Genomic DNA, 230,686 nt, shown 5'->3' on the forward strand with positions numbered 1-230,686 from the left:
TTTCCACTACTTTTAAAAGTAACATTGGTCTAAATCTTTTTCCACCGGCTATTAGCATCTCATTTGTTGCTTTTTCAAAATAGGGATGAAAAGAGGGGTTTTTTATTAAATTATTTTGTAAGAATTTTTCAAATTCTATCATTGTATCAACCTTTTAGTTTCATTTAAAATATAATAACTTCCTTTTGTTTTACCTATTTTTTCTAAAATATCTTTTTTTACTAAATTTGATAAAATTTCTCTTGCTCTTCTTTCTTTTAAATTTAATAATTCTTCTACTTCATCTACATTTATTTTTTTATTTTTTATTATAAAAGTAATTATTTTTTCTTCTTGCTCATTAGTATATAGTTTTAATAATTTTTCGGTGCTATTCGGCATTTTTTCGGTGCTATTCGGTATTTTATGTGGCCTATGAAATACAATATTTACAAAATTACTACTTTCATTTATTTCAAATTCTATATTTTTATTTTTACATAACTTTTTTATTTTAGTTATTCCACTTCCCCAAGTTTCTACATATTTAAGCTCTCTAAAAAGATTTGCTAAAATTTTATTTCGAATCTCACTTCTTCCACTCATAACTTCCTCAAGTATTAGTCCATTTGGAAACCCACCAGGAGAAGTAATTTCGATTATATCATCATAAACTGCAACTTTTATATCACTATTTCTCAAATAATTTCTATGAATTATTGCATTAATTAATGCTTCTCTAAGTGCAAGCAGAGGTATTTCAAGTTCTTCTTGAAGTTGTAAGCCAACAACTTCTGCATTTAAATTTAGATGATTTTGTAAAAATTTTATACTATTTTCTAAATTACTAAACAAATCATCATTAAATTCTTTTTTATCTATAAAAATTTCTTTTGTAACTCCTCTAAATCTTGCACATTTTATTTGAGTATTATCAAAACTTCCAAGTGCTATTAATAACGCATTTGTTGGTAAATTTTTACCATTTATATCTTTTATAAGTTTTAGATTTTTAGATTTTTCATAATTACAAGGTTTATTTATTTTTTTAAATTCGTTATAAATAATATTGAGATTAAGGGTTTCAAATTCAAATTCAAAATTTTCTTCCTCATCAAAACTTTTATTGAATCTTTGTCTTTGAAGTTCTGTTATAACTGTTCTTGATATTTTTTCATTTGATGGAAGCTTTTCTTTTAATTCAAGGCGTTTATTTTCACCTTTTTTTATTTCATCAAATATCATTATTTACCTTTATAATTAGCCTTCCATGTGATGCCATTAATATTAAATGTAATTGTAACATTTTTTGAAATTGATTTAATATTTTTTAAGGAATTTACAGGTTTATTGTTAAGTTTTATAATTTTTGTTCCAATTGAAAGATAGTGTTTATCTGCCCAGCTGTTTGGAATTATTTGGGTAATAGTTAAATTATCATCAACTATAACTCCCAAAAATTTAAAAATGTTTTTATTTGATATATGGGGTTTGCTTGTAATAAAGTTTTTAATTCTATTGGTAGTTAAAAACCCACCATTTACTCCAACTCCAATAGGATTACAAAAGATATCACTCATAATTGAAGCAGGCAAAGTTTTTGTAGAAAATTTAGCAGGACTGTCTGCTTTTGGATATTCTGCAAAATTACCAGAATAAATCATTCCTTTTTTTATAGAAGCAAGCCATACACCTAAGTGAGAGTTTTTGAAATGTAAATAGTGTTTATTGTTTGTTTTTATTAGATATATTCCATATTTTGTATCATATTTAATAAATTTTTTTGGTTTAGTTGATGTTATGGAGTAGTGTTTTGAGATTGGAATAACTGAATAGCTTTTATATTTTTTATAACACAATGAAAAATCTGGATAGGTTAATGAATATCCCAATAATGGGATAACTATAAATAGCTTTTTCATTGTCCGCTAAGACCGCTAAACATATTCATTGCTTGAGATTTTTTATCTTCTACTGCCATTTTGATAGCATCATTAATTGCAGCCATTAGTAGAATCTGAAGTGAAGATTTGTCATCTAACAAAGAATCATCAATATTCATATCTATTACTTCAAAATCTGAATTTACACTAACTTCTATCATTCCCCCGCCACTTGACGCGGTATAAGTTTTGTCTGAAGTTTGTTTCATTCCATTTTGCAATTGTTGCATCATTGCATTTAAATCTAAATTTTTAAACATTTTAGCTCCTTATAAATTTGATAATTGTTCAATTATATTGTTATCATCATCTACGATTACGATTGATGGATTAAAGTTATTAGCTTCATTTTCATCCATATTTGCATAAGCAATAATGATAATTTTATCACCTTTATGCACTTTTCTAGCAGCTGCACCATTTAAACAGATATCTTTTTTACCTTTTTTACCTTTTAATACATAAGTAGAAAATCTCTCACCATTATTGATATTTACGATATCCACTTTTTGTCCAACTCTCAGTTTAGCTGCCTCAATAAGTTCTTCATCTATTGTAATTGAACCTATATATTCTAAATTAGCATCAGTAACTGTGGCTCGATGGATTTTGCTATATAGCATAGGTATTGTCATATTTTTTCCTTCTATTTTGTTTTTATATAAAAATTTATTAGAAATTCAATACTTTTTTATATTATAATAACAAAAAATTAAAAAAGTTACAAGGTTTAAAATGGAATTTATTGCCCAAGATGAGAAAAGCAAAAAAATTAAAAAATTGGCATTTATGCTTAAAGAATTAGATGTTAATATATATATCTATGGCGAATCTGGGACAGGTAAAACTTTTTTAGCAAATTTTATAGCAAATCAAGATGACTTAATTATAGAAAAGTTTGATGAATTAAAAGAGTTTATTAAAACAAATAAAAGAATTGTAGCTGTAGGGACGATTGCTTTGAATGAAAATATAAAAGAGAAATATGATATTACAGCTGAAATATTTTTGGATAATTTAGATAAACGCATGGAAGATGTAAAAGAATTTACAAAATATTTTACAAACGAAGTAAAAAAAAGTTTAAAAATAGAAAAGGAAGCTGAGGTAAATATTGATATAAGAGAGAATCTAAATTCACTAAAAAAATCTATTTATAAATCATTTTTGCAAGATAAAATAACTAAAACTAAATTAGTTAAATATATTGAAGAATTTTTTAGTGAAAATGAAATGAGTTATGATGAAGCGTCAAAAATATTTGATAAAGGCTTATTTCAAGCTTTTATGAAGAAATATCATTCAAAATTACAAATGGCTAAAGCTCTTAAAATTAATAGAGGAACATTAGCTAAAAAATGGAGTCAATGTGAAATTTGATATATGGGTTCAAAAAGACATAAATCCTTTTATTGTCTTTAATGAGAAAGGGAGAATAAAATATTTAAATAATGAGGCAGAATATTTTTTATCTTTTGTAAATGAAAAAGAAATTTTTGAATTTGCTATAAATAATTTAAAAGATAAGTTTGTTACTATAAATGGGCATTTTAAATTTAATAAATTTGAGTTTATAAGTGCTAGTATAGGATATGAAGAAAATGAAATAGGGATTAAATTTTATAAAAGCTTGCTTCCTGTTAAAAAAATTAAAATAGAAGGTTTAACAAAAATAAATATTTTTTTCATTTTAGATTTTTGTAGAAATTATGTTTTTTTAGATACAAAAGTAGAGTTTGAAGATTTGTTTGATGTAGATATTCCTGAATTTTTTGCAGATAAAAAGTCTTTAATAGATGAAATAAATTCGGTTTTATCAAAATTTAACAATGAGAAAAAATTAAAAGTTATAGTTAAATTTATGCTTGGAGAAAAAATGAAAGTAGCCAATAAACAATATTCTGTTATTGGAATTAAAATAAAATCAACAAACAAAACAGAAGAACTTTTAATACCTTTTATAAAAAAAATATAAAAATATTTAAAAAATTTTTTTTTATTCCGATATAGTTTACAAGGATGACAAGGATGTCACCAAAAAAACCATATAAAAGGATTTAAAATGGGATTTAGAATAAATACAAATGTTTCAGCATTAAATGCACATGCTGCAGCACAATTGAACAACAGAGAGTTAAGTAGCTCACTTGAAAAATTATCAAGTGGTCTTAGAATTAACAAAGCAGCAGATGATGCTGCAGGAATGGCAATTGCAGATAATTTAAGGAGTCAAGCAGATGGGCTTGGACAATCTATTAAAAATGCAAATAATGGTATTGGGATTATCCAAACAGCAGATAAAGCTATGGATGAACAAGTAAAAATACTTGATACAATCAAAACAAAAGCAACACAAGCTGCGCAAGATGGACAAACTACAGATACAAGAAAAGCACTTCAAAATGATATTACAAAATTAATGGGAGAGCTTGATAATATTGCAGGAACAACTTCATTTAATGGACAAAATTTATTGTCAGGGAAATTTACAAATAAAGAGTTTCAAATAGGAGCATATTCAAATACAGTAGTAAAAGCAAGTATTGGAGCTACAAGTAGTGATAAGATTGGTGCTACAAGATTTGAAACAGGAGCTATTGTTAAAGCTTCAAATGGTGGATCTGCACTTAAAGATGTTTCAATGAAGTTTTTATCAGTAGATGGTAAAAATAATGTACAATTGGAATCAGTAAGTATTTCAACAAGCGCAGGGACAGGAATAGGAGTATTGGCAGAAACAATCAATAAGAATTCAGATGCAACAGGAGTTAGAGCTTCTTGGCAAGTAGAAGGTGAAGGATCAAGCGCTATAACATCTGGGACATTACAAGGTCTAAAAATAAATGGTGTAGCAGTAGGAGATATTACAGTTGCAGCAAATGATAAAGATGGGAATCTAGTAAATGCTATTAATTCAGTAAAAGAAAGTACAGGAGTTGAAGCAAGTGTAGATGAATCTGGAAAATTAGTTTTAAATTCAACTGATGGTAGAGCAATAGATATAAGTACTGCATCGGCTGGAGCAACAGTTTTAGGAAGTGGAGATTTTTCAGCTGTTTCAGCAGGAGCAGGAAAAGATGTAATTGTAGGGAGACTTAGTCTTACAAGACTTGATGCAAGAGATATTCAAGTGACTGGAACTAATATTGCAACAGTTGGAATGAGTGGAGGTGCGGCAGTAGCACAAGCTACAATTAACTTAAGAACAATAAAAGGTAGTTTTAGTGCAGATCAAGCGAGTGCAATGGGTGCAAATGCAAATGCAGCAATGGTTACAAAAAATGCAAATGGATTAAGCTCAGGTGTAACAACACTAAAAGGTGCAATGGCTGTCATGGATATAGCAGAAAGTGCACAAAAAATGCTTGATAAGATTAGAGGTGGTTTAGGATCAACTCAAAATCAATTAACATCAACAATAAACAATATTTCAGTTACACAAGTAAATGTAAAAGCAGCTGAAAGTCAAATCAGAGATGTTGATTTTGCAAGTGAAAGTGCGAACTTTAATAAACATAATTTATTAGCACAATCAGGAAGTTATGCAATGAGTCAAGCTAATGCTGTTCAACAAAATGTAATGAGATTACTTCAATAATCATTAAAGTGGTGTAAACTGCGATTTACGTTTTTATAAATAATTGAGAGGTTGCTATGATTTTGTAGCAATCTCTTATTTTTATTTCATTCTTATTTTTTCTTCAAACAATCGACTATAAAATCTTCTTTAATTTATTTAAATACTATTTTTGGAATAGCTTTTGCTTTTAGTAATTTCAAAAGCAAGAAATTGCTGAATTTAAGGAGAAAGTTATGGGATTTAGAATAAATACAAATGTTTCAGCATTAAATGCACATGCTTCAGCACTAGCTAATAATCGTGCTCTTAGTAATTCACTTGAAAAATTATCAAGTGGTCTTAGAATTAACAAAGCAGCAGATGATGCTGCAGGAATGGCAATTGCAGATAATTTAAGGAGTCAAGCAGATGGGCTTGGACAAGCTATTAAAAATGCAAATAATGGTATTGGGATTATCCAAACAGCAGATAAAGCTATGGATGAACAAGTAAAAATACTTGATACAATCAAAACAAAAGCAATACAAGCCGCGCAAGATGGACAAACTACAGATACAAGAAAAGCACTTCAAAATGATATTACAAAATTAATGGGAGAGCTTGATAATATTGCAGGAACAACTTCATTTAATGGGAAAAATTTATTGTCAGGGCAATTTACAAACAAAGAATTTCAAATAGGAGCATATTCAAATACAGTAGTAAAAGCAAGTATTGGAGCTACAAGTAGTGATAAGATTGGTGCTACAAGATTTGAAACAGGAGCTATTGTTAAAGCTTCAAATGGTGGATCTGCACTTCAAAATGTACAACTTACTTTTAAAGCTCCAAATGGAGTAAATGATGTAAGCTTAGAATCAGTAAGTATTTCAACAAGCGCAGGGACAGGAATAGGAGTATTGGCAGAAACAATCAATAAGAATTCAGATGCAACAGGAGTTAGAGCTTCTTGGCAAGTAGAAGGTGAAGGATCAAGCGCTATAACATCTGGGACATTACAAGGTCTAAAAATAAATGGTGTAGCAGTAGGAGATATTACAGTTGCAGCAAATGATAAAAATGGAAATCTAGTAAATGCTATTAATTCAGTAAAAGAAAGTACAGGAGTTGAAGCAAGTGTAGATGAATCTGGAAAATTAGTTTTAAATTCAACTGATGGTAGAGCAATAGATATAAGTACTGCATCGGCTGGAGCAACAGTTTTAGGAAGTGGAGATTTTTCAGCTGTTTCAGCAGGAGCAGGAAAAGATGTAGTGGTTGGGAGACTTACACTTACAAGACTTGATGCAAGAGATATTCAAGTAGCTGGAACTAGTCTTTCATCAATTGGAATGAGTGCAGGTGCGGCAGTAGCACAAGCTACAATTAACTTAAGAGCGATAAAAGGTAGTTTTAGTGCAGATCAAGCGAGTGCAATGGGTGCAAATGCAAATGCAGCAATGGTTACAAAAAATGCAAATGGATTAAGCTCAGGTGTAACAACACTAAAAGGTGCAATGGCTGTCATGGATATAGCAGAAAGTGCACAAAAAATGCTTGATAAGATTAGAGGTGGTTTAGGATCAACTCAAAATCAATTAACATCAACAATAAATAATATTTCAGTTACACAAGTAAATGTAAAAGCAGCTGAGAGTCAAATCAGAGATGTTGATTTTGCAAGTGAAAGTGCGAACTTTAATAAACATAATTTATTAGCACAATCAGGAAGTTATGCAATGAGTCAAGCTAATGCTGTTCAACAAAATGTAATGAAGTTACTTCAATAAACAAAGAGGATTAATCCTCTTTGAAGTTTTGATACTCTTTTTTAATATATTTTAATTCTTTTTTCATATTATAAATTACTGTGTCTATGGCACCTGCTAATGTAAATAGCCACTCTTTATGTTTCATAATCCAATCTACTATTTGAGCTTGTTTTTCTTCTTTTGTATAAACTTTTTTTACTTGGATTTTTGCTAAATCAAGTTCATAATTCACAATAAATGACTGAGTTATATCTAAAAATAGTTTTTGAAATTTTTTATTGTTAAAAATATTTTTTAATTTATCAATTTCATCAGATAATTTATAAAGTTTTTTAAAGTTTATTTTTTCTAATTGATTAGTTTTATTTAGATATACTAAATTATCCCAAGTTTTAGCTACTTTTACATAAAGTTTTTCGATTTTTTCTTGATTCTTTTTACCAAAAATGATGGCATCTTCAATTTTTTTAATTACTTTAGTAAAATTTTTATCAATATTTGATTTTGGTGGTAATTTTAATTTAATTTCTTTTTTAGTTTGTTTTAAATCTTTAGTTATTTCTCTAAAAGGAATTTCTTTTGCCCCTTCAATTCTTGCTCCACCTTCTGTGCAATTAAATGTGAGCATTTTATCTTTTGCATCATAAATTGCTTTTTCAAAATTGTTTTTAAACCAAGTCCATACTTTATTTGTTCTTACAATACCATCTCCACCATATTTTGTAACATACAAGTCATTTTCTGTTTGTTTTACTTCATCAACGCCTAAGACATGTCCTTTTGCATGAGATACTCCATCACCATAAGCTAGGTCTTGACCTATTAAAATTGTTATAGGATAATTCATTATATAAGCTAATTCATAAGCCATATTTGCCGAACTCATTCCTACACCTACATATCCAAATTCTGGCATATTAAAATATCTATTAAATGGGAAAGGTCTCATAGTTATAACTTTTTTACCTTTAATCTCTTTTACTGTTTTTTTATGAGTGAGTGAAGCTATTACAAAAATAATATCTTTCATAAATTCATTACTTGTATTTTTGAAAAATTTTGATGTTAATTCTACTCTTTCTAATACTGTTACAATATCTGGTTTTATATTATGTTTTTCTAAAATAGGTAAAGAAGCATCTACTGAAATAATTGTTACTTTATCTTGAATTTCTTTTAAAATAGGTAATTGTTTTGTAAGAGATGGGCCGGTTGCTACAATAACAGCAATATCTGAATTTTTTTTGTTTATTAAATGTTTAAATTTGTAATTTTTTATCATTTCTGGAATATTGTGTAAATGGTGGTTGATTCCAATTAAAGAATCTGTTGCATCATTTCCGTGACTAATAATAATCTGTTTTATAGCTCTTATATTTAAATCATTTATTTTAAATATTTCTTCAGTATATTTAGCATAATAAGGTGTTAATATGTTTAAATCATATAATTTTAGATAAAACCTAAAATTCCAGTTTTCTAAAATATTTAAAGCTTGGGGGAAAAAATAATCTTCGCTCAAAAATAAAACAATTTTTCCTTTTTCAATCTCTTCAGATAAATCTAATATATTTAATGTAATATATATTATTTCTATATCTGGTTCGTAAACAATTACCCTTTCAAGAAGTTTATTAGTTAATATCATTTTGTAAAAAATACCATTTCCTAATCCAAAAAAATATAATATAGGATATTTTCCAAATTTCTCAATCTCTTTTATTTTTTTTTCAGTATCTTTTAAAGGGTTGTCATAAATTGGTTTAAATGTTTTTTTATTTATATAATTTATTTGAGCAGGATCATTTTCTCCTTGATAAATTTCATAATTTAGATTATTTGGATTTATTTGTAAAAGTTTATTTGCTAAATTTGGTTTATTCTTTTTTAGTACATTTATATTTTTCTCAAAAGTTGTCATTACTTACCTTTTTTATTTTTATATCGTCATAATTTGATATAATTTTACCTTAATAAATATTAAATATTACCGATGTATGTAGTTAGGCAAGTATAATTTATAGAAGGTATTTTATGGAAATTAACACAAAAGAAGAATTAAATAATTTAGTTATAAAATTGATTGAAGATAAAAATATAAAAATTAGTGATAAAAAAGAATTCTTTAATCTTATAAAAGATAAAATTAAAGAACTGTTTTTAAAAGAAGGAGATATTCCTCCTAGTTTTTATATCAAACTTTATAATATTTTTTATGATGAAAGTTTAGAGATTAGTAATGATGAATTTTTTGAGCAAAATATAAAAGTTTTAAATGATTATTATGATTCTTCTTCAGATGTAGAAAAATATTTATTGAATAATGTGTTGTTTATATTACAATTTTTTGAAGTAGGCACAGATGCTGCCAGCGAATATATCAAAAGAGGTTTAGTCTTACATACTCATAAACTGATGGATAATCAAGAAGGTAAATATTTCATAAATTTTTTTCAAGATAAAAATATAAAGATTAGTGATGAAATAATAATAAATAGTATAAGAGAATTTATTCAGATAGATAAATTTTTTAATTTAGATAAAATTTCTAAGAGAGCTATATTTGCAAATTCATTAACTATATTATGGAATATTCCAGTTATGTATAATAATAAAATATGGCTTACTATTTTTGATGATTTAGTAAAATTATTAGATGAATGTATCAAACAAAATATGATAGAAGAACAAATGTATATTCATTTTTTTACTTATCATATTTATGGAAATAATATTCAGACAATTAAAGAATGGGAAGTTTTCAATCAAAGAGTAGAAAAACCTGCAAGCAAATTTTATAAAAAATGGGGAGAAGCTCAAAAACTAAAACCTTGTAAAAATGAAATTTCAAATAGTAAGAAAAAAATAGGATTTTTATTTGATAGGATGGTGTTAAATTCTCCTTTTATGGTGGAATATTCTTTATTTAAAGCATTATTAGATAATGAAGAATTTAATAAAGAGTATGAAATTTTCGTTTATTCTATGAATTATCTTGATAAAGATATGGAAAATCAAAATATTATTAATTCATTAAAATCTTTAGGGATTAAGTTTTATTCACCAGTTGATTATTTTATAAAAGATGGACTTTATTATTCACATTTAACAAAAGCTTTGGTTTTAAGAGATAAAATTATAAAAGATGAAATTGATTATTTAGTAAGTGGATTTGGATATGATATTCCAAATTTTATTTTTTCTAATCGCTCAGCACCAAAACAACTATTTTGGTCTCATGGAAACTGCACAAGTGAAGTTGAAAATATTGACATTAGAATTTCTCATTTCGAGCAAGAGTGTAAAAATCATAAATGGAAAGTTTTTAATGTTCCTATGGCAGAAGAGTTTTTAGTAGGTTCTAATGAAGATAAAATAAGAGGAGAGCTTCTAAAAAAATCATTGATTGAAGGCTTTGGAGAAGATACTGTAATATTAGGAACGATTGGAAGACTTGTAAAACTAGAATCCGAAGAGTATATTAAAACTTTGTCAGAAATTATGGAACAAAATCCAAATACAATATATTTAGCTTGTGGAGATGGTCATAAAAAAAATGTAGAAAAACTAATGCTTAAATATAATATTGATTTAAAAAGAGTAGTTTTTACAGGACAAGTCAATTCTCATATGTATGGATGGGTTATTGATGTGTGGCCTGATAGTTTTCCTTTAGAACAGGGACAAAGTAAAAATGAATTTATGGCTAAAGAAGGTTGTGTTATTTTTTATAATGATTCTTCTAATTTAAGTAAAGGTGTTTACGATTATTTTTATAATTATTTTACATCTAAACTAGATTTTATTCCATTAGGTACATATCCGAAAGAATATATCCAGAAAGTAAATAGTGTGATAAAAAACCATAAATTAAGAAAAGATGTTGGAAATATACAATATGAATCAAGAATTAATAAAAAAGTTAATTTGGACAAAATATTTAATATATTAAAATGAAAAGTATAATTTTAACTCCAAAAGAAGTAGAAGAATTATGTATTTGGCCTGCAAATCCAAAGAGATATACGGATTATGCAGAAATGTCTTATTCTCAAGGTTATTGGCTTAAAAAATTGTTTTATTATCCACATATTTTTGATTTATATATAACTTTACAACATGGTATATATCGGGATAATGAATTATATTATCCTTTATATAATCCTGATGTAAATGATGTTTTACAGGATACTGATTATTTTTTTAGTTTTAATAAAAGAAATAATAAATATAAACATAATATAGTTGTTGGTAGTCCTTTTATATTATTTAAAGAAAGATTTAATATTAAACAAGATAAAAATGCTAGTGGTACATTGATCTTTCCATCTCATTCGATATCAAAAGATGATGAAGATGATATATGGTCAAAAAGTAAAATTGAGAAATATATAAACGAACTAAAAAAATTACCTAAAAGATTTCATCCTATTGTACTATGCTTTTATTTTAGGGATGTTCATAAAGGATATCATAAAATATTTTATGAAAATGGATTTAATATAACAACTGTTGGACATGGTTCAAGATATGATTTTATTCCAAGATTTTATAATATTTTAAAAAAATTTAAATATGTATCCTCAAATCGAATGGGTTCTTATGTATTTTATGCATTGGATTTAGGAATTCCTTTTTTTTTATATGGAGGAAAAGGTGTTGTTCTTATAAAAAATGATTTAGACAAAATGTTTTTAAACTTAAATGAGTCTATTACATTAGAACAAAAAGATTTACTTAAAAGGTATTTTGGTGTACTTTCTGATAGAGAAAACAAATTTTTAGTTACGGCTATTTTGTATAAAGAATGGTTTAAACATCAATACAAGTTTATAAAAAGAAAATTTTCTAAATTTTTTTTAGAATATATTTTTCGGTCAAAAAAATATTTATATTTAGGTGATATCGAAGGACATAAAAAAAGATATATTGAATATTTATATCAAAAAAAAGGTGATATACTAATAATAAATTCTAAAGAACAGTTTAAAAATTTAAAAAAATTTGAAAATAGGTTAAATTTAATATATGTAAATATAAATTTAAATAATAATGAAGAAGATGAATTGTTTTTGAAGGAATTATTTGAATTTTTATTTAAAAATACGAGTAAAAATGGTGTTATTGTTATGAACTATAATAAAGCTATTATAAAAAAGGTATTGGTATATTATTTTGAAAATCACTATAAAATGTCATTAGTCTTTGAACATTTAATAGTAATAAAAAAGGTTAATTAATGTTAGTTTCAGTAATTATGGATAATTATAATTATAGATCTTTTATAAAAGAAGCTATTGAAAGTGTATTAAATCAAACATATACTAATTTTGAATTAATTATAGTAGATGATGGAAGTAGTGATAACTCAAAAAAAATTATTGAAGAGTATGCAAAAAAAGACAATAGAATTAAACCAATTTTTAAACAAAATGGTGGCCAAGCAAGTGCGTTAAATGTAGGTTTTAATAATAGTAAAGGAGAAGTTTTAACTTTTATAGATAGTGATGATGTTTTTAAAAAAAATAAATTGAGTGAAATAATAAATGCTTATAGAAATGGTTATGAATATATAATCAATGATTATGAAGTAATAGGAAATAAAAAATTTTATAAAAATTATTTTCCTTATGGTGGGTATAATCTTTTTTTAGTGTATTATGTAACATATTTTACTGGTAGTTCGACTTCTAATATATCATTATCAAGAGATTTAGCAAATAAAATTTTTCCTATAAAATATGAAAAATTTTTTAAAATAAGAGCTGATGATTATATTGTATTTAGTGCAGGTATGTTGTCTAATATATATTTTATCAATAAAAAACTAAGTAAATATAGGATTCATGGTGAAAATTTATTTGCTTGCAATAAAGATAAATACACATATGATTATAAGTATTATAGAGAAATTATATTATATAAAATAAAAAAAGAGTTAATTAATAAGCTTGATATTGATAAAAGATTTTTTGAGAATCCTTATAATCTATTTTTAGAATTTACTACGAAAACTTATATTGATAAATTTATATTAAAAAAATATTTAGAAGTTTTATTTTTTGAGATGAAATCTCCTATAATGAAAAAAATAGAAATTACGAAAAAAATTTTAACTTTTTATTTAAATAATAAAACAGTTTTAAAATAACAAGATATTGAAATTTATATTAGATTTATTCATTTACAAGGTTTATTACTTATATCTATAAATAGATAGTTATTTTGATATAATTAAACTATTGTTTTGCAATATCATAATGAAATATTAAAGTTTAAAATGACACTTTAAATTCAGTATGGAATTTTATAAAAAATATTAAAGAAATAGATTATGCAGTATTTGGAGGCCAACTAGATGAGAAAACCTTATTTTATATCTGAAGTTTCAAGTAACCATTCACAAGATATTGAAAGAGCAAAGGAGTTTATAAAAGTTTCAAAAGAAATAGGATGTGATGCCGTTAAATTTCAACTATTTAAAATTGATAAATTATTTGCACCTGAAATATTAGCAAAAAGTGAAGAGCATAGAAAAAGAAAAAATTGGGAATTACCAATTTTATTTTTTGAAGAATTAAGTAATTATGCTCATAAAATAGGTATAGATTTTACATGTACTCCTTTTTATCTTGAAGCGGTAAAAGAGTTAGAATCTTATGTAGATTTTTACAAAATAGCTTCATATGAATTATTATGGGATGATTTAATTATAGAATGTGCTAAAACTTGCAAAGATTTGGTACTTTCTACTGGGATGGCTAATTTATGTGAGATTGAACATGCAGTTGAAGTTTTTAAAAACAATAGCAATTCGAAATTAACTCTTTTGCATGCAGTATCAGGATATCCAACACCAATAAATGAAGCAAATGTATCTGCAATTCATACTTTAAGAGAAGCTTTTAAATGTGATGTTGGTTTATCTGATCATTCTGTATCTTCAGCAGTATTATATAGAGCTATACATAAATATGATGCAACAATAGTAGAGTTTCATTTAGATTTAGATGGAAAAGGTGAAGAGTATGCATCAGGGCATTGTTGGTTGCCAGATCAGATACAAAATACTATCGAATTAATAAATGATGGTTTTTTAGCAGATGGAAATGGCATAAAAAAACCAGAACCAAGTGAATTTGCTGATCGTGATTGGAGAAGGGATCCAAGTGATGGACTAAGACCACTTAAAAAAATTAGAGAGAATTTTTAATGAATAGAGTAGCAATTATACAAGCAAGAATGGGATCAACTAGATTACCTGGAAAAGTTTTATTAAAAATTATGGATAAACCAATGTTATGGTATCTTGTAGAAAGAGTAAAAAGAGCTAAAAATGTAGATAATGTTGTTGTTGCAACATCTGATAAACATCAAGATAAAGAGATAGTAGAATTTTGCAAAAAGTATAACATTAACTATTTTCAAGGTAGTGAGAATGATGTACTTGATAGATTTTATAGTGCTGCAAAAAAGTATAATGCAGATATAATATATCGTATAACAGGAGATTGCCCGTTAGTAGACCCTATTTTGATAAATCAACTATATGATTTGTATCAAAAAGGAAATTTTGATCATGTGGGAATTGCAGCAGGTGCAGGAGCTATAAAAGAAGAAAAAAGATTTCCAAATGGATTAGATGCAGAATGCTTTAGTTTTAAAGTATTAGAACGAGCATATAATAATGCTACTAAATTATCAGATAGAGAACATGTAACACCATATATTTGGAGAAATAGGGATATTTTTAAAATAGGATCTTTAAAAAGTGATAAAGATTATTCATATATAAGATTGACAGTAGATAATAAAGAAGATTTTGTGATTATAAAAAAAATATATGAAACATTATATCTATTAAAAAATGATTTTACTATTGGAGATGTATTGAACTTTTTTAAACAAAATCAAGAATTATTTAAACAAAATTCACATTTTATTGGAAAAGAAGGCTATGAAGAACTATGGGAAAATTAAATACATTATTTACTCAAAAAATGCTAAAAAGAAGTTACCTTTCTTGGAATCAGTTTAAACCATCTTTTGCTCACACTTCTGAGATAGTTCAAGAATATCTTAAAAATATGAAAGAAGTTATTGATGAATTATCTTTGATAAAAGATAATAAAGAGGAAACATTAAAACAATTAGTATCTCATTTAGCAAGAAGAGGATTTTATAGGTTAACATCATGAAAAAAATTTTAATTAAAGTTGATGCTTCAAAACAAATAGGTCTTGGACATTTAACAAGATGTTTAGCATTGGCTAATGATTTTAGAAATGAGGGGTATAAAGTTTATTTTGTGATAAATGAAAATAGGATAGTCATAGATAAAGTTAAAAAACAAAAATTTGAATTTTTATATAATTCTCAATTCTCAATTCTCAATGTTCAATTTGATATATTTATTGGTGATGTTAGAGATGGATTATCAAAAGAAACTATTAAAAAATTAAAAGAAAAAGGAATTTTAACAGTAGCTATAGATTCACCAAATGAATATGCAAAAGAGTGTGATTTATGTTTTTATCCTCCACATGCAAAAATAGACAAAAAAAAATATAAAGGTAAACTTTATCAAGGTTTTGAATATGTTATTTTAAGAAAAGAGTTTTATAAAAAATATGAAAAAGTTAAAAATGAAATTCCAAATATTTTAGTAATGATGGGTGGAACAGATGTACATAATTTAACTTTATCAGCAGTAAAGCAGTTACTGTTATTAAAACAAAAGTTTAATATATCTGTTATTATAAAAAAAAATCATCAGGATTATAATATTCTTAAAAATATAAATCCTAAAGTTAAAGTTTATTCAGATATAAAAAATATGGCAAAGTTTTTAACAAAAATTGATTTTGGAATTATTTCTTTTGGTATAAGTGCTTATGAATTACTTGCTATGCAAATACCAGCTATTCATATATGTTTAGATGAAGATCATTGGAGTGCTAGTGAATATTTTGAAAAAAATAAATATGCTAAAAAATATAAAAAGGAAAATATCAAAGAGATAACATATTTAGATTTATATAAACAAATAAAGTTTTCATTGCAAAATAATAAAATTATTGATGTTATATTAAATCATAATAAATATTTTATTAGTATTGGAGCAGGAAATGCACAAGTTCCTCTAATAAAGAAGATAAAAAAATTTGGTTATAAAGTTATTTCAACAGATTTAGATGATAATGCAAAAGGAAAAGAGATTAGCAATATATTTTTCAACATTAGTACTTATAATGCCAATGAGACTATAAAAAAGTTAAAAAATAAGAAAATAAATATAGTTGGTATTCTTACCAGAGCTACTGGGGAACCAACTGTCACTGTTGCGAAAACAGCAAATATATTTAAATTAAGAGCATTAGATATAGAAAATACTACTATATTTTCTAATAAATCATTGCTAATGAAAAAACTCAATAGTTTAAATATTCCTTCACCTAAGACTATTACAGTAAAAAATGATAATATTGATCATATAAAAATAAATTTTCCAGTTTTTGTAAAGCCTGCTAAAACAGTTGTATCACATATTGCTATGAATCTATGCAGTAATAAAAGTGAATTAAAAAAAGCTCTAAATATAGCTAAAAAAGTATCTGAAACTAAAGAGGTAAATATAGAAGAATATTTAAGGGGAAGAGATATAGTTTCAATTGACTTTGTATATGATAAAGAGATAATACATATTGCAACTATAGGAGAAATTTCATCAGGTAAACCTCATTTTGATGGTATAGGATGGTATGTAGTCTCAAATAATTATGAAAAATTAGCTAAACAGACATTTAAAATAATGAAAGAAAAATTGAATATACAAAATGGTTTTTTACAAACTGCTATGAAAATAGATATAAATAGAAAAATAGCTAAAATATATGAAGTTCATACTGAAATAGGAGGAGATAAAGTTAATGACATTTTTATACCATATCTGTATGATTATAATATATTTGAAGAAAATATAAGTTTTGCAGTTAATAAAAAGCCTAAAACACTACATACTAAACCAAAAATTGCCATTATGATATTTGAAAAAAAAGCAAAACAATATAAAATAAATTTAAATAACTATGAATTATATAAAAATGTATATATGAAGCAATTTGATAATTTTATAAGTTTAGATATAGAATTAAACAGATTACAAAAGAATGGTATATGTATAGATAATCAACAAGGACAACAAGTATGAAAAAAGTATTATTTTTAGGACTTAATTTTAATCAAGTGTCTTATATAAATGAAATAAAACAAATGGGATTTTACATAATTGGAACTGATTTAAATGAAAAAGCTCCAGGAGTTAAACTTGTAAATAAATTTTATAAATATGGATATAATGATTATGATGCATTAATTGAAATTGGAAAAAAAGAAAATTTTACTTCCAAAGACAAAGTATTTACAGCATCATTACAATTTGCACACTTAGGTGCTGCTTATTTTGCAAAAAAATTTAATATAAACTATCCAAGCTTTAATGATATAAAAATTTGTTTAGATAAGTCATTATTTTATACTTATTTTGAAAAAAATTATATTAATATACCAAAAACATGGTATATTAAAACAAAAAAAGAATTAGATAGTATTTTAAAAACTCAATTATATAATAGTAATTTTTATCTAAAATCTGATAATAGTAAAAATCCAAATTATATTTATAAATTTATGAAAAAAAATTATCATAATATAGATATTAATTGGAAAACAGATAGATATTTCCAAAAATATTATATTTTACAAGAAGAGTTTTTTGGAGAACATATTAGATTAAATATATTTGGTGATAAATTTACGATATATTCTTTTGATGTAAATAAGATAAATGATGATAATGATTATCAAATAAATTTAGTTAAAAATTCAAAAGTGTTAAATAAACTAAAAAATTTAATAGAAAAACTAAATATGCAAAATTGGTTAATTAAATTTGATGTAATAATTAATAAAAACTTTGAATATGTAGCTCTGGATATAGGTATGGATCCCCCTTATAGAATGTTAAAAGATTATCAACAGCATAATTTAAATTTTAAAAAAAGTTATTGTCAATTGTATTTAAATGAGAAAAATATATTTGAAAAATATGATGGAACAATTAGATGATAGATTTGTTTTTTATTAAAACATTAAATATTGATTATTTAAATAGAACATTAAGGTCTTTTTATGAAACAGTAGATATTGTTGATATAAAATATTTTAATATACATATAATTAATGAACTTGATACAAGAGAGGAAACTTTAAATCATGTACTTACAAAAAGAGATTCTAATAATGACTTATTGATAATTGCAGATGATATAATTTTAATAAAAAATTGGTATAAACATTTAAAAGAGAATTTAAATAAAGGTGATATTATAGGCTTTTCTATGATTAATCCTAAAAAAAATAAACTCCATAATAGTGGATTTGATTTTATTAAGGTTAATGGAAAATTAACATATAGGCCATATATGTATAATGAAAATATAGATATTAAATTAAAATCTTATAGGAAATGTGATACTATTGTTGGATGTGCTATGTATATCAAAAAGCGAGTATTGGGTACAATAAAACATTTTCCAGTAGATGGTTATAATCGATGGGGAGAATTGCTTTTTTGTGCTATTGCAAAGAAATATTCTTTTAAGGTGATAGTTTTAGGGCATAAATTATATCATTATAGTATATCAAGCAAACAAAAAAAGGATAAACAATTAAGTTCTATAAGTTGGTTAATAGAAAAAAAATTATGGGATAAAGTAGTAAATAAATACTTAAGTAACATAGATAATGTTCCTATTTATAATAATACTATTTCAGATTCTTTAAGACAATTATTACAACAATATAATAAAATATTAATATATGGCTGTGGTACTGTTGCAAATATAATTTTAAAAAATATAAATTTAGAAAATATTGATGTAGCAAGTGGTTTAAGTGAAGAAATCAGATTGGTTTTTAATAATAAAACTATATTAGATATAAAAAAAGTCGATTTTAAATCATATGATAAAATTATTATCAGCGCAATAGGTTATGAAGAAGAAATAAAAAAGCAATATTTTTCAAAATGTGAAAATATTATTTTTTTGTCAAGAGAAGAAAAAGATAATATAATAGAAATAGGAGTAAATTAATGTATGCAACGGCAATTATAGCTAAAATTATAAAGAAAAAAAGTGGGAGATTGTATGTTTATCCAGGTGGAACAATTGCACCTCTTCTTCATGAGTGTAAAAGAGTTAATATAGATTTAATTGTAGCTAAAAATGAACAAGGTGCAGGGTATATGGCATTAGCTGAAGCATTATTATTGAGTAAACCGTCTTTTGTAACGGTTACAAGTGGACCAGGAGCTACAAATGTTATTACAGTTATAGCAGATGCATATTATGATAGTATTCCTTTGATTGTTTTAACGGGACAAGTTGGAACTTCTGATCTCAATAGAAGTAATAAAATAAGACAAAGAGGATTTCAAGAGGTTCCTATTATAAATATGGTAAAAGATATTACAAAAAAAACTTTTCAACCTAAAAATATTGAAGAATTATCAGATGTTATTCATCAAGCTTATATTATTTCCAATTCAAATAGAAAAGGACCAGTTCTTATTGATTTACCAATGGATATTCAACTTCAAAAGATTGATGATAATAAATTAAATAGTTTATTTGATTTGTCTAAACTTGATGTTAACAATTATAAATATAATATAGATAATGATTTGATAGATAAAAGTATAGATATCATTAATAATTCAAAAAAGCCTGTAATCTTAGTTGGTGGTGGTGCACAAGAAAACTGGAAAGAAGTGAGAAGTTTTGTAAAAAGCATTGATATTCCTGTAATCTCCAGTTTAAGAGGACTAGGAGTAATAGATGATATGACTTTATCTGGTTGGATTGGACATACAGGAACACCTTGGGCAAATAAAATATTATATGAAGCTGATACTGTTATTGTGTTTGGAAGTAGATTAGATATTAGACAAACTGGTTCAGAAACTCATGTATTAGATAAAAAAAATATTATTCATCTTGATATAGATATGAATGAATTACAAAAATGTAGAATAAAAAATACTTTAAAGATCAATTTGCCTATTATTGAATATATAAATTTAATTTCATCAAAAATAAAAAAATTACCACTTGAAAATTGGAAAAGAATGATAAAGCAGATAAAGAATAATAATACTTTAAATGATATTGGTAATGAAAACGGTATCAATCCACAAGAAATTTTGGAATTGATTGATAAAATTACTAATAATAAGAAGACATATATTACAACGGGAGTTGGTTCTCATCAACATTGGGTAGCAAGATACATTAAATTTAATAATGAAAGGAAAAGATTATTTACTTCTGCGGGTCATGGAACAATGGGATTTGGATTACCTGTATCCATAGGATTAAAAAATTTAGAAAGAGATGCGCAAGTTATATGCATAGATGGTGATGGATCATTTCAAATGAATATTCAAGAATTGGCTTTAATTAATGAATTGAAGTTAAATCTAAAAATTTTGGTTTTAGATAATAGGAGATTAGGAATTGTATCACAATTTCAAAATATAACATTTAAAGATGATCCAACCACTGGAGATTTTAAAAATCCTGATTTTTTAAAAATTGCTAATGCTTATGGTATAGATGCTTATTATATGGATGAGTTGGATGAAAATATTATATCAAAGTGGATTTTTTCTAATAAGGCTTCGTTATTGCAAGTAAAGATTAAACATGATGCGGTAGTGTCACCTATGTTACTTGGTGGACAAAAATTAAATGAGATGTGGTATTATGAAAAGTAAATTAGTATTTGTTACTGGTGCAAGTAGAGGGATAGGAAAGACTATTGCTGATTGTTTTTATGAGCAAAATTATAATGTTGTTTATGGATATAACAACACTATCCCTAAAGAAATGAATGATAAATTTTGTGTTAAAATTGATATATCAAATAGAAAATTGGTTAAAGAGGCAATTAGTAAAATCGAACATTATTTTGGACAAACAATAGATATTGTTGTAAATAATGCAGCTATTGCACAAGAAAAGCCATTTTTAGAAATTAAGGATGAGGATTGGTTTAATATGTTAAATATTAATCTTCAAGGTGCTTTTAGAATTACTCAAGAAGTATTACCTGATATGATAAAGAAACGATGGGGTAGGATTATAAATATTACATCTATTGGAGGGCAATGGGGAGGTTTTAATCAAGTGCATTACGCTGCTTCAAAAGCTGCTTTGATTAATTTAACTCAATCTATAGCTAAGATATATTCAAAATATAATATAACTTCAAATGCAATAGCAATAGGCTTAGTTGAGACTGATATGAGTAAAATGGAACTTCAAACTGAAGCTGGTAAAGAAAAAGTTAAAAATATTCCAATAGGTCGTGTTGGAACAAAAGAAGAGATAGCAAAAATTGCTTTGTTTTTAGCCTCAAATGATGCTTCTTATATAACAGGGCAAACTATTAATACAAATGGAGGTATGTATTTTGGATAAAACTTTATTAATACTTGGAGCTGGAATTGACCAAATTCCTGGAATATTAAAATCCAAGGAAATGGGGATTTATACTATTGTTTTAGATGGTAATCCAAATGCTGAAGGTAAAAAATATTCGGATGAATTTTATATGGTTAGTATAAAGCATTTTGAGCAAATTGAAGATTTTATAAAAAATAAATTATCAAAAAAAGTTGATGGAGTTATAGCTTTTGGAGTTGATATTGCTTCAATAATAGCAAAAACAGCTGATATTTTAGGTGTAAATTATATTATTCCATATAATAGTGCAAAATTAAGTGAGGATAAATTTTTAGCTAAAGAATTTATGAAAAAATACAATATAGCAATTCCTGATTATAAAATGGTAAAAAATGTTGTAGAAATTAAAGAATTTATTGCTAATTATGGTTTGCCTGTAGTAATCAAACCTGTAGATAATTCAGCAGCTCGTGGTATAAGTTATGTAGATAAGATGAATAATCTTGAACAGTATTATAATTATGCACTTGAATTTAGCAAACAAAAAAAAGTTCAAGTTGAAAATTATTTAAATGGTCCACAAATCAGTACTGAATCTTTTGTAATAGATGGTGAAATTTATAATATTGGATTTGCAGATAGGAATTATATAGATATGGATAAATTTTTACCAAATATTATAGAAAATGGTGGAGATTTGCCATCAATTTTTATGAAAGAGAAATATAAAATTGAATTGACGAATTATCTTAAAGTAATTTCAAAAAGATTAAATATAAAAAATGGTATAATAAAGGGTGATATTGTTATACATAATAATAAGGTTTATATTATAGAGTTTGCACTAAGACTTTCTGGTGGTAATTTTTCAACCGTAGAAATACCGAAAAATACAGGAATTGATTTTATAAAAATTGCTATAAAACTTCATATGAATATGAAAATTAATAGAGAAGAATTAATTCAAACTAAAAATAATTATGTTAGTTTAAGATATAAATTTGTTGAAGATGGTAAAAGGGGGATAGTCAAAAAAATTAATTTCCCCCAAAAGGATAATAATATGATATTATCAAATTTTCATGTTAAAGTAGGGGATAAGGTGAGTAGTAAAACAACTGATCATGCTAAAAGATTAGGTTTTGCTATTGCTAAAGGGAATAACAGAGAAGATGCAATTTTTAATGCACAAAATTATTTAGATAATGTGGAGATAGTTTTTGAATAGTAAAATATTTTACAAAATATATCATGGAAATTTAGCTTTTTCATCTATAGAAGAGGAGGATTTACCAAAGGTTATTGATGAAACTTATTTTCCTTTATTAAATCTTGTTGAAAAAGAAAATTTAAAAATTGGTTTAGAACTGAATGCTTATAGCTTAGAAAAAATTCAAGAATTAAAACCACATTGGATAGAAAAATTTAAAAATCTTTATAAAAAAGGTTTAATTGAATTAATTGGTAGTGGATATATGCAAATTATTGGTCCAATAGTTCCTTATAAGATAAATATTAAAAATCAAAAAATAGGATTAGAAGTATATAAAAAGATATTAGATATAACGCCTACAATTGCATATATAAATGAACAGGTTTTTTCAAAATCTATGATAGATATGTATAGTGAAGTTGGATATAAAGCTATTGTAATGGAATGGAATAATGCTTATTCAATCCATCCAAGAGGATTTTGGAAAAAAGAGTATGCTTTTAGGCCTGTAATTGCTAAAGGATTAAATAGTAGTTTGCCTATTTTATGGACAGATACTATTTTATTTCAACAGTTTCAAAAAGTTGTACATCAGGAGTATTGTATTGATGAATATATAGATACTTTAAAAAGGTATATAGATTTAGGATATAAAGCTTTGCCAATATATAGTTCTGATTTAGAAATTTTTAATTTTCGTCCAAGAAGGTTTGAAGCTGAGGTAAGAATAAAAATAGATGAATGGGAAATGATTGTTAAAATTATTAAAAAATTAAAAAATTTTGGTAAATTTTATTTACCTTCAGAGGTTATAAATAATATTTTGGATGAAAACATAGAATTAGACTTAACGACATTTGCAAATCCAATAATTGTAAAAAAACAATCTAAATATTCATTAAGCCGTTGGGTAGCCTGTGGTAGAGGAGCAAATTATATTAATACATTGTGTTATAATTATTATATAAAAAAAGGGATAGATAAAAAATTATTGCAATATTGGGGAAGTGATTATAGAACACATACAACTTTAAAAAAATGGGAAAAAGCTATAAAATTTTTGGAAAGCAAATTAGTAAAAGAAAATAAAAATTATCAAATATTAAATAATGATGTAAAATTAATTGAAAAAAATAAAAAATTAATATTTGAAAAAAATGGATATAAAATAATTTTTGATAAACAAAAAGGGCTTACACTAGATAAAATTTATAAAAAAAATAAAAAATTACAATTTGGAACAGTAAAACACGGTGAATTGGATTATATTACTCATGGTGCAGATTTTTACACAGGGACTACTACTATAGAATCAGCAGATATGCAAAAACTTGCAGATTTACCACAAGTAGAAAAATATAGCTTTAATAAAATTTATAAAAATAAATACAAATTATCTACAATAATAAAAATGAAAGATATAGCTATTGAATATAAAAGTTGGATAATAGATTTAAATGCATGTAAACTTATTTTAGATATAAAACTTAAGTTGAATCATTTTATAAATGGAAGTATAAGGTTAGGAACATTAACATTACTGCCACAAGATAAAAAAAGTAACTTTTGGTACGAATGTAAAAATGGTGGTAAAGAGTATGAGAAATTTTATATAAATGATAAAATTAAAATAGAACATTCACAAGCAAGATCATTAATCCAAAGTAGTAGTGGTGGAATAGGTGTTACGGATGGTATATTAAGATTTGGAATAAATGAAAACATAATTTGTGAACTTAAAATAGATAGAGAAGTTTCATATCCTTTTGTAATGCTTCAAAATAGTTATGATCATGATAAATATCTAACAAGAGTATTTTTTGGAGTTCAAGAGTTAGATAATACTTTGAAAGTGAGTAAGAATAAAGTGTTTAGATTGAGGTATGGTGTAAAAATATGATATATAATATTTTTGAAAGTTTTTAAAGGACTTAAATGAATTTTAAATTTGATGTAATAATAAATAAAGAAAAGGAATACAAATGAGAGTAGAAGAAGCAAAACAAATTTATTTATATAAAAATAGGCAAAATGAAAAACAAATATTAACAAAAGAAAAAGCTATTACAAAAAGAGGTGTTGTATGGCTTGGACAAACTTGTAATTTAGATTGTTATTTTTGTTATTTTAGAGATAAAATTGATAACAAAGAACATCCAGAACACCAATTTATGAGTTTAGAAAAAGCAAAAAAAATAATGCATACATTAAGATATGTTTATGTAAATAATGCAGTTGATATTCAAGGTGGAGAGCCTACAATCTATCCTGATATTTGTGAACTTATAAGTTATTGCAAAGAGATAGGATTAGAACCTACTTTGATTACAAATGCTATTGTTTTAGCAGATATTGATATGGCTAAAAAATTTAAAGATGCTGGAGTTAAAGATTTTTTAGTTAGTATTCACGCTATTGGAGAGACTTATGATAGAATAGTTGGATTGAAAAATGGTAGTGTTAAACAGATGAAAGCTATTTATAATCTTCAAAAATTAGAAATTCCTTTTAGACTTAATTGCACTATGACAAAAGAAGCAGGAAATCAATTGGTAGATATAGCTCAATTGGCAATAGAAACAGGAAGTAGTGTTGTTAATTTTATTGCTTTTAATCCTTTTGCGGATCAGCAAGGGAAAAGAAATTTAATAGATGTACCTAAATATAGTGATTTAAAAGAAAATTTACAAAAAGCAATTGATTTATTAGAAGAAAATGATATTGAAGTTAATGTAAGATATTTTCCTATTTGTATGTTGAATGAAAAGTATAGAAAAAATATTTATAATTTTCAACAACTTTCATATGATCATCACGAATGGGATTTTAATTCCTGGACATGGACAACAAGATTTAATCAAAAATCAAATTCAGATGAGTTAGACAAGCCAATCCCTATTTTACTTTATAATTTAAATAAATATAATGGTGTAGATTTTAGTGAGTGGAGTAAGTATGAAACAAAAAAACATTATTACAGAGATGTAAGTGATTATGAAATATTTGAATTAATGTTAAAGCTATTTAGTGCCGATGTACCAAAAGAACTTTTATATAAAAATAATGCAAAATTAAGAGCAGAGAAACATACAAATTATAAAAAATGTGAAACTTGCCAAAATTGTGATATAAAAGATATATGTGATGGATTTCATGGAGATTATGCAGAAGTCTTTGGAATGGATGAAGCAAAAGCTATTAAAATAGGAAAAGAGATAACTGATTCTAAATTCTATATTAAAGAACAATTAAAGGTTATAAATTGAAAAAAATATTAATTGCAGGTGGTGCTGGATTTATAGGTAGTCATTTATGTAAAAAATTATTGAATGATGGAAATGAAGTAATTTGTGTAGATAATTTACTTACAGGACAAACAAAAAATATTATTTCTCATAAAAATTATAAATTTATTAATCATGATATAACAAAACCATTAGATATAAAAGTTGATGAAATATATAATTTAGCTTGCCCTGCTTCTCCTAAACAATATTTTAAATATCCTATTTATACAACAAAAATTTCAGTTTTAGGAACTCTTAATCTTTTAGAATTAGCAGAAAAATATAATTCCAAAATACTCCAAGCTTCCACAAGTGAAGTTTATGGAGATCCTTTAATTCATCCTCAAATAGAGGAGTATTTTGGAAATGTAAATACAATTGGTATTAGGTCGTGTTATGATGAGGGAAAAAGATGTGCTGAAACTTTTTGTAGTGATTTTAAAAGAGAGAAAAATATTGATATAAAAATAGTTAGAATCTTTAATACTTATGGCCCAAATATGAGAGTTGATGATGGTAGAGTAATAAGTAATTTTATAATTCAAGCTTTGAAAAATGAAGATATTACAATCTATGGAGATGGAAAACAAACAAGAAGTTTATGTTATGTTGATGATTTGGTAAATGGGTTAATTAAAATGATGAATTCTGAGTGTTTTGGTCCTATCAATTTAGGAAATCCTGAGGAATATTCAATATTGGAAGTTGCTAATAAAATTATTAAATTAATTGATTCTAAAAGTCAATTAAAATTTTTAGATGCAATTGAAGATGATCCAAAAGTTAGAAAACCAGATATTAAAAAAGCTAAAAATTTATTAAATTGGTCTCCTACGATATCTTTTGATGAAGGTTTAAAAAAAACCATTAAATATTTTAAAACTGAAATATGAATATTTTATTTGATTTAGATATGGGAAAATGGACTCTTTTTTTATACCTATTATTAAAAAATTACAAAATATAGATATAAATGTAGTAATAACATCAAGAAGTGGAAAGGGTTATACAGAGCTTAATGATATTTTAGATTTATATGAAATGGATTATATTTCTATTGGTGAATTTGGTGGGGATAATTTAGAAAGTAAATTAAAAGCAAGTATTGATAGGCAAATAAAATTAATTGAAATAATTAAAAAATATAGAATAAAAAAAGTTGTGAGTGGAAGTGTGGTCGATGTTAGTAGAGTTGGCTTTGGACTTGGACTCGAAGTTATAAATTTTTATGATATGCCTATTAAAGGGCATGTTAACAATTTAAAATTAGCTCTTCCACAAATTAAACTTTCGATTCCATTATCTACAAAAGTATTTAAACCTTTTGTTGTACCTGATGAAGTTTATTTAAGATTAGGTTTAGAAAAAGAGCAAATTATTGAATATAATTTTATAGACCCATTTATTTGGCTTAAAGATTTTAAATATGATGAGAATTATGTAAATAATTTTTATCAAAAATATAATATTATTAGAAATAAATTCTCTATTGTAATAAGAGAAGAAGAATACAAGTCAAGTTATGTAGATAAAAAGTATCCTTTTTTATATGAAGCTATACCAGAAATTTATAAAAAGTTTAATGTAAATATTATTATTATTCCAAGATATGAAAGTAAGTATTTAAAAAAAGAGTTTCCTTTTGCTTATGTTATAGATGAAAAAATAAAACTTCAACATTTATTAAAAGATGTTGATCTATTTATTGGTGGTGGAGGGACAATAAATACAGAAAGCTGTTTTTTAGGAACTCAAACAATTTCAACTAGAAGCTTTATAAGTCATTATGATAAATGGCAAATAGATAATAATTTAATGTTTTGGACAAATAATAAAGAAGAATTAATGAATTTGATAAAAAAAGCTATTGAATTTAAATTAAAACCAAATATAAAAATTTTAGAAACTTTAGATGTAAATGTAGATTTATTAGTAAATTATATAATGCAGTAGAGCATTTTAGAAATTGTGTAAAATATGTTAAAATATCGATAATAAGTGAAAAATAATGAAGAATAAAGAAATTTAAAAAATCATAAAGGTGTAAATAGCTATGTTTAACAATAAATCAATATTAATAACAGGTGGGACAGGAAGTTTTGGTAAAAAATATACAGAAATTTTACTAAAAAATTATAATCCTAAAAAGATAATAATTTATAGTCGAGATGAACTTAAACAATATGAAATGGCTCAAAAATTCAATCAAAAATGTATGAGATATTTCATCGGAGATGTGAGAGATAAAGATAGACTAATTAAAGCAATGAATGGGGTGGATTATGTGATTCACGCAGCAGCTATAAAGCAAGTCCCTATTGCAGAATATAATCCTATGGAATGTATAAAAACGAACATAAATGGGGCAAGTAATGTAATTGACGTGGCACTTGAATGTGGAGTGAAAAAGGTTATTGCTCTTTCTACTGACAAAGCATCTGCTCCAATTAATCTGTATGGTGCAACAAAATTAGCAAGTGATAAACTTTTTGTAGCGGCAAATAATATAGCAGGAGATAAAGAGACACGATTTTCAGTAGTTAGATATGGAAATGTAATAGGAAGTAGAGGAAGTGTAGTTCCATTTTTTGCAAAACTTATTAAAGAAGGTTCAGCTACTTTGCCAATTACAGACTTTAAAATGACACGATTTTTAATCACACTTTCTGAGGGTGTGAATTTTGTGCTTAAAAACTTTGAAAGAATGCAAGGTGGAGAAATTTTCATCCCTAAAATTCCATCTATGAAAATGATAAATTTAGCTTTGGCTCTTTGTCCTGAATGTAAACTTGAAGAAATAGGAATTCGCCCAGGTGAAAAACTGCACGAAGTGATGATAACGAGTGATGATAGAGTGATAGAATTTAAAGACCATTTCGTAATCAAGCCAACTATTCAATTTAGTAAAATTTCTGATTTTACAACTAATGCTATTCAGGAAAAAGGGAAACAATTAGACATTGGATTTGAATATAATTCATCAAATAATAGTGAATGGCTTACAAAAGAGCAGTTTTTAAAGTTGGCTAAGGAATTTTTATGATTCCTTATGGAAAACAAACAATTGATGAAGAAGATATAAATGCTGTAGTTGAAACTCTTAAAAGTGATTATTTAACAACTGGACCAAAGGTAAAAGAATTTGAAAAAGAGTTAGCTCAAAAATTAAATTTTAAATTTGTAGTAGTTGTAAGTAGTGGAACAGCTGCTCTTCATTTAGCATCGATTTGTTTACTAAATCAAGGTGATAAAGTTATTACCACTCCCAATTCTTTTTTATCTACAAGTAATTCTATTTTGTATCAAAAAGCGAAACCAGTTTTTGTGGATATTTCTGAAAATGGATTAATTGATTTAGATTTGGTAGAACAAAAATTACAAAAAGAAAATATTCAAGCATTATATTTAGTTTCTTTTTCAGGTCATCCTATTGATGATAAAAAGGTCAAATATTTAAAAGAAAAATATGGAGTAAAAGTTTTATATGATAATGCTCATTTTATAGGGAAAGATAAAGAAGTTTGTGATATTGCGACTTACTCTTTTCATCCAGTAAAACATATTACCACATTTGAAGGTGGTGCAATAGCTACCAACAGTGAAAAAATTTATAAAAAATTATTAATGCTTAGAAATCACGGAATGTATAAAGATAATTCAATGTATCCGTGGGAATATAAAATGGTAGAGCTTGGATATAATTATAGATTAACTGATGTAGCTTGTGCCATGGGACTTAGTCAGCTTAAAAAACTTGATTATTTTCAAAATAGAAGACATGAAATAGTAAAATATTATCACAAAAATTTACCTAAATTTATTACTCCACTTTACGATTATAATGAAAATTCATCTTATCATTTATTTGTAGTTCGATATTCTTTTAAAGATTTTGAGCAAAAGGCTAAATTTTTTAATGAAATGAGAAAAAAGGGAATAGCTTTACAATATCATTATATTCCTATCAATTCACAACCTTTTTATCAAAAGAAAGGATATAAATTTAGTAAAAAAGAGTTTCCTAAAATGAATAAATATTATTTAGAAGCTTTTAGTTTACCTATTTATCCAAGTTTAATTCAAAAAGAGCAAAACTATGTAATTGAAAGTTTGGTAGAAGTTTTGAATTCAATTTGAAACTTCCTTGACATAGATTTTAAAAAGTAGTATAATTGCATTCCACAAACATTGGGGTATCGCCAAGTGGTAAGGCACATGGTTTTGATCCATGCATCCGGAGGTTCGAATCCTTCTACCCCAGCCACTTATTCTGTCGCGGGATAGAGCAGTCAGGTAGCTCGTCGGGCTCATAACCCGAAGGTCGGAGGTTCAAATCCTTCTCCCGCAACCAATCAATTTACACTACAAAATAAAAATCCATAAAAACTTGATATAATTTTATAAAAATTTGGAGCATATAATGAATTTATGCGTAATACCAGCTCGTGGTGGAAGTAAAAGAATCCCTAAAAAAAATATAAAATCTTTTTGTGGTAAGCCTCTTATTGCTTACTCAATACAAACTGCAATTAATTCTAAACTTTTTGATAAAGTCGTTGTTTCTACAGATAGTGAAGAGATAGCTAAAGTTGCTAAAAAACAGGGTGCAGAAATTTTGTATCGGCCAAAAGAGTTAGCAAATGATTATGCTAGAAGTGATGAAGTATTTACTCACGCAATAAACGAACTTAATAAAGAGAATAAATATCAATATGCTTGTATGATTTACGCAACTGCTCCATTTTTACAGATAGAATATTTAAAAAAGGGTTTTGAAAAATTAAAAAATAGTGATGCTTGTTATTCATTTAGTGCCACCTCTTTTGAATATCCTATTTGGAGAAGTTTTAAAATTAAAGAGGATAAATGTGAAATGTTTTGGCCAGAAAATTATCCTAAAAGAAGTCAAGATTTAGAAGAAGCTTATCATGATGCAGGGCAGTTTTATTGGAAAAAGATAGATTGTAAAAGTAATGAAATATTGTTTTCTAAAAACTCTATTCCTATTATAATTCCAAGATATTTAGTGCAAGATATCGACACAATGGAAGATTTTATCCGAGCTGAAAATATGTATAAAGCTGTTTGTGATGCGAATATTTAGAGTTGATTATTCAAGTGAGATAGGTTATGGACATCTTAAAAGAAGTTTAGTTTATGCTAAAAATTTTAAAGATGTTGTTTATATCTCAAAAGCAACAAAGAATTTAACACCTTATAAATTTTATCATATTAAAAATGAAGAAGAATTTTTTAATTTTGTGAAAAGATTGTTTCCAAAAGAAGTTATTGTAGACAATTACAATTTTACAATTGAGTATCAAAAAAAGTTTAAAAAAGTATTTCCAAATATAAAACTTGCTATTTTTGATGATACTTATAAAGAGTGTTTTTGTGATAAAATAATTAATCACAATTTAGGTGTGAATAAGTATAAATATAACAATCCAAATATTGTGAAAATAATACCTCCTTTGATAGATGAAAAGTTTATTAAATTAAAAAACAGACGATTTAAAAAAGAAGGAATTTTTATAAGTTTTGGTGGAACTGATGCAAATGGTATTGGAATAAAGGTTCTAAAACTTTTAAAAGATAAAAAAATTAATTTTTATACTACAAGTGCAAATAAAAATTTAAAAAAATTAAAAATATTTTCAAAATTACACAAAAATATAAAACTTTTTATAGATAAAGATGTTGCAATGGGTATGGCAAAAAGTGAATTTGGTATAATTACTCCAAGTGTGATAAGTTACGAAGCGTTGTATTTAAAATTGCCGTTTATTGCAATTCAAGTTGCCGACAATCAAAAAGAAATAGCAAAATATTTAAGAAAAAAGAGAATAAAAGTATTAAAACAATCTAAAATAAGAGAATTAATAAAGGAAGATAAATGAAAAAAATTTTATTTTCAGGTGCTGGTGGTTCTATTTTCCCTTATATGTTTGAAGCATTGGAAAAAAAATATGAAGTATATGTAATGGATGCTGACGAAAAAGTTAAATATATGTATCCAAATAAAAGAGTATACATAGTTCCTAAAGTTAATGATGTAAATTTCGAAAATAAAATTAGTAAAATAATTTTAGATAATAATATAGATTTTTATGTGCCACTTATTGATGAAGAAATAATTAAAGCTATTAAAATCGCAAGAAAATTAGGTATAAAAGTTTTATCTCCTTCTGAAAATTTTGTAAAGTTATGTTTAAATAAATATCATTTAATGAAGGTTTTAGCTGAAAAAGATATATCAACTATTAAAACTAGATGTATGCATTTATATAAAGATGAGTTTAATTATCCTATATTTCTAAAGCCAAATATTGGTAGAGGAAGTAGAGGAATAAGAAAAATAAATAATAAAGCAGAAAAAGAAGCTTACTTCATTTTAGAACAATATAAAAAGAATGAAGTGCTTGCTCAGCCTTATATAGAAGGGGACGAGTATACTGTTAGCGTAACGGTTAATAATTTAAATAAAATTATTTCAATTGTACCTAAATTAGTTTTTATTAAAGAAGGAATAACAAAATATGCTCAGAGTAGAAAAAATGATTTAATTATTGAAAAATGTAAAGAAATTGTAGAAGAATTAAAGCCATATGGTTCATTTAATGTTCAATTGAAACTTATAAACAATGAAATATTTATATTTGAAATAAACCCTAGATTTTCAACTACATTAGTATTAAGCGTAGCAAGTGGGGTTAATGAAATTGATTTGGTAATTCAAAATTATGATAAAAATAATGTTGAATATATAGATAATTTTAATGAAGTAAAGTTAATTAGAAGATGGGAAAATTTATTTTATGAGTAAAACATTAGTTGTTGGAGGGAATGGATATATCGGTAGACATTTAAAAAAAATATTTCCAGAATTTATTTATGTTGGAAGAGAAGAATTTGATTTGAATGATTCTAGTAAATTAAAAAAATTTCTTTCTAAATTAGATATTGATAGATGTATAATTTTGTCAGCAGTTATTAAATATGAAAAAATAGTAAATTTTACTACTGAACCACTGAAAACTAATTTAGTTGGATTAAATAATTTATTATCTCTTTTAGATGATAAAGTTAAAGTTATATATTTTAGTTCAATGACTGTATATGATAAAGGAGCTATTTCTCCAGTAAAAGAAGATTCTAACTTGCTTCCATTACATACATATGGCCTCTCTAAAGTATATGCAGAACAACTTGTAAAATTTTATAATTTTAAATCAATAATTATTCGTATTCCCGGAATATATGGTGGAGATAGAAAAAGTGGGCTTATTTACAATATAATTAAAAATATGAAAAAAAATTTAGATGTAGAAATAAATACTACTAATATAGAATATTGGGAAACTATGCATATTGATGATATGTTAGATATGTTTTCTAAATTATTAAAAAAGTATAAATATAAAACAAAATCTGAAATATATAATATTTCATATGGAGAACCAACGGATATATTAGAAACAGTTTATTTTATTAAAAAAATATTAAATTCCAAATCTAATGTTAATATAAATAAACATTATAAAGATTTTTATTTATCTAATAAGAAAATAGTTTCCTTTATTGGTCCTCCTCTTATGAATTTTAAAGAACGATTAGAAGTATATGTTGAAGAAATAGATAAGAAAAAGGAATATATTTAATGAAATTTGTCGTAGGAGATATACATGGTGAAATTTCAAAACTAAAAAATCTTATATATAATATTTTTGTAATAGATAAATATCCTAATTTTATATTTATTGGTGATTATATAAATAAAGGTGAAAATTCTAAAAAAGTATTAGATTATTTGGTTGAATTTAAAAATGAATTTACAGATACAATTTTTCTGATGGGTAATCATGAATATTATTATATTCAATATGTAAAAAAAGGTATATGTAAAGACAAACTGATAAAGTATGGAGTAGAAACAACATTTAAAGATTTTAATATGAGTTTTGATAATATTAAAGAAAAGCTATATTTACCATATAGGGCTATATTTGATAATTTAAAATTATTTTATGAAACAGATGAATATTTTATTTCTCATGCAGGTATTTCATTGGACAGTGTTGATAAAGATTTTAATATTTTATCAGCAGATAAGTTTTTATTTAATAGATATGAGTTTTTTAATTATAAAAAGAAAATTCATAATAAAATTAGTATATTTGGACATACTGGTTTTAATTATCCTTATTATGATGGTTATAAAATAGGTATTGATACAGCGGCAGTATATACAAAAGAGAACAGATTAACAGCATATTGTTTGGAAGAAAATTTTTTCATTAATCATAAAAATGAAAAATTATATTTAAAAGATATGAAGTTAGATAGAACACCTTGGATAAATAGAAAAGAACCTTATAGAATGGAGAAAAAAAATGAATAAAAAAATATTAATAGTTGCAGCACATCCAGATGATGAAGTTTTGGGCTGTTTTGGTACAGTGGCTAGACTGATTAAAGAAGGTTATGAAGCTTATACTCTTATTTTAGGAGAAGGTAAAACAAGTAGAGATGAAAAAAGAGTTGTAGAGAATAAAAAAGATGAAATTAATATTTTAAATAATGAAATAAGAAAAGCTAATGATATTATAGGAATTAAAAAAGTTTTTTTAGAAATATTTCCAGATAATAGATTTGATAGTGTTGATTTACTTGATATTATTAAAGCTATTTCAAAAGTAAAAGATGAAATTAAACCGGATATAATATTTACACACTATGAAAAAGATTTAAATATAGACCATCAAATAACATATAAAGCAGTAATAACTGCTACAAGACCTGTGGAAAAAGAGTCTGTAAAAGAAATTTACAGTTTTGAAATACTTTCTTCCACTGAATGGAATTATCCTTTATCTTTTTCTCCAGATATTTTCTTTGATATAAGTAATACTATTGATTTAAAAATAAGTGCTATGAAGGAATATAATTCTGAATTATGTCAATATCCTCATCCCAGAAGTTTAGAAGGTATAGAATTAAATGCTAAGTATTGGGGAATGAGAGTAGGGAAAAAAGTGGTTGAAGCATTTAAATGTGTAAGGGCAATAAAATAAATGAAAGAGTTTACAAAATTAAATTATGAAGAAAAATTAATGATTTTAAAGTGGAGAAATCATCCTGAAACTTCTAAATTTATGATAAATGAAAAAATTGAATTAAATGAACATCTTAATTTTATAAATTCTTTAAAAACTAATAAAACTAAAAAATATTTTTTAGTTGATGATATTGGTGTGATTTATTTTATTAACATTACAGATGAAAAAGCAGATATTGGGCTTTATAAAAATCCAAGTAAACAAAAAGTAGGTAGTAAATTGATGAATGAAATTATAAATTATGGATTTAATAAATTAAATCTAAAAAAACTTATATTGTATGTCTATGAAAATAATTTAAAAGCAATAAATTTATATAAAAAATTTAATTTTAAAGAAATAGATACAAAAGATAATCTAATAAAAATGGAGCTAATAAATGAAAATAGGTAATTTTGATACAGAAAAAAAAGTTTTTATAATTGCAGAACTTAGTGCAAATCACGCAGGTGATATAAATATAGCAAAAGAGACTATTAAAAAAGCAAAAGAAGTTGGAGCAGATGCTATTAAACTTCAAACATTTACTGCAGATGAACATACTTTAGATTGTAATAAAAATGATTTTATTATAAAAGGTGGAACACTTTGGGATAATAAAAAATTATTTGATTTATATAATGAAGTACATACTCCATGGGAATGGCATGAAAAATTATTTTCTTATGCAAAAAAAATAGGGATTCAAATTTTTTCTGCTCCAGTTAGTAAAAAGTCTGTAAATTTTTTAGAACAATTTAATCCATCAGCTTACAAAATAGCATCATTTGAAATTACAGATTATGAACTTATTCGTTATACTGCATCAAAACAAAAACCAATAATTATTTCCACTGGAATTGCAACTATTAATGAAATTCAAGATGCAGTAGATATTTGTAAAAAAGAGGGTAATAAAAATATAATTTTACTTAAATGTACTTCTTCTTATCCTGCAGCACTTGAAGAAGCGAATATCAAAACAATTCCAAATATGAAAGAGACTTTTGGAGTAGAAATAGGATTTAGTGACCATACCTTGGGTGTAACTGCCCCGATTGTAGCTGTTAGTTTAGGGGCGAGAGTTATAGAAAAACATTTTATTTTGGATAAAAATTTACCATCGGCTGATAAAGATTTTTCACTTAATCCAACTGAATTTGCCCAAATGGTAAAAGCTGTAAGAGATACTGAAAAACTACTTGGAAAAGTGGATTATTCTATGAATGAAAAAAAGAAAAAAAATAGACAATTTTCTAGAAGTTTATATGTGGTAAAAGATATAAAAAAAGGTGAAAAATTTACAAATGAAAATGTAAAATCTATTCGCCCTGGATTTGGACTTCATCCAAAATATTTACCTGAAATTTTAGGTAAAAAAGCAAATTGTGATATAGCGAGAGGTGAAAGAATGAAATGGGAGTATCTGTGAATTTATTTGAGGATGAATGGGGAGGGGGTATGGCTGTTTGGCTTGCTATTCATATATTTTGAACAAATTCTTTAATTTTTTTAACGGCTATTTTTAATTCTTCGATATTTTTTGTATAAGCAATTCTCACAAAATTATCAGTATTATTTGAGCCAAAATCTATACCAGGAGTAATTGCGATTTGTTTTTTTTCAAGTAATTTTTTACAAAATTCTAAGGAACTCATTTTATATCTACTTATATCACACCATAAATAAAATGCTCCATCTACAGCACTTATATCAAAAATATCTTTTAATTTATCGAATAAAAAGTCTCTTCTTTGTTTGAATATATTTTTTGTTTGTTCTAAATATTCGTAATCAAAAGCTTCTAACGCTGCATATTGAGACAAAGTAGGGGCTGAAATTAGTATGTTTTGAGCTATTATTTCAGTTTGTCTAATTAATTTATCAGGAACAATAATCCAACCAAGTCTAAATCCAGGCATACAAAAAAATTTACTAAATCCATTAATTACTATTGCGTTATCATTAAATTTTAAAGCAGTTGTATATTCTTTGTCATAAACAAGTCCGTGATATAACTCATCTGATATTAGTAGTTTATTGTTTTTTCTACAAAAAGAAGCTAAATTTTTTAGATTTTCATTATCATAAATAGTTCCTGTTGGATTATTTACAGCTGAGATTAATAGTGTATCAAAATCTATATTTTCAAGGTGTTTAGGAGTTATTTGGTAATTTGTACTTTTATCTACATTTATTTTTATAATTTTTTTATTTTCTAATTCTCCAAAATTATCATAACAAGGATAACTTGGGTCAGCTATTGCTATTTTTGTAGCAAAATAGTAAGCCATCAAAAATGCAGTAGATGTTCCAGTGGTTACAATGATTCTATCTGGATTTACATCAACATCATAAAATTTTTTATAGTGAAGTGAGATTTTTTGTCTTAATTCATATAAGCCTTTTGATTCAGTATAAAAAAATTTATTATTTGAAATAGCTTTTTGTGCAGCATCTATAACTTTTGGTGAAGGAAGTATATCAGGTTCGCCTATTTCGAGGTGTATAGCATTTGGATATTTTTGTGCTTCTTTAACTATATCCATTACGATAAAAGGTTTCATTATTAGAACTTAAAAGGAAAAAGAGGATTAAATCCCAGCTTCTTCTCTTCTTTGTAAATAATCCCAATATTCATCAGTATGTTTTTGCCAAGCATCAAGTAAATATTCATTACCTTTTTTGAATAGGTGAGAGAATCTTCCTTGAGCTCCTAAATAGTCTCTTACTGGAATTTTATTTTTAGGTCTATAAGTAATTGTTAATTTTTGTCCATTTTCAATTTCATATAATGGCCATACACAACTATCAGCTGCTAAGTCACTAATTAAAATAGTATCAGATGGGTCAAATTTCCATTCTGTTGTACATGGACTTAAAGTATTGATAAATACAGGTCCTTTTGTATCAAAACCTTTTGCTGCTTTTGTAGCTAAATCTTTCCATTTTGAAGGAAGTGCTGTAGCAACATAAGGACAACCATTATGAGACATAATCATTGTCAAATCTTTTTTCCAATTTTTCTCACCATAACTTTTTCTTCCTCTAGGACTTGTTGTTGTGTGAGCTCCCATAGGAGTTGCAGAACTTCTTTGAGCACCTGTATTCATATAACCTTCGTTATCAAGACATACATACATAAAGTCGTGTCCTCTTTCAGCTGCACCACTTAAAGATTGGAAACCGATATCATAAGTCCCACCATCTCCACCAAATGCTAAAAATTTAGCAGGTTTATCAACAGGAAGAGTTCCTTTGTTTTTTCTTGCTTTATACATAGCTTCTGCACCAGAGATTCCCGCTGCTGCATTTTCAAATCCGATGTGTAACCAACTAACATCCCAAGATGTGTACGGATAAATAGCTGAACAAACTTCTAAACAACCAGTTGCTGTAGAAACTACTATATCATCTTCAGTTGCATTAACTACTTCTCTAACGATAATTGAATGAGCACAACCAGGACAAAGTCTGTGTCCTCCTTGAAATCTATCAGGAGTTGTTGCAAATTCTTTTAAATTTCCTATATTTTTCATATTATTCTCCTACTTTAAAAAATGATAATTCTGGACCTCTAAGGTTGATGAATTTTTGAAGTGGAGTAACTCTTTTTCCAGCTTCAGCGTTCATTGCTAAGTCTTTGAATACTTCTAAATTGTGTTCAATAGTTGTATCTCTTCCACCAAGTCCATAAATATATCCAGTCATAATTGCATTTTTACCAAATGCATTTAATGCCCCTGCAACTTCATTATGTAAAGCACCAAGTGCTCCCATTGGACAATTTCTATCAAGTGCTGCAACTGCTTTTACATTTTTTAATGTATCAGCCATTTCTTTTATTGGGAAAGGTCTGAAACTTCTTGGACATACAACTCCCGCTTTGATTCCAGCTTTTCTTGCTTCATCAGCAGCAATTTTTGCAGTTTCATAGTTACTTCCCATTGCAACGATAGCAACTTCTGCATCTTCCATATTATGAGTTTCTACAAGTTTATATTCTCTTCCAGTTAATTCTTTAAATTCTGCAAATACTTTTTCTATTACTTTTGGAGAATCCATTAAAGCTTTGTGTTGTCTAGCTTTATGTTCAAAATGCCATTCTTCTTCTGTTTGAGCACCATAAGTTGTTGGATGTTCGAAATCTAACATTGGATTTCTTTGTTTGTAATCTCCAATAAATTTATAGGCAGTTTCATCATCAAGAGGGTAAACAATTTGTGCTGTATGAGATACTAAAAATCCATCTTGGTTAGTTGAGACAGGAAGTCTAACGGCTTCATCTTCTGCAACTTTAAATGCACATAATGTCATATCATAAGCTTCTTGTGGATTATTTGCCATTAAATGAATCCAACCCGCATCTCTACCAAGATATAAATCACCATGGTCTCCATGAATATTAAGTGGAGCAGCTAAAGCTCTGTTCGCAACAGTCATAACGATTGGTAATCTCATACCACTTGCTTGATATAAAACTTCTATCATCAAAGCATAACCTTGAGAAGAAGTTGCAGTTGCAACTCTACCACCAGCTGCACTTGCACCAACACAAGCACTCATTGCTGAATGTTCACTTTCAACCATTACAAATTCACCATCTACATATCCATCAGCTAAATAACTAGCATAATTTTGAACAATTGGAGTTGACGGTGTAATAGGATAAGCTGCTATTACATCTACTTGAGCTTGTCTTAAAGCGTGAGATGCTGCTGTATTTCCATCCCAAACTTCTTTTGTTTTTAATTCATATTTTTCAGCCATTATTTGTCCTTTTTCTCTTTTTTAGGCCAGTTAGCCAATGCTTCATTGTTATCTTCAAATTCTGGGAACATTAAAAGTGATTTAATAGGTGTAGGGCATACTTCTACACATATTCCACAACCTTTACAATGGTCATAATCAATTCCTGTGATTTTTGCTTGTTTTTTCCCTCTTTTGTTTTCTCCAACTTCAACTAAAAAACAACTATCAGGACATGCTACCCAACACATATCACAATCAATACATAAATTTCTATTAAAAACAGGTTTTTCAACTCTCCAATCAGCCACTTTATAAGTCATTGAATGGTCTCTTGAATAGTTTCCTTTTTCATCGAAACTTTTTAAAACTGAACCAATTTCAAATTCATCCCAATTTTCTAATCTTTCTGTAGGTGTTGCCATATTTTATCCTTTTATTTTACTTCTTCCATAGCTCTAGTCATAGCTTTAATGTTTCCATCTATAATTTTTTGAGGGAATTTAGCTAAAATTTGTTTCATTGTATCTAAAAAGCTTTCAGGTGTAACTACATTACTAACTTTAATAAATGCTGCAAGTATTGGAGTATTTGGCATAGCTCTACCAATATCTTCTTGAGAAATTTTAATTGCATCTACTACGAATAAATTTTTGCCTTTTAAATGTGAGGCTTGTGGCATAGCTAATAATTCATCTTTACTCATATGAGTTGTTACTATAAATTTTGTATTTTCATGTGTATCATTTAAGATTTCTGGATTAAATACAAGTGATGGGTCAATCACTAGAATATAATCTGGATTAATATTTTTAGCATGATCATTGATTGGTTCGTCTGAAATTTTATCAAATGCCATCATTGGAGCTCCTCTTTTTTCTGCTCCATAAACTGAATATGATTGAACATATTTATCTTGTTGGCTCATTACTTCTGCTAAAGCCTTTGCACCTGTTACAGCACCTTGTCCTGCACGAGAATGCCATCTTACATATAATTGCATATTTTCTCCTATCTTTTTTTTGGATTTTAACAGATAAATCTGCTAATGTCAAAAAACTTTTTATAAGTTAATATAAGTATATCTTAATTTTCTTTGTAGAAAGTTTAAAGCTTTTAGAAATTTTTAGAAGTAAGAAATAAAAGTTACTTTTTGTAACTTTTATTTGTAGGTGTTACTTAACTAAACCTATTAAGCTTTCACCAGCTTTTAGTTTTTGTCCTATAATTACTTTTATTGTAGTCTCTTTTGAAATATAAACATCGACTTGACTTCCGAATATAATCATTCCATATCTCCCTGATAACTCAATTTTACCAACACTAGCAAAATTTATAATTCTTCTTGTAATAAATCCAGCTATTTGATTTGTAACTACTGACATTTTATCATTTTCAAATAGAGTTCTGTTTTGTTCATTTAATTCACTTGCTTTTTCACTACTTAGTGCTAAAAATTCTCCATGAATATAATTTTTAGCTTTTAAATATCCATCAATTGGACTTCTTTGTATGTGATTATCAAATAGACCTAGTCTAATAGAGATTTTTATCATATTTTTGTTTGTAAAAAAAGGTTCTTTTGTTTCTTTTATTTCTATAATTTCTCCATCAGCAGGAGAGATAATTACATCTTCTCCTTTTTCTTCTGGGACTCTTTCTGGATTTAAGAAAAAGTATAGCATAAAAGCAAAAAGGGAAAAATATCCTATTTGCCAAATAATATCAAATCTAAATAGAAGTGAAATAATAAATATAACACCTGTTACAAAAACAAAAGGATATCCCTCACTTACAATAATTTCAGTTTTTTTCATTTTTTTCTTCTTTGTTTTCAAGTGTTCCAGCTTTAAACTCTTTAATTAATTCTCTTACTCGCTCTCCTGAAATAACTTCTTTTTCTTGTAAATCTTTTACCATATTTTCAATAACAGGAGAATATTCTTTAAGTTTAGATTTAACTTCTTTGTATCGTTCATCTAATAATTTTTTAATATAATTATCTGTTTTTTGAGACATTTCTTCACTATAATCTTTTTGGCTCATTCCACCACCAAGGAATTGATTGTTTTGTTTTTCAAGAACCATAAGTCCTGCTACATCAGTCATTCCATACATTCTAACCATACTTTTTATAATATCCGTAGCTCTTTCTAGATCATTACTTGCACCTGTTGAGATTTCTTTTATAAAAACTTCTTCAGAAGCACGACCACCAAGAAGTGTATCAACTTCAGCCATTAATTCGTGTTTTTGCATTAAATATTTGTTTTCTTCTGGCGTATTTAGTGTATATCCAAGTGCCGCCATTCCTCGTGGAACAACTGAAACTTTTTTCACTTTTTTAGCACCTTCTGTAACTTCTGCAATAAGTGCATGACCACTTTCATGATAGCATACGATTCTTTTTTCTTTTACATCAATTCTTCTACTTTTCTTCTCAAGTCCAGCTATTGCTCGCTCAATTGCTTCTAAAAAGTCAGATTGTTCTATCTCTTTTTTGTTGACTCTTCCAGCTAAAAGTGCTGCTTCATTTACAATATTCGCTAAATCAGCTCCAGCAAGTCCTGCTGTAAGTTTTGCAATATCTTCTAAAGATATATTTTTGGCAAGTTTATAACCTTTGATATGAACTTTTAATATCTCTATTCTTCCTTCATAATCAGGTTTATCAACTAAAACTTGTCTATCAAATCTTCCTGGTCTAAGAAGTGCAGGGTCTAAAACTTCTGGTCTATTTGTAGCTGCTAATACAATTACGGGTACACCACTTTCAAATCCATCCATTTCAGCCAAAAGTTGATTAAGTGTTTGTTCTCTTTCATCATTTCCACCCATCATGCCACCTGCTGCTCTACTTTTACCAATAGCATCAATTTCATCTATAAATATAATAGCAGGTGCTTCTTTTTTGGCTTCTGAAAATAAATCTCTAACTCTACTCGCACCAACTCCTACAAACATTTCAATAAAACTACTTCCACTAACAGCGAAAAATTTTACATTTGCTTCACCAGCTACGGCTTTTGCTAGAAGTGTTTTACCTGTCCCTGGAGGACCTACAAGTAAAACACCTTTTGGAATTTTAGCTCCTAAATCAAGATATCTTTTAGGCTCTTTTAGAAAATCAACTATTTCTTTTACTTCTTCTTTTGCTTCATCATTTCCAGCAACATCATCAAAAGTTACATTTGGTTTTTCACTTGAAATTAGCTTTTTAGCTCCTCCACCAAGTATTCCACCACCCATTGACTTTTGCATTCTATTTGCAAGAAACATCCAAATACCAAAAAATATAGCAATAGGAATAATCCAACCAAAAATTAAATTATTTATCCAAGTTGTGTCTTGAATAGCACCATATGGGATTTTATTTTTATCAAGTAAAGGTATAAGAGTTGTATCTCCATCAACTCTTTGGACAGTTAAAGTAGTTCCATCTTCTGTTTTGGCTTTAATTAAAGTTTTCCCAATTCCTACATAAGTAATTTTATCTGTTTTAATTAAATTTTTTAAATCTGAATAAGAGATAGTTACATTTTTTGTAAATTTACTACCTATTGTAGATGATTCTGCATTTCCCTCGGGAGCTATTACTTTAAATGCTAAAATTACAATAATTGCAAAAATTATAAATGTAATCAAAGGATTTTGATTAAAAAAATTATTTTTATTATTGTTCTGATTGTTATTTGCCATTTATATCCTTTCTAAAATTAGAGTTACCCATTCATTTTTTTCAATTGTATTTATAACTTTGAATGATTTTGAGTATTTATTTATTACTTTTTCTTTGTATTTATCAATAATTCCTGAAAGAATTAATCTATTTTTTGCAGTTTTTTCTATGTCTTTATAAATAAATATTAAAACATCTGTTATAATATTTGCAACTACTAAATCATACTTTTTATTTGTTTTATTTGCACTTCCTACCCATATATTATTGTATTTAGCATTGTTTAATTCATAATTTTCTTTTGCTGACTTAACTGCAAGTGGGTCCGTATCGCAAGCATCTACTACCCCGCCGAGTTTATTAGCTACAATTCCCAAAATTCCACTTCCACAGCCAATATCTAAAACTGAGCAGTTTTCTTTTACTTCTTGTTTTAGGGCTTTTACACAAGTAGAAGTTGTTTCGTGATGACCACTTCCAAAAGCAAGGGCCGGATTGATTACAATATTTATTTTATCTTCTTTTGGAGAATGCCAAGCTGGATGAATATAAAATTCATCTATTTCAACTGGTTTAACTGAATTTTGATAGTTTGCAATCCAATCTTGATTTTCTTTTGTTTTAACTTTTATATCCAAAGTTATTTTTGTATTAAAGATTTGTTCTAAAGAATGAACATAAATCTTTAATGATTTAATAAGTTTATCAAAATTTTTTTCACTTCGTAAAATAAGAGAATTATTAAGTTCTTCTATTCCATTATTAAAATTATCAAGCAAAAAACTCTCTATTTCATCTTTAAAAGATGATGGAGTTATGGTTAACTCATAGTAATTATTCTTCATTTTTACCTAAAACTCCTTCAAGTTTTTCTTTTAAAACTTGTGGTGTAAAAGGTTTGACAATATAGTTGTTAACGCCAGCTTTAAGGGCAATAATAACCTCTTTTTTACCACCTTCTGTTGTCACCATAATAATTGGTACTGTTTTATATTTGTCTTGGCCTCTAACTTTTTTAACAAATTCAAGTCCATTCATATTTGGCATATTCCAGTCAGTAATTATAACTCCAACATCTGGATTTTCTTGTAAAGTATCCCATGCTTCTTGACCATCAGCTCCTTGAACCACATCTTTATATCCAAGTCTTGATAATGTATTAACTATAATTCTTCTCATTGTTGAGCTATCATCTACCACTAAAATTTTCATTTATTCTCCTTACTTACTTTAAATACTTCTTTTAAATTTATTGTGCCTTCATAGAAAGCTTTACCAATAATTGTACCATAAATTTCATTTTTTATTAAGAGTTTTATATCGTTTATATCTTTTACTCCTCCACTTGCTATTACAGGAAGTTTTGAGGCTTTTCTTATTTCTTTTATAAATTCTATGTTTACACCGCTTAAAGTCCCATCTTTACTGATATCTGTAGCAATTATTGCTTCAACTCCTGCATTTGCAAATTCTCGTGCTAAATCAGTTGCTTTCATTTTACTAACTTCTGCCCAACCTTCAACAGCTACATATCCATCTTTAGCATCAATTCCTACTGCTATTGGATATTTACTCGCCATTTCTTTTACAAATGTAGGATTTTTAACTGCAATACTTCCTAATATTATTCTATCAACTCCTAAATCTAAATACATTTTGATAGTTTCTTCATCTCTGATTCCACCACCAAGTTCCATCTTTAAGTCGGTATTTTCTCTAATCTTTTTAATTTGTTCTAAATTTGCTGGTTCTCCTGCAAAAGCTCCATTTAAATCAACGACATGAAGCCATTTACTTCCAAGCTCTTCAAATTTTTTAGCAACTTGCCATGGCTCGTTACTATAAATTTTTGCACTATCCATAAGACCTTTTGTAAGTCTAACTGCTTTTCCATCTTTTAAATCAATTGCAGGTAATATAACCATTATTCTTCTCCTAATTTTTGTAAAAATTCTTTTAAATCATTTAATATTGGATGGTCAAAATTCCAAATATTTTTTTCTTTCATTGCATATTCAAAAATACAATATGTAGACTTTTGTCCTTTATGTTTACTAGATATACATGTATCATACATAATATAGTTATTAATCCAAAATTTGTTAAAAATTTTATCTGATACCTCTATCTCTTGTTGAGCTAAACAATCTTTCCACGAAAGTAAGCAGTCTGCATAAGTAGCATCTTTTGTTTTAATAGTTTTTAAAATATCTTCAAGTTCACCTTTATCATCTATATTTAAAATATAAGAGGTGAATTCAATATCTATATTATTTTTTTTTCCAAAAACTAAATTTATTTTTTTTTCTATTTCTATTTTTCTTTTGGCTATACCAACAGTATCTGCATCAAAAATAATACCAACTTTATTTATAGACTCTTTTTGTACTCTAGTACGAACAAATTTTAACTTTTGTTCTAGTTTATTTATACCATCTAAACATTCATACTCATTAATAGAACATATTGGCTGACCAACTTCTAATTGTAAATTCATATGATTTAAAAGAGCTTCAATAAAAAACTTATCACCTTCACTTTCAACAATTAAAAGATTATTCACCTCGAATCCTCTCATTATTAGATAAGCCATATTCTAATTGTTCACTATCAATTTGAGTCATAAATATATTATTTGTTTGTATATTTTTTGCCATTTCAAAATAATAGGTATTATTATCTTTTAACTTTAGTTGTACTCTATTAAATGATTCTATACATTCTTTTGAATGAGTTGTAGCGAAGACTTGCACATTTTGCTCTTTTGAAATGCTTAGGATGATTTCCCATAGTTTATCTAAATTACTATAGTGAATACCATTGTCTATTTCATCTATAAAAAGATAAGAGTTTCTACAAATAAAAAGTGAAAGAAGTATAGAAATATATTTATAGAGCCCGTCACCTAACTCATGTATATCAATAAAAGTTGAGTTATTGATAAAATTACATTTTGGCTCAGAATTTATAATTCTAAAACTTTTAATATTTGGGTCAATATTTTTGAGTAATTTATCAATATTTTTTTCCATTTCATTTTCAATAATTTTTCCGTAAGATTCTTCCAATTTATCATTAGTTATTGGATTATTTCCTAAGAAATATTTAGTTAAATTTATTTTATCTCTAACATTTAAATCATTTTTATTATACTCAAAATTTAGATTTTTAATGTTAGAATTTATATGTAAGCCATTAAACTGTACTATTCTTGCTTCAATTACTTTAGATATATAATGTGTTCCTTTTTCTAATAATAAATCTTGTAAAATGACTTGATTATATCTATTAAAAATAATATCACTTAATGCCATTGATGGATTATTATTAGATTTATAAGAATAAACATTCACATAAATTGCTTCCATAAAAGCTGTTTTTCCTACATTGTTTTTCCCACCAATAAGATTAACTAGACCAAAACCATCTGCTTTGAAATCTTTAAAACATTTAAAATTTTTAATTTCTATATTTTTAATAAAATGCTCACTCATTGGTTTTTCCTTTTATAAATTTACAAAATTTTTTAAAATTTTCAGTCCATTATTATGGCTTTTTTCAGGGTGTGGTTGGAACCCATAAATGTTATCTTTATTTACAGCACTTACAAATTTATAATCATAATCAGTATATCCAATCACATATTTATCATCACAAACTGCGTGAAGAGAATGTACAAAATATAAGTATGGATTTTCTAATCCTTCAAAAATTTTATTTTCTTTATTAAACATTTTATTCCAACCCATATGTGGTACTTTTAAAGTTGTTTTAAAATAATCAACTTCACCTTCAATTAAATTTAATCCTTTTGCTTCTCCAAATTCTTGTGATTTTTCAAATAAAAGTTGCATACCAAGGCAAATTCCTAGCATATATTTGCCACTTTTAGCAAAATCTAAAATAGCCTCTTTCATACCAGTTTCATTTAGATGTTCCATCGCATCGCCAAAAGCTCCAACACCAGGTAAAATAATTTTGTCAAAAGTTTTTACATCATCTGGATTTTGAATTACTTTTGCATTTGCATCAATTTTTTTTAAAGCATTTACAACACTTGCTAAATTTCCCATATTATAATCAATAATTCCTATCATTTTTCACATTTCTCCTCTATAATATCAGCTTGTGAAACTGATTTGATGTAGTAAGCAAGTCCAAAAATAAGAAATGTAACCGCTCCTATTAAAATACTTGCATAAATAATTTTATCTGGTGAAGTTAAGGCAAATTTAAATACTAACATTAAACTTTCAATTCCTAAGGCAATAATAATACTTCCTAAAAACTTTACCATAGTTTTATGAATTTGACTTGGATGCTCGTGTTCTTTTTTCTCTAAAACTTCTTCTTCAAAAATAGTTTTTACCAAATCAAAAATCGCAAGAGATAATGTTAATAAAATTGTCGAATTAAACATTTTTTTTGCATTATTACCAAAAAAATCAGTAATATGAAAAAAACTTGCTATTCCATTTGTAAATAAAATAAAAGCAATAGCAAACAAGGCTACTGAAAAACATGCATATATAGTTTGAGAAAAATTCATAAAAAATTTGGTTTGGTTTGTAGTTTGTATAGCTTTAAATAGATGTTCAAGTGTTAAGTCGATTACTATAATAAATTGAAGTTCATTTTTATCATTATAAATAGGCATTGATGCTGAAACTACAAGTTCCCCATTTAAACTAGAAGGATAAGGGTCTGTTAAGATACACTTTTTTTCTTTTACTGCTCTATAAAAAAATCCTCTATCATTTCGATTTATATTTTTACCTACTATATACTCTTCTGTTTTAGAAATATTATTTATTATTTGAGTTCCAGTGGCATCTAAAATATAAGCAGCGTCAATTTCCGGAACTTCATTTATTACTTTTTCTAAATTTTTTTCTAAAATATCTGCTGTAATTTCTGGCATTTTATTTGGAATATGTCTATGAAGCAAATAACAAAGGTATGTTCTGGCTGGTTTTCTAATACTATTAAATTTAGTTAAAATATTAAGCATTGCTAATCTCCTTTGTTATAAATTTCCTAAAAATTTTCGTATATGATTTTTTATCTTCTAATTTTTGGCTCATTTGATTTAAAATAGAATAATAATCACTTTTTAAAAGATTACCTTTTAATAATTCATATTTAAGCCAAAGCCAATAAGTATTTAGAGTATCACTTTCGCAATATTCTTCTATTTTTTGATGTTCTTCATCAAAGTAAAATTTATAAACTTCATCTCCATGCACATCATATTTACCAGGAAGGCCTGCCATTTGAGAAACAACATCAAGCTTAAGTCCTCTAGCTGCTCCAAAGTTTCCCAAAACTTCCATCAAATCAATATGGAAGTTTTCGCTATATCTACTTCTATAATTTTCCCATTTATTTGTATTATCAAAATATGCTGGTATTGAAATATTATATTTTAAAGCCCTTATCATAAGCATAGGCAAATCAAAGTTTCTGCCATTAAAACTAATAAGTTTTGGTTTTTTTGTGTTTATAAAATTTAAAAAATCATTAATTAATTCTTCTTCAGAGTTTCCTTTGAATGAACCAACTTTAATAAAATTTCCAAAATCATCACCAATTACAGCACTTATTGATACTACTTGATGAAATGGAAGTGGAAGAAATGAAGAACCTGTTTTTTCTTCTTGTGCAAAAAATGCTTCTTCACAGATTAAAATTTTATCCTCTTGAGTAATTTCAAAATTTTGCTTAACAAGTTCAATATCCGGCACAGTTTCACAATCAAATATACAAACCAAAATTTGCCTTTTTAATGAAATTATACCAAAAATATTTTAATAATTTTTAGCTTCTTTTAAAGCTTCAATTAATTCATCAATATTTTCATATGGTATGTGAGCTTTCCAATCTATATCGTTACCATTTAGGCTAATTGCGATACTCACTACTGGTTTTGAATTTTCTCCATAAGGTTCTTCAATCTTATTAACTTTTATTACACCATCTTTTGTATTTGCTAATGTAAACTTTTTAATTTCTTTTGCTGTTTTCATCTGTTCTCCTTTAAATATTTAATAAACTTATCGACCTCTTTTTGTAAATACTTTAGATCTTTTGAATTATCTATAACATAAGTTGCTTTTTGTTTTTTTTCTTCAATTGGAAGTTGAAAATTTATTAGTTTTTGTGCTTCTTCTTGTGAAATATTATTTCTTTGTATAAGTCTTTGTAATTGAACTTCATAAGGAGTATAAACAACAACTATATTTTTAAATTCATTATAATTTTTAGTTTCAAAATATAAAGGAATATCCAAAAAATATGGAATATTATATTTTTCTAGCTCATTTGATTTTTCTAAAATATTTTCTTTTATTTTAGGATGTAAAAATTGTTCAAGTTTTCTTTTTTTATTTTCATCATTAAAAACTATTTTTCCAAGCTCTTTTCTTTCATTTGTGCCAAACATTTTTTCAATTTCATTTGAATATTTTTTTAGTATTTCGTGAGCTACCTCGTCGGCATTAATTACAGAATATCCATACAATTTAAGCAAACTAGCTACGGTTGATTTTCCCGTAGCTATACTTCCTGTAAGAATTATTGCGTTCATTAAATTTTAATACTTGGTAAAATTTGTTTAAATATTTTTGTTGGATAATTAAATGCAGAAATATGCATATCTGTGTTGTAATATTCAGTATGTTCTATAAAGTCAGATTTATTTCTAACTATATCAGCTTGAGCTTGATATTTTTTGCTTGAAAATAGAATTGTTTTTATTTCATAATTTTCATCAAAAAACCAATAAGGTTGATTGATATACATAAGTTTTCCAGCCTCTTTAAATGTTTTTGTATCAGTTAAACTAACGCATGGTTGAACAGCTATTCCTTTTTCTGTCAAACTTCTATTCATATAAACACTACTAATTTCTTTAGTTGAAATTATAATATCAAATTCATTTTCACTCTCAGCCAAACCACTTTCATCGCTAGTTTCAGTAACTTTTATATTTTTGTGATAACTAAGCTCTTTTCTTATATCATCATTTGGGTTAATTAGGCATACATTTAAATCAATTTTATCATGTGAACACATTGGAACTTGAACTAACATTTCATTATAAATCATTATTTTCCTTTTTTCTAAAATTTTTATTTATAATAGCAAAAAAAATTAAATTTTGTGATAAAATTATATCGAAATTTAAAAAAGAGAGTTTTTCTCTTATTTTAAATTAAAAAATAAAGGAGATAATTATGAGTTTTGAATTAGATATTACAAAAAAATGTGGATGTTTTAAAAAAAGTGGTGTTGAATTTCCTAAAAGTTTTGAAACTAAAAAAGAAGTATTAAAAGAAGCAAAAGAATTAACAGAAGAATTTAATGAAACTTTTTGTCATAAACATGAGTTTTCAGTAGAAGAAGATGGTGATAAAGTTATTATTAAAGTAGTTGAGGCTTAATGCTTGTCCATTTATGTTGTGCAGTTGATGCGGGGTATTTTCTCAAAAAATTAAAAGAGGATTTCCCTGCTGAAACGATAGTGGGATTTTTTTATGACCCAAATATTCAGCCATACAATGAATACCTTTTAAGAATGCGAGATACCAAAAGAACTTGTAAAAAGCTTGGTATTGAAATGATTGAGGGGAATTATAATTATGAGTATTGGCTAAAAAGAGTATCTGGATATGAAAATGAACCAGAAAAGGGAGTTAGATGCAGTATCTGTTTTGATGTAAGTTTGGAAGAGAGTGCAAAAGTAGCTAAAAAATTTGGTCATAAAAAAATCTCAACTTCTCTTCTTATGTCTCCTATGAAATCACACGAGCAGTTGGCAAATGTGGGAAAAATGATAAAAAGAGTTTATGATATTGATTTTATAGTTAAAGAGTATGCAAAGGGTGGAGGTCATCAAAAACAGCAAGAAATGGCAAAAGAGAATCAAGTTTATAGACAAAATTATTGTGGATGTGTTTTTGGACTTTTACCTCAAAGGGCCGAAAAAGGTGAAAACAGACCAGATGAATTATATTCACCTATTACAAATCAAATTTTACCAGCGAGTATTGAAGAAAGATTAAAATTTTATGAAAAAAGAGATAAATTAGAAGAGCAAAATATAAAATTTAAAATAGTAAAAGAAAATTTTTTAAATTATAGATTATTAAGTGGAAAAGTTACTGTTAAAAAAGAAACTATTCCAAGTTATATTCTATTTTATTCATATTTAGAAAGGAAAAATGGCGGTAGAATTGAATTTACTCACAATGGTGTTTATCATTTGAATAGAATGCAAATTAAATTTATTACTTTAAAAAAATTTAATGAATTATTGAATAAAGAGTATAAAAATATTTATGAAATTTATAAAAATCCACCTACAATTGAAGAAGAAATTCAAATTAGAGAAAAACTAATAGAAATAAAATATAATTTAACGCCTTTAATTGTTTTAGAAAAAGTTCCACTTGATAAAAGAATAGATGTCGAAATAGACTCAAAAGTCTATCCTGACAATAAAGAAGTTATAAAAATTTAAATATTTATTTTATAAATTGATAACTTCATTTTTTTTTACTTTAAAATAATTTCTTAAAGTCATACAAATTAGCATAAATTTTGATAAAATTAGATTAAAAAATTAAAAGGAAAATTATGTTTGATGTTGTACAAATTCAAAAAATGTTGCCACATAGATATCCATTTTTATTAGTTGATAGAGTTACAAATATGAAAGAGGGTGAAAATATAGAAGCATATTTAAATATTTCTATTACAAATCAAGTATTTCAAGGACATTTTCCAAACCATCCAATTTATCCAGGTGTTTTGATTATTGAAGGATTAGCTCAAGCTGGTGGGGTTTTGGCTTTTCAATCAGTTCCAAAAGAAGAAGTAGAAGATAAAGTAGTATATTTTATGAGTATTGATAAAGCTAAATTTAGAAATCCAGTAAGACCAGGAGATAGATTAGTTTATAAATTATCAGTAATTAAACAAAGAGGTAAAATTTGGCAACTTGATGCAAAAGCTTATGTTGATGAAAATATTGTAGCTGAAGCTGAGCTTAAAGCTATGATAATGGATAAATAATGATTCATCAAACAGCAATTATCGAAGATGGAGCCAAAATTGGTGAAAATGTTGAGATTGGAGCATATGCTTATATTGGTAAAAATGTAACAATAGGTGATAATACAAAAATATCTCACCATGCAACTATTGAAGGCGTTACAACTATTGGAAAAGGTAATGAAATTTATCCTTATGCGACAGTTGGAACAGCTCCACAAGATTTAAAATATAATAAAGAAGATACTGAACTTATCATTGGAGATAATAATAAAATTAGAGAATTTACACTAATTAATACAGGAACAATTCAAGATAATGGTAAAACTATAATTGGTAGTAATAATTTGTTTATGGGGTATGTTCACATTGCTCATGATTGTATTATTGGTAATAATTGTATATTTGCAAATGCTGCAACTTTGGCTGGACATGTACATGTTGATGATGGTGCTGTAGTTGGTGGAATGACTCCTATTCATCAGTTTGTACATATTGGAGCACTTGCTATGATAGCAGGGGCTAGTGCGGTTAGTCAAGATGTCCCTCCTTTTTGTATGGTTGAAGGTAATCGTGCAAAATTAAGAGGTCTTAATTTAACTGGGCTAAGAAGAAAATTTGATAATAAAAATGATATCGATGAGGTTAAAAAAGTTTATAAAGAACTTTTTGAAAGTGGGAAACCTTTAAAAGAGAATGCTAAAAATTTACTTGAAAATAGTAAAAATCAATATGTAATAAAATTATTAGAATTTGTAGTAAATTCAAAAAGAGGAATAGCTTATGATAGAAAAATGTGATTTTTGTGGTGCGATTGAAACGGAAGATAATCCACTACTTGAAGGCGAAAAAGCCAAAATTTGTAAAAATTGTGTGATTAGTGCATATAAAATTGTAATGGGTGCTGTTGATGAAGTTGTAGAACATGATGTAAATTTACTTGCTCCAAAAGAATTAAAAGCAAAACTTGATGAATATGTAATTGGTCAAGATAGGGCTAAAAAAATAATTTCGGTTGCAGTTTATAATCATTATAAAAGATTATTTAAACAAGATGTAGTTGAAGATGATGATACAGAACTTCAAAAATCAAATATTTTAGTAATTGGACCAACAGGAAGTGGAAAAACTTTAATTGCTCAAACATTAGCTAAATTTTTAGATGTTCCTTTGGCAATAGCTGATGCAACTTCTTTAACAGAAGCTGGATATGTTGGTGAAGATGTAGAAAATGTACTCTTGAAACTTCTTCAAGCTGCTGATTTTGATGTCCAAAGAGCTGAAAAGGGAATTATATTTTTAGATGAAATTGATAAAATTTCAAGACTTGGAGAAAATAGAAGTATTACAAGAGATGTTTCAGGTGAAGGAGTTCAACAAGCACTTCTAAAAATTGTAGAAGGTGCTGTGGTAAATGTGCCTCCTCATGGTGGTAGAAAACACCCAGGTGCTGAATTTATTCAGGTAGATACAAGTAAAATTTTGTTTATTGCTGGTGGTGCTTTTGATGGTTTAGAAGGAATTATCAAAAAGAAATTAAAAAGTAATGTAATTGGTTTTGGGAATGAAAAAAAAGGCGAAATGAGCGAAGATAATATCTTAGAATTAGTGGAACCTGATGATCTGATTAAATATGGATTAATTCCAGAATTAATAGGAAGATTTCCAGTGCTTTCTACTCAAAAAGAGCTTACAAAAGATGATTTAATTAAAATCTTGACAGAACCTAAAAATGCACTTATAAAACAGTATAAAAAATTATTTGCTATTGATGAGGTAAAACTTACATTTGAAAAAGAGGCTTTAGAAGCAATAGCCAAGTTGGCACTTGAGAGAAAAACAGGAGCAAGAGGGCTTAGAGCAATTATAGAAGAGGCTATGGTTGATATTATGTTTGATTTACCAGAACTTAGCGGATATGAGGTTGTTATTACAAAAGATGTGATTTTAAATAAATCTGAACCAGTTTTAATTAAACAAATAAAAGGAAAATAATGGCAAATATTTTTGACAAAATTATAGGGATATTTTCAAGTGATTTAGCAATTGATTTAGGGACTGCAAATACTATTGTTTCTATAAAAGGGAAAGGAATAGCTATAAATGAGCCAAGTGTAGTGGCTCTTAAAACTACTCATAATGGTAAAAAGAAAATTTTAGCAGTTGGGAAAGAAGCCAAAGAAATGGTAGGAAAAACTCCTGAAAACATTACTGCTATTCGTCCAATGAAAGATGGAGTTATTGCAGATTTTGATGTTACACAAGAGATGATAAAATATTTTATTAAAAAAGTTCATAATAGAAGTACTTTTATTTCTCCAAGAATTATTATTTGTGTTCCTTATGGACTTACACAAGTGGAAAGAAAAGCTGTTAAAGAATCAGCCCTGAGTGCTGGTTCAAGAGAAGTATATCTTATAGAAGAACCTATGGCAGCAGCTATTGGAGCAGAACTTAATACTCAAGAAGCACAAGGAAATTTGGTAATTGATATTGGTGGTGGGACAACTGAAATAGGTGTTATTTCATTAGGTGGTTTAGTTGTGTCTAAATCAATTAGAGTTGCAGGTGATAAGTTTGATAAATCAATAGTTGATTATATAAATAAAACTTATTCTCTTCAAATTGGTGAAAGAGGCGCAGAAGAGATAAAAATGGAAATTGGAAGTGCATCTAAACTTGATGAAGAGCTGAAAATGTTTATCAAAGGAAAAGATAGAATTACAGGACTTTTAAATACAATAGAAATTTCAAGTGAAGATGTAAGAGAAGCTATAAAAGAGCCTGTTAAAGAAATAGGTGAAGCATTAAAACAAGTTTTAGAAGAAACACCAGCAGATTTAGCAGGTGATATTGTGGAAAATGGAGTTATTTTAACTGGTGGTGGAGCACTTCTTAGAGGACTTGATAAATATCTAAGAGACTTAGTGAAACTTCCAGTATATGTTGCAGAAGACCCACTTTTAGCAGTTGCAAGAGGAACTGGTAAAGCGTTGGAAAATATAGAAATACTTTCATCTGCCCTAAATGAATAAAAAAATTTTCTATACTATTATAGCTATTATTATAGCTATTTCTTTTTATTTAAAAAGTGAAATTAAAGAATCTGTTTTATTTAGTTTTAATTTTATCAAAGAAGAGATAATATCTTCTTATGATATTGTTAAATTTGAATTAAGTTCCTATTTTAATCAAGTGAAACAGATTCAAACTCTTACAAAAAACAATAAAATGTATAGAGATTATATAGAATCAATTTATCCAATTATTTCAAATTATAAAAAATTAAAAAATTTTCAAATAGTAAATAATCCCAAAATAGTTTTTGCCGAGACTATTTCTTATGCAAATCTTCCAGATATAACATCTATTTATGTGAATTACAGCGATAAAAAATTATCTCATCCAAAGGGAATTATTTACAATAAAGAAGTAGCTGGAATCGTAACTAAATCTTATAATAGTTACTCTTTAGCTTTACTTAATACAAATCCAAACACAAGTTATACTGTTTTTATTGGAAAAGATAAAATTCCAGGAATTGCTTTTGGTGGGGAAGAGTTAATTGTAAAATATATTCCAAATTATAAAAAAATAAATATTGGGGATTTAGTAGTTACAAGTGGATTAGATAGAATTTTTTATGAAGGTGTAAAAGTAGGGAAAATAACTTCTATAATACAAAGAAAATTGTATCAAGAAGCTATAATCAAACCTTTTTACAATCCATATTATCCCACTTTTTTTTATGTAGTTAATAATTAATTAAAAATTGTAATTATAACTTGCTAAATAAGTATTGCTATGAGCAGTTCCTGATGTATCCCCATCAAATTTAGTATAAGAATACTCAACTTTAACATTTGATTTTTTATCTATTTTATAACTTTCACTAATTTTTGCTCCTGCTTTTTGTACACCTGTTAGATTATTTACTATAAATCCACCATTAGCTACATCAAATACTCTTTTACCAATCCATCCACTAAGTTTAGTTGTAAAAGCACCTTTGTAATTTGATAAACTAAGTTCAATTGATGTGTAATTTGATTTTAAATTGTTTTTATCTTTATTGCTTGTTGGATGAATATAATCAACTTTTGCCCCAGCATAAAAACTTCCTGTTTTAGAATAATAGTTACCAAAATTAATTCCAGCTTTTGGAGAAATTTGACAAATTTTTGGAGAAGTTGAAAGATTGGAATAATCACTATAATATAGATTTACTCCTGCATTATATTTTAGTGTTTGATAATATAAAATTCCAGCTAAATAGATATTTGCTTTATCTGTAAGTTCATCATCACTTGAAATATGATGCATACCTACTTTATAATCTAAATTGTATCCTTGATAATAGTGAAAAATTCCTGTAAAATCATTTTGATTTAGAGTAGGTGTAGTATCTTTGTATTTTATTCTTGTATGTTCTGCGTCTAATTCTACTTTATAAGGTGATTCAAAAGCAGATAAATATACTCCACCTACATGCCCATTATCTTTTGTTGTGTCTCCTGAATAATTAATTGCACCTGCATATGGCAATACAGAATAATATGTTTGTGCCATTACTAAACTACCTAATCCAACCAATCCTACTAATACCAATTTTTTCATTTTAATCCTTTAATATATAGCCAATTTCTCGTCTGTTTTCAATCTTGAATCCAAGTTTTCTAAGATGAGTTATTTTTACTTTTAAAGTTCCTATGGTAATAGATAAAAGCTCTAATAACTCATCTTTATTTAAGTATTTGTTTTTGTTTTTAAAAAACAAAATTAACAACTCTTTTTCCAAAGTTGTTAACTCTATTTTTTTTTCATTTTTATAAATTACATTAGAATAAGAATGAAAATATATATTATTATATCTTATTATTTTAGATAAGTTATATATTTTTTTGATGTAATATTCTAGTTTAATTTTTATTTCTTCAATATAAGTGCAAGATTTTTTAAAAAAATCATCTGCAATTTTATATGCCTTTTTTTGTGAATTAAAGTCTTCAAAATTACTTAAAAATATCGAAATTGTTTTATCTCCTGATTCTTTTAACTCTTTTAAAATTGAATATCCTTCAAAATCAAAAATATAAAAATCATATTTATGTTTATAAGTTTTTTTATAAACTTCTTCTTCATTAAAACAAAACTCAAGTTCATAAGGAAGAAGCTTTAAATTTTCTATCCAATAAGAATTTGTTTCATAAATTAGTATTTTTATCATTTATTTAAATAAATTTTAGCAGCTACATTGTTTGGGTCTAAAATTAAGATAGACTCTTTATAAATTTTTTTAGCATAAGCTGGATTTTTAACTTCATAAATTTTAGCTAATTTTACAAGATAAGTTATATCAGTTGGATATATAGTTAACATTTTATCCACAAAAGTAAGTGCATCATCATATTTTTTTTGATTTATAAGTGAATCAATGATATATAAATTTGCATAATAATTATATAAATCAATTTTTAATATAGAATACCCTATATTAGTTACATTTTGATTGTCTCCTATTGTCAAATAAGCTCTCATAAGTCCAAGTTTTGGTTCAAATGAGTTTGGTAAAACAAGAGATGCTTTTTTGTAATAACTAATAGCATTTTTGTAGTTTTTATTCATATAAAAAAGATATCCAAGTCGTAAATTTAGAGTATAACCTTTGGGATATTTGTTATAAATAGGAATTAATGCTTTTATAGCATCTTTGTAATTCCCAGTTTTTTCATAATTATATGAGTTTTTGTATGCACTATTTATTTCTCCTGCCACTAAAAAAACAGCTAAAAAAAGTAATAATAATTTTTTCAATCAATTCTCCTTAAAGTAAAATCTTTAGTTTGGATTTGGGAAAATCCTTTTTTATACATATTTAATTTAATTGTACCAAATTGTGAAGATAAAGTTAAGCTATTGAAATTATAACTAAATTCTTTTTTATAAATAGATGGTTTAAATGCTGACATAAACTCAATTAAAGAACTTTTTACTTTATTATGAAGTAGATATATAGGTAAAACATCGATATATTTTATATTCTTAGCATTTATAAATGGGATTTTTGGTGCTAATTTGAATAGTTCTTTTAAATAACTACTGTTTCCTTCATAATTATAAAAATAAAATAGAGATGGTGTAGAATAAAAATATAATTTATTACTGTTTTTATCTGTAAAATAAAATTCTCCAAATGAATTCATATTTACTTTAAATTCGATTTCTTCATCTTTTTCATTTATGTATTTATAAACATCATCCAAAATAAAATTGAATCTAAGTTGCATTGATTTATCAATAATTAAAGATTTTATTGTTTCATCTTTTTTAGGTAGTGAATTGTAAAATAATTTATTTTCTTTTATATATTCACTAAATACAAAAGGAATAGTTTCACTTCCTAAAATTGCAAATTTTTGCAGTTGAATATGAATGTGAGGTTCAGGAGAATAGCCGCTATTTCCACATTTTGCTATGATTTGTCCTTGATGAACATAGTCTCCAACTTTTACATTTATTGAATATTGCATTAAGTGACTTATTTCTACAAAATACCCAGCATCGTTTTTGATAATTATATAATTTCCCCAATTATTAATTCTATCAACTTCGCCAATAATATTATCAGCTAAATCATCTCTTAAAGCAACTATATATCCATTTACAGGTGATAATAAACTTTCACCAAAAGAGTAGTAATCACTTGGATAAAGTCCTTCATCTTTGTAACTTTTATTATCTTTTTTGATTATAAAATCGTAAGCATATTTCCACTTACCTTTATGAGTCCATTCTCCATTGAAAGTTTGATAAACATACCACTCTCCACTAAAAGGTAAAGCTATTTTTATATCTTTACCAAATCTAAAAATATTGCTTAAATAGTAACTAAGTGATTTCTCAGGAGTTTTTTTGATGTTGTAATTAAATTCTTTATAATAGATTGATGATAAAACAAAAATAAACATCATTACAATCGTGTTAAAAGGAATTGTAAAAACTGGAATTGCATAATAATTGAAAAATACATTCATTGCATCTACAATTACAACACTCATAATAACACCTAAAAAGGCCAAAATATAATTTTTTAGAGTTGGGAGTAAAAATATCCCTCCAAGAGCAATTCCAACTAAAATATAGTTAAATGCATAAGGGTCGTTTAGAGCTTGTGTAAAACTACTAATCAAAAGTGAATGTATAAAAATTCCTAAATAAAAACTTATTATTCCCATAAAAAATGTAATTCTTGAAAAGTATAAAATTATCAAACTAATTATCAAACCAGCCAATACATTTGGCAAGAAAAAGATAGTCCCAAGGGATCTAAAAAATGGGTCAATTAATGAATATATATGAATGTCATATGCAATGTGTGAATTAATCAAATTTGAGTAAAGATATGAATATTTCAGACTTGCAAGATATGCAATTATTGTTATAATTGAAAAAGGAAGAGATAAAATCGGAATTTTATAAACTGAAAAAAGTCTATATAAAATAAATGATAGTAAAAATGTAAAGGAAGATAAAATAAGTATAAGAAAAAAACTTAGAAATGTTGGTGAAAAAATATATCCAATTCCCATACCAACTAATAAAGAGTTATAAAGATAAAAACCATTTTCTAATACTTCTTCTCTAAGTGTAATAAATTCTGCAAAAATAATAGTTATTAAAACTGCAAAAACTCCACTAATTCCTACACTTGGGATTAAAAAGCTAAGGGCAAAAAGGATTGCACCAGCAATTTTGTTATCCAAAAATATAAGTGCTGAATAGGGTTTAAAAATTAGTGTTGCTTTTTTTATCATTATTTATTTAACTCCAAATATTCTGGTAACTTTTCTTTGTAATTAATTGTGCTTAAATCATCATCATCTTTTATGATATGAACTTTACTGTCATTATCAATTAATACAACTTTTGGTCTGTATCTGATAAATTGCATTGCTTGAGTATAGTTATAAGCTCCAACTGGACTAACTGTCAAAATAGTTCCACGATCGAGTGCTGGAAGCATAATATTTTCATTTATAATATCAATATTCATACAAAGTGGGCCATTTAACATACTTGGTTCATTTATTCCTTCATATCTTTTATCAAGTTCGATATTGAAATTATACCAAGTTGCTGTATAAAGTAGATTTACCCCTGCATCTAAAATATAACCTTTTTTTCCATCGGGGAATCTTTTGTATCCCCAAACACTTGTTAGTAAATATCCCGCTTCATCGACTAAATGTCTTCCAGTTTCTAGATAAAGTTTTGGAAGTTTTTCACTTCTATTGTTTTCATAAATAGCACTTGTAATGGCTTCTGCATAATCATCAGCAGTTGGTACAATTACTTCTGGAGCTTGATAGATACCTTTTAAATGATTTTTACTTGCAAATCCTCCACCAATATCAATATATTCAATTTCATATTCAAAATCAGCTTCAATTTGTGCTTTTAATTGCATTAATTTGGCAGTTTCAAGCTTATAAGCATTTGCATCAAGCATAAAAGTTCCGATATGAGAATGAAGTCCGGTTAAATATAGTTTTTTATTTTTATGAATTCTTCTAACTGCTTCATAAGCCTCTCCACTTTCATAATTAAATCCAAATCTACTCCATTGTGGATAAATACCAGTATCCATATTTACTCTAATAGCTACTGGAATAGTAACACCCAATTCATCGGTTATATCTTCTAAATCATTTATTTCAAAAAGATTGTCGATGTGGATTTTTGCTCCTTCTTGAACTGCTATTTTTAGAGCTTCTTTTGGTTTATAAGGTCCGTTAAAAATAATATTTTTACCTTCTATTCCTAAATTTCTTGCTTTTTCATATTCAAATTCACTTACAACCTCAGCAATACTTCCAAGTTTATGAAAAATATTACAAATTGCATTTAAATAGTTTGTTTTATAACTCCACCCAAATTGAATATTTGGATATCTACTTGAAAAGGCGTTATATAAAGTATTATATTTATTCTCAATTTCTCTTTGTGAATAGACAAAAAGAGGGCTTCCATATTTTTCAGTCAATTCTTTAACACTAACACCTTCTATATTTTCTCTTATTTTTTGTGTTTTAAGAGGGCTTCCATATTTGCTACTCATTGCAAAATCAACTCTATTAATTGTAGGTTTTTGATAACTCATTTTATAACTCCTTTGTGCTTAATAATTTCATAAATTGTGTGTAATCTACTACCACTTCATCTGTAAATCTCATATACATTTTTCCGACCGGAAATTCTAAATTCTCTTCTACTTTTTCACCATTTGCTAATTTTACTACCATTTGGGGTAAATTTATTCCCACACTTGTTGCAAAATATACCCACGCTGGAAATCGTGGATTAATTTCAATCATATAAACTTCATCCCCGTTTGCCATACATTCAAGCTCAAATGGACCTCGCCATTTAGTTGCTTTTACAAACTTTTTAGCAGTTTCAATTAATTTTTGATTATCAATTGTAATTCCACTCCAAATTTTTCCTAGCGTTGTGGTTGTGAGTTTTTTCATAGAAACGGCACCTTTTAAATTCCCTTCTCCATCTGCAACTCCAACTAAATTTATTTCTTCACCAGTTACTGTTTCTTGAAGTAATACAGGAAATCCCCATTCGTTTGAGATAGTGTAAAAATGCTCAATTGCTTCTTCTATCGTGTGTGCTTTGTAAGCTTTATAATAGTTTCCTTTTACCATAAAAGGGAATTCTATTTCTTTTTCTCTTATTAAATCTGTCATTTCTTTGATAGATGATATTTCGAAAGTATCAGGATATTTTAAATTTAGCTCTTTTGAAAGTTTGGCAAGTTTGTTTTTGTTTCTAAGTTCAAAACTTTCTAAATTTGGTAAAAATGTTTTGATTCCTATTTTTTCAAGTTCATTTTGATATTTTATGTATAAAGGAAGTTCAGCATCCAAACAAGGTATAATTAAATCAATTTGCCCCTCTTTTTGAGTGATGTATTCTAGTCTGTTTTTTAACTCCTCAAATCCTAAAGCAGGATAAGGCATTAAATATTTAGTTTTAAAATTATCTAAATAGTTTGCTGGTTCGTTTGGGTCATAACTAAATCCAATTAATTCGTAAGTTTGTAATGATTTAGCCACTGGAAGTCCAGGAGCTGGATTGTCTGTTGCATTTAATCCACTTATTGCTATTTTCATACTTCAAATCCATAAATTTTAAGTTTGGCCAAAAAATCACTTACATCAATAAAAACTTCTTTTTCATCAATATTATATTTTTTAGATAATGTTTCAACGATAATATCTTTACCAAATCCATCTTTTAATAAAGCTAAAATCTCTTTTCCTATTTTATTTAATTGAAATGTAGCTCCAGTAGAGGGAATAAACCCCATATTATTTTCATCTAGAATCAAAGAATCAAGTTGCATAATTTCTCCTTTTTGTTTTGATGGAGGAATTATATTAAGCTAGGGTTAATAAAGAGTTAATAAAAATTTATACTTTCATATCAAGCAAAGTACCCATTATCTTATCTTCTGTTTTGATAACTGGCACTTGAGCTTCAAAACCTTCTTGAGTAGAAATCATATCTGTTATTTCTTTTGTTAAATCTGTAGGTTTATTTGTATCCCTGATATTCACTTTTAAATTATTTTCTATTTTTCCATCTTTTGCTGTAAAATTTTTACTATTCACATTTGCAATATTATTTGCAGTAATATTCATTAAACTTTGATGGGATATCATTGAATTACTATTTATATTCATTTTACTTCTCCTAATTCTTTAGTTTTATAAAAACTATATCCTTCATAATAATAACTCGCATCAATACCTTTCATAAAGACATCAGGATTATCAATTTTATCAGTTAATGCATTTTTTAGAAGTATTTTTATTTCTGTATCTTTTATAGGACTTCTTTGCATTGCCAAAAGATAATCATCTCTATCAATACTATTCCAATCAACAACTTTTTTAATAGAATTTTTCAACATTAAATCAAGCCAAATTCTCATACTTCTACCATTTCCTTCACGGAAAGGATGAGCCACATTCATTTCTACATATTTTTCAACTATTTTATCAAAAGAAGATTGAGGCATTTTTTCTATTTGTTTAATTGCTTCTTGTAAATATGTAACAGGTACAAATCTAAAATTACCTTTTGAGATATTAACATTTCTAATCTCTCCAGCAAAATCATAAATGTCACAAAACATCTCCTTATGAATAGTTGCTAAACTTTCGAAAGTCCCAGCTCTCAAAGTATCGAAAAACTCACTTTTAAATAGTTTTTTAGCTTTTAGTTTACTAAGTTTTTCTTCAACTTTAGCTAATTTTATCTCATTTTTAATATCAAGTTTATTTTTTAATATCACTAACTAATCCTTATTGCTAAGAAACTCTACAGCTTCTAAAACATTTTCTTTTACAATTTCACAGCATTTTTTCAAATCTTTTCTATCTCCATATCCGCTATGAACACCGATAGAATTAATTCCGGCTTCTTTTGCACTTATGCAATCTAAACAAGTATCGCCAATCATATAAATTTTTTTATTTTTAGTATCCAATTTTTCAATTGCTTTGAAAATAGGTTCAGGATGAGGTTTTGGATGAGTTACATCATCACGACCTATTAAAACGTCAAAATACTTCATCATTCCAAAATGTTCCATAAGTTCTCTTGAATATAATGAAGTCTTAGTCGTTACGATCCCTAAAGTAGCAATTTTACTGGCTTTTAGTATTGCTTCTTTTGCAAACGGAAGAAGAATTGTTTTTTGTTTGGAAATAGGGCGATAATGTTTTTTGTAAGTATCTACATAATCCCACTTTTTTTCTTCAGGTACTCCTAATTTTACAAACATAATATCAAGAGGAAGGCCGATGAAAGATTTTATCTTTTCATCACTTGGAACTCTTGTATTAAAAGCTTTAAAAGAAGCATAAAAGCTTTCTAAAATAGCTTCTGTTGAATCAATCAGTGTTCCGTCTAAATCAAATAAAATTATCATAGTGTTACTTGTCCTATTTCTTTGTATAATTCATAATAGCAGTTTACAAACTCTTTTACTTTTATCTCTTTTGGTAACTGTTTTCCATCTTTTTTTATAATAAATTTATCTAAAAATCCTTTTGGATCAACTTTTTTAAGATAATAATTCTCAGCTAAATCAAGATAAGTTTTTTTATACCAAGCTTTTAGTTTTTGATAATTTTCTGCATTTACATTTATTTTTAGTTTACCATCAAATTCTAAAACTCCACACTCAAAAAGTCCAGTTAGATGAATTAGTCCCTCACAATAATAAGGCAATACTTCTCCCACCTCCATCCAAGCAATTAGTCCAACTCCTCTTTTGATAGTATCATTTATAATGAGTTCTTTTAATTCTTTATCTTCATTCGTAAAGAAAGCCATAAGTCCACCAGTTGTAGCTTTAAACTCTTCTACATTTTTGAAACTTCCCGTTTCATTCATTACAGATTCACTATCAACATCAAGCCACAAAATATGACCAAATTCGTGACCAATAGTTGTAATATCATAAACTTTATGCCACAACTCACTATTTTCTAAAAATGCATATTGTTTATCCATAAATTCTTTACCAAAAACTTCATAACTTATTTTCATTTTTGGTTTTGCCTTAGCATCTTCTAAAATCTTATCTGCAAAAGCAAATATTTTTTTTCCTTTCAAGCTTGATGCTACCTCATCATTTGGAACAACTTGTGCAGAAAATAGTCCATTTAATTCTGCTCCATAAAATGTAGCTGGACGGCCTAAATAGAGTTGTGTTTCATCTATTTTTTGAAGTGCAAAATTTAGAGTTTTTTCATCTCTGTTTAATTTTTTATACATTTTAATTATATTTTGTTTTACTTCGCTTTTTCTGTTTGGATTGGTTACTCTGATGTCTAGTTCAAGTGCAACTGTTTTTCTGAAATGGTCTTCATAATATTCAAGAGGATGACCTACTTGAATAGGACTTTTTACATCCATCCACGCGATATCAACTTCACTCCATTTTTTTACTAAATTGTGTCTATCTTCGCATAAAAGAGCGTCATTTATTTTGTTTAGATAATTAATCCACTCTTTTTTATATTCATCTTCATAATTATTTAGTTTTATGATTAATTCTTGTAAATGTTTTGTAGCTAAATATATTTCACTTTTAAATATTTCTGGATAAGTTTTTACTTCATATTTATCGCCAACTTTCACTAAAACTGTATAACATCTATCTGCTTCTCCATTATGTCCTAAATCAAAAAGTTGTTTACTTCTGAGCATTTCAAATATTTTAGCTTCATCACCATTAAATTCAGTAAGTAAATCTTGATTGATTCCATTTATTATGGCATTTGTCCATTCTATTTGCCAATCACTAAATACAATTCCTACATTATGTATTCCTTTAAATAATTCATAATAAAAAGGAGTTAAATATTCTTTCATCTCTTCTATCATCTCTTTGTGACTTGTTAGCCAAAACTTTTTCACATAGTTATAGACTGTGATTTGTGCTTTTATAATTTCTTCATTTGAAAAATTTGCTTTTTTCATCATATTTAGAAGCGCATCTTCTCTTAAATTTACAAATCTTTGAGTGATAGAATGCATAGTTTCTTCATTTATTTCTAAATTTATCTCTTGCAAAATATCTTCAAAAAGCTTTTTATATTCTCCTAAATCATTATAAAGAGAATTTACTTTTTCATTTCTTTTAGTAACAATTTCATATATTTTTTCTAAATTCATTATTTACCTTTTTTTGTTAGATTATAACAAAAAGAAAATAAAAATTTGATATAATCTTAATATAATTTGAATATAAAGGATTTTAATGTTAAAAGAAAATGGACAAAAATATAAAATAGCAATAGCAGGTACTGGATATGTGGGGCTTAGTAATGGAACATTACTTGCGCAAAATAATGATGTTGTTGCACTTGATATTATCCCTGAAAAAGTAGAAATGTTACAAAAAGGTATTTCTCCAATAGAAGATAAAGAGATAGAAGAGTATTTACCAAAACTTGTAAAAGAAGGAAAATTCAAAGCTACTTTAGATAAGGAAAAAGCTTATAAAGATGCTGATTATGTAATAATAGCAACTCCAACTGATTATGACCCTGAAACTAACTATTTTAATACTAAAAGTATAGAATTTGTCATCAAAGATGTGTTATCAATCAATCCAAATACAACAATGGTAATAAAATCAACAATTCCTGTAGGTTATACTAAAAAATTAAGAGAAGAATTTAATACAGATAATATCATTTTTTCTCCAGAATTTTTAAGAGAAGGAAAAGCCCTGTATGATAATTTATATCCAAGTAGAATTGTAGTAGGAGAACAAAGCGAAAGAGCGGAAATATTTGCAGGGCTTTTAAAAGAAGGTGCTATTAAAGAAAATATAAATATTCTTTTTACAGATTCTACAGAAGCAGAAGCTATTAAACTTTTTGCAAATACATATTTAGCTATGAGAGTTTCATTTTTTAATGAACTTGACTCTTATGCACAAACTCACGGATTAAATTCTAAACAAATTATAGAAGGTATTGGACTTGATCCAAGAATAGGAACTCACTACAATAATCCAAGTTTTGGATATGGAGGATATTGCTTACCAAAAGATACTAAACAACTTTTAGCAAACTACAAAGATGTTCCAAATAATATAATGGAAGCTATCGTAAAATCAAATTCAACAAGAAAAGATTTTATAGCTGATTCTATTATCAAAAGAAATCCAAAAATAGTAGGAGTTTATAGACTAGTTATGAAGTCAGGAAGTGATAATTTCAGAAGTAGTGCTATCCAAGGTGTAATGAAAAGAATAAAAGCAAAAGGTATAGAAGTAGTTATCTACGAACCAGCATTAAAAGAAGATACATTTTTTCATTCAAGAGTTATAAAAGATTTAGATGAATTTAAGAAAATATCAGATGTAATTGTAGCAAATAGATTTAGTGATACTTTAAAAGATGTAAAAGAAAAAGTATATACAAGAGATATTTTTAATAGTGATAGTTAAGAAATAAGATGATAAATAAAAGGTAGGTTTATGAATAAATTAAAAGTAGTAGCTCTTGGAGCAAGTGCAGGAGGATATGAAGCATTACAGGAGTTTGTATCAAATATAGATACAAATATCAGTAATATAGTATATATTATTATTCAGCATCTTGACTTCTAATCATCCTACAATGTTAGGAGAGTTATTATCAAAATTTACTGAGCTACCTATCAAAATGATAGAAAATAATATGAAAATTTTACCCAAAACTATTTATATTTGCCCTCCAAATAATAATTTAACAATAAATGATAAAAAATATTTTGAATTACTAACTGTATCTAAAAATACATATCCAAAACCTTCAATTAATCTTTTTTTCACATCATTAGCAAAAGAGTTTGGTGAAAATGCTATAGCAATAATTTTGTCAGGAAGCGGAAGTGATGGAGCAAAAGGAATTGAATCTATTAAAAATGCAGGTGGAATTACAATGGTTCAAGATCCAAAAGAAGCAAAATTTGCTTCTATGCCTCAAGCATCGATCAAAACTGGATGTGTAGATGTTGTTTTTGAGATAAAAAAAATAATTAAAAAGTTATCTAAGATTTTAAATAATAAAAATACAATAATTAAAAATATTGCAATAAGTGATGTTGATGCTATTGTTGATATGCTTGAATATAATTTTAATATAGATTTTAGTGATTATAAAATAGAAACTCTTCGAAGAAGATTAGAAAGAAGAATGGTGATAAATGGGGTAGATAGTTTATCAAAATATATTAAAATTTTAAAAAACAATCCCAAAGAACTTAAATTGTTATATAAAGATTTAATTATAATTGTTACAGATTTTTTTAGAGATAAAAATGCATGGAAAAAATTAGAAGAATATCTTTGTAATTTAATAAAAAATAGTAAAGATAAAGAAATCAGAGTTTGGGTAGTTGGATGTGCATCAGGAAAAGAAGCTTATTCAATTGCGATAATATTACATAAAATTTTAAAAGCATTAAATATAAATAAAAAAATTATAATATTTGCAACAGATATAAGTGAAGATGCTATAAAAAAGGCAAGAAGTGGAATATATTCCAAAAGTGAAATAAAAAATATTAATAAAGAATATTTAGATACCTATTTTGAAGAAATAGATGATAAATATAAAATAGTTAAAGAAATTAGGGAATTTGTTGTTTTTTCAATTCATGATGTTATAAAAAATCCACCATTTTTAAAATTAGATTTGATAAGTTGTAGAAATTTATTAATTTATTTCAATTCAACATTGCAAAATAGAATTATAAAAATTTTTCATCATTCTTTAAAAGATGATGGAATATTGTTTTTAGGGAAAAGTGAAGCTATTAATAATTTACAAAAAATATTTATACCATTGGAAAGAACAGCAAAAATATTTAAAAAAGATACAAGTAAAGAAAAAGCTTCGATGGAAAGTTTAATATATTATCCTAAAAAATATTCTAACAAATTACATATAAAAGAAAAAACAAATGTTAAATTAAATAAAGAAGATATTATATATCAATCTATGGCAGATTCTTTAAAAAAAGAATTATTTAAAAATTTTATTATCATAAATAGAAATAATGATGTTTCTTTTATATCTGGGAATGCCCAAAAATATATAGATATTCATAGCGGGAGTTTTAATAGTGATATAACCTCATTAATCAAAGAAGATATGAAATTAGATTTGAGATATCTTATTTCCAAAGTAAGAAAAGAACATAGTTGTTTTGATAAAATAGTGAAATTATTTAAAACAAATAAAATAACTTATGTAAATATATTGGTCTTTCCATTAAAAAACATAGGTTATTTGATGGATTCTATAGCAGTAGTTTTTATTGAAATTGGGGATAATTTATATACGGAAGCTACTTTAAGCTCAAACAACAAAGATATTTCAATTTATATTAAAGAACTTGAATCTCAATTAATGCTAACAAAAGAACGTTTTCAAACAACAATAGAAGAACTTGAGATTTCAAACGAAGAACTTCAATCTACGACTGAGGAGTTACAATCCACAAATGAAGAGTTACAATCTACAAACGAAGAACTTAGAAATGTAAATAATGAGTTAAATTTAAAGACTGAGCTTTTAATAAATAAAACAAATGATTTAGAAAATATTTTTAGTCTTTTAGATTTTGCAGTAATTATAGTTAATAAAGATTTGAAAATTAAATTATTTACTCCCAAAACAAAAGAATTATTTGATATATCAGATAGTAATATAAATGAAAATATTTCATTATTAAAAAGTAAAATTAATTTTGGGGATTTAAAGGAAAAATTAAGTCAAGTCATTAATAATAAAGAAGAATTAAATTTTGAGATTATTTATAATGAAAAGATATATAAAGTAAGAATATTACCTTATATCGACAAAAATTCAGCTCAAAACGAGTGTAAAGGTGCTATATTTAAAGCTGTTGATATTACAGAATTTAAAAAACAAGAAAAATTATTAATCCAACAATCAAAATCTGCAGCTTTAGGGGAAATGATAGGGAATATAGCTCATCAATGGAGACAGCCATTAAATGCTTTAAATTTATATATTGCTGAGTGTACTATAGAATATGAAGAAGGGGAATTAAATAGTGAAAAGATTGAAGAATTTAGTAAAAAAACTAACTATTTAATTCAAAAGATGTCTCAAACCATAGATGATTTTAGAAATTTTTTAAAACCGGAAAAAATAAAAAAAGAGTTTTATCTAACAAAAGTAATAGAAGATAGTTTAAAAATAGTAGAGGGTAGTTTCAAAGCTCATGGAATAGATATAATAATTAATATTGATAATGATATTAAATTAAATGGTTATTCCAATGAATTAGCCCAGGTGTTAGTGAATATTTTTAATAACTCAAAAGATGCCTTTGTAGAAAGAAAAATAAGAGATCCTAAAATTATAATTGATGTAGAAGAAAATGAAGACAGTATAATATTAAGTATAAAAGATAATGGGGGTGGGGTTGATGAAAAAATTATCAATAAATTGACTGACCCATATTTTTCTACTAAATTTGCAGCACAAGGAACAGGATTGGGTCTTTATATGTCAAGACAGATTATTGAAAAATCATTTAATGGTCAATTTATTATAAAAAATTATTCTAATGGATTAGAAACTGATATTATTTTAAATAAAGAAGGATAAATTTATGTACGAAATATTAAACATAACTTTATTAATTAAATTTTTGGTAGTAGTGATTTTTGGATTTTTGACGGGATTGGAGCTTAGAGAATATTATGCACAAAAAGAAGACGTTTTTAGTGTAGGAACGACTAGAACCTTTACATTTATTGCTATGCTTGGATTTGTTTTACATTTGATGAATTTTCAAATCTATATGCTTGGACTTTTTGTTTTGAGTATTTTTTTGTCTATATTTTACATCCATAAATTAAAAATAGGTAAAAAAGGTATTCTTACTATTTTAATCTCACTTATTACTTATTCATTTTCCGGAATTGAAGAAAGATCAATCTATTATATCCCTTTGATTTATGTTTCTATCGTTTTTATTCTTTCTTCAAAACCAAAGATAAAAGAGCTCACACAAAAAATAAATAATGAAGAATTAGTTACACTTTCTAAATTTTTACTACTTTCAGTTGTTATTTTACCGATTTTACCAGATAAAAATGTAATTCCTTATGTGAGTGTATCTCCATTCAAAATTTGGCTGGCAGTGGTAGTTGTTAGCTCAATTAGTTATACAAGTTATATTTTACAAAAATATTTTTTACCTCGCACAGGAATAATGGTAACAGGGATTTTGGGTGGTATCTATTCTTCAACTGCTACAACTGTAGTTTTGGCCAAAAAAGGTGCTACGAATTTAGTTCAAGGTTCTATCATAGTAGCTACAGGGATTATGTATTTAAGACTTCTTGTAATTGTAGCTATTTTCAATTTTAGTTTATCAAAAAGTCTAGTTTTACCTTTTAGTAGTTTGTTTTTGGTAAGTTTAATAATATTCTATTTTTTAAGAGAAAATAGTGAAAATGTGAAATCCAATGTAGATTCCAATCCACTTGAACTTCAAGTAGCATTTATTTTTGCAGGACTTTTTATTGTTATGGCAGTAATTACAAAGGTAGTTATCTTTCACTTTGGAAACACAGGTCTTCAAGTACTTTCAGCAATAGTTGGATTTACAGATATTGACCCTTTTATTTTATCATTAATTCAAGGAAAATATGCAGTTACACAAAGTGATATAATTCAGGCTATTTTAATAGCAGCAGCGAGTAATAATGTTTTAAAAGCGTTGTATGCAGGGGTTTTTTCTAAATGGCAAATGAAAAAAGCAGTATTGAATCTACTATTTTTAGCAGTGTTGACACTTGGATGGGCAGTTTATTTTCATTAATTGTAATTATACAACTCTCTAAATATAAAAGCACTTACAATCTCTTCAATATTCATTTCTTGAAGAAATTTCTTCTATTTTGTCAACTTTTCCATTTGTTAGATAAATTTTTACAAATTATCATTTTACAATCTCTCCTTTGTATGCTGCAATTCCATAAGTTAAGTTTCCGATATGTGGGAATTCTTCTTGTGAAGTTAATACTTTTTGGACATATGCACTTCTACTTCCTACATGGCAATATAATATCCACGGTTCATCTTTATGTGGCATTACTTTTTCAAGTTCTGCATAGAAGTTACTTGTAGGTACTAAAAAGTCTGTATCTTTGATTCTACCCATTTGCCATTCAAATGGTTCTCTTATGTCTAAAAGTTTGAATTTAACCATACCTTGTTTTCTTGCTTTTAGAAGTAACTCCAATTCTTCACCTGTTAGTTGTTCTTTTGCTAAAGTTTCTTTTGCTTGGTTTTTATCAACTTTAACTATTTCTTCTACTTCTTGATGATCTTCATTTTGTGAGGTTTTATTTGCAAATTCTTCTGTACAGAAGATTCCACAGTGGCACATACCTTTATTTGGAATTTCATCATTAATTGCAGGTTTACAAGGGCAGATTCTATCTTCTTTTGTAAATTGAGGTACGAAGCAAGGACAATATCTTTTGCCATGAAGTAATTTATTGTTTGTAAGGCCTTTCATAACTCTTTCAACAACTGCTTCATCAGGATTTAATTTCCAATTAAATTGTTTAGTTACTTTATTTACAAATTCTTCTGTTCTTACGAATTCTTCTTGAAATTCTTTATCTTTGGAATTTAAATTAGTTGTCATTTATCTTCCTTTTTTATAAATATTCCACAGTGGCACATACCTTTATTTGTAACCTCATCATTAATTGCAGGTTTACAAGGACAAATTCTGTCATCTGTACTTTTATATTTTCCATCTTCTGTTTTATCTACCATAAAACAAGGACAAAATCTTTTTCCATATAAAACTTTATTTCTTGTTAATCCTAAAAGTACAGTATCTACAATCTCTTTATCAGGATTAAATGCCCAATTTCTACTTTCAACAACTTTTTTAGTAAATTCTTTTGTTTTTTCAAGTTCTGCTTTAAATTCAGGACTTTGCATATCTAATGGTTTTAACATAATTTTCCTTTTTTATTTTATTTTAGCATAATTTCTTAATTAAGACAATATTTGTATTTTATTATTTCTTTCCAAATCTATAAATAATTATAAGTACTATCCTAAAACACTCAACAATAAAACAAATTTTTTAACGCTTTTTTTCATTAAAATTTGTAGTTGTTTCATTTATTTAGTTAGTTAGTACTTTTTTCAATGTTTTAAGTTCTTATTTTTTCTTTTTAGGACGAAAAGCTATATCACTTTCTATGTAATCTCCACCAATCAAATCAATTGCATAAGGAATTGCTGGAAATACTGCCTCGAGGTTTTCTCTAATCGCTTTTGGGCTTCCGGGCAGATTTAAAATAAAGCTTTTTTTAGCAACTCCTGCGGTGCCTCTTGCCAAAATAGAAGTTGGCACATATTTTAAAGAGTGCATTCTCATAAGCTCTCCAAATCCAGGTAGTTCTTTGTCTAAAACTTCTTTGGTAGCTTCAGGAGTAACATCCCTTAGCGCGGGACCTGTTCCTCCGGTTGTTAAAATTAAAGCACATTCTTTATTAATTAATTCATTTAGAGTTTTTTTTATTTTATCATAATCATCTGGAATTAATCTATAAACAATTTCATACTCATTATTCACATTTTCACTTAAATAAGCTTCAAGTTCTTTTCCACTTTTGTCTTCATAAATTCCGGCACTTGCTCTATCGCTCATTGTAACTATCGCTATTTTCATAAAGTTCCTTTTTTTGATATAATATAATTATACTATAAATATGATACTAAAAATGGAGAAAATTATGGAATTTTTAAAAGATTTAAATCCTTCACAATATGAAGCTGCTACTCATATTGATGGAGCGATGTTGATTCTAGCAGGTGCTGGAAGTGGAAAAACAAAAACAATTACAGCAAGGCTTGCTTATTTATTATCTCTTGGGATTGACCCTCAAAATACACTTACTCTTACATTTACAAACAAAGCGGCAAGTGAAATGAGAGAAAGAGCTATGAGACTCATTAATGCGCCTTATCCTCCACTTTTATCCACTTTCCATAAATTTGGGCTTATTTTTCTTAAAATGAATATTCATCTTTTAGGTAGAAAAAATACATTTGTAATAATTGATACCGATGATAAAAAAAGAATAATCAAAAGTATTTCACAAGATTTGCCAGTTAATTTCGTAGCAAAAGAGATATCAAAATATAAAAATAATTTCCTAACTCCAAATGAAATACTCGCAATGGCAAAAGAAGAAAATTACAAAAAGCTTTCTCATATTTACGAGCATTATATTGCATATTTAGATAAAAATAATTTAGTTGATTTCGATGATTTACTTCTTTTAACATATAAAATTTTGGATGAATATGATGAGGTTGCTAAAAGTTATAGCCAAAAATATAAATATATTATGGTAGATGAATATCAAGATACAAATGACATTCAAATGCAAATATTAAAAAAGCTTTGTTTAACTCACAATAATATTTGTGTAGTAGGAGATGATGATCAGTCAATTTATGGATTTCGTGGGGCAAATATCAAAAACATACTTGAATTTGAAAAAGTTTTTGATGCTAAAATTGTAAAACTTGAAGAAAATTATCGATCAACGCCTGAGATTTTAGAACTTGCAAATAAACTAATTTCTTATAATAAAACAAGACACGATAAGATTTTAAAGCCAACACTTCCAAGTGGTAAAAAAGTAGAAATTTTACAAAATTATAATGAAATGGTAGAGAGTGAAACAATTGCTAAAAGAATCAGGAGTTTAATAGAAAGTGGAGTGAGCCCAGATAAAATAGCTATTCTTTATAGAGTAAATGCACTAAGTCGTGCTATTGAAGATGGACTTAGAAGTAATAATGTTGAATATAAATTAGTTGGTGGAATGAAGTTTTATGAAAGAGAAGAGATTAAAGACATTATCTCTTATTTGAGATTGTTAGTAAATCCAAATGATGATTATTCTTTCAAAAGGGTTGTGAATAAACCTCGTCGTGGGATTGGAAAAGCAAGTTTAGAAAAAATCGCAAATATGAAAGGTGATAAATCGTTTTTTGAATATGTAACAAGTGAAAATGTATCTTTTGTGACGAAAAAAGCATCAAAATCACTAAAAGAGTTTGTAGAAATGATAGAGAGACTAAAAATTAAACCAATTATGGATCTGTTTTTTAGTATTGAAGATGAAATAGAGTTATTGAAATTTTATAAAGATCCAGACAAGGTACTAAATTTACAAGAATTTTATGGACTTATAAGAGAACATGCCAAAAATGGATTAGAATTAGAAGAGATTTTAAATGAACTTTCTTTACAGTCAGATGCAGATAATATTGAAGATAAAGCTATAAATATTATGACTATTCACGCAAGCAAAGGACTTGAATTTGATCATCTTTTTGTAGTTGGACTTGAAGAAGGATTTTTCCCTTTGGGAGATGCAGACATCGAAGAAGAGAGAAGACTTGCTTATGTGGCAGTTACAAGAGCGAAAAAAGAGCTTGTTTTAAGTTATGCAAAAAGCAGATACAATAGAGGAAGCAGGGATTTTCTAAATAAAAGTAGATTCTTAACCGAAATGGAACTTGTAAAAGATAAAGCCGTTGTATCTCATAACAAAGAAACAAAAAAGAATGATTTGGTAAAACATAAAGTTTTTGGAATAGGAAAAGTTATAGGAAGTACGAAAGTCGGAAAACAATATAAATTAAAAATTAATTTTGGTGGAGATATTAGAGAAATACTGGATAATTTTGTGGAGAAAATATAGAATAAAAAGATTTATTAAATAAACGAAACAACTGTAAATTTTAACGAAAAAAAGTGTTAAAAAAAGTGTGCTTCAAACCCGAAGGGCGCTTGCGTTGACACTTTTTAGCTTTTTAGAGTGTTAAAAAATTTGCATTATTGTTGAGTGTTTTAGATCAATCTTTAAAAAAAAGGTAAATTATGGATAACAGACTTTTTGTAGTAAATAAACCGCTTTTTATTTCATCAAATCATTATTTAAGAAAAATAAAAAGGAAATATGGAGTAAAAAAAGCAGGTTTTAGCGGGACACTTGACCCTTTTGCAAAAGGATGTCTGATTGTGGCTTTTGGACAATACACGAAGCTTTTTAGATTTCTCAAAAAAACTCCCAAAACTTACAGAGCAACTCTATTTTTAGGAGCATATTCTCCAACATTTGATATAGAAAAGATAGAAAAAGTTGAAATTCCAGCTAAATTTGATGAAAAAAAAGTGATAGAAGTTGTAGAAAATTTCAAAGGTAAACAAACTCAAATACCACCAAAATATAGTGCTAAAAGAATAAATGGAATTCGAGCTTATGATTTGGCAAGAGCTGGTGAAGAAGTTAATATAAAAGAGATAAATATCGAAATTTTTGATATTAAAGTTACGAATTATTCACACCCATTTTTGAGTTTTGAAGCAAGTGTTAGTGAAGGAACTTATATCCGAAGTCTTGGAGTTGATATAGCTGCTAAACTTGGAGTTGAAGGAAGTTTGACATATTTAGAGAGAATAAATGAAGGTGAATTTTATTTTGAAGATGAAAAGGTACTTAATCCACTTGAATATTTGGACTTGGAAAAAAACGAATATGAAAATGAAGAAGATTTGTTTTTGGGTAGAAAACTAGATATAAATAAATTTAAAATTCAGCAAAAAGGTATATATTTGTTAGAATATGATAATTATTTTGCAGTTATCAAAATAGATGATGAGATTAAATATTTACTTAATAAGGTAGAAAAATGTTAGTAATTAAAAGAAAAGTTGGTGAAGAGCTAAAAGTTGGTGATGATATTTCTATAAAAATTATTTCTGTCGATAAAAATCAAGTAAAGATAGGTATTGATGCTCCAAGAGATGTATCGATACTCAGAATGGAGCTTGTAGAAGAGATTACAAATCAAAATAAATTAGCAAATCAAGATACAGATGAAAGTATAATTCATTCATTAAATTCTATCATAAAAGGAAATAAATGAGTTTAAAAGCAAAAAGTTATGCAAAAATAAATTTGTTTTTAAAAATAGAAGGTTATAAAGACGGGTATCATCAGTTAAATTCAAGATTTATGAAAGTAAAAAATGTTTATGATGAAATAGAGATAAAAGAGGCTGATAAATTTGATATTGTTGGAAATTTTGATTGTGCCGTGAGGGATAATACGATTTTCAAAGCCTATCTTCAATTAATTACAAATTTTCCCGAAATGAGAGATTATTTTATAGGAAAAGAGATAATTGTAACAAAAAACATCCCAGCAATGGCGGGTCTTGGAGGAGGAAGTAGTAACGCGGCTACTTTTTTGAATATGGTAAATGAAGATAGTGGATTAAATTTAAGTAAAGATGAATTAGCTAAAATCGGAGCAGAGATTGGAAGTGATGTTCCATTTTTTATTTATGATTTTGATGTGGCAAATGTGTATGGAAGAGGAGAAATTGTTATACCTTATGATGAAAAGCCAATTGAAGTGGAGATTGCTGTCCCACCTGTAGAATGTTCAACTCCTGAAGTTTTTAAAATGTATAGAGAAAAATATTTTAATCCTAAGAAAAGTAATTTTGATGAAATTTCTACGATAGAGCTTTTAGAAAACAAAAAAGCAGAAGATCTTAATGATCTTTTAAGACCTGCACTTGCTAGATATAGTGAACTTTTTAAATACAAAGATTATGGATATTTTAGCGGAAGCGGAAGCAGTTTTTTTAAAGTAAAATAAAAAATTTTACCTTCTTTTATTTTTATTTATTTTAGGTTTTGGCTTTTGTTTATTTAATATTTTATTTTTAATAGTTCGGCTTCCTCTTGCAAAATTTATTAAGTCATTTGTTTTTTGAATTTCGTCTGGAAGTTTATCAAATCCCATAAGCATAATTCTACTTGTAGTTTTTGCATCGCCCAAGGCTCTATGAAGAGTTTCTTTTGGTAAATTGAGTTCTTCTGTAAGATATTTTAGACCATATCTTGTGGCTTCAATAGTTTTTTTAGAAAGTGTAAGTGTACAAATTTCAGGATTTAATAAATCTCCAAGACCTTCTTTTTTAAGTTGAGCTTTTATATAATTAAAATCAAAATAGCTATCGTGTGCTACGAATATAGCATCTCCTATAAACTCTTTAAATTTCATCAAAACTTCTTTTTGAGTTTTTTCATTTTTTACCATTTTTTCAGTTATTCCGGTAATTCCTTGGATAAAAGGAGGGATGAATTTTGCACGGATTAATTCACTAAATGTTCCAATTACTTTTCCATTTTTGATTTTTACAGCACCGATTTCAATAATTTGTGAATTTTCGGGTTTACTTCCATTGGTTTCAATGTCAACTATACAATAAGTTGAATCCTTGAAATTGATAAAATTTGTAGCTGGGTAAAAAATACCATTTTGTTCTATAAGTGTTAAACCTTGTGCTTGAATAAATTCTAGTGCAGTATCGAAGTCTAAATCTGGATATATTTCGAATAATTTTTTCTTTAAAATAGAGCGTGTTATCCCTTTTTTAAGTAATTCTGTAAGTTGTTGTAGTTTCACTTGGTATCTTTCTGAATGAATTTTTCAGAATTATATCAAAAAAAGTAATAAAAATTTGTTATAATTGAGCTACAAAATAAAAATAGAGACAAAGTCTTAATAAAAAGGAAAAATATAATGATACTTGTTATGAAAGTTGGTACAAGTAAAGAAGATATCAACAAAACAATAAATCAAATCAAAGAATGGGGGCATGAAGTTAGCTTAGCTCCAGGAGAAAAACAAACAGTTATAGGAATTATTGGAGATAAAAGTGATTTAGGTGGAAGACCTTTATCAACACTTCCAGGAGTTTCTAAAGTGGTAGAAGTTTCAGCTGCTTATAAAAGAGCAAGTAGAGAATTTCATCCAGAGGATACAATCGTAGATGTAAATGGTGTAAAAATTGGTGGTGGAAATAGATGTGTAATTGCAGGTCCATGTAGTGTGGATAAGCTTGAAAACATTGTTTATTTAGCAAAAAAAGTAAAAGAAAGTGGAGCACAAATGCTTAGAGGTGGAGCATACAAACCAAGAACTTCTCCATATACTTTCCAAGGACATGAAGAAGCTGGACTAAAAATGATGGCCCAAGCGAGAGCTGAGACTGGACTTCCAATCGTAACAGAACTTATGAGTATAAATGATATTGATACAGTTTACAAATATGCAGATGTTATTCAAATAGGTGCTAGAAATTCTCAAAACTTTCCACTTCTTAAAGAAATCGGGAAACTTGATAAACCAGTAATTCTAAAAAACGGAATCGCAGGAACTATGAAAGAACATTTAATGAGTGCTGAGTATATTATGAGTGAAGGTAATGAAAATGTTATTTTATGTCTTAGAGGAACAAGAACTTACGAAACAGCAGTAAGAAATACAATTGATGTGACACTTGTTCCAGTTCTACAACAATTAACTCACCTTCCAGTAATTATTGACCCAAGTCATGCAGCTGGGAAAAGACCATTTGTATCATCTTTGGCATATGCAGGAATGGCAGTTGGAGCTGATGGACTAATCGTAGAAGTTCATAATTGTCCAAAAGAAGCATTAAGTGATGGAGACCAAGCATTGTTACCTAGAGATTTTGAATTTTTAATGAGAAAACTTGATAATTTAGTTGCGTGGAATCAAAAAGAATGGTTTGAATTTGATAAACAAAAAGAAACCGATTGTATAAAAGTGTAATACATAATATTTATTTATTTTAAATGTACTGACTAAATAAACGAGACAACTGCAAATTTTAACGAAAAAAAGTGTTAAAAAAAGTGTGCTTCAAACCCGAAGGGCGCTTGCGTTGACACTTTTTAACTTTTTGGAGTGTTAGAAAATTTGCTCTCTTGTTGAGAGTTTTAGTGCAGTGCCTTAATTTGTTTTTTTACCATATTTTTCTAAGAATTGTTCTAATCTATATTTAGCTCTATATTCTGGACTCATTAAATGAATTAAAATATCTCCCAAATCAATAACTGTCCAATCATCACTTTCTTCAATTGCTAAGAATTCTTCTTCTGGTTTAAGTTGAGATTTAAGCTCATTCAAAAGAGCAAATCCATGTTTTTCACCCATAGTTGTAGCAATTACAACTGCATCAGTAAAATAGTCACTTTTCTTTGTATCAAAACTTTCTATATCAACTGCTTTTTTATCATCTAAAATTTTAGTTATTTTTTTTATTCTTTCTTTCATTTATTTCCTTTATAATATGAAATTATTTCATCTGCTACTATTTTAGGCAGATAGTTTTTGTAATTTTCTGGATTTTGTCTAAACTGAGTTGAGCTTATTGGTATATTTAAATTTATAGTTTTATATTCATTGGAATTTTTATTATTTCTTGAAACTACTATAAAATCGACCAATTTTTTAAGTTCATCTATATTTTTCCATTTATTAAGAGTTGATAAATTATCAGCTCCTATTACAAAACTAATTTTATCATAATTTTTCAAAAAATGTTTAATTGTATCGATTGTATAGCAAGGTTTATTTTGTTTTATTTCATAATCATTAATTTCTACTTTTGGATTATTTATACTTTTTTTAATCCATTCAAGTCTTTTTTGTGCTGGTGCTGAAAATTTATTTTTTAGAGGATTTAAATAGTTCGGTAAAACTATTACTTTATCAAAACTTTTTACTAATTTATTGATGATTTTAATATGTCCTTTGTGGATAGGATCAAAACTTCCACCAAAAATTGCTATTTTCATTTTATCTCCTTGTAAGGCAAATATATCATTTGTTTTTTTATTTGTCAATAACTAAAATTTGATATAATTCACTTAAAAAAGGAAACTATTTTGATAACAGTGGCTATAAATGGGTTTGGCAGGATAGGTCGAACTATTGCAAAAGTTATTTTTTCTAGAAATGATATGAAATTGGTTGCGATTAATGACCTTGAAAATAAGCAAGATTTAGAATATCTTTTAAAATATGATTCTATACATGGATTTTGTGATTGTGATTTAAAAGATGTTCAAGTTTATAATGAAATTGATAATACTAAATTAAATTTTGGCGAAGTTGACACGGTTTTTGAATGTAGTGGAAGAAATTTAACTACTGAGAAAGTAGCTCATCATCTCGAAAAAGGAGCTAAAAAAGTAATAATTTCAGCTCCAAGCAAAGATGATACTCCTACTTTCGTTTTAGGTGTAAATAGCGATGAATACAAAGGTGAAAATATAATTTCCAATGCAAGTTGTACGACAAATTGCTTAGGTCCTATTGCAAAGATTTTAGAAAATAATTTTGGAATAAAAAAGGGTTTGATGACTACAATTCATAGTTATACAAATGACCAAAAAATTCTTGATGTAAAACATACAAGAGATATTAGAAGAGGGCGAGCAGCTGCTATTAATATGATTCCAACTTTCACAGGCGCGGCAAAAGCAATGAATAGAGTAATTCCTAGCTTAGAAGGAAAACTTCACGGCCAATCTGTTAGAGTGCCTATCCCTGATGTAAGTATTGTTGATTTTAATGCTGAGCTTAATAAAAATACGACTATAGAAGAATTAAAAGAGCTTTTTATCAATTATTCACAAAATGAATTTAAAGGGATCTTAGGATTAGATAGCCAAAAACTTGTAAGTAGTGATATTTTGGAAAATGCATATTCTTCAAATGTAATGCTTGATAAAATTTTAGTAGTTCAAGGAAATATGGTAAAAATAATGAGTTGGTATGATAATGAATGGGGTTATTCCAATAGAATGTGTGATATGGCTAAATATATTTTGAAATAAATTATGTTAAAATTACAAATATGAAAAAAAGGAGAGGTTTATGGCTGTAAAAGTAGCAATTAATGGCTTTGGTAGAATTGGAAGAAGTAGCGCAAGAATCATTGCAAATAGAGATGATGTAGAGTTAGTAGCAATTAATGATAGTGGAAGTGCTGAGCAATTAGCTTATTTACTGAAATATGATTCAGTTCATGGTAGATTTGAAAATGTAGAAATTATTGATGAAAAACATATTAAAATTGGAAATGATACAGTTACACTTTTTTCAGATAGAGATCCTTCAAAATTGGATTTTGCAAGTGTTGGTGCTGAAGTTGTGCTTGAATGTACAGGTAAATTCCTAACAAAAGATTCAACAAAGGTTCATATCGATAGAGGTGCGAAAGTCGTAGTAATGAGCGCACCTGCCAAAGATGATACAGCAACTTATGTGGTTGGTGTAAATGCTGATAAATATCAAGGTGAGCAAATTATATCAAATGCAAGTTGTACAACAAATTGTTTAGCACCTGTTTCAAAAGTTTTGGTTGATAATTTTGGAATTGAAAAAGGTTTAATGACTACAATTCATAGTTATACAAATGACCAAAAAATCCTTGATGTAAAACATCATAAAGATACTAGAAGAGGGCGAGCAGCAGCAATTAATATGATTCCTACAACTACGGGGGCAGCTAAAGCCATCGGAAAAGTTATTCCAGAATTACTTGAAAAACTTCACGGACAAGCTGTTAGAGTTCCTACTCCAAATGTTAGTTTGGTAGATTTAAATGTTGTAGTTTCTAAAAATACAACTATTGAAGAAGTGAATGAAGCACTAGTTAAAGCAAGCGAGAACGAACTAAAAGATATTTTAGCAATTGATAATGATAAATGTGTAAGTAGTGATTTTACTTCAAGTTTATATTCTTCAATTGTAGCTATTGATTTAACACAAGTTATTCAAGACAATATGGTAAAAGTTATGGCTTGGTATGATAATGAAATGGGATATTCAAATAGATTAGTTGATATGGCTGTAATTGCTGGAAATTACCATAAAGGAAAGTCATGAATGTAAATAGTGTAAAAGAGTTAAAAATTTCTAAAGGTGATAAAGTATTTGTTAGATGTGATTTTAATGTTCCACTTGATGAATTTGGAAATATCACAGATGATAGAAGAATTAGAGAAGCACTTCATACTATAAAATATCTTATTGATATTGAAGCAAAAATTGTTTTAGCTTCGCATTTAGGAAGACCAAAAGGTGAAGTAAATGAAAAATATTCACTAAAACCAGTAGCAAAAAGATTATCTCATCTACTTCATCAAGATGTTGTTTTAGCAAAAGATATAATTGGTGAAGATGCAAAAACAAAAGCCACTTCTCTAAAAAAGGGACAAATTTTATTACTTGAAAATTTGAGATTTGATCCAAGAGAGACTGAAAATAATTATGAATTTGCAAAAGAGTTAGCAAGTTTTGGTAAATTTTATGTAAATGATGCTTTTGGAGTAAGTCATAGGGCTCATGCGAGTGTTCATGCAATTACAAAAAATTTTGATGATAATCACAAAGCCGCAGGTTTTTTACTTTTAAAAGAGATTAATTTCTTCCATAAACTTCTTAAAAATCCAGCTCATCCTTTTATTGCAGTTGTGGGAGGAAGTAAAGTAAGTGGAAAATTACAAGCACTGATTAATCTTTTACCAAAAGTAGATAAAATGGTAATTGGTGGAGGTATGGCTTTTACATTTCTAAAAGCGCAAGGTTACGAAATAGGAAAATCACTTGTAGAAGATGAACTTATTGAAGAAGCAATTCATATTATGAATGAAGCAAAAAAACTTAAAGTTAAATTATATTTGCCAGTTGATATTGTTGCTGCCGATAAATTTGAAGAAAATGCAAAGGTTAAATATGTTACTTATCAAGAAATTCCAGATAATTGGATGGGACTTGATATAGGACCTGCAAGTGTTAGACTTTTTGCTGAGGTTATAGAAGATGCACAAACTCTTCTTTGGAATGGGCCAATGGGTGTATATGAAATGGAAAGATTTAGTGCGGGAAGTTTCCAAATTTCACACGAAATAGCTAGGACTCATGGAACAAAAGTAGTAGGTGGTGGAGATACTGCTGATTTAGTTCAAAGAGCCGGAGATGATGAGGGAATGACATTTATTTCAACTGGTGGAGGAGCAAGTTTAGAACTTCTTGAAGGTAAAAAATTGCCAGGAATTGAAGCATTGGAGTTAAAATGATAATAGCAAGTAATTTTAAAATGAATCACACAAGAAGAAGTACAAAAGCATTTTTGAAAAAATTAAAAGAAGTAAAAACTAATCACACTATTAGAGTTTTTCCTCCTGCTACTTCTTTGTTTGAATTTGATATAGTTGGGGCTCAAAATGGATATCCAGCAGTTAATGGCTCATTTACAGGAGAAATTGGATTAGAACAAATTCAAGAATTTAATATTGATAAGATATTAATAGGACACAGTGAAAGAAGAAATATTTTAGGAGAAAAGCAAGAATTTATTGCTAAAAAGTTTGAATTTTATAAAAATGAAAATTTTGAAATCACTTATTGTATTGGTGAGCCTTTGGAAATTAGACAAAAAGGTATAGATGAGGTTATAAAATATCTTAAAAATGAGTTAGTTGGAATTGATATGAATTATGATAAATTGATAATAGCATATGAACCGGTATGGGCTATAGGTACAGGTGTAAGTGCTACTATTAAAGAAATAGAAGAGACGCATAACAAGCTTAGAGAGTTTATACAAGCGCCACTTTTATATGGTGGAAGTGTAAAGCTTGATAATATCTCTGAAATTTGTGAGATTGAAAATGTGGATGGAGTATTGATTGGGACTGCAAGCTGGCAGGTAGAAAATTTTGTAAGAATGATAAATCAAGTAAAAGGATAAAAGATGTTGATGAAAGGTAAAAAAGGTTTAGTAATAGGTGTAGCAAACAATAAATCAATTGCTTATGGAGTTGCAAAAGCGTGTGCTGACCAAGGTGCTGATTTGATTTTGACTTATCAAAATGAAAAACTTCAAAGTAGAGTTCAAAAAGTTGCAGATGAATTAAATGTAAAAAACATCTATCCATTAGATGTTTCAAAAGAAGAAGAAATTATTGCATTAAGAGATAATATCGAAAAAGATTATGGAAAAATCGATTTCGTAGTTCACGCTGTAGCTTTTGCACCAAAAGAGGCACTTACAGGTAAATTTATAAATGTTACAAAAGATGCTTTTACAATAGCTATGCAAATTAGTGTATATTCATTTATTGAAGTAGCACAAAAATTTCAAACTATTCTAAATGATAATGCAAGTTTACTTACTTTAAGTTATTTAGGAGCCAAGAGATATATTCCTCATTACAATACAATGGGAGTAGCAAAAGCAGCTCTTGAAGCAAGTGTAAGATATATGGCTGTTGATTTTGGAGATAGAGGAATTAGAGTAAATGCTATTAGTGCAGGACCTATCAAAACTTTAGCAGCAAGTGGAATTGGTGATTTTAGAAAAATTTTAAATTATAATGAAGAAAATTCACCACTTAGAAAAAATGTAACTACTAGTGAAGTTGGAAATAGTGCAATGTATTTACTTAGTGATTTATCAAGTGCAGTTACAGGAGAAATTCATTATGTAGATAATGGATACAATGTAACAGGTATGCCAATAGTTGAATAAAAGTGCAAAAAGAGTGTTAGAAAAGTGTAAATTTTATTATTTGTATAAATTTTATACAAATAAATTTGCAAATTGTTATAATTTTTATGTATAATGACAATACGAACTTTAAATTAAAAAAAAGGAGACATGCAAATGTTAAAAAAATTAAGCTTAGCAGCGTTAGTTGCTATGGGGTCAATGAGTTTCGCAGGTGCTACAGATTTAAGTAGTGCAATCCAAGGTGTTCAATTAAATGGGTTCTTAAGAGTTAGAGCTTATGTTCATCAAGATAAAAAAGCTACTGGTAAAACTGATTATAATAGATGGAGAACAGATGCTAAATTAGTATTTGGTGTACCTGTTGCAGAAAACACAAAAATCGTGTGGAGAGTTAATGCAGAGCAAAATTTCGATACAAAAGCAACAGAAAATAATGCAACTTATGCAGGTGATAACTCAGGTTTAGCTGCATCTAGTAGAAATGTAACAAATTCACTTTTCTTTGTAAACTATGCAAAAGGTGCAATTGCAGCTAATGTTGGGATTATTCCATTAGGTTTCTTACCATTTGCTTCAAGTGATGCATGGTCAACTGCACATGGTGCTGGTGCTGATGCTACTTATACAATGAGTAATGTTACTTTAGCAGCTGCTTATGCAGATAAAATGTTTAATTCTGATGTTAGTGAAGATCAAGATGTTTATACATTAGGAGCTATCTATAAAAATAAAGATTTAGGAAATGCTCAATTATGGTATGCACAAGTAACAAATACACTTAAATATGATTTTGTATTGATGACTAATTTAAATGTTTTAAAAGATTATGGAATTGGTGTTAACTTTGATATAGCTCAATCTAAATTAAATGATGCTGTTAGTACAAATGCAAATAATCATAGATTTTATAATTTAGCTCTTACATCAAATATAGCTGGACTTAATGCTAAAGTTGGATATGCTGTAACTAATAATGCAGAAGGTGTAATCAATACAAGTTCTGATTCAGTAATTGGAGCTGTTCCTTGTGCATTAAGAGATAATGTTGCTAATATGACTGATGCAAAATCTTTATATGCAAAAGTAGGATATAATATTGATGAAGCTACAAATGTATTTGTTGCTTATAACCATATTAAAGAAATATCTCAAAATACAGCTTTAAGCTCAACTTTAGGTGATGAAGGTAATAGTAATGAATATGAAGTTGGTGCAAACTATAAAGTGAATAAAAAATTCGGAATATCTGGATATTATGATATTTTAAATATGAGTGATGATTTAGCAACTGATCAACAAGAAGCAAAAGTAGAATTTAAATACAGCTTCTAATCTCTTTTCCCTTTTTCCCTTTTTGGGAATTACTTCTAAACTTCTAAAAATATAAATTTCCTTTCATTTTTGGTATAATAAGTTAAAAATTTAAAGGTCTTAAATGATTTTAATGATTGATAATTATGATTCTTTTACTTATAATATAGTTCAATATTGCTTAGAACTTGGAGCTGATTTAAAAGTAATTAGAAATGATGAATTGACTTTGCAAGAAATAGAAGAGCTAAATCCAGAAAAAATAATAATTTCTCCAGGACCTGCAACTCCCAATGAAGCTGGAATTAGCTTAGAAGTAATAGAAAAATTCAAAGATAAAAAACCAATTTTTGGTATTTGTTTAGGTCATCAATCAATTGCTCAAGCTTTTGGTGGTGAAGTAATTAGAGCAAAAAATATGATGCATGGTAAAACTTCTCAAATAGATGTTATTAAACATAATAATATTTTTAAATCTTTACCTGATAATTTTAGGGCTACAAGATATCACTCTTTGACAGTAAATAAAGATAATTTACCTGACAGTATTGAAGTTTTGGCAAAAAGTCACGATGATGATGAAATTATGGCTATAAAAGTTAAAAATTTACCAATTTATGGAGTTCAATTTCATCCAGAGTCAATTATGAGTGAATTTGGATATGAAATTATAGATAACTTTTTGAAATTATGAGAATAAGAGTCTATTTTCTTTTTTATTATATTTTTCTATTTTGGTATGCAACTCATTTAAATATTGGAGATTTTGAAGTATCTTATTTGCAAAATAATAATTTAATAAATTATCTCTCAAACTTTTTTTTCTCTATTTTAGGCAAAAATAATTTTAGTTTAAGACTTCCAAGTCTTATTTTTTCATTTTTTTCAATACTTTTATATGCAAAAATAGCTAAACACTATTTTAAATCCACAAAAGAAATCAATTTTACTTTAATTATATTTTCTTTAATGCCAGGATTTATTATAGCTTCTCTTTTTTATAATAAATCAATTTATTTAATATTTTTAACTCTACTTTTTATTTATACTTTTTTGTATTATCGATTTTTTAGTTATATTTTATTAGCTTTATATACATTCTTAGATTATAGTTTTATTTCACTTTATTTTGGGCTTGTTTTTTATTCAATTTACAAAAAAGACACAAGGTTTTTAATTTATTCTTTATTGTTACTTATGATAAATGCAAACTATTTTCATTATGATATAAACGGCCACCCAAGTGGATATTTTTTAAATTTATTTATGGTTTATTTAGCTATTTTTTCACCATTTGTTTTTGTATATTTTTTGTATGCTGTTTTAAAAACTTTTAAAAAACCAAATTTATTATGGTTTATTTCTACATTTGCTCTTCTGTTTTCTATTATATTATCATTTAGACAAAAAATTAGAATTGATGATTATGCACCATTTGTGATTGTTTCAGTTATTTTTATGATAAAGGTTTTTTTAAATGATTATAGAGTTAGGCTTAAAATTTTTAGGAAACCATTTAAATTTTTATTAGTTTTTCTTTTTTTATCTTTAATGTTTTTTGATATATTGTTATTATCAAGTAGATATTTTATTAATGAAAAAATATTTTTCCAGTTTAATTACTCACAAAAAATAGCAAAATTTTTAAAAAAAGAGAATATAAATCATATTTATTGTAATGATAAAATCTTTTGTAAAAAATTATATTTTTATGGATTACAAAAAGGCAATATTTATTATATAAATTTTGATGAAAAAACTAAAAAAGTTTCTATTTTACACAATAAAATCAAATTATATGATAAATATGTTTCAAATCTCTACAAAAAATGATAAAATTTTAAAAACTTTTAAAAAGGAGAATTCATGGCTCAAAGAGCGATACGTGAATATGATGGAAAAGCAATATTCGCAAAACATTGGAATAAATATTTTAACGGTTTCCACTATGATTTTAAATCAGTATTAGTTACAAGTGGAGATGAATTAAGAGCAAAAGCAAAAGAACATGGATTTGAATGGTTAAATCAAGAGCCATTAGTAGCAAAACCAGATATGTTATTTGGTAAAAGAGGTAAAAATGACCTTGTTTTATTTAGAGTAAACAAACCAGGTGATGTTACACTTGAAGATGCTGCAAAATGGATTGATGAAAAATCAGCTCATGATGTTACACTTCTTTCAGGACAAACAGGAAGACTTACTCATTTTATAGTTGAACCATTTACTCCTCATACGCAAGAACAAGAATATTATATTTCAGCAACAACAGTTGGTGAAGATGATGTTTTATATCTTTCAGCAGAAGGTGGAATGGAAGTTGAAGAAAATTGGGATAAAGTAAATGAAATTCATATTCCTATTGATTTAAATGATAATGATATTGAAAAAGCAATCAAAGCAGATATTCCAGCAGATATTCCAGCAGATAAAGTAGAAGAATTTGCAGCATTTGCATTTGCATTTTATAAATTTTATAGAGATTTAAATTTTGCATATTTAGAAATTAATCCAATTGTTATGTTAGATAATAATAAAATGGCAATTTTAGATTTAGTTGCAAGACTTGATGATACAGCAGGATTTTTAATGGCCGATAAATGGGGAGATATTGAATATCCAACAGCATTTGGAATGGAAGATAAATCACCAGAAGAAGAAGCTATTGCGTTAGCAGATAGTAAATCAGGAGCAAGTTTAAAACTTACAATTCTTAATCCAATGGGAAGAATTTGGACAATGGTTGCTGGTGGTGGTGCGTCAGTTGTTTATGCAGATACAATTGCAGATTTTGCAGGAGTTAAAGATTTAGCAAACTATGGAGAATATTCAGGTGGGCCAACAACTGCTGAAACAGAATTTTATGCAGATACTATTTTTGATTTGATGACAAGACATCAAGACCCAAGAGGTAAAATATTAATTATTGGTGGTGCTATTGCAAACTTTACGGATATTGCAAAAACATTTACAGGAATTATTAATGCTTTTGAAAAATATGCAGATAAATTAAAAGAAAATAAAACAAAAATTTATGTAAGACGTGGTGGACCAAATTATGAAAAAGGTCTAAAAGATATCAAAGAAGCAGCGGATAGACTTGGACTTTATATTGAAGTTTATGGGCCAGAAACTCATGTTACTGATATTGTAAGAATGGCTTTAGCTGAAGATAAAGGAGATAAATAATGAATAAACTATTTACAAAAGATACACAATCAATTTTTTGGAATAATAATAAAACTGCTATCCAAAGAATGTTAGACTATGATTATGTTATCCAAAGAGAAACTCCATCAGTAGCAGCTATTGTAGCTCCTACTAGTAATAATAAATTTGAAAAATTCTTCTATGGACCAGATGAAGTTATGATTCCTGTTTATAAATCAACACCAGAAGCAGTAGAAAAACATAAAAATGCAGATGTTTTATTAAACTTTGGTTCTTTTAGAACAGCTTATGATGTTACTATGCAAGCGCTTGATCTTAAACAATTTAGATTAATTATGATTACAGCTGAAGGTATTCCAGAAAGAATGGCGAGAGTTATGAATCACAGAGCAAGAAAAGAAAATGTTACAATTATCGGACCTGCTACTGTTGGTGCTATTGCTCCAGGTGCTTTTAAAGTTGCAAATATTGGTGGGACAATTCAAAATATCATCAATTCAAAACTCCATAGACCAGGAAGTTGTGGGTTAGTAACAAGAAGTGGAGGTTTATTTAATGAACTTTCAAACATTATTTCACTAAACGCTGATGGAATTAGCGAAGGTGTTGCTATCGGTGGTGATAGATATGTTGGTTCAGTTTTCATCGACCATTTATTAAGAATGGAAAAAAATCCAGATGTAAAATATATGATTTTACTTGGAGAAGTTGGTGGAACTGAAGAATATAAAGTAATTGATGCTATTAAAGAAGGTAAAATTACAAAACCAGTTATTGCTTGGTGTATTGGAACAATTGCTAAACATTTTAGCTCAGGTGTGCAATTTGGTCATGCAGGTGCTAGTGCAAATGCCGAAAGGGAAACAGCAGCAGCTAAAAATGCAGCGATGAGAGAAGCTGGAATTTATGTGCCAGATAGTTTCAATGATTTACCAGCTACAATTAATAAAGTTTATACAAAACTTCTTAAAGATGGTGTTATTGGTGAAATTAAAGAACCAGTTGTTCCAACTATTCCTAAAAACAGAAGACCTAAAAACTTTATTTGTACAATTTCTGATGATAGAGGTGAAGAAGCAACTTATGCAGGATTCCCTATTAGTTCAGTAGCAACACCTGATACAGGTAAATCTATTGGTGATGTTATTTCATTATTATGGTTCAAAAAACAATATCCAAAATGGGCTACTGAATTTATCGAAACTGTAATGAAAACTGTTGCTGACCATGGTCCAGCAGTTAGTGGTGCTCACAATGCAAAAGTTACAGCAAGAGCTGGAAAAAGTGTTGTTGAAAGTTTAGTAACTGGTTTACTTACAATTGGACCAAGATTTGGTGGAGCAATTGATGGTGCTGCTAAATATTTCAAATATGCAGATGATAATAAATTAACTCCAGCAGAATTTTTAAATTATATGAAAAAACAAGGTATTCCAATTCCTGGTATTGGACATAGAATTAAATCACTTAGAAATCCTGATTTAAGAGTTGAAGGTCTTAAAAAATTTGCTCATGAATATTTCCCAGCAACTCCACTTTTGGATTATGCTCTTGAAGTTGAACAACTTACAACTTCTAAAAAAGATAATCTAATCTTAAATGTTGATGGAACTATTGGTATTTTAATGGTTGATATGTGGAGAGCTTTAGGTTACACAGAAGAAGAAATCGATGAATTTATCGAAAGTGGAACTTTAAATGCCTTCTTTATTGCTGGTAGAACACTTGGATTTATTGGTCATATTCTTGACGAAAAAAGACTTGCTATGCCAATGTATAGACATCCATGGGATGATATTCTTTATGATGTTACTGAGGCTGACGAAATAAAATAATTTCCAAACTTCTTAAACCTTTGGTATAATAAGGGAAAATTTTCCCTTACAAAGGTTATCATATGAAAAAACACTCTTTTACGATGATAGAATTAATTGTAGTTATTGTAGTTATCTCTATTTTAGTTATCAAAACTGATTTTACTTTATCAAATACTTCTCTAAATCAAGCCGCTGATCAAGTTATTAATCATATCAATTTAACCCGTCAATTAGCTCTAAAAGATAATAAATTTCAATATTATCCTATTGATAATTCTGCAAAGGAAGGGAATAGAACAAAATATTGGTTTAAGCAATGGTGGCAGATAAGATTTTCTAAATCAAGTGATGGATATTGGTATGAAATATTTACAGATTTACCAACTGATAATTCATATAATTTTGATCAACAAGGAAATTTACCATATTCTCCAAATACTTATTGGGATTTAACATTTGCTAAGAATAGTATAGATGGAAAGTATCTTATTGGGCATTGTGGTTTTGATAAGTATCCAGATTGTGTAGATACTGATAAAAAATTGAATTTAACGAGAACATATGGAATTCAAAAAATAATTTATGATAATTTTTATACTAAAAGTAATTATTCTCCAAGATTGTTGTTTGATAATTATGGTAAACCATATAGAAGAGAAGGTATTGCTGATGGAGATGCCAATGACACAAATCCTTATGATATTAATGCAAGAAAACCCTTAACAAATATTGCTAAAATTACTTTATGTAAAGATGATCAAAATATATCTATTTGTATAACTCCAAAAGTTGGATTTGCATATATATGTAAATAATCCCTAGAATAAGGCCTTTTTTATATTTTATTAAAAAACTTCATTAAATTTGAAAAGAAAAGAGAAAAAAGACTTGACAAAGGAGGGATAATTTACTATAATTCCAGTCCACAAACGCAATAAGCGGTTGAGAGAAATTGAAAGAATTAATGAAAACATATAGATAAGTAACAAACGAAAATTTCTTTGAGTGATTTAAAGGATTAAACTTTTTATGGAGAGTTTGATCCTGGCTCAGAGTGAACGCTGGCGGCATGCCTAACACATGCAAGTCGAACGAGAACGGATCTAACTTCGGTTAGATTGTCAGCTAAGTGGCGCACGGGTGAGTAACACGTAGTTATCTGCCTCACAGTCTGGGATAACAATTGGAAACGATTGCTAATACCGGATATACCCCACGGGGGAAAGCTTTAGTGCTGTGAGATGAGACTGCGACGTATCAGCTAGTTGGTAGGGTAAGAGCCTACCAAGGCTAAGACGCGTAACTGGTCTGAGAGGATGATCAGTCACACTGGAACTGAGACACGGTCCAGACTCCTACGGGAGGCAGCAGTGGGGAATATTGCACAATGGAGGAAACTCTGATGCAGCAATGCCGCGTGGAGGATGACGGATTTCGGTCTGTAAACTCCTTTTATATAGGAAGATAATGACGGTACTATATGAATAAGCACCGGCTAACTCCGTGCCAGCAGCCGCGGTAATACGGAGGGTGCAAGCGTTACTCGGAATCACTGGGCGTAAAGAGCGCGTAGGCTGGTTTGTAAGTTAGAAGTGAAATCCCCCAGCTCAACTGTGGAACTGCTTCTAAAACTGCAGACCTAGAATTTGGGAGAGGTAAGTGGAATTCCTGGTGTAGGGGTGAAATCCGTAGAGATCAGGAGGAATACCGAAAGCGAAGGCGACTTACTGGAACAATATTGACGCTGATGCGCGAAAGCGTGGGGAGCAAACAGGATTAGATACCCTGGTAGTCCACGCCCTAAACGATGGACACTAGTCGTTGCTATAAAGCAGTGACGCAGCTAACGCGATAAGTGTCCCGCCTGGGGAGTACGGTCGCAAGATTAAAACTCAAAGGAATAGACGGGGACCCGAACAAGCGGTGGAGCATGTGGTTTAATTCGAAGATACGCGAAGAACCTTACCTAGGCTTGACATCCCAAGAATCTTTCAGAGATGAGAGAGTGCCTGCTTGCAGGAACTTGGTGACAGGTGCTGCACGGCTGTCGTCAGCTCGTGTCGTGAGATGTTGGGTTAAGTCCCGCAACGAGCGCAACCCCTGTTGTTAGTTGCTAACAGTTCGGCTGAGCACTCTAACAAGACTGCCTGGGTAACCAGGAGGAAGGTGGGGACGACGTCAAGTCATCATGGCCCTTATGCCTAGGGCGACACACGTGCTACAATGGTTAGGATAAAGAGACGCAATACCGCGAGGTGGAGCAAATCTCTAAACCTAATCCCAGTTCGGATTGTAGTCTGCAACTCGACTACATGAAGTTGGAATCGCTAGTAATCGTGGATCAGCCATGCCACGGTGAATACGTTCCCGGGTCTTGTACTCACCGCCCGTCACACCATGGGAGTTGAGTTCACCCAAAGCGGGGATGCCAAATTGGCTACCCTCTACGGTGGGCTCAGCAACTGGGGTGAAGTCGTAACAAGGTAACCGTAGGAGAACCTGCGGTTGGATCACCTCCTTTCTAGAGGAAAGAAGAAGAGATTTATTTCTCTTCTTTCGAGATATAGAGAAAACTATTCAAATCGACAATAAATAAAACTTTGACACTCAAAGGAAAATAGTTTGTTACTTAATTATATGTTTTAAGCTTAAAGCTTATCATGGGTACATTTGGGACTATAGCTCAGCTGGTTAGAGTGCACCCCTGATAAGGGTGAGGTCCCAGGTTCAAGTCCTGGTAGTCCCACCAGAGTGGGGAATTAGCTCAGCTGGGAGAGCGCCTGCCTTGCACGCAGGAGGTCAGCGGTTCGATCCCGCTATTCTCCACCACTTTTAAATTAGATAACTGCGGTTATTTAATTTAAGAGCGAAAAACTCTTAAAAAGTTAATTGAAAATTAGTTGTTAAAAGTCTTGTCAAATAAAGAATTAAGAAGTTATAAAGGGCGTATGGTGAATGCCTAGGCTAACAGAGGCGATGAAGGACGTGTTAGGCTGCGAAAAGCTACGTGGAGCTGCCAAAGAGCTTTGATACGTAGATGTCCGAATGGGGAAACCCGGCTAATGGAGACATTAGTCACCCGCAAGGGAGTTAACCTGGTGAAGTGAAACATCTCAGTAGCCAGAGGAAGAGAAATCAAACGAGATTCCGAAAGTAGCGGCGAGCGAAATCGGATTAGCCCGATATTATGTAGCATATTATATAACTGAATTAGCTGGGAAGCTAAACTATAAAAGGTGATAGTCCTGTAAGTGAAATATGAAATGTGAGACTAAATAATATCCTAGTGAGTAAGTCGGAACACGTGAAATTCTGACTGAACATGGGGGGACCACCCTCCAAGGCTAAATACTACTGTTAGACCGATAGTGAACCAGTACCGTGAGGGAAAGGTGAAAAGAACCCCAGTGAGGGGAGTGAAATAGAACCTGAAACCATATGCCTACAATCATTCAGAGCCGTATTGTTTATCAACGGTGATGGACTGCCTTTTGCATAATGAGCCTGCGAGTTATGGTGTCTGGCGAGGTTAAGCGAATGCGAAGCCGAAGCGAAAGCGAGTCTGAATAGGGCGATTAGTCAGATGCTGTAGACCCGAAGCTGAGTGATCTATCCATGAGCAGGTTGAAGCGGGTGTAAAAGCCCGTGGAGGACCGAACCGGTAAGTGTTGAAAAACTTTCGGATGACTTGTGGATAGGGGTGAAAGGCCAATCAAACTCAGTGATAGCTGGTTCTCTCCGAAATGCATTTAGGTGCAGCGTCAAGACGTAGCCATAAGGGGTAGAGCTCTGATAGGGCTAGGGCGACCTACAGTTGTACCAAACCCTGTCAAACTTCGAATACTTATGGTGGAATCTTGGCAGTGAGGCGTAGGGTGATAAAATCCTATGTCAAGAGGGGAACAACCCAGACTACCAATTAAGGTCCCAAAGTGATAACTAAGTGGAAAAGGAGGTTTTTCTGCTTAGACAACCAGGAGGTTGGCTTAGAAGCAGCCATCCTTTAAAGAAAGCGTAACAGCTCACTGGTCGAGCGGAAAAGCGCCGAAAATATAACGGGGCTAAAGTTATCCACCGAAATTGTAGATTCCTGCTGGTCAGGAGTGGTAGGAGAGCGTTCTTGTCAGCGATGAAGCTATACCGGTAAGGAGTAGTGGAGCGGCAAGAAGTGAGCATGCAGGCATGAGTAGCGATAAAAGGAGTGAGAATCTCCTTCGTCGAAAACCCAAGGATTCCTACACTATGCTCGTCAGTGTAGGGTTAGTCGGGACCTAAGGTGAGGCCGAAAGGCGTAATCGATGGAAAACTGGTTAATATTCCAGTACCCACTAATAATGAGGTGATGGGAGGACGCATAGGGCTAAGTACTGTTATCTGATGGAATAGGTAACCGAAGGGAGTAGTTGGTATAGTAGGCAAATCCGCTATACAATACAACGATACCTGATAGGCTTTCAATCTTCTTCGGAGGAGCGAAAGTGAGTATGATGCCGTCGTGCCAAGAAAAGTCTCTAAACCGTTTGAATTATTAGTGGCCCGTACCGTAAACCGACACAGGTGGGTGAGATGAGTATTCTAAGACGCGTGGAAGAACCCTGGTTAAGGAACTCTGCAAACTAGCACCGTATCTTCGGTATAAGGTGTGCCCACTATGAGAGTAGTGGGTCGCAGTGAAAAGTCCCTGCCGACTGTTTAGCAAAAACACAGCACTCTGCTAACTCGCAAGAGGATGTATAGGGTGTGACGCCTGCCCGGTGCTGGAAGGTTAAAGGGATCTGTTAGCGCAAGCGAAGCAGTGAACTGAAGCCCCAGTAAACGGCGGCCGTAACTATAACGGTCCTAAGGTAGCGAAATTCCTTGTCGGTTAAATACCGACCTGCATGAATGGCGTAACGAGTTGGGAGCTGTCTCGACCAGGGATCCAGTGAAATTGTAGTGGAGGTGAAAATTCCTCCTACCCGCGGCAAGACGGAAAGACCCCGTGGACCTTTACTACAGCTTGACATTGCAATCGGGATATCTATGTGCAGGATAGGTGGGAGGCTTTGAAGGTAGGACGCCAGTTCTATCTGAGCTACCCTTGAGATACCACCCTTAGGTATTTTGGTTGCTAACTCGCTTGTTTACAGCAAGGAGGACATTGTCTGGTGGGTAGTTTGACTGGGGCGGTCGCCTCCTAAAGAGTAACGGAGGCTTACAAAGGTTGGCTCAAACCGGATGGAAATCGGTTGTAGAGTATAAAGGCATAAGCCAGCCTGACTGCGAGAGAGACATTTCGAGCAGAGACGAAAGTCGGTCTTAGTGATCCGGTGGTTCTGTGTGGAAGGACCATCGCTCAAAGGATAAAAGGTACCCCGGGGATAACAGGCTGATCTCCCCCAAGAGCTCATATCGACGGGGAGGTTTGGCACCTCGATGTCGGCTCATCGCATCCTGGGGCTGGAGCAGGTCCCAAGGGTATGGCTGTTCGCCATTTAAAGCGGTACGCGAGCTGGGTTCAGAACGTCGTGAGACAGTTCGGTCCCTATCTGCCGTGGGCGTAGGAAAGTTGAGGAGAGCTGTCCCTAGTACGAGAGGACCGGGATGGACGAATCTCTGGTGTACCAGTTGTCCTGCCAAGGGCATCGCTGGGTAGCTATATTCGGATGTGATAAGAGCTGAAAGCATCTAAGCACGAAGCCAACTCCAAGATTAACTTTCCCTGAAGGTCGCATGAAGACTACATGCTTGATAGGTTGGATGTGTAATTGCAGTAATGCATTTAGCTGACCAATACTAATAGACCGTTTGACTTTTTAATTCAGACAAGACTTTTATCAACTAATTTATGCAATTAAACAAATTGACTTAAGAGTCATTATATTTGTTTAGTGGGTATAGCGTTAGGGTTACACCTTGTTCCATTTCGAACCAAGTAGTTAAGCCTTTCTGCGCTGATGATACTGCCTCCTACGGAGGTGGAAAAGTAAGCCCCTGCTAAACAATTATAATGACTCTTCTTTTTTACCCTTTTTTACTTAACATAATATAATACAAACTCCTCTTATTTATTTTACTTATTGAATAAATTAGGTTTTTATTAAATACTTTTTTAAAAATAATAAATATATTTAGTCACTGACTTAATAAAATGAAATAATTGCAATTTTTAATGTAAAAAATCGTTAAAAAAAGTCTATTTAAATCCAGATGGTAAAAGTGTTTATACTTTTTAACTTTTTATAGGGGTAAAAATCCTATTTTTTTTGTTTTCTTGTAGGTCAGTACCAATAATTAATTATTAGTGATAGGAGTTTATTTTTCAAAAATTATTTACATTAATTTTAATTTCTCCCTCTTTTTGCTACAATTTCATAAAAAAGGTTTTATATGAAAATAGTTTTTATGGGAACTCCAGATTATGCTGAAATTATTTTAGAAAATTTAATAAAAAAATATGAAATAGTAGCAGTTTATACTCAACCAGATAAACCAGTAGGTAGAAAAAGAGTTTTAACTTCACCTCCGGTTAAAGTATTAGCTGAGAAATATAATATCCAAGTAATTCAACCAATTAATTTAAAAAAAGAAGCTGACACTATAAAAAGTTTAAATCCTGATTTTATAGTGGTGGCAGCATTTGGTCAAATTTTACCAAAAGATATTTTAGAAATTGCTCCTTGTATTAATTTACATGCTTCACTTTTACCAAAATATAGAGGTGCAAGTCCTATTCAAAGTGCTGTTTTAAATTCAGATAAGTTTACAGGTGTGACAGCTATGAAAATGGATGTAGGGCTTGATACAGGAGATATTTTAGGGTATGAATATTGTGAAGTAGCAAATAAAACAGCTCCTGAGCTTTTTGATGAATTAGCAAAAATGGCAGCTAATTTAACTCCATTTATAATTGATAATTATAAAAAAATAAAACCACTTAAGCAAATAGATGCAGTTTTTTCATATTCTCCAAAAATTAAAAAAGAAGATGGAAAAATTGATTTTAGAGATGCATTAGAAATTTATAGAGAATATTTAGCCTTTTATTATTGGCCTGGGATTTTTACAGATAAATTTAAAATTAAAAATATGAAGCTCATTGATACTGATTCTAAAAATAAAGCTGGTGAAATTTTGGAAATTACAAAAGAGAATATTATAGTTGGCTGTGAAAAAGGAAAAATTAAAATTTTTACTATTCAGCCTCATTCAAAAAAAGAGATGGATGTTATTAGTTATATAAATGGACAAAGGTTAAAAGTTGGAGATAATTTACTTTAATGAAATTGCATCAACTCAAAAATATTTACTTGAAAATTTAAAAAAAAATGTTTGTATTTGGAGTGAATATCAAACGGATGGAATTGGAAGTAGGGGAAACAGCTGGATTGGTGAGAGGGGAAATCTTTTCTTTTCTTGCGCCATTCATAAAAATAGTTTACCAAATGATCTGAAACTTCAATCTATTTCAATTTATTATATGTTTTTGTTAAAAGAAATTTTAAATAGTTATGGAAGTCAAATAAAATTTAAATGGCCTAATGATTTATATTTAGAAAAAAAAGTCTCAGGCTGTATAAGTAATATAAAAAATGATATAATTATAGTTGGAATTGGATTAAATACAAAAAAAAGTCAAAATTTTAATGCTCTTGATGTTAAAGTGAATAATAAAGAGGTTTTAACTAAATTTTTGGAGCAAATTCAAAAAAATATATTATGGAGTGAAATATATTCAAAATTAGAAAATGAATTTTATAATAATGATTTTGTAACGAATGATAATTTAGAATTAAAAAAAGCTAAATTAAATTATGATGGAAGTATAGAAATAAATAATGAAAGGATATATAGTTTAAGATGAAAGATGTTATTACAATAGCAAATCAGAAAGGAGGAGTTGGTAAAACGACAACTGCTGTAAATTTAGCAGCTTCTCTTGCAATTGCTGAAAAAAAAGTTTTACTTATAGATTTTGATCCACAAGCAAATGCTACAAGTTCATTGGGATTTTATAAAAGTGATTATGAATTTAATATTTATCATACATTAATTGGTGCAAAAAATATAGAAGATGTTATTTTAAAGACAACAATTAAAACATTGGATTTAATACCATCAAATATAGGCTTAGTTGCTATTGAAAAAGAACTTGATAATTTAAAAGATAGAGAGCTTACTTTAAAAAAAATATTAAAACCTATTACAAAAAAATATGATTATATAATTATAGATTCTCCTCCAACACTTGGAACTATTACAATTAATGCGTTATGTGCAAGTGATAGTATAATTATTCCTATTCAATGTGAATTTTTTGCATTAGAAGGGCTTGCCCAACTTTTAAATACTATAAAATTGGTAAAAAGAACAAAAAATCCAGAATTAAAAATAAAAGGTATTATTCCTACTATGTACACTTCACAAAACAATCTTGCAAAGCAGGTTTTATCTGATTTAGTGAGACATTTTGGCTCAAAAATGTTTGTGGATATAAATAGTGAGAAAAAAAGATATATAGTTATTCCAAGGAATGTTCGTTTAGCAGAAGCACCAAGTTTTGGAAAACCTGTTGCACTTTATGATATTAAAAGTAAAGGTGCTAAGGCTTATAATAAATTGGCTGAAAATATTTTAGGAGTTAAAAATGGCTAAAGGATTAGGGAGAGGACTCAGTGCAATTTTAAGTGATGTAGAAGAAAGTTATGTGAAAGATATATCAAAAAATTCTGAAATAGTTAAAGAAATTGAAATAGATAAAATAGTTCCTAACCCTTATCAGCCAAGAAAAATATTTAATGATGATTCATTAAAAGAATTGGCAAATTCTATTAAGACACAAGGACTCCTTCAACCTATTATTGTAACCATTGATGATGGAGAATATATTTTAGTTGCAGGTGAAAGACGGCTTAAAGCTACAAAACTTTTAAAAAAAACTAAAATAAAAGCACTTGTTATTAATTTTGATTTAAGTAAATTAAGGGAATTTGCCATTATTGAAAATCTTCAAAGAGAAGATTTGAATGTTTTAGATTTAGCTGAATCTATTTATGAATTAATTGAAGAGCATAATTATACGCATGAAGAAGTTGCAAAAATTTTATCAAAAAGTAGAAGTTATATTACAAATATTTTAAGAATGCTTAAATTATCAGAATATTCTAAAGAAAAGTTAAAAGAAGATAAAATTACATTTGGGCATGCTAAAAGTATAGTGTCTTTTGATGAAGATACTCAAAAAAAATTAGTAGATACTATTATCGGACAAAAATTAAGTAGTAGAGATGTAGAAAAATTAGTAAAATCATATAAGAATTTACCTAAAAAAGAGCAAACAGATGTAATGAATGATGATATTAATCTTGATGAGTTTGTAAAATTATTAAAAGAAAAATATGATTTAGATGTAAAGAGTAGAGGTAATAATTTGATAATAAATGTTACTTCTAAGAAAAATTTGAAAAAATTAAAGAAAATTTTTGATATTTAAGTTAAAATCAATAAAATTTTTGATAAAATTTGAAAAATCTATAAAGGAGTATAGATGTTAAACATTAGCCTGATTGTAATGTTAATAGAAGCTGGTATATTTTTTGTTACATTAATTTTGCTCAATATGTGGTTATTTCAACCACTTTTATCTTTTATGGATAGAAGAGAAGCAAAATTAAAAACTGAATTAAAAACCGCATCTAGTAACAGTGAGGAAGCACAAAAATATGAAGAAGAAATCGCTTCTATTATAGAAAAAGCTAGAGCTGAAGTTTCTAAAATGAAAAAAGAAGCCCTAGATAAAGCAAAAAAAGAAGCAACTAAATTAGTAGATAGTGAAGTTTCTAAAATTGAAGTTGCAAAAGCTACTTTTAATGAAGAATTAAATTTAAGAAAAGTAGAATTAGCTAAAATCTTAGAAGCAGAGTCAGTTACACTTAAAGATATGCTATCTAGAAAATTAAAAGGAATAGCATGAAAAAAGTTATTGTAATGTTAGGACTTGTTGCAGTTGGGCTTTTTGCTAACGAACATACTGTCCATGCAACAATTAGTGATAGTGATTTCATTCCAAGACTTGTTAATTTTATTATTTTCGCTGCTATTTTATGGTATTTGTTAGCAGATAAAATTAAATCTTTTTATGTTAATAGAACTAATTCAATAGCTAACCAATTTGAAGAAGTAGAAAACAAGTTAAAAGAAAGTAAGTTACAAAAAGAAGCTTTGAAAACTCAAGTAGAAGAAGCTCATAAAAAAGCTGAAGAGATTATCAAAACTGCGCAAAAAGAGATTGAAATTCTTAAAGCTCAAACATTAGCAACTGCTAAAAATGAAATGGCAATGTTAAATAAACAATTTGAGGATTTTAAAGTTTATGAAGAATCAAGAATTAAAAAAGAAGTAGTTGAATCATATTTGAAAGATTTAACTAAAGATATTCATCTTTCAAGTGAAGAAGTTGCAACTATTGTAACTAAAAAGGTTGGATAATGGGTATAAAAAAATATGTAAAAGCTTTAGAGCAAATAACTACAAAAGAACATTTAGAAACTATTTATTCTAAATTAACTCCATTAGTTAAATTAGCTAAAAGCGAAAAATATAATTTAATTATTACTTCACCTCTTGTAAGTAAGGATGAAAAAGTTAAATTTTTAGTTGACTTATTAGGGGTTAAAGACGAAAAAGTAATTAATTTACTTAAGCTTATAACTGAAAATGATAGATTAAAAGAACTTCCACACGCGGTAGTTTTATTAAAAGATATTATTGCAGAGATTACTGGAGATTACAAAGGTTTTGTATATTCAAAAGAGCCTTTAGCTGAAAGTAAAATATTAGAAATTGAATCTAAACTTTCAGAAAAATTTGGTAAAAATATAAAACTTACACAAGAAACAACTGATAGAAGTGGTGTGCAAGTTTATGTAGATTCATTGAACATAGAAATTGCTGTTTATGAAGATGACATAAAAGCAAAATTAATCGCAAACATAATTAGAGTAATCTAAAATAAATAAAGGAGTTTTGAGTGGCTGGATACACTGAAATAACATCAATTATCAAAGAAAGAATTGAGAATTTTAATTTAGAAATTGATGTAAATGAAGTTGGAAAAGTAATTTACAGTGCTGATGGTATAGCAAAAGTTTACGGTCTTACAAATGTAATGGCTGGAGAAATGGTTGAATTTGAAACAGGTGAAAAAGGTCTTGCACTTAACCTTGAAGCTGACAATGTTGGTGTTGTTGTTCTTGGAAAAGGAACAGAAATCACAGAAGGAAGCTCAGTTAAAAGACTTGGTAAACTTCTTACAGTTCCAGTTGGTGAAGCACTAGTTGGTAGAGTTGTTAATGCACTTGGTGAACCAATTGATGAAAAAGGTGAAATTGCTGCTACAGAATACAAATATGTAGAAGAAAAAGCGCCTGGAATTATGGATAGAAAATCTGTTCATGAACCTCTTCAAACTGGTATTAAAGCGATTGATGCACTTGTTCCAATCGGAAGAGGGCAAAGAGAGCTTATTATTGGGGATAGACAAACAGGTAAAACTACTGTTGCAATTGACTCAATTATCAACCAAAAAGGTCAAGATGTAGTTTGTATTTATGTGGCAATTGGTCAAAAACAATCAACTGTTGCAAATATTGTAAGAGTTCTTGAAGAACATGGAGCAATGGATTATACAATTGTTGTAAATGCAAGTGCTAGTGAAGCTGCATCTCTTAAATACTTAGCACCTTATACTGGTGTAACTATGGGAGAATATTTCAGAGATAACGGTAAACATGGTTTAATCATATATGATGATTTAACAAAACAAGCAGATGCTTACAGAGAAATGTCTTTAATTCTTAGAAGACCACCAGGAAGAGAAGCATACCCTGGAGATGTATTCTATCTACATTCAAGATTACTTGAAAGAGCAGCTAAATTATCTGATGAAAAAGGTGCAGGAAGTTTAACTGCATTACCAATTATCGAAACAAAAGCTGGAGATGTTAGTGCATATATCCCAACAAATGTAATTTCAATTACAGATGGTCAAATTTTCTTAGAAACTGGGCTATTTAATAAAGGTATTAGACCTGCAATTAATGTTGGTATTTCAGTTTCAAGAGTTGGTGGAGCTGCACAAATTAAAGCAATTAAACAAGTAGCTGGAACACTAAGACTTGATTTGGCACAATTTAGAGAGCTTGAAGCATTCTCTCAATTTGCAAGTGATTTAGATGAATCAACTAGAAATCAATTAGAAAGAGGTCAAAGAATGGTAGAAGTGTTAAAACAACCACCATATTCACCACTTCCAGTTGAAAAACAAGTTGTAATTATCTATGCTGGTGCAAATGGATATTTAGATGATATTCCGGCAACAAGTGTAGTTAAATTTGAAGCAGAACTTTATCCATTTATTGAAGCAAGATTTCCTGAAATCCTTGATGGAATCAGAGCAAAACAAAAAATTGATGATGAAATTGAAAATAAATTAAAAACTGCGTTAGAGGATTTCAAAAGTCAATTTAGCGTATAAGGTTTGAAAAATGGCTAATTTAAAAGAACTAAAAAACCAAATAAACAGTGTAAAAGGAACTCAAAAAACTACAAAAGCAATGAAATTAGTTTCAACTGCGAAACTAAAAAGAGCTGAGTTAGCTTTGAAGAATTCCCTAGTTTATGCTAATAAAGTAGAAGAATTAATTTCTTCTATTGCAGCAAAAGTAAATAGTATAAAAGATACTATAAATAATAGAGCATTTCACGATGTAGAAACTAAAAAAGTTGATATTATTTTTGTAACAGCAGATAAAGGTTTATGTGGTGGATTTAATCATCAAACTATTAAAACTGTATCGAATATGATAAAAGACTTTAAAGAAGAAAACATTAAAATAAGACTCAAAGGTATAGGAAGAAAAGGGATTGACTTTTTTAAATTCAATCATTTTGAACTTGCTGATGAAAAAATAGGTCTTAGTGCTACGCCAAATTATGAAGATGCAAGCAAATTCATACTTGGAAGCTATAATGATTTTATGAATGGTGAAACTGATAAAGTTATTATTGTGCATAATGGATATGTAAGTAAAATTGCACAAAAAATTAAAATAGATACTATTTTACCATTAGATAGAACAAAAGTTGAAGTAAATAAAAATGATATTTTAGAAATCGAACCAAAAGATGATGATGAAATAGTTTTAACTGAACTTGTTCAAAAGTATGTTGAATATTCACAATTTTTTGCACTTCTTGATTCACTTGCTGCTGAGCATAGTGCAAGAATGCAAGCAATGGATGCGGCTACTACAAATGCTGGTGAAAAAGTTAAGGAACTAACATTATCTTATAATAAAGCGAGACAAGAAGCAGTTACAACAGAGTTAATTGAAATTATTTCTGGTATGGAAGCGTTAAAATAATAAGGAGAAAGTTTATGAAAGGTAAAATTTTACAAATTTTAGGACCTGTTATTGATGTAGAATTTGAAGGACAAATTCCAGCAATCAATGATGCCCTAACAATTACAGCTATAATTAATGGTACAGAAAAAACTATTGTTTTGGAAGTTGCAGCTCAAATTGGTGATAATGTAGTAAGAACAATTGCAATGGACCAAACTGATGGTTTAGTAAGAAATATGCCAGTTGTTGCAACTGGTGGACCTATCAAAGTTCCAGTTGGTGAAGAAGTTCTTGGAAGAATTTTTGAAGTAACAGGGAAAGCTATTGATGGTGGAGCACCTATTAGCGATAATGCACCAAGATGGTCAATTCACAGAGATGCACCAGCTTTTAGTGAACAATCAACAAAAACAGAAATGTTTGAAACTGGTATTAAAGTTGTTGACTTGTTAGCACCATATTCAAAAGGTGGTAAAACTGGTCTATTTGGTGGGGCTGGTGTTGGTAAAACAGTTATTATTATGGAACTTATTCATAATGTTGCTTTCAAACATAGTGGATATTCAGTATTCGCGGGTGTTGGTGAAAGAACAAGAGAAGGTAATGACCTTTATAATGAAATGAAAGAATCAGGAGTACTTGATAAAGTTGCACTTTGTTATGGACAAATGAATGAATCACCAGGATGTAGAAATAGAGTTGCTTTGACTGGTCTTACAATGGCAGAATATTTCAGAGATGAAATGGGACTTGATGTTTTAATGTTTATTGATAATATCTTTAGATTTGCACAAGCTGGTTCTGAAATGTCAGCACTTTTAGGAAGAATTCCAAGTGCAGTGGGATATCAACCAACATTAGCAACAGAAATGGGAAGACTTCAAGAAAGAATTACATCAACTAAAAAAGGTTCAATTACTTCAATCCAAGCGGTATATGTTCCTGCGGATGACTTAACTGATCCAGCGCCTGCAAGTGTATTTGCTCACTTAGATGCAACAACAGTTCTTAACAGAAAAATCGCGGAAAAAGGTATTTATCCTGCAGTTGATCCATTAGATTCATCTTCAAGAATTCTTGATCCACAAATTTTAGGTGAAGAACATTATAATATAGCAAGAGGTGTTCAACAAACTCTTCAAAAATACAAAGATTTACAAGACATTATTGCAATTCTTGGTATGGATGAACTTAGTGAAGAAGATAAAGTTGTTGTTGAAAGAGCAAGAAAAATCGAAAGATTCTTATCTCAACCATTCTTTGTTGCAAAAGTATTTACTGGAGCTGATGGTAGATATGTGGAACTTAAAGATACAATTGCTGGATTCAAAGGTATTCTTGAAGGTAAATATGACCATCTTCCAGAAAAAGCATTTTATATGGTAGGTGATATTAACGAAGCTTTAGAAAAAGCAGAAAAAATGAAAAATAAATAAGGTGTTACTATGAAACTTGAAATCGTAGCTCCGTCAGGAAGAATTTTTGAAGGTGAAGTAAATTCAGTTACTTTACCTGGTAGTGATGGGGAAATGGGTGTTCTTGATGGTCACTCTTCTTTAGTTACTACTTTAAAAGCAGGAGTTATTGATATAAAAAAAGATTCTGGTGAAGAACTTGTAGATGTTAACTGGGGTTATGCTGATGTTAGCAATAAATCTGTAAATATTGTAGTTGATGAAGCTATTCCATTAGCAGCGTCAGAAGGACATGATATTGCAGATAATGTTGCTAAAGCTAAAAAACTTATGGCTGATTTCAGTGATTCAGCTCAAACATTAGCTTATGCACAAGGGAAAATCGAAAGTGTTGCCAGAAATCTTATCTAAATATCAATATTTAGCAAATCCGATTACATTAACAGTAATTGGATGGTTGCTTTTATATCTATTCTTAGTATTTTTTGTGTTCTTTTATAGATTATTTTCTTTAAATAGTTGGATAAAAAAAGAAAATGATAGTTTAAATACCTTAATTATGGGTGGAAATATTTCTAGTAATTCATCTTTAAATAGTTGCATACAAAGAAGTAATTCTAAAAAAGCTCATATATTAAATGCTTGTATTGAAGCATCTATAAAAGAGGGTAAAAAAGGTCTTTCATTTTTAGCAATTGTTTCATCAACTGCACCTTTTATAGGTCTGTTTGGAACAGTTGTTTCTATATTGGTTGCTTTTGGGCATATGGGAAATAATACTTCTTTATCATTAGTAGCTCCTGCTATTAGTGAGGCGTTAATTGCAACAGCGGTTGGTATTTTGGTTGCAATCCCTGCTTATTCATTTCATCAAATTTTAGTAAGTAGATTTGATGATTTAATATCTACTCTTAAAATGCAAAGGGATTTGATTACAACAGATGATTAAAAAACCTGATTTAAATATTACTCCATTTGTGGATATTATGCTTGTTTTACTTGCCATTTTGATGGTGAGTGTAACATCAACCACTTTCGAAGAAAAACAAGTCCAATTACCAGAAGGTAGCAAAACTCATTTATCCCAAAAAAAAGCTACAATTAATATTGTAATAAAAAAAGATGGAGAAGTTTTGGTTAATTCACAAGCATATAAACTTAAAAATTTTTTAGAGAACTTTAATTTACAATTTGGACAATATGATAAAAATTCTTTGGTTTATATTGCTGCTGATAAAAATATAAAATATGAACTTTTTATGAAAATTTATTCTGATGTAGTAAAAACAGGATTTACACAAATAGGATTACTTACTAAATGAGATTATTGCTTTCATTTTTGCTTTCATTATTTATTTATATTTTTTTAATTGGATTATTTATTTATTTTATGATTTCTACGAATAAACCCCAACAAATTGAACAAGTTTATATTCATCAAGCTATTATTAAAGATAATAAAAAACAAAATGTATCTAAAATAACAAAGTCTATAAAACCTGTAAAAAAAGAAGTAAAAAAAACAATAAAGAAAAAATCTATAAAAAAAACAGAAGATACTTTTTCAAAAGGTGGAAAAGATATAAAATTTGATGATATTTTTGCAAATACACCTGATAATATACCAACTAAAAAAATAGAGCATAAAAAACAAGAAAATATGACAAAAAAAAGAGGTCATACAAATTTTAGTAAATTGGTAAAAAAAGAACTTTCTAAATTAAGCTCAAGTGTAGCAGTTGTCTCAAACTCAGATAAAAAAAGTAGTAAGTATATTTCAAATGAATTTGGAAAAGTGTGGGCTAAAATTGATACACAAGATGGAAATTTTGTAACTTTAAGAGTAGATGTAGTAAATGGAAAACTAAATGTAGTTATAATCTCTACAAATTTAGATACAATTTTACTAAATAAATTTTTAAATAAATTAAAAAATATTGATATATCAAAAATTAAAGATTTTCATGGTAAAATCACATTTAATACTAAACTAAAAGGAAACTAGATGCGAATATTATTTCTATTAGTAGCATTTTTATATTTAAATGCAAGTGAGCTTCAGATAACAAAATATATAACAAATCAAAAACCAAAAATTTATGTGGAGTATGTGAATAGTAATCCAAAACTTATTCATATGTTGAAAATAGATACAACTATTATTTCTCATTATGATATGAAAATAGGAGAAAAAACTAAAAATTTAACAAATATAAATATTACAAAATATAAAGGTTATAATTATCTTTTAAGAATTGATTACCAAAATAAAACCTTAACAGCACTTTTATATAATTTAGTTAATAAAAAAACAGAATTATATAAAAGATACAAAATTCCAAATTTTAATTCATATCCTTTTATGATACATGCTTTGAGTTATGATATAAATTCTAAACTTGGATTTGAACCAATTTCTTGGATTAAGAAAAAAATAGTTTACTCTGTTAATATAGCTCCAAAAGAAAATGATATTTTTATAACTGATATTACACTTACATATAGAAAAAGATTAATCGCAGGAGGATTTAATATATTTCCCAAATGGGCAAACAAATCTCAAACAGAAATTTATTATACTAAATATTTAAGAGCTCCAACGCTTTTTAAATATAACATATATACAGGTAAAAAAACAAGAATTATGTCAAGCAATGGAATGCTTATAGTCTCTGATGTTGACTTTGATAATCATAAACTTTTACTTACATTAGCTCCAAATGATCAGCCAGATATTTATGAATATGATTCAAATTCTAGAGCGTTAAAAAAGCTTACTGATTATACAGGTATAGATGTAAATGGTCAGTTTTATGGAGATGATAATATATTGTTTATTTCAAATAGATTAGGAAATCCTAATGTTTATCAAAAAAATTTAGATAATGGTATTGTAAAAAAAGTCATATATTATTCTAAAAATCAAATTTCATTAGCTGCACATAATGATAATATCGTTATTAGCTCAAGAGAAACTAATAATGCATTTGGTAATAATACTTTTAATCTTTTACTCATCAATAAAAATAGTGATAGTGTAAAAAGACTAACTTTTGGTGGACAAAATATGCTACCTGTTTTTTCAAATGATGGAAGCACTCTGTTTTTTATAAAAGAGTATAATTTTAATTCAAAAATAGGTATTATTAGATTAAAAGAGAATAAAATTTTTTATTTTAGATTAAGTAAGATTATTCAATCATTTGATTGCTAATTGATAAAAAATTTTGATATAATATTCAGTATTAAATTTAAGGAGAAAAATATGAAGAAGAAATTATTGATAGGAGCTGCTTTATTAGCAATTCTTACAGGATGTGGACAACAACCAGAACTTAATGTAAATGCAGATCAAAATAACACAGCTCAGTCTCAACCTGTGCAAAATCAAGTAGAACAAAACAAACAAGCAACAGAAGAAGATTTAACAGATACAACAGCTGTAAATGTTACTGATGAAAGTAATGGTATAAGTAAAAATCAACAAGTAGCAGCAATTTTAAGTAAAAATGCAGTTCATTTTGATTTTGATAAATATAATATAAAAGCTGATCAAATGCCGATCGTAAAAGCAGTTGCCAATACTTTAAAAGATATAAAAAGTAACTATACTGTGAGAATAGAAGGTAATTGTGATGAGTGGGGAAGTGATGAATATAATTATGCCTTAGGTTTAAAAAGAGCAAAAGCAGTAAAAAGTGCTTTAGTTGATTTAGGTGTGGATGTGAATAAACTTACAATCATTAGTTATGGTAAAAGTAATCCTGTGTGTTCTGCTCACAATAAAGAATGTTGGGCAAAAAATAGAAGAGATAACTTTACTTTATTACCATAATAAAATATGAAAAAACTTACAATATTATTTTTATTAATTGCTTATTCAAATGCGGATGTTTCTGCATTTGAAGCTGGTAATTTAGACTCTTCAAATCCTTATGGACTTACACAAGATGAAAAATATATTTTACAAAATAAAAAAGAAATTTCTACATTAAAATCAATTATAAAATCTCAAACTAAAATTATAAATTTTCAAGAAAAAGATATTGATAATTTAAAAACTAAACTTTTTGAATATACACAAAAATTTGATAATTTAACACAAAAAATAGATGGTATTACTACTATTTTACCATCTTTTGCCCAGACGAGTGCAGAAGTTGATATGTTAAAAAAAGAAATTAATACAACTGATAGTAATGTTTCGGATTTAACTAATAATTTAAATGAGTTAAAATTAGTAGTTTCTCAAAATCAAGAAATGGATAAAAACAATACTCAAAAAATCATTAATTTAATAGAGAATATTGCTAAAAGGTTGGATCAACAATCTTCAAAAGTAAAGAAAGTAAATAATAATAATTTTAAAAGGTGGTCATTAAATAAAGTTTTTAGTTCAGCATTAAATGATTATAGAAAAAATAGATTTTCAATTGCATATGATAAATTTTATTATTTATATCAAAAGAAATATAGATTATCTGAAACTCTGTTTTATTTAGGAGAGATTAATTATAAAAAAGCACATTATAAAAGTGCATTAACTTTCTATAAAAAATCAATTTCTTATATGAAAAAAACAACATATTTTACAGATGATTTACTTTATCATACTGGATATGCTTTTGAAAAACTTAAAAGTTATGATGCTGCTAAAAAAAGTTATTTAAAACTTATAAATGATTTTCCAAACTCAACACTCACAAAGTATGCAAAAAAAAGAGTTCAAAGTTTGGAGAAAATCAAATAACTTGTTATAATAAAAATTAATAAAAATTAAAGGATAAATATGAGTAATAAAGTCTATTCAGCAGAATATACAGTTAAGAATGAAAATGGTGAAGTAGTTGATACAAATGTAGGGGGAGAAGCATTAGAATTTATTTCTGGTAAAAATCAAATGATTCCTGGATTTGAAAAAGCAGTAGCTAATATGAAAGTTAATGAAGAAAAAACTTTAACTATCCCTAGTGCGGAAAGTTATGGAGAATATAGAGAAGATTTAACTCAAGTTGTTCCAATAGAACAATTCGAAGGGATTGAACTTAAAAATGGAATGACTCTTTATGGACAAGGACCTGATGGTCAAACAGTTGCTGTAACTGTTAAAGATTTTGATGATAAAAATGCTACAATTGATTATAATCATCCATTAGCTGGGCAAGATTTAACATTTACTATTAAATTATTAAATGAAAGAGATGCAACTGCTGATGAAGTTTTAGCAGGATGTGTTGGTGGTGCATGTGCAACTGAAGGTCAAGGTGAAGGTTGTGGATGTGGAACTGGATGTGGTTGCCACTAATTAACTAAACTTCTTTTTTCCCCTTTTTTTGGGAAATAATTTTCTACTTACTAATTTTTGAAACACTGACCTAAAACACTCAACAATAATACAAATTTTTAACATTCCAAAAAGCTAAAAAGTGTCAACGCAAGCGCCCTTTGGGTTTGAAGCACACTTTTTTTAACGCTTTTTTCCATTAAAATTTGTAGTTGTTTTGTTTATTTAGTCAGTGTCTTTTTTTTAAGTATCTAACAAATATTTTTAAATTTTGCTATAATTAAAATAAAAAAGGATAATTATGAAATTAGGATTTTTATTCCCAGGACAAGGTAGTCAATTTGTTGGAATGGCAAAAGATCTTTATGATAATTCAGATAAAGCAAAAGAGATGTTTAAGATAGCAAGTGATGCAATTGGTACTGATTTTACAAAATTAATGTTTGAAGAAAATGATAAACTTGGAGAAACTGAATATACACAACCTGCAATTTTACTCTATTCTGCTATTGCTTACGAACTTTTTGGTAAAAAAGAGGATTATACTTATGCCTTAGGTCATTCACTTGGAGAATTTACTGCACTTTACGCGGCTGGGGCATTAGAACTTGGTGATGCTATTAAGTTAGTTCATACAAGAGGGAAACTTATGAAAGAAGCTTTCAAAGAGACAGAAGGTTCTATGATGGTAGTTTTGGGACTTGACGATGAAACTATTGAAAATATCTGCAAAACAGAGAATAAAAGAGTATGGCCTGCAAACTATAATAGTGATGGACAATTAGTTTTAGCTGGGGCTAAAGAAGATTTAGCTGTTATGGAAGCAACTTTCAAAGATGCTGGAGCAAAAAGAGTTATGCTATTAAATATGAGTGTTGCGAGTCATTGTCCTATGCTTGAAAGTGCAGTTGAGCCACTTAAAGAGCTTTTAGAAAAATATTTAAAAGATGAATTTAAACCAGTTGTAAGCAATGTAACAGCAAAACCTTATACTACAAAAAAAGAGGCTATAGAGTTATTAGCAAATCAACTTACAAAACCAGTTTTATACAAACAATCAATCAAAAATATCGAAGAAGATGTAGATATGTTTATTGAATTTGGTGGAAAAGTTTTAATGGGAATCAACAGAAAAGTTACAAAAGTTAAAACTCAGCCAGTTACAGATATGAAAACATTAGAAAAAGCAAATAATTTATGAAAATAGAAGTTTTTCAAACAGCACCAAAACTAAGTAGAGCAAATTTAGAAGAGGTTATTGAACAAATTGAAGCAAGTGAGGCTGATTTAGTTTTATTTCCTGAACTTGCACTAAACGGATATAAAATAAAAGATGCTTTACTTGAAGATGCTTTTGAGATAGATGAATTAATTGATATTAAAAATTTAAGTTTAAATAAAGATATTTGTGTAGGTGTTGCTCTGAGAGTTGGGTATAAAATTTATAATGCAAGTATCTATTTTAGCAAAGGTGAAGCAATAATCTATAAAAAACAGCATCTTCCAACTTATGGAGTTTTTGAAGAAGCTAGATTCTTTTTTGCTGGAGATGAAAGTTTCTTGTTTGAAACAAAATTTGGAAAAACTACAATGTTTATTTGTGAAGATATGTTTAGTGGAGATACTCTAAATTTCCTTTCAAAAGAAAAACCTGATTTAGTTTTAGTTTTAGCTGCTTCTCCTGCAAGAGAATTTCAAAATAATTCTCTTTTGATTCAAGATAATTGGTATTCTATTTTGAAAACTTCATCTATTTTAAGTGGTGCTTATACTATTTTTAGCAATAGAGTAGGGTTCGAAGATGGACTTGGATTTTGGGGTGGAAGTGCTATAATTAATCCAAAAGGTGAAATCGAAAAAAGTGCAGAATTATTTGAAATAGATAAAATTGAAACTAAAATGAATAAAAAACTATCAACTACACAAAAATATTATTTAAGGAAAAATGAATGAGAATTGGAATTATGGGGGCTATGAGAGAAGAGATTGATCCTATTTTAGAGTTAGTAACTGAAATAGAAACAGAAATAGATTATGCAAATAATATCTATTATAAAGCAAAATATAATAATTATGAATTGATTATAGCTTATTCAAAAATAGGGAAAGTAAATTCAGCTTTAACTGCTGCTACTATGATAGAAAAATTTAATATTGATTTAATGTTTTTTAGTGGGGTTGCTGGTGCAATTAATGAAAATCTAAAAATTGGAGATTTAATTATTGCTACAAAACTATGTCAACACGATTTGGATATTACAGCGTTTGGTCATCCGTATGGATATGTCCCTGAGAGTAAAGTTTTTGTAGAGAGTGATGAAAGATTAAATAATATTGCTAAAAAAGTAGCTAAAAAACTTAATTTAAAACTTTTAGAGGGGATTATCGCAACAGGTGATCAGTTTATTGCAGATAATGAAAAAAAAGAGTGGATTAGAAAAACTTTTGATGCTGATGCTTTGGAAATGGAAGGAGCGAGTGTTGGTTTTGTATGTGATGCTTTAAATATCCCATTTTTTATCTTAAGAGCGATTAGCGATAGTGCCGATATGGACGCTGGATTTGATTTTGATAAATTTTTAGAAGGTAGTGCGAAAAATAGTGCTAAATTTTTGATTGAAATGTTAGAGGAACTAAAATGAAAAAAGTTTTAATTCCTTTTATTGGGCTTTTAGTCTTAATTGTATTAACTCCTTTTATTTTAGCTAAACTTATGAATTCTAATATTGATAAAAAGATTTCTCTTTTGCAAAAGCAAGGTTATCAAATAAAAGAAGTTAAAAAAGATATTGGATATTTATCTACAAAAAGAGAATTTTTAGTAACAATAAATGATAAACTTAAAAAGAGATATCATATTGATGATGTTGAAGCAGATGTAATTTTAACTTTCAAAAACCTACCAGTAACGACTGCGAATTTTGATGTAGAATATAAGAAACTAAAACTATTTAATCAAACAATTTTAAGTGGCTATAAATTTCATCTAAAAACAAAAGATTTAAAACATTTTACATTAGTGGGTGATGATTATAAAAAAGATGGATTAAATATTGTAGGATTAAATGGAAATGTAATTATAGATAAATTTATTACAAAAAATATAAATGTTAAAAACATTACTTATAAAGATAATTTAAAAATAGATAATTTAAAATTAAATTTTACTCTAAAAAGTTATAATCCTATTGATTTTGAGGGTGAATATAATTTAACAAAGTTTAAGCTTAAATATCAAAATATTGAAATAAAAGCTGAGAATGCAGGGGAAAAATTTAAAAATTCATTTTTTAAAGAGTATAAATTTATTGATAAATTTAATGCCGATAAATTTGGAATTTTAATTGATAAAAACAAATATGCAGTTGCGAAATGGAATGGTGATTTTAATGCAAGTTATGATAAAAATTTCACAAGATTCAATATAGATACAAATTTTGCTTTTGAACAAAGTGAATATCAAAATAAAATTTTAGGTGGTGCTGAATTTAATATTACTTCAAAAATAAAACGACCTGCAGATATTTTTGCCGATGTAACTATTAGAGTGGATAAAGATTTATTTGAAAGTATTACAAGTGATTTGAATCCAGCCGTTGTGAAAAAATATTTCAAAAACTATAAAACTCATTTTATTTTCAATAATGGAGAAATGAAACCTTATGAAAATTGAATATAGTAAAAAAATCTTAAAATATGTGGGTCGTGCGAATGGAGAGTATAAACTTTTTGGCGAAGGTGATAAAGTTTTAGTAGGGCTTAGCGGTGGAAAAGATAGTTATGTATTAATTCATATTTTAAATAGAATCAAACAAATTGCTCCTTTTGACTTTAAATTAACTGCCATTACGATTGATTCAATGACTGGGATTGATTATTCTGCCGTGGCTGAGCATTGCGAAAAGCACGGAATAGAGCATATTTGGTATAAAACTCCAATAATGGAAATTATGGAAGAGAATAAAAGAAAAAATTCATCGGCTTGTGGATTTTGTGCAAGAATGAGAAGAGGAAGTATCTATTCGAAGGCGATTGAGCTTGGATATAATAAAATTGCTTTGGGACACCATTTTGATGACGCGGTCGAGACATTTTTTATGGGAATGTTTTATAATGGAATGATGAGGTCGATGCCTCCAAAATATAAAGCTTATAATGGAATTGAAGTTATTAGACCTCTGATTCGTGTTCGTGAAAAACAGATTTTAGGAATGTTGGCTAAGAATGATTTTCCAATAATCGATGGGGAAGAAAGTTGTTTAGCATTTAAAGAGGGTGGAGAAAAACAACCTTATGTAAGAGAGCAAACAAGAGAATTTCTAAAAGAGTTAGAAGAGAAATATGATAGGCTTTATGTAAGTTTTGAAGCTGCATTTAAAAATCTATATCCCCAAACTTTTTTAGATAGTAAATTTTTAGAGGATTAGAAAATGAAAAAAAGAGTATTAGTAGGAATTAGTGGGGGAGTGGATAGCGCGGTAACTGTATATTTATTGCAAAAACGTGGGTTTGAAGTAATTGGACTTTATCTCAAGATGCATGAAGATGTTCCACACGATGAAAATTTATCAAAAATAGAAAAATTAGCAAAACTGTTTAATATTAAATATTTCGTAGAGGATATAACTGAAAGTTTTAAAAGAAAAGTTTATGATTATTTTGTAGAAAGTTACAAAAATGGGCTTACTCCAAATCCTTGTGCGATGTGTAATCGTGAAATAAAATTTGGTGAATTTATCCCTTTTATGGAGAAATATAAGTGTGAATATCTCGCAACTGGACATTATGTAAGATGTGACGGAGAATTTTTGTATAAAGCAAAAGATATTACGAAAGATCAAAGTTATTTTATGTTTGGAATTAAAAAAGAGATTTTAAAAAAGGCAATTTTTCCACTTGGAGATTGGACAAAAGAAGAGATAAAAGAAAAAGCCAAAGAAATTGGACTTGAAGTTTTAGCAAGTGCAAGAGAAAGTCAAGATATCTGTTTTATTCCTACAAATTATATAGATGTTTTAAGTAGTGAATTTAATACGAAATTAAATGGAAAAATTGTAAATACAAAAAGACAAATAATTGGTAATCACAAAGGCTATATGCACTATACGATTGGTCAGAGAAAAGGATTTACCCTTTTTAAATCTCATATACCTCAATATGTAATCGGAATAGATGCTGATAAAAATCAGATAATTGTAGGAGATAAACGACAATTAGAAAAAAATATGATATTTTTGAAGCAGTGTAATATGTTTATAGATGATAAAAATTTTGAATGTGAAGTGAAAGTAAGATATCGAAGTGATGCTGTAAAAGCAAAAGTTAAAATGGATGGAAGTAAAGCGACAGTTTTTTTAGAAAATTCTGTTAGTGGAGTAGCAAAAGGTCAAGCGTGCGTATTTTATCAAGGCGATAAATTAGTTGGCGGTGGCTGGATAAGAGGAGCAAAAAATGATTGAAATTGAAGAATATATAAAATTAGGTGAATTTAATAGATTAGAGTTTTATAAAGAGGTGGATTTCGGTATTTATCTAAGAAGTCAAGAAGAAGAAGATGAGGTTTTATTACCGTTAAGATATGTGCCAGCGGGTATTCAAATGGGTGATACGATAGATGTATTTGTGTATAGCGATAGTGAAGATAGATATGTTGCAACTACTGAGAAGCCTTATAGAAAATTAGGAGAATTTGGAAATTTTGAAGTAGTGGATACTTCTAAATTTGGTGCATTTGTGGACTGGGGACTTATGAAAAATCTTTTTGTGCCACTTTCTACTCAAAAAAGAAATCTTGAAAAAGGCGATTTTGTAATAGGAAAAATCAAATATGATGAAAAAACTGATAGACTTTATTTAGATGCAAAAATTGGTAGAAACATAGAACCAGCTGAAGATTTAAAAGAGAATTATGAAGTTGAAATCTTAGTTTTAGCAAAAACTCCACTTGGATTTAAAGTTATTGTAAATGACAAATTTGAGGGTATGATTTATGAAAATGAAATTTTTGAAAAAGTAAGAGTGGGGGATAGAAGAAAAGCATTTGTGAAATTAAATAGAGAAGATGGGAAGCTTGACCTGTCACTTACTCCAATAGGTCAAAGTAGAGATGCGGCTTATGATAAAGTTTTGTCTATTTTAGAAGAGCAAAAAGAGTTGCCACTAAATACAAAAAGTGATGCTGATGACATTAAAAAATTAGTAGGAGTTAGTAAAAAAGCTTTCAAATCAGTTGTAAATAGACTAAAAAGTGAAGAAAAAATAGAAGTAAATGAAGAGGTGATTAGACTAAAATAAAAGGAGTTTGCTTTGTTATGCCCTTGTGGAAGTGGAAAAAAATATAAAAAGTGTTGTCAACCTTTTCATAAAGAAAAAGCAAAACCAAAAACTGCACTTGAACTTATGAAAAGTAGGTACTCTGCTTATGCAAAAGGAGAAGTAAAATATATTATTAAAACTACTGCAAAAGAGTTTCAAAAAGAACTAAATGAAAATGAAATAAAACTATTTTGTCAAAGTAACTTCAAAAAACTTGAAATTGTTGAATTTAGTGAAAATATTGTTGAATTTAAAGCTTATATTGATGATTATATTTTGCACGAAAAAAGTGAATTTATAAAAGAAAATTTTGAATGGAAATATTTAAAAGAGTGTGAAGATATTGTCGTGAAATCTATTGATGAATATGCTTCACTTAAAGAAACTAAATATCTTTTAAGTACTAAAACAAATACTAAACATCTACAAGAATCTATAAAAGAGCTTAGAGAAGGTAGAATTATAGAGAAAAATATAAAAAAATCAATCAACTTATAAAAGATATAAAAAGAGATCCGTTTGATGGTATAGGCAAACCAGAACCTTTAAAACATGAATTAAATGGACTTTGGTCTCGAAGAATCACAGATGAACATAGACTTGTTTATGAAGTTTCTGAAAACTCTATATCTATTGTAGCTTGTAGATTCCATTATTAACGATTATATTTTGCATGAAAAAAGTGAATTTATAAAAGAAGATTTTGAATGGAAATATTTAAAAGGAAAGATCTATGGATAAACCAGAAAAAATAACAAAAGATATAATAAGATTGCCAATTTATTCACTTTTATTATTTGCAGTAATTTTAGGTATAAGTTTAGCTTTTCTTGTTAGTGAAGTAAAAGAAAAAGAGATAAACGAATATAAAACTATACTTTTATATTCTAAAAAAGAGTTAGCCAAAGCAGAAGTAGAAAATACAATCTCTGAAATAAATAATGATTATAAACAATTATTAAATAAAGAAAAAAATTATATAAAACATAGAGTCTATGAAGCAGATAATATTATAAAAAGAGTTATTTCAAACAATCCAAATATATCTAAAAAAACTCTTAAAAATATAATTATTCAAACACTTAGTGCTATTCGATTCAAAGGTGGAGATGGTTATTATTTTGTCTATAATTATGGTACAAATAAAATGTTAGTACATCCAGTAAAACGCCTATTAGGTAAGAATATGATAAATTTTAGAGATGCAAAAGGAACATATCTTACAAAAGAGTATAAAAAAATAATTGACAAAAACAAAGAAGATTTTGTAAATATTTATTTTGTAAAACCAACAGATATAAAAAAAGAGTATAAAAAAACTGTATTTATAAAATATATACCGGAATTTAATTGGGTAGTAGGAACAGGATTTTATATCGAGGATGCATTAAAAGAGTTTCAAAAAGAGATGTTAAATGAAATAGGTCATAAAAGATATGGGAAAAATCAATATTTTTTTGTAGTAAATTCTAAAGATTGTACTATATTAGTAAATTCATATTTACCCAAAGATGTTGGAAAAAATGGATGTAAATTTAAAGATATAAAAGGATTTTATTTTATAAAAAAATTTCGAGAAATTGCTTTAAATGGTGGAGGGTTTGTTAGTTATTATTGAAAAAATCCAGCAAATAATAAAGTAGAAAAAAAAGTATCTTATATTGGATATTATCCAAAATTTAAATGGATTATAGGAACAGGAGTTTATTTAAGTGAGATAAATAAAATTATAGATAAACAAAAAGAAGAAATAGAAAAAGAAACTGTAATGCTTTATTTTATATTTTTTGGTGTTTTATTTTTAGTTTTAAGTATTGTATTATTTTTTGCATACAGATTATCAAAAAAAGTAAGAAAAACTTTTGATATTTATAGAAATGATTTGGAAAATAGAATCGATAAAGCAGTAAAAGAGTCTATAAAAAAAGATAAAATGCTTCAAGAACAAGCAAAACTTGCTCAAATGGGTGAAATGATAGGAATGATTGCTCATCAATGGAGACAGCCTCTAAATGCTATAGCTCTTAATTTTCAAGCTCTACCAGAGTTATTTGAGTGTTGTGAAGAAAATGAAGAGTGTGAAGAGTTTATCAAAAACAATATGAAAACTATTAAATTTATGTCGAATACTATAGATGATTTTAGAAACTTTTTTAAAAGTGATAAAGAAGAAGAAAAATTTAGTATAAAAGAAGAATTAGATAAAGTTCGTAGTTTAGTTTCTGCACAGCTTAAAACGCATAATATAGATTTAGAAATTTTAGGCGAAGATTTTGAAGTTTTTGGTTATAAAAATCAATTTGCACAAGTGATTTTGAATTTAATAACAAATTCAAAAGATGCAATTTTAGAAAACAAAATAAAAGAAGGTAAAATAACTATTATTCTAGATAAAAATAATAAAAAATTATATATTAAAGATAATGGTGGTGGAATAAAAACAAAAGATATAAATAAAATTTTTGAGCCATATTTCTCTACAAAAGGTGTACAAGGTACTGGAATTGGACTATATATGTCAAAAATGATACTCAATAATATGCAAGCAGATATGCAAGTAAGAAATATCGAAAATGGAGCTGAATTTATCATCGACTTTTCTCCCAAAATTTAGGGGGGGGGGGTGAAATAAACAATCTAAAAGATTTATAGATTTATAGATTTAATTGATTTAGTGGTTATATTTGAGTATAATTTCATTTATAAAATAAGTTGTAGAAAATAAAAAGGGAAACTATATTGAAAGGAATAATATTAGCAGGAGGAAGTGGTACAAGGCTTTGGCCAATAAGTAGAACTTTAATGCCTAAACAATTTGTTAAATTATTTGATAATAAATCTCTTTTTCAACTTACAGTAGAGAGGAATTCAGAAATATGTGAAAGTCAATTAATAGTTACAAATGTAGAGCAATATTTTCTTGCTATGGATCAACTTGAAGAATTAAAAAAAACTAATAATAAATATTTATTAGAACCAGTTGGAAGAAATACTGCTCCTGCTATAGCTTTAGCATGTTTAGCTTTAGATAAAGAAGAGATAGTATTAGTTACTCCATCAGATCATTTAATAAAAAACGAAATAGAATATCAAAAAGTTATTGAAAAAGCTAAAGAGTTGGCAAGTCAAGATAATTTAGTAACTTTTGGAATTAAGCCAACTTTTGCAGAAACAGGATTTGGATATATAGAAGTTAATGGACAATTGAAAATGGAGAATGGAGAATTAAATGGATTGAATGTTATAAGATTTCATGAAAAACCAAATATCCAAACTGCTAAAACTTATTTTGAAACTAATTCTCAATTTTCAAGTGTCAATTCTCAATTTTTTCTATGGAATAGTGGAATGTTTATGTTTAAAGCAGGAGTGTTTTTAGAAGAACTTCAAAAATATTCAAAAGAAATTTATGATGAATGTATTAAGGCATATAAAAATTCTTCTCATGATAATAATTTAATTAGAATAAAATATGAAGATATGCTAAAAATACCTGATAATTCAATTGATTATGCTGTAATGGAAAAATCAAAAAAAGTAAAAGTAGTTCCAAGTGATATAGATTGGAGTGATGTAGGAAGTTTTGATTCATTTTATAATGAATTAGAAAAAGATGAAAATGGAAACAGTAAAAATTCAAATCATATTGATATTAATAGCAAAAATAATTTAATTTATGGAAATAAAAGAAGAATAGCAACGATAGATATTGAAGATTTAATAATAGTTGATACTCCAGATGCACTTTTAATTTCAAAAAAAGGTTCTTCTCAAAAAGTGAAAAAAGTAGTAAAAAAACTAAAAGAAGAAAACAGTGAACTTAATAATATTCATCTAACAGGATATAGACCTTGGGGAACTTATACAATTTTAGAAGATAGCAAAGGTTATAAAATAAAAAGAATAGAAGTAAAACCAGGTAAAAGATTAAGCCTTCAAAAACACTTCCATAGAAATGAACATTGGATAATGGTAAGTGGTACTGCAACAGTAACAGTTGGAGATGAAACAAAACTTATAAGACCAAATGAATCAACATATATAAAAATGGGTGAAATTCATAGACTTTCAAATGAAGGAAAAATTCCAGTAGTACTGATAGAAGCACAAGTTGGTGAATATACTGGTGAAGATGATATTATTAGACTTGATGATGATTATAAAAGAGGAGAAAATAGATAAAATGGCTGAAAAAAAAGTAGCACTTATTACAGGAGTAACAGGACAAGATGGAAGTTATTTAGCAGAATTTTTACTTAAAAAAGGTTATATTGTTCATGGTATCAAAAGAAGAAGTTCTTTGTTTAATACAGATAGAATAGATCATCTTTATCAAGACCCTCATGTAGAAAATAGAAATTTCGTTCTTCATTATGGAGATATGACTGATTCTATGAATTTAACTAGAATTATTCAAGAAACTAAGCCAGATGAGATTTATAATTTGGCAGCTATGAGTCATGTAGCAGTATCATTTGAAACACCAGAATATGTTGTAAATGCAGATGGTACAGGAACTCTTCGTTTACTTGAAGCAGTAAGACTTTTAGGATTAGAGAAAAAAACAAAAGTTTATCAAGCATCTACAAGTGAGCTTTATGGTAAAGTACAAGAAACTCCTCAAAGTGAAAAAACACCATTTTATCCAAGAAGTCCATATGCAGTAGCAAAAATGTATGCTTATTGGATAACAGTAAATTATAGAGAAGCTTATGGTATGTTTGCTTGTAATGGAATATTGTTTAATCATGAATCACCAGTGAGAGGGGAAACATTTGTAACTAGGAAAATCACAAGAGCAGCATCTAAAATAGCTCTGGGACTTCAAGATAAATTATATCTAGGAAATCTTGATGCAAAAAGAGATTGGGGACATGCGAAAGATTATGTAAGAATGATGTGGATGATTCTTCAAGCTGATGAGCCAGAAGACTGGGTAATTGCTACAGGTAAAACTACAGCAGTTCGTGACTTTGTAAAATTTGCTTTTGGATATGTTGGTATAAAGCTTCGATTTGGGGGTGAAGGTATAGATGAAAAAGGTGTCATTGATTCTTTTGATGAAGAAAAAGTAAAAAAACATAATCTTGATCTTTCTCATTTAAATATTGGTCAAGAAGTAGTAGCAGTAGATCCAAGATATTTTAGACCTACAGAAGTTGATTTGCTTTTAGGAGATCCTTCAAAAGCAGAACAAAAATTAGGATGGAATAGAGAATATAATCTTCAGGATCTTGTACATGATATGATGGAATCAGATCTTAAACTTATGATAAAAGATGTTTACCTAAAAGAAGGTGGATATAAAATTATGAGTTATTTTGAGTAAAAGAGTATGAAAATGAATAAAAAGAAAATTTCTATTATTGGACTTGGATATGTTGGGCTTCCACTTGCTCATGCATTTAGCTTCAAATATCCAGTTGTAGGATTTGATATTTATGAAGAGAGAATAAAAGAGCTTTCAAGTGGATACGATAGAACTTTAGAGCTTTCAGAAGTTCAAGTAAAAGAAGCGATAAACAATAATATGAAATTTACTTCAAATTTAGAAGATATAAAAGATTGTAATATTTATATAGTTACTGTTCCAACTCCAATTGATAAATATAAAAAGCCAGATTTAACTCCTTTAATAAAAGCAAGTCAAAGCATTTCTAAAGTACTTAAAAAAGATGATATTGTGATTTATGAATCAACAGTCTATCCAGGAGCTACTGAAGAAGTTTGTGTGCCTGAACTTGAAAAAAGTGGTCTTAAATTTAATGAAGATTTCTTTTGTGGATATTCACCTGAAAGAATTAATCCAGGAGATAAAAAACATACTGTAACTAAAATACTAAAAGTAACAAGCGGAAGCACTTCTGAAATAGCAGATAAAGTTGATGATTTATATAAATCAATAATAACAGCAGGAACTTTCAAAGCAAGCTCTCTAAAAGTAGCAGAAGCGGCAAAAGTAATAGAAAACTCTCAAAGAGATATAAATATTGCATTTATAAATGAATTATCACTAATTTTTAATAGATTAAATATTGATACAAATGAAGTATTAGCAGCAGCAGGAACAAAATGGAACTTTTTACCATTTAAACCAGGGTTAGTTGGAGGACATTGTATAGGAGTAGATCCATATTATCTAACTTACAAAGCACAAGAGATAGGATATAATCCTGAAATAATATTAGCTGGTAGAAGATTGAATGATAATATGGGAATATATGTAGCTAATCAAGTTATAAAACTAATGATAAAAAAAGAGCATAAAATTGCAGGAAGTAAAATATTAGTATTAGGAATAACATTCAAAGAAAATTGTCCAGATATTAGAAACTCAAGAGTCATAGATGTTATAAAAGAACTTCAAGATTTTGGATGTAAGGTAGATGTTTATGACCCATGGGCTGATGCAAAAGAAGTAAAAAGAGAATATAACCTTGAATTAATTGATAATGAAGAATTGATAATGGATAATTATAATGGAATAGTTTTGGCTGTAGCTCATAATGAATTTAAGAAATTAAATTCTCAATTATCAAATATCAATTCTAAATTAAATAAAGTTGTTTATGATATTAAAAGTATTTTAAATAAAAAAAATGTGGATGGGAGATTATAGAAAATAATGTGTGGAATATTGGGGCAGGTATCAAAAGATAAAATTAATAAAAATAATTTTGAGCGAAATCTTTTGAAAATAAATCATAGAGGGCCAGATGATTATGGAATCTATTTTGAAGATAATATTGCTTTAGGTCAAACAAGATTATCTATAATTGATCTTTCAAAAGAAGGTCATCAGCCTATGTTTTCTAAGTATAGTAATTATATTATTATTTATAATGGTGAAGTATATAATTTTAAAGATATAAAAAATGATTTATTGCAAAAGGGATATAAATTTCATTCGGATACTGATACTGAAGTTATTTTAAATGGATTTATTGAATATAAAGAACAAATAGTTAATCGTTTAAATGGAATGTTTGCATTTTCTATTTATAATAAAAATACAAAAGAACTTTTTTTAGCAAGAGATAGAAGTGGGATTAAACCTTTATATTATTATCAAGATCAAAATGATTTTATATATTCATCAGAAATTAAGACATTAAAAGATTATTCTTCTATTATAAATTATGAAGCAAAAATATTATTTTTGCTTTTAGGATATGTGCCTGAACCTTATACAATTTATAATAATATTACTATGTTTCCAGCGGGTTATTATGGTTATTTTCATAATAATGAATTGAAAACTAATCAATATGATAAATATAGCTTTGAACCAAAGATAATTAAGCCATATGAAGAGATTGTTAAAGATGTAAGTAAGATATTTGATGACTCTATTAAGCGACATTTGATTTCAGATGCGCCTATTGGAACATTTTTGTCAGGTGGGCTTGATAGCTCAGTGATAACAGCTGTAGCTGCAAAATACAAAAAAAATTTGCAAACTTTATCTTTAGTTTTTGAAGATAAAAATTTAAGTGAAGAGTATTATCAAGACCTGGTAGTAAAAAAATATAAGACACAACATACTAAATATTTAATAAATGAAGAATTATTTTTAAATACAATTGATGAGTTTTTTAACTATATGGAACAACCAACTATAGATGGTTTGAATACATTTTTTGTATCAAAAGCAGCAAAAGAGAGTGGACTAACTACTGTACTTTCAGGAGTTGGAGGAGATGAAATATTTTATGGCTATCCATCTTTTAAAGATGGAAAAACATTAAAATTTTTATCTAAAATCCCATATGGTCTTATGAAAATATTTGAATATTCAAATAAATATAAAAAATTAGAATTATTACAAGCTGAAAAAGAATTATCCTATTATTTGCCTAAAAGAGCACTTTTTTCACCAGAAGAAATATCTAAAATACTTCAAATTGATAAATTAAAAGTTTATAATTTAATAGCTGAATTATGGAAAACATACAATTCATCTAGTATAAATCAAATAGAGGATAAGATATCTTTTTATGAACTAGATATGTATATGAAAAATCAACTTTTAAGAGATACTGATGTGTTTGGTATGGCTCATTCTTTAGAGATAAGAGTTCCTTTTTTAGATAAAGAATTAGTTGATTATGTTTTAAAAATAAAACCTAAAGAGAAGTTTGGTATCTATAACAAACAAATCTTATCAGATATATCAAAAAATATATTACCAAAAGAGATTTTTGATAGACCTAAAATGGGATTTGTACTTCCATTTGAAAATTGGTTTAGGAAAAATATTGATAGATTTGATGTTGATAGAGATATAAAAGAAAAATTTAAAAATAAACAAATAACATGGTCTAGGTTTTGGGCTATATTAATATTGGAGAAATTTAATGGAAAATTATAGAAATAAGATTTATAAATATTACTCAACTAATAGTGGTAGAAACTTAGCACCTAAAACAATAGAAGGTTTTAAATTAAGAGAGCCTTTTTTTGATAAAATAATTAAAAATTATTTTCCTAAAAATAAAGATATAAATATATTGGAAATTGGTTGCGGATATGGTTCGTTTGGTTATTTCATTCAAAATGCTGGGTATAAAAATTATGTAGGTATTGATGGTAGTGAAGAACAAGTAAATGAAGCAAAAAGACTAGGAATAAATATAATATTAGGTAATTTAGTTGAATATATACAACAGTTAGAAGATAACTCTTTAGATTTATTAATAGCTATAGATGTCATTGAACATTTTACAAAAGAAGAATTAAGTGATTTAATAGATGATATGAATAGAGTTATAAAAAAAGATGGTATGGTAATAACTCATCAACCAAATGGAGAGAGTCCTTTTGGGGATAGCATCAGATATGGAGATTTTACACATGAATTAGCTTTTACAAAAAGTTCTATTTCTCAAATATTTTTATCAAGTGGATTTAATTCTGTAGAGTCTTATGAAGACAAGCCTATAGGACATGGAATTAAAAGTAATATAAGATTAATATTATGGAATTATTTAGTTAAGCCATTATATAAATTTCTATTGATAGTAGAATCTGGGGGGGTAGACAAAGATATTGTCTTAACCAAAAACTTTTTAACTGTTATAAAGAAATAATAATATGAAAATTGCAATTATTACTGGTATAACAGGACAAGATGGAGCATATCTATCAAAATTATTGTTAGAAAAAGGTTATAAAGTTATTGGGTTACTAAGAGATAAAAATAGTATAAATTTTGATAAATTAAATTATTTAAATATTACAAAACGAATAAGTTTTGATAATTGTGATCTTACAAGTATGGGAGAGGTGATCAATGTGATTAATAAATATAATCCTAAAGAAATATATAATTTAGCTGCACAAAGTTCTGTAGGAATGTCTTTTTCTAATCCAATAGAAACTTTAAATTTCAATATATTATCAACAGCAAATATTTTAGAAGCTATAAGACTAATTGATAAATCTATAAAATTCTATCAAGCTTCAAGTAGTGAAATGTTTGGTAGTTATAATGCTTTACCATTTACAGAAAAATCTATTTTTCACCCTGTAAGTCCATATGGTATATCCAAAGCATCTGCTCATTGGATAACAGTAAATTATAGAGAGTCTTTTGGACTATTTACAACATCAGGAATACTTTTTAATCATGAGTCAGTTTTAAGAGACAATAGCTTTATAATTAAAAAGATAATAAGAACAGCATTTGATATTTTAAATAATAAAAAAGAGGTATTAGAAGTTGGAAATATAGATATTAAAAGAGATTTTGGATATGCTCCTAAATATGTAGAGGCTATGTATCTTATGATGCAATATGATAAGCCTGATGATTATATTATATCTTCAGGTATATCTTTAAGTATTCGTGAAATCATATATTATATTTTTGATAAATTAAATATTGATAAAAATAAAATTATTATTAATAAAGAGTTTTTTAGACCAAATGAAATAGAAGATATATATGGTGATTCCTCTAAGACTAAAGAAGTTCTTAATTGGAATTATGAAGTTTCATTTTTTGAAGTACTTGATATTTTAATAGAAGAGGAAAAAAAACTATATGAATAAAATATGTTATTTTAATTTGGCTACATATTCTCAAACTGGTGGTATAGAAAATTTTAATAAAACTTTTTTAAAAGCTTTAAACACTTTAACTAATGTTACCTCAATAAGTGTATATGATGAAAATAATAAAGATAATTTTGAAAATATAGAGTTTAAAAATTTTAATAAGAATAAGATAAAAGCTTCATTGTATCTCTTGAGAAATATTTATGAAATTGAAAAACTTATTGTTGCACATATAAATTTATTGCCAATAGTGATTATAGCAACAATACTAAATCCAAAAATAAAAATATATCTTTCAATTTATGGAATAGAAGTATGGAAAAAGTTACCTTTCTTATATAAAATATTTTTGTCTAAGATAAATATATTGTCAATTAGTACATACACTACAGATATGTTTACAATATATAATAATATAAGTAAAAAAAATATTTTTTATTTACCACCTGATACAAGTGATGAGATTAATAAAGATTTTACTAATGTATATAATAATAGTGAATTTAATATTTTATCAGTAACAAGACTTGATGCTAATGATAGCTATAAAGGTGTAGATAGTATGATAAAAACTATTCCATTGCTTATTGATAAAATTCCAAATATCAAATATACTATTATAGGAAAAGGTAATGATAAAGAAAGATTAGTTAATTTAACAAAAGAATTAAAAGTAGAAGAATATATTGAATTTAAAGGTTTTGTAGAATTTATAGAACCATATTATCAATATTGTGATATTTTTACATTACCTAGTAAGGGAGAAGGTTTTGGAATTGTTTATATAGAAGCCATGAAATATTGTAAGCCTTGTATTGCATGTGATGAAGGTGGACAGACTGATGTAGTATTGGATAATAAAACAGGGTATTTATGTAAATATGATGATATTAGTTGTTTAAATAGTTGTATAGTAGAATTATATAAAAATAAACAAAAAAGAGAGCAATTTGGATTAAATGGATTTAAGTATTTTAAAGAGAATTTTACTTTTGATAAGTTTAAAAGTAGATTAGAAAGTATTTTAAACAATAAAGGGAATATGTGATTATGAAAAATGATATACTAATAAATACTGAATTATTAAATGAATTATTATCAAATGAATTATATAGAAAAATTATAAATTCTAATACATTTAAAAGACTAAAAAATATAAGTTTTTTAGGTGCTATTGATTATCTTAGTAAAAATCATAAAAGATTTTACAGATACGAACACTCTATTTCTGTTGCAACTTTAGCATTATTATACTCTAAGTTAAAAAGATTAAATAAAAAAGAAACAGAAATTTTAGTTGTATCTGCACTTTTACATGATATAGGACATGCACCATTATCTCATAGTATAGAAAGTAATTTTAAAAAAATATACAATATTAATCATCATTCAAATGGAAATAATATCATCAAAGGTAATAGTAAATATAAAAATGAAATTAAAACTATATTAAATAGTTATGATATTAATGAAGCTTATATAATAGATATATTAGATGGAAAAATTGATAATGAAATGACATTTGCATTAACAAATCCAATAAATATAGATACAATTGATGGAATAAATCGATGTTATTTATCTAAAAACTACAATACTAAATATAAAAAGTTAGGATTTGTTTATAGCCCTATAAAAATAGTTAAAGCCATTGTAGATAAAAATGAACTTGTTTTAGATAGTTTTTGGGAATTAAAACATAGAATGTATAGGGAGTATATACATACCCCAATTAATTTATATGCCGATTTTTTTGCTAGTAGTCAAACAAAAGATAACTTGCTTACAAAAGATGACTTTAATATTGATGATAAAAAATTTAAAAAGAAGAATTTAGAATTATTTTCAGCTTTAGCTTCTATAAGAAAAAAACCAATTCAGCAAGAGATGAAATATAAACGAAGAGAATATAGGATAGATAAATATAGTTTAAAATCTTATGATGATTTAAATAAAAGATATTTATCTTCTAAAAATGAAGAACAAATTATATTATCACAAGTAGATAATAAATCGAGAGAGGTAAAATTATGGATATAAATAAGATAGAAGAAAGTTTAAAATTTTCTGGAAATATTTTAGAAAAAATAAAAAATGAATTAGATGATCAGCTAGATAATAAAAATATATGTGTAGTAACTACAGGTTCATATGCAAGAGGTGAAGCAAGTAAAGAGTCAGATATGGACTATTTTATTATAGTTAAAAATGGAGAGCATGATTTGACTTATGATGACAAACAAATCATTATAAAGACTGTCAATAAATATGTAGTAAAGGATAGTGGGGATAGTGGTACATTTGGAGATAATGCTATAGAAATTTTGGAAAACATATTAAAGAATATTGGTGGAAGTGATGACACAAATATAAAAATTACTAGAAGAATGTTATTTTTATTAGAAAGTAAGGTATTGTATAATAACATTATTTATGATGATGTTATGGATAAGTTATTAAATATATATGTAAAAAACATAAAAAAAGAACAAATCACTAGATTTCTTTTAAATGATATTATAAGATATTATAGAACTATTACAGTTGATTTTGAATTTAAGACAAGTGAAGTAGGAAAAAGTTGGGGACTTAGAAATATAAAGCTAACATATTCAAGAAAACTTATATATTTTACTGGAATATTATGTGTGGCAAAAACTATAAACTTGAAAAAAGAAGATAAAATAAAATTGCTAAAAGATTTATTTAATAAAACACCACTAAAAAGAATAGACCAACTTATTAGTAGTGAAGAATTGAAAAAAGAAATTTATGATTTGTACAATAGATTCTTACAAGAGATTTCAAATGAAAATACTAGAAAATCATTAAATTCAATTTTGACTATAAATGATGAAAGAACTGATGATTATAAAAAATTAAAAAAAAAGAGTAAAATTTTTTCTATGACTTTAATAAAAACAATAAATGAAACTTTTAACAAAAATCATAGAATACATGAGGCTATAATTTTATGATAACAAAACAAAACAAAACAAAATTTTATTATTTTGCGCCACATCCAGTACAGTATCATGTAGGTATTTATAGAGAATTAGCAAAATGTTACAACTTAGATTTTAAAGTGATATATGAAGATGATATAGGTTTGAAACCTACTTATGTAGAAGAGTTTAAAAAAGAAATAAAGTGGGATATTGACTTGACTAATAGATATAATCATGAATTTTTGAAAAACTATAGTTTAAATCCTGTGGGGGGATTTTTTTCTCGTGTAAATTTTACTATATTTAAAAAATTTTTAATAGATAAACCTGATTTTATTATGTTTGTGGGATATACAACTTTTAGTGATTGGCTTATATTAATACTTGCTAAAACAACTAAAACTAAAATAATATTTAGAGGTGAAGCAACTTTGAAAGGAACTGAAAATAATCCTACATTTAAACAAAAATTAAAATATATATTTTTAAAAAACTGGCTAAAAATGTGTGATGTAGTTATGTATAGTTGTAGTGGAAACAGAGATTATTGGAAATTTTATGGAGTAGAAGAATCAAAAATGTTACTAATACCATGTGCTGTTGATAATGATTTTTTTAGAAGTGAAAGAAAAAAGTATATTGGTAAAGAAAATGAGATAAAAAAAGAATTAAATATACCTAAAGATGATTTTGTAGTTTTATTTTCTGCCCGATTTACGACAAGAAAAAGACCTTTGGATTTACTTGAAGTATTAACAATAATAGATAATAAAAATATTACAGTACTATTTGTAGGAGATGGATTAGAGCGACAAAATATGGAAACATATGTAAGTGAAAATAATATAAAGGCCGTTTTTGTTGGCTTTATAAATCAATCTGAAATAGCAAAATATTATACTATAGCAGATTTAGATATAGTGATATCAGATTATGACCCATCTCCAAAAGCTATGAATGAAGCTATGAATTTCGAACTTCCTATTATAGTTACAGATATAGTTGGAACAGCATATGATTTAGTAAAAGATGGGGAAAATGGATATATTATAAAAGTAGGAGATATTGATACTTTAGCTAAAAAAATAGATTATTTAAATAAAAATAGAGATATAGCAAAACAGATGGGTCAAAAATCATTAGAAATTGTAAATGAGTGGACTTTTGAAAAAGATGCTTATTATATAAATAAAGCTATAGAAAAGGTTATGAAAAATGATTATAAATAAAGTATTTGAAACACCAAAAAATGAAAATTATTTTTTTGGTTATTATGATAAATCGTCATTAGATATAAGTAATAATAAATTACTAGCTTGTAAAAGTAAATTTATAGATAGAATGCCTGAATCAGAAGATATACTTGAGATAGGATATTTTGATTGGAAAAACTCTAATAAGTTTATAAAATTAACAGAAACAAAAGCCTGGAATTGGCAACAAGGTTGTATGCTTCAATGGTTTGGAAAAGATTATAATAAAAAGATAATTTATAATGATAGAATTGACAATAAATTTTTAACAGTTATTATGGATATTGATACAAAAGAGAGGAATATTTTACCTATGGCATATTATACTGCTAGTAGTGATGGTAATTTTGTGCTTTGTATTGATAACGAACGGCATTGTTTTTATAGAGGTGGATATAGTTACAAAGGAATAAAAAATCTTGATAAAAAAGTACCACTTTTAGAAGATGATGGTATATGGTATATAGATACTAAGAGTAAAGATATAAAACAAATTATTACATTAAAGAAAATGGCAAATTATAAACCATTATCAAATATGAAAGATGCTGTTCACTATGTAGAACATCTTATGATAAGTCCAGATAACAAAAGATTTATTTTTATGCATAGATGGCAAACAGCAGATGGTGGTGTATATTCTAGACTATATACTGTAAATGTAGATGGAAGTGAATTGTATTTACTGAATGATAGTGGTCGTATGAGTCATTATAGTTGGCGAAATGATACTCAAATAGTAGGATGGGGAGGATTATCTAATCCTATAAATAGTTTAAGAAAATATAAAAATATAGTGAAGTTTTTCATTAAACCACTTATGCCATTATACAAAAAGTTTTCAGGTGGAAATAGTGTAGATGGAAATACAAAACTAAGTGCTATGGTAAGTGGAGATAGCTATATAATATTTACTGATAAAACAAATAAAAAAGAGAGGTTAGCTTCGAATATACTTATAAAAGATGGTCATCCTAGTTTTTCTAAAATTGATAATAATTTAATGATAACAGATACTTATCCAAATCCAAATGATGAATTTAAAGAAGAATTAATATTATTTGATATAAATAAAAAAAATATAGTAGAAAAATTAAAATTAAATCATATTAAAGAATTTGCATCGAGTGGAGTACGATGTGATTTACATCCTAAATGGTCACATGATGGTAAATATATCTGTATAGATACATTAGATAAAGGTTATAGAAGTATATATGTATATCAAATTAAAAAATAAACTAAATAGTAGAATAGGAAGAAATTCAATATTTTCAATATTTGATCAACTATTAGGTATTGGTATGAATTTCTTACTTTCTATTTTATTTGCAAGATATTTAGGTGCTGAGGCTTTAGGTCAATATAGCTTAGGTTTAGCTATAGTTGGCATATTAGCTATTTTTTCAAACTTTGGTATTAGCACTATTATGAGTAGAGAGATAGCTAAATCTGCTAAAAAAACTAATCTATATTTAGGTAATGCTTTAGGGATAAAACTATTTATATCTTTTCCATTACTTATAATATTTACTTTATTTACTGTCTATATATTCAAATATAGTTATGACACTGCATATATTATCGTTCTTATTGCTATTTATAACACTTTTATATCAAGTATAACTTATATTGGAACTGCTTTAATATCACTTCATAGAAATGATATATTACTAAAAATAAATATTATAAATAAATTTATATCTTTAGTTGGAGCTTTTATACTTTTAAGTTATGGATATAAGCTTACAGAATTATTGTATTTTTTCATATTTATATCATTTATATCATTTGTTTTTGCTATTTCTCAACTTAAGATAATAGTACCAAATTTTAAAATAATATTTAATAAAAAATTTAATAAAACATATATATTATTATCTTTCCCACTTGTAATGGCTAGTGCTGCTGAGTTTATGAATCTTAAAATAGATACAGTTTTTATAGGTAGTATGATGGATGAAATATCTGTAGGGTATTATAGTGCTTCATACAACTTACTAATGGGGGCTACTCTTGTGCCACTTGCATTGACAAAAGTATATTTCCCAAATTTTATAGATTATTATAAAAATAACAAAACTAAGGCTTTTAATTTATTTGATAAATACAATTTTTATTTTATAATTTATTCTATAGTTATTGGAATAATATTTTATTTTTTATCATCGTATATTATTTTATTTATTTATGGTGAGAAGTTTAGTAGTTCTATTGAGGTTTTAAAATACCTTTCATTTGCTTTGATAGTATTGGTTTTAAATAGACTTTATAACTACACCCTTTTAGCTATGAAACAAAATAGTTATTATTTTAAGATTACACTTATAGGAATGTGTATTAATTTAATACTAAATTATATATTAATTTTAAAATATGGAATACTTGGTGCTGTTTTTGCTACTATTTTTACGGAAATGGTTGTGATGGTACTTGGGGTTTATAAGATAAAGGGGTTAAGAAATGCCAGCTAAATTTTTGAAGCAGTCTGATAAAATATATTTATTTTTATTTAAAATATTTATTGTTACATATGTATTTATTGATTTTATAAGAAGATTTGTAAATGGAAGTAAAGTATTATTAATGAGTTTAGATATAATAATCGTATTTACTATAATGTATTTTATTATGCACAATAGATTTAAAATTAAATATTTATATAATATACCTATATATTTAAGAATAATTTTATTTTTATTTTTTATAATAGTATTTTTAGAAATTTTTAATCCTTGGTATTTTGATTTAATAACATATATAGTTGGGTTTAGGAGTTATCTTTTAGCCATACCAATTATATTAATAGGCTATCATTTTTCAAAATATAAATTATTATTAAGTAAAAATATAATTAAATTTATTTTATTTTTTACCATAATAACATTATTGTATGCCATATTTCAATTGATAACTAATTATACAAAATTAGTAGGAACGGCTATGCAATTTATTGCACCAATGGAACATGGATTTCATTCAGATGGAAATACAGAAATTCAGCTTACATCATCTTTTTTTGCATCATCTAAAAGATATGGTCATTTTTTAATAATTATGTATTTACTATATACTGGAATTCAATTAACATTGAAAAAGAAAATTAACTTATTTGTAATACTACTATTTTTTGTTGCTTTAATTGTTTCTGGAGCAAGAGAGAGTTTTGTTTTATTTATATTTGTAAATTTTATATATATGATAAAAAACTTTAATATAAAACAATGGAGTATATTAATAGTGGCTACTATTGTATTTATTATATTAATTTTAGTTATTTCAGATAAGGAAATATTGATAAAATTAGAATTTATGCTAAGTACACCAGATGAATATTTACGAAGAATTCAACAATTTTTTCCATTTCTTTTTATAGATTTTAATAATCCAAATATGTTTTTTGGATTAGGTGTTGGAAAATATGGACAAGAGACATTATTAAGTCCAAATGTTATAAATGCATTAGGAACACTAGATTATGGAAGACCAGACTTGGTATTTTTTCATAGTTTAGCTTTTTTTGATAGTACTTATAGTTTTATAGATTCAGGATTATCTAAAGTTGATATGGAACTTGGTTTTTTAGGTGTTTGTATATATTTATTGTTTTTAATTTATATATTATATTTAGCTATAAAAAATATTATATATTCAAATGAAGATAAATTGAGATTAGGATTTGCAATATATATTATTTTATGGGTTATATATATGATGAAATCACATCCAGTTATAAGTGATATATTTATGTCTTATTTTTTATTTTTTTCTATTGGATATATATCTTTTAAAAATATAGTTAATTATAAAGAGATAAATTCTATTTCAAATATTATATAATGTTTTTTTAACTTTATATATACAAATAAAATCTTTTAAACTCTTATTAATAAAATTGTTGTAAAGAAATGATATTTTATATAAGAAATTTTATGAATAATTTATTATAGAAGGAAAAAAATGAAGAAAAAAATGAAGAAAAAAATACTATTATTCACTAATAGCTTTTTACCAGGATTTAAAGGAGGAGGACCAATTACATCTATATCTAATTTAGTAAATATATTAAATACATATTTTGATATTTTAATATGTACAAAAAATTATGATTTTGGAGAAACTGAACCATATAAAAATATTATATATGATAATATAACTAGATATAAAGAATACAATGTAATATATTTATCTAATATAGATAAAAAAAATATAGCTAAAGTTATCAAGGAGTTTAATCCTGATGTAATATATTTAAATAGTTTCTTTTCCGAAATTACTCAAAGAGTTATGTTTTTAAATAAATTTATTTTTAAAAAGAAATTAATAGTAGCTCCTCGTGGAGAGTTACAAAATAATGCTTTAAAAATTAAAAAAAATAAAAAATCTATATATTTATTTTTTTATAAATTATTAGGAATATATAAAAATATTTATTTTCATTCAACAGATATAATTGAAACAAATAGTATAAAAAAGATATTAAATATTTATACAATTAATCAACTTCCAAATGCAGTAAAAATGAGAAAATTTACACCACTTGTTAAAAAGAAAAATGAATTAAAAATAATATTTGTTTCTAGAATTTTAAGAAATAAAAATCTTCATTATGCACTTCATTTATTAAAAAGTATCAGTTATAATATTAAATTTGATATTTATGGACCGAAAGAAAATATAACTTATTGGAATGAGTGTCAAGAGATAATTGATATATTACCAAATAATATAAAAGTATCATACAAAGGAAGCTTGGCTCAAAATGAAATAGTTGATAAAATGAGAGAGTATCATGCTTTTTTATTGCCCACTTTGTCTGAAAATTTTGGTCATGTTATAGTTGAAGCTATGCAAGCTGGATTGTTACCTATAATAAGTGATCAAACTCCATGGAGAAATTTAGATAAAATAAATGCGGGATGGGATATAAATTTAGATAATAAACAAAAATATATAGAAGTAATAGAAAAATTATATTTAATGAATACTGAAGAATATACTAAAAAATCATTTAATGTTATACAGTATATACATACAAAATTAAATATGAAAAAGTTATCAAAAGATTATGTTGATCTTTTTAATCAAATAATAGGAGAAAAAAATGTTTAAAGATAAAGTATTACTAATTACAGGTGGAACAGGGAGTTTTGGAAATGCAGTTCTAAGACGATTTTTAAGTACAGATATAAAAGAGATAAGAATTTTTTCAAGAGATGAAAAAAAACAAGATGATATGAGAAAATTCTATAATAATGATAAATTAAAATTTTATCTTGGTGATGTAAGAGATGTGAATTCTATAAAAGATGCTATAAAAGGTGTTGATTTCATATTTCATGCAGCAGCTCTCAAACAAGTGCCATCTTGTGAATTTTATCCTATACAAGCTGTTAAGACTAATGTATTGGGTACTGAAAATGTTTTAAATGTAGCTATTGATGCAGGTGTAAAAAAAGTGATACTTCTTAGTACTGATAAAGCAGTTTATCCAATAAATGCTATGGGTGTAAGTAAAGCTATGATGGAAAGAGTTGCTATTGCTAAAAGTCGAAATTTAGATGATAATAAAACAATGATAGCATGTACTAGATATGGTAATGTTATGGCAAGTCGAGGTTCTGTGATACCACTTTTTATAGATCAAATTAAAGCTGGTAAAACTATTACTATTACAGATCCTGCTATGACACGATTTATGATGAGTTTAGATCAAGCTGTTGAATTGGTTCTTTTTGCATTTAAAAATGGTCAAAATGGAGATATTTTTGTTCAAAAAGCTCCGGCAGCAACTATAGAACTTTTAGCAAATACTTTAAAAAATATGCTAGGAAAGCCTAAACATGAAGTGAAAGTTATAGGTACACGCCATGGTGAAAAACTTTATGAAACATTACTTACAAAAGAAGAGATGGTACATGCTCAAGATATGGGAGAATACTATCGTATTCCTGCTGATACAAGAGATTTAAATTATAATAAATTTGTAGAAGATGGTGAAGAAGTTGTAACTCAAGCAGGAGAGTATCATTCACACAATACTCATAGATTAAATGAAAAAGAATTAAAGGAAATGTTAATTGGTTTGCATGAAATACAAGATGACTTAAAAGAATTTGGAGTTATAAAATGAAAGTTTTAATAACTGGAAGTAATGGCTTTATTGCAAAAAATTTAAGAGTAACATTAAAAAAAATGCCACAAATAGAGATATTTTTGTATGATAAAGAAGATTCTTTAGAATATCTTGAATCTCTTATAAAAGAAGCAGATTTTATTTTCCATTTAGCTGGTGTTAATAGACCTAAAAAATCTGATGAATTTTATGAAGGAAATGTTAATTTCACTCAAATAATTGTAGATATTCTTAAAAAATATAATAAAAAAATACCAATACTTTTATCTTCTTCCACTCAAGTAGGAAATGGTAGTGATTATGCAAAAAGTAAAGAAGAAGCAGAAAATATTATTCAAAAATATTCTATAGATAATGATGTACCTTGTTTTATCTATAGATTACCAAATGTATTTGGTAAATGGTCAAAACCTAATTATAATAGTGTTATTGCTACTTGGTGTTATAATATCACTAGAGATATAGATATAGAAGTAAATAATAGAGATACTTTATTGAAGTTAGTTTATATTGGAGATGTTGTTCATGCTTTTATTAGACATTTATATCTAAATCAATCAAAAGAAATTTTTTATGAAGTTGATGTGGTTTATGAAAAAACACTGGGAGAAATTGAAAAACTTCTTTATATGTTCAAAGAAAGTAGAGAAAATTTATTGATACCAAATATTGCGAAAGGGTTTGAAAGAGTTCTTTATGCAACATATTTAAGTTTCTTGCCTAAAGATAGATTTTCTTATAAATTAAATGGTCATGAAGATGCAAGAGGAACATTTTATGAAATATTGAAAACATTAGATAGTGGGCAGTTGGGTATTTCTACTACAAAACCAGGAGTTACAAGAGGAAATCATTATCATAATACAAAAAATGAAAAATTTTTAGTAATAAAAGGTGAAGCTTTAATAGAATTAAGAGATATTTTTAGTAAAGAAATTATTCAATACCATGTTAATGGTAATGATTTAGAAATAGTAGAGATGATTCCAGGTTATACTCATAATATTAGTAATATAGGTAATGAAGAGATGGTTCTATTGATTTGGGCTAATGAAAATTATGATCCTAAAAAACCAGATACAAATTATATAGAGGTGTAATGATGATAAAGAAATTAAAAGTAATGACAATAGTTGGAACAAGACCAGAGATTATAAGACTTTCTGCTGTAATAAATAAATTAGAAAGCTCTAACGCTATTGAGCAAATATTGGTTCATACTGGACAGAATTATGATTATGAGCTTAATGAAGTTTTTTTTAATGATTTTAATATTAGAAAACCTGATTATTTTTTAAATGCTGCAGGTGGTGGAGCTACTGAAACTATAGGAAAAATTATTATAGCTATTGATCCTATTTTAGAAAAAGAAAATCCAGAAGCTGTATTGATTTTAGGTGATACAAATAGTTGTCTTTGTGTAATACCAGCAAAGAAAAGACACATACCTATTTTTCATATGGAAGCTGGAAATAGATGTTTTGATCAAAGAGTTCCAGAAGAAACAAATAGAAAGATAGTTGATCATACAAGTGATATAAATCTTACTTATAGTGATATAGCTAGAGAATATTTACTTAGAGAAGGTTTGCCTGCTGATAGAATTATAAAAACTGGTAGTCCTATGTTTGAAGTTATAAATAATAAAATGGATAATATTAACAACTCAAATATTTTAGATAAATTATCATTGAATGCACAAGGTTATTTTGTAGTTTCAGCGCATCGTGAAGAAAATATTAATTCAGATAAAAATTTTTTAAATTTAGTAGATACATTGAATGAAATAGCTGATATATATAAATTACCAATTATAGTTTCCACACATCCACGAACAAGAAAAAAGATTGAAGAAAAAGAAATAAAGTTTAATTCTTTAATATCATTAATGAAGCCTATGGGATTTAATGATTATGTTAAATTACAAAAAGAGGCAAAAGCAGTATTGAGTGATAGTGGAACTATTAGTGAAGAGTCATCTATATTAGGTTTTCCTGCTTTAAATATAAGAGAAGCTCATGAAAGACCAGAGGCTATGGAAGAATCATCTGTTATGATGGTTGGGCTTGAAAAAGAGAGAATACTTCAAGGGTTAGAAGTGTTGAAAACACAAAAAAAGGGTACTTTAAGAAATGTAGCTGATTATAGTATGCCAAATGTATCTGATAAAGTATTGAGAATTATATTATCTTATACCGATTATGTAAATAAAACTGTTTGGAGAAAGTTTTAAATGAAAGTTTGTTTGATTGTTGATGATTATATGCCTCATAGTATTAAAATTGCTGCTAAAATGATGCATGAATTAGCTTGTGAATTTGTAAATAAAGGTCATCAAGTAACTGTTATCACACCATCTCCAAATCTAAATAAAAATATAGAAATTACTAAACTTGATGGTGTGATAGTTTGTCGTTTTAAAAGTGGTGAAATTAAAAATATAGGTAAAATAAAAAGAGCAATAAATGAGACATTTTTATCTTATTATGCATGGAAAAATCTTAAATTTTATTTACAAACAAACAGACATGATATTATTATTTATTATTCACCTACCATTTTTTGGAGTGGATTAGTAAAAAGACTAAAAAAAATATGGAAAGCCCCTACTTATTTGATATTAAGAGATATTTTTCCTCAATGGGCTATTGATCAGGGTTTAATTAGAAAAAATTCAATAATAGAAAAATATTTTAGCTTTTTTGAAAAAAGAAATTATTTAGTTGCAGACACTATAGGTCTTATGTCACAAAAAAATCTTGATTGGTTTAATGGAAAATATTCTAATAAATATAATACTGAAGTATTATTTAATTGGACAACTACAGAAGTTGTTGAAGAAAATTCTAGTTTTTATAGAAAAAAACTAGGGCTTGAAAAAAAAATAATTTATTTTTATGGTGGTAATATGGGACATGCTCAAGATATGTTAAATCTTATGAAATTAGCTAAAAATATGCAACCTTATGAAGAAGCTTATTTTTTGTTTGTAGGATTGGGTGATGAAGTAGAACTTATGAAAAATTTTAAAAAGCAAGAAAATTTAACAAATACAACAATACTTCCTCCTGTTAATCAAATAGAATTTAAAAAAATACTATCAGAAATAGATATAGGACTTTTTTCACTAAATAAAAGTCATAAAACACATAATTTTCCTGGAAAATTATTAGGTTATATGAGTCAAAATAAACCGATATTAGGTAGTGTTAATCCTGATAATGATTTAAAAGATATAATTGAAGAATATAATGCAGGTTATATAAGTGTAAATGGTGAAGATGAACTTTTATATAAAAATGCTATTAAGTTATTAGATAAAACAAATAGAGAAAATATAGGAAATAATGCAAAAAAACTTTTAATAAATAAGTTTTCTGTTAAATCAACTGTAAATAAAATAATTGCTTCTCAATAAATTTATAGGTAAGTAATAAACTTATAGCCCTTTCTTCCCCACAACAACCATCACAGTTTTCCAAATAACTTTCATCTCAAGTAGAAGTGACCAATGTTTAATATAATATAAGTCATACATAAGTTTTTGTTTGGTGTCTTCTATATTTCTTCCATATGGATAATTTACTTGTGCCCAGCCAGTGATTCCTGGTGCTACAACATGTCTTTCATGATAATATGGAAGTTTTTTTTCATAATCTTCTACGAGAATATTCCATTCAGCTCTTGGGCCGATGAGGTGCATTTCACCTTTTAAAATATTTTTGTATTGAGGGATTTCATCTATTCTTGTTTTTCTCATAAAATCACCATAAGTGAAAATTCTTGTATCATTTTCTTGTGTATAGGGATTGTGTTCAGAATTTTCGTGCATAGTCCTAAATTTGTAACATTGAAAGATTTGTGCATCTTTTCCTACTCTTGGTTGAGTAAAGTAAAGATTTCCAGGAGATTGCTCTTGCATAGCTTTTTGTACTTTTGGTTTGAAATATTGATGTGCAATCCATAGGAAAACAATAGATATATAATCTATTGTTTTTTTAATAGCATATTCAAATTTATTATATGGACGGATATTTGTTAGGTAGTTTAAATCATTTAAATTTTCTGGAATATAACACTTAAATAAAAATTCTTCTACAAATTGCTCTATAGTCATAATTTTGAATGATGAATTTTTAATTTTGAATTGGAGAGATGTTAAATATTTTATAATATCATCGCCTACTTTTGCTTTTGTATTTAAAACTAACAAATCAAAATCATTTGGTTTTGTATATTCTTCTAATTCTTTTAACACTTCATTTTCATCTCTGTTTCTACATCTTACAATATTGATATTATCGAATTTTTTATTTAATCTTTTTAATTCAAGTGGAGTGAATTTATATTTTCTACCTAAAATCAACATATAATAACTCCTAAATATAATTACAAATTTACCGTAATTATATCTAATTTAGAATTGAAAATATACTGCTGTTAGATAGAATTTTGATATAATCCTTTTTTTAAAGGATATAAATGTTTAAGATAAATGACCCAAAAGCAAATATAAAAAACATAATGCATGGATTTTTTTTGGCTATAGCAGTGACGGTAGCTGAGCCTTCTACAATTTTACCGCTTATTGTGCATCATTTTAGCCAAAGTGTAGTTTTGGTAGGAGTTTTTGCTTCACTTCTAAAAGGTGGGGCGATTATGGTGCAACTTTTTGCAGCGTTTTATGCACAAGAATATATAAAAGTGATGCCTTATATGAGAATGGTTTTCTTTTTTAGGTGGTTTAGTTGGTTTTTGATAGGTTTAGCTATTTATTTTGTAGGAGATTCGAACAAAACTCTGACTTTATGGCTTATTGGAATAGGGCTTTTTGGTTTTAGTTTTACTGCAGGGTTTGGTGCAATATATTTCAAAGAGATATTAGCGAAAGTTTTTTCAAAAGATTATCGCGGTAGAACGATGGCAAATCGTCAAATTTTTACGGCAATTGGCTCAATTTTGAGCGGTGGAGTCGCTGGATATGTTTTGCAAAATTTTGAGGCACCTCTGAATTATGCATATTTATTTATGGTAAGTAGTTTTTTGATGGCTATTGGTTTTGTAGCATTTGGAACTATTGAAGAGCCAGAGAAACAAAATATCAGAGAAAAAGAGCAAAGTTTTATTAAATTTTTAAAAAATTCTATTGTGATTTTAAAAGAAGATAAAAGACTGCAAAATCAAATTATTGTTATATTTTTGGGATTTAGTTATCTTTTTTCTTATCCTTTTATCATTTTAAAAGCAGATACTTCATTTACTTTAACAGGGTGGATGCTTGGAGGATTTATTACTGTTCAAATGATTGGTAGCATCATAGGAAGTTTTTTTATATGGAGAAAACTAAAAAATTATAAACTTATGATGCAACTAAGCTTCATATTTGTAATTCTTGCTTTTGTAGTGGCTTTTTTTGCTAATAATCCATATTCATATGCAGTTGTTTTTTTCTTATTTGGTTTGGCAATGGACGGATTTAGTATAAGTGGAATGAATTTGATTTTTGAAATAGCACCAGAAGATAAAAGACCAATTTATACCGCACTCCAATCAAATATCACTTCAATTGGACTATTTTTCCCGATTTTAGGTGGATTTATTTTGAAATATTTAGGTTATAATGTTTTATATCTGTTTACGATTTTTATGATTAGCATAGGACTTTATCTAACAAAAAGAATTTAATTTGATATAATTTCATTACAAATTGATTACAAATAAGGAAATATCATGAGAGGTTATAAGATTTTTTCAGGAACAGCGAATCCTAGTTTAACGCAAGATATAGCGAACCATTTAGGTATGAGTGTGGGGAAAGCCGATATTAAGAGATTTAGTGATGGTGAAATCAGTGTTCAGATCAAAGAAAGTATAAGAGGTAGAGATGTTTTTATAGTTCAGCCAACATCTGCTCCTGCAAATGCAAATTTAATGGAACTACTTATTATGACAGATGCCTTGAGGAGAGCAAGTGCAAATAAAATTACTGCTATTATTCCTTATTTTGGATATGCAAGACAAGATAGAAAAGCAGCTCCGAGAGTCCCTATCACTGCTAAATTAGTAGCTAATCTAATGGAAAAAGCCGGAATTGATAGAATCGTAACTATGGATTTGCATGCAGGACAAATTCAAGGATTTTTTGATATTCCTGTTGATAATCTTTACGGAAGTATTTTATTTCAAGACCATATCAGAAATAAAAAATTACCAAATCCAATAATAGCTTCTCCTGATGTTGGTGGAGTAGCAAGAGCTAGATATTTTGCTGCGAAACTTGGACTTGATATGGTAATTATCGATAAAAGAAGAGAAAAAGCAAATCAAAGTGAAGTTATGAATATTATCGGTGATGTTGAAGGAAAAGATGTAATTTTGATCGATGATATGATTGATACAGCTGGGACTATAACTCATGGGGCAAATGCACTCAAAGAAGCTGGGGCAACTTCTGTAATGGCGTGTGCAACTCATGGTGTTTTAAGTGGTCCAGCATTTGATAGAATCAAAGAGTCTTCACTTGATGAACTAGTAATTACAAATACAATTCCTTTGGTAAAAGAGTGTGAAAAAGTAACAGTTCTTGATACAAGTGATTTATTTGCAGAAGTTATCAGAAGAGTATATTTCAACGAAAGTGTAAATAAACTTTTTGATATGTAAAACTTTTCTTCCCTTTTGGGAAGAGATTTTAGTCACTTTCAAGCTCTAAGCTCATAAGATACATATCCTCTCCATCTATTATTTCTAGATTTGCACTTTTACATTTAGGGCAATAATATTCATTTTTTTTAAGAGAGCCTTTATAATCACAATCTTTACAATGAATGACGACAGGCTGGATATTCATAATAAATTCTGCTTCCCCACATACAGTTCCTTCTTTAAATGTATCAAAAGCTGTTTGTAATAAATCTGGTTCTACTCCACTTAAAACACCTATTTTTATTTCAAGTTTAGTTACTTTTTTTGCATTATTTTTTTTTGTATGTTCATCAGCTAATTGTAATAGTGAATCGACTATTGAGTATTCATGCATTATTTTACCTTTTATTTTTATGAAATTATATTATATTATGCATAAAAAAATAAGGATTATTCTTTTTTGTTACTAAAAAGTAATAAAAATCTACAAATTTATAAATTTTTAGTAAATGACTTGAATATGAATAGTTATTTATTATATAATACAAGCATGAATAAAAACTCAGGAGGTTAAAATGCATGAAAAAACTATTCAAAAAATAAAAGAGAGATTAGACTCTCTTAAAAAACTACCAGGAATAGGTACAAAATCTATTTCTAATGTGTTAGAAGAAAATGGATTTACAAGAAGGGATTTTCTTAAATGGTCAGGTTCAATGGCAGCAATGTTAGGATTATCTTCATCATTCGCTCCAGTAATTGCTCAGGCAGCTGAAGTAAGTGATAGATTGCCAGTAATATGGTTACATTTAGCAGAATGTACAGGTTGTAGTGAAAGTTTGATTAGAACCGATACACCAACTATTGATAATTTGATCTTTAATTTTATTAATCTTCAATATCATGATACTTTAATGGCAGCAGCAGGTTGGCAAGCAGAAGAAAATTATGAAGAAGCACTTGAAAAATTTGCAGGTAAATTTATTTTATGTGTAGAAGGTGGAGTTCCAACTAAAGATAACGGAAGTTTCTTGACAATGGGGCCACAAGCTAAGACAGGAATGCAAAAACTTAAAGAAACTGCTGACAAAGCAGCAGCTATTATAAGTGTTGGAACATGTAGTGCGTTTGGTGGTATTCAAGCAGCAGCGCCAAATCCAATAGGAGCAAAAGGTGTTGATAAAGTAATTGACAAGCCGGTAATTAATGTGCCAGGTTGTCCACCAAGTGCAAAAAATATAGTAGGAACTATTTTACATGTAATTTTATTTGGAACACTTCCAGCTGTGGATAATTTCAACAGACCTAAATTTGCATATGGACTTAGAATTCATGATTTATGTGAAAGAAGAGGACATTTTGATGCAGGAGAATTTGTAGAAGAATTTGGTGATGATGGTGCAGAAAATGGATTTTGTTTGTATAAACAAGGTTGTAAAGGTCCTTATACATTCAATAACTGTTCAAGAGAAAGATTTAATCAACATACTTCTTGGCCAGTTCAAGCGGGACATGGATGTATCGGATGTAGTGAACCAGATTTCTGGGATAGTATGGCACCATATGAAGAACCACTTGCAGATCATAAATTTGCATCAGCCTCAGTAGATGCCACAGCAGATAAAATTGGCGCAACTATTTTAACAGTAGCAGGTGTTGCTATAGCAGCGCATGCAGCATTAAGTGCAATTAAAAATCCTAAGGAGTAATTTATGGCAAAAAAAAGAGTAGTGATAGATCCTATTACAAGAATAGAAGGACATTTAAGAGTTGAAGTTGTAGTAGATGATGATAATGTAGTAACAGATGCTTATTCTTCTGCTACTTTATGGAGAGGAATAGAAGTTATTGTAAAAGGAAGAGATCCTAGAGATGCAGGGTTTATGACAGGTAGAATCTGTGGAGTTTGTACATATTCTCATTATAGAGCAGGTATTATTGCTGTTGAAGATGCTTTAGGTATCAAACCACCTTTAAATGCAGAACTTACAAGAACTTTGATGAATGAAGTATTATTTTTTCATGATCATGTGGTGCATTTCTATCAATTACATGGACTTGATTGGGTAGATATTTTTAGTGCATTAAAAGCTGATCCGATGAAAGCAAGTAAATTAGCATTTAAATATGTTCCAGATGGTTATGAACCATTAGCAACAGGTGCTGATGAATTGAGTGAAGTTCAAAAGAAAATAACAGAATTTGCTAAAAGAGGTGATTTAGGGCCATTTAAAAACGCATATTTTGGTCATAAAACAATGAGATTTTCACCAGAACAAAACTTAATTGCTTTAAGTCATTATTTAAAAACACTTGAAATTCAAAGAATTGCAGCTCAAGCAATGGCAATTTTTGGTGGTAAAAATCCGCATCCACAAAGTTTAACTGTTGGTGGTGTTACTTGTATTATGGATTTACAAGATCCAAGTAGATTAGGTGAATATTTAACTAGATTCCAACAAGTAGCAGATTTTGTAAATAGAGCTTATTATGCTGATATTGTAATGGCAGCAGAAGCTTACAGAAATGAACCAAGTGTTACTCAAAAAACAAATTTGGGTAATTTTATAGCACATCAAGAATTTCAAATTGGTAAAAAAGAATGGTTGTTAAATGCTAGTGGATATATTAAAGATTATGATTTAACAAAATTCTATCCAATTGATGAAAGTAAAATAGAAGAAGATGTAACTCATAGCTGGTACCAAGATACTGGATATAGACATCCATATAATGGAGAAACAATTCCAGAATATACTGGATATGTAGATGGTAAATCAATCGATGGAAAAGGTAATCTTGTAAATACAAAAGTAGCTGATCCAAAAGGTAAATATTCATGGATTAAATCTCCAAGATATGATAAAGAACCTATGGAAACTGGGCCACTTGCAACTATAGTGGTTAATTATGCAAAAGGTGATAAAAAAGTTCAAAAAATAGTAAATGACTTTTTAGCTAAAACTGGACTTCCTGCTGAAGCTTTATTTACAGTATTAGGTAGAACTGCTGGAAGAATGTTGCAAGCTAAACTTATTGCTGATGACGGTTTAACAGCATTTAATAGTTTAGTTGAAAATCTAAAATCTGATCAAAGTACAGTAACTCCATATAAAATTGATGCAGATAAAGAATATAAAGGTAGATTTATTGGAGAAGCTCCAAGAGGAACTTTAAGTCACTGGTGTAGAATCAAAGATGGAAAAATCGAAAATTGGCAAGCTGTAGTTCCATCTACTTGGAATGCAGGACCAGTTGATGCAGAAGGTAAAAAAGGTGCTTATGAAGTTAATTTAATTGGTATGAAACTTGCAGATACTGCAAAACCATTAGAAGTTATTAGAAGTATTCATAGTTATGACCCATGTATCGCATGTGCAGTTCATGTAATGGATGTAAAAGGTAAAAAACTTGGAGAATTTAAAGTAGACCCATTATATGGGGCATGCTCAGTTTAAGGAGGCAAAAATGAAATTTTTAACAAAAATGGGAAATTATATCGGTGGAATTGAATTTTCCGCTGGTTATAGATGGCAACATTGGATAAGAGCAATTTCAATTTTTATCCTTATTGCAACAGGTTTTTATATTGCAGATCCATTTGTAACTTACGCTAATGTATCCATAGATCCTACGAGATTTACACAAGGATATTTTAGAGAATTTCATATTATTGCTGGTTTTGCGATGACTGCAGATGTTTTATATAAAACTATTTTCTTTTTCTTTTTTAGAGAAGGAAAATTTGAAAGAGAATCTTTGAAAGATGCTTTTAATATAAAAGTAGCAATCCAACAAGTTGGATATTATATGTTACTTTCTAAACATCCTCATACAAAAGGTGTTTATAATCCATTACAATTTTGGGCATATTTTGCTCTTTATGTATTTTTTTATGGAGTTATAATTACAGGGTTTACTTTGTATGCAGAAGTTTATCATCAAGGACTTGGTGGATTTTTATATCCATTTGCAAAATTTATTGAAACATTAGTTGGAGGACTTGCATATGTAAGACTTTGGCATCATATATTTATGTGGGGAATTATTGTTATTGTAATGATTCATATTTATATGGCAGTATTTAATGCTGTGTTTAATAAAAATGGTTCAATGGATGCTATTTTCTCTGGTGAAAAATGGGAAAAAGAGGATAAAGAAGATAAAGAATAATTCTTTTTCTCTTCTTCTACTATATAGCTAATTGTATAGTAAGTAGTGAATAGTTCGCTATTTTCTACCTACCATATTAAAAATCAAAAGGCAATAAATGAAAATATTAGTTTTAGGAATAGGTAATATTCTATTCGGAGATGAAGGGATAGGAGTACATTTATCAAATTACATTGATGAAAAATATAATTTTAAAAATCATAAAGTAGATATTGTAGATGGAGGGACATTAGCTCAACAACTAATACCTATTATCGTAGAATATGATAAAGTATTTGTATTTGACTGTGTAAATGTAGATGATGCTAAAATTGGTGATGTTTATTTCTTTGATTTCAGAGAAGTACCTGAATGTGTATTATGGCAAGGAAGCGCTCATGAAGTAGAAATGCTTCAAACTCTTCAAATGATAGAAATGATGGGTGATTTACCAGAAACCAAAATTATCGGAGTTATCCCATATGTGATTGGAGAAGATACTACTTTTACTATAACTGATGAAGTTTTAAAAGCAGCGAAAGTTATGGAAAAGATCTTAATTGATGAGCTTAAGAAAAATGGTGTAGAAGTTGAAATCAAAAATGAGAATGCAAATTTACAAGATATTGCAAGAATTTCTTATAAAAAAGGTGTACCAGAATTTTCATTAAAAGGATTAGAAGTATGATATTAAAATTTATTTTAAAATATAGTGGTAACAATGGAATAATTGAAAAATTTTTTATAAGAACTGCAAAAGAGATGGGTTTAGAAATAGGATTTGAAAGAATAGAAAAATTTTTAACTGTTTATGTAAAAGGAAGCGAAGAAGAACTAACAAATTATTCTGATACTTTATCAAAAGAGCTTCCTCTTTCTATTTTTATGGAATCAATAGATGCAGAAGTTACTGAAGATTTTGTAGAGTTTGTACCAAATGAATTTCCTAAAATAAATTTACCCCCTTGTCCTAGATGTTTACGAGAAGTGAAAGATAAAAATAATAAAAATTATTATAATCCTTTTCATCATTGCGAAATTTGTGGTTATCAAGTAAGTAATGTAAAAAAAGAAGATAATTATAAAACTATTTTTGAAAATATTGCTAATAAGTTAAAGACAAAAGGTGAAGCTTCTATTCAAACAATGAATGGTAAATATAAATTAAGTACAAATTTAGATACTAATTATCTAGTAGTAAAAGATTTAAATGTAATTGCTAATTATTTTATGAGTTTTGAAGGAGATGCCAAAGCTTTAGGAAGTATAGAAAAACCTTTTGTTAAATTAAAAACAAATTTAACATTTAAAAAAACTTTTGAAAGTAGTAATGTTGCTTTTTATGTAAAACTTCCTGATGATATGATCTTAGATTTATTATTTGAAGAATTAAAAGATGTTGAGATGTTATCACTTACAAAAGTAGAAAAAAGCAATTATTTTGAATTTGATGTAAAAGAAGAAGAAAATATTATTGCAGTTGTAACTGATACAAAAAAACATATTATTATTCCCGAAAGTGGAGAGAGAAGTTTAATTCCTCAATATAGTGATAGTTTAGGTAAAGTTGTTTTGGGGATTAATTCTAAATTTGGGGCATATTCAGATGAAGAAAAAACTATTATAGATTTCGAAGATAATTTACCTAAAATAGAAACAAAAGAAACAGAGAAAAATTTTGCAGGATTTTTGGGAGTTTTAAATCAATGGAAATTAGAAAATAAAATAACAGTTGGATGTACTTTTTATCTAAATGACAAAAGTCAAATTTTGTTGAATTCTCCTAAATTTGGATTAGTAGAATATGTGAATTTTGATTTTAAATTTGATTCTTTTGAAGATGTTTTTGCTCAAATTAAAGTAATGGATGAAACAGGTCCGAAATTGATCGAAAATTATATGAAAAAAGAAAATCAAAAATTTATGAATGCGCTTGATGCCAATTTAACTACACAAAAGCAAGGAATTGCTTATTTATGGGGATTGATTGGAATTATTTTAGGGTTTGATAAAAATATAGATAAAGCATATAATAAACTAATTGATTATTCAAATGGTGCACTTACCAAAAAGGGTCCAAGAATTGACTATAAAATGGAAGAAAAAAATCTAAATCCATTATGGGCTATAAGAACTGCTATGAGTTTTAAACTAGCAGGTGTAGATAATTATTTAATAAGTTTTGGAGTGATTGAAAGTTTTGCAGAATTTTTAAATACTATTTATGAAACTTTAAGTAAAGAAATGGAATTAAGTGGTGCTATTTTGGTAGGAGATATGTTTGAAGGAGAGTTTTTAAATAAAACTTATACAAATATTTCAAAAAATTATCCTATTTTTATTCCAAAATCTTTGCCTATGAGTGGAGCGATAGAAGCATATGGAAGTGCTGTAATTAATTCTAAAGTATAAAATTTTTGAGAGTTAAATTTAGAATAAATGGAATCGTTCAAGGAGTAGGATTTAGGCCTACTCTTTATAAATTAGCAAAAAAATTAGCTTTAAAAGGTTATATTTTAAATAGTAGTGATGGAGTTATCTTAGAGATTCAAAAAGAAAATATAAATGTCCAAGAATTTATAAAAATTTTGAAAAACAATTTACCTCCACTTGCAAGAATTGATGAAATTGAATATGAAATTTTAGAAGATGATAATTTTAATGATTTTTATATAAAAGAATCAAAGTTAACTACGAAAACAACTTCAATTTCTCCTGATATTGCCGTTTGTGATGAGTGTCTAAAAGAAATGTTTGATAAAAATAATAGACGATATTTATATCCTTTTATTAATTGTACCAATTGTGGACCTAGATATACAATTATGCAAGATATTCCTTATGATAGGAAGAATACTTCTATGAGCGAATTTCAAATGTGCGAGGAGTGTCAAAAAGAGTATAAAAATCCAGAAAATAGAAGATATCATGCTCAGCCAATTAGTTGTTATGAGTGTGGTCCTAAACTTAATAAAGATATTAAGATTATAGCTAATCAAATTAAAGATGGTAAAATTGTAGCTATTAAAGGGCTTGGGGGATTTCATCTTGTTTGCGATGCTACAAATGAAGAAGCAGTCAAAACATTAAGAAAAAGAAAAAATCGTCCTAAAAAACCTTTTGCTATGATGTTCAAAAATATAGAAACTATTAAAAATTATTGTGAAATAACTGAAATTGATGAAAAGTTAATTTTAAGTAAAGAAAAGCCAATAGTTTTAGTTAAAAAGAAAAAAGAGTTAAAAAGTATTGCTCCCGAAATAAATAAATATGGTGTTTTTTTACCTTATACTCCTATTCATTATTTACTTTTTGAATATTTTGATTTTCCTATAGTTGCTACAAGTGCTAATATCTCAAATGAACCTATCATAATAGATAATAAAGAGTTAAAAGAGAAGTTTGAAAATGTAGTCGATGATGTTTTAGATTATGATAGAAAAATTGTAAATGGATGTGATGATTCTGTAATCCAATCTATAAAAGATAAATATATTACTATGAGATTATCAAGAGGATTTGCCCCTTTTTCGTTTAATATCAAAAAACATATAAAACCAAAAATTTTAGCAGTAGGGGCGAATCAAAAAAGTACAATTAGTTTGGCTTTTGAAAATAAAGTTATATTATCTCCACACATCGGAGATTTAGGAACAATTGGAAGTATAGAATATTTCCAAAGAACGATAGAAACTTTTAGAAGACTTTATTCGTTTGAAGAAGATATAATTATTTGTGATAAACATCCTTATTATGAATCTACGAAATGGGCAAAAGCTCAAAATAAAAAGCTTATAGAAATACAACATCATTATGCTCATAGTTTGGCAGGACTTTTTGAATTTGATTTAGAAAAAGCTCTTGTAATTGCTTGGGATGGAACAGGATATGGGGATGACGGTGCTATTTGGGGTGGAGAAGTTTTTATAGCAGATAGAAGCAGTTACGAAAGAATTCATCATTTTAAATATTTTAAATTAATTGGAACAGAAAAAGCTGTTAAAAATCCGGCCAATATGGCAGTTGGACTATTAAATGATAATTTAGCAAAAAATTATAAAAATTATAAATTAGCTCAAACTCTCAAAAAAGGTTCATTTCCATTAACTTCATCAGTTGGTAGAATTTTTGATATAGTGGCATATTTAGGTGGATATATAGAGAAAAATGAGTATGAAGGTTATAGTGGGATTTTGATTGAGAAATATTATAATTATTCAATAAAAAAGTTTATTGATTTAAAAATAGAAAAAGAGATAAAGTTTTTACCTTTGCTTGAATTTGTAGTACAAAATAGAGGAAATTTCGAGTTAATTTCTTCAGTTTTTTTAAATAGTTTAGCAAATATAATTAAAAAACTTCAAAAAGAGTATGATTTACCAGTGATTGTAACAGGAGGAGTTTTTCAAAATAAAACTCTTTTAACTCTTTTGGATAATGTATATTTCAATCAAAAAATTCCAATTAATGATGGTGGTATAAGTTTAGGGCAAGTTGCTTGGGGAGTTTGGAATTTATAAAATATCTTTTACTTCAATTTTGAACTCATTAAATCTAAATTCTGCTTCTTTTAAATAAAAGATAAAGTTTTCATCTTTTATTCCTTTATATCTTTTTATAAATTGTTCAAAATATTCCCAAAAATCAAGTAATATAATTTGTTCTTTTAGATTTATGATTTGAGTTTGTACAAAAAAAGATTTAATCTCTTCTGAAGTTGAATTTTTATATGTTTGCATATCACTTAGCATTATATTGTAAATTTTATCATCATAATTAATTGTTAAAAAGTTTTTTGCTTTATAAATAGAATTTTTATTTTTTCTAAGACTTTTGGGAATATATAAATATTCATTAAATTCGACAATATTTTTTTTTTCTAAATATTTTTCTTCACAAATATTTATAACTGTTTTTCTAATATTCTTAATTTCTTTTACAACAGTCGCATAAGATATATTATATTTTTGTCCTATTTGTGTGGGAGATAAAAAATCTAAAAAACCTTTTAATATTTTAGCTTTTTTTTCAAGTTTTTTAGGAGAAAATTTTCTTTTACATTTAGCACATTTATAATATCCATTTTTTAATTTGTATAAAACAGAGTGATTACAATAAATACAGCTCAAATTATTCCTTTTTAGTTTTATTATAACACGTTTAGTCCCAAAATTATATAAGAAAAAAGAAAATTTAAGTTTTTTTTAAGTTTTTAAGTTATAATTTAATTACAAAAAAATAAAAGGAGTTTTAAGATGCATATACCTGATGGTTATCTTTCACCTGAAACTTGTGTTGTTACTTATGCTATTGTTGTACCGCTATGGTTTTATGGGTTTAAAAGATTAAAAGAAAAATTAAATGAAGAAACTTTACCAATAGTTTCGGCTTTGAGTGCTTTGAGCTTCATTATAATGATGTTTAATATTCCTATTCCTGGTGGAACAAGTGCACACGCTGTAGGAGCTGTGGCTATTGCCATACTTTTTGGTCCATGGGTTGGATTTGTTTCTGTTTCTTTAGTATTACTTATTCAAGCTGTAGTATTTGGAGATGGTGGAATCAGTACTTGGGCTATGAATTCACTTTCAATGGGATTTGTTGGTAGTTTTGTGGGTTATTATGTATTTAATATGTTAAAAAAATATAAATTTGCCCCATTTGTTGCAGGATATATTGGAATTGTTTGTTCTGCCGCTTTTGTAGGATTAATTCTTGGAATTCAACCAATATTTTGGACTTCAAATGGACATCCTGAATATTTCCCTTTTGGATTAAAAGTAGCTTTACCCGCTATGATAGGAGCTCATTTAATAATAGGATTTGCTGAAGGAATATTAACTCAAATAGTTTATTCTTTACTTGGTAAAAAGACAGAAAGGTTAGCATAATGAAAAAGAAAATATATATATTGTTAGGGATTTTAATTGCATTAGTACCATTAGGACTTTTGACAAGTGCAGATGCTTGGGGTGAGTGGGGTGCTGATTATTATCAAAAAGTATTAGGTTTTGTACCAAATGGTATCCTTAAATTACAAAAAACATTGGATTTTCATCATTTACTTCCTGATTATTCAATGATTGGAGCTAATTCAGTAGTTGGATATTATATATCTGCAATTGTAGGAGTAATTTTAGTTATAGCTATTTATTATTTACTATATTTAACAGTTAAGAGAAAAAAATCTTGAGAGTTTTATTTATTTCAATTTTTTTATTTCTTTTATATATTAAAAGTATAGAATTGATGTTATTATCAATTTTTATTCTTTTTTTAGTTGATATAAAAAATCTTTTTAAGAGAAGTAAAAAAGTATTTGTTTCAATTTTTTTCTTTAATTTAGGAGTTAGTTTAGGTTATGTGTTAATGGCTTATATTAATGGATTTTCTCCATGGAATTACATTATTTATATTAATTTAAAAGTATTTATGCTTACATATTTTGTATTTACATTTTTTGATAAAATTAATGTTATTCAATTCTTTTCTTTTTCAAAAGATTTAACTTATTTACTTACAATGACTTTATCCCAAATTTTTTCCTATAAAAAAACATTTGAAGACTTCAGAATGGCATTTAAATCAAGAGTTGTATCTTTGAGAAATAAAGAAAAAGCATTTATTACAAATACTTTGAAATTCTTTTTTACAAAAGCTTTTAAAGATTCAAAAGAAAAAAGTTTGGCATTAAAAGCAAGAGGATTTTTTAGTGAAAAGGTAAAAAAATGAATGAATTTGTAAATATTGAAAATGGATATTTTTATTATGAGGATAATTTAGCTTTAAATGATATAAACCTAAAAATTAAAGAAAATGAAAAACTTGTTTTACTTGGAAATAATGGAAGTGGAAAATCTACTATTTTAAGGATATTAGCAGGCCTTTATTTTTTAAAAAAAGGTGAGTATATTTTTGAAGAAAAAGTTATAAAAAAAAGAAATATTGATTTGAAATTTAGAAAAAATATAGGGATATTATTTCAAAATCCAGATTCTATGATATTTAATCCAACAGTTTTTGATGAAATTGCTTTTTCACTTAAAGAGTTTGGCTTTGATAATATTGAAGATAGGGTTTTAGAAATAGCAAAAAAATTTGGAATAGAAAAATATTTGAAAAAGTCTCCACTTGAGCTTAGTGGTGGGGAAAAACAAAAAGTTATGCTCTCAGCCATTATGGTTTATGAGCCTAAAATTTTATTGCTTGATGAACCAACGGCTGCGATGGATCCCAAAACTACAGGTTGGTTTATAGATTTTATGTATGAATTAAATCAAACTGTTATTATAGCAACTCATGATTTATCATTAGCTTATGAACTTAGTGATAGAGCAGTTGTAATGAATGAAGAGCATAAAATTATTTATGATAATGATATGGAAGAGCTTATGAAAAATTTAGATATTTTATTAAAAGCAAATCTTATTCATAATCACAAACATAAACATAAAAATTTTGCTCATTCTCATTATCATTTACATTTTTAGTTTTTTTATATAAGAAATTAAAAATTTTAACTCTTTTTAAGAAGATTTTGTGTACAATAAAGTTAGTTAATTAAAAAATAATCATTTATAAGGAGACAAATATGTGTGTAGAATGCGGATGCGGAACTCACGAACACGACCATGAACATAGTCACGAACATAATCATAATCATGGAATAAATGAGGATATTGAAAATAATCCTCAATTAACTCATAAAGTTAAAATAATAGAAAAGATTTTAAGTAAAAATAATCAAATGGCTGATGAAATAAGAGCTGAATTTGATAAGCATAAAGTAACTTGTTTTAATATGATGAGCTCTCCTGGAAGTGGGAAAACTACAACTCTTGAAAATTTAGCTGACAAAGGTCCTTTTAAATTTGGAGTAATTGAAGGGGATTTAGAGACTAGTCGTGACGCTGATAGAATTAGAAATAAAGGAATTTGGTCATTTCAATTACAGACTGGAAGAGCATGTCATTTAGATGCTGGAATGGTAAAAAAAGCAACTCCTCAGTTTCCTTTTGAAGAAAATGAAATAGCATTTATAGAAAATGTAGGAAATTTAGTTTGTCCTGCTAGTTATGATGTAGGAGCGCATTTTAATATGGTATTTGTAAGTGTTCCAGAAGGTGATGATAAAATAGAAAAATATCCTGTAATGTTTAGACAAGCAGATGTTGTAATTATTACTAAATGTGATATGTTACAATTTTTTGATTTCGATATAGATAGAGCAAAAAAAGAAGCAGATAAATTAAAACCAGGAGTTAAAGTAATTTTACTTAACAATAAAACAGGTGTTGGTTTAGATGAAGTAATCGAATGGATGAAAGAAAGAAGAGAAGAACATTTGACAAGTTTAAAGGCCTAATATGTGTTTAGCAATTCCAAGTAAAATTATAAAAATAGATGAAAATAATATGGCTGAGGTTGATACATTAGGAGTAACAAGAAAAGTAAGTTTAGATTTGATGAATGAAGAAGTAAAAGAGGGTGATTATATTTTAATTCATGTAGGTTACGCAATGGGAAAAATAGATGAAAAATTTGCCCTTGAAAGTATAGAAATTTATAAAATGTTAGCTGAGGGTGCTATGCAAGAAGAGTATGCAATAGATCCTGAAAGGCTGAGAAAAGAAGATGGGCCTTTGCTTTATACACCAAAGGAAGATAATGAATAATGATTTAACTTTAAAAGATTTATATTTTAAGTTTAGAGACCCTGGGACAATAAAAGCTTTGGCAAAAGAAATACATAAACTCTCAGAAAAGCTTGATGATCCTATGAGAGTTATGGAAATTTGCGGGGGTCATACTCATACTATTATGAAATATGGTATCAAACAACTTATGCCTAAAAATATAGAATTTATTCATGGACCTGGATGTCCTGTTTGTATTATGCCAAAAGAGAGAATAGATCATGCTATAACTTTGGCTAAACAAAAAGATGTAATTTTAGCGACACTTGGAGATATGATTAGAGTTCCTGGAAGTGAAGGCTCTCTTGCAAAAGTAAGAGCTGAAGGTACTGATGTAAGGCCTCTTCATTCTACTTTTGATGTATTAGATATTGCAAAAAAAAATCCAGATAAAAAAGTAGTATTTTTTGCTATAGGGTTTGAGACAACAACTCCCATGACTGCAGCACTTATGAAAAAAGCTTTAGGTGAAGGAATTACAAATATTTATTATCACTTAAATCATGTTTTAGTTCCGCCTCCAATAAGAGCTATTATGAATAGCGGAGAAGCTAGAATAAATGCTTTTATAGGGCCTAGTAATGTAAGTGTAATTACAGGTGCAAAAAATTATGAATTTTTAGTAGAGGAATATAATACACCTGTAGTTATAGCGGGATTTGAACCAGTAGATGTAATGGAATCTCTTTTAATGCTAGTTAAACAAAAAATTGAAAAGAAACCAAGAGTAGAGATTCAATATACAAGAGCAGCTACATATGAAGGAAATGTTGTAGCACAAAATTTAATCAATGAATTTATGGAAGTGCGGAGACTCATTTAGATGGAGAGGACTTGGGGATATTCCGAAATCTGCACTTAAATTAAAAGATGAATATGCAATGTATGATGCTGAAAAAATATTTGCAGATGTATTACCAAATAAACCAATAGATGACCATAAATTATGTATTTGTGGGAAAATTTTGAGAGGACTTGCAACACCAACTGATTGTAAACTTTTTGGAAAAGCTTGTACTCCTTCAAGTCCTTATGGTAGTTGTATGGTAAGTGATGAAGGTGCTTGTAATGCTTATTATAGATATGCAAAATAAATGGCAAAAAAACGAAAAAAACAAGAAGATAAAATCGCAAAAGTAAATAAGTTGCAAGAGTATAAAAATGGAAGAAAATGGTTTTGGTGGGAAGGTAATGTCTTGGTTTTTAATATTCTTGGTAAGCCATCTTCTAAGGTAACAAAAATAGGTAAGCCTCTAAGAAATCAATTGAGAATATCTGTAGCTTCTGCTCCAATAAATGGGAAAGCAACTGATTATTTAGTTAAATTTTTAGCAGGTGAATTTGGTGTTAAAGTTAAAGATATTGAGGTTGTCTTTGGACGAATGAATGTAAATAAACAATTAAAAGTCACTAATCCAAAGAAACTTCCAAGTGTGTTTAAATAATTTATGTTATGTATTGTTGAAAAAGACAATAAAAATAAAATACAAAGGAAAATTATGAGTATAACATTAGCGTATGGTGGTGGTGGAGAAGAAACTAACAGACTTATAAATGATTTATTTTATAAATATTTTGATAATGAAATTTTAACAAGTGCAGAAGATGCAGCAGTTGTGGAGTTAAAAGGAAAAACAGCTTTTACTACTGATTCTTTTACTGTGTCACCTTTGTTTTTTAATGGTGGAAATATTGGAAAATTAGCTATAGCAGGAACTTGTAATGATTTATCAATGATGGGTGCAAAACCTACATTTTTAAGTTGCGGATTTATGATTGAAGAGGGATTAAGTTTTAAAGAGCTTGAAGAAATTGTAAAAACTATGAGCAATGAATTAAATAAAGTTGGAGCAAAAATCGTATGTGGGGATACAAAAGTAGTTCCCAAAGGAAGTGTTGATAAAATTTTTATTAATACAAGTGGAATTGGAGAAATTCAAAAAGATAATATTTCTGCTCATAATTTGGAAATAGGGGATATTGTCTTAGTTAATGGGGATATAGGAAGACATGGAAGTATAGTTATGGCAAATAGATATGATGTTGAGACAGAAGCTACAACTGATTGTAAAGTTTTATGGGATGAAGTGAATGCTTTGATTGAATCAGGTATTAATATTAAAGCCCTAAGAGATGCTACAAGAGGTGGAATCAGTGCAGTACTAAATGAATGGGTGAAAGCCAGTGATGTTGGAATTGATATAAATGAAGAAAATTTACCTATTAGTGATGAAGTAGTTGGGCTTTGTGAAATTTTTGGATTTGAACCTATGGACTTAGCGAATGAAGGTACTTTTATTGTAGCAGTTGATAAAAATGATAGTGAAAAAGCACTTGAAGTATTAAAAAAATTCAATCAAAATGCTAATATTATTGGAAAAGTTACTGATACTAAAAAAGTTGTTTTGAATAGTTCTTATGGAACAAAAAGATATATTGAACTTCCTAAAGGAGAATTGTTACCAAGAATTTGTTAAAAATTTTTATTGATAATTCAAAAATATTATATATATTTTTTCATAGCACTTTGTGCTTCTCTTTTGAGAGTTTTTTCTTTTAAGGCTTGTCTTTTATCGTGAAGTTGTTTTCCTTTTGCTATAGCGACAGTTAATTTAGCTTTGTTTTTGTGATTGAAGTGTAAATTAATAGGAATTAATGAATATCCTCTTTCACTTGTCGCCCCTACTAATTTTCCAATCTCTTTTTTATGAAGTAATAATTTTTTAGGTCTTGTTTCATCATGTCTATAATGAGCATTTGTAGTTTCTAGATTGGAAATGTGTCCTTGCATCCACCAAGCTTCCCCATTATTGATTTTTACATAGCTATCTTTTAGATTTATTCTCCCCATTCTAAGAGCTTTTACTTCACTTCCCAAAAGCTCAATTCCCGCTTCATATTTTTCTAAAATTTCATAATCGTGAAAAGCTTTTCTATTTCTTGCTACTATTTTCATTTTGTTCCTTTAAAAAGCGTTCCATTTTTGTGAATGCCATCAATTAAGAATGATTTTATATCACTTAAATCAAAACCACTTGTTAAAAACATATTTTTATCTTTTTGCATTAGAAATTCAGCAGCTTTTAGTTTGGTAACAATTCCACCTGTTGCAAATTTATCATTTGGATTACAAGGAGTTTGCATAAGTCTTTCATCAATTTTGGTAACTATTTTTAATAATCTTGCATTTGGATTTTCTTTTGGATTTGAGTCGTAAAGACCATCAATATCGCTTAAAATAACTAATAAATCTGCATCAAAATAGTGAGAAACATATGCGCTTAGTTGATCATTATCCCCAAAAACTATTTCTTCTATGGAAACTGCATCGTTTTCGTTTATAATAGGAATTACTTTATTATCAAGTAAAACTTCTATCATATTTTTAGCATTTTTTGTTCTTTTTCTACTATCAAAATCTTGAGCAGTTAGTAAAACTTGTGCTACTACTTGATGATATTTTTCAAATCTGATTTTATATTCTTTCATGAGTAGCGGTTGTCCAATAGAGGCAAGTGCTTGTTTGTTTGATATATTATTTTTATCAAGTTTACATTTTGTATATCCAGCACCTACTGCACCACTTGAAACTAAAATTACTTCATTGTTTTTATTTAGAGTAGAAAGAAATTCCACCAAATTATCTATTCTAGTGGAAAGTTTTTCATTTTGATATAAAGTTGCTGTACCTACTTTAATTACTATTCGCATTCCTATTTTCCTTAACAATATCAAATAAAGCCCATTTAAGTGGTTCTATATTATAGTGAGTTACAGATGAAATTGGAATGATAAATTCTGGATTCTCTCCAAAATAGTTAGCCAAATCTGTATTAAGTCCATATTTAGATGAATTTGTTGGTTTGATATTCATTTTTTCAAAAAACTCATCTGCCATTTCGGCAATTGTTACATCTGCTTTTGTAAGAGCTATTGCAAATTTTCTTTTTGATAAAACTTCTGAGTATTTTTTTACCTCTTTTTGTAGAGTTTTAAACTGAGTTACAGGGTCTCTATAATTTGCTAAATCTATCATATAAAGAAGTATTTGAGTTCTTTCTATATGTCTTAGAAACTCAATTCCAAGCCCTTTTCCTTCACTTGCATTTTCTATAATTCCTGGAATATCAGCCATTACGAAACTTTCATAATCTCCAACTTTTACAACTCCAAGTTTAGGAGTAATAGTTGTAAATTCATAGTTAGCTATTTCAGGTTCTGCATTTGAAATAGTTGAAATAAGTGTTGATTTTCCTACATTTGGAAATCCTACAAGTCCCACATCTGCAATTAATTTAAGTTCTAGCCTTAATTCTTTTGTAACTCCAGGCAGTCCCGGTTGGGCATAACTCGGTCTTTGGTTAGTGGCACTTTTGAAATGTACATTTCCAAGTCCCCCTTTACCACCTTCAAGAAGTTTAATCTTTTGACCATCTTCATTCATATCAGCTAGAAGTTCACCAGTTTCCTCGTCAAATATTTGAGTTCCAGGCGGTACGATGATATAAGCATCTTCGCCACCTTTTCCATAACAATTTCTACCTTTTCCAGGATTTCCATTTTTTGCTTTTATGTGTCTAGTTCCAGTGAAATGTGATAAAGTATGGCTATTTTTATCTGCTAAGATATAAACATCTCCACCTTTTCCACCATTTCCACCATCGGGTCCACCTTTGATGATGAATTTTTCTCTATGAAAAGAAGCACATCCAGCACCACCTTTTCCACTTGTTGCTTTTATTTTTACATTATCTACGAACATTAATTACCTTTATTTGAAATTTATAAATTATTTTAAAATATATTTAAAAAGTATAAACTTTAAAATAATAAACATTAAGAATTATAACATAAATTAGGGGATTTTTTTGAGAGTCTCCGTAGAGAAGAGGGAAAATTATTTTTCAGAATAAACTGAAACTTTTTTTCTTGTTTTATCTTTAATTTCGAATTTTACAAATCCATCAGTTAAAGCAAAAATTGTATGATCTTTTCCAAGTCCTACATTATTTCCAGCATGAACTTTTGTTCCTCTTTGTCTGATAATAATATTACCAGCTCTTACAAATTCACCACCAAATTTTTTTACGCCTAATCTTCTACCAGCTGAGTCTCTATTGTTTTGAGTAGATCCCTGTCCTTTTTTATGAGCCATATCAGTCTCCTTTACGCTTCAATTTTAGTAATTCTAACTCTTGTGAAGTCTCTTCTGAAACCTCTTTTTTTCTTAGAATCTTTTCTTCTTCTTTTTTTGAAGATTATAACTTTTTCTCCTCTACCTTCATTGATTACTTCAGCTTTCACTTTAGCATTTTCAACTAACGGAGTTCCTATTTTTACATCACCATTATTATCTAGTAGTAAAACATCAAGTTCAATTTCAGATTTTGGTTCTAAATTCATTTTATCAAATAGTAAAATATCACCTTCTTGAACCTTATATTGTTTTCCACCATTTTTTACGATAGCATACATTTTATATCACCTTTGAAGTGGTTTGTTTTTTTAGTGTGGTATTTTATCAAAATAAAGTTTAAATTAAGCTTAAATTAAGTTAAAACATTAAATATTTGTATTTAAAATTTTTTCCAGAATTCTTTACTAAACAATATTATAAAAGTATAAAATTCCAATCTTCCAATTATCATAAAAATAGCCAATACAATTTTATCTGTTGGATTGAAGAGGCTAAAGTTTTGAGCTGGCCCTACTAATGAAAATCCTGGCCCTATATTACCTATACAAGCTATACTAGCACTAAATGCAGTTAAAAAATCATATCCTTGTGCATATAAAAATAAGCTTAAGCCTAAATTTGTAAAAATAAATAATAAAAAGAAGCCACTAATATTATTTAAAATTGAATTAGTAATTTTAGTTTTATCAATATAAATGTCTATTATTGCATTTGGATGAAGTATTTTTTTTATTTGAATATTTAAATTTTTAAATAAAACTATATATCTTATGACTTTCATACCTCCAGCTGTACTTCCTGTAGTCCCACCACTAAACATAGCTATAAAAATAATTGCAATTGCAGCAGTACACCATTTTCCATAATCAACTGAATCATATCCAGTTGTTGTAAGAATTGAAGAAATTGTAAAACAGGAATGAGTTAATGAATAAAAAAATGTGTCATGAGAATGAAAAAAATGAACTAATGTTAAAGATAATGATAAAATAGTAAAAATAATTATATACCATTTAATTTCTTCAATCTTATAATCACTAGCACTTTTATAAAAAAATAACTTTAAATGAGCAATAAAATTCATTCCAGATAATAACATAAAAATAGTTGTGGTCCATATGATTAGAGTATTGTTATCCCAATAGCCTATAGAACTGTTTTTTGTAGAAAAACCACCTGTAGATATTGTAGTAAATGAATGATTTATAGCATCAAAAAAATTCATACCTTCAATATGTAATAATACCATATCTACAAAAGTTAAAATAAAATATATTCCCCAAAGTCTAAGTGCTGTATCTTTTATTTTTGGAGTTAATTTATCCATTTTTATTCCTGTGGATTCTGCTTTGAAAAGAGTAAGAGAACCACTTGGATTAATAAAAGGTAATAATCCGACACTTAATACAACTATACCAACACCCCCAAGCCAATTCATCAAACTTCTTAGCATCAAAGTTGTATGAGATAAATCTTCGACATTGTTATATATTGTAGCTCCTGTTGTGGTAAATCCGCTAACTGCTTCAAAAAATCCATCATAAAAATTTATATTTGATGTTAAACATAAAGAAATACCTCCAATAATTCCCAATAAAATCCATACTAAATTAACTATAAGAATAGATTCTTTAATAGTCATTTTAATATGATGATTTAATAATAACAAAAAAATTGTAAAATTTATTACAAAAAAACTAATATCAAATATTAAAAGATTTTTAATATTGTCATGATAATATAATCCAGTAAATAAAGGAATAAGAAAAAATAATGAAATACTAATTCCAATTGTACTTATAAATTTACTAATATTTTTTAAAGATTGAAAATCCATTCTTTTATTGTTCCTTCTAATAATGATTTAGCAAATATTACTATTAAATCATCATTTTGTAAAATTATTTCTGTATCAAAACTATATATTTCATTGTTTCTTATATAAAAAGAAATTAAATCTTCATTTTTAAGAGGTTTTATAGTTTTATCTATTAGCATAGAATATGCAGAAATTTTTCTGATGAAAACTACCCCTTCTCCACCACAAAAATGTTTTTCAGTAATAATATTGTTAGTAGCAATTTGTTCAAGAATTGCATAATAAGCATTAATTTTGGGACCTCTAACAATAGTAATACCAAAATTATGTAAAAGATTATAATATTCAAGATTATTATTAATAGTAATAATCTTTTTAATTCCATTTTCTTTTGCTTCTAATGCTTTTACAATATTTTTTTCTTCATTATTGCTTGTTATAATAAACATATCAGAATTTTTAAGATTTTCTTCTTTATAAAGGATATCATTTAGGAATTTTTCATTAATTATTGTTACTTCATTTTGTAATATTTCAGATGCTTTTTTACATAATTTTATATCTTCTTCTATAATTTTTATTTGATTGTTTTTATTTAATAAAAGCATTTTTGCAATTTCAATTCCCAATAAATCTGCACCTAAAATAGTAATTTTTTGCGTTTCATTTATAGGGTCTTTATTTATTATAGAACAAATGTTTTTTATAGTGTCAATATCTCCAAATACATAAACTAAATCATTTTTTTGCAATATTTTATCTTTATTTGCAATAAAAAATTCTTTATTTCTTTCTATTCCTACAATAATTAGTTTTTCATTTTCCAAATTTTGTATATCTATATCTTCTTTTATTACTATTGATACAAGTTTAAAATCTGTAAATAAAAAATTTTTTAAATTATTAGCCTTTGGAAATTCTAATAGTGATTTAACAGAATTTGCAGTTTCAATAATTGGAAATACTGAATAATCAATATTTAATTTTTTTATAACTGAACTTTTTTTAAAATATTGATTTCTAAGTCTAATAATTTTTTTTTCAACATGAATAACATCATCAATAATTACACTTGATAATATATTTGCATCGTCACTATCAGTTACAGCTATAAATATATCAAAATTTTTATCTAGTAATGTTTTAAAAGTTTCAGGATTTTTAATATCTCCAATTATTGGCATAATGTCTATAGTTTCTTGTAATTTATTTAAAGCTTCTTTATTAATATCAATTACAAAAATATTATTATTTATTGATAAAGTTTTAGCTAATCTATATCCAACTTTACCAACTCCAGCAATGATTATATTCATTATTTATTTGTAAAAGCTATACACTCTATTTCTACAAGAGCATTTTTTGGTAAAGTTTTTACAGCAACTGTACTTCTTGCTGGTTTATGTGAAAAATATTCTCCATAAACTATATTTAAATCATTAAAATCATTCATATTTGCCAAAAATATTGTAGTTTTTACTACATTTTGCATACTTACACCTGCTTCTTCCAATACAGCTTTTAAATTTTCACATACTTGTTTTGTTTGAGCTGTTATATTTCCATCTAGAAATTCTCCATTTGGAGTAAGTGCGATTTGTCCTGAAGTATAAATAAAGTTATTGATTTTTATAGCTTGTGAATATGGCCCTATTGCTTGAGGGGCATTTGTAGTATAAATTTTTTTCATATAAATCCTTTTTATTGAATTATATCAAAAATATCCCCAAAGGGGAAAAACTTATTAACAAGAGTATTGAGTTATGAATTCGTAAGGATGTGGTCTTCCTTCTATTGGAATGATTTCAGTTTCGAATTTATAATCAATATAACTTTTGATAAATTCATCACTCATAACTGCTTTTAAGAAGCTATTATCATCTTTTAATTCAACTTCAACAGCTTCAACAGCTTCTCTTAAAGTTGCTGGAAGAGTTTTAATTCCTCTTTCTTTGATTTCATCTAAACTTAATTCAAATAAATCTTCGTCTAATGGTTTTCTTGCTGCTTCATAAACTTCCATATTATTTTTAATTCCATCAAGACCTGCAAGTAACATTACAGAAAATGCTAAATATGGATTAGCTGTACTATCTGGGAATTTAAATTCAGTTCTTACTGCTTTTTCACCAGCACCAAAAGGAATTCTACAACAAGCACTTCTGTTTTTTGCAGAATAAGCTAAAATATTTGGAGCTTCAAATCCTGGTTGTAATCTTTTGTAAGAGTTCATACTTGCATCTGTAAATGCAGTAACTGCGTCAGCATGAGCAAATACACCAGCAATATATTTTTTAGCTGTGTCACTTAAATGAGCATATCCGTTTTCATCATAAAATGTGTTTTTTCCATTTTTCCAAACTGATTGATGAACATGCATTCCATTTCCGTTATCACCATAAAGAGGTTTTGGCATAAATGTAGCAGTTTTACCATTTAAATGTGCTACCATTTTTACAACATATTTAAGTTTTTGAACATTATCGGCAGCTTCTACAAGTGTTCCAAATTTAACAACGATTTCACCTTGTGCTTGCGCAACTTCGTGATGAACAACGAAAGTTTCAAGTCCAACTTCTTTAAGAGTTTTTACCATTTCAGCTCTTAAATCTACCATACTATCAACTGGTGCTACTGGGAAATAACCGCCTTTTGTTCTTGGTCTATGACCTGTATTTAATTCATCACCAAAATCTGCATAATCATTCCATCCACCTTCACTAGTATCTACTTCATAAGCCTGGGCATTAACTTCATCTTTGATAACTATATTATCAAATACAAAAAATTCATTTTCTGGTCCGAAATATGCAACATCACCAATTCCACTTTCAGCTAAGTATTTTAAAGTATTTTTAGCTATTCCTCTTGGACATTTATCATATGAAGTATAGTCTGTATTTAATACATCACAAAATATAACCATAGTTGGGTCAGCTGTGAAAGGGTCTTCGAAGTGAGTTCCAATTTCAATATCTGGCATTAAAACCATATCAGAATCGTTAATTGTTTTCCAAGCAGGAATACTACTTCCATCAAATGGTAATCCATTTTTAAATGTATCTTCTTCAATTGCATCAATATCATAACATACATGGTGATTTACACCTTTTATATCAGTAAATCTAAAATCAATAAATTCAATCTCTTTTTCTTTGCATTCGCTCATAAACTCTATTGCAGTCATTTAAACTCCTTATTTATTTAAAATTTGTAATAATTATAGTATTATTTTAGATAAAAGTGTATAAAAAAGTGATTAAATTTTAGACAAAAGGTAAAAAATGGGGTATATTGAAACAATTTTAATAACTGAAAAAATAGAAAATTTAAAATTTCATAATGATAGAATGAATAAAACTCGTAAAAATTTTTATAATGTAAATGAAATTGATTTAAAAGATTATATAGAAATTATTCCAAATAAACGAGTTAGAGTAGTTTATGAAAAAGAGATAAAAAAAATAGAATATTTTGAATTAAATAAAAGAGAATTTAATAGATTAAAAATAGTAGAGTGTAATGATATTGAGTATTCTTATAAAAGTGAAAATAGAGAAAAGTTAAATTCTTTAAAAATTGAAGGGTTTGATGAGGTTATAATTGTTAAAAATGGATTAGTTACAGATACGACTATTTCAAATTTAGCTTTTTTTGATGGAATTCATTGGATAACTTCCAAAACTCCACTTTTGAAAGGTACAAAAAGAGAAGAACTTATTCAAAAAGGTTTTTTAAAAGAGAAAGATATAAAAGTAGATGAGATTCAAAATTATCAAAAAGTAGCTATGATGAATGCAATTATTGGATTTTATGAAATGGATATAAATTCGATAGTTTTTTGATATAATATTAAGGTAATGTAATTTATCAAAAAGTACTGACTAAATAAACGAAACAACTGTAAATTTTAACGAAAAAAAGCGTTAAAAAAAGTGTGCTTCAAACCCGAAGGGCGCTTGCGTTGGCACTTTTTAGCTTTTAGTAGTGTTAAGAAATTTGCATTATTGTTAAGTGTTTTAAGTTAGTACTTAATATTTAATATGATTATTTTAATAAATTCAATAAAAGGAATAAAAATGAATTGGGATTTAAAAGCACTTTTTAATTCAATAGAGGATGCGGATTATCTTTTAAATGAAGCAGAAAATGAGGCTAATTGGTTTTATAATGAATATAAAGGAAAATTATTAAATTTAAATGTATATGAATTTTTAGAAACAATAAACAGCTATATTGATATAAGTGAAAAAGTAAGTAGAGTTATGACATATATCTATTTACAGTTTGCAACAGATACAAGCAAAGGTAATTTACTTAGTAAATATGAAACCAAATCAACTGAAATTGAAGAAAAATTACTATTTTTTGAGCTTGAATTTACAAAATTACCAGAAGAAAAACAAAGTGAATTTATAAAAGAGAGTGGGGTTAATAAGTTATATTTAGAAACTTTACAAAAAGAAGCAAAACATAAACTTAGTGAGAATGAAGAAAAAATTTTAATGAAAAAAGATTTGACTTCAAGTAGTGCATTTAGTAGGCTTTTTGATGAGACTATGTCAAATACTAAATTTTTTTGGGATGGTAATTTTGTTAGTGAAGAAGAGATTTTGAGTAAACTATATTCAAGTGATAGAAATATAAGAAAACGAGGTGCAGTTGCCCTGACGAATGGACTTAAAGATAAACAAAAACTATTTACTTTTATTTACAATAATATCAAAAAAGATTGGAAAATAGAGTGTGAGCTTAGAAACTATAAAACACCAGAAGAGCCAAGACATATTTCAAACAAAGCAAGTCAAAAATCAGTAGATGCTTTGGTGAATGCTACAAATGCAAATTTTGATATAGTGCAAGAGTATTATGATATTAAAAAAGAACTTTTAGGATATAAAAAATTATATGATTATGATAGATATGCCCCACTCAAAGAGGTAAAAAAAGAGATATCTTTTGAAGAAGCAAAAGAAATGGTTTTAGATTCATTCAAAAATTTTAGTACTACTTTTTATGAAATTGCAGTGAAAGCATTTGATGAAAAATGGATAGATGTATATCCAAAAGATGGCAAAAGAGGTGGTGCCTTTTCACATGGAGCAACTCCAAAAGCTCATCCTTATGTGATGCTAAATTTCACAAATCAAATAAGAGATGTTTTTACATTAGCTCATGAATTAGGACATGCGATTCATCAATATTTAGCAAAAGAAGTGGGGTATTTAAATCAACATACACCTTTAACTACGGCTGAAACTGCTTCTATATTTTCTGAAATGATGCTTTTTGAAAATATCAAAAAAAGTTTAAGTGAAGAAGAATTAATTGGTGTGTATGCAAATAAACTTGAAGATATGTTTGCGACACTTTTTAGACAAATTGTATTTACAAATTTTGAAAGAAGAGTCCATAACAAGGAAGAATTGAGTGAAAATGAGTTTAATGTTATTTGGCAAGAAGAGAATCAAAGAATGTTTGGTGATTCTGTGATTTTAACAAGTAATTATAAAATTTGGTGGAGTTATATTCCTCATTTTATCCATTCACCTTTTTATTGCTATTCATATTCTTATGCTCAACTTTTAGTGGTAAGCTTATATAACCTTTATAAAAATGGATATGAAAATTTTGAAGAAAAATATATTGAATTTCTAAAAAGTGGTGGAAGTATTGAGCCAAAAGAGCAAATAGCAATGTTTGGTAAAAATATAGATGATGAAGAGTTTTGGCTTGAAGGAATTGATTCTATTAGAAATATGCTAAATGAGTTTAAAAATTTAGTGGGAGATAGAAAATGAAAATAGTGTATGACTCAAAATATAGAGAACTTATGACTAAACAAATAAAAGAACAAATAAGATATATGCTAGATAGTAATACTGAATTTTCAATAATAGTTCATATGGATAGTGGAGTTGATTTTAATCCTCCTTTACCAGCAGAAGTTATTGCAAATTTTAGAGATTTTACTATTTTTGCAATAGCAGGATATACTTTTCAAAGTGCATTTATAGAAAATGATACATTTATATTTGAAGCAGGTTTTGGAGCTGAAAATATAGGTGCTATGGTGTATGTTGACATTGATAGAATTTTGCAAATTGTAATAGGGGAAACTCCTATTTTTATAAATGTTACTGCATCAGTGGCAAAAGAAGAAAAAAAAGATCCTTTTGATGTTTTTGCATCTAATCCTAAAAATAAGAAGTTTTTTAAAAAATAATTTATTATAATACTTTACAACTTATTAAATACACTCAACAATAATGCAAATTTTTTAACACTCCAAAAAGCTAAAAAGTGTTAACGCAAGCGCCCTTTGGGTTTGAAGCACACTTTTTTTAACGCTTTTTTTCGTTAAAATTCACAGTTGTTTCGTTTTATTTAATTAGTTGTTAATATATTTATTTTGAATATTATTTAATATTACAAGGAATTTGTATATCAAATCCCTTTTTATTGTTAGAAAGTGTTATATCTCCATTATGGGCTTTTATGATTTGTAGAGACAAGGCTAGCCCTAATCCGTTACCTTTTGTTTTTGTTGTTTTAAACGCATCAAAAAGTATATTTTTATTTTCAAAAGGGATTCCACTGTCATAAATATGAAATAGATGATTTTTTTCATTTTTTTCATATATGATTTCCACTAATCCTTCATCTTCGCTATTTTCTTCAATTGCATCAATTGCATTAAAAATTAAGTTTTGTAAGACTAATAATATTAAATCAAAATCAGCTTTTATTTCAATATCAGGCATAAAAAAGATAAATTTTATATCTTTTGAATAACTATAATATTTTATTATACTTTTTAATTCTTTTTCTAATTCACTGATATAAAAATTTTTAGGTTTTATAATAACACCTTTTGAAAATAAAAGAGTGGTTTTTATAATTCTTTCAACTCTAAATATTGACTGTTTTATCTCCATAATTATATTGTTTGCATTACATTTTTTGGATAATACAGATAGGAGGATAGATACACTTCCTATTGGATTTCTAATTTCATGAGCTAAATGTGCTGCCATTTGTCCCATTGAGATGAGTCTTTGATTTCTTTTTTGTTCAGTTATATTTGTAGCTGAGATTATAATTTTATCTGCAAGTTTTGATTTTTGAACTAAATAAAATTGATTGTTAAGTTCTATCTCTGATTCTTGTGTTTTTAAAATTTCAGGTAAGTTTTTAGCTTTTGAGTTTTGTGCAATAATATTGTTTTCTTTATCAATTACCCAAATAGCTTGTGGTAAAAATTCAATTACACTATTTAAAATATTTTTTAATTCTTTAAATTCTTTTTCGACTTCGTATGTTTGATTGATTAAATATTCAAGATTAGATAATAATTCTTCAGAATTTTGAGGGAGTTTCATTTTTGCTCCAAGTATAAGTAGAAAATAAATGGTGGGTCCTCGGAGACTCGAACTCCGGACCGCTCGGTTATGAGCCGAGAGCTCTAACCAACTGAGCTAAAGACCCTCATCCATTTCTGAATTGAAATTATATATAAATTCGTGTTTAAATGCAAGTAAATTTTCTAAAATTCCAAAAATTAGCATAAAATTTATAAAACTTGTTCCACCATGTGATAAAAATGGAAGTGGAACACCAACTACAGGTGCAAGTCCAATAGTCATTCCCATATTTACACAAGAATATACAAAAATAATAATAGTTACTCCTGCAAAAATAGGCATAGCAAAATAATCATTTTTTAATTTTATTGTATAACTTAAAAGATAATAAACTAATAAAAAATATCCCATGCAGAGAAATATTACTCCAATTAATCCAAATCTTTCTGTAAAATAAGCAAATATAAAATCACTTGATGCAACAGGCAAAAATTTAAGTTGTGCTTGAGTAGCTTTTTTTTCATCTACACCAGTCATACCACCACTTCCTATAGCTATTATTGATTGTTCTACATGATAACTATGATGTCCTAAAAAATTTTCAATTCGTTGTTTTTGATAATCTTGTAATATAAATTTATAAGCAATAGGAATAAAAATAACTGTAAACAATAATCCGAAAATAATTATTTTTGTTCTAATTCCAACTATAATTAATGTTCCAAAACCTATAATAAAAAGAATTAAAGCTGTCCCTAAATCAGGTTCTTTTGCTATAAGTAAAAAAGGAATAATAATATAAATAGAAAGTTTTAGAAGTTGTTTTAAATTATATCCATCTTTATCAGGTGGATTTTTATATATTAAATATCCAAGCATCAAAATCATATTTGTTTTCATAAATTCACTTGGTTGAATAGTAAATCCTAATAATGGAATTTTAAGCCATCTTTTAGCACCTAATATACTAATACCAAAAATGTCAACACCAAGTAATAGAAATAAATTTAGAAAATATAAAAAAGGAATAAGCCAAAGATATTTTCGAATAGGAAATAAAAATGCAATAAAAAAAGCAATGAATCCTATTATTGTATAAGCGATTTCTTTTTGAAAAAGATGATAATTTAATTCATTTACTAAAAAAAGGGAAATTCCCATAAAGGGAAGAAGTATCAAAGGAAGTAAAAAGTCAAAATGATAAATTATTTTTTTGGTCATTTATCACAAGGATTTTTCACTATTTTTTCAAAAAGATTACTCATGACTTCATTCATTTTATGAGAAGTTTCTTCAATAAATTGCACTTGATTTGCAATATTTTCTGGATTTTTTAAGCAACTTTTTGTATCTATACATTCTAGAAGTTTATTTGCAGTTGTGTGAATTGAATGATGTAATTTTACGAGTTCTTTAAATTCATCATAACAATTAAATGATTCTTTTGTTTCTTTAGAATTTAACCATATACCAAATTCACATTCAGTTTCGACAACTTTTTTAATTTGTTGCTCATCTACTACTGCTTCTTTTATATTTGATTTATAAATTAAATGGCTAATTTGTGCTAAATCCATCACTAATTTTTGATTTGCAAGAAGTGCTATTTGAGAGTTTTTATCTGAAAGTGTATTAAATTCATTTATTGTTTTTTCAAGTTCATTTATATCTTCTCTTGAAGTATTTGCAATATTTGTAATTTTTTCTGAATTTGATTGAAGTTCGCTTGAATCTTGTTGTAAAGTTTTAATTGTAATACTAATTTCTGCTGTTGCTTTTTGAGTTTTTTCTGCAAGTTGTCTAACTTCATCTGCAACTACTGCGAATCCTCTTCCATGTTCTCCGGCTCTCGCAGCTTCGATAGCAGCATTTAGTGCTAATAAGTTAGTTTGGTCAGCAATATCAGTAATTAAATTCACAATATTCCCAATTTCATTACTTCTTTGATTAAGCATATTAATTGATTCATTTGTGTGGTCTATAAATTCTATAAGTTGTAATAATGTATCTGAAATAGCATTTACATCTTCATTTGATTGAAGTGATTTTTCATAAATATCTTGGCTTTGTTTTTCAATAGTGTCTAAGAATCCACTTAAACTTCCTTGAATATTAGATTTAATAGTGGTTAATTCTTCTTTCATACCGCCACCAAGTTCATTAAGTTTAATTCTTAGATTATTTTTAATTTGATTTTTTTGACTTTCACCAATCGCTTGTGCTGCTTTATCAACATTTTGGGCATTTGTTTTGAAATTACCTCTATATCCACTAATAAGTATTCCTCTATCCCAACCAGTTTGTGCTGCATTAATCGCAGCTGTAATATCTCTTTGGAATGATTCTAATTGATCAAGTAAATTATTTACTGCCCAAGCCATTTTTGCTAATTTTTGAGAATTATCTATTTTTGTAATTCTACCAGTAAAATCTCCATTTTCTGCTTTTAGCAATACTTTTTCAATTTTTATAGATAATTCAGAAGCTGAATCAGAAGAGTTACTAAACCAACAATAATATATAGAAATAGCCATAGAAATAGCAAATAAAATAAATCCATAATAGGCACCAGTCGTAAAATAGTCAATAATTGCAGAAATTAAAAATAGTATGTTTACAATTCTTATAATAGTTTTAGAGTTCATTTATTTCTCCTTTTTGAATACCGAGAGTAAGTTCATTAAATGTTATATTTTTTTCTTTTAGTAAGTTTTGAATAGCTTCATAACTTGCATTCATCCCACCAGTTTTTTCTAGTTCTACGAGTTTTGCATATAACGGTTCAATTACATTTTTAAAGCCATCACTGCATTTTCTTCTAACAGCATAATAACCTACTTTTTCCCCATTTGCATCATAATCAGATGAAATTGACGCAAATACCCAATAATATCCTCCATCTTTTTTTAAATTTTTTATAAATCCAAAAAATTCTTCATCATTATCGAGCATTTCATATAAAATTTTATAAGCAACTTGTGGCATAGTAGGATGTCTCAAAATATTATGAGGTTGCCCTAATAATTCATCTTCTCTCCAACCAGAAATCTTAATAAAATAGTCATTTCCATAAGTAATTCTACTTTTTAAGTCAGTTTTTGAAACTATAAAATCATTATCTGTTAATACAGTCTCTTTATCTGTAGGTGTTACATGAGGTTTTTTCATACTTTTCTTCTCCTTTATTTATTAAAATATAATTACTTTATATATAAAATTATATCACAAAAATACCATCAATTTCTAAAAGAGCAATTTTTTCTATTTTTTTTAATGATGATTTTATGATTACTTTTGTATCACTCAAATAATTATCAGCAATTTTTTGTAAATTTTTGGCTAAATCTAACTTATTACAAAAAGCATATTTTGCATCTAAATTGTGAATAAATATAAATTCTGTAATAGAAGCTATTTCTACTGCATAAGAAATATTATTGTCTTGACAATATTTATACAACTCTATATCGCTTTCCTTATATTGAAAAAGTAGAGTTGAATTGTTATCTGAATTTTCAATATCTTTTTTTGTTTTTATCTGATAAAAATTTTCATTACTAAATCTTTTATCATTTAAAATTATCATTGGCAATCCTTACATAAGCATCCATTTTTTGTCCATTTACATTCACTTTTTGGTACGAATGTATGGCAATTTGAGCATTCAACTAATTCATCACTATCATCTTTGGTAGTAGTAGAATTGTTTTCTATTTTTTTATCAAAAAATATTTTATAAACCACAAAGCCTACTACTATTAAAATTATTATCTTTAACATTTTATATCCTTTAAAATTACATAATTTAGTTTATCTTTAATTATTCTTATATTTGCATTTATATTTTTAATTTCTTCCTCTGCTTTTTGGCCTTTATACAAAAGCATATTTGTATTGTTGTCTATAAAAGCGCAAGAAAGTTTAATTAAAAATTCTGTGTTTTTTACTGCTCTTGAAGTTATTAAATCTACATTAAAAGGTTCAATTTGTTCTATTCTTTTTGGCAATACTTTGACATTATCTAATTTGAGAGATAATTTAGCATAATTTAAAAAACTATATCTTTTTTGGAGTGGCTCTATTAAATACCATGAAGTTTCGGGCATTGCAATTGCTAAAATAAGTCCAGGGATTCCAGCTCCCGTTCCTATATCAATAGCTGTTTTTATATTCTGATTTAAATATTCTATAGGTTTAATAGTTTGTTCGATTTGGTCTTTTAGTTCATTTCTATTATAGTTTGTAACAGAATGAGTTTTGTTCCATTTTAGAACTAAATCTATATATTTTTCATATTTATTCACAATAAATGTCCCATTTTTTCTTTTTTAGTTTGTAAATAATATTCATTAAATTCATTTGGTTCTATTTTTATAGGGATTCTTTCAGTAATTTCAATATCTTTAAGTTCGTTTATTTTTTTAGGATTATTTGTTAAAAGTTTTATTTTTGAAAGATTAAAATGTTTTAAGATTTTACTTACAATATCGAAATTTCTTATATCAGCTTCAAATCCTAATTGATGATTGGCTTCAACTGTATCGGCACCTTTATCTTGTAAATTATAAGCATTTACTTTATTGAAAAGTCCAATTCCTCTACCTTCTTGTCTAAGATAAATTACCATTCCACCATTTTCATTCATTAATTTTAGAGCAGTTTGGAGTTGTTCACCACAATCACATTTTAAACTTCCTAACGCATCACCTGTTAAACATTCACTATGTACTCGTACTATTGGAATTTCTCCAAAAGGTTTTTTAAAAATAACTAAATGTTCTTTATCATTTTCTATAAAAGATTGAATTTTAAATTTACCAAATTTTGTTGGAAGATTAGCAATTTCTGAAATTTTCAATTATTTATCCTTTTTGGTATAATTATAACAAAAAATTAAGGAAATTATTGTGAGACATTTTTTAAGCTTAAAAGATTTTACAAAAGAAGAGATATTTGAAATTATAAATGTTGGATTAAAAATTAAAAAAGAAACAAAAAATAAAATCTTTCAGCCATATCTTAAAAATATGAATTTAGCTATGATTTTTGAAAAAAGTTCAACTAGAACAAGAGTTTCTTTTGAAACTGGAATCAATCAACTTGGAGGAAATGGTTTATTTCTTTCAAATAAAGAGATTCAACTTGGGAGGGGGGAACCTATCAAAGATACCGCAAGAGTTATTTCAAGAATGGTAGATTTAATTATGATTCGAACTTTTGGTCAAGATAGACTAGAAGAGTTTGCTTCTTTTTCAAAAGTTCCTGTAATTAATGGACTTACTGATAAATATCATCCAGTGCAACTTTTAGCAGATTATATGACGATGATAGAATTTAAAAAAGAAAATGGAGTTTGTGCATATGTAGGTGATGGGAATAATATGACTCATTCTTGGATGATTTTGGCTTCTAAACTAGGCCTTGAACTTAGAGTTGCAACTCCCAAAGGTTATGAACCTCTTGAAGATGTCAAAGAAATGTGTGAAGATTTTGCGAAAGAAAGTGGAGCTAAATTACTTTACACAAATGATCCAAAAGAAGCAGTAAAAGGTGCAGATGTTGTTACAACTGACACTTGGGTAAGTATGGGGCAAGAAGAAGAAAAAGAGAAAAGAATTAAAGATTTTAATGGATATGAAGTAAATAATGAGCTTATGAGTTTAGCAAAAAAAGATGCTCTATTTTTACATTGTCTCCCGGCTTACAGAGGTTATGAAGTAAGTGAAGAAGTTTTTGAATCTCACGCAGATGAGATATTTAATGAAGCAGAAAATAGATTACATGCTCAAAAAGGATTAATGGTTTGGTTAATGAATTAAATCTAGATCCTCAAACAAAAGTAAAAGTAAAAAATATTGATGTTGAATTAATTGAAGGGGATTTGAAAGAAAAACCTTGGTTGATTGAGAGCGAAGATAAAAATTATGTTTTGCTTGAAGAAAAACAATATGATAAAATAATTCTTCTTTTAAGAAATATTTTAGAAGAAAATCTAGAATATAAAATTGAAGAAAAAGTAATAAATGAATTTCCTGTTGATTTTGAAGATGTTAAATTAGTAGTTAAAAAAGAGATGGAAGAAGAAAATATTCCTCTTGATAAAGCTATTAAAAAAGTAAAAACCCAATATCCAAATCTATTTCATAAAATTAGATTAGAAGATATTTTTAATTTTTAGAAGAATATTTTTCTAAACTTTCTTAATTTCTTTCCCTATTTTTCCATTTTAAAATTTTCAATATTTTATAATTTAATCTTCAATTGATTAAAATTTAATCAATTATATATATATAAATCAATCTAAAAAGTATTATAATTTTACAAACAAAACAAAGGAGAGTAAATGAAGAAGATTGAAGCAATTATCAAACCTTTTAAGCTTGATGATGTGAAAGATGCTCTAATGGAAGCAGATGTTTCACGAATCACAATTAGTGAAGTAAAAGGTCACGGAAGACAACAAGGACATAGTGAACTTTATAGAGGTAATGAATATGTAGTAGAGTATTTACCTAAAATCAAAATAGAAATAGTTGTAAATGAAGAATTCGTAGAAAAAGCAGTTGATGCTATTATTCAAGGTGCAAAAACTGGAAAAATTGGTGATGGAAAAATATTTATTTCACCGATTGAAGATATAGTTAGAATAAGAACTGGAGAAAGGGGAAATGATGCTATTTAAGTTAGTTATAAGTAGTTTAGCATTTGCAAGTTTAGCATTTGCTGATACTCCAAAATTGGACAGTGGAAACACTTCGTGGATGATGATGGCAACGGCGCTTGTCATGATAATGACACCAGCTGGACTTGCACTATTTTATGCAGGTATGACAAGAGCTAAAAATGCTTTAAATACTGTAATGATGGTATTTACTGCTTATACTTTAGCAACAGTTGTATGGGTATTCTGGGGATATTCATTAGCTTTTGGAAATGATGTTTTAGGAGTTATTGGAAATTTAAAACATATGTTTTTAAATGGAATAACATATTCTAATTTAGAGGGTAATGGTTATCCAACATATGTATTTATTGCATTCCAAGGGACTTTTGCGGCAATTACAGTTGCAATTGCAAGTGGAAGTATAATTGAGAGAACTAAGTTTTCAACATGGCTTGCGTTTGTAGTTTTATGGGTAACACTTGTTTATGCTCCTATAGCTCATATGGTTTGGGGTGGAGGATTCTTATTTAATGCAGGTGCACTTGATTTCGCAGGTGGAACAGTTGTTCATATGAACGGAGGTTTAGCAGGATTAGTTGCAGCTATAATGATAGGAAAAAGAAAAGGTTTTATGAAAACATCAATGATGCCAAGTAGTATTATTTTAACAGCTCTTGGTGCCGTTTTATTATGGTTTGGATGGTTTGGATTTAATGCAGGTAGTGAATTTGCAGCAGATGGTATTGCAGGAAGTGCATTTCTTATGACTAATTTTGCAGCAGCAGTTGCATCAGTTACATGGACGATTTTAGATTATTTAAAATATGGAAAACCAACTCTTTTAGGTGCAGCAAGTGGGGCAGTTGCAGGACTTGTAGCAATCACACCAGCAGCAGGATTTGTAGATATAGTAGGAGCTTTAATTATAGGAATCGGTGGTAGTTTATTTGGATTTTGGGGAGTTACAGGTCTTAAAAAACTTTTTAAATATGATGATTCTTTAGATGCTTTTGGGATTCACTTTATAGCAGGACTTTGGGGAGCATTAGCAACTGGATTATTTGCACTTAAAGGTTTAGCATGGGCTGGAAGTCCTCTTCATGATAAAGGAGATAGACTTGGTCAAATGGTTGTTCAATTAGAATCAGTAGCAGTAACAATCGTTTTTACAGCTGTAATGACAGCGGTTGTTTTAAAAATAGCGTCACTTATTACAGGTGGAGCAAGAGTTAGCGAAGAAGAAGAGATTGAAGGATTGGATTCAAAAATTCATGGAGAAGAAGGTTTTCACCTTTGATTCTCTCTTTTTAAATAGGTAAATTAATTATATTTCCCACTCCTGCTTTTATGAAATTGTCTTGAAATTTGATTTTAATCATTTTGATAGCTTTTTCACCAGTGCAGTGAGTAGGGGATATAAATTTTGTATCTAGATTTTGTATTACTTCCCCAATCTCTTCATTAGAACTTCTTAGCAAATGAAATCCACCTAAAATATAATAAATCTCTTTATTTAAATTATCTTTTATTCTATTTTGAATGTTTATAATTCCAGCGTGCCCACAACCAGTTATAATTATTAATCCTTTTGGAGTGTTTATTGCCATTGATTGTTCTTCGATTGGTTGCATAATTCCAGTAGTATAAACATTTGGTAAAATTTCACTGAATTTGTCATTAATTATAATAACTTCTTTTACTAAACTTTTTAAATCTTTAATTAGATGTTTTGAAAGGGAACTTGGTACAAACATTGTAATATTTGGATTTTCTTCGATAACTGTATCGATTCCTCCGATGTGGTCCCAATGACGATGAGAAATAAAAAGATATTTTACTTCTTTGAAATCAATTCCCATTTTTTTAGCATTTTGAAGTAAAACTCTTCCATTACTTCCCGTATCAAAAAGTAAATTTAATTCAGGAATATAACAAGAAAATCCCCATAAAGATTGATAACCTTTTTCGCCTCTAACATTATTAAATAAAATATTAAATGTCATAGTCCAGCTTCTTTAAGGGCTTCTCCTTGATAATGTGCGATTAATGGGTCGATTATTTCATCAAAAAGTCCTTCGCTCATAATTGCTTCAAGTCTGTATAATGTTAGTCCTATTCTATGGTCTGTAATTCTGTTTTGTGGATAATTATAAGTTCTAATTCTACCACTTCTATCACCTGTTCCTACTTGAGATTTTCTTGTATCCGCAATTTTTGCAAGTCTTTCTGATTCATATTTTTCAAAAACTCTAGCTTTTAGAATAGCTAAGGCTTTATCTTTGTTTCTTTGTTGGCTTCTTTCATCTTGCATTGAAACTTGAATTCCAGTTGGGATATGTGTCATACGAACGGCACTTTCAGTTTTGTTTACATGTTGCCCACCCGCTCCACTTGAACGCATTACATCTATTTTTATTTCATCTGTTGGGATTTCGATTTGAGTGTCGCTTACTTCGGGCATAACTGCAACTGTGATTGCTGAGGTATGGACTCGTCCTTGACTTTCGGTTGATGGAACTCTTTGAACCCTATGAACTCCACCTTCATATTTAAGTCTTGAATAAACACTTTCACCTTTTATTAGTAAAATTATTTCTTTGTAACCTCCCACATCACTTTCACTTTGACTAACTATTTCAACTTTCCAATTTTTGTTTTCTGCATATCTAACATAAGCTCTGAATAAGTCCGCTACAAAAAGACTTGCTTCATCACCACCTGTTCCAGCTCTAACTTCTAAATAGATATTTTTATCATCATTTGGATCCGTTGGTAAAAGTAGAAGTTTAATTTCCTCTTCTAAAATAGGAAGTCTTGGCTCTAATTCTTTGAGCTCTTCTTTTGCAAGTTCGCCCAACTCTTTATCTGAAAGTAATTCTTTGTTTTCTGTAATATTTTCTAAAGTCTCAATATAATCATTTGCTTTATCTACTATTTTTTGTAAATCTGATTGTTCTTTTGAAAGTTCTGTAAGTTTTTTGATATCTTGAGTGATTGATTTATCTGATAATAATTCTGAAATTTTATTATGTCTATCTAAAAATGGTTGAAGTTTGTCTTTTAGCATTAAATTGCCTTTGCGAGTTTTGTTAAATTTGGTAAAAAGGGAGAAAAAAAGAAATTAAGCTGATTTTTGAGCTAATTCTTTTACAAGTTTGTTTAGTCTACTTACTTTTCTTGCAGCTGTATTTTTTTTCAAAATACCTTTACTTACGAAATGGTGAAGTTTTTTGTTTGCATTTTTGAAAGCTTCTTGTGCTTTTTCTACTTCTCCAGCTTCTACTGCTTCTTTTACTGCTTTTGTAAGGTTTTTGATTCTAGTTTTATAAAATCTATTTCTTTCAGTTTTTTTTATTGTTTGAATAATTCTTTTTTTAGCTGATTTATGATTAGCCATTTTCTAAGTCCTTTGAATTTTTAGTTTTTGTGTGACATTATATCAAAAAGAATTTAAAAAAACAACTAAATTTTAGTATAATATCAATATATTATTATTTTAAGAAAAGGAAAACAATGAAACTATTTGGAACAGATGGAGTAAGAGGAAAAGCGGGAGAAGTTTTAACTCCATTTTTGGCTATGAAACTAGCTATGAGTATGGGAATGTATTTTAGAAAAAATTCTAAAACTAATAAAATTTTAGTAGGAAAAGATACAAGAAAAAGCGGATATATGATTGAAAATTCCATCGTAGCAGGTTTAACTGCTGTTGGTTATAATGTGATTCAAATAGGTCCTATGCCAACACCTGCCGTTGCATTTTTGACGGAAGACATGAGATGTGATGCAGGAGTTATGATAAGTGCAAGTCATAATCCTTTTTATGATAATGGAATTAAACTTTTTGATTCAAAGGGTAATAAACTTGATGTAGAGGTTGAAGAAGATATTGAAAAAATCTATTTTGAAGAAAATTTTGAACTAAAAACTGGTAAAGAGATAGGAAAGTCAAAAAGAATTGATGATGTAATCGGAAGATATATAGCTCATATCAAATCATCTTTTCCAAAAGATAAAAATTTAAGTAAATTTAGAATTGTTTTAGATACAGCAAATGGGGCGAGTTATAAAGTTGCTCCTATTGTTTTTGATGAATTAGGAGCTGATGTCATAACTTTATCAAATAAACCAAACGGATATAATATTAACGAAACTTGTGGTGCTATGCATCCAGAAAATTTAGCGAATAAAGTTAGAGAATATAGAGCAGATATTGGATTTGCATTTGATGGAGATGCAGATAGATTGGTAGTTGTAGATGAAAATGGAGAAAAAATTGATGGAGATAAACTTTTAGGAGCTTTAGCTCTATATTTACATAAAAATAAAAAACTTAAAGATGACTTGGTCGCTGTTACGATTATGAGTAATTCTGCATTAGTTGATTTTTTAGCAAAACAAGGGATAAAAACATATAAAAGTGCAGTTGGAGATAAATTTGTTCTAGAAGTTATGAAAGAAAAAAATATTAATTTTGGTGGAGAACAATCAGGACATATTATTTTTGGAGATTTTGCTAAAACAGGTGATGGAGTGGTATCAGCACTTCAAGCGATGGCTTATTTGATGCAAAGTGGTAAAAAAGCGAGTGAAGCATTTGACTTATTTGAATTATATCCGCAAGTGCAAACAAACATAAATGTAATAGAGAAAACTCCATTAGAAAAAATAGATGGTGCAATCGAAAAATTAGAAACAGTAACGAAAGAAGGATATAATCACATCGTAAGATATTCAGGGACTGAAAACAAATTAAGACTTTTAGTCGAAGGTAGCAATAAACAAAAAGCAAAAGAACTTTTAAATGATTTAGTACAATTTTTCAAAAGTAAATTAGGATGAAAAAAGTAATAGTTTTTTTAGTTTCATTAAGTACTATTTTTGTAATTGACCAATACATTAAATTAATGTTTATAAATGGGTTTAGATATGAAGGTAATCCTATAAGTTTAATTTTAGTTTATAATAAAGGTGTGGCATTTAGTATGTTTGCATTTTTAAAAGAGTATTTAAAGTATATTCAATTAATTTTAATTTTAGGAATTACATTTTTTATTTATAAAGAAAAAATTTTAGAAAAGCATCCAATTATTAGTGGAATATTAATTGGTGCAGGGCTTAGTAATATTTTTGATAGATTTAATCGTGCGGGTGTTGTTGATTATGTTTATTATCATGGACTTTTTAATTTTGCAGTATTTAATTTTGCAGATGTGATGATAGATTTTAGTATAGGTATGTTTATTTTGTATTATTTTTTAGAGAAGAAGAAAAGATAAATAGGTAGGCTTAACATTTTTATAAAATTGTGGTAATATTCGAAAAAAAAGGATAGATTATGAGTGATATTTTAAAAATAGGTAAATATGAATTTACAAACAGATTAATTGTAGGAAGTGGAAAATATCCAGATTTCCAAACAACAAAAGATGCAACACTTGCGAGTGGTGCAGAAATGATTACAGTAGCGGTTAGAAGAATAAATATTACAAATCCAAATGAAGAAAATTTGATGGATTATTTCAAAGGTACAAATGTAAGAATCTTACCAAATAGTGCAGGTTGTACAACTGCTGAGGATGCTATTACTACTTTTAGATTAATTAAAGAAGCTGTTGGAATTGATTTAATCAAACTTGAAGTAATTGGAGATACTGCAAAAACTTTATATCCTGATGTAATGGAAACTTTGAAAGCTTGTGAAGTTTTAGCAAAAGAAGGTTTCACAATTATGGCTTATACAAATGATGATCCAATTATGGCTAAAAGAATGGAAAATGCAGGAGCCGCAGCGGTTATGCCATTAGCAGCACCTATTGGAAGTGGTCTTGGTATTCAAAACAAATATAATGTATTATTTGTAAAAGAAGCTGTAAATGTTCCAGTTGTTGTGGACGCTGGAATTGGATGTGCAAGTGACGCGGCAATTGCTATGGAAATTGGTGCAGATGCTATTCTTACAAATACAGCGATTGCTCAAGCTAAAAATCCTATTTTAATGGCAGAAGCAATGAAAGATGCAGTAAGAGCAGGTAGAAAAAGTTATTTAGCAGGAAGAATTGCTAAAAAACCTTTTGCGACAGCTTCATCTCCTATTGAAGGACTTATAGAATTTGGAAGAGATTAATTTCTCTTCTAAAAATAAGTTTATAAATTTATTTAATTCTTTTATATTCCTCGAAATTATGTAATATCCAACTATAACTTTTCATTTCTTCAAAACTATCTTGAAGTAGATAGTCTAACTTTTCTAATTCTTTTAGATTAGTTACTTTTTCAATTTTAGTTTTAATTTCTATAATTTCGCTATTTTTTATATCTATTAATGCTCTAATTACATCTTTTGTTGTAAGAAGTCTTTGAAAAGTAAATCCCCACTTATTTTTTAATTCAATAAATTCATTTCCATATTTATATTTAATATGTTTTATTTTTTCCATATTAATAGACATATTATATTTTTTACGATGTTTAATATCAAAATTCATTTTTTTCCTTTTTTTAGATAATTTAAAATTTATTATGACTTATTATAAATTTACAATCAGCGACCGATATTTTTTAGTCGTTGATAATTTTAACGAAAAAAAATAAAGTTGTCAAGAGAATAATATATTACAACATAATAGCTCACTTTCACAAAAGTGTAGCAATACTATAATGCATTGGATATGTTTTTGCAGATTTTTTAAGCTGTGCCAATACATTTGCATATTCATTTTTAAATTTAGATTTGGCACCATTTATTTCTAATATAGCTGCACTAACAGTTAAGAAGTCGAATTTTTTTATATTACCTTCTCTGTCTTTTGATTCAATATGCCCTTTTTTGATATCTTCTTTATTATAAAAATTTATTACATCTTTCGAAAATTTTTCTATTATATTTTTTACAATATTTAAAGATTCTTCTATATTTTTGTTTTTTAGGGATATTGATAAAAAGAAGTCATCTCCTCCAATATGTCCTATCATCATATCTTTATTATTAGAAAAAGAGAGTAAAATATCAGCAAATAAAAGAATAATTCTATCTCCATTTCTAAAACCATAAGCATCGTTATATGGCTTAAAATTATCCAAATCAAAATATACATGTAAATAAGTTTCATTATTATCCATACATTTTTGCATATATTTGTTAATTGTGCTATTTCCTCCTAATTTTGTAAGAGGATTTTGATCTCTTGCATCAAATAACTGTTTTTTATGAATGATTTCTAAGAGTTTTTGTGCAGTTAATACCCCTTTGTATTTTCCATTTTCTTTGATTATAATATAAGAAAGATTTTTATTATAACTAAAAATTTGAATGAGTTTTTCTATAGATTCATTAATATCTACTATGTAGCACTTTGTAAGAAATTTGTCTATTTTATCACAAATCTTTTTTTTAGATAAAAGTTCGTTTCCATAAGGTGAATAGATGTATTCTTTTAATTTTTTATCTTCTAATACACCTAAAGGAATATTATCATCAACAACAATAATAAAATTATATTCTTTTAAAATATTAAATACTTCACTAAATAGTGATTTATAATTTATACTTGGATATATTTCAATATTATCAACAATATTATTATTTTCTTTTTTATTTCTTTTAGAATTTGTTAATAATTTATAAGAATTAGGTAATGATTTTAAGTTGGTATTTGGTCGTTCTAAGAAATAACCTTGAAGTAGATCTATTCCTAAATCTTTGCAATATAAAAATTCTTCTTTGGTTTCTATTCCTTCGGCTATAACTAAATATCCTAAAAGATGAGACATTTCAACTATTTCTTTTAAAAAAATTTGTTTTTTTAGATTTTTATCAATATCTGTAATAAAAAAAATATCGATTTTAATATATTCAGGGTCTGTATGGTATAATAATTTCATAGCAGCAAATCCTGTACCATAGTCGTCTATGGCTATTTGAAAATCTTGCTTTTCATAATGACGGAAAAGTTTTTTTAAATCTTTTAAAGAGTCAATTTGATGTTTTTCAGATATTTCAAAAGTAATAAATGAACTTTCAACATTTAGAGATTTTAGAAATTCTTTAGTTTTTCCACTTTCAAATTTTTTTAAGTTAATGATTCTATTATCTATATTTAAAAACAGTTTAAAATTGTTTGGATTTTTATATTTTAAAAATTTTTTAATCGCTTTTTTTCTAAGTTCTAATTCAACTTCATATAAAATTTTTTCTTCATATGCCATGTCGAAAAATCCATCAATTGTTTTAAATTCAGTTTTTTCAGTGTTTCTTAAAAGTGCTTCAAAACCTATAACTTTTCCAGTATCAAAACTTACAATTGGTTGATAAGCGAAATCTAATTCAGTTATAATCTTTTGCCATTTTTTTAGTTTTTTCATAAAACGACCTTATATTTTTAATTGAGCTTATTTTATTTACTTTAAATAACAATTTGATTACAAATTTATATTGTTTTATTTTTTTAATTATTTTGTAAAAGAAAATCTAATTATGCTATAATACACAATAAATTACGGAATATAAGGAGTAATATATTATGGTAACATTTTCAGCACAAGAACTTATACCCTCATCAAAGTTTGCAAAAAATTTTGGTACTTATCTTGCACAAATAAGAGAACAAAGTGTAAAAAAACTAGCTGTTCTTAAAAATAATAAAATAGAAGCTGTCATTGTTTCAAAAGATGAATATGAACTAATGATGCAAGCACTTAAAGAAAAAAAGGCTAAAGAGTTTGAATTATCTCTATCATCTGCTTTAGAAGATGTTAAACAAGGTAAAACCTATCCTATAGAAAAACTATGGGATTCTTTGGATGATTGAGTATAGTGAGACATTTTTAAAAGAAGCAAAAAAAACTTTCTAAAAAATATAAATTATTAAAAAAAGACTTACAGTATTTAATAAAAGATATAGAAAATAATTAAGATTTAGGAATTTCTTTAGGATATGGATTTTATAAGAAACGATTACAAAATTCATCAATACCTACAGGAAAAAGCGGAGGATTTAGAATTATTATTTATCAACAAATAGAAGATAAAATTATTTTATTAACAATTTATTCTAAAACTACCAAAGAAACACTGAGCGATGATGAATTGAAAATATTAGTTAAAAAGTACATATCTAATGAATGATTTATCTTTTATTATTTTTATCAATTCTTGGTAATGTAATACCTTTTTGTTTTAGATATTTACCACCTTTATCTCCATAACTTGTTTCACACAAAGTATCTGCACCCAAAAATAGAAGTTGAGCAATTCCTTCATTTGCATAAATTTTGGCTGGAAGTGGAGTAGTATTTGATATCTCAATAGTGATATTACCTTCCCATTCTGGCTCAATTGGAGTAACATTTACAATAATTCCACATCTTGCATAAGTTGATTTACCAACACAGACAGCTAAAATATCTCTTGGTATTTTGAAATATTCTACACTTCTACAAAGTGCAAAACTGTTAGGTGGAATAATACAATCACCTTTTACTTCTATTACATTTTGTTTATCGAAATTTTTAGGGTCAACAATCGTGGTGTTTACATTTGTAAAAATCATAAATTCATCACTTACTCTAATGTCATATCCATAAGAGCTAACACCATAACTTACTATTCCTTCTCTGACTTGTTTTTCATGGAATGGATTGATCATATCAAACTCTTTTGACATTGTTCTTATCCATTTATCTGATTTTATACCCATTATTTTAATCCTTTTATAAATTTTTGTAAAATTATATCAATTTATGCTAAAATTAGATAATAAAAATTTTAGGATAAATCCAAGGAGAAAATATGACTTTTAAAGAGATTAAAGAATTAATAGAAGTTTTTGATGAAAGTGAACTATCAAAACTAAGTATAAAAGAGGGTGAATTTAAAATAAAACTTGATAAAAATGTAACAGCTCCACAATTAGTAACTCAAACACCAATACAAGTACCACAAGCTCAAATATCTACTCCAGCTCAAGTAGCTGAAACTCCATCTCAAACTGATGATAATAGTGATTATATAACTTCACCAATGGTTGGAACATTTTATGAAGCTCCATCTCCAACAAGTGATACTTATGTAAGAGTAGGAGATAAAGTAAAAGCAGGTCAAACTGTATGTATTGTAGAAGCTATGAAAATTATGAATGAAATTCAAGCTGAATTTGATTGTGAAATTTTAGAAATTTTAATAGAAGATGGTCAAGCTGTTGAATTTGATACACCATTATATAAAGTAAGAAGAGTTTAATATGAATAAAATAAAAAAAATTCTTATTGCAAATAGAGGTGAAATTGCACTAAGAGCTTTAAGAACTATTAAAGAAATGGGAAAAGAGGCTATTTGTGTATATGCAAAAGCTGATAAGGAAGCTAGTTATTTAAAATTTGCTGATGCTTCTATTTGTATAGGAAAAGATGTTTCAACTACAAGTTATCTAAATGTCCCAGCTATTATTTCAGCAGTAGAGTTAGCTGATGCTGATGCAATTTTTCCAGGATATGGGTTCTTAAGTGAAAATCAAGATTTTGTAGAAATTTGTGAAGTTCATAATATTAGATTTATTGGGCCAAGTTTAGAAAATATGAAATTAATGGCTGATAAATCAACTGCAAAAGAAGTTATGAAAAAAGCAGGTATTCCAGTAGTTCCAGGAAATGATGGTGCTTTAAAAGATGTTGAAGAAGCAAAAAAAATGGCGAAAGAGATAGGTTTTCCAGTAATCCTAAAAGCTGCAAGTGGTGGTGGTGGAAGAGGAATGAGAGTTGTTGAAAATGAATGTGAAGTAGAAAATGCTTATATTGCAGCAAGCTCAGAAGCCGAAAGTGCTTTTGGTGATGGAACAATGTATATTGAAAAATATATCAAAAATCCAAGACATATAGAAGTGCAAATATTAGCTGATAAACATGGGAATGTTATTCACATAGGTGAGAGAGATTGCTCACTTCAAAGAAGACATCAAAAATTAATTGAAGAATCTCCTGCTATTTTACTTGATGAAAAAACGAGAGCTAAACTTCACGAAAGTGCTGTAAAAGCAGCGAAATATATAGGTTATCAAAGTGCTGGAACATTTGAATTTTTAGTAGATGCTGATAAAAACTTCTATTTTATGGAAATGAATACAAGACTTCAAGTAGAACATACTGTAAGTGAAATGGTAAGTGGACTTGATTTAATTGAATGGATGATAAAAATTGAAGAGGGTGAAAAACTTCCAAGTCAAGATAGCTTCGAGATTAAAGGTCATGCAATAGAGTGTAGAATTACAGCAGAAGATCCAGTTAAATTTTATCCAACTCCAGGGAAAATTACTAGCTTAATTACACCAGGTGGAAGAAATGTTCGACTTGACACACATATTTATTGCGGATATGAAATGCCAAAATATTATGATAGTTTAATTGCTAAATTGATTGTTTGGGATGAAAATAGAACAAGAGCTATTGAAAAAATGAAAGAAGCTTTAAGAGAATTTGAAATTGAAGGTATTAAATCAACAATTGATTTCCATTCTAAAATGATGGAAAATGTAGATTTTATAACAAATAATTTTGATACAAAATATTTAGAGAGATAATTTTTTAAGATACTGACCTAAAACTCTCAACAATAAAACAAATTTTTTAACACTCTAAATAATTTCTCTTTTCTTTCTTTTTAGTGGTATAATATAATATATAAAGTTAAAAAGGAGGAAGTTATGCAAATCAATACAAACAATATATTAAACAACTTACAATTTAATTTAGCTCAAGTAGCTGATCCTAGCAAAGTAGATAATACAGATTCTGCAGATAAAATATTACACGATTCTATTAGTAGTGATATGAATTCTACAAAAGCAGAACTTATGAATTATAACGATGCAATTGGATATATGCAAGTTGCAGATGGGGTTTTACAGGGTGTCTCACAGCAAACAGATGTTTTAAATAAACTTGATGTTGCTACTCATAATGATGCTTTAAATAGTGATCAAAAAAGTATGTTACAAGATCAAATGCAACAAATAACAAAAGGAATTTCTGATACACTTTCAAACACTACTTACAATGGAATTAATGTTTTTAATAATTCATTTAAGTTAGGTGATGAAGATGTAAGCTTGCAAGTCAAAAGTGATAGTTTAGATATAAATAATCCAAAATCAATTAATGATTTTCAAAATTATATAAATCATACAAGAAGTGATATAGCGTCATTTTCATCATCTGCAAGTGCAAAAGCAAATGAATTAACCACTAAATTTGTAAATGAAGCTAACTCAAAAGCTGGGATGGAGCCAGATATTGCAAATAATGTGAATAATATTAAAAAAGATAATTTACAATTAAAGGCATCTACTTTTGCAGCTGCTCATAACACAGATTTATTAGCCCAACAGATGAAAACTTTATTAGGATAAAGTGGCCTTGACCTTAAATACTCTCAACAAGAGAGTAAATTTCTTAACACTACAAAAAGCTAAAAAAGGGAGCGCAAGCGCCCTTTGGTTTTGAAGCACACTTTTTTGAACGCTTTTTTTCGTTAAAATTTACAATTGTTTCGTTTTATTTAGTCAATTTTAGAATAAAATAATGATATTAGTTTAGAAACTGAATATCCGCTTTTGCTTTTAATTTAGATAATAAGTCTTGTATTGCTTTTTGGTTTTCTTTATTTGAAAGTTGTTCAAAAATAATAGAAGCTGCTGATTCAAAAGGTAGCGTAACATTTCCCTCTTTTTTTGTTACATAAAATAGTGAAAATTGGTTTTTACTTATAGGAGCTATTTTAGAAAAAGAATTTGTTTTAACTTTACTTAAAAATTGCATAAGTTTTGGATTAGTTTGATTGTATTCAAAATTCATTTCTTTTATTTCTACATTTGATGAATTTAAAAGTGGATTTTCTTTTACTTGTTTTAAAGTATCTGGATTGTTTGATGAATAAATTGTTGCATCTATTTTTTGTGCTACTATAAATTCATCTTTGTGAGAATTATAATAGTTTTGAACATCATTTTTTGTAATATTTTTATTATAATAATTCAAAAGTTTAGTTATTTCTAATTGTTTTTTAATTTTTTCTTTTAAGGTTTTAAGCTCACCTTTTTTAATCAAAAGTGTTTTAAAATCAAATAAGCTCATATTATTTTGTTTTGCAATTTCTTCCATTTTGTTTTCTACATCAAAGTTATCTACATAAATTCCCTTTTCTTTTATGGCTGATTTTACAAGAGCATCATTTATAAGTGTTTCAATAGCAATGTTTTGATTTTTTGTTTTTTCAGTCATTTTTTGTATGTCATAAGCTGTAATTGGAATATTATTTACAACTATTGCAATTTTATCTATAACTTTTGCATTTAGTGAGAAAAATAACAATAAAAGTGTTAAGACTATTTTCATTTTAATCCTTTGAATTTTTTATAGTATAATATCAAAAAAGTTTGATTTTATAAAGGATAAATATGACAATTACAAGATTTGCGCCATCTCCTACGGGATATTTACATATTGGAGGACTTAGAACAGCACTTTTCAACTATTTATGGTCAAGAAAAAATGAAGGAAAATTTAGGCTTAGAATAGAAGATACTGATTTGGCAAGAAACAAAGAAGAAGCAACAACAGCGATTTTGGAAGCTTTTAAATGGGTTGGAATGAATTGGGATGATGAAGTTGTGTATCAATCTGATAGATTTGATGTTTACAAAGAGTATGTTAAAATTTTACTTGAAAAAGATTTAGCATACAAATGTTATTTAACTCCAGAAGAGTTAAAAGAGTATCGAGAAGCCGTTCAATCAGGCAAAGTTGCACCATTTGACATAAGAAAATATAGAGATTTCAAAGGTGAACTTGATAAAGATTTCGTTATTAGATTTAAAGCACCAATGTCCGGAAGTGTAACACTTGATGACGGTGTAAAAGGGAAAGTTACTGTAGATATTAAACCAGCAGATGATTTTGTAATTGCTAGAAGTAGTGGAGTCCCAACTTATAATTTTGTTGTGGTTATTGATGACCACGAAATGAAAATGACAGAAATTATTAGAGGTGATGACCATTTGAATAACACTTTTAAACAAATATTAATTTATCAAGCATTTGGTTGGGAAGTGCCTAAATTTTATCATGTTCCTATGATAAATAATGAAAAAGGTAGAAAACTTTCAAAAAGAGATGGTGCGGTTGATGTAATGGATTACAAAAGAGAAGGATTTTTACCAGAAGCATTGCTTAATTTTTTAATTAGACTTGGATGGAGTCATGGAGATCAAGAAATTTTTAGTATGGACGAAATGATAAAACTTTTTGACCCAAAAGATATAAATAAATCAGCGAGTAGTTACAATTTAGATAAACTTTTATGGCTTAATCAACATTACATTAAAAATAAATCAAACAAAGAAGTTGCAAAACTTTTAAAAGAAGATTTTGGAGTTGATGTTGAGAATCACGATAAATTAGAAATTTTATTAGATGATGTAAAAGATAGAGCTAAAACTTTAAAAGAGATGGCTGAAATCATTCAAAATATTATGAGCGTTCCTACTGAATATAATCCAAAAGCAGTTAAGAAATTTATAAAAGATGGTGTTAAAGAAAATTTAGCAAAATTTATAGAATTTATAAAAGATAAAGAACTTCATTTACCATCAGATTGGCACGATGTTTTGATGGAAGAATTTATTCCACAAAATGAGCTTAAACCAAAAGATATTATGCCACCTCTTAGAATTTGTGTGAATGGTGATACGAAAGGAATTGATTTATCTAATTTACTGACAATTTTAGGAAAAGATGAAGTAATTAAAAGAATTCAGAAGTTTGTAAGTGAATAATAAATGGAAGTTTTTAAGGTTTACACAAACCTTGAAGCGCTTCTTTAAAATTATTGCTAATGAAAATTAAAGATGTAAGTTTATTATTAGCTTTTAATGTTTTCTAAATTAACGGGTAAGATAGCCAATAAGGCGCTGTTTTACTGCTACTCTGATTTGTTAAGTTTTTAACCAACTACTGAGGTAAATCCCTTGTCTCCAATTTCTAATATATTATCAAAAAATATTTCACTTATTATACTTTGAGGATAATTATAATCTCTACTGTAACCTTTTACTTCCCAGTTTTCAGCTTTGGCTTTTTCACAACTTCGTAAAATTCCACCTGCTATTGTATTAACTGCATGTTTTTTTGAAATCTTATCTTTTTGATAAAATGCAGCTGCATTTTTAACTGTTCTCCAAATAAAATTAAAATTTTGCGATGTTGAAAAGTGCTTTAATGATTCTTTGAGTGCAGAAATAGTTTTATCACCAATATAATCTATAGGTAAATTATATTCTTCCATTTTAGCATATAAAAATTCTAAACATTCAGATAGAGCTATTTCTGACCATAATTCAATTTTTAATTCACTATCAATATCTTCAATAATATTTAAATGTAACAAATTTTGAATATTCTCCTCGTAGTCTTCCAAATCTATATTCAATTTAAAGGTAACATTCATAGGGTAATAACTAACAATTTCTTCATCTTCAACAATGATACTATCTAGTGCAGTATTTGGTGAAAATAAGATAAATTGCTTTTCTCTTAAATCAGATATTAAATTCATTTTATATTTTTGTGTTGGGGCAAGTTTTAACTTTATACTTGAAATAGGGTTAATATATTCTAAGTCTTCAGATAAGCTGGTTCTTAGTAAAGCACTTATATATAGTTTATCTTTAATTGTTAAAATATCTAAATCTATAGGTTTTTTACTTTCATCAATATATGTTGCTAGTATGATTTCTATTTTCTTATTATTTAATAATTTTTCTTCCTGTAACTGTATTTCTTGTAATATTTGTTTATTTTTTTTACAATTTAAACAATCACAAAAATTTACATTATGTTTATGTGAGCATTTTTTACAAAATATTTCTTCTTTGTGCCAATTATATGTTGATTTACTTTCTCTGTATGAAAACATAGGAATATTACAAAAAGGACATAGTGTATTTTTATGTTCTTTAAGAGGAAATGTTTTTGATAATAATGAATTTCTAATATCAATATTGTATTCTTCTATTAATAAATTATTTTTTTCATTGTTATAATATCTTTTCATCAACTCTTGAATTTGTTCTGTTGTTAAATGAGATAATTTATATTGATAAATATTTTTCAATATTAAACCTTTATATTGTATATGTTTAAAAATGAACATAACGGTTGACTTGAGAAATAAATACCTTTTTATTTTAGTAGTTTATCTACTCTCGTAAACTTTTTTACAAGTATATCATAATAGCTATAAAAAATTCCCAAAGGTATTTATTTTTCTCCAAAGTTTTGTATAACTACTTTTTTCCTATTTTTAGGGATTTTAATTTATCATTTTATTTAAAGAAGTTATATTTTTTAGAATGTTGTTTAATTGATAAATATAAATTTATCCTAAAACTAAAGAAGGCACTTTATAAGCTGAATTTTTCGTAGTAATTAGAACAGAAAAAATATTTTACTTTAAATACAATTAAATAAATAAGTAGCACCTTGTTTCAATAATTGAGCATAAAAATATGATATAAATCAGTATAATATAGTATAAATCACATCCATCTATATAATTGATTTCTTTATTAATTTGTAAGTAACTCTAATTTTGATTTTAAGTATGAAGTTTTTCCCAAAAGGGAAAAAGAATTATAGAGCCGCTTTTGCTGCTTCTACGATTTTAGCAAATGTTTCAGGATTGTTCATTGCTAAGTCTGCAAGAATTTTTCTATCTAATTCGATATTTGCTTTTTTAAGCCCATTTATAAATTTTGAATAATTAATTCCATTTAATCTACATCCAGCATTAATTCTTACGATAAATAAGCTTCTAAAATTTCTTTTATTTTGTTTTCTATCTCTGAAAGCATATACTAAACTTCTTTCGATTTGTTCTTTTGCTTTTCTAAAATGTTTTCTTCTACCTGAGTAGAATCCTTTTGCCATTTTTAATATTTTTTTATGTCTATTTCTTCTAACTGTACCAGTTCTTACTCTCATTTTGTTTTCCTTTACCTGTTGATTTTATCTAAGGTGTGACTTTGTCAACTTGACCTTAATGAATTTGTGTTTAAGGTGAAAACTTTTAAAAAATTATTTTCCTAAAAGTTCTCTAACTTGTTTCATGTTCGCTGCACATACATGTTTTGGACTTCTTTGTCTTCTTGAAGTTTTTGGGTCTTGTTTTGTTAGGATATGGCTTCTAAAAGCTGTTCCTCTTTTAATTTTACCGCTTTTTTTAAGTTTAAATCTTTTAGCGGCACCTCTGTTAGTTTTCATTTTAGGCATATCAGAGCTCCTTGTTTAAAATTGAATAGGTATTATAACATAAATTTTTGAGTTTCAGTAAATTTTAACTAATTTAGTATTTTATTATTGAGAACTTATTTATTATTAAATTTATTTTCAATATACCATCTAAAGAAAATTTAGTTATATAGACTAAACTTTCTTTAATTTTTTATAAAAACTCTTGACAAATTAAAAAAAATGTTTTATAATTCTGTCACTTAAATCAAGTAATTGACAAAAACTTAAAAAATAAATAAAAGGAGACTCAAATGACATTTAAACCATTAGGATTAAGAGTGTTGGTAGAAAGAGTTGAAGAAGAAAACAAAACAGCATCTGGTATCATTATTCCAGATAATGCAAAAGAAAAACCTTTAATGGCAAAAGTAATTGCAGTAAGCAAAGAAGTTAAAGGGGATGAATATAATTCAATCAAAAAAAATGATACAGTTGTATTCGCAAAATATGCAGGAAGTGAAATCACATTAGATGGTAAAGAGTATTTAGTATTAAATACTGATGATATTTTAGGAATTATAGCTTAATAAGGAGGCAAATTATGGCAAAAGAAATTAAATATAGCAATATAGCAAGAGGTGAACTTTTAGAAGGTGTTAATAAATTAGCGGATGCGGTAAAAGTTACAATGGGACCAAGAGGTAGAAATGTATTACTTCAAAGAAGTTTTGGTGCACCTCATATCACAAAAGATGGTGTCTCAGTAGCAAAAGAGATTGAATTAGCTAATGAAATTGAAAATATGGGTGCCGGACTTGTAAAAGAAGTTGCAAGTAAAACTGCAGATGAAGCAGGGGACGGAACAACAACTGCAACAGTTTTGGCTCAAGCAGTATTCAAAGAAGGTCTTAAAAATGTAACTGCTGGTGCAAATCCAATCGAACTTAAAAGAGGAATGGATAAAGCAATGGTGGCTATTATCGATGAACTTAAAAATATGAGTAAACCTGTGGAAAATAAAGAACAAATCGCACAAGTTGCTACAATTTCTGCAAATTCTGATGAAGTGATTGGTGAATTAATCGCCGAAGCTATGGAAAAAGTAGGAAAAGATGGTGTTATCACTGTTGAAGAAGGAAAATCTTTAACTGATGAACTTGAAGTTGTAGAAGGTATGCAATTTGATAGAGGATATTTATCAGCATATTTTGCAACAAATTCTGAAAAAATGATAGCTGAATTAAGTGATGCTTTCGTATTACTTTATGATAAAAAAATATCAAATATGAAAGAACTTTTACCATTACTTGAAAAAGTAGTTCAAGCTGGAAATAAACCTTTATTAATTATCGCAGAAGATATAGATGGTGAAGCATTGACTACATTAGTTGTAAATAGATTAAGAGGAACAATTAATGTAACGGCTGTAAAAGCTCCTGGATTTGGTGATAGAAGAAAAGCAATGCTTCAAGATATTGCTATTTTAACAGGTGGTACAGTCATTAGTGAAGAGCTTGGAAGAAACTTAGAATCAGCTGAATTAAGTGACTTAGGAAAAGCTGGAAGAATTGTAGTTGACAAAGATAATACTACAATTGTAGATGGTGCAGGAAGTAAAGAAGATATTAAAGCAAAAGTTTCTCAAATTAAAGCTGAAATTGAAAATACTACAAGTGATTACGACAAAGAAAAATTACAAGAAAGACTTGCTAAACTTAGTGGAGGGGTTGCTGTAATTAAAGTCGGAGCAGCTACTGAAACTGAAATGAAAGAGAAAAAAGATAGAGTTGATGATGCTTTGAGTGCTACAAAAGCAGCAGTTGAAGAAGGTAGTGTAATCGGTGGTGGTGCAGCAGTTCTAAAAGCAGCTAATAAAATTGATTTAGATCTTAAAGATGACCAAAAAATCGGTGCTGATATTGTAATTAGAGCAGTAAAAGCTCCAATCAAACAAATTGCCGAAAATGCTGGATTTGATGGTGGAGTAGTTGTTTATAATGTAGAAAACAACGAAAATGAAAACTATGGATTCAATGCAGCTACAGGTGAATATGTAGATATGTTTGAAGCTGGAATTATTGACCCAGCAAAAGTTGAAAGAGTAGCTCTTCAAAATGCAGTTTCTGTATCAAGTTTACTTCTTACAACGGAAGCCACTGTAACTGAAATAAAAGAAGAAAAAGCTTCTGCAATGCCAGATATGGGTGGTATGGGAGGAATGGGTGGAATGCCTGGAATGATGTAATATCATTCCTATTCTCCTTCTTTCTATTATTTTCTTCATTTTTAAAAATTCTTATATTTATTATGTTTACGAATTATAATATTTATGATAGAATACAACTAGCATAAATTTAAATTCGTAAATAAGGAATATAAAATGTTTTTTTCAAAAAAAGGTAACACTATTTCTACTAAACTACAAGAAATAATTGAAAGAGAAGTTAGTGAAAGTAAAATAGATTTATCTTCATTAACGATAGAAGAAAAGTTAGAAAAATTATTTGAAATTAAAAACAGAGAAATTTATTCTTTGAATAGTTTTAAATCCACCTTTCCAATTGCATTTTTTGTTATAAGTCCTAAAAGAGAGATTATTGAACACAATTTAGAATTTGAGAAATTAACAAAATTTAGTACTAATGAAATTAAAGGAACTGGTGGTGGAAAAATTTTGTGGCCAAAGAATCCAAGTGAATGTCAAGTTTGTAAATTAGCACTTAAATATATAAATGAAAAAAAATCAGGAGAGGGGTTTGCAAATATTATTACAAAAGATGGTAAAGAAATTCCTGTTTTAGTAGAAGTGATTCCTATTTTATATAATGGAGAAGTTATAGAAACTTTTATTATGTTAAGAGATAGAACTTCTGAAATAACTGCAAGAAAAGAGTATATGCAAGAACAAATAGTTCCTATTAAAGAAATTTTACAAAAAATAGAAAATGGAGATGTTACACATACTTTATCACTTGATGAAAATAGTGAATTAAAAGAATTAGAACAACCAATTAATACAATTATAAATAAATTAAATGATATAGTTTCAAAAATATTAGAATCTGCAAATAATGTTGTAAATATATCTACTCAGACAAATAAGTCTGTAGAGGAAACAAAACAATGGAATGAAGAAACTTTTCAAGTAAGACAATCTGAACTTACAGATAAAGCAAAAACATTAGAAGGGTCTGTCGCTGAAATAGAAAGTATGGTAAATCTAATAAAAGAGATTTCAGATCAAACAAATCTTTTGGCTTTAAATGCAGCTATTGAAGCAGCAAGGGCAGGGGAACACGGAAGAGGATTTGCAGTAGTTGCAGATGAAGTTAGAAAATTAGCTGAAAGAAGTCAAAAATCAACAACTGAAATTACTGCTACAATTTCTACTATTAAAAATGATACTTCTGATATGGTTTCAAATATAGAAGAAACAGTTAAAGAAAGTGTTACATTAACAAGTAATTTAGATGAAATTGAAGAAAATTTTTCTAACATAGAAAATGATTCTCTTTCACTAAAACAAGAAGCAGAAGTATTTAAAGTCTTAAAATAGAGTTTTAACTCTATTTTGGCTTTATTTAGTTTTTGAACTCCAAACTTTTTTCTATAAATTTTTTAATAACTTTATTTGGACTTTGAAGTCTATTTGTAAATTCTGGATGGAATTGAACAGCTACAAACCAAGGGTGGTCTTTTAATTCAACTGCTTCTATAAGACCTTCTTTGCTTCTTCCTGAAACTATCATTCCAGCTTCTTCTAATCTTTTTTCATAAGCATTATTTGCTTCAAATCTATGTCTATGTCTTTCTATCACTTTGTCAGTTTCATAAGCTTCATAAAGTTTAGTATCAGGTTTTACTAAACATTCATATCCACCAAGTCTCATAGTTCCTCCAAGGGCAGTAGTATGAGTTCTAAGTTGTTTTTGTCCATTTGCATCTATAAAGTTATCAATTAAATATATAACCGGTTCTTTTGTATCAGGATCAAGTTCTTGTGAATTAGCATCTTTTATTCCCAAAACATTTCTTGCGAATTCAATAATTGCTGTTTGCATTCCAAGACAAATCCCAAGATATGGAATTTTATTTACTCTTGCATATTCAATAGCTTGTATTTTTCCCTCAACTCCTCTATGTCCAAATCCACCAGCAACTAAAATCCCATCAACATCGGCAAGTTTTTCAATATTTTGTGGATTTTTTTCTAAATCTTCGCTATCAATCCACTCAATATTTACTCTTGCATCAAGCCAAGCTCCACTATGATTTAGTGCTTCAATTAATGATTTATAACTTTCAGTATGAGTTACATATTTACCGACAAATGCAATAGTTGTTTTTTTTACAGGTTCTACAATTCTTTTAACTAAATCATTCCATTGTTCCATATCTGGTTTTAAATCACCTAAATGAAGTTGTTCACTAATTGGAGTTAAAATATTTTGATCTAAAAAGTTTAAAGGAACTTTGTATATAGTTTTTGCATCTGTTGCTTCTATTACAGAATGATAATCAATATCACAACTTGTTGCTAATTTTCTTTTTAATGATTTTGGAAGGTTCTTTTCGCTTCTACAAATCAACATATGAGGAGTTATACCAATTCTTCTCAGCTCTTGAACAGAGTGTTGAGTTGGTTTTGTTTTCAGCTCACCCGCTGCTTTTATATATGGAATTAATGTAACATGTACAAACATTGCATTTTTGCTTCCAATCTCTTGTTTTATTTGACGAATTGCTTCCATATATGGAAGACCTTCGATATCTCCAACAGTTCCACCAAGTTCAATTAAAACTACATCGTGATTTTCACCAACTTTATAGATTCTTTCTTTGATTTCATTTGTAATATGAGGAATAATTTGAACAGTTTTTCCTAAATAATCACCTTTTCTCTCTTTTTGTATAACTGTTAAATATATCTGACCTGTTGTAAAGTTATTGTTTTTAGAAATACTTTTATTCAAAAATCTTTCATAATTTCCTATATCAAGGTCAGTTTCTCCTCCATCTTCTGTTACGAAAACTTCCCCATGTTCAAATGGAGACATAGTTCCAGGATCTACATTTAAATATGGGTCAATTTTTAACATAGTCACATCTATACCTGAGTGTTGAAGTAAAGTTGCAATTGATGCGGAAGTTACACCTTTACCTAATGATGATAAAACACCACCTGTAATAAAAATATATTTAGCCATTAAAATCCTTTAAAAATAATAATATTTGAAATTATAACAAATTAAAATTTAATTATGCTAAAATTCATTATTAAGTAACTATAAATAAAAGGAGAAAAATGAAAATAGTTATAGTTGGTGCTGGAATAGCAGGAAGTATGACTGCTTTGTTTTTAGCAAAACATTATGATGTTACATTAATTCAAGATAAAAAATGGGATAAACCTTGTGGTGGTGGTACAAGAATAGATATTTTTGATAAATTTAATTTAGATAAAAATTTAATAAAAAATGAAATGAATTATGTGAATTTAAAATATCATAACCACACACAAAAAATAAAATTAAATACTAAATTGGTAACTGTTATTAGAGAAGAATTTGATGAAAGTTTAAGACAAAAAGCAGTTGAAAATGGTGCTAAATTAGTATTTGATAAATTTAAAAAAGTTGAAACTCATAAAATTATAACTGAAAATGGAAGTTTTGAATATGATATTTTAATAGGGGCAGATGGAGTGTATTCATCATTAAGAAAAGCCTTGGGTTTGGGAAAAATTCCATCAGTTTTAGCTTTTTATAATAGAATTAATAAAAAAAGTGAAGTATGTGAATTTATATTTGATGAAAATAAAGCAAAAAAAGAGTATTCTTGGATATTTCCTCATGATAAAAAAACACATATAGGAAATATTGATAAAATAGGATTTGTGAAGTTGTGTGAAGAGCTTGGTGTAGATATAAAAATAAAAGGTTATCCTATTCCTAAATGGAATGAAAATATAGTAATTCAAAAAAATAATGTTTATTTTGTAGGAGATGCTGCTGGACAGGTTATGCCACTTACATTTGAAGGGATATTTTATTCTATATATTCTGCTAAAGTTTTAGCAAAATCAATTATTTATAATTTAGATTATAAAAAAGAGTGGGAAAAGGTTTTCTTAAAAAAATTTAAATTTATGAAGTTTTTAGAAAAAATGAATAATACTCCATTTAGAAAAATTTTGATGCAAGCTCAAAAATTATCTTTTATAAATAAATGGAGTGTAAATTTTTGGCAAAAAGAAAAAATAAATTAAATAACTCCTTGTTTTATTATTGCATTTGCTACTTTTGCAAAGCCTTTTATATTAGCACCTATTACTAAGGTATCTTCATATCCATATTCTTTAGCAGTAAAAGCGATATCAATATAAATTTTTTTCATTTCTTCTTTTAGTTTTTCATCTATTTTTTCAAAACTTAATGGCTCAAATGTTGCATTTTGATTCATTTCATACACACTTGTTACAACTCCACCAGCATTTACAGCTTTACTTGGTGCGAATTTTACTCCATTTTCTTGAAAATATTTTATAGCATCAGGAGTTGAAGGCATATTTGAGCATTCTATTACATATTTTACTTCATTTTTTACTATTATTTTTGCATCATTTATATTTATTTCATTTTCAGTAGCCCCAGGCATTATAATATCTACGGGCATGCTCCATACATCGTTTCTTGTTTTGTGATATTTCTCTTTTGGAGTATAAATAGCATCTTTTCTGTCTTCTATATATTTTTCTAAACTTTGATGATTTTCTTTTTTTATTTGTGTGAGTATTTGTAAATTTATACCATTCTCATCATAAATAAAACCTTTTGAATCACTACAAGTTACAGGAATAGCTTCATATTCATATAATTTTTGTATTACATGATAAGCTACATTTCCAGCGCCACTTACAGCTACTTTTTTACCTTTTAATGTGTCATTATGAGAATTTAACATTTTTTCTGCAAAATAAACAGCACCGTATCCGGTAGCTTGCGATTCTGCAAAAACTTCCTCCAAATTCAAGTCCTTTTCCACTTAAAGCTCCATTAAATGTATTTGTTAGTTTTTTATACGTTCCAAAAAGATATCCTATTTCTCTCTCTCCAACTCCAATATCTCCTGCAGGAATATCTGTTCTATCTCCAATATGTCTAAAAAGTTCACTCATATAACTTTGGCAAAATCTCATAATTTCCATATCACTTTTACCGTGAGGGTCAAAATCAGCTCCACCTTTTCCACCACCAATATTTAATGAAGTTAATGCATTTTTGAAAGTTTGCTCAAATCCTAAAAATTTAAAAGTATCGATTGTTACATCTTTGTGAAATCTTGTTCCACCTTTGTATGGTCCAATTGCAGAGTTGAATTCTATTCTGTAACCTCGATTTACTTGAATATTATTATTGTCATCTACCCAAGGAACTCTAAATATAATTGTTCTCTCAGGTTCTATTATTCTTTCAAGTAAAGATAACTCTTTTAGATGTGGGTTTTGTTCAAGATAAGGTATAACAGAATTTAAAACATCAGTAGTTGATTCTAAAAATTTAGTATTGTAAGGCTCTTTTTGCTTGATTGAATCTAATATTTTATTTACATATTTTTGCATAATAATTCCTTTTAAGAATTATTATAACAAATTATTTAAGCATATCGGCGAACTCTTTAAATAAATATTTACTATCTCTTGGTCCTGGACTTGCTTCTGGATGATGTTGAACTGAAAATATTGGTTCATTTTTATATTTAACACCTTCAATAGTTCCATCAAATAAGTTTATATGAGTAACTTCTGTAATATCTCTAATATCTTCTGGCACATTATAATTATGATTTTGTGCTGTAATTTCAATGGCTTCTTTTTTAACTGGATGATTTCCACCATGATGACCAAATTTTAGTTTATAAGTATCATATCCGTGAGCAATACTTAAAAGTTGATGACCAAGACAGATTCCAAACATTGGAATTTTTGCTTGGATTAGTTTTTGAATATTTTCTTTTATTTCTGTGAGAACTAGGGGGTCTCCTGGACCATTTGATAAAAATACTCCAACAATTTCTTCATTTTGATATTTGTCAATTAATTGTTGTACTGGAGTATTTGCCGGATAAACTTCACATTCAAGACCAGCTTGGGTAAGTTCATTTAAAATATTTCTTTTTACCCCAAAATCATAAACTGCTATTTTTTTAGATGTATTTTTAGCATTATATGAAAGAGTTATATCATTCCATGCACCTTGGCTGTGAATATAAACTTTATCAGTAGTAACTTCATCAATATAATTAATTTCACTAATTTTTTTAGAATTTTTTAATATTTTTTCTAATTCTTCTTTATCGTGGATTTCACTTGATGCAACCATCATTTGAGAACCTTCGCCTCTTATGAGTTTTGTTAAATATCTTGTATCAATATCACTAATTCCCAAAATATTTTTTTCTTTTAAAAATTCATCAAGAGATGTTTCTCCTCTGAAATTTGAGTAATTGTGATTGTAATTTCTAACGATAATTCCTTTTAAAAAGGCATCTTTACTTTCCATATCATCACTATTTACTCCTACATTTCCAATCTCACTTGCAGTAAAAACTACAAATTGCCCAGCATAACTTGGGTCAGTTATAATTTCTTGATAACCAGTCATAGAAGTATTGAATACTATTTCACCTACTTGTGTTCCAGTTGCACCAAATCCTTTTGCTTTTAGAAATATGCCATTTTCAAGTAAGATTGAAATTATCATAGCATTCCCCTTTTTTTTAACTCTTGTTCATAAAGTGAATGAAATACTAATTCCCATTCTTCACTTCCAGCGATTAATTCTTTTTTGTAGTTTCTTAGTTTATCATATACAATATCTTCAATTTGTCGTTTTTCTTTTATAAATACATCCATTGAATCAAAAACTATATTTTTCATTTTACCATCATTGATTTCATAATCAATAAGCTCTGCATTCCATAAGTCTTCTACTATTTTGTGAGCTAAATTATTTAATCTATCAGTTTTATTTAAAATAAATTCATCTTCTTTGGCTAATTTTCTTTTCATCATTCCAAAAAGTTCTTTTCTGTCAACATCATAAAACATAAATTCGTTTTCTTCTTCTTGTTCTGCAATTATTTCTTTGATTTCGTCTTCAAGATCTCTTTCTTGTGCTATGTTTTCCATAAGGATTTCTTCAACCATAGCTTTTGATTTGTCAAGACCATGATTAAATGTTACAAATCCTGAATTTAGCAAATCTATTACAGCTTTATTGGCAATATATGGAACTTGTGTTTCTTTGATAAGCATAAAAAATCCTTTATTTTATTAAGTAAGTGTTTAGACACCAAATGTTTGTGAAATTTTACAATAATTTTACCTAAAAAGAAATAAAACTATCTATTTTATCCACCTGTTTCATAAAAAGCTCTATCGCTTACTTCATTTTTCCAATCATTTTTTTCCGGTTTTTCTCTAACAACTTGTTCTAAAACTTTAGCAGCACTTTTTATATCACCTTTTTTAACAGCTTCTCTAATTTGATAACTTTCATTAAAAAAGAGACATGGGATTAAATATCCTTCTGCTGTAAGTCTGATTCTGTTGCAGTTTTTACAAAAACTATCATCATGAGGAGAAATTAGTCCAAAAACATATCCATCTTCATCTTTATAATAAACAGCAGGTGAATTGTCTCTTTCTAATTTTGTAAAAGTGTGAGTTTTTTCTAAAAATTTTAAAACCTCATCACTTGGCACACCTTTTAAATGACTATCAGCTGTATTATTTTCCATATATTCTATAAATCTAATAGGTATATTTTTATTTTTGGCATATTCATATAAATCTAAAATTTCATTATCATTTATATCCTTTAAAACAACACTATTTAATTTTACTTTTAACCCGGCTTTCCCAGCTTCTTCAATTCCTTCAATTACATTATTAAAAACATCTTTTTGAGTAATTCTTTGACAAATTTCTTTTTTAAGTGAATCAAGTGAAATATTTACTCTTTTAAGTCCTGCATCTTTTAAAAGTTTTGCTGTGTTTTTTAAAAAATATCCATTAGTTGTAAGGGCTAAATCAATCTCAGGAGCATAATCTGAAATCATTTTGATAAATTTATCTAAATCTTTTCTGATTAATGGTTCTCCTCCAGTTAGTCTTATTTTTTTAATTCCATTATCAATAGCTACTTTTAAAAACTCAAACATTTCTTCATAAGAGAGTAAATTTTCCTTTGGTTCCCAGTCAAATGGAGTATTTGGCATACAATATAGACATCTGAAATTACATCTACTTGTAACTGATACTCTTATATAATCTATTTTCCTATTAAAACTATCTATTAGCAAATTCGTCCTTTTTTGGATATTATAACAAAAAAAAGGTTATAAAAGTGTATAGTTTTAAAAAAATTATAAAAGAGATAAAAAAATATAAAAAAGAGTTTATAACTGCTCAAATTATTGCAATTATTGCAGTAGTGGTTTCTATTCCGATTCCAATGATGATGCCTTTACTTATTGATGAGGTATTACTCCATAAACCTGGGAGATGGGTAGAACTTGTTTCTTCAATTATGGGAAATTGTTCGGCATTTTGTTATGTGATATTTACATTGATTATAGTTATTATTTTAAGAAGTCTGTTTATTATTCTTAATGTGATGCAGGCATACTTTTTTGAAAAAATAACAAAAGATATTACTTATAAAATAAGAATTAGAGTGTTAGACCATTTAAAAAGATTATCAATTAATGAATATGAAAATCTAAAAACAGGTGATATTGCAAGTAGGCTCATAAGTGATGTGAATACTGTAGAAGATTTTTTGATTAAATTAGTCTCAAAGTTTGTTATTTCTATTTTGACACTTTTGGCAGTGGGAATTGTATTGCTTTTGATAAATGTAAAACTAGGGCTTTTTATTATGCTTTTAAATCCATTTGTTGTAGTTTTGTCTGGGAAAATTGCTCAAAAAGTAAAAAATTATAAAAAAGCTCAAAATAAGTCAATTGGAATTTTTCAAAGTGCATTAATTGAGACATTAGAACTTTTTGAACAAATAAAAGCATACAATAAAGAAAATTATTTTTTTAAAAAGCTATTTATACTTTCAGATGAATTAAAACAAAAATCATTTAATTTTAGTTATAAAAGTGAACTATTTTCAAAACTTAGCTTTTTGATATTTTTGATTGGTTTTGAAATATTTAGAGCAGCTGGGATTTTGGCAGTTGCTTATGATAATTTAAGTATTGGATTGATGCTTGGAGTTTATGGATATTTATGGTTTATGATGACTCCTATTCAAGAAATTATCACTATTCAATATAGTTATTTTTCAGCAAAAGCAGCACTTGATAGAATAAATGAAGTTTTAGATATGCAAAAAGAGCCACTTTTTGAGCATCAAAAATTACCATTTGAAAAAGATACAAAAATCGAAGTAAAAAATCTATCTTTTAAATATAACACAAGTGATTGGATTGTCAAAAATGTAAATGCTGTAATCTATCCAAATAAAATCACAGCATTAATTGGTGCAAGTGGAGGAGGAAAAACTACATTTGCCAAGTTAATCTCAGGGTTTTTTGTGCCAAATAGTGGAGATATTTTATATAATGACATTTCTTACAAAGAAATAGGACTTAATAAAATCAGAGAAAATGTAGCTCTTATTTTGCAAGAAACTAGACTTTTTAATGATACACTAAGATTTAATCTAACACTTGGTAAAAAGTTTAGTGATGAAGAAATTTATGAAGCTTTAAAACAAGCTCAGCTTTACGAAGTAGTGAATAAATTAGATAAAAAATTGGATAGTTTTGTAGGTAAAAACGGAGTAAAATTAAGTGGAGGGCAAAAGCAAAGAGTTGCTATTGCTAGAATGCTTCTGATGAAACCTAAGATTGTGATTTTAGATGAATCAACTTCTGCACTTGATATTGAAACAGAAGAGAAAGTGTTTAAAAATATAGAAAATTTTTTAAAAACAAGAACTTCAATTATAATTGCTCATAGAGTTGAAACTATTTCAAAAGCAGATGATATTTTAATGGTTAAAAAATCGGAGATTATTAGAGTAAAATGATAAAATATAGATAAATTATGGTAAAATACTGTTTTAAAAAAGGATATTCCATGCAACAAGTGAAAAATAGGGTTTTAATCAAATTTTCAGGTGAAGCTTTGGCCAATGAAAACGGATTTGGAATAGATACAAAAATTTTAAAATATTTAGCAGATGAAATTAAATCACTAGAAAGTGCTGGTTTTGAGATTGCTATTGTTATTGGTGGTGGAAATTTCATAAGAGGTGTAAGTGCCGCGCAAGATGGAGTAATCAGAAGAACAAGTGGTGATTATATGGGGATGATGGCAACGGTTATAAATGCAGTTGCTATGCAAGAAGCATTGGAATTTGATGGAATATCTTCAAGAGTTCAAAGTGCTATAAAAATGGAAGAAATTGCTGAAAGCTTTATAGTTAGACGAGCTATTAGACATTTAGAAAAAGGAAGAGTTGTTATTTTTGCAGCAGGAACAGGAAATCCATTTTTCACAACTGATACAGCTGGGGTTCTAAGAGCTAGTGAAATACAAGCTAATTATATAATTAAAGCTACAAAAGTTGATGGAGTTTATGATAAAGACCCGCATAAGTTTGAAGATGCAAAACTTTTAAAAGAGTTAAGCTATGAAGAAGCACTCCAAAAAAATATAAGAGTTATGGATGATACAGCAGTTGCACTTGCTAGAGAAAATGGACTTCCTATTATTGTATGTGATATGTTTAAAAAAGGAAATTTACTTAAAATATTACAACAAGATTTAAATGCAAAATATTCAATAGTAAAATAAGAAATTAAGGAGAAATAATGAGAATAGAACAGGTAAATGCAAAAGCATTAGAAAGAGTTGATTATGACAGATATCTTTTATCAGTAGCAGTATCAGAAAGAGTAAAAGAATTACTTAATGGAGTAAAACCATTAGTAAAAGTAAAAGAAAATACTCAACCTACTGAAATTGCTATTATGGAGATTGCTGAAGGTTTGATACAAGTAAAAGAAGGGTAAAATTAATTGGATAATTTTACTAATTTTATAGATTCCATAAAAGAGATAAAAAGTGTTGAGGAGGCGAAGAATACTCTTTTTGAACTCTCTTCAAACTTTAATAAAGAAAAAATAGAAAAAGCTGTTAACTTTGCCGTGCAAGCTCACAAAAATCAATATAGAAAAAGTGGTGAAGAGTATGTAATTCACCCTATTTTAGTAGCTTCTATTACTTCATTTTTTAGTGATAATGAAGATATGATAATCGCTGCACTTTTACATGATGTAGTAGAGGATACAAAGTATGAATTCAAAGATATTTTATTAAATTTTGGAGCTTGCGTAGCTCATTTGGTAGAAGGTCTTACAAAAATCACAGATATAAGAGCTCACTCATTACTTCCATCAGATATTGTAGATGAAAAACTTACAAAATCAGCCTTAACTTTTAGAAATATGTTGATTTCTTCAATTAAAGATATTAGAGTTTTAGTAATTAAACTTTGTGATAGATTGCATAATATGTTAACTCTTGATGCACTAAGAATTGATAAACAAAAAAGAATATCAGAAGAAACTATGTTAGTTTATGCTCCAATTGCCCATAGATTAGGGATAGCAGCACTTAAAAAATATTTAGAAGATTTAAGTTTTAAATATCTTTTACCAGATGAATATCAAAAAATTGATGAATATATAAAATCACATAAAGAATCATTTATTTTAAAACTTAATGAATTTATAGATACTGTGGAACTTTTACTTAGACAAAATGGGCTTAGAGATTTTGAAATAAAAGGTAGAATAAAACACTATTATTCAATTTATTTAAAAATGCAAAGAAAAGGTATAACCATAGAAGAAGTTTTGGATTTACTTGCTATTAGGATTATTGTAAAAGAGAAGCTTGAATGTTATGAATGTCTTGGGATTATTCATCTTAATTTTAGACCATTAATTTCAAGATTCAAAGATTATATATCGGTTCCAAAAGAGAATGGTTATCAAACACTTCATACAAATGTATTTGCTAAAAATAAAATAATAGAAGTTCAACTTAGAACATTTGATATGCATAAAAATGCTGAATTTGGAATTGCAGCGCATTGGAAATATAAGCTTGATACAGCTATGCCAAATACAAAATGGTTGGATAATTTAATGTATGATGAAAAAGTAGAAGATTTTTATGAACTTGCTAAAAATGACCTTTTTAGTGAGGATATTTTGATTTTTTCACCTAAATTCGATACTTTTACTTTGCCAATAGGTGCAATTGCCCTTGATTTTGCTTATGCGGTGCATACTGATATGGGTGATAATGCAAAAGAAGCTTATATAAATAAAGAAAAAGCTACACTTTTAACTGAGCTAAAAAATGGAGATATTGTTAAAATTATAACTGCAGATAAGCCAATACCAAGGTGTAGTTGGATTGATTCTCTTAAAACTTCAAGAGCTAAATATAATGCAAGACATTTATGTAATCAAAAAATAAAAGAAGTTGAAAAAGATGTTGCTTTAAATATATTAAAAACTATTTTTGATATAGATATTATTAAATTAAAAGCATTTATAAAAGCAAATAGATTATGTAATTCTATATATAAATTATCAGAAGAGAGAAACTTTTTTATAGATGTTGTCAAAAAAATAGAAAAAACTTTAAATAGAAAAAGTTTTGTAGATTTATTTAAAAATCATAAAATAAAAGAGTATAAATTTGATAGAATAAGAGTATTAAGTAATAAACATGTAAATGAGATTGATTTTAGTTTTTGTTGTCATCCTAAAATGGGTGATGAAATAGTTGGATTTTTAGAAAATAAAAAAGTAACGATTCATCATAAATTATGCTCTAGTGCAGTTAATTTAATAAAATCTAATAAAGATATGGTTTTTGTAGAGTGGATAAAAGAGGATCATATAGGTAAATATTTAATTGTTGTAAATTTACAAAACAAAAAAGGTGAACTTGCAAAATTCGCCACAGAACTTGCAAAACTTGGTGTAGAAGTTTTATCTATTGAACTTGGTGTAAATAGTGATTTTTGTAAGGTAGAAGTTGATTTAGATGAGAAAAAACTTGATAAAATTGCAAATAAATTAAAACAACATTATGCCATTGTTGAATTTAGTTCAAAAAAAGATGCATATAATAAAAATAAAAAGTGATTTAAAGGATTAGAATGATAGAAAAAGCTTTAAAAGAGATTAAAAGAGGATGTGTAGAATTAATTGATGAAGAGAGAGTAATTACTTTAATTAAAAATTTTTATGAAAAAGGTAAAACTTTTACAGTAAAAGCAGGATTTGATCCAACTGCGCCAGATTTGCATTTAGGTCATACTGTTTTACTTCAAAAATTAAAAGTTTTTCAAAAATATGGGGCAAAGATCCAATTTTTAATTGGAGATTTTACTGCTCAAATTGGTGATCCAACTGGTAAAAGTGCTACAAGAAAAGTTTTGACTCCCCAAGATGTAGCTAAAAATGCCGAAACTTATAAAGAACAAGTATTTAAAATCTTAGAAAAAGATAAAACAGAAGTGGTATTTAATTCAAAATGGCTTGATGAACTTGGAAGTAGAGGGCTTCTAGCTCTAACAACTACTTTTAATGTAGCAAGAATGCTTGAAAGAGATGATTTTGAAAAAAGATATAAAACAAATCAACCAATAGCAATTAGTGAATTTATTTATCCATTACTTCAAGGTTATGATAGTGTGGCACTAAAAAGTGATATTGAAATTGGTGGAACTGATCAAAAATTTAACTTATTAATGGGAAGAAGTTTACAAAGAACTTATAATGTTGGAAAAGAACAAGCTGTTATGATGATGCCTCTTTTAGTCGGACTTGATGGTGTTAATAAAATGAGTAAATCATTAGGTAATTACATAGGAATTACAGAAAATCCAAATACTATTTTTGCAAAAGTATTATCTATTTCAGACGCGCTTATGTGGAATTGGTATGAACTGCTTAGTGATAAAAGTTTAGAAGAGATTGAAGAGCTTAAAAAAGATGTAGAAAATGGGAAACTTCACCCTAAAAAAGTGAAAGAAGATTTAGCTAAAGAGATAGTTGATAGATTTTACGGAACAGGTGCAGGAGAAAAAGCTAAAGATGAATTTGATAAGGTTCATAAACAAAATGATATTCCAAGCGATATAGCTGAATTTAAGTTTGAAAAAATAGGATTAATTGATGCACTTTTTGAATCAAAACTTGCTAATACTAAAAGTGAAGCAAGAAGACATATAAAAGGTGGAGCAGTTAAAATAAATGGTGAAAAAATAGATAAATTTGATATAATGCTAGAAAATGGCGAGTATATTTTACAAATTGGAAAAAGAAAATTTGCAAAGGTGATTATATGAAAATAGGAAAGTATGAAATAAAACATCCAATTATTCAAGGTGGAATGGGAGTTGGAATTAGTTGGGATAAGTTAGCTGGAAGTGTAAGTAAAGAAGGTGGACTTGGAGTAATTAGTTCTGTTGGATCAGGGTATTATGAAAATGAAAAATATGTAAATAAAAAAGTAGATAATAGACCTTTTAGTGAAAAAGAGTTTGAAAGTAAAGAGGCTTTGAAAGCTATTTTTGCAAATGCAAGAAAAATATGTGGTGATGCTCCTTTGGCTTGTAATGTTTTATATGCACTTAATGATTATGGAAGAATTGTAACTGATGCCTGCGAAGCAGGGGCAGATATGATAATCACAGGGGCAGGGCTTCCAACAAATATGCCAGAATTTACGAAAGATTATCCAGATGTTGCATTGATTCCAATAGTTTCTACAGCTCGTGCTTTAAATATTATAATAAAAAGATGGGCAAGATATGGGAAAACTCCGGATGCTGTGATAGTTGAAGGGCCATTAAGTGGTGGACATCAAGGTTTTAGTTATGATGAATGCTTAAAAGAAGAAAATCAACTTGAAAATATTGTTTCTCCTGTTGTAGAATTTGCTAAAAAATATAATATTCCTGTAATTGCAGCTGGTGGTATTTGGGATAAAAAAGATATCGATAAATATTTAGAAATGGGTTGTGCTGGTGTACAAATGGGAACAAGATTTATAGGAACATATGAATGCGATGCTCATGATAATTTTAAAGAAATAATTTTAAATTCAAAAAAAGAAGATATTCAGCTTTTTAAATCACCAGTTGGATATCCTGCGCGTGGGGTTAAAACAAATCTTCAATATCTAATAGAAAAACATCAAGCGCCCAAAATTAAATGTATTAGTAATTGTGTTGCACCTTGTCATAGAGGAGAAGAAGCTAAAAAAGTGGGATATTGTATAGCTGATAGATTAAGTGATGCTTACAATGGAAATAAAGAATTAGGACTTTTCTTTACTGGAAGTAATGGTTATAGATTAAATAAATTGGTATCTGTAAAAGAATTAATGGATGAATTAACTGGTAGATGAGGTTTTTAATCATTATATTTTTTATTACAACCCTTTTTGGTTGTAATACTTCATCACTCTCAAAAGCTTATCAAAGTTATACTACTGCTAAACAAAACTATATTCAATCTATTTTAAATAATAATAAAAAACAAAAAATTAGTTCATTAAAAAACATAGTTGAATGTGGAAAATTTTTAGGTTTTAATATTAGTAAGTATAAAAAAGAGTTAATTAAATTAGATCATACAAAAAAGAAAAAATATAATATACATTCTTATAAAAAAGTAATTCAACCTATTAAAAATCCTCTTAAATTAGAATCAAAATATATAAAAGTAATTAGTTTTTATCCTCTGAAAATAAAATTAAATTCTAAAATGCGTGTAAAATATTTAACTTTGATTAAAAATAATAAACATTATAAAATATTTGATATTTATAACGCAAAAGTAAATAAAAAAGTAATTAAAAAAATATCACAAAATATATATTTAATAATAGCACAAAATAATAAGAATAAAGTCAGAGTAGTTTTATATAATAAAAACAGATTTAAAATAAAATATTCTACACAAAATAAGTATTTAAAAGTAAATTTCTTTGATAAACCTATATCCAAATATCGAAAACCTGCTCCTATAAAGAGAATCCCTTTTAGACAAAAAATTATTGTAATTGATCCAGGGCATGGTGGAAAAGATACTGGTGGAATAGGTCTTTATGGTATCAGAGAGAAAAATATTGTATTACCAATAGGACTTGATCTTAAAAATATTCTTGAAAAAAGAGGATATAAAGTTTATATGACAAGAGATAAAGATTATTTTGTAACATTACCAAATAGAACGAAATTTGCTAATCGTCATCATGCAAATTTGTTTATTTCTATTCATTGCAATATAATCAGAGGTGATTCTAAAGTTCATGGTCCAACAACTTATTTTCTTTCTCCTGCAAGAACAGCAAGAGCAAAAAGGGTTGCTAAATATGAAAATAGGGCAATAGGTAATTTACATACAACTAATCAAAAAATAGTATTAAATTTTTTGAATAAAGATAGAATCATTCAATCTGATAAAATGGCTATGGATATTCAAAGAAATGTTGTTTATAATCTTAGAAAATATTATAGAAATGTAGGTGATAGAGGGATTAGACCAGCTCCTTTTTGGGTATTGGTTGGTACTCAAATGCCTGCAATTTTAATAGAAACAGGGTTTTTAACAAATAAAAAAGAAGCATTAAGATTAAATAATAGTTTATATAGGAAAAGACTTGCAAAAGGCATAGCTAATGGAATTAATAGTTATTTTATGAAAAATAGATAACTAAACAAAATGTGTATTTTTTACACACTCTTTTTTTCTTTTGTTACAATCTGTAAAATCACTACTAAATTTATGCTACAATTTTTATAAATTTTCTATAAAAGGATTAAAAAATGAACGTTATTGAAGAATATAAAAAACATACTGGGGAGAGAGCCGAGTTAGGTGTTCCACCACTTCCTTTAACAGCTGCTCAAACAGCTAAGTTAGTTGAGTTACTAAAACAAGTTCCATTACTTGAAGAAAAGTATTTAATGGATTTATTTACAAATCATGTTAACCCAGGTGTTGATGAAGCTGCATATGTAAAAGCTGCATTTTTGAATGATATAGTTCAAGGTAAAACTGTTTCACCTGCAATTAACAAACTTCATGCTATCAAAATTTTAGGTCAAATGATGGGTGGATATAATGTAAAACCATTAATCGATGCACTTAAACTTGATGATGAAATAGCTAAGGCAGCTGCAAATGAATTAAAACACACACTTTTAGTTTATGATGCATTTAATGATGTTGTTGAACTTAGTAATGAAGGGAATAAATTTGCAAAAGAGATAGTTGAATCTTGGGCAAATGCTGAGTGGTTTACAAATAGAAAAAAATTGCCTAAAAAATTAACTGTAACAGTATTTAAAGTTGCAGGTGAAACAAATACAGATGATTTATCTCCTGCAAGTGAAGCATTTACAAGAAGTGATATTCCGTTGCATGCAAACTCTATGCTTACAGCAAAACTAGAAAATCCAATCGAAAAAATTAATGAATTAAAACAAAAAGGTCATCCAGTTGCATTCGTTGGTGATGTAGTTGGAACTGGTTCAAGTAGAAAATCTGCTGTAAACTCTGTAATTTGGCATATCGGAGAAGACATAGAAGGTGTTCCAAATAAAAGAAATGGTGGAGTTGTTTTAGGTGCGGTAATTGCTCCAATTTTCTTCAATACTTGTGAAGATTCCGGTGCATTACCAATTGAAGTTGATACTAGTAAACTTGAAATGGGAGATGTAGTTGATATTTATCCATATGCTGGAAAAATTGAAAAAAGTGGAAAAGTTGTAGCTGAATTTGAAATTAAACCAAATACACTTTCAGATGAAGTGCAAGCAGGAGGTAGAGTTCCTCTAATTATCGGTAAAAACTTAACTAAAAAAGCAAGAGAAGTTTTAGGTTTAGGTGACGAAAATATTTTCACAAAACCAGCTCAACCAGCAGGGAAAAAAGGGGTTGGATATACTTTAGCTCAAAAAATCGTTGGAAAAGCTTGTGGAATGAAAGGCGTTAGACCTGGTATGTATGTAGAACCAACTACTGCAACAGTAGGAAGTCAAGATACTACAGGGGCTATGACAAGAGATGAGATTAAAGAACTTGCAGCCCTTGGATTTAATGCAGATTTAGTTATGCAAAGTTTCTGTCATACAGCTGCTTATCCAAAACCTGCTGATATTGAACTCCATCATACTTTACCAGATTTCTTTACAAGTAGAGGTGGAGTTGCTCTTCATCCAGGTGATGGGGTTATTCATAGTTGGTTAAACAGAATGACTTTACCCGATACTGTTGGAACTGGTGGAGATTCTCATACAAGATTTCCAATAGGTATTAGTTTTCCAGCAGGTAGTGGATTAGTTGCATTTGCAGGGGTTACTGGAAGTATGCCTGTTAATATGCCTGAATCAGTGCTTGTGAAATTCAAAGGTGAATTACAACCTGGAATTACATTAAGAGATTTAGTAAATGCTATTCCTTATAAAGCAATTCAAGAAGGTCTTATGACTGTTGAAAAGAAAAATAAAAAGAATATCTTTAATGGAAGAATATTAGAAATTGAAGGTGATATTATCAAATCACTTACAGCAGAACAAGCATTTGAACTTTCTGATGCGTCGGCTGAGAGAAGTGCGGCAGCATGTACGGTTGCAGTTAGTACGGACGCGGTAAAAGAGTATTTATCTTCAAATATTAAACTTCTTGAAGCTATGATTGAAGCTGGATATGAAGATAAAAGAACAATTCAAAGAAGAATTGATAAAATGAAAGCTTGGGTTGCAAATCCAACTCTTCTAAAAAGAGATGAAAATGCAGAATATGCATCAGTTATTGAAATAGATTTAAACGAAATAACTGAACCTATCGTTGCTTGTCCAAATGATCCAGATGATGTGGCAACTATTAGCGAAGTAATTGCTGATGAAAAAAGACCGCATAAATTTGATGAGGTATTTATAGGAAGTTGTATGACAAATATCGGTCATTATAGAGCAGCCGCAGAAATTTTAAGAGGTGAAGGATTCGTGCCTACTAGATTATGGATTGCACCACCAACAAAAATGGATAAAGCTGAACTTACAAAAGAAGCTTATTATTCTGTATTTGGAGCAGCTGGAGCAAGAATTGAAATCCCAGGATGTAGTTTGTGTATGGGTAACCAAGCAAGAGTTGCAGATAATGCAGTTGTATTCTCAACTTCTACAAGAAACTTTGATAACAGAATGGGTAAAGGTGCTAAAGTTTATTTAGGAAGTGCTGAACTTGCAGCTGTTGTTTCTATGCTTGGAAGATTTCCAACTTCTGCTGAGTATAGAGATATTATTGCTAAAAAATTGGCAGGAAAAGAAGAATATGTTTATAAATATTTAAATTTCCACAAAATGCCTTTTGAAGAAGTAAAAGAAATGGTAGAAGCTTAATCACTTCTTTTCTCTTTTTTTATATATAAAATGGAGTAAAAAGAATGGAAAATGAAAAGTTAATATTTTCGCCAAATGATTTGATTGAAGAAAAATATAAAATATATAATGGTGATTGTATTGATATTTTAAGTAAGCTACCAAAAAAATCAGTTGATTTAATTTTTGCTGATCCCCCTTATAATTTACAATTAAAAAATGAGCTTTATCGTCCTAATCAAACAAAAGTTGATGGAGTTAATGATGAATGGGATAAATTTAATTCCAATGAAGAATATGATAATTTTACAAAAGAGTGGTTAAGTACTTGTCGTGAAGTGATGAAAGATGATGCAACTATATGGGTAATAGGAAGTTATCACAATATTTTTAGAGTTGGTAAAATAATGATGGATTTAGGCTTTTGGATATTAAATGATGTTCAATGGTATAAAACTAATCCAATGCCGAATTTTAGGGGTATTAGATTTACAAATGCGACTGAAACTATAATATGGGCAAAAAAAAGTGAAAAACAAAAACGATATACTTTTAATCATAATGTAATGAAACAATTAAATGGTGGAAAGCAAATGACTTCTGTTTGGCAAATTTCATTATGCACTGGTAATGAAAGAATTAAAGATGAAAATGGTAAAAAAGCTCATTCGACACAAAAGCCAGAAGAATTATTAAAACGAGTTATATTATCAAGTTCGAAAGAGGGAGATTTAATTCTTGACCCTTTTTGTGGAAGTGGAACAACTTGTGCAGTTGCAAAAAAATTAAATAGAAAAGCAATAGGAATTGAAAAAGAATTAAAATATGTAGAAATCGCAAAAAAAAGATTATCTCAAATAGAAACTAAAGATTATATCCATTTACAATTAAAAGAGCCAGAAAAAAAGATTTTACAACGAGTTAGTATGGAAGAGTTAGTCAAAAGTGGATATTTTAAAGTTGGTGAAGAAATTTTTACAAAAAATAGAAAAAATTCAGCAATTATCTTAGAAAATGGACATATTGAAAGTAGTTTAGGAGTTGGTTCAATTCATAAAATTGGTGCATTAATCAAAGAAATTGAAAATTGTAATGGTTGGATGTTTTGGTATTATAATAAGAATAGTAATATTAAATTAATTGATGAAAAAAGAAAAAAATATAGAATTGAGCATGCAAGATATAGTTGAGAATGAAAACAATTTAACAATTAGTTTTATGTATGGGTAAGTCGGAAAAACTTAAAAATTGTTTCTCTTCTTTTACTTTAAACTTTCAATTGCTGTTTTATAATCATTTTTGAATACATAACTTCCTGCTACAACCGCGTCAACTCCAGCTTGTTTTAATTCATTTATATTTTTATCACTCACCCCACCATCAACTTCTATTAAGCAATTAGGATTTCTTCTTTCAATCATTTCTTTTAATTTTGTAGCTTTTTCCAGTACATTAGGAATAAACTTTTGACCTCCAAATCCAGGATTTACACTCATTAGTAAAACCATATCTAAATCTTCAATCATATATTCCAAAACATCTATATTTGTTCCTGGATTAATAGCAATAGAAGGTTTAATCCCAAGATTTCTAAGTTTTTGAATAATTCTACTATGATGATTTTCTGATTCATAATGAAATGAAAAATATTTAGGTTTAAAAGGAGCTAATAAATCTATAAAAAAGTTATTATTTTCTACCATTATATGAATATCTAGTGGTTTTGTAGCTACTTTTGCTACTGCATCTACTATAACAGGTCCTATTGTCATATTTGGAACAAAATGTCCATCCATTACATCTACATGAACCAAATCACAATCTGCTGTGCAAATTGCACTTATTTCATCACTCAGTTTTCCAAAATTTGCTGAAAGTATTGAAGGTGCTACTAACATATTTATCCTTTTTATTAAAATATCTTGAATTATAACAAAAAATTTAGTATAATACCCCACTAAAAACTTACTAAGGATAAAAAATGGCAAGAAAATGCGATATATGCGGAAAAGGGCCTCAATTTGGGAATAGAGTGAGTCATGCTCATAACAAGAGTAGACATAAATTTTTACCAAATTTACATTCTATTAGAATTGATGGAGAAAAATTAAAAATTTGTTCTACTTGTCTTAGAACTATGAAAAAATCAGTTTAACTTTTTTTCCCTTTTTGGGATTGTTATAATGACAAAAAAACTCCAAAAATTCCTACATTGGGAACCAACTCCCAAACCAGAATATAATTTATCTACACAAATTTATGCAGAATTAAAACCTTTCAGATTACCTATAATATTAGTTATTCTAATTTTTTTATTTGGAACACTTGGATATGTTGCTATTGATCATGTGAATGTATTTATGGCTTTTTATGAAACAGGTATTACATTTACAACAGTTGGATATGGTGAAGTATATTCTATGAGTGATAATGGTCGATTATTTAGTATATTTTTGATTATTGTAGGTTACATAGTATTTGCACTATCTGTTGGGGTTGTTATAGAAGTTATTCGAAAGGGCAAATTAATTGACCTTTTAAAGGAAAGAAGAATGCTTTACAAAATTGCAAGATTAAAAAAACATTATGTTATTTGCTATCACACACAATTTACAATTGAGCTTACAAATGAGTTTAGAAAAGCTCATATACCTTTTGTTGTAGTTTCACCAAGAGAAGATTTAGAAGAAATTGCAAAAGAGTATAATTATCCATTTTATCTAAAAGAAGAACCTCATACAGATATAGCAATGAGAAAATCACATTTAAGTAGTGCAAAAGGAATGATAACACTTTCAGAAAATATAGCAGATAATATTGCTATGATTTCGTCTGTTAAATTATTTGAAAAAGAGCTTGGAAGAATTCCTTATTATATTATAAGTATTGGTGAAAAAGATAGAGACGTAGAAAAACTAAAAAAACTTGGAGCAAATGAAGTTTTAAATCCAAGTAAATTAATGGCACAAAGAGCGACTGCTATTGCAAAAGATAATAAAATTAAAAATCTTTTAGAAGAATTTTTATATTCAGAAACAAATGTAAATTTAGAACAACTTAGAATTCCAAAACAATCGTGGGTTCTTTTCAAAAAGCTTAAAGAGACTCATTTAAGAGATTTAACTAATGTTTCAGTAGTTGGAATAAAAGATAAAAATAGTAAATTTATACCAATGCCTAAGGGTGATACTGTAATTAATGTAGAAGATATCGTCTATTTAATGGGGACAAAAGAGGGACTTAAAAGAGCTAGAATATTACTTAGAACTTCAAAAAAACCAAAGGAAGCACAATATGTTTAAAATTATACCAATAAATGGAAGTATTACAGCAGTTGATGGATTTTATGCAAGTGGTATAAAATCAGGATTTAAAAAAGATGATTATGATTTAGGTTATATTTATAGTGATAATGTATGTGACGTGGCTTATACTTTTACAACTAACAAATTTCAAGCAGCACCTATTAAATATGTTTTACAAAACAGTATAAAACAAACTAATTTTTTACTTTTAAATTCCAAAAATGCAAATGCTATGACCGGTAAAAAAGGAATAGAAGATATTAAAGAGTTATTAAATTTTACAAAAGAAAAATTTTTTAATAAAAAATTGGTGAGTCCAATTATGAGTTCAACTGGTGTAATTGGAGCAAGACTCGATAAAGAAAAATTAAAAAATGGTATTGAAAAATTTGTTTTTGAAAAAGATGATAAAAAAGTTGTTCATTCAATAATGACAACAGATAGTTATGAAAAAGAAGTAGCTTTTGAAGTAACATTGAATAATGGTGAAAAATTTAGAATAGGAGCTATTGCTAAAGGAGCTGGAATGATAAACCCGGCAATGGCTACAATGCTTTGTTTTGTAGTAACTGATGCAGATATTAGTGATGATATGCAAGAGTTATTAAAAGAAGCAATAGCAACTAGTTTTAATGCAATTAGTGTGGATGGTGATACTTCTACAAATGATAGTTGTTTTTTACTTACAACTAAAAAGGCTGCATATGAAAAAGATGCTTTTAAAGAAGCTCTTAGATTAACACTTCAAAAATTAGCTTTTGATATTGTAAAAGATGGGGAAGGTGCAAATAAATTAGTAGCTTTTGAGATAAAAGGTGCAAAAAGTGAAGAAGAAGCTCAAAAAATAGGAAAAGCTTTATCTAATTCACTTTTAGTAAAAACTGCTATTTTTGGAGAAGATCCAAACTGGGGAAGAATTGCCTCAACTATAGGTGCAAGTGGTTGTGAGTGTGATGAAGAAAAATTAAAAATATCATTCGAAAATATTTTAGTTTATGATAAAGGTGAAATATATTTTGATAAAGAAACTGAAAGTAAAGCAGCTAAAGTTATGAAAAAAGATGAGTTTAAAATAAATTGTGATTTAGGTCTAGGAGAAGGTAAATTTATAACTTATGGTTGTGATTTAAGTTATGAATATGTAAAAATAAATGCAGATTATAGAACTTAATATGAAAAATTAAGTTTTATATGTTATAATTTTAATTAGCTAAATATAATAAAACGAAGGAGAATAAATGTTACATGAATACAAAGAAATAATTTCAAAATTAAAAGTTGAAAATCCACATTTTGCAAAAATTTTTGAAAAACATAATGAGTTAGATGATAAAATTCAAAAAGCTGAAAGTGGTAAAGCTCCATTAGATGCTTTAGAGCTTGATAAACTTAAAAGAGAAAAACTTGCTCTAAAAGACGAAGCTTATGCTATGATTTTAGAATACAAAAAAGCAAATAACCTATAATTTATAGGTTATTTTTTTACTACTTCACTTATACTCCCTTTATACATAATCCTAATATATTAAAAAGATGCTGACTAAATAAACGAAATAACTGTAAATTTTAACGAAAAAAGGCGTTAGAAAAAGTGTGCTTCAAACCCGAAGGGCGCTTGCGTTGACACTTTTTAGCCTTTTAAAGTGTTAAAAAATTTGCTTTATTATTGAGTGTTTTAGGTCAGTATCTCAGTTTAACTCGCTATAATTATAAAAACCTTTCAAGGAATATAATGAAAATCTTACATACAAGTGATTTACATATTGGACACAATTTTTCAGGGATTGATAGAAGTGATGAATTTGAGAAATTTTTTGAATTTTTGAAAGAAATAATAAAAAAAGAAAATATTGATTTACTTATAGTTAGTGGGGATATTTTTGATGTCTATTTTCCTTCAAATAGTGCTTTGAAACAATATTATGATTTTTTAGCATCAATTAATGTAAAAACAATAATTGTCGGAGGAAATCACGATAGTGCAAACACGCTAAAAGCACCAAAAGAGCTTTTAAAAAGTATGAATATTGAAGTTATAAGTGGAGCGGAAGATGATTATTGTAAAATAATTGAATTAGATGAGGTGGCAATCGTAGCCGTGCCTTTTTTAAGAGAAGGAATTTTAAGAAAAATTGATGAAAATTTAAATATAGCTATCAAAACTATTTATCAAAATGCTTTAAAAGAAGCTAAAAAGTATGGTAAAAAAGTGATAGCTACAGGGCATTTAACGGCTTTCGGCTCCATTATGGGAAATAGTGAAAGAGAAATTTATGTAGGAAATTTAGAGAGTGTAGGGACGGATATCTTTGATGGATATGATTATGTAGCACTTGGACATATTCACAAACCTCAAAAAATAAAAAAAAATATTTATTATTCTGGTTCACCTCTAAGTTTAAGTTTTACAGAAAATTATCAAAAATCTATGATTATGTTAGATACTGATTCTTGGGAAATAGAAAAAATAGATGTTCCTAAATTTCGAGAATTTGTTAGTTTAAGTGGAACTATTTTAGAAATTATTGAAGCATTAAAAGAGTTACAAGATGATTCTTTTGTAGAAATTAATTTAAATGAAATAGTGTCAAGTAGTGATTTAAATGATATTCGAAAAATAAATCAAAACATTCATATTGTAAAAATTCAAATTCCATATTTTCCAAAAGAGATAAAAGAACAAATAGAAAATTTGACTCCTTTAAATGTTTTAGAAACTATTATAAAAGATGATGAAGATAACAAAAAAATAGTGGATATTTTTAAAGAAATTCAAAAAGAGGTAGAAGATGAAACTGGAAAAATTAACAATTAAGAATATAAACTCTTTTGTTGGAGTTAAAGAGATTGATTTTACAAAATTAGAAAATGAACTGTTTTTAATCACAGGTGCGACTGGTAGTGGAAAAACAACTATTTTTGATGCTATTTGTGCAGTGCTTTATAATAAAACTCCGAGATTAGGTGGAAATCCTAAAGAGTTGCTAAATAATATAAGTGATGAAGCTTATATTAAACTTACTTTTAGTGTAGCTCATGATAAATTTGAAGCTTTTTGGCAAGTTAAAAGAAAAAAAGATAAAACAATTGGCAATATTAAAAGAATTCTTTATAAAAACGAAACACAAATTGCAGATAAAACGACAGAATTTGAAAAAGAGATTAGTAAAATTTTAAATTTAGGATTTGAGCAATTCACAAAAGCTATAATTTTAGCACAGGGTGAATTTGATGCTTTTCTAAAAGCAAAAGATAATGAAAAAATAGATGTTTTAGAAAAGATTTTACCAATTAAAGAGTATGAATTAATTTCTAAAAAAATTTATTTTATAAAAAAAGAGATAGAAAATTCAATAATGGATATAAATAAATTTATAGATGATATAGAATATCAAGATAAGTCTATTTTAGATGAAAATATTTTAAAAGAAAAAAGTCTTAAAAAAGATGTTGCTAAATTACAAACAGAGCTAAAAAATGTAGAAGAAAAAATAAAGCAAGTTACTCTAAAAAATCAATTATTAAAAGAAAATCAAAAATCAGGAAAAGAGATAAAAGAGTTAGAAAATCAAAATTTTAATTTAGAAAAAGAGATTGTAATTATAAAAAAAGAGTTTGAAAAGATTGAAAAAGAAAAGAAAGAGTTTGAAAAAAATTTATCAAATAATTTAAGTGAGCTTGATAAAGCAATAGATTTGAAAAAAGTTTTATATAATTTAATTAATTCAAAAAAAGAGAAAAATTTTCAAAAAGATAAATTTCAAAAAGAGACAAATGATTTAATAAATATAATTGAACAAAACAGTAATAAAATAATAAATTTAAATAAAAGTCTAAACTTATTAAATATAAAAAATGATGAAAAATTTAAATATATTCAAGAATTAATTTCTCTAAAAATCGAGTATGATAATTTACAAAAAGAGCAGGGCGAATTTAATAATAGTGTAAATAAAAACAAGGGGAAAAATCTAGAATTAGTAAATAAAAGAGCAAATTTAAAAAATTTAATTTCTAAAAATAGTGAAATATTGGAATATTTAGAAGCAAAAATTAAAGTTTTAAAATATGAAAATGATAGAGAAGAATTGCAAAATAATAAACCTTGTCCATTATGTGGAAGTTTAAATCATCCTTATAAAACAAATGCACCAAAAGTGGATGAAAAAGAGTACAAAGAAGTTCAACAACAACTTAAAATAGATGAAAAAGAGCTTTCAAAAATTCAAGAAGAAATTAGTCTAATAAAAAAATTTAATGAAGAATATAATAAAAAATTAGAAGTTATTAAAAATAGAATTGTAGAAATAGAAAAAACTTTTGAAAATAAAAATATAAAAATTAAAAAGTTTGAAGAGTTAAAAGATAAAAAAGAGGAATATGATAAAAAGTTAGAAGAAAAAAATAGAATTGAAAATGAAATAAAAATTCTAAATACAAAAATAGAGGAAAATAGTAAAGTTTTAGATGAGAAAAAGAATCAATTAAAAGAGTTAGAAAATGAACTTAGTAATTTAGAATTAGAATTGAAAGAAAATAAAGATAAAGCTGTTTTATTGAAAAAAGAATTAGTAAAGAGAGTGGGTGAATTTGATGATGTGAATCTCAAAAAAGATGAATTACTTCAAAAAAATCAAGAATTAAATAAGTTATATAATCAAAAGCAACAACTATTAAATAATAAAGATAATAATATTAAAACAAACAATAAATTAAAAGAAGAAAAAGAAAAAAGAGTAATTCAAAACCATTCTAAATTAGAAACTATAACTATTGAAGATAAAGATTATGAGCTATTAAAACGAGAAATTAGTGAAAAAATCAGAAATTTTTCAGAGGAACTTGGAAAAATATCTCAAATAATTACAAATATTCAAAAAGATATTCAAAAATTTAAAGAATTAAATCTTAAAAAAGAAAAATTAAATAAGAAATTAAAATTATATACTAAATTAAATGATTTGGTTGGTTCAGCTGATGGTAAAAAATTCAAAAAAATAGCGATTAATTTTATGATGCAAGAATTAATCTATATTGCAAATATTCATTTGGATAAACTTTCAAATCAAAGATATATTTTTGAGGTTAATGAAGATATTGATAAACTTGATTTGTTTGTAGTGGATAAATATAATGAAAATAAAAAAAGAGGAGTCGCCACTCTTTCTGGTGGTGAATCATTTTTAGCTTCTCTTGCCTTAAGCTTTGGGCTTAGTGATATGATTAAACAAAAAGTGCAAATAGAAACTCTGTTTTTAGATGAAGGATTTGGATCACTTGATAATGATACATTAAGTAATTCTTTAAATATATTAAAAGATGCAAGTGCTGGGAAAATGATAGGAATTATTTCACATGTGGATTCTTTAAAAGAAGAAATTCCTAAACAAATTCAAGTTATAAAAAAGGCGAATGGAAGAAGTGATTTGAAAATTATTTAACATTTCCATTCATTTATAGAAGAATTATAATCAATTTTATATTGATTTGTTTGTTTTAATTGATTCATTTGAAGTTGAATTTTATTTTTTTCTTTTTGTAGAATATTTTTAGCATTTTCAACCAATGATAATGCTTCATTTGCTTCTTTAATAGAAGAAAAATTAGGAATTTCTCTATTTGAATATTCTTCTATTTTGGATAAATCATTGTTTATAATAGCAATTTTTAAATCATTTACCCATTTTTTTGAGTTGTATCTTTCCATGCTTCAAGAAGTCCTTTTAATACTTTTATAACAGTATCCAATTTTTCTGTATTATTTTCTACATTAGCCCCTGTTAAAAATTTAATTTGTTGTTCATATAAACCATTTAAATATAATGCTATGTCTCCACCTTTTTCAATATCAAGTGAAATTAATAGTTCTGTAAATATATTTACAGTTCTATTTATCCAATAAACTTTTTTTTCAACATCATTTTTTTCTATTGCTTTTTTTGCAAAAGATGTAAATCTAAGGGCTCCTTCATAAAGCATTTCTATTAATTTTTCTGGGCTCTCTATATTTATATTATTTTGATTATAACTATTTACTGCTTTTGCATACATATTTAATCCTTTTAAATTTTAACTTTTAGCATTTATCATGGCATTAATTGATTGTTGAATTGTTTGTGATTGAACATTATAACTATTTATCATTTCATCATAACTTGCAAATCGTTCCGCCATTGTTTGATATTTTGTGTCTATTCTTTTATTTGCATCATCTATTGTATTTTGAAAAGATTTTTCTTCATTTGTGTATTGTGTATTTAGTAGATTTAGTGTTGAATTGGAATCTTTTGTAAGGTTATCTATATTATTTAATATTTTAGTTATAGCACCATCATCTCCACTCAAAAACTCATCAGTTTTTTCTGGTTTATTTTTCAACATATCGGAAAATTTTGATGAATCAAAATCTAAAAATCCTGTCCTATTCATACTAAATCCAAAATCACTAGCACTTAATGTTATTTTTTGATCATATTCTTGTCCATTTCTATCTGTTTTGATAGTAGTGTCTGATAAAAAAGTAGAAAACAGTGAATTTTGTAAATCTGTAGGAATATTTCTAATAGCACTTTCATTTTGAAAAACTCCAGCTGTTTTTGAATCTGGGTCATATTTTGTTAGATCTTGAATCTTTGATATAATAGAATTATATCCACTTGCAAAATCTTGCATAGTTTTATTGATTGTATCTGTGTCTTGTGAAATATCAATAGTTGAACTTCCAATTGAGCTTAAATTCATAGTTAAACCTACAACTAAATCATCTATTTTATTACTGTCTCTTGTAACTTCTGTTCCGTTATATTTAAATTCACTATTTTGTGCTTGTTGGACTTTATTATCGTTTGAATCCACTGTATTATCATTCATAGCACTCGTTAAATTATCATCAGCAATAGAAATATCTCCTATATCTTGCGTATGTATTTTTATGTACCCATTATCATACTCGGCACTTACACCTGTAAGAGCATTTCCATCACTATCTTTTAAATTTCCATTATTTATATTATCTATAAAATCTTTTACTTGAGTTTGGTCAGCTACATCCATAGAATAATCTGTTCCATTTACAGAAACTTTAAAACTTTGAGTAGCTCCTGAATTATTTATTAAATCAGTATCTGCCGTGTATTGTTTAGATTGATATACTTTTTGATTAAAGCCTAAATCATCGATGTTTCCATAATCTAACTTGATTATATTATCTTTTCCTGTTTTGCTACCTTTGATAACTAATTTATAAGGGTCAGTATCACTTCCTGTATCAATAACAGAAGCTGTTACTCCAATATTTGCATCATTTATACTATCTTTTAAATCACTTAGTGTTGCTCCATTTTTTAGAGTTAAGTCGTGTTCAGCTCCACCATATGAAAATTTTAATGTTTGATCACTTCCTGAATTATTTATTGCAGTAGTTTCACTACTAAATCCTTTTGATTGATAGATGTCATTTTGGGCAAGTTGCTCTACATCCATTGTTATTTTTTGAACAGCAACACCTGATGTAACATCCGCACTTACACTACTTCCACTTACATTAGCAAATCTTTTTTGGAAAAGTTCACCATCTTTAAAATCTGCAATTGAAGATTTAAATAGATTTATTTGTGTTGTAAGAGCTGAAAGTTGTTTTTGTTGATTTTCAACATTTGTTTTTCTTGTTTGAAATGGTGTAACCATTGTAGCCGTGTCAGCTTTTTTAAGTTTGTCAATTACATCATATGTCAAAACTCCACTTCCTGCTCCTAAGCTACTTAATGTTCCAAATGCCATATTTTATCCTTTCTTATCAAAAAGAGCTCCGACTAACTCTCTCATTTTTTCCATAATTTTTAGTGCTTCATCTGATGGAATTTTTCTAATTACTTTATCGGTATTTTTATCAACTACATTAACAACTAAACTATTAATTTTATCATCAAAACTAAATTTTATATCTGGATTAAGTGGCTCCATTTCTTTATTTAGTTTCTCAGTTAAATCTTGAAGTTTTTCTTTTGTCATTTTTTCTTTTGTATTTTTATCATCATCTTTTATTTGTTCATTTATATTTTTTGATTTATCCATTTCTTCAGGTTTTTTTACTAAATGTTGATTTTCTTTTTGAATGTTATTTGTGTAACTCTCTTTATGAGTGGAAGCTACATTTGAAAATAATTCCATATTAAATCCTTTTCTTATATTTACATATAATAATATCGGATAAAATATAAAAATATTAAATGTTTTTGAAATTTTTTGTTTGTAGATTAAAAAAAGAAGAAAGAACTTATTTTCTAAGTTCTTTAATTCTTGCAGCTTTACCTTTTCTACTTCTTAAGTAGTAAAGTTTAGCTCTTCTTACTTTACCTTTTCTTACAACTGTAATAGATTCAATTGAATCACTATAAAGTGGGAAAATTCTTTCAATACCTATATTGTTTGCACCAATTTTTCTAACTATAAAACTTTTTCCAGTTCCTTGACCTCTAAGTGAGATACAAACACCTTCAAAATTTTGGATTCTTGTTTTTTCACCTTCTTTAATTTGCACAGCTACTCTAAGAGTATCACCAGCTCTAAATTGTGGTATTTCTTTATTTTCTATTTGAGAGGCTTCGAAAGCATCAATATATCTATTTCTCATACTTTTTCCTTGTTTTGAGTTTTTTATAAATATCAGGTCTATGATATTTTGTTTTAGCAAAAGCTAAACTTTCTTTTAGGGACGCTATTATACTATGATTTCCCTTAAAGAATTCTGAAATAACCTCTGAATTTTTAATGTTTTTGTAAGATTTTGGTTTTGTAAAAGCGGGAGCTTCAAGTAAATTATCTTCAAAACTTTCTATTTCCAAACTATTTTTATTACCTAAAACTTCATTTATATTTCTAGCAATTGCATCCGCTATTACCATACTAGCGAGTTCTCCACCACTTAAAATAAAATCTCCAATACTAAGTACTTCATCTGCAAACTCTTCAATGATTCTTTCGTCAAATCCTTCGTATCTTCCATTTACAAATATTATAATTTC

The 230,686-nt window shown here is 27.5% G+C and carries 234 protein-coding genes, 5 tRNA genes, 3 rRNA genes and 6 pseudogenes (2 of these 248 only partly in view); 164 read left to right on the forward strand and 84 right to left on the reverse strand.

Going from position 1 to position 230,686, the window contains the following annotated elements; genetic code table 11:
• The 5 genes in view from ACZ5OA_RS00685 to panD are tightly spaced (at most 9 nt apart) and all read right to left on the reverse strand, a layout consistent with a single transcriptional unit that may run on beyond the window.
• Nucleotides 1–142 carry the 5' portion of a polyprenyl synthetase family protein gene (locus ACZ5OA_RS00685; RefSeq protein WP_464907611.1) on the reverse strand. The gene continues 710 nt to the left of window position 1, outside the view, so the window shows 142 of its 852 coding nt (coding positions 1–142); it begins with the start codon at nt 140–142; its stop codon lies off the left edge, out of view.
• Nucleotides 139–1,224 carry an ATP-binding protein gene (locus ACZ5OA_RS00690; protein ID WP_464907612.1) on the reverse strand — a complete coding sequence of 362 codons (1,086 nt, stop codon included), beginning with the start codon at nt 1,222–1,224 and terminating at the stop codon, nt 139–141. Before ACZ5OA_RS00690 ends, ACZ5OA_RS00685 begins: the two co-directional genes overlap by 4 nt.
• Nucleotides 1,224–1,901 (reverse strand): DUF7488 domain-containing protein, encoded by a 678-nt coding sequence (locus ACZ5OA_RS00695; RefSeq protein WP_464907613.1) that lies wholly within the window; start codon nt 1,899–1,901, stop codon nt 1,224–1,226. The genes ACZ5OA_RS00690 and ACZ5OA_RS00695 overlap by 1 nt, the downstream gene beginning before the upstream one ends.
• Nucleotides 1,898–2,182 carry a YbaB/EbfC family nucleoid-associated protein gene (locus tag ACZ5OA_RS00700; RefSeq protein ID WP_464907614.1) on the reverse strand — a complete coding sequence of 95 codons (285 nt, stop codon included), beginning with the start codon at nt 2,180–2,182 and terminating at the stop codon, nt 1,898–1,900. The genes ACZ5OA_RS00695 and ACZ5OA_RS00700 overlap by 4 nt, the downstream gene beginning before the upstream one ends.
• A gap of 9 nt (nt 2,183–2,191) precedes the next feature.
• On the reverse strand, nt 2,192–2,557 hold the full coding sequence (panD, locus tag ACZ5OA_RS00705; protein ID WP_464907615.1) for an aspartate 1-decarboxylase: 366 nt from the start codon (nt 2,555–2,557) through the stop codon (nt 2,192–2,194).
• 100 nt (nt 2,558–2,657) lie between these two features.
• On the opposite strand from panD, the gene ACZ5OA_RS00710 reads away from it, so the two are divergent.
• The 4 genes from ACZ5OA_RS00710 (at nt 2,658) to ACZ5OA_RS00725 (ending at nt 7,271) form a co-directional block, all read left to right on the forward strand.
• A complete protein-coding gene (locus tag ACZ5OA_RS00710; protein WP_464907616.1) occupies nt 2,658–3,302 on the forward strand; it encodes a sigma 54-interacting transcriptional regulator in 645 nt (214 codons plus the stop codon).
• Nucleotides 3,292–3,897, forward strand: a complete 606-nt coding sequence (locus ACZ5OA_RS00715; RefSeq protein ID WP_464907617.1) for a hypothetical protein — start codon at nt 3,292–3,294, stop codon at nt 3,895–3,897. The genes ACZ5OA_RS00710 and ACZ5OA_RS00715 overlap by 11 nt, the downstream gene beginning before the upstream one ends.
• An 87-nt stretch (nt 3,898–3,984) precedes the next feature.
• Nucleotides 3,985–5,520, forward strand: coding sequence for a flagellin B (locus ACZ5OA_RS00720; RefSeq protein ID WP_464907618.1), 1,536 nt, complete (start codon nt 3,985–3,987; stop codon nt 5,518–5,520).
• A 215-nt stretch (nt 5,521–5,735) separates the two neighbouring features.
• Nucleotides 5,736–7,271 carry a flagellin B gene (locus ACZ5OA_RS00725; protein ID WP_464907619.1) on the forward strand — a complete coding sequence of 512 codons (1,536 nt, stop codon included), beginning with the start codon at nt 5,736–5,738 and terminating at the stop codon, nt 7,269–7,271.
• Between the two features lie 10 nt (nt 7,272–7,281).
• Here the strand turns inward: ACZ5OA_RS00725 and ACZ5OA_RS00730 are convergent, their stop codons facing one another.
• Nucleotides 7,282–9,174 (reverse strand): motility associated factor glycosyltransferase family protein, encoded by a 1,893-nt coding sequence (locus ACZ5OA_RS00730; RefSeq protein ID WP_464907620.1) that lies wholly within the window; start codon nt 9,172–9,174, stop codon nt 7,282–7,284.
• Between the two features lie 113 nt (nt 9,175–9,287).
• On the opposite strand from ACZ5OA_RS00730, the gene ACZ5OA_RS00735 reads away from it, so the two are divergent.
• The 28 genes from ACZ5OA_RS00735 to pseI all read left to right on the forward strand — a co-directional run bounded on the left by ACZ5OA_RS00735 (nt 9,288) and on the right by pseI (nt 36,811).
• Nucleotides 9,288–11,210: a hypothetical protein gene (locus tag ACZ5OA_RS00735; protein ID WP_464907621.1), complete on the forward strand. Its 1,923-nt coding sequence runs from the start codon at nt 9,288–9,290 to the stop codon at nt 11,208–11,210.
• Nucleotides 11,207–12,493 (forward strand): hypothetical protein, encoded by a 1,287-nt coding sequence (locus tag ACZ5OA_RS00740; protein WP_464907622.1) that lies wholly within the window; start codon nt 11,207–11,209, stop codon nt 12,491–12,493. Before ACZ5OA_RS00735 ends, ACZ5OA_RS00740 begins: the two co-directional genes overlap by 4 nt.
• Nucleotides 12,493–13,404 carry a glycosyltransferase family 2 protein gene (locus ACZ5OA_RS00745; protein WP_464907623.1) on the forward strand — a complete coding sequence of 304 codons (912 nt, stop codon included), beginning with the start codon at nt 12,493–12,495 and terminating at the stop codon, nt 13,402–13,404. The genes ACZ5OA_RS00740 and ACZ5OA_RS00745 overlap by 1 nt, the downstream gene beginning before the upstream one ends.
• 207 nt (nt 13,405–13,611) lie before the next feature.
• Complete coding sequence (locus ACZ5OA_RS00750) at nt 13,612–14,466, forward strand: N-acetylneuraminate synthase family protein (protein WP_464907624.1); 855 nt, start codon at nt 13,612–13,614, stop codon at nt 14,464–14,466.
• Nucleotides 14,466–15,233 (forward strand): cytidylyltransferase domain-containing protein, encoded by a 768-nt coding sequence (locus tag ACZ5OA_RS00755; protein WP_464907625.1) that lies wholly within the window; start codon nt 14,466–14,468, stop codon nt 15,231–15,233. The genes ACZ5OA_RS00750 and ACZ5OA_RS00755 overlap by 1 nt, the downstream gene beginning before the upstream one ends.
• Nucleotides 15,221–15,451, forward strand: coding sequence for a hypothetical protein (locus ACZ5OA_RS00760; protein WP_464907626.1), 231 nt, complete (start codon nt 15,221–15,223; stop codon nt 15,449–15,451). The genes ACZ5OA_RS00755 and ACZ5OA_RS00760 overlap by 13 nt, the downstream gene beginning before the upstream one ends.
• Entirely contained in the window at nt 15,448–17,463 is a 2,016-nt protein-coding gene (locus ACZ5OA_RS00765) for a hypothetical protein (RefSeq protein WP_464907627.1), read from the forward strand. Before ACZ5OA_RS00760 ends, ACZ5OA_RS00765 begins: the two co-directional genes overlap by 4 nt.
• Nucleotides 17,460–18,380: a hypothetical protein gene (locus tag ACZ5OA_RS00770; protein ID WP_464907628.1), complete on the forward strand. Its 921-nt coding sequence runs from the start codon at nt 17,460–17,462 to the stop codon at nt 18,378–18,380. Before ACZ5OA_RS00765 ends, ACZ5OA_RS00770 begins: the two co-directional genes overlap by 4 nt.
• Complete coding sequence (locus ACZ5OA_RS00775; RefSeq protein WP_464907629.1) at nt 18,377–19,408, forward strand: hypothetical protein; 1,032 nt, start codon at nt 18,377–18,379, stop codon at nt 19,406–19,408. Before ACZ5OA_RS00770 ends, ACZ5OA_RS00775 begins: the two co-directional genes overlap by 4 nt.
• A complete protein-coding gene (locus tag ACZ5OA_RS00780) occupies nt 19,408–21,090 on the forward strand; it encodes a thiamine pyrophosphate-binding protein (RefSeq protein ID WP_464907630.1) in 1,683 nt (560 codons plus the stop codon). Before ACZ5OA_RS00775 ends, ACZ5OA_RS00780 begins: the two co-directional genes overlap by 1 nt.
• Nucleotides 21,080–21,796, forward strand: coding sequence for a 3-oxoacyl-ACP reductase family protein (locus ACZ5OA_RS00785; protein WP_464907631.1), 717 nt, complete (start codon nt 21,080–21,082; stop codon nt 21,794–21,796). The genes ACZ5OA_RS00780 and ACZ5OA_RS00785 overlap by 11 nt, the downstream gene beginning before the upstream one ends.
• Nucleotides 21,789–23,009, forward strand: a complete 1,221-nt coding sequence (locus ACZ5OA_RS00790; RefSeq protein ID WP_464907632.1) for an ATP-binding protein — start codon at nt 21,789–21,791, stop codon at nt 23,007–23,009. The genes ACZ5OA_RS00785 and ACZ5OA_RS00790 overlap by 8 nt, the downstream gene beginning before the upstream one ends.
• Nucleotides 23,002–24,894 carry a hypothetical protein gene (locus ACZ5OA_RS00795; RefSeq protein WP_464907633.1) on the forward strand — a complete coding sequence of 631 codons (1,893 nt, stop codon included), beginning with the start codon at nt 23,002–23,004 and terminating at the stop codon, nt 24,892–24,894. Before ACZ5OA_RS00790 ends, ACZ5OA_RS00795 begins: the two co-directional genes overlap by 8 nt.
• 82 nt (nt 24,895–24,976) lie before the next feature.
• Nucleotides 24,977–26,260, forward strand: coding sequence for a radical SAM protein (locus ACZ5OA_RS00800; protein ID WP_464907634.1), 1,284 nt, complete (start codon nt 24,977–24,979; stop codon nt 26,258–26,260).
• Entirely contained in the window at nt 26,257–27,174 is a 918-nt protein-coding gene (locus tag ACZ5OA_RS00805; RefSeq protein WP_464907635.1) for a UDP-glucuronic acid decarboxylase family protein, read from the forward strand. The genes ACZ5OA_RS00800 and ACZ5OA_RS00805 overlap by 4 nt, the downstream gene beginning before the upstream one ends.
• Before the next feature lie 28 nt (nt 27,175–27,202).
• Nucleotides 27,203–28,234, forward strand: a complete 1,032-nt coding sequence (locus ACZ5OA_RS00810; RefSeq protein WP_464907636.1) for a DUF354 domain-containing protein — start codon at nt 27,203–27,205, stop codon at nt 28,232–28,234.
• 100 nt (nt 28,235–28,334) lie between these two features.
• Complete coding sequence (gene pseB, locus ACZ5OA_RS00815) at nt 28,335–29,324, forward strand: UDP-N-acetylglucosamine 4,6-dehydratase (inverting) (RefSeq protein WP_464907637.1); 990 nt, start codon at nt 28,335–28,337, stop codon at nt 29,322–29,324.
• Complete coding sequence (locus tag ACZ5OA_RS00820; RefSeq protein ID WP_464907638.1) at nt 29,321–30,418, forward strand: aminotransferase class I/II-fold pyridoxal phosphate-dependent enzyme; 1,098 nt, start codon at nt 29,321–29,323, stop codon at nt 30,416–30,418. Before pseB ends, ACZ5OA_RS00820 begins: the two co-directional genes overlap by 4 nt.
• A 52-nt stretch (nt 30,419–30,470) precedes the next feature.
• Nucleotides 30,471–30,545, forward strand: a tRNA-Gln gene (locus ACZ5OA_RS00825).
• A 10-nt stretch (nt 30,546–30,555) separates the two neighbouring features.
• A tRNA-Met gene (locus tag ACZ5OA_RS00830) sits at nt 30,556–30,632 on the forward strand.
• 69 nt (nt 30,633–30,701) lie between these two features.
• The gene (gene pseF, locus ACZ5OA_RS00835) at nt 30,702–31,385 is read left to right on the forward strand and encodes a pseudaminic acid cytidylyltransferase (protein ID WP_464907639.1); all 684 of its coding nucleotides are present in this window, start codon (nt 30,702–30,704) and stop codon (nt 31,383–31,385) included.
• Nucleotides 31,372–32,181 (forward strand): UDP-2,4-diacetamido-2,4,6-trideoxy-beta-L-altropyranose hydrolase, encoded by an 810-nt coding sequence (locus ACZ5OA_RS00840; RefSeq protein ID WP_464907640.1) that lies wholly within the window; start codon nt 31,372–31,374, stop codon nt 32,179–32,181. The genes pseF and ACZ5OA_RS00840 overlap by 14 nt, the downstream gene beginning before the upstream one ends.
• Nucleotides 32,178–33,107 (forward strand): ATP-grasp domain-containing protein, encoded by a 930-nt coding sequence (locus ACZ5OA_RS00845; protein ID WP_464907641.1) that lies wholly within the window; start codon nt 32,178–32,180, stop codon nt 33,105–33,107. The genes ACZ5OA_RS00840 and ACZ5OA_RS00845 overlap by 4 nt, the downstream gene beginning before the upstream one ends.
• Nucleotides 33,100–33,942 (forward strand): NAD-dependent epimerase/dehydratase family protein, encoded by an 843-nt coding sequence (locus ACZ5OA_RS00850; protein ID WP_464907642.1) that lies wholly within the window; start codon nt 33,100–33,102, stop codon nt 33,940–33,942. Before ACZ5OA_RS00845 ends, ACZ5OA_RS00850 begins: the two co-directional genes overlap by 8 nt.
• Nucleotides 33,942–34,682, forward strand: coding sequence for a metallophosphoesterase family protein (locus tag ACZ5OA_RS00855; protein WP_464907643.1), 741 nt, complete (start codon nt 33,942–33,944; stop codon nt 34,680–34,682). Before ACZ5OA_RS00850 ends, ACZ5OA_RS00855 begins: the two co-directional genes overlap by 1 nt.
• On the forward strand, nt 34,675–35,355 hold the full coding sequence (locus ACZ5OA_RS00860; RefSeq protein ID WP_464907644.1) for a PIG-L deacetylase family protein: 681 nt from the start codon (nt 34,675–34,677) through the stop codon (nt 35,353–35,355). The genes ACZ5OA_RS00855 and ACZ5OA_RS00860 overlap by 8 nt, the downstream gene beginning before the upstream one ends.
• Nucleotides 35,356–35,793, forward strand: a complete 438-nt coding sequence (gene pseH, locus ACZ5OA_RS00865) for a UDP-4-amino-4,6-dideoxy-N-acetyl-beta-L-altrosamine N-acetyltransferase (protein WP_464907645.1) — start codon at nt 35,356–35,358, stop codon at nt 35,791–35,793. It begins immediately after the preceding gene.
• On the forward strand, nt 35,780–36,811 hold the full coding sequence (pseI, locus tag ACZ5OA_RS00870; protein WP_464907646.1) for a pseudaminic acid synthase: 1,032 nt from the start codon (nt 35,780–35,782) through the stop codon (nt 36,809–36,811). Before pseH ends, pseI begins: the two co-directional genes overlap by 14 nt.
• 49 nt (nt 36,812–36,860) lie before the next feature.
• On the opposite strand, the gene ACZ5OA_RS00875 is transcribed toward pseI, so the two are convergent.
• From ACZ5OA_RS00875 to ACZ5OA_RS00960, 18 genes are all read right to left on the reverse strand, one after another.
• Complete coding sequence (locus tag ACZ5OA_RS00875; protein ID WP_464907647.1) at nt 36,861–37,946, reverse strand: pyridoxal phosphate-dependent aminotransferase; 1,086 nt, start codon at nt 37,944–37,946, stop codon at nt 36,861–36,863.
• A gap of 27 nt (nt 37,947–37,973) precedes the next feature.
• Complete coding sequence (locus ACZ5OA_RS00880) at nt 37,974–38,918, reverse strand: thiamine pyrophosphate-dependent enzyme (protein ID WP_464907648.1); 945 nt, start codon at nt 38,916–38,918, stop codon at nt 37,974–37,976.
• 1 nt (nt 38,919) lies between these two features.
• Nucleotides 38,920–40,149: a 2-oxoacid:ferredoxin oxidoreductase subunit alpha gene (locus ACZ5OA_RS00885; protein ID WP_464907649.1), complete on the reverse strand. Its 1,230-nt coding sequence runs from the start codon at nt 40,147–40,149 to the stop codon at nt 38,920–38,922.
• On the reverse strand, nt 40,149–40,553 hold the full coding sequence (locus ACZ5OA_RS00890) for a 4Fe-4S dicluster domain-containing protein (protein ID WP_464907650.1): 405 nt from the start codon (nt 40,551–40,553) through the stop codon (nt 40,149–40,151). Before ACZ5OA_RS00890 ends, ACZ5OA_RS00885 begins: the two co-directional genes overlap by 1 nt.
• 11 nt (nt 40,554–40,564) lie before the next feature.
• The gene (locus ACZ5OA_RS00895; protein ID WP_464907651.1) at nt 40,565–41,131 is read right to left on the reverse strand and encodes a pyruvate flavodoxin oxidoreductase subunit gamma; all 567 of its coding nucleotides are present in this window, start codon (nt 41,129–41,131) and stop codon (nt 40,565–40,567) included.
• Nucleotides 41,132–41,303: 172 nt separating this feature from the next.
• Nucleotides 41,304–41,945: a phosphatidylserine decarboxylase gene (locus ACZ5OA_RS00900; RefSeq protein WP_464907652.1), complete on the reverse strand. Its 642-nt coding sequence runs from the start codon at nt 41,943–41,945 to the stop codon at nt 41,304–41,306.
• Nucleotides 41,932–43,827 (reverse strand): ATP-dependent zinc metalloprotease FtsH, encoded by a 1,896-nt coding sequence (ftsH, locus tag ACZ5OA_RS00905; RefSeq protein WP_464907653.1) that lies wholly within the window; start codon nt 43,825–43,827, stop codon nt 41,932–41,934. Before ftsH ends, ACZ5OA_RS00900 begins: the two co-directional genes overlap by 14 nt.
• Nucleotides 43,828–44,652, reverse strand: a complete 825-nt coding sequence (locus tag ACZ5OA_RS00910) for a 50S ribosomal protein L11 methyltransferase (protein WP_464907654.1) — start codon at nt 44,650–44,652, stop codon at nt 43,828–43,830. It abuts the gene before it with no gap.
• Nucleotides 44,642–45,019, reverse strand: a complete 378-nt coding sequence (locus ACZ5OA_RS00915) for a response regulator (protein WP_464907655.1) — start codon at nt 45,017–45,019, stop codon at nt 44,642–44,644. The genes ACZ5OA_RS00910 and ACZ5OA_RS00915 overlap by 11 nt, the downstream gene beginning before the upstream one ends.
• Nucleotides 45,016–45,732 carry a 1-(5-phosphoribosyl)-5-[(5-phosphoribosylamino)methylideneamino]imidazole-4-carboxamide isomerase gene (hisA, locus tag ACZ5OA_RS00920; RefSeq protein WP_464907656.1) on the reverse strand — a complete coding sequence of 239 codons (717 nt, stop codon included), beginning with the start codon at nt 45,730–45,732 and terminating at the stop codon, nt 45,016–45,018. The genes ACZ5OA_RS00915 and hisA overlap by 4 nt, the downstream gene beginning before the upstream one ends.
• A complete protein-coding gene (locus ACZ5OA_RS00925; protein ID WP_464907657.1) occupies nt 45,732–46,370 on the reverse strand; it encodes a DUF3226 domain-containing protein in 639 nt (212 codons plus the stop codon). The genes hisA and ACZ5OA_RS00925 overlap by 1 nt, the downstream gene beginning before the upstream one ends.
• Nucleotides 46,363–47,301 (reverse strand): AAA family ATPase, encoded by a 939-nt coding sequence (locus ACZ5OA_RS00930; RefSeq protein WP_464907658.1) that lies wholly within the window; start codon nt 47,299–47,301, stop codon nt 46,363–46,365. The genes ACZ5OA_RS00925 and ACZ5OA_RS00930 overlap by 8 nt, the downstream gene beginning before the upstream one ends.
• A gap of 12 nt (nt 47,302–47,313) precedes the next feature.
• The gene (hisH, locus tag ACZ5OA_RS00935; RefSeq protein WP_464907659.1) at nt 47,314–47,904 is read right to left on the reverse strand and encodes an imidazole glycerol phosphate synthase subunit HisH; all 591 of its coding nucleotides are present in this window, start codon (nt 47,902–47,904) and stop codon (nt 47,314–47,316) included.
• Nucleotides 47,901–48,818 (reverse strand): PDC sensor domain-containing protein, encoded by a 918-nt coding sequence (locus ACZ5OA_RS00940; RefSeq protein WP_464907660.1) that lies wholly within the window; start codon nt 48,816–48,818, stop codon nt 47,901–47,903. Before ACZ5OA_RS00940 ends, hisH begins: the two co-directional genes overlap by 4 nt.
• Nucleotides 48,811–49,578 (reverse strand): 3'-5' exonuclease, encoded by a 768-nt coding sequence (locus ACZ5OA_RS00945; protein WP_464907661.1) that lies wholly within the window; start codon nt 49,576–49,578, stop codon nt 48,811–48,813. Before ACZ5OA_RS00945 ends, ACZ5OA_RS00940 begins: the two co-directional genes overlap by 8 nt.
• A gap of 36 nt (nt 49,579–49,614) precedes the next feature.
• Nucleotides 49,615–49,833, reverse strand: coding sequence for a hypothetical protein (locus ACZ5OA_RS00950; protein ID WP_464907662.1), 219 nt, complete (start codon nt 49,831–49,833; stop codon nt 49,615–49,617).
• Nucleotides 49,830–50,393, reverse strand: coding sequence for a dephospho-CoA kinase (coaE, locus tag ACZ5OA_RS00955; protein WP_464907663.1), 564 nt, complete (start codon nt 50,391–50,393; stop codon nt 49,830–49,832). The genes ACZ5OA_RS00950 and coaE overlap by 4 nt, the downstream gene beginning before the upstream one ends.
• A complete protein-coding gene (locus tag ACZ5OA_RS00960) occupies nt 50,393–50,914 on the reverse strand; it encodes a class I SAM-dependent methyltransferase (protein WP_464907664.1) in 522 nt (173 codons plus the stop codon). Before ACZ5OA_RS00960 ends, coaE begins: the two co-directional genes overlap by 1 nt.
• A 128-nt stretch (nt 50,915–51,042) precedes the next feature.
• Here ACZ5OA_RS00960 and ACZ5OA_RS00965 point away from each other — a divergent pair, with 128 nt between their 5' ends.
• The 7 genes from ACZ5OA_RS00965 to ACZ5OA_RS00995 all read left to right on the forward strand — a co-directional run bounded on the left by ACZ5OA_RS00965 (nt 51,043) and on the right by ACZ5OA_RS00995 (nt 56,626).
• Nucleotides 51,043–51,249 (forward strand): hypothetical protein, encoded by a 207-nt coding sequence (locus ACZ5OA_RS00965; RefSeq protein WP_464907665.1) that lies wholly within the window; start codon nt 51,043–51,045, stop codon nt 51,247–51,249.
• The gene (locus ACZ5OA_RS00970) at nt 51,249–52,328 is read left to right on the forward strand and encodes an epoxyqueuosine reductase QueH (protein ID WP_464907666.1); all 1,080 of its coding nucleotides are present in this window, start codon (nt 51,249–51,251) and stop codon (nt 52,326–52,328) included. The genes ACZ5OA_RS00965 and ACZ5OA_RS00970 overlap by 1 nt, the downstream gene beginning before the upstream one ends.
• Nucleotides 52,329–52,444: 116 nt before the next feature.
• A complete protein-coding gene (fabZ, locus tag ACZ5OA_RS00975; RefSeq protein WP_464907667.1) occupies nt 52,445–52,882 on the forward strand; it encodes a 3-hydroxyacyl-ACP dehydratase FabZ in 438 nt (145 codons plus the stop codon).
• Complete coding sequence (gene lpxA / locus ACZ5OA_RS00980; protein ID WP_464907668.1) at nt 52,882–53,661, forward strand: acyl-ACP--UDP-N-acetylglucosamine O-acyltransferase; 780 nt, start codon at nt 52,882–52,884, stop codon at nt 53,659–53,661. The genes fabZ and lpxA overlap by 1 nt, the downstream gene beginning before the upstream one ends.
• Nucleotides 53,645–54,856 carry an ATP-dependent Clp protease ATP-binding subunit ClpX gene (gene clpX, locus ACZ5OA_RS00985; RefSeq protein ID WP_464907669.1) on the forward strand — a complete coding sequence of 404 codons (1,212 nt, stop codon included), beginning with the start codon at nt 53,645–53,647 and terminating at the stop codon, nt 54,854–54,856. The genes lpxA and clpX overlap by 17 nt, the downstream gene beginning before the upstream one ends.
• Nucleotides 54,856–55,896 (forward strand): rod shape-determining protein, encoded by a 1,041-nt coding sequence (locus ACZ5OA_RS00990; RefSeq protein ID WP_464907670.1) that lies wholly within the window; start codon nt 54,856–54,858, stop codon nt 55,894–55,896. The genes clpX and ACZ5OA_RS00990 overlap by 1 nt, the downstream gene beginning before the upstream one ends.
• Nucleotides 55,889–56,626, forward strand: a complete 738-nt coding sequence (locus tag ACZ5OA_RS00995) for a rod shape-determining protein MreC (RefSeq protein ID WP_464907671.1) — start codon at nt 55,889–55,891, stop codon at nt 56,624–56,626. The genes ACZ5OA_RS00990 and ACZ5OA_RS00995 overlap by 8 nt, the downstream gene beginning before the upstream one ends.
• Here the strand turns inward: ACZ5OA_RS00995 and ACZ5OA_RS01000 are convergent, their stop codons facing one another.
• The 11 genes from ACZ5OA_RS01000 to ciaB all read right to left on the reverse strand — a co-directional run bounded on the left by ACZ5OA_RS01000 (nt 56,627) and on the right by ciaB (nt 66,622).
• Nucleotides 56,627–57,478, reverse strand: a complete 852-nt coding sequence (locus tag ACZ5OA_RS01000; RefSeq protein ID WP_464907672.1) for a hypothetical protein — start codon at nt 57,476–57,478, stop codon at nt 56,627–56,629. It lies immediately after the preceding gene.
• 1 nt (nt 57,479) lies between these two features.
• Nucleotides 57,480–58,088, reverse strand: a complete 609-nt coding sequence (locus ACZ5OA_RS01005; protein WP_464907673.1) for a response regulator transcription factor — start codon at nt 58,086–58,088, stop codon at nt 57,480–57,482.
• Nucleotides 58,085–58,675 (reverse strand): tetratricopeptide repeat protein, encoded by a 591-nt coding sequence (locus ACZ5OA_RS01010; RefSeq protein ID WP_464907674.1) that lies wholly within the window; start codon nt 58,673–58,675, stop codon nt 58,085–58,087. The genes ACZ5OA_RS01005 and ACZ5OA_RS01010 overlap by 4 nt, the downstream gene beginning before the upstream one ends.
• Nucleotides 58,672–60,675, reverse strand: coding sequence for an urea transporter (locus ACZ5OA_RS01015; protein ID WP_464907675.1), 2,004 nt, complete (start codon nt 60,673–60,675; stop codon nt 58,672–58,674). The genes ACZ5OA_RS01010 and ACZ5OA_RS01015 overlap by 4 nt, the downstream gene beginning before the upstream one ends.
• Nucleotides 60,675–62,021, reverse strand: coding sequence for an alanine racemase (locus ACZ5OA_RS01020; RefSeq protein ID WP_464907676.1), 1,347 nt, complete (start codon nt 62,019–62,021; stop codon nt 60,675–60,677). Before ACZ5OA_RS01020 ends, ACZ5OA_RS01015 begins: the two co-directional genes overlap by 1 nt.
• A 1-nt stretch (nt 62,022) precedes the next feature.
• Nucleotides 62,023–63,042 (reverse strand): ATP-grasp domain-containing protein, encoded by a 1,020-nt coding sequence (locus tag ACZ5OA_RS01025; protein ID WP_464907677.1) that lies wholly within the window; start codon nt 63,040–63,042, stop codon nt 62,023–62,025.
• Complete coding sequence (locus ACZ5OA_RS01030) at nt 63,039–63,275, reverse strand: PqqD family protein (RefSeq protein ID WP_464907678.1); 237 nt, start codon at nt 63,273–63,275, stop codon at nt 63,039–63,041. Before ACZ5OA_RS01030 ends, ACZ5OA_RS01025 begins: the two co-directional genes overlap by 4 nt.
• Before the next feature lie 67 nt (nt 63,276–63,342).
• Nucleotides 63,343–63,615, reverse strand: coding sequence for a flagellar basal body rod C-terminal domain-containing protein (locus ACZ5OA_RS01035; RefSeq protein ID WP_464907679.1), 273 nt, complete (start codon nt 63,613–63,615; stop codon nt 63,343–63,345).
• Nucleotides 63,612–64,229: a protein adenylyltransferase Fic gene (gene fic / locus ACZ5OA_RS01040; protein WP_464907680.1), complete on the reverse strand. Its 618-nt coding sequence runs from the start codon at nt 64,227–64,229 to the stop codon at nt 63,612–63,614. The genes ACZ5OA_RS01035 and fic overlap by 4 nt, the downstream gene beginning before the upstream one ends.
• Nucleotides 64,230–64,232: 3 nt before the next feature.
• Nucleotides 64,233–64,868: an HAD family hydrolase gene (locus ACZ5OA_RS01045; protein ID WP_464907681.1), complete on the reverse strand. Its 636-nt coding sequence runs from the start codon at nt 64,866–64,868 to the stop codon at nt 64,233–64,235.
• Nucleotides 64,865–66,622, reverse strand: a complete 1,758-nt coding sequence (gene ciaB, locus ACZ5OA_RS01050; protein WP_464907682.1) for an invasion protein CiaB — start codon at nt 66,620–66,622, stop codon at nt 64,865–64,867. Before ciaB ends, ACZ5OA_RS01045 begins: the two co-directional genes overlap by 4 nt.
• 85 nt (nt 66,623–66,707) lie before the next feature.
• On the opposite strand from ciaB, the gene ACZ5OA_RS01055 reads away from it, so the two are divergent.
• The 4 genes from ACZ5OA_RS01055 to ACZ5OA_RS01070 are packed head-to-tail and all read left to right on the forward strand — an operon-like array spanning nt 66,708 to nt 72,307.
• Nucleotides 66,708–67,907, forward strand: coding sequence for a nucleotide sugar dehydrogenase (locus ACZ5OA_RS01055; protein WP_464907683.1), 1,200 nt, complete (start codon nt 66,708–66,710; stop codon nt 67,905–67,907).
• A 30-nt stretch (nt 67,908–67,937) separates the two neighbouring features.
• Nucleotides 67,938–68,069: a chemotaxis protein CheB gene (locus ACZ5OA_RS01060; protein ID WP_464907684.1), complete on the forward strand. Its 132-nt coding sequence runs from the start codon at nt 67,938–67,940 to the stop codon at nt 68,067–68,069.
• A 10-nt stretch (nt 68,070–68,079) separates the two neighbouring features.
• A complete protein-coding gene (locus tag ACZ5OA_RS01065; protein ID WP_464907685.1) occupies nt 68,080–71,085 on the forward strand; it encodes a CheR family methyltransferase in 3,006 nt (1,001 codons plus the stop codon).
• A gap of 4 nt (nt 71,086–71,089) precedes the next feature.
• Complete coding sequence (locus tag ACZ5OA_RS01070) at nt 71,090–72,307, forward strand: MgtC/SapB family protein (RefSeq protein ID WP_464907686.1); 1,218 nt, start codon at nt 71,090–71,092, stop codon at nt 72,305–72,307.
• A 120-nt stretch (nt 72,308–72,427) separates the two neighbouring features.
• Here ACZ5OA_RS01070 and ACZ5OA_RS01075 read toward each other — a convergent pair whose 3' ends face one another.
• The 3 genes from ACZ5OA_RS01075 to mog form a co-directional block, all read right to left on the reverse strand.
• A complete protein-coding gene (locus ACZ5OA_RS01075; protein ID WP_464907687.1) occupies nt 72,428–73,141 on the reverse strand; it encodes a ferredoxin-thioredoxin reductase catalytic domain-containing protein in 714 nt (237 codons plus the stop codon).
• Complete coding sequence (locus ACZ5OA_RS01080) at nt 73,138–73,464, reverse strand: ferredoxin-thioredoxin reductase catalytic domain-containing protein (RefSeq protein ID WP_464907688.1); 327 nt, start codon at nt 73,462–73,464, stop codon at nt 73,138–73,140. The genes ACZ5OA_RS01075 and ACZ5OA_RS01080 overlap by 4 nt, the downstream gene beginning before the upstream one ends.
• A gap of 208 nt (nt 73,465–73,672) precedes the next feature.
• A complete protein-coding gene (mog, locus tag ACZ5OA_RS01085) occupies nt 73,673–74,185 on the reverse strand; it encodes a molybdopterin adenylyltransferase (RefSeq protein WP_464907689.1) in 513 nt (170 codons plus the stop codon).
• Between the two features lie 64 nt (nt 74,186–74,249).
• On the opposite strand from mog, the gene ACZ5OA_RS01090 reads away from it, so the two are divergent.
• The 4 genes from ACZ5OA_RS01090 (at nt 74,250) to ACZ5OA_RS01105 (ending at nt 78,203) form a co-directional block, all read left to right on the forward strand.
• On the forward strand, nt 74,250–76,235 hold the full coding sequence (locus ACZ5OA_RS01090; RefSeq protein WP_464907690.1) for an ATP-dependent helicase: 1,986 nt from the start codon (nt 74,250–74,252) through the stop codon (nt 76,233–76,235).
• Nucleotides 76,236–76,414: 179 nt separating this feature from the next.
• Nucleotides 76,415–77,233 (forward strand): tRNA pseudouridine(55) synthase TruB, encoded by an 819-nt coding sequence (truB, locus tag ACZ5OA_RS01095; protein ID WP_464907691.1) that lies wholly within the window; start codon nt 76,415–76,417, stop codon nt 77,231–77,233.
• Complete coding sequence (gene csrA / locus ACZ5OA_RS01100) at nt 77,227–77,463, forward strand: carbon storage regulator CsrA (protein ID WP_464907692.1); 237 nt, start codon at nt 77,227–77,229, stop codon at nt 77,461–77,463. The genes truB and csrA overlap by 7 nt, the downstream gene beginning before the upstream one ends.
• On the forward strand, nt 77,460–78,203 hold the full coding sequence (locus ACZ5OA_RS01105) for a 4-(cytidine 5'-diphospho)-2-C-methyl-D-erythritol kinase (RefSeq protein ID WP_464907693.1): 744 nt from the start codon (nt 77,460–77,462) through the stop codon (nt 78,201–78,203). Before csrA ends, ACZ5OA_RS01105 begins: the two co-directional genes overlap by 4 nt.
• 6 nt (nt 78,204–78,209) lie before the next feature.
• On the opposite strand, the gene ACZ5OA_RS01110 is transcribed toward ACZ5OA_RS01105, so the two are convergent.
• The gene (locus ACZ5OA_RS01110; RefSeq protein WP_464907694.1) at nt 78,210–79,016 is read right to left on the reverse strand and encodes a 3'-5' exonuclease; all 807 of its coding nucleotides are present in this window, start codon (nt 79,014–79,016) and stop codon (nt 78,210–78,212) included.
• Nucleotides 79,017–79,133: 117 nt separating this feature from the next.
• Here ACZ5OA_RS01110 and aroF point away from each other — a divergent pair, with 117 nt between their 5' ends.
• Nucleotides 79,134–80,189 (forward strand): 3-deoxy-7-phosphoheptulonate synthase, encoded by a 1,056-nt coding sequence (gene aroF / locus ACZ5OA_RS01115; protein ID WP_464907695.1) that lies wholly within the window; start codon nt 79,134–79,136, stop codon nt 80,187–80,189.
• A gap of 180 nt (nt 80,190–80,369) precedes the next feature.
• Here aroF and rsfS read toward each other — a convergent pair whose 3' ends face one another.
• Both rsfS and nadD read right to left on the reverse strand, forming a co-directional pair.
• A complete protein-coding gene (gene rsfS / locus ACZ5OA_RS01120; protein ID WP_464907696.1) occupies nt 80,370–80,693 on the reverse strand; it encodes a ribosome silencing factor in 324 nt (107 codons plus the stop codon).
• Nucleotides 80,690–81,217 carry a nicotinate (nicotinamide) nucleotide adenylyltransferase gene (gene nadD / locus ACZ5OA_RS01125; RefSeq protein WP_464907697.1) on the reverse strand — a complete coding sequence of 176 codons (528 nt, stop codon included), beginning with the start codon at nt 81,215–81,217 and terminating at the stop codon, nt 80,690–80,692. The genes rsfS and nadD overlap by 4 nt, the downstream gene beginning before the upstream one ends.
• Before the next feature lie 87 nt (nt 81,218–81,304).
• Between nadD and gap (ACZ5OA_RS01130) the strand changes: the two genes are divergently transcribed.
• The 63 genes and pseudogenes from gap (ACZ5OA_RS01130) to ACZ5OA_RS01440 all read left to right on the forward strand — a co-directional run bounded on the left by gap (ACZ5OA_RS01130) (nt 81,305) and on the right by ACZ5OA_RS01440 (nt 142,456).
• Nucleotides 81,305–82,261 carry a type I glyceraldehyde-3-phosphate dehydrogenase gene (gene gap, locus ACZ5OA_RS01130; protein ID WP_464908305.1) on the forward strand — a complete coding sequence of 319 codons (957 nt, stop codon included), beginning with the start codon at nt 81,305–81,307 and terminating at the stop codon, nt 82,259–82,261.
• Between the two features lie 40 nt (nt 82,262–82,301).
• Complete coding sequence (gene gap, locus ACZ5OA_RS01135; protein ID WP_464907698.1) at nt 82,302–83,315, forward strand: type I glyceraldehyde-3-phosphate dehydrogenase; 1,014 nt, start codon at nt 82,302–82,304, stop codon at nt 83,313–83,315.
• On the forward strand, nt 83,312–84,508 hold the full coding sequence (locus ACZ5OA_RS01140; RefSeq protein WP_464907699.1) for a phosphoglycerate kinase: 1,197 nt from the start codon (nt 83,312–83,314) through the stop codon (nt 84,506–84,508). Before gap (ACZ5OA_RS01135) ends, ACZ5OA_RS01140 begins: the two co-directional genes overlap by 4 nt.
• Entirely contained in the window at nt 84,505–85,182 is a 678-nt protein-coding gene (locus ACZ5OA_RS01145) for a triose-phosphate isomerase (protein WP_464907700.1), read from the forward strand. The genes ACZ5OA_RS01140 and ACZ5OA_RS01145 overlap by 4 nt, the downstream gene beginning before the upstream one ends.
• A 3-nt stretch (nt 85,183–85,185) precedes the next feature.
• Nucleotides 85,186–85,962 carry an enoyl-ACP reductase FabI gene (gene fabI, locus ACZ5OA_RS01150; RefSeq protein WP_464907701.1) on the forward strand — a complete coding sequence of 259 codons (777 nt, stop codon included), beginning with the start codon at nt 85,186–85,188 and terminating at the stop codon, nt 85,960–85,962.
• A gap of 135 nt (nt 85,963–86,097) precedes the next feature.
• Nucleotides 86,098–87,276 (forward strand): hypothetical protein, encoded by a 1,179-nt coding sequence (locus ACZ5OA_RS01155; RefSeq protein ID WP_464907702.1) that lies wholly within the window; start codon nt 86,098–86,100, stop codon nt 87,274–87,276.
• A gap of 103 nt (nt 87,277–87,379) precedes the next feature.
• Nucleotides 87,380–87,949 carry an anthranilate synthase component II gene (locus tag ACZ5OA_RS01160; RefSeq protein ID WP_464907703.1) on the forward strand — a complete coding sequence of 190 codons (570 nt, stop codon included), beginning with the start codon at nt 87,380–87,382 and terminating at the stop codon, nt 87,947–87,949.
• Nucleotides 87,950–88,035: 86 nt separating this feature from the next.
• On the forward strand, nt 88,036–89,088 hold the full coding sequence (locus ACZ5OA_RS01165; RefSeq protein ID WP_464907704.1) for an ArnT family glycosyltransferase: 1,053 nt from the start codon (nt 88,036–88,038) through the stop codon (nt 89,086–89,088).
• Between the two features lie 33 nt (nt 89,089–89,121).
• Nucleotides 89,122–90,444, forward strand: coding sequence for an ATP citrate lyase citrate-binding domain-containing protein (locus tag ACZ5OA_RS01170; RefSeq protein ID WP_464907705.1), 1,323 nt, complete (start codon nt 89,122–89,124; stop codon nt 90,442–90,444).
• The gene (locus ACZ5OA_RS01175) at nt 90,444–92,261 is read left to right on the forward strand and encodes a citrate/2-methylcitrate synthase (protein ID WP_464907706.1); all 1,818 of its coding nucleotides are present in this window, start codon (nt 90,444–90,446) and stop codon (nt 92,259–92,261) included. The genes ACZ5OA_RS01170 and ACZ5OA_RS01175 overlap by 1 nt, the downstream gene beginning before the upstream one ends.
• 62 nt (nt 92,262–92,323) lie before the next feature.
• Nucleotides 92,324–93,058 carry a prepilin-type N-terminal cleavage/methylation domain-containing protein gene (locus ACZ5OA_RS01180; protein ID WP_464907707.1) on the forward strand — a complete coding sequence of 245 codons (735 nt, stop codon included), beginning with the start codon at nt 92,324–92,326 and terminating at the stop codon, nt 93,056–93,058.
• 211 nt (nt 93,059–93,269) lie between these two features.
• Nucleotides 93,270–94,764, forward strand: a 16S ribosomal RNA gene (locus ACZ5OA_RS01185).
• A 151-nt stretch (nt 94,765–94,915) separates the two neighbouring features.
• Nucleotides 94,916–94,992: transfer RNA gene (locus ACZ5OA_RS01190), tRNA-Ile, on the forward strand.
• Nucleotides 94,993–94,996: 4 nt separating this feature from the next.
• A tRNA-Ala gene (locus tag ACZ5OA_RS01195) sits at nt 94,997–95,072 on the forward strand.
• A gap of 99 nt (nt 95,073–95,171) precedes the next feature.
• Nucleotides 95,172–98,043 (forward strand): 23S ribosomal RNA (locus tag ACZ5OA_RS01200).
• Nucleotides 98,044–98,109: 66 nt separating this feature from the next.
• A 5S ribosomal RNA gene (rrf, locus tag ACZ5OA_RS01205) occupies nt 98,110–98,225 on the forward strand.
• The 16S, 23S and 5S rRNA genes sit together here with 2 tRNA genes alongside, the layout of an rRNA operon.
• A gap of 387 nt (nt 98,226–98,612) precedes the next feature.
• Entirely contained in the window at nt 98,613–99,503 is an 891-nt protein-coding gene (fmt, locus tag ACZ5OA_RS01210) for a methionyl-tRNA formyltransferase (RefSeq protein ID WP_464907708.1), read from the forward strand.
• Complete coding sequence (locus tag ACZ5OA_RS01215) at nt 99,484–100,086, forward strand: biotin--[acetyl-CoA-carboxylase] ligase (RefSeq protein ID WP_464907709.1); 603 nt, start codon at nt 99,484–99,486, stop codon at nt 100,084–100,086. The genes fmt and ACZ5OA_RS01215 overlap by 20 nt, the downstream gene beginning before the upstream one ends.
• Nucleotides 100,083–100,877: a ParA family protein gene (locus ACZ5OA_RS01220; protein ID WP_464907710.1), complete on the forward strand. Its 795-nt coding sequence runs from the start codon at nt 100,083–100,085 to the stop codon at nt 100,875–100,877. Before ACZ5OA_RS01215 ends, ACZ5OA_RS01220 begins: the two co-directional genes overlap by 4 nt.
• Complete coding sequence (locus tag ACZ5OA_RS01225; protein ID WP_464907711.1) at nt 100,870–101,715, forward strand: ParB/RepB/Spo0J family partition protein; 846 nt, start codon at nt 100,870–100,872, stop codon at nt 101,713–101,715. The genes ACZ5OA_RS01220 and ACZ5OA_RS01225 overlap by 8 nt, the downstream gene beginning before the upstream one ends.
• A gap of 54 nt (nt 101,716–101,769) precedes the next feature.
• Nucleotides 101,770–102,195 carry a F0F1 ATP synthase subunit B family protein gene (locus ACZ5OA_RS01230; RefSeq protein WP_464907712.1) on the forward strand — a complete coding sequence of 142 codons (426 nt, stop codon included), beginning with the start codon at nt 101,770–101,772 and terminating at the stop codon, nt 102,193–102,195.
• Complete coding sequence (locus tag ACZ5OA_RS01235; RefSeq protein WP_464907713.1) at nt 102,192–102,710, forward strand: F0F1 ATP synthase subunit B family protein; 519 nt, start codon at nt 102,192–102,194, stop codon at nt 102,708–102,710. The genes ACZ5OA_RS01230 and ACZ5OA_RS01235 overlap by 4 nt, the downstream gene beginning before the upstream one ends.
• Nucleotides 102,710–103,231, forward strand: a complete 522-nt coding sequence (locus tag ACZ5OA_RS01240; RefSeq protein WP_464907714.1) for a F0F1 ATP synthase subunit delta — start codon at nt 102,710–102,712, stop codon at nt 103,229–103,231. Before ACZ5OA_RS01235 ends, ACZ5OA_RS01240 begins: the two co-directional genes overlap by 1 nt.
• 20 nt (nt 103,232–103,251) lie before the next feature.
• Entirely contained in the window at nt 103,252–104,757 is a 1,506-nt protein-coding gene (gene atpA, locus ACZ5OA_RS01245) for a F0F1 ATP synthase subunit alpha (RefSeq protein WP_464907715.1), read from the forward strand.
• Nucleotides 104,758–104,767: 10 nt separating this feature from the next.
• Complete coding sequence (gene atpG / locus ACZ5OA_RS01250) at nt 104,768–105,646, forward strand: ATP synthase F1 subunit gamma (RefSeq protein WP_464907716.1); 879 nt, start codon at nt 104,768–104,770, stop codon at nt 105,644–105,646.
• Between the two features lie 14 nt (nt 105,647–105,660).
• Nucleotides 105,661–107,064, forward strand: a complete 1,404-nt coding sequence (gene atpD / locus ACZ5OA_RS01255; protein WP_464907717.1) for a F0F1 ATP synthase subunit beta — start codon at nt 105,661–105,663, stop codon at nt 107,062–107,064.
• Nucleotides 107,065–107,073: 9 nt separating this feature from the next.
• Nucleotides 107,074–107,454, forward strand: a complete 381-nt coding sequence (gene atpC / locus ACZ5OA_RS01260; RefSeq protein WP_464907718.1) for an ATP synthase F1 subunit epsilon — start codon at nt 107,074–107,076, stop codon at nt 107,452–107,454.
• Nucleotides 107,432–107,992: a MotA/TolQ/ExbB proton channel family protein gene (locus ACZ5OA_RS01265; protein ID WP_464907719.1), complete on the forward strand. Its 561-nt coding sequence runs from the start codon at nt 107,432–107,434 to the stop codon at nt 107,990–107,992. Before atpC ends, ACZ5OA_RS01265 begins: the two co-directional genes overlap by 23 nt.
• Entirely contained in the window at nt 107,985–108,365 is a 381-nt protein-coding gene (locus ACZ5OA_RS01270; protein WP_464907720.1) for an ExbD/TolR family protein, read from the forward strand. The genes ACZ5OA_RS01265 and ACZ5OA_RS01270 overlap by 8 nt, the downstream gene beginning before the upstream one ends.
• Nucleotides 108,362–109,048, forward strand: a complete 687-nt coding sequence (locus tag ACZ5OA_RS01275) for a hypothetical protein (RefSeq protein WP_464907721.1) — start codon at nt 108,362–108,364, stop codon at nt 109,046–109,048. The genes ACZ5OA_RS01270 and ACZ5OA_RS01275 overlap by 4 nt, the downstream gene beginning before the upstream one ends.
• Nucleotides 109,049–110,257, forward strand: a complete 1,209-nt coding sequence (gene tolB, locus ACZ5OA_RS01280) for a Tol-Pal system protein TolB (protein WP_464907722.1) — start codon at nt 109,049–109,051, stop codon at nt 110,255–110,257.
• Between the two features lie 51 nt (nt 110,258–110,308).
• Nucleotides 110,309–110,878 carry an OmpA family protein gene (locus ACZ5OA_RS01285; protein WP_464907723.1) on the forward strand — a complete coding sequence of 190 codons (570 nt, stop codon included), beginning with the start codon at nt 110,309–110,311 and terminating at the stop codon, nt 110,876–110,878.
• 6 nt (nt 110,879–110,884) lie between these two features.
• Nucleotides 110,885–111,793: a tetratricopeptide repeat protein gene (locus tag ACZ5OA_RS01290; protein ID WP_464907724.1), complete on the forward strand. Its 909-nt coding sequence runs from the start codon at nt 110,885–110,887 to the stop codon at nt 111,791–111,793.
• Nucleotides 111,794–111,832: 39 nt separating this feature from the next.
• A complete protein-coding gene (locus ACZ5OA_RS01295; RefSeq protein WP_464907725.1) occupies nt 111,833–112,348 on the forward strand; it encodes an FKBP-type peptidyl-prolyl cis-trans isomerase in 516 nt (171 codons plus the stop codon).
• Nucleotides 112,349–112,625: 277 nt separating this feature from the next.
• Nucleotides 112,626–113,528: an ACP S-malonyltransferase gene (gene fabD, locus ACZ5OA_RS01300; protein WP_464908306.1), complete on the forward strand. Its 903-nt coding sequence runs from the start codon at nt 112,626–112,628 to the stop codon at nt 113,526–113,528.
• Nucleotides 113,525–114,280: a nitrilase-related carbon-nitrogen hydrolase gene (locus ACZ5OA_RS01305; RefSeq protein ID WP_464907726.1), complete on the forward strand. Its 756-nt coding sequence runs from the start codon at nt 113,525–113,527 to the stop codon at nt 114,278–114,280. The genes fabD and ACZ5OA_RS01305 overlap by 4 nt, the downstream gene beginning before the upstream one ends.
• Nucleotides 114,277–114,969, forward strand: a complete 693-nt coding sequence (locus ACZ5OA_RS01310; protein WP_464907727.1) for a 5'-methylthioadenosine/adenosylhomocysteine nucleosidase — start codon at nt 114,277–114,279, stop codon at nt 114,967–114,969. The genes ACZ5OA_RS01305 and ACZ5OA_RS01310 overlap by 4 nt, the downstream gene beginning before the upstream one ends.
• Nucleotides 114,966–116,000: a hypothetical protein gene (locus tag ACZ5OA_RS01315; RefSeq protein ID WP_464907728.1), complete on the forward strand. Its 1,035-nt coding sequence runs from the start codon at nt 114,966–114,968 to the stop codon at nt 115,998–116,000. The genes ACZ5OA_RS01310 and ACZ5OA_RS01315 overlap by 4 nt, the downstream gene beginning before the upstream one ends.
• Nucleotides 115,990–116,754 carry a tRNA 2-thiocytidine biosynthesis TtcA family protein gene (locus ACZ5OA_RS01320; protein WP_464907729.1) on the forward strand — a complete coding sequence of 255 codons (765 nt, stop codon included), beginning with the start codon at nt 115,990–115,992 and terminating at the stop codon, nt 116,752–116,754. Before ACZ5OA_RS01315 ends, ACZ5OA_RS01320 begins: the two co-directional genes overlap by 11 nt.
• A gap of 3 nt (nt 116,755–116,757) precedes the next feature.
• Nucleotides 116,758–117,786: a tRNA 2-thiouridine(34) synthase MnmA gene (gene mnmA, locus ACZ5OA_RS01325; RefSeq protein WP_464907730.1), complete on the forward strand. Its 1,029-nt coding sequence runs from the start codon at nt 116,758–116,760 to the stop codon at nt 117,784–117,786.
• Nucleotides 117,779–118,621 carry a CvfB family protein gene (locus ACZ5OA_RS01330; protein WP_464907731.1) on the forward strand — a complete coding sequence of 281 codons (843 nt, stop codon included), beginning with the start codon at nt 117,779–117,781 and terminating at the stop codon, nt 118,619–118,621. Before mnmA ends, ACZ5OA_RS01330 begins: the two co-directional genes overlap by 8 nt.
• A gap of 12 nt (nt 118,622–118,633) precedes the next feature.
• Nucleotides 118,634–119,140 (forward strand): YchJ family metal-binding protein, encoded by a 507-nt coding sequence (locus ACZ5OA_RS01335; protein ID WP_464907732.1) that lies wholly within the window; start codon nt 118,634–118,636, stop codon nt 119,138–119,140.
• A pseudogene (locus tag ACZ5OA_RS01340) lies at nt 119,119–119,301 on the forward strand (Txe/YoeB family addiction module toxin); the annotation flags it as partial. The gene ACZ5OA_RS01335 and the pseudogene ACZ5OA_RS01340, both read left to right, overlap by 22 nt.
• Nucleotides 119,302–119,375: 74 nt before the next feature.
• Nucleotides 119,376–120,371: pseudogene (locus ACZ5OA_RS01345) on the forward strand (cache domain-containing protein); the annotation flags it as partial.
• 39 nt (nt 120,372–120,410) lie between these two features.
• Nucleotides 120,411–121,256: a sensor histidine kinase gene (locus tag ACZ5OA_RS01350; RefSeq protein WP_464908307.1), complete on the forward strand. Its 846-nt coding sequence runs from the start codon at nt 120,411–120,413 to the stop codon at nt 121,254–121,256.
• 125 nt (nt 121,257–121,381) lie between these two features.
• Nucleotides 121,382–122,824: a mannose-1-phosphate guanylyltransferase/mannose-6-phosphate isomerase gene (locus ACZ5OA_RS01355; protein WP_464907733.1), complete on the forward strand. Its 1,443-nt coding sequence runs from the start codon at nt 121,382–121,384 to the stop codon at nt 122,822–122,824.
• A gap of 1 nt (nt 122,825) precedes the next feature.
• Complete coding sequence (gmd, locus tag ACZ5OA_RS01360; protein WP_464907734.1) at nt 122,826–123,971, forward strand: GDP-mannose 4,6-dehydratase; 1,146 nt, start codon at nt 122,826–122,828, stop codon at nt 123,969–123,971.
• A 12-nt stretch (nt 123,972–123,983) separates the two neighbouring features.
• The gene (gene tviB, locus ACZ5OA_RS01365; protein ID WP_464907735.1) at nt 123,984–125,261 is read left to right on the forward strand and encodes a Vi polysaccharide biosynthesis UDP-N-acetylglucosamine C-6 dehydrogenase TviB; all 1,278 of its coding nucleotides are present in this window, start codon (nt 123,984–123,986) and stop codon (nt 125,259–125,261) included.
• Nucleotides 125,262–125,267: 6 nt separating this feature from the next.
• Nucleotides 125,268–127,013: an asparagine synthase (glutamine-hydrolyzing) gene (gene asnB / locus ACZ5OA_RS01370; protein WP_464907736.1), complete on the forward strand. Its 1,746-nt coding sequence runs from the start codon at nt 125,268–125,270 to the stop codon at nt 127,011–127,013.
• Nucleotides 127,000–127,731: a class I SAM-dependent methyltransferase gene (locus ACZ5OA_RS01375; protein ID WP_464907737.1), complete on the forward strand. Its 732-nt coding sequence runs from the start codon at nt 127,000–127,002 to the stop codon at nt 127,729–127,731. The genes asnB and ACZ5OA_RS01375 overlap by 14 nt, the downstream gene beginning before the upstream one ends.
• Nucleotides 127,732–127,735: 4 nt before the next feature.
• Entirely contained in the window at nt 127,736–128,695 is a 960-nt protein-coding gene (locus tag ACZ5OA_RS01380) for a GDP-mannose 4,6-dehydratase (RefSeq protein ID WP_464907738.1), read from the forward strand.
• Nucleotides 128,688–129,749 (forward strand): glycosyltransferase family 4 protein, encoded by a 1,062-nt coding sequence (locus tag ACZ5OA_RS01385; protein WP_464907739.1) that lies wholly within the window; start codon nt 128,688–128,690, stop codon nt 129,747–129,749. Before ACZ5OA_RS01380 ends, ACZ5OA_RS01385 begins: the two co-directional genes overlap by 8 nt.
• A 2-nt stretch (nt 129,750–129,751) precedes the next feature.
• Nucleotides 129,752–130,741: an HD domain-containing protein gene (locus tag ACZ5OA_RS01390; RefSeq protein ID WP_464907740.1), complete on the forward strand. Its 990-nt coding sequence runs from the start codon at nt 129,752–129,754 to the stop codon at nt 130,739–130,741.
• The gene (locus tag ACZ5OA_RS01395) at nt 130,732–131,679 is read left to right on the forward strand and encodes a nucleotidyltransferase domain-containing protein (RefSeq protein ID WP_464907741.1); all 948 of its coding nucleotides are present in this window, start codon (nt 130,732–130,734) and stop codon (nt 131,677–131,679) included. Before ACZ5OA_RS01390 ends, ACZ5OA_RS01395 begins: the two co-directional genes overlap by 10 nt.
• Complete coding sequence (locus tag ACZ5OA_RS01400; RefSeq protein WP_464907742.1) at nt 131,676–132,878, forward strand: glycosyltransferase family 4 protein; 1,203 nt, start codon at nt 131,676–131,678, stop codon at nt 132,876–132,878. Before ACZ5OA_RS01395 ends, ACZ5OA_RS01400 begins: the two co-directional genes overlap by 4 nt.
• Entirely contained in the window at nt 132,865–134,142 is a 1,278-nt protein-coding gene (locus ACZ5OA_RS01405; RefSeq protein ID WP_464907743.1) for a hypothetical protein, read from the forward strand. Before ACZ5OA_RS01400 ends, ACZ5OA_RS01405 begins: the two co-directional genes overlap by 14 nt.
• Nucleotides 134,120–135,376, forward strand: a complete 1,257-nt coding sequence (locus tag ACZ5OA_RS01410) for a flippase (protein WP_464907744.1) — start codon at nt 134,120–134,122, stop codon at nt 135,374–135,376. The genes ACZ5OA_RS01405 and ACZ5OA_RS01410 overlap by 23 nt, the downstream gene beginning before the upstream one ends.
• A complete protein-coding gene (locus ACZ5OA_RS01415; protein ID WP_464907745.1) occupies nt 135,366–136,742 on the forward strand; it encodes a hypothetical protein in 1,377 nt (458 codons plus the stop codon). The genes ACZ5OA_RS01410 and ACZ5OA_RS01415 overlap by 11 nt, the downstream gene beginning before the upstream one ends.
• 120 nt (nt 136,743–136,862) lie before the next feature.
• Nucleotides 136,863–138,014, forward strand: coding sequence for a glycosyltransferase family 4 protein (locus ACZ5OA_RS01420; RefSeq protein ID WP_464907746.1), 1,152 nt, complete (start codon nt 136,863–136,865; stop codon nt 138,012–138,014).
• Complete coding sequence (locus tag ACZ5OA_RS01425; protein WP_464907747.1) at nt 138,007–139,035, forward strand: polysaccharide biosynthesis protein; 1,029 nt, start codon at nt 138,007–138,009, stop codon at nt 139,033–139,035. The genes ACZ5OA_RS01420 and ACZ5OA_RS01425 overlap by 8 nt, the downstream gene beginning before the upstream one ends.
• Nucleotides 139,032–140,138 (forward strand): polysaccharide biosynthesis C-terminal domain-containing protein, encoded by a 1,107-nt coding sequence (locus ACZ5OA_RS01430; protein ID WP_464907748.1) that lies wholly within the window; start codon nt 139,032–139,034, stop codon nt 140,136–140,138. Before ACZ5OA_RS01425 ends, ACZ5OA_RS01430 begins: the two co-directional genes overlap by 4 nt.
• Before the next feature lie 5 nt (nt 140,139–140,143).
• Nucleotides 140,144–141,271 carry a non-hydrolyzing UDP-N-acetylglucosamine 2-epimerase gene (wecB, locus tag ACZ5OA_RS01435; RefSeq protein ID WP_464908308.1) on the forward strand — a complete coding sequence of 376 codons (1,128 nt, stop codon included), beginning with the start codon at nt 140,144–140,146 and terminating at the stop codon, nt 141,269–141,271.
• Nucleotides 141,272–142,456 (forward strand): glycosyltransferase family 4 protein, encoded by a 1,185-nt coding sequence (locus tag ACZ5OA_RS01440; protein WP_464907749.1) that lies wholly within the window; start codon nt 141,272–141,274, stop codon nt 142,454–142,456.
• 21 nt (nt 142,457–142,477) lie between these two features.
• On the opposite strand, the gene ACZ5OA_RS01445 is transcribed toward ACZ5OA_RS01440, so the two are convergent.
• Nucleotides 142,478–143,407 carry a sugar transferase gene (locus ACZ5OA_RS01445; protein WP_464907750.1) on the reverse strand — a complete coding sequence of 310 codons (930 nt, stop codon included), beginning with the start codon at nt 143,405–143,407 and terminating at the stop codon, nt 142,478–142,480.
• 113 nt (nt 143,408–143,520) lie between these two features.
• Between ACZ5OA_RS01445 and ACZ5OA_RS01450 the strand changes: the two genes are divergently transcribed.
• Both ACZ5OA_RS01450 and ACZ5OA_RS01455 read left to right on the forward strand, forming a co-directional pair.
• The gene (locus ACZ5OA_RS01450) at nt 143,521–144,723 is read left to right on the forward strand and encodes an MFS transporter (protein WP_464907751.1); all 1,203 of its coding nucleotides are present in this window, start codon (nt 143,521–143,523) and stop codon (nt 144,721–144,723) included.
• Nucleotides 144,724–144,768: 45 nt separating this feature from the next.
• Entirely contained in the window at nt 144,769–145,701 is a 933-nt protein-coding gene (locus ACZ5OA_RS01455) for a ribose-phosphate pyrophosphokinase (protein ID WP_464907752.1), read from the forward strand.
• Nucleotides 145,702–145,729: 28 nt separating this feature from the next.
• Here ACZ5OA_RS01455 and hypA read toward each other — a convergent pair whose 3' ends face one another.
• Entirely contained in the window at nt 145,730–146,077 is a 348-nt protein-coding gene (gene hypA / locus ACZ5OA_RS01460; protein ID WP_464907753.1) for a hydrogenase/urease nickel incorporation protein HypA, read from the reverse strand.
• Between the two features lie 181 nt (nt 146,078–146,258).
• Here hypA and ACZ5OA_RS01465 point away from each other — a divergent pair, with 181 nt between their 5' ends.
• The 6 genes from ACZ5OA_RS01465 (at nt 146,259) to hypF (ending at nt 154,355) form a co-directional block, all read left to right on the forward strand.
• Complete coding sequence (locus ACZ5OA_RS01465; RefSeq protein WP_464907754.1) at nt 146,259–147,392, forward strand: hydrogenase small subunit; 1,134 nt, start codon at nt 146,259–146,261, stop codon at nt 147,390–147,392.
• Nucleotides 147,393–147,395: 3 nt separating this feature from the next.
• Nucleotides 147,396–149,141 (forward strand): nickel-dependent hydrogenase large subunit, encoded by a 1,746-nt coding sequence (locus tag ACZ5OA_RS01470; RefSeq protein WP_464907755.1) that lies wholly within the window; start codon nt 147,396–147,398, stop codon nt 149,139–149,141.
• Nucleotides 149,142–149,151: 10 nt separating this feature from the next.
• Nucleotides 149,152–149,856, forward strand: a complete 705-nt coding sequence (cybH, locus tag ACZ5OA_RS01475; RefSeq protein ID WP_464907756.1) for a Ni/Fe-hydrogenase, b-type cytochrome subunit — start codon at nt 149,152–149,154, stop codon at nt 149,854–149,856.
• Nucleotides 149,857–149,953: 97 nt separating this feature from the next.
• On the forward strand, nt 149,954–150,523 hold the full coding sequence (locus ACZ5OA_RS01480) for a HyaD/HybD family hydrogenase maturation endopeptidase (protein ID WP_464907757.1): 570 nt from the start codon (nt 149,954–149,956) through the stop codon (nt 150,521–150,523).
• Nucleotides 150,520–152,247 (forward strand): hypothetical protein, encoded by a 1,728-nt coding sequence (locus ACZ5OA_RS01485; RefSeq protein ID WP_464907758.1) that lies wholly within the window; start codon nt 150,520–150,522, stop codon nt 152,245–152,247. The genes ACZ5OA_RS01480 and ACZ5OA_RS01485 overlap by 4 nt, the downstream gene beginning before the upstream one ends.
• A gap of 5 nt (nt 152,248–152,252) precedes the next feature.
• Nucleotides 152,253–154,355, forward strand: coding sequence for a carbamoyltransferase HypF (hypF, locus tag ACZ5OA_RS01490; protein ID WP_464907759.1), 2,103 nt, complete (start codon nt 152,253–152,255; stop codon nt 154,353–154,355).
• Here the strand turns inward: hypF and ACZ5OA_RS01495 are convergent.
• Nucleotides 154,350–154,964, reverse strand: coding sequence for a hypothetical protein (locus ACZ5OA_RS01495; protein WP_464907760.1), 615 nt, complete (start codon nt 154,962–154,964; stop codon nt 154,350–154,352). The two genes, hypF and ACZ5OA_RS01495, sit on opposite strands and share 6 nt — an antisense overlap.
• Before the next feature lie 126 nt (nt 154,965–155,090).
• Between ACZ5OA_RS01495 and cbiM the strand changes: the two genes are divergently transcribed.
• The 9 genes and pseudogenes from cbiM to hypE all read left to right on the forward strand — a co-directional run bounded on the left by cbiM (nt 155,091) and on the right by hypE (nt 161,008).
• On the forward strand, nt 155,091–155,726 hold the full coding sequence (cbiM, locus tag ACZ5OA_RS01500; protein ID WP_464907761.1) for a cobalt transporter CbiM: 636 nt from the start codon (nt 155,091–155,093) through the stop codon (nt 155,724–155,726).
• Nucleotides 155,726–156,028 carry a PDGLE domain-containing protein gene (locus tag ACZ5OA_RS01505; RefSeq protein ID WP_464907762.1) on the forward strand — a complete coding sequence of 101 codons (303 nt, stop codon included), beginning with the start codon at nt 155,726–155,728 and terminating at the stop codon, nt 156,026–156,028. Before cbiM ends, ACZ5OA_RS01505 begins: the two co-directional genes overlap by 1 nt.
• A 56-nt stretch (nt 156,029–156,084) precedes the next feature.
• Entirely contained in the window at nt 156,085–156,567 is a 483-nt protein-coding gene (locus tag ACZ5OA_RS01510; protein WP_464907763.1) for an energy-coupling factor transporter transmembrane component T family protein, read from the forward strand.
• Nucleotides 156,564–157,325 (forward strand): energy-coupling factor ABC transporter ATP-binding protein, encoded by a 762-nt coding sequence (locus ACZ5OA_RS01515; protein ID WP_464907764.1) that lies wholly within the window; start codon nt 156,564–156,566, stop codon nt 157,323–157,325. Before ACZ5OA_RS01510 ends, ACZ5OA_RS01515 begins: the two co-directional genes overlap by 4 nt.
• A gap of 101 nt (nt 157,326–157,426) precedes the next feature.
• A complete protein-coding gene (gene hypB / locus ACZ5OA_RS01520) occupies nt 157,427–158,200 on the forward strand; it encodes a hydrogenase nickel incorporation protein HypB (RefSeq protein ID WP_464907765.1) in 774 nt (257 codons plus the stop codon).
• A gap of 1 nt (nt 158,201) precedes the next feature.
• Nucleotides 158,202–158,510, forward strand: a complete 309-nt coding sequence (locus ACZ5OA_RS01525; RefSeq protein WP_464907766.1) for a HypC/HybG/HupF family hydrogenase formation chaperone — start codon at nt 158,202–158,204, stop codon at nt 158,508–158,510.
• Nucleotides 158,503–159,625 (forward strand): annotated as a pseudogene (gene hypD / locus ACZ5OA_RS01530) (hydrogenase formation protein HypD). Before ACZ5OA_RS01525 ends, hypD begins: the two are co-directional and overlap by 8 nt.
• Nucleotides 159,626–159,976: a DUF167 domain-containing protein gene (locus ACZ5OA_RS01535; RefSeq protein WP_464907767.1), complete on the forward strand. Its 351-nt coding sequence runs from the start codon at nt 159,626–159,628 to the stop codon at nt 159,974–159,976. It abuts the pseudogene before it with no gap.
• A gap of 54 nt (nt 159,977–160,030) precedes the next feature.
• On the forward strand, nt 160,031–161,008 hold the full coding sequence (gene hypE, locus ACZ5OA_RS01540; RefSeq protein WP_464907768.1) for a hydrogenase expression/formation protein HypE: 978 nt from the start codon (nt 160,031–160,033) through the stop codon (nt 161,006–161,008).
• Nucleotides 161,009–161,034: 26 nt separating this feature from the next.
• On the opposite strand, the gene smpB is transcribed toward hypE, so the two are convergent.
• The 9 genes from smpB to glnA all read right to left on the reverse strand — a co-directional run bounded on the left by smpB (nt 161,035) and on the right by glnA (nt 168,734).
• Nucleotides 161,035–161,487 (reverse strand): SsrA-binding protein SmpB, encoded by a 453-nt coding sequence (gene smpB / locus ACZ5OA_RS01545; protein WP_464907769.1) that lies wholly within the window; start codon nt 161,485–161,487, stop codon nt 161,035–161,037.
• Nucleotides 161,484–162,242, reverse strand: a complete 759-nt coding sequence (gene proB, locus ACZ5OA_RS01550) for a glutamate 5-kinase (RefSeq protein WP_464907770.1) — start codon at nt 162,240–162,242, stop codon at nt 161,484–161,486. Before proB ends, smpB begins: the two co-directional genes overlap by 4 nt.
• Entirely contained in the window at nt 162,226–163,293 is a 1,068-nt protein-coding gene (gene obgE / locus ACZ5OA_RS01555) for a GTPase ObgE (protein WP_464907771.1), read from the reverse strand. The genes proB and obgE overlap by 17 nt, the downstream gene beginning before the upstream one ends.
• A gap of 135 nt (nt 163,294–163,428) precedes the next feature.
• On the reverse strand, nt 163,429–163,686 hold the full coding sequence (rpmA, locus tag ACZ5OA_RS01560; RefSeq protein ID WP_464907772.1) for a 50S ribosomal protein L27: 258 nt from the start codon (nt 163,684–163,686) through the stop codon (nt 163,429–163,431).
• Nucleotides 163,687–163,697: 11 nt separating this feature from the next.
• Entirely contained in the window at nt 163,698–164,006 is a 309-nt protein-coding gene (gene rplU / locus ACZ5OA_RS01565; protein ID WP_464907773.1) for a 50S ribosomal protein L21, read from the reverse strand.
• 101 nt (nt 164,007–164,107) lie between these two features.
• Nucleotides 164,108–165,565 carry a TrkH family potassium uptake protein gene (locus ACZ5OA_RS01570; RefSeq protein ID WP_464907774.1) on the reverse strand — a complete coding sequence of 486 codons (1,458 nt, stop codon included), beginning with the start codon at nt 165,563–165,565 and terminating at the stop codon, nt 164,108–164,110.
• Nucleotides 165,547–166,863, reverse strand: a complete 1,317-nt coding sequence (locus tag ACZ5OA_RS01575; protein ID WP_464907775.1) for an NAD-binding protein — start codon at nt 166,861–166,863, stop codon at nt 165,547–165,549. The genes ACZ5OA_RS01570 and ACZ5OA_RS01575 overlap by 19 nt, the downstream gene beginning before the upstream one ends.
• Nucleotides 166,863–167,237 carry a RidA family protein gene (locus tag ACZ5OA_RS01580; protein WP_464907776.1) on the reverse strand — a complete coding sequence of 125 codons (375 nt, stop codon included), beginning with the start codon at nt 167,235–167,237 and terminating at the stop codon, nt 166,863–166,865. The genes ACZ5OA_RS01575 and ACZ5OA_RS01580 overlap by 1 nt, the downstream gene beginning before the upstream one ends.
• Nucleotides 167,238–167,291: 54 nt before the next feature.
• Entirely contained in the window at nt 167,292–168,734 is a 1,443-nt protein-coding gene (gene glnA / locus ACZ5OA_RS01585; RefSeq protein ID WP_464907777.1) for a type I glutamate--ammonia ligase, read from the reverse strand.
• A 97-nt stretch (nt 168,735–168,831) separates the two neighbouring features.
• Here glnA and ACZ5OA_RS01590 point away from each other — a divergent pair, with 97 nt between their 5' ends.
• From ACZ5OA_RS01590 to ACZ5OA_RS01600, 3 genes are all read left to right on the forward strand, one after another.
• Entirely contained in the window at nt 168,832–169,392 is a 561-nt protein-coding gene (locus ACZ5OA_RS01590; protein WP_464907778.1) for an aminotransferase class IV, read from the forward strand.
• A 234-nt stretch (nt 169,393–169,626) separates the two neighbouring features.
• Complete coding sequence (locus tag ACZ5OA_RS01595) at nt 169,627–171,348, forward strand: M3 family oligoendopeptidase (RefSeq protein ID WP_464907779.1); 1,722 nt, start codon at nt 169,627–169,629, stop codon at nt 171,346–171,348.
• Complete coding sequence (locus ACZ5OA_RS01600; RefSeq protein ID WP_464907780.1) at nt 171,345–171,773, forward strand: hypothetical protein; 429 nt, start codon at nt 171,345–171,347, stop codon at nt 171,771–171,773. The genes ACZ5OA_RS01595 and ACZ5OA_RS01600 overlap by 4 nt, the downstream gene beginning before the upstream one ends.
• A 193-nt stretch (nt 171,774–171,966) precedes the next feature.
• On the opposite strand, the gene ACZ5OA_RS01605 is transcribed toward ACZ5OA_RS01600, so the two are convergent.
• The 9 genes from ACZ5OA_RS01605 to ribA all read right to left on the reverse strand — a co-directional run bounded on the left by ACZ5OA_RS01605 (nt 171,967) and on the right by ribA (nt 177,769).
• Nucleotides 171,967–172,929 (reverse strand): sensor histidine kinase, encoded by a 963-nt coding sequence (locus ACZ5OA_RS01605; protein WP_464907781.1) that lies wholly within the window; start codon nt 172,927–172,929, stop codon nt 171,967–171,969.
• Between the two features lie 29 nt (nt 172,930–172,958).
• Nucleotides 172,959–173,035, reverse strand: a tRNA-Ile gene (locus ACZ5OA_RS01610).
• Entirely contained in the window at nt 173,026–174,132 is a 1,107-nt protein-coding gene (locus tag ACZ5OA_RS01615; RefSeq protein ID WP_464907782.1) for an FtsW/RodA/SpoVE family cell cycle protein, read from the reverse strand. The genes ACZ5OA_RS01610 and ACZ5OA_RS01615 overlap by 10 nt, the downstream gene beginning before the upstream one ends.
• Entirely contained in the window at nt 174,129–175,556 is a 1,428-nt protein-coding gene (locus ACZ5OA_RS01620; protein WP_464907783.1) for a methyl-accepting chemotaxis protein, read from the reverse strand. The genes ACZ5OA_RS01615 and ACZ5OA_RS01620 overlap by 4 nt, the downstream gene beginning before the upstream one ends.
• On the reverse strand, nt 175,546–176,079 hold the full coding sequence (locus ACZ5OA_RS01625; RefSeq protein ID WP_464907784.1) for a PAS domain-containing protein: 534 nt from the start codon (nt 176,077–176,079) through the stop codon (nt 175,546–175,548). The genes ACZ5OA_RS01620 and ACZ5OA_RS01625 overlap by 11 nt, the downstream gene beginning before the upstream one ends.
• Nucleotides 176,080–176,128: 49 nt before the next feature.
• Entirely contained in the window at nt 176,129–176,497 is a 369-nt protein-coding gene (locus tag ACZ5OA_RS01630) for a hypothetical protein (protein ID WP_464907785.1), read from the reverse strand.
• Nucleotides 176,494–176,691: a hypothetical protein gene (locus ACZ5OA_RS01635; RefSeq protein ID WP_464907786.1), complete on the reverse strand. Its 198-nt coding sequence runs from the start codon at nt 176,689–176,691 to the stop codon at nt 176,494–176,496. Before ACZ5OA_RS01635 ends, ACZ5OA_RS01630 begins: the two co-directional genes overlap by 4 nt.
• On the reverse strand, nt 176,685–177,215 hold the full coding sequence (rsmG, locus tag ACZ5OA_RS01640) for a 16S rRNA (guanine(527)-N(7))-methyltransferase RsmG (RefSeq protein ID WP_464907787.1): 531 nt from the start codon (nt 177,213–177,215) through the stop codon (nt 176,685–176,687). The genes ACZ5OA_RS01635 and rsmG overlap by 7 nt, the downstream gene beginning before the upstream one ends.
• Complete coding sequence (ribA, locus tag ACZ5OA_RS01645; protein WP_464907788.1) at nt 177,212–177,769, reverse strand: GTP cyclohydrolase II; 558 nt, start codon at nt 177,767–177,769, stop codon at nt 177,212–177,214. Before ribA ends, rsmG begins: the two co-directional genes overlap by 4 nt.
• Nucleotides 177,770–177,818: 49 nt before the next feature.
• On the opposite strand from ribA, the gene argF reads away from it, so the two are divergent.
• The 4 genes from argF (at nt 177,819) to ACZ5OA_RS01665 (ending at nt 180,872) form a co-directional block, all read left to right on the forward strand.
• Nucleotides 177,819–178,730: an ornithine carbamoyltransferase gene (argF, locus tag ACZ5OA_RS01650; protein ID WP_464907789.1), complete on the forward strand. Its 912-nt coding sequence runs from the start codon at nt 177,819–177,821 to the stop codon at nt 178,728–178,730.
• A complete protein-coding gene (locus ACZ5OA_RS01655) occupies nt 178,715–179,089 on the forward strand; it encodes a DUF2603 domain-containing protein (protein ID WP_464907790.1) in 375 nt (124 codons plus the stop codon). The genes argF and ACZ5OA_RS01655 overlap by 16 nt, the downstream gene beginning before the upstream one ends.
• Before the next feature lie 165 nt (nt 179,090–179,254).
• Complete coding sequence (locus tag ACZ5OA_RS01660; RefSeq protein WP_464907791.1) at nt 179,255–179,593, forward strand: P-II family nitrogen regulator; 339 nt, start codon at nt 179,255–179,257, stop codon at nt 179,591–179,593.
• A complete protein-coding gene (locus tag ACZ5OA_RS01665) occupies nt 179,583–180,872 on the forward strand; it encodes an ammonium transporter (RefSeq protein ID WP_464907792.1) in 1,290 nt (429 codons plus the stop codon). The genes ACZ5OA_RS01660 and ACZ5OA_RS01665 overlap by 11 nt, the downstream gene beginning before the upstream one ends.
• Nucleotides 180,873–180,882: 10 nt before the next feature.
• Here the strand turns inward: ACZ5OA_RS01665 and ACZ5OA_RS01670 are convergent, their stop codons facing one another.
• Genes ACZ5OA_RS01670 through rpsT form a run of 3 tightly spaced genes read right to left on the reverse strand, consistent with a single transcriptional unit; the run spans nt 180,883 to nt 182,972 of the window.
• Nucleotides 180,883–181,578: an MBL fold metallo-hydrolase gene (locus ACZ5OA_RS01670; protein ID WP_464907793.1), complete on the reverse strand. Its 696-nt coding sequence runs from the start codon at nt 181,576–181,578 to the stop codon at nt 180,883–180,885.
• Nucleotides 181,575–182,642, reverse strand: coding sequence for a peptide chain release factor 1 (prfA, locus tag ACZ5OA_RS01675; RefSeq protein WP_464907794.1), 1,068 nt, complete (start codon nt 182,640–182,642; stop codon nt 181,575–181,577). The genes ACZ5OA_RS01670 and prfA overlap by 4 nt, the downstream gene beginning before the upstream one ends.
• 54 nt (nt 182,643–182,696) lie before the next feature.
• Nucleotides 182,697–182,972, reverse strand: coding sequence for a 30S ribosomal protein S20 (rpsT, locus tag ACZ5OA_RS01680; RefSeq protein WP_464907795.1), 276 nt, complete (start codon nt 182,970–182,972; stop codon nt 182,697–182,699).
• A gap of 116 nt (nt 182,973–183,088) precedes the next feature.
• Between rpsT and glmM the strand changes: the two genes are divergently transcribed.
• The 3 genes from glmM to ACZ5OA_RS01695 are packed head-to-tail and all read left to right on the forward strand — an operon-like array spanning nt 183,089 to nt 185,702.
• Nucleotides 183,089–184,417 (forward strand): phosphoglucosamine mutase, encoded by a 1,329-nt coding sequence (gene glmM, locus ACZ5OA_RS01685; protein ID WP_464907796.1) that lies wholly within the window; start codon nt 183,089–183,091, stop codon nt 184,415–184,417.
• Nucleotides 184,414–184,854, forward strand: a complete 441-nt coding sequence (gene lspA, locus ACZ5OA_RS01690) for a signal peptidase II (protein ID WP_464907797.1) — start codon at nt 184,414–184,416, stop codon at nt 184,852–184,854. Before glmM ends, lspA begins: the two co-directional genes overlap by 4 nt.
• 59 nt (nt 184,855–184,913) lie before the next feature.
• Nucleotides 184,914–185,702 carry a thiazole synthase gene (locus ACZ5OA_RS01695; protein ID WP_464907798.1) on the forward strand — a complete coding sequence of 263 codons (789 nt, stop codon included), beginning with the start codon at nt 184,914–184,916 and terminating at the stop codon, nt 185,700–185,702.
• Between the two features lie 28 nt (nt 185,703–185,730).
• Here ACZ5OA_RS01695 and ACZ5OA_RS01700 read toward each other — a convergent pair whose 3' ends face one another.
• Nucleotides 185,731–186,063, reverse strand: a complete 333-nt coding sequence (locus ACZ5OA_RS01700) for a hypothetical protein (RefSeq protein WP_464907799.1) — start codon at nt 186,061–186,063, stop codon at nt 185,731–185,733.
• Nucleotides 186,064–186,211: 148 nt separating this feature from the next.
• Nucleotides 186,212–187,939, reverse strand: a complete 1,728-nt coding sequence (locus ACZ5OA_RS01705; protein ID WP_464907800.1) for an EAL domain-containing protein — start codon at nt 187,937–187,939, stop codon at nt 186,212–186,214.
• Nucleotides 187,940–188,097: 158 nt separating this feature from the next.
• Between ACZ5OA_RS01705 and ACZ5OA_RS01710 the strand changes: the two genes are divergently transcribed.
• The gene (locus tag ACZ5OA_RS01710; protein ID WP_464907801.1) at nt 188,098–188,385 is read left to right on the forward strand and encodes a hypothetical protein; all 288 of its coding nucleotides are present in this window, start codon (nt 188,098–188,100) and stop codon (nt 188,383–188,385) included.
• Nucleotides 188,386–188,498: 113 nt separating this feature from the next.
• Entirely contained in the window at nt 188,499–188,702 is a 204-nt protein-coding gene (locus ACZ5OA_RS01715) for a type II toxin-antitoxin system RelE/ParE family toxin (RefSeq protein WP_464908309.1), read from the forward strand.
• Nucleotide 188,703: 1 nt separating this feature from the next.
• Here ACZ5OA_RS01715 and dcd read toward each other — a convergent pair whose 3' ends face one another.
• Nucleotides 188,704–189,273 (reverse strand): dCTP deaminase, encoded by a 570-nt coding sequence (gene dcd / locus ACZ5OA_RS01720; RefSeq protein ID WP_464907802.1) that lies wholly within the window; start codon nt 189,271–189,273, stop codon nt 188,704–188,706.
• 92 nt (nt 189,274–189,365) lie between these two features.
• On the opposite strand from dcd, the gene accB reads away from it, so the two are divergent.
• The 3 genes from accB (at nt 189,366) to ACZ5OA_RS01735 (ending at nt 191,976) form a co-directional block, all read left to right on the forward strand.
• On the forward strand, nt 189,366–189,815 hold the full coding sequence (accB, locus tag ACZ5OA_RS01725) for an acetyl-CoA carboxylase biotin carboxyl carrier protein (RefSeq protein ID WP_464907803.1): 450 nt from the start codon (nt 189,366–189,368) through the stop codon (nt 189,813–189,815).
• Between the two features lies 1 nt (nt 189,816).
• A complete protein-coding gene (locus ACZ5OA_RS01730; RefSeq protein ID WP_464907804.1) occupies nt 189,817–191,148 on the forward strand; it encodes an acetyl-CoA carboxylase biotin carboxylase subunit in 1,332 nt (443 codons plus the stop codon).
• Nucleotides 191,149–191,271: 123 nt separating this feature from the next.
• Nucleotides 191,272–191,976, forward strand: coding sequence for a flagellin N-terminal helical domain-containing protein (locus tag ACZ5OA_RS01735; RefSeq protein WP_464907805.1), 705 nt, complete (start codon nt 191,272–191,274; stop codon nt 191,974–191,976).
• Nucleotides 191,977–192,154: 178 nt separating this feature from the next.
• On the opposite strand, the gene ACZ5OA_RS01740 is transcribed toward ACZ5OA_RS01735, so the two are convergent.
• Complete coding sequence (locus tag ACZ5OA_RS01740) at nt 192,155–192,961, reverse strand: peptidylprolyl isomerase (protein ID WP_464907806.1); 807 nt, start codon at nt 192,959–192,961, stop codon at nt 192,155–192,157.
• A gap of 62 nt (nt 192,962–193,023) precedes the next feature.
• Between ACZ5OA_RS01740 and gltX the strand changes: the two genes are divergently transcribed.
• The gene (gene gltX, locus ACZ5OA_RS01745; protein WP_464907807.1) at nt 193,024–194,400 is read left to right on the forward strand and encodes a glutamate--tRNA ligase; all 1,377 of its coding nucleotides are present in this window, start codon (nt 193,024–193,026) and stop codon (nt 194,398–194,400) included.
• A gap of 167 nt (nt 194,401–194,567) precedes the next feature.
• On the opposite strand, the gene ACZ5OA_RS01750 is transcribed toward gltX, so the two are convergent.
• From ACZ5OA_RS01750 to rpmI, 3 genes are all read right to left on the reverse strand, one after another.
• A complete protein-coding gene (locus ACZ5OA_RS01750) occupies nt 194,568–195,737 on the reverse strand; it encodes a hypothetical protein (protein ID WP_464907808.1) in 1,170 nt (389 codons plus the stop codon).
• 518 nt (nt 195,738–196,255) lie between these two features.
• A complete protein-coding gene (gene rplT / locus ACZ5OA_RS01755; RefSeq protein WP_464907809.1) occupies nt 196,256–196,606 on the reverse strand; it encodes a 50S ribosomal protein L20 in 351 nt (116 codons plus the stop codon).
• Nucleotides 196,607–196,699: 93 nt separating this feature from the next.
• Complete coding sequence (gene rpmI / locus ACZ5OA_RS01760; protein ID WP_464907810.1) at nt 196,700–196,894, reverse strand: 50S ribosomal protein L35; 195 nt, start codon at nt 196,892–196,894, stop codon at nt 196,700–196,702.
• Nucleotides 196,895–197,166: 272 nt separating this feature from the next.
• Here rpmI and groES point away from each other — a divergent pair, with 272 nt between their 5' ends.
• From groES to ACZ5OA_RS01780, 4 genes and pseudogenes are all read left to right on the forward strand, one after another.
• Nucleotides 197,167–197,442 (forward strand): co-chaperone GroES, encoded by a 276-nt coding sequence (gene groES, locus ACZ5OA_RS01765; protein WP_464907811.1) that lies wholly within the window; start codon nt 197,167–197,169, stop codon nt 197,440–197,442.
• Between the two features lie 14 nt (nt 197,443–197,456).
• Complete coding sequence (gene groL / locus ACZ5OA_RS01770) at nt 197,457–199,100, forward strand: chaperonin GroEL (protein ID WP_464907812.1); 1,644 nt, start codon at nt 197,457–197,459, stop codon at nt 199,098–199,100.
• A 135-nt stretch (nt 199,101–199,235) separates the two neighbouring features.
• Nucleotides 199,236–199,736: pseudogene (locus ACZ5OA_RS01775) on the forward strand (PAS domain-containing protein); the annotation flags it as partial.
• 285 nt (nt 199,737–200,021) lie between these two features.
• A pseudogene (locus ACZ5OA_RS01780) lies at nt 200,022–200,411 on the forward strand (methyl-accepting chemotaxis protein); the annotation flags it as partial.
• 25 nt (nt 200,412–200,436) lie between these two features.
• Here the strand turns inward: ACZ5OA_RS01780 and ACZ5OA_RS01785 are convergent.
• Nucleotides 200,437–202,062: a CTP synthase gene (locus tag ACZ5OA_RS01785; RefSeq protein ID WP_464907813.1), complete on the reverse strand. Its 1,626-nt coding sequence runs from the start codon at nt 202,060–202,062 to the stop codon at nt 200,437–200,439.
• Nucleotides 202,063–202,160: 98 nt separating this feature from the next.
• On the opposite strand from ACZ5OA_RS01785, the gene ACZ5OA_RS01790 reads away from it, so the two are divergent.
• On the forward strand, nt 202,161–203,123 hold the full coding sequence (locus ACZ5OA_RS01790) for an FAD-dependent monooxygenase (protein ID WP_464907814.1): 963 nt from the start codon (nt 202,161–202,163) through the stop codon (nt 203,121–203,123).
• On the opposite strand, the pseudogene gdhA reads toward ACZ5OA_RS01790, so the two are convergent.
• The 4 genes and pseudogenes from gdhA to moaA form a co-directional block, all read right to left on the reverse strand.
• Nucleotides 203,120–204,476: pseudogene (gdhA, locus tag ACZ5OA_RS01795) on the reverse strand (NADP-specific glutamate dehydrogenase). The gene ACZ5OA_RS01790 and the pseudogene gdhA overlap by 4 nt on opposite strands.
• 31 nt (nt 204,477–204,507) lie before the next feature.
• A complete protein-coding gene (gene carA, locus ACZ5OA_RS01800) occupies nt 204,508–205,617 on the reverse strand; it encodes a glutamine-hydrolyzing carbamoyl-phosphate synthase small subunit (RefSeq protein WP_464907815.1) in 1,110 nt (369 codons plus the stop codon).
• Nucleotides 205,614–206,171 carry a DUF507 family protein gene (locus tag ACZ5OA_RS01805; protein ID WP_464907816.1) on the reverse strand — a complete coding sequence of 186 codons (558 nt, stop codon included), beginning with the start codon at nt 206,169–206,171 and terminating at the stop codon, nt 205,614–205,616. The genes carA and ACZ5OA_RS01805 overlap by 4 nt, the downstream gene beginning before the upstream one ends.
• 95 nt (nt 206,172–206,266) lie before the next feature.
• Nucleotides 206,267–207,220, reverse strand: coding sequence for a GTP 3',8-cyclase MoaA (moaA, locus tag ACZ5OA_RS01810; protein WP_464907817.1), 954 nt, complete (start codon nt 207,218–207,220; stop codon nt 206,267–206,269).
• 44 nt (nt 207,221–207,264) lie between these two features.
• Between moaA and ACZ5OA_RS01815 the strand changes: the two genes are divergently transcribed.
• The 9 genes from ACZ5OA_RS01815 (at nt 207,265) to ACZ5OA_RS01855 (ending at nt 219,548) form a co-directional block, all read left to right on the forward strand.
• Complete coding sequence (locus tag ACZ5OA_RS01815) at nt 207,265–208,962, forward strand: ABC transporter ATP-binding protein (RefSeq protein ID WP_464907818.1); 1,698 nt, start codon at nt 207,265–207,267, stop codon at nt 208,960–208,962.
• Between the two features lie 50 nt (nt 208,963–209,012).
• Nucleotides 209,013–209,732, forward strand: a complete 720-nt coding sequence (gene pyrH, locus ACZ5OA_RS01820; RefSeq protein WP_464907819.1) for a UMP kinase — start codon at nt 209,013–209,015, stop codon at nt 209,730–209,732.
• Nucleotides 209,733–209,749: 17 nt separating this feature from the next.
• Entirely contained in the window at nt 209,750–209,950 is a 201-nt protein-coding gene (locus ACZ5OA_RS01825; RefSeq protein WP_464907820.1) for a DNA-directed RNA polymerase subunit omega, read from the forward strand.
• Between the two features lie 6 nt (nt 209,951–209,956).
• Nucleotides 209,957–212,104, forward strand: coding sequence for a RelA/SpoT family protein (locus tag ACZ5OA_RS01830; RefSeq protein ID WP_464907821.1), 2,148 nt, complete (start codon nt 209,957–209,959; stop codon nt 212,102–212,104).
• 14 nt (nt 212,105–212,118) lie between these two features.
• Nucleotides 212,119–213,312 (forward strand): tyrosine--tRNA ligase, encoded by a 1,194-nt coding sequence (gene tyrS, locus ACZ5OA_RS01835; RefSeq protein WP_464907822.1) that lies wholly within the window; start codon nt 212,119–212,121, stop codon nt 213,310–213,312.
• On the forward strand, nt 213,309–214,376 hold the full coding sequence (locus ACZ5OA_RS01840; RefSeq protein WP_464907823.1) for a nitronate monooxygenase: 1,068 nt from the start codon (nt 213,309–213,311) through the stop codon (nt 214,374–214,376). The genes tyrS and ACZ5OA_RS01840 overlap by 4 nt, the downstream gene beginning before the upstream one ends.
• Nucleotides 214,373–215,686 carry an N-acetylmuramoyl-L-alanine amidase family protein gene (locus tag ACZ5OA_RS01845; RefSeq protein WP_464907824.1) on the forward strand — a complete coding sequence of 438 codons (1,314 nt, stop codon included), beginning with the start codon at nt 214,373–214,375 and terminating at the stop codon, nt 215,684–215,686. The genes ACZ5OA_RS01840 and ACZ5OA_RS01845 overlap by 4 nt, the downstream gene beginning before the upstream one ends.
• A 113-nt stretch (nt 215,687–215,799) precedes the next feature.
• Nucleotides 215,800–218,379, forward strand: coding sequence for a bifunctional aconitate hydratase 2/2-methylisocitrate dehydratase (gene acnB / locus ACZ5OA_RS01850; RefSeq protein WP_464907825.1), 2,580 nt, complete (start codon nt 215,800–215,802; stop codon nt 218,377–218,379).
• A 44-nt stretch (nt 218,380–218,423) separates the two neighbouring features.
• A complete protein-coding gene (locus ACZ5OA_RS01855; RefSeq protein WP_464907826.1) occupies nt 218,424–219,548 on the forward strand; it encodes a DNA methyltransferase in 1,125 nt (374 codons plus the stop codon).
• A 72-nt stretch (nt 219,549–219,620) separates the two neighbouring features.
• Here the strand turns inward: ACZ5OA_RS01855 and rpe are convergent, their stop codons facing one another.
• Nucleotides 219,621–220,256 (reverse strand): ribulose-phosphate 3-epimerase, encoded by a 636-nt coding sequence (gene rpe / locus ACZ5OA_RS01860; RefSeq protein WP_464907827.1) that lies wholly within the window; start codon nt 220,254–220,256, stop codon nt 219,621–219,623.
• Nucleotides 220,257–220,339: 83 nt separating this feature from the next.
• Between rpe and rpmB the strand changes: the two genes are divergently transcribed.
• The 6 genes from rpmB (at nt 220,340) to ACZ5OA_RS01890 (ending at nt 227,104) form a co-directional block, all read left to right on the forward strand.
• Entirely contained in the window at nt 220,340–220,513 is a 174-nt protein-coding gene (gene rpmB / locus ACZ5OA_RS01865; protein WP_464907828.1) for a 50S ribosomal protein L28, read from the forward strand.
• A gap of 28 nt (nt 220,514–220,541) precedes the next feature.
• Nucleotides 220,542–221,660 (forward strand): potassium channel family protein, encoded by a 1,119-nt coding sequence (locus ACZ5OA_RS01870; protein WP_464907829.1) that lies wholly within the window; start codon nt 220,542–220,544, stop codon nt 221,658–221,660.
• On the forward strand, nt 221,653–222,834 hold the full coding sequence (argJ, locus tag ACZ5OA_RS01875) for a bifunctional glutamate N-acetyltransferase/amino-acid acetyltransferase ArgJ (RefSeq protein WP_464907830.1): 1,182 nt from the start codon (nt 221,653–221,655) through the stop codon (nt 222,832–222,834). Before ACZ5OA_RS01870 ends, argJ begins: the two co-directional genes overlap by 8 nt.
• Before the next feature lie 67 nt (nt 222,835–222,901).
• Complete coding sequence (locus ACZ5OA_RS01880; protein WP_464907831.1) at nt 222,902–223,129, forward strand: YdcH family protein; 228 nt, start codon at nt 222,902–222,904, stop codon at nt 223,127–223,129.
• A gap of 266 nt (nt 223,130–223,395) precedes the next feature.
• Entirely contained in the window at nt 223,396–224,478 is a 1,083-nt protein-coding gene (gene sbcD / locus ACZ5OA_RS01885) for an exonuclease subunit SbcD (protein WP_464907832.1), read from the forward strand.
• Nucleotides 224,453–227,104 (forward strand): AAA family ATPase, encoded by a 2,652-nt coding sequence (locus tag ACZ5OA_RS01890; RefSeq protein ID WP_464907833.1) that lies wholly within the window; start codon nt 224,453–224,455, stop codon nt 227,102–227,104. Before sbcD ends, ACZ5OA_RS01890 begins: the two co-directional genes overlap by 26 nt.
• On the opposite strand, the gene ACZ5OA_RS01895 is transcribed toward ACZ5OA_RS01890, so the two are convergent.
• From ACZ5OA_RS01895 to trmD, 6 genes are all read right to left on the reverse strand, one after another.
• Nucleotides 227,101–227,370 carry a hypothetical protein gene (locus ACZ5OA_RS01895; protein WP_464907834.1) on the reverse strand — a complete coding sequence of 90 codons (270 nt, stop codon included), beginning with the start codon at nt 227,368–227,370 and terminating at the stop codon, nt 227,101–227,103. The genes ACZ5OA_RS01890 and ACZ5OA_RS01895 overlap by 4 nt on opposite strands.
• A complete protein-coding gene (gene fliS, locus ACZ5OA_RS01900) occupies nt 227,340–227,714 on the reverse strand; it encodes a flagellar export chaperone FliS (RefSeq protein WP_464907835.1) in 375 nt (124 codons plus the stop codon). Before fliS ends, ACZ5OA_RS01895 begins: the two co-directional genes overlap by 31 nt.
• Before the next feature lie 18 nt (nt 227,715–227,732).
• On the reverse strand, nt 227,733–229,442 hold the full coding sequence (gene fliD, locus ACZ5OA_RS01905) for a flagellar filament capping protein FliD (RefSeq protein ID WP_464907836.1): 1,710 nt from the start codon (nt 229,440–229,442) through the stop codon (nt 227,733–227,735).
• A gap of 3 nt (nt 229,443–229,445) precedes the next feature.
• On the reverse strand, nt 229,446–229,832 hold the full coding sequence (locus ACZ5OA_RS01910; RefSeq protein WP_464907837.1) for a FlaG family protein: 387 nt from the start codon (nt 229,830–229,832) through the stop codon (nt 229,446–229,448).
• 106 nt (nt 229,833–229,938) lie between these two features.
• Nucleotides 229,939–230,295: a 50S ribosomal protein L19 gene (gene rplS / locus ACZ5OA_RS01915; protein WP_464907838.1), complete on the reverse strand. Its 357-nt coding sequence runs from the start codon at nt 230,293–230,295 to the stop codon at nt 229,939–229,941.
• On the reverse strand, nt 230,285–230,686 hold the 3' portion of the coding sequence (gene trmD, locus ACZ5OA_RS01920) for a tRNA (guanosine(37)-N1)-methyltransferase TrmD (protein ID WP_464907839.1). Its footprint extends 312 nt past the window's final position; the window shows 402 of its 714 coding nt (coding positions 313–714); its start codon lies off the right edge, out of view — the gene reads right to left on this strand; the stop codon is at nt 230,285–230,287. The genes rplS and trmD overlap by 11 nt, the downstream gene beginning before the upstream one ends.

The organism is Thioreductor micantisoli, assembly GCF_055392745.1.

Coding starts and splice junctions, on each gene's coding strand:
- ACZ5OA_RS01595 (WP_464907779.1), top strand. CDS start 169,627: ATGAATTGGGATTTAAAAGCACTTTTTAATTCAATAGAGGATGCGGAT.
- ACZ5OA_RS01790 (WP_464907814.1), top strand. CDS start 202,161: ATGAAAATAGTTATAGTTGGTGCTGGAATAGCAGGAAGTATGACTGCT.
- ACZ5OA_RS01015 (WP_464907675.1), bottom strand. CDS start 60,675: ATGATAAAAAAAGCAACACTAATTTTTAAACCCTATTCAGCACTTATA.
- ACZ5OA_RS01235 (WP_464907713.1), top strand. CDS start 102,192: ATGAAAAAAGTTATTGTAATGTTAGGACTTGTTGCAGTTGGGCTTTTT.
- rplS (WP_464907838.1), bottom strand. CDS start 230,295: ATGAGAAATAGATATATTGATGCTTTCGAAGCCTCTCAAATAGAAAAT.
- ACZ5OA_RS00770 (WP_464907628.1), top strand. CDS start 17,460: ATGAAAAAAGTATTATTTTTAGGACTTAATTTTAATCAAGTGTCTTAT.
- rpe (WP_464907827.1), bottom strand. CDS start 220,256: ATGTTAGTAGCACCTTCAATACTTTCAGCAAATTTTGGAAAACTGAGT.
- ACZ5OA_RS01455 (WP_464907752.1), top strand. CDS start 144,769: ATGAGAGGTTATAAGATTTTTTCAGGAACAGCGAATCCTAGTTTAACG.
- ACZ5OA_RS01080 (WP_464907688.1), bottom strand. CDS start 73,464: ATGTTAAAACCATTAGATATGCAAAGTCCTGAATTTAAAGCAGAACTT.
- pseB (WP_464907637.1), top strand. CDS start 28,335: ATGTTTAACAATAAATCAATATTAATAACAGGTGGGACAGGAAGTTTT.
- rplU (WP_464907773.1), bottom strand. CDS start 164,006: ATGTATGCTATCGTAAAAAATGGTGGAAAACAATATAAGGTTCAAGAA.
- ACZ5OA_RS00990 (WP_464907670.1), top strand. CDS start 54,856: ATGGCAAATATTTTTGACAAAATTATAGGGATATTTTCAAGTGATTTA.
- ACZ5OA_RS01005 (WP_464907673.1), bottom strand. CDS start 58,088: ATGATAAAAATACTAATTTATGAAACAAATTCTTATTGGATAGAAAAT.
- lpxA (WP_464907668.1), top strand. CDS start 52,882: ATGATTCATCAAACAGCAATTATCGAAGATGGAGCCAAAATTGGTGAA.
- ACZ5OA_RS01580 (WP_464907776.1), bottom strand. CDS start 167,237: ATGAAAAAAATTTATACTACAAATGCCCCTCAAGCAATAGGGCCATAT.
- argJ (WP_464907830.1), top strand. CDS start 221,653: ATGTTTAAAATTATACCAATAAATGGAAGTATTACAGCAGTTGATGGA.
- ACZ5OA_RS01570 (WP_464907774.1), bottom strand. CDS start 165,565: ATGGATTTTCAATCTTTAAAAAATATTAGTAAATTTATAAGTACAATT.
- ACZ5OA_RS01390 (WP_464907740.1), top strand. CDS start 129,752: ATGAAAAATGATATACTAATAAATACTGAATTATTAAATGAATTATTA.
- ACZ5OA_RS00760 (WP_464907626.1), top strand. CDS start 15,221: ATGGGAAAATTAAATACATTATTTACTCAAAAAATGCTAAAAAGAAGT.
- cbiM (WP_464907761.1), top strand. CDS start 155,091: ATGCATATACCTGATGGTTATCTTTCACCTGAAACTTGTGTTGTTACT.
- rsfS (WP_464907696.1), bottom strand. CDS start 80,693: ATGAAAGAAAGAATAAAAAAAATAACTAAAATTTTAGATGATAAAAAA.
- ACZ5OA_RS00700 (WP_464907614.1), bottom strand. CDS start 2,182: ATGTTTAAAAATTTAGATTTAAATGCAATGATGCAACAATTGCAAAAT.
- ACZ5OA_RS01615 (WP_464907782.1), bottom strand. CDS start 174,132: ATGACCAAAAAAATAATTTATCATTTTGACTTTTTACTTCCTTTGATA.
- ACZ5OA_RS01855 (WP_464907826.1), top strand. CDS start 218,424: ATGGAAAATGAAAAGTTAATATTTTCGCCAAATGATTTGATTGAAGAA.
- ACZ5OA_RS01910 (WP_464907837.1), bottom strand. CDS start 229,832: ATGGAATTATTTTCAAATGTAGCTTCCACTCATAAAGAGAGTTACACA.
- rpmA (WP_464907772.1), bottom strand. CDS start 163,686: ATGGCTCATAAAAAAGGACAGGGATCTACTCAAAACAATAGAGACTCA.
- ACZ5OA_RS01805 (WP_464907816.1), bottom strand. CDS start 206,171: ATGCTTATCAAAGAAACACAAGTTCCATATATTGCCAATAAAGCTGTA.
- ACZ5OA_RS01605 (WP_464907781.1), bottom strand. CDS start 172,929: ATGAAACTCCCTCAAAATTCTGAAGAATTATTATCTAATCTTGAATAT.
- ACZ5OA_RS01225 (WP_464907711.1), top strand. CDS start 100,870: ATGGCTAAAGGATTAGGGAGAGGACTCAGTGCAATTTTAAGTGATGTA.
- sbcD (WP_464907832.1), top strand. CDS start 223,396: ATGAAAATCTTACATACAAGTGATTTACATATTGGACACAATTTTTCA.
- ACZ5OA_RS00910 (WP_464907654.1), bottom strand. CDS start 44,652: ATGAAGAATAATTACTATGAGTTAACCATAACTCCATCATCTTTTAAA.
- ACZ5OA_RS01740 (WP_464907806.1), bottom strand. CDS start 192,961: ATGAAAATAGTCTTAACACTTTTATTGTTATTTTTCTCACTAAATGCA.
- dcd (WP_464907802.1), bottom strand. CDS start 189,273: ATGGGTATAAAATCAGATAAATGGATAAGAACAATGTCAAAAGAGTTT.
- ftsH (WP_464907653.1), bottom strand. CDS start 43,827: ATGGCAAATAACAATCAGAACAATAATAAAAATAATTTTTTTAATCAA.
- ACZ5OA_RS01145 (WP_464907700.1), top strand. CDS start 84,505: ATGATAATAGCAAGTAATTTTAAAATGAATCACACAAGAAGAAGTACA.
- ACZ5OA_RS01465 (WP_464907754.1), top strand. CDS start 146,259: ATGCATGAAAAAACTATTCAAAAAATAAAAGAGAGATTAGACTCTCTT.
- hisH (WP_464907659.1), bottom strand. CDS start 47,904: ATGATAGGAATTATTGATTATAATATGGGAAATTTAGCAAGTGTTGTA.
- fabI (WP_464907701.1), top strand. CDS start 85,186: ATGTTGATGAAAGGTAAAAAAGGTTTAGTAATAGGTGTAGCAAACAAT.
- ACZ5OA_RS00875 (WP_464907647.1), bottom strand. CDS start 37,946: ATGAAACCTTTTATCGTAATGGATATAGTTAAAGAAGCACAAAAATAT.
- ACZ5OA_RS01075 (WP_464907687.1), bottom strand. CDS start 73,141: ATGACAACTAATTTAAATTCCAAAGATAAAGAATTTCAAGAAGAATTC.
- ACZ5OA_RS01705 (WP_464907800.1), bottom strand. CDS start 187,939: ATGAAAAAACTAAAAAAATGGCAAAAGATTATAACTGAATTAGATTTC.
- ACZ5OA_RS01020 (WP_464907676.1), bottom strand. CDS start 62,021: ATGAGTTATCAAAAACCTACAATTAATAGAGTTGATTTTGCAATGAGT.
- hypB (WP_464907765.1), top strand. CDS start 157,427: ATGTGTGTAGAATGCGGATGCGGAACTCACGAACACGACCATGAACAT.
- ACZ5OA_RS00880 (WP_464907648.1), bottom strand. CDS start 38,918: ATGAAAAATATAGGAAATTTAAAAGAATTTGCAACAACTCCTGATAGA.
- ACZ5OA_RS01575 (WP_464907775.1), bottom strand. CDS start 166,863: ATGAATATAATCATTGCTGGAGTTGGTAAAGTTGGATATAGATTAGCT.
- groES (WP_464907811.1), top strand. CDS start 197,167: ATGACATTTAAACCATTAGGATTAAGAGTGTTGGTAGAAAGAGTTGAA.
- pseF (WP_464907639.1), top strand. CDS start 30,702: ATGAATTTATGCGTAATACCAGCTCGTGGTGGAAGTAAAAGAATCCCT.
- ACZ5OA_RS01305 (WP_464907726.1), top strand. CDS start 113,525: ATGAAAATAGAAGTTTTTCAAACAGCACCAAAACTAAGTAGAGCAAAT.
- mog (WP_464907689.1), bottom strand. CDS start 74,185: ATGAAAATAGCGATAGTTACAATGAGCGATAGAGCAAGTGCCGGAATT.
- ACZ5OA_RS01525 (WP_464907766.1), top strand. CDS start 158,202: ATGTGTTTAGCAATTCCAAGTAAAATTATAAAAATAGATGAAAATAAT.
- ACZ5OA_RS01380 (WP_464907738.1), top strand. CDS start 127,736: ATGAAAATTGCAATTATTACTGGTATAACAGGACAAGATGGAGCATAT.
- ACZ5OA_RS00915 (WP_464907655.1), bottom strand. CDS start 45,019: ATGAAAATTTTAGTGGTAGATGATAGCTCAACAATGAGAAGAATTATA.
- fliD (WP_464907836.1), bottom strand. CDS start 229,442: ATGGCATTTGGAACATTAAGTAGCTTAGGAGCAGGAAGTGGAGTTTTG.
- ACZ5OA_RS01220 (WP_464907710.1), top strand. CDS start 100,083: ATGAAAGATGTTATTACAATAGCAAATCAGAAAGGAGGAGTTGGTAAA.
- ACZ5OA_RS00740 (WP_464907622.1), top strand. CDS start 11,207: ATGAAAAGTATAATTTTAACTCCAAAAGAAGTAGAAGAATTATGTATT.
- ACZ5OA_RS01590 (WP_464907778.1), top strand. CDS start 168,832: ATGGGGTATATTGAAACAATTTTAATAACTGAAAAAATAGAAAATTTA.
- ACZ5OA_RS01275 (WP_464907721.1), top strand. CDS start 108,362: ATGAGATTATTGCTTTCATTTTTGCTTTCATTATTTATTTATATTTTT.
- ACZ5OA_RS00995 (WP_464907671.1), top strand. CDS start 55,889: ATGAATAAAAAAATTTTCTATACTATTATAGCTATTATTATAGCTATT.
- ACZ5OA_RS01375 (WP_464907737.1), top strand. CDS start 127,000: ATGGAAAATTATAGAAATAAGATTTATAAATATTACTCAACTAATAGT.
- gltX (WP_464907807.1), top strand. CDS start 193,024: ATGACAATTACAAGATTTGCGCCATCTCCTACGGGATATTTACATATT.
- ACZ5OA_RS00850 (WP_464907642.1), top strand. CDS start 33,100: ATGAGTAAAACATTAGTTGTTGGAGGGAATGGATATATCGGTAGACAT.
- ACZ5OA_RS01160 (WP_464907703.1), top strand. CDS start 87,380: ATGATTTTAATGATTGATAATTATGATTCTTTTACTTATAATATAGTT.
- glmM (WP_464907796.1), top strand. CDS start 183,089: ATGAAACTATTTGGAACAGATGGAGTAAGAGGAAAAGCGGGAGAAGTT.
- ACZ5OA_RS01295 (WP_464907725.1), top strand. CDS start 111,833: ATGAGTAATAAAGTCTATTCAGCAGAATATACAGTTAAGAATGAAAAT.
- hisA (WP_464907656.1), bottom strand. CDS start 45,732: ATGGTTATATTACCTGCAATTGATTTAAAAGATGGAAAAGCAGTTAGA.
- ACZ5OA_RS01400 (WP_464907742.1), top strand. CDS start 131,676: ATGATAACAAAACAAAACAAAACAAAATTTTATTATTTTGCGCCACAT.
- tviB (WP_464907735.1), top strand. CDS start 123,984: ATGAATAAAAAGAAAATTTCTATTATTGGACTTGGATATGTTGGGCTT.
- ACZ5OA_RS01395 (WP_464907741.1), top strand. CDS start 130,732: ATGGATATAAATAAGATAGAAGAAAGTTTAAAATTTTCTGGAAATATT.
- ACZ5OA_RS00885 (WP_464907649.1), bottom strand. CDS start 40,149: ATGGCTGAAAAATATGAATTAAAAACAAAAGAAGTTTGGGATGGAAAT.
- tolB (WP_464907722.1), top strand. CDS start 109,049: ATGCGAATATTATTTCTATTAGTAGCATTTTTATATTTAAATGCAAGT.
- ACZ5OA_RS01330 (WP_464907731.1), top strand. CDS start 117,779: ATGATTGAAATTGAAGAATATATAAAATTAGGTGAATTTAATAGATTA.
- ACZ5OA_RS01045 (WP_464907681.1), bottom strand. CDS start 64,868: ATGATAATTTTATTTGATTTAGACGGAACACTGATTGATTCAACAGAA.
- ACZ5OA_RS01430 (WP_464907748.1), top strand. CDS start 139,032: ATGAAAGTTTTAATAACTGGAAGTAATGGCTTTATTGCAAAAAATTTA.
- ACZ5OA_RS01735 (WP_464907805.1), top strand. CDS start 191,272: ATGCAAATCAATACAAACAATATATTAAACAACTTACAATTTAATTTA.
- acnB (WP_464907825.1), top strand. CDS start 215,800: ATGAACGTTATTGAAGAATATAAAAAACATACTGGGGAGAGAGCCGAG.
- ACZ5OA_RS01485 (WP_464907758.1), top strand. CDS start 150,520: ATGATATTAAAATTTATTTTAAAATATAGTGGTAACAATGGAATAATT.
- ACZ5OA_RS01090 (WP_464907690.1), top strand. CDS start 74,250: ATGGAATTTTTAAAAGATTTAAATCCTTCACAATATGAAGCTGCTACT.
- ACZ5OA_RS00735 (WP_464907621.1), top strand. CDS start 9,288: ATGGAAATTAACACAAAAGAAGAATTAAATAATTTAGTTATAAAATTG.
- ACZ5OA_RS01285 (WP_464907723.1), top strand. CDS start 110,309: ATGAAGAAGAAATTATTGATAGGAGCTGCTTTATTAGCAATTCTTACA.
- ACZ5OA_RS01175 (WP_464907706.1), top strand. CDS start 90,444: ATGAATAAACTATTTACAAAAGATACACAATCAATTTTTTGGAATAAT.
- ACZ5OA_RS01535 (WP_464907767.1), top strand. CDS start 159,626: ATGGCAAAAAAACGAAAAAAACAAGAAGATAAAATCGCAAAAGTAAAT.
- ACZ5OA_RS01170 (WP_464907705.1), top strand. CDS start 89,122: ATGGCTCAAAGAGCGATACGTGAATATGATGGAAAAGCAATATTCGCA.
- pseI (WP_464907646.1), top strand. CDS start 35,780: ATGAAAATAGGTAATTTTGATACAGAAAAAAAAGTTTTTATAATTGCA.
- lspA (WP_464907797.1), top strand. CDS start 184,414: ATGAAAAAAGTAATAGTTTTTTTAGTTTCATTAAGTACTATTTTTGTA.
- ACZ5OA_RS01895 (WP_464907834.1), bottom strand. CDS start 227,370: ATGGAAAGATACAACTCAAAAAAATGGGTAAATGATTTAAAAATTGCT.
- ACZ5OA_RS00840 (WP_464907640.1), top strand. CDS start 31,372: ATGCGAATATTTAGAGTTGATTATTCAAGTGAGATAGGTTATGGACAT.
- ACZ5OA_RS00900 (WP_464907652.1), bottom strand. CDS start 41,945: ATGAAAAAAACTGAAATTATTGTAAGTGAGGGATATCCTTTTGTTTTT.
- ACZ5OA_RS01070 (WP_464907686.1), top strand. CDS start 71,090: ATGTACGAAATATTAAACATAACTTTATTAATTAAATTTTTGGTAGTA.
- ACZ5OA_RS01155 (WP_464907702.1), top strand. CDS start 86,098: ATGTTAAAAAAATTAAGCTTAGCAGCGTTAGTTGCTATGGGGTCAATG.
- gap (WP_464907698.1), top strand. CDS start 82,302: ATGGCTGTAAAAGTAGCAATTAATGGCTTTGGTAGAATTGGAAGAAGT.
- gmd (WP_464907734.1), top strand. CDS start 122,826: ATGGCTGAAAAAAAAGTAGCACTTATTACAGGAGTAACAGGACAAGAT.
- tyrS (WP_464907822.1), top strand. CDS start 212,119: ATGATAGAAAAAGCTTTAAAAGAGATTAAAAGAGGATGTGTAGAATTA.
- ACZ5OA_RS00810 (WP_464907636.1), top strand. CDS start 27,203: ATGGACTCTTTTTTTATACCTATTATTAAAAAATTACAAAATATAGAT.
- ACZ5OA_RS01425 (WP_464907747.1), top strand. CDS start 138,007: ATGTTTAAAGATAAAGTATTACTAATTACAGGTGGAACAGGGAGTTTT.
- pseH (WP_464907645.1), top strand. CDS start 35,356: ATGAAAGAGTTTACAAAATTAAATTATGAAGAAAAATTAATGATTTTA.
- ACZ5OA_RS01140 (WP_464907699.1), top strand. CDS start 83,312: ATGAATGTAAATAGTGTAAAAGAGTTAAAAATTTCTAAAGGTGATAAA.
- smpB (WP_464907769.1), bottom strand. CDS start 161,487: ATGAAAATAGTAGCAAGAAATAGAAAAGCTTTTCACGATTATGAAATT.
- ACZ5OA_RS01700 (WP_464907799.1), bottom strand. CDS start 186,063: ATGAATTTTGATATTAAACATCGTAAAAAATATAATATGTCTATTAAT.
- ACZ5OA_RS01000 (WP_464907672.1), bottom strand. CDS start 57,478: ATGAAAAAATTGGTATTAGTAGGATTGGTTGGATTAGGTAGTTTAGTA.
- rplT (WP_464907809.1), bottom strand. CDS start 196,606: ATGAGAGTAAGAACTGGTACAGTTAGAAGAAATAGACATAAAAAAATA.
- ACZ5OA_RS00725 (WP_464907619.1), top strand. CDS start 5,736: ATGGGATTTAGAATAAATACAAATGTTTCAGCATTAAATGCACATGCT.
- ACZ5OA_RS00950 (WP_464907662.1), bottom strand. CDS start 49,833: ATGAAAACAGCAAAAGAAATTAAAAAGTTTACATTAGCAAATACAAAA.
- ACZ5OA_RS01030 (WP_464907678.1), bottom strand. CDS start 63,275: ATGCAACTTGATTCTTTGATTCTAGATGAAAATAATATGGGGTTTATT.
- obgE (WP_464907771.1), bottom strand. CDS start 163,293: ATGTTCGTAGATAATGTAAAAATAAAAGCAACAAGTGGAAAAGGTGGT.
- ACZ5OA_RS01785 (WP_464907813.1), bottom strand. CDS start 202,062: ATGGCTAAATATATTTTTATTACAGGTGGTGTTTTATCATCATTAGGT.
- ACZ5OA_RS01665 (WP_464907792.1), top strand. CDS start 179,583: ATGCTATTTAAGTTAGTTATAAGTAGTTTAGCATTTGCAAGTTTAGCA.
- ACZ5OA_RS00820 (WP_464907638.1), top strand. CDS start 29,321: ATGATTCCTTATGGAAAACAAACAATTGATGAAGAAGATATAAATGCT.
- ACZ5OA_RS01670 (WP_464907793.1), bottom strand. CDS start 181,578: ATGACATTTAATATTTTATTTAATAATGTTAGAGGCGAAAAAGGTTAT.
- ACZ5OA_RS00750 (WP_464907624.1), top strand. CDS start 13,612: ATGAGAAAACCTTATTTTATATCTGAAGTTTCAAGTAACCATTCACAA.
- ACZ5OA_RS01320 (WP_464907729.1), top strand. CDS start 115,990: ATGAAAATTGAATATAGTAAAAAAATCTTAAAATATGTGGGTCGTGCG.
- ACZ5OA_RS01660 (WP_464907791.1), top strand. CDS start 179,255: ATGAAGAAGATTGAAGCAATTATCAAACCTTTTAAGCTTGATGATGTG.
- ACZ5OA_RS01105 (WP_464907693.1), top strand. CDS start 77,460: ATGAGTTTAAAAGCAAAAAGTTATGCAAAAATAAATTTGTTTTTAAAA.
- atpD (WP_464907717.1), top strand. CDS start 105,661: ATGAAAGGTAAAATTTTACAAATTTTAGGACCTGTTATTGATGTAGAA.
- accB (WP_464907803.1), top strand. CDS start 189,366: ATGACTTTTAAAGAGATTAAAGAATTAATAGAAGTTTTTGATGAAAGT.
- glnA (WP_464907777.1), bottom strand. CDS start 168,734: ATGACTGCAATAGAGTTTATGAGCGAATGCAAAGAAAAAGAGATTGAA.
- ACZ5OA_RS01480 (WP_464907757.1), top strand. CDS start 149,954: ATGAAAATATTAGTTTTAGGAATAGGTAATATTCTATTCGGAGATGAA.
- ACZ5OA_RS00890 (WP_464907650.1), bottom strand. CDS start 40,553: ATGGCAACACCTACAGAAAGATTAGAAAATTGGGATGAATTTGAAATT.
- ACZ5OA_RS01410 (WP_464907744.1), top strand. CDS start 134,120: ATGTATATCAAATTAAAAAATAAACTAAATAGTAGAATAGGAAGAAAT.
- ACZ5OA_RS01290 (WP_464907724.1), top strand. CDS start 110,885: ATGAAAAAACTTACAATATTATTTTTATTAATTGCTTATTCAAATGCG.
- ACZ5OA_RS00765 (WP_464907627.1), top strand. CDS start 15,448: ATGAAAAAAATTTTAATTAAAGTTGATGCTTCAAAACAAATAGGTCTT.
- fliS (WP_464907835.1), bottom strand. CDS start 227,714: ATGTATGCAAAAGCAGTAAATAGTTATAATCAAAATAATATAAATATA.
- ACZ5OA_RS00965 (WP_464907665.1), top strand. CDS start 51,043: ATGAGTTTTGAATTAGATATTACAAAAAAATGTGGATGTTTTAAAAAA.
- ACZ5OA_RS01055 (WP_464907683.1), top strand. CDS start 66,708: ATGTTAAAAGAAAATGGACAAAAATATAAAATAGCAATAGCAGGTACT.
- ACZ5OA_RS01470 (WP_464907755.1), top strand. CDS start 147,396: ATGGCAAAAAAAAGAGTAGTGATAGATCCTATTACAAGAATAGAAGGA.
- ACZ5OA_RS01065 (WP_464907685.1), top strand. CDS start 68,080: ATGTTAGGAGAGTTATTATCAAAATTTACTGAGCTACCTATCAAAATG.
- ACZ5OA_RS00930 (WP_464907658.1), bottom strand. CDS start 47,301: ATGAGTGAGCATTTTATTAAAAATATAGAAATTAAAAATTTTAAATGT.
- ACZ5OA_RS01845 (WP_464907824.1), top strand. CDS start 214,373: ATGAGGTTTTTAATCATTATATTTTTTATTACAACCCTTTTTGGTTGT.
- ACZ5OA_RS01060 (WP_464907684.1), top strand. CDS start 67,938: ATGAATAAATTAAAAGTAGTAGCTCTTGGAGCAAGTGCAGGAGGATAT.
- ACZ5OA_RS01230 (WP_464907712.1), top strand. CDS start 101,770: ATGTTAAACATTAGCCTGATTGTAATGTTAATAGAAGCTGGTATATTT.
- ACZ5OA_RS00775 (WP_464907629.1), top strand. CDS start 18,377: ATGATAGATTTGTTTTTTATTAAAACATTAAATATTGATTATTTAAAT.
- fabZ (WP_464907667.1), top strand. CDS start 52,445: ATGTTTGATGTTGTACAAATTCAAAAAATGTTGCCACATAGATATCCA.
- ACZ5OA_RS00800 (WP_464907634.1), top strand. CDS start 24,977: ATGAGAGTAGAAGAAGCAAAACAAATTTATTTATATAAAAATAGGCAA.
- ACZ5OA_RS01350 (WP_464908307.1), top strand. CDS start 120,411: ATGCTTTATTTTATATTTTTTGGTGTTTTATTTTTAGTTTTAAGTATT.
- ACZ5OA_RS00845 (WP_464907641.1), top strand. CDS start 32,178: ATGAAAAAAATTTTATTTTCAGGTGCTGGTGGTTCTATTTTCCCTTAT.
- ACZ5OA_RS01310 (WP_464907727.1), top strand. CDS start 114,277: ATGAGAATTGGAATTATGGGGGCTATGAGAGAAGAGATTGATCCTATT.
- ACZ5OA_RS00855 (WP_464907643.1), top strand. CDS start 33,942: ATGAAATTTGTCGTAGGAGATATACATGGTGAAATTTCAAAACTAAAA.
- ACZ5OA_RS01840 (WP_464907823.1), top strand. CDS start 213,309: ATGAAAATAGGAAAGTATGAAATAAAACATCCAATTATTCAAGGTGGA.
- ACZ5OA_RS01450 (WP_464907751.1), top strand. CDS start 143,521: ATGTTTAAGATAAATGACCCAAAAGCAAATATAAAAAACATAATGCAT.
- fmt (WP_464907708.1), top strand. CDS start 98,613: ATGAAAATAGTTTTTATGGGAACTCCAGATTATGCTGAAATTATTTTA.
- ACZ5OA_RS00785 (WP_464907631.1), top strand. CDS start 21,080: ATGAAAAGTAAATTAGTATTTGTTACTGGTGCAAGTAGAGGGATAGGA.
- ACZ5OA_RS01515 (WP_464907764.1), top strand. CDS start 156,564: ATGAATGAATTTGTAAATATTGAAAATGGATATTTTTATTATGAGGAT.
- clpX (WP_464907669.1), top strand. CDS start 53,645: ATGATAGAAAAATGTGATTTTTGTGGTGCGATTGAAACGGAAGATAAT.
- pyrH (WP_464907819.1), top strand. CDS start 209,013: ATGCAACAAGTGAAAAATAGGGTTTTAATCAAATTTTCAGGTGAAGCT.
- ACZ5OA_RS00960 (WP_464907664.1), bottom strand. CDS start 50,914: ATGATTTATAATGAAATGTTAGTTCAAGTTCCAATGTGTTCACATGAT.
- ACZ5OA_RS01695 (WP_464907798.1), top strand. CDS start 184,914: ATGAGTGATATTTTAAAAATAGGTAAATATGAATTTACAAACAGATTA.
- ACZ5OA_RS01240 (WP_464907714.1), top strand. CDS start 102,710: ATGGGTATAAAAAAATATGTAAAAGCTTTAGAGCAAATAACTACAAAA.
- proB (WP_464907770.1), bottom strand. CDS start 162,242: ATGCGAATAGTAATTAAAGTAGGTACAGCAACTTTATATCAAAATGAA.
- ACZ5OA_RS01315 (WP_464907728.1), top strand. CDS start 114,966: ATGAAAAAAGTTTTAATTCCTTTTATTGGGCTTTTAGTCTTAATTGTA.
- ACZ5OA_RS01270 (WP_464907720.1), top strand. CDS start 107,985: ATGATTAAAAAACCTGATTTAAATATTACTCCATTTGTGGATATTATG.
- ACZ5OA_RS00745 (WP_464907623.1), top strand. CDS start 12,493: ATGTTAGTTTCAGTAATTATGGATAATTATAATTATAGATCTTTTATA.
- ACZ5OA_RS01600 (WP_464907780.1), top strand. CDS start 171,345: ATGAAAATAGTGTATGACTCAAAATATAGAGAACTTATGACTAAACAA.
- ACZ5OA_RS00895 (WP_464907651.1), bottom strand. CDS start 41,131: ATGCAATTATATGTAAGATGGCATTCTCGTGCAGGACAAGGTGCTGTA.
- ACZ5OA_RS01825 (WP_464907820.1), top strand. CDS start 209,750: ATGAGAATAGAACAGGTAAATGCAAAAGCATTAGAAAGAGTTGATTAT.
- ACZ5OA_RS00780 (WP_464907630.1), top strand. CDS start 19,408: ATGTATGCAACGGCAATTATAGCTAAAATTATAAAGAAAAAAAGTGGG.
- hypE (WP_464907768.1), top strand. CDS start 160,031: ATGAGTATAACATTAGCGTATGGTGGTGGTGGAGAAGAAACTAACAGA.
- ACZ5OA_RS01625 (WP_464907784.1), bottom strand. CDS start 176,079: ATGAAAAAACCTCATGTAACACCTACAGATAAAGAGACTGTATTAACA.
- ACZ5OA_RS01730 (WP_464907804.1), top strand. CDS start 189,817: ATGAATAAAATAAAAAAAATTCTTATTGCAAATAGAGGTGAAATTGCA.
- ACZ5OA_RS00860 (WP_464907644.1), top strand. CDS start 34,675: ATGAATAAAAAAATATTAATAGTTGCAGCACATCCAGATGATGAAGTT.
- ACZ5OA_RS01635 (WP_464907786.1), bottom strand. CDS start 176,691: ATGTTAAAGATAATAATTTTAATAGTAGTAGGCTTTGTGGTTTATAAA.
- ACZ5OA_RS01710 (WP_464907801.1), top strand. CDS start 188,098: ATGGTAACATTTTCAGCACAAGAACTTATACCCTCATCAAAGTTTGCA.
- ACZ5OA_RS00690 (WP_464907612.1), bottom strand. CDS start 1,224: ATGATATTTGATGAAATAAAAAAAGGTGAAAATAAACGCCTTGAATTA.
- aroF (WP_464907695.1), top strand. CDS start 79,134: ATGATACTTGTTATGAAAGTTGGTACAAGTAAAGAAGATATCAACAAA.
- ACZ5OA_RS00720 (WP_464907618.1), top strand. CDS start 3,985: ATGGGATTTAGAATAAATACAAATGTTTCAGCATTAAATGCACATGCT.
- ACZ5OA_RS01880 (WP_464907831.1), top strand. CDS start 222,902: ATGTTACATGAATACAAAGAAATAATTTCAAAATTAAAAGTTGAAAAT.
- ACZ5OA_RS01025 (WP_464907677.1), bottom strand. CDS start 63,042: ATGAAAATAGCAATAAGTGGATTAAATGCAACAGACAATCCAGCTCCT.
- groL (WP_464907812.1), top strand. CDS start 197,457: ATGGCAAAAGAAATTAAATATAGCAATATAGCAAGAGGTGAACTTTTA.
- ACZ5OA_RS00755 (WP_464907625.1), top strand. CDS start 14,466: ATGAATAGAGTAGCAATTATACAAGCAAGAATGGGATCAACTAGATTA.
- ACZ5OA_RS00940 (WP_464907660.1), bottom strand. CDS start 48,818: ATGCTTAATATTTTAACTAAATTTAATAGTATTAGAAAACCAGCCAGA.
- cybH (WP_464907756.1), top strand. CDS start 149,152: ATGAAATTTTTAACAAAAATGGGAAATTATATCGGTGGAATTGAATTT.
- panD (WP_464907615.1), bottom strand. CDS start 2,557: ATGACAATACCTATGCTATATAGCAAAATCCATCGAGCCACAGTTACT.
- ACZ5OA_RS01890 (WP_464907833.1), top strand. CDS start 224,453: ATGAAACTGGAAAAATTAACAATTAAGAATATAAACTCTTTTGTTGGA.
- mnmA (WP_464907730.1), top strand. CDS start 116,758: ATGAAAAAAAGAGTATTAGTAGGAATTAGTGGGGGAGTGGATAGCGCG.
- ACZ5OA_RS01870 (WP_464907829.1), top strand. CDS start 220,542: ATGACAAAAAAACTCCAAAAATTCCTACATTGGGAACCAACTCCCAAA.
- csrA (WP_464907692.1), top strand. CDS start 77,227: ATGTTAGTAATTAAAAGAAAAGTTGGTGAAGAGCTAAAAGTTGGTGAT.
- ACZ5OA_RS01035 (WP_464907679.1), bottom strand. CDS start 63,615: ATGAATATAAATAGTAATTCAATGATATCCCATCAAAGTTTAATGAAT.
- ACZ5OA_RS01620 (WP_464907783.1), bottom strand. CDS start 175,556: ATGAACTCTAAAACTATTATAAGAATTGTAAACATACTATTTTTAATT.
- ACZ5OA_RS00695 (WP_464907613.1), bottom strand. CDS start 1,901: ATGAAAAAGCTATTTATAGTTATCCCATTATTGGGATATTCATTAACC.
- ACZ5OA_RS01440 (WP_464907749.1), top strand. CDS start 141,272: ATGAAAGTTTGTTTGATTGTTGATGATTATATGCCTCATAGTATTAAA.
- ACZ5OA_RS01630 (WP_464907785.1), bottom strand. CDS start 176,497: ATGATAATTTTAAATGATAAAAGATTTAGTAATGAAAATTTTTATCAG.
- rpmB (WP_464907828.1), top strand. CDS start 220,340: ATGGCAAGAAAATGCGATATATGCGGAAAAGGGCCTCAATTTGGGAAT.
- ACZ5OA_RS01385 (WP_464907739.1), top strand. CDS start 128,688: ATGAATAAAATATGTTATTTTAATTTGGCTACATATTCTCAAACTGGT.
- atpG (WP_464907716.1), top strand. CDS start 104,768: ATGGCTAATTTAAAAGAACTAAAAAACCAAATAAACAGTGTAAAAGGA.
- ACZ5OA_RS00730 (WP_464907620.1), bottom strand. CDS start 9,174: ATGACAACTTTTGAGAAAAATATAAATGTACTAAAAAAGAATAAACCA.
- ACZ5OA_RS00970 (WP_464907666.1), top strand. CDS start 51,249: ATGCTTGTCCATTTATGTTGTGCAGTTGATGCGGGGTATTTTCTCAAA.
- prfA (WP_464907794.1), bottom strand. CDS start 182,642: ATGCTAAAAGACAAACTTCAACCATTTTTAGATAGACATAATAAAATT.
- ACZ5OA_RS01415 (WP_464907745.1), top strand. CDS start 135,366: ATGCCAGCTAAATTTTTGAAGCAGTCTGATAAAATATATTTATTTTTA.
- ACZ5OA_RS01420 (WP_464907746.1), top strand. CDS start 136,863: ATGAAGAAAAAAATGAAGAAAAAAATACTATTATTCACTAATAGCTTT.
- ACZ5OA_RS01405 (WP_464907743.1), top strand. CDS start 132,865: ATGATTATAAATAAAGTATTTGAAACACCAAAAAATGAAAATTATTTT.
- ACZ5OA_RS01510 (WP_464907763.1), top strand. CDS start 156,085: ATGTTATTATCAATTTTTATTCTTTTTTTAGTTGATATAAAAAATCTT.
- ACZ5OA_RS01505 (WP_464907762.1), top strand. CDS start 155,726: ATGAAAAAGAAAATATATATATTGTTAGGGATTTTAATTGCATTAGTA.
- ACZ5OA_RS01180 (WP_464907707.1), top strand. CDS start 92,324: ATGAAAAAACACTCTTTTACGATGATAGAATTAATTGTAGTTATTGTA.
- coaE (WP_464907663.1), bottom strand. CDS start 50,393: ATGAACGCAATAATTCTTACAGGAAGTATAGCTACGGGAAAATCAACC.
- rpsT (WP_464907795.1), bottom strand. CDS start 182,972: ATGGCTAATCATAAATCAGCTAAAAAAAGAATTATTCAAACAATAAAA.
- asnB (WP_464907736.1), top strand. CDS start 125,268: ATGTGTGGAATATTGGGGCAGGTATCAAAAGATAAAATTAATAAAAAT.
- ACZ5OA_RS00710 (WP_464907616.1), top strand. CDS start 2,658: ATGGAATTTATTGCCCAAGATGAGAAAAGCAAAAAAATTAAAAAATTG.
- hypA (WP_464907753.1), bottom strand. CDS start 146,077: ATGCATGAATACTCAATAGTCGATTCACTATTACAATTAGCTGATGAA.
- nadD (WP_464907697.1), bottom strand. CDS start 81,217: ATGAAAATAGCAATTTTTGGTGGAAGTTTTGATCCTATCCACAAAGGA.
- atpC (WP_464907718.1), top strand. CDS start 107,074: ATGAAACTTGAAATCGTAGCTCCGTCAGGAAGAATTTTTGAAGGTGAA.
- truB (WP_464907691.1), top strand. CDS start 76,415: ATGGATAACAGACTTTTTGTAGTAAATAAACCGCTTTTTATTTCATCA.
- ACZ5OA_RS01445 (WP_464907750.1), bottom strand. CDS start 143,407: ATGTTGATTTTAGGTAGAAAATATAAATTCACTCCACTTGAATTAAAA.
- carA (WP_464907815.1), bottom strand. CDS start 205,617: ATGATAATTTCAATCTTACTTGAAAATGGCATATTTCTAAAAGCAAAA.
- rpmI (WP_464907810.1), bottom strand. CDS start 196,894: ATGCCTAAAATGAAAACTAACAGAGGTGCCGCTAAAAGATTTAAACTT.
- ciaB (WP_464907682.1), bottom strand. CDS start 66,622: ATGAATTTAGAAAAAATATATGAAATTGTTACTAAAAGAAATGAAAAA.